Source organism: Microbacterium sp. ABRD28 (assembly GCF_003850245.1).
GTDB lineage: Bacteria > Actinomycetota > Actinomycetes > Actinomycetales > Microbacteriaceae > Microbacterium.
The window spans coordinates 1869541-2100226 of the sequence record NZ_CP031015.1; the positions used below are offsets into that span (position 1 = coordinate 1869541).

Annotated in this window: 214 protein-coding genes and 6 tRNA genes (2 of these 220 running past the window's edge); 157 read left to right on the forward strand and 63 right to left on the reverse strand. The window is 69.3% G+C overall.

Features of this window, described 5'->3' with window-relative positions; translation table 11 throughout:
• The 4 genes from DT073_RS09040 to DT073_RS09055 all read right to left on the reverse strand — a co-directional run.
• Positions 1-697: the 5' portion of a FecCD family ABC transporter permease gene (locus DT073_RS09040; protein ID WP_502697151.1), read on the reverse strand. It extends 368 nt beyond the left edge of the window; only the first 697 of its 1065 coding nucleotides appear in the window; the start codon lies at positions 695-697; the stop codon falls past the left edge of the window.
• Positions 694-1743 carry a FecCD family ABC transporter permease gene (locus tag DT073_RS09045; protein ID WP_240638484.1) on the reverse strand — a complete coding sequence of 350 codons (1050 nt, stop codon included), beginning with the start codon at positions 1741-1743 and terminating at the stop codon, positions 694-696. Before DT073_RS09045 ends, DT073_RS09040 begins: the two co-directional genes overlap by 4 nt.
• A gap of 16 nt (positions 1744-1759) precedes the next feature.
• Positions 1760-2776 carry an iron-siderophore ABC transporter substrate-binding protein gene (locus DT073_RS09050; protein ID WP_124293093.1) on the reverse strand — a complete coding sequence of 339 codons (1017 nt, stop codon included), beginning with the start codon at positions 2774-2776 and terminating at the stop codon, positions 1760-1762.
• 137 nt (positions 2777-2913) lie between these two features.
• Positions 2914-3543, reverse strand: a complete 630-nt coding sequence (locus DT073_RS09055) for a biotin transporter BioY (protein ID WP_124293094.1) — start codon at positions 3541-3543, stop codon at positions 2914-2916.
• Positions 3544-3651: 108 nt separating this feature from the next.
• Here DT073_RS09055 and DT073_RS09060 point away from each other — a divergent pair, with 108 nt between their 5' ends.
• Positions 3652-5250, forward strand: coding sequence for an ABC-F family ATP-binding cassette domain-containing protein (locus tag DT073_RS09060; RefSeq protein ID WP_124294441.1), 1599 nt, complete (start codon positions 3652-3654; stop codon positions 5248-5250).
• Between the two features lie 24 nt (positions 5251-5274).
• Here the strand turns inward: DT073_RS09060 and DT073_RS09065 are convergent, their stop codons facing one another.
• From DT073_RS09065 to DT073_RS09080, 4 genes are all read right to left on the reverse strand, one after another.
• On the reverse strand, positions 5275-6195 hold the full coding sequence (locus tag DT073_RS09065; RefSeq protein WP_124293095.1) for an SURF1 family cytochrome oxidase biogenesis protein: 921 nt from the start codon (positions 6193-6195) through the stop codon (positions 5275-5277).
• Positions 6192-6410, reverse strand: coding sequence for a hypothetical protein (locus tag DT073_RS09070; RefSeq protein WP_124293096.1), 219 nt, complete (start codon positions 6408-6410; stop codon positions 6192-6194). The genes DT073_RS09065 and DT073_RS09070 overlap by 4 nt, the downstream gene beginning before the upstream one ends.
• Positions 6407-6769 carry a DUF3099 domain-containing protein gene (locus DT073_RS09075; RefSeq protein WP_124293097.1) on the reverse strand — a complete coding sequence of 121 codons (363 nt, stop codon included), beginning with the start codon at positions 6767-6769 and terminating at the stop codon, positions 6407-6409. The genes DT073_RS09070 and DT073_RS09075 overlap by 4 nt, the downstream gene beginning before the upstream one ends.
• 103 nt (positions 6770-6872) lie before the next feature.
• Complete coding sequence (locus DT073_RS09080; RefSeq protein WP_124293098.1) at positions 6873-7361, reverse strand: DUF4190 domain-containing protein; 489 nt, start codon at positions 7359-7361, stop codon at positions 6873-6875.
• A 78-nt stretch (positions 7362-7439) separates the two neighbouring features.
• Between DT073_RS09080 and DT073_RS09085 the strand changes: the two genes are divergently transcribed.
• The gene (locus DT073_RS09085; RefSeq protein WP_124293099.1) at positions 7440-8150 is read left to right on the forward strand and encodes a beta-ketoacyl-ACP reductase; all 711 of its coding nucleotides are present in this window, start codon (positions 7440-7442) and stop codon (positions 8148-8150) included.
• 25 nt (positions 8151-8175) lie between these two features.
• On the opposite strand, the gene DT073_RS09090 is transcribed toward DT073_RS09085, so the two are convergent.
• From DT073_RS09090 to DT073_RS09100, 3 genes are read right to left on the reverse strand one after another with little or no spacing between them, the layout of a single operon-like run.
• Positions 8176-8898, reverse strand: coding sequence for an alpha/beta fold hydrolase (locus tag DT073_RS09090; RefSeq protein WP_124293100.1), 723 nt, complete (start codon positions 8896-8898; stop codon positions 8176-8178).
• A 34-nt stretch (positions 8899-8932) separates the two neighbouring features.
• Complete coding sequence (serB, locus tag DT073_RS09095; RefSeq protein WP_124293101.1) at positions 8933-9571, reverse strand: phosphoserine phosphatase SerB; 639 nt, start codon at positions 9569-9571, stop codon at positions 8933-8935.
• A 27-nt stretch (positions 9572-9598) separates the two neighbouring features.
• Positions 9599-10843: a glucose-1-phosphate adenylyltransferase gene (locus DT073_RS09100; protein ID WP_124293102.1), complete on the reverse strand. Its 1245-nt coding sequence runs from the start codon at positions 10841-10843 to the stop codon at positions 9599-9601.
• Between the two features lie 77 nt (positions 10844-10920).
• On the opposite strand from DT073_RS09100, the gene glgA reads away from it, so the two are divergent.
• The 3 genes from glgA to DT073_RS09115 all read left to right on the forward strand — a co-directional run bounded on the left by glgA (position 10921) and on the right by DT073_RS09115 (position 13310).
• Positions 10921-12126 (forward strand): glycogen synthase, encoded by a 1206-nt coding sequence (glgA, locus tag DT073_RS09105; protein ID WP_124293103.1) that lies wholly within the window; start codon positions 10921-10923, stop codon positions 12124-12126.
• A 30-nt stretch (positions 12127-12156) separates the two neighbouring features.
• Complete coding sequence (locus DT073_RS09110) at positions 12157-12942, forward strand: ABC transporter ATP-binding protein (protein ID WP_124293104.1); 786 nt, start codon at positions 12157-12159, stop codon at positions 12940-12942.
• A gap of 116 nt (positions 12943-13058) precedes the next feature.
• Positions 13059-13310: a type B 50S ribosomal protein L31 gene (locus DT073_RS09115; RefSeq protein WP_124293105.1), complete on the forward strand. Its 252-nt coding sequence runs from the start codon at positions 13059-13061 to the stop codon at positions 13308-13310.
• Between the two features lie 45 nt (positions 13311-13355).
• On the opposite strand, the gene DT073_RS09120 is transcribed toward DT073_RS09115, so the two are convergent.
• A complete protein-coding gene (locus DT073_RS09120; protein WP_124293106.1) occupies positions 13356-14111 on the reverse strand; it encodes an exonuclease domain-containing protein in 756 nt (251 codons plus the stop codon).
• A 53-nt stretch (positions 14112-14164) separates the two neighbouring features.
• Between DT073_RS09120 and DT073_RS09125 the strand changes: the two genes are divergently transcribed.
• Complete coding sequence (locus tag DT073_RS09125) at positions 14165-15064, forward strand: alpha/beta fold hydrolase (protein WP_442927899.1); 900 nt, start codon at positions 14165-14167, stop codon at positions 15062-15064.
• Here the strand turns inward: DT073_RS09125 and DT073_RS09130 are convergent.
• Positions 15024-15587, reverse strand: coding sequence for a CGNR zinc finger domain-containing protein (locus DT073_RS09130; RefSeq protein WP_124293107.1), 564 nt, complete (start codon positions 15585-15587; stop codon positions 15024-15026). The two genes, DT073_RS09125 and DT073_RS09130, sit on opposite strands and share 41 nt — an antisense overlap.
• Positions 15588-15661: 74 nt before the next feature.
• Here DT073_RS09130 and DT073_RS09135 point away from each other — a divergent pair, with 74 nt between their 5' ends.
• Complete coding sequence (locus DT073_RS09135; RefSeq protein ID WP_124293108.1) at positions 15662-16666, forward strand: EamA family transporter; 1005 nt, start codon at positions 15662-15664, stop codon at positions 16664-16666.
• Here DT073_RS09135 and DT073_RS09140 read toward each other — a convergent pair.
• On the reverse strand, positions 16638-17111 hold the full coding sequence (locus DT073_RS09140; protein WP_124293109.1) for an Lrp/AsnC family transcriptional regulator: 474 nt from the start codon (positions 17109-17111) through the stop codon (positions 16638-16640). The two genes, DT073_RS09135 and DT073_RS09140, sit on opposite strands and share 29 nt — an antisense overlap.
• Positions 17112-17273: 162 nt before the next feature.
• Here DT073_RS09140 and pdhA point away from each other — a divergent pair, with 162 nt between their 5' ends.
• Genes pdhA through DT073_RS09155 form a run of 3 tightly spaced genes read left to right on the forward strand, consistent with a single transcriptional unit; the run spans position 17274 to position 20808 of the window.
• Positions 17274-18401, forward strand: coding sequence for a pyruvate dehydrogenase (acetyl-transferring) E1 component subunit alpha (gene pdhA / locus DT073_RS09145; RefSeq protein WP_124293110.1), 1128 nt, complete (start codon positions 17274-17276; stop codon positions 18399-18401).
• 2 nt (positions 18402-18403) lie between these two features.
• Positions 18404-19414: an alpha-ketoacid dehydrogenase subunit beta gene (locus tag DT073_RS09150; RefSeq protein ID WP_124293111.1), complete on the forward strand. Its 1011-nt coding sequence runs from the start codon at positions 18404-18406 to the stop codon at positions 19412-19414.
• Positions 19411-20808 (forward strand): dihydrolipoamide acetyltransferase family protein, encoded by a 1398-nt coding sequence (locus DT073_RS09155; RefSeq protein ID WP_124293112.1) that lies wholly within the window; start codon positions 19411-19413, stop codon positions 20806-20808. Before DT073_RS09150 ends, DT073_RS09155 begins: the two co-directional genes overlap by 4 nt.
• A 15-nt stretch (positions 20809-20823) precedes the next feature.
• Here DT073_RS09155 and DT073_RS09160 read toward each other — a convergent pair whose 3' ends face one another.
• Together DT073_RS09160 and DT073_RS09165 are read right to left on the reverse strand one after the other, a co-directional pair.
• Complete coding sequence (locus DT073_RS09160; RefSeq protein ID WP_124293113.1) at positions 20824-22569, reverse strand: alkaline phosphatase family protein; 1746 nt, start codon at positions 22567-22569, stop codon at positions 20824-20826.
• 19 nt (positions 22570-22588) lie between these two features.
• A complete protein-coding gene (locus tag DT073_RS09165) occupies positions 22589-23182 on the reverse strand; it encodes an SACE_7040 family transcriptional regulator (RefSeq protein ID WP_124293114.1) in 594 nt (197 codons plus the stop codon).
• A 105-nt stretch (positions 23183-23287) separates the two neighbouring features.
• Between DT073_RS09165 and DT073_RS09170 the strand changes: the two genes are divergently transcribed.
• The 5 genes from DT073_RS09170 to DT073_RS09190 are packed head-to-tail and all read left to right on the forward strand — an operon-like array spanning position 23288 to position 29365.
• The gene (locus DT073_RS09170) at positions 23288-24889 is read left to right on the forward strand and encodes a carboxyl transferase domain-containing protein (RefSeq protein WP_124293115.1); all 1602 of its coding nucleotides are present in this window, start codon (positions 23288-23290) and stop codon (positions 24887-24889) included.
• Positions 24886-26859 (forward strand): acetyl/propionyl/methylcrotonyl-CoA carboxylase subunit alpha, encoded by a 1974-nt coding sequence (locus tag DT073_RS09175; protein ID WP_502697152.1) that lies wholly within the window; start codon positions 24886-24888, stop codon positions 26857-26859. Before DT073_RS09170 ends, DT073_RS09175 begins: the two co-directional genes overlap by 4 nt.
• Positions 26840-28006, forward strand: coding sequence for an acyl-CoA dehydrogenase family protein (locus tag DT073_RS09180; protein WP_124293116.1), 1167 nt, complete (start codon positions 26840-26842; stop codon positions 28004-28006). Before DT073_RS09175 ends, DT073_RS09180 begins: the two co-directional genes overlap by 20 nt.
• Positions 28007-28019: 13 nt before the next feature.
• Positions 28020-28550: a MaoC family dehydratase gene (locus DT073_RS09185; protein ID WP_124293117.1), complete on the forward strand. Its 531-nt coding sequence runs from the start codon at positions 28020-28022 to the stop codon at positions 28548-28550.
• A 5-nt stretch (positions 28551-28555) separates the two neighbouring features.
• Complete coding sequence (locus DT073_RS09190) at positions 28556-29365, forward strand: HpcH/HpaI aldolase/citrate lyase family protein (protein ID WP_124293118.1); 810 nt, start codon at positions 28556-28558, stop codon at positions 29363-29365.
• Here DT073_RS09190 and DT073_RS09195 read toward each other — a convergent pair.
• Positions 29355-29969 carry a histidine phosphatase family protein gene (locus DT073_RS09195; protein ID WP_124293119.1) on the reverse strand — a complete coding sequence of 205 codons (615 nt, stop codon included), beginning with the start codon at positions 29967-29969 and terminating at the stop codon, positions 29355-29357. The genes DT073_RS09190 and DT073_RS09195 overlap by 11 nt on opposite strands.
• A 37-nt stretch (positions 29970-30006) precedes the next feature.
• Positions 30007-30861: a Sir2 family NAD-dependent protein deacetylase gene (locus tag DT073_RS09200; RefSeq protein ID WP_442927901.1), complete on the reverse strand. Its 855-nt coding sequence runs from the start codon at positions 30859-30861 to the stop codon at positions 30007-30009.
• A 107-nt stretch (positions 30862-30968) separates the two neighbouring features.
• Between DT073_RS09200 and DT073_RS09205 the strand changes: the two genes are divergently transcribed.
• Entirely contained in the window at positions 30969-31781 is an 813-nt protein-coding gene (locus DT073_RS09205) for a TrmH family RNA methyltransferase (protein ID WP_124293121.1), read from the forward strand.
• 6 nt (positions 31782-31787) lie between these two features.
• Here DT073_RS09205 and DT073_RS09210 read toward each other — a convergent pair whose 3' ends face one another.
• Positions 31788-32618 (reverse strand): SGNH/GDSL hydrolase family protein, encoded by an 831-nt coding sequence (locus tag DT073_RS09210; RefSeq protein ID WP_124293122.1) that lies wholly within the window; start codon positions 32616-32618, stop codon positions 31788-31790.
• 89 nt (positions 32619-32707) lie between these two features.
• Here DT073_RS09210 and DT073_RS09215 point away from each other — a divergent pair, with 89 nt between their 5' ends.
• Together DT073_RS09215 and DT073_RS09220 are read left to right on the forward strand one after the other, a co-directional pair.
• Positions 32708-34558 (forward strand): DEAD/DEAH box helicase, encoded by a 1851-nt coding sequence (locus tag DT073_RS09215; RefSeq protein ID WP_240638509.1) that lies wholly within the window; start codon positions 32708-32710, stop codon positions 34556-34558.
• An 83-nt stretch (positions 34559-34641) separates the two neighbouring features.
• Positions 34642-35778 carry a VIT1/CCC1 transporter family protein gene (locus DT073_RS09220; RefSeq protein ID WP_124293123.1) on the forward strand — a complete coding sequence of 379 codons (1137 nt, stop codon included), beginning with the start codon at positions 34642-34644 and terminating at the stop codon, positions 35776-35778.
• 48 nt (positions 35779-35826) lie between these two features.
• Here DT073_RS09220 and DT073_RS09225 read toward each other — a convergent pair.
• Positions 35827-35911, reverse strand: a tRNA-Leu gene (locus DT073_RS09225).
• A gap of 141 nt (positions 35912-36052) precedes the next feature.
• Here DT073_RS09225 and DT073_RS09230 point away from each other — a divergent pair.
• Positions 36053-37354: a M20/M25/M40 family metallo-hydrolase gene (locus DT073_RS09230; protein ID WP_124293124.1), complete on the forward strand. Its 1302-nt coding sequence runs from the start codon at positions 36053-36055 to the stop codon at positions 37352-37354.
• Positions 37355-37394: 40 nt separating this feature from the next.
• Positions 37395-38225: an undecaprenyl-diphosphate phosphatase gene (locus DT073_RS09235; RefSeq protein ID WP_124293125.1), complete on the forward strand. Its 831-nt coding sequence runs from the start codon at positions 37395-37397 to the stop codon at positions 38223-38225.
• Positions 38226-38243: 18 nt separating this feature from the next.
• Here DT073_RS09235 and DT073_RS09240 read toward each other — a convergent pair whose 3' ends face one another.
• The gene (locus DT073_RS09240) at positions 38244-39110 is read right to left on the reverse strand and encodes a PAC2 family protein (protein WP_124293126.1); all 867 of its coding nucleotides are present in this window, start codon (positions 39108-39110) and stop codon (positions 38244-38246) included.
• Between the two features lie 86 nt (positions 39111-39196).
• On the opposite strand from DT073_RS09240, the gene DT073_RS09245 reads away from it, so the two are divergent.
• The 9 genes from DT073_RS09245 to lnt all read left to right on the forward strand — a co-directional run bounded on the left by DT073_RS09245 (position 39197) and on the right by lnt (position 49097).
• Complete coding sequence (locus DT073_RS09245) at positions 39197-39883, forward strand: HAD family hydrolase (RefSeq protein ID WP_240638527.1); 687 nt, start codon at positions 39197-39199, stop codon at positions 39881-39883.
• Positions 39880-40869 (forward strand): tRNA (adenine-N1)-methyltransferase, encoded by a 990-nt coding sequence (locus tag DT073_RS09250; RefSeq protein WP_124293127.1) that lies wholly within the window; start codon positions 39880-39882, stop codon positions 40867-40869. The genes DT073_RS09245 and DT073_RS09250 overlap by 4 nt, the downstream gene beginning before the upstream one ends.
• Before the next feature lie 9 nt (positions 40870-40878).
• The gene (locus DT073_RS09255; protein ID WP_124293128.1) at positions 40879-41835 is read left to right on the forward strand and encodes an FKBP-type peptidyl-prolyl cis-trans isomerase; all 957 of its coding nucleotides are present in this window, start codon (positions 40879-40881) and stop codon (positions 41833-41835) included.
• A gap of 47 nt (positions 41836-41882) precedes the next feature.
• Complete coding sequence (locus tag DT073_RS09260; protein WP_124293129.1) at positions 41883-42890, forward strand: helix-turn-helix transcriptional regulator; 1008 nt, start codon at positions 41883-41885, stop codon at positions 42888-42890.
• Entirely contained in the window at positions 42887-43885 is a 999-nt protein-coding gene (locus DT073_RS09265; RefSeq protein ID WP_124293130.1) for a helix-turn-helix transcriptional regulator, read from the forward strand. The genes DT073_RS09260 and DT073_RS09265 overlap by 4 nt, the downstream gene beginning before the upstream one ends.
• Positions 43886-43934: 49 nt before the next feature.
• Positions 43935-44183 (forward strand): twin-arginine translocase TatA/TatE family subunit, encoded by a 249-nt coding sequence (gene tatA, locus DT073_RS09270; RefSeq protein ID WP_124293131.1) that lies wholly within the window; start codon positions 43935-43937, stop codon positions 44181-44183.
• A gap of 63 nt (positions 44184-44246) precedes the next feature.
• Positions 44247-45005, forward strand: a complete 759-nt coding sequence (gene tatC, locus DT073_RS09275; RefSeq protein ID WP_124294446.1) for a twin-arginine translocase subunit TatC — start codon at positions 44247-44249, stop codon at positions 45003-45005.
• 22 nt (positions 45006-45027) lie between these two features.
• Positions 45028-47502, forward strand: a complete 2475-nt coding sequence (locus tag DT073_RS09280) for a DEAD/DEAH box helicase (RefSeq protein WP_124293132.1) — start codon at positions 45028-45030, stop codon at positions 47500-47502.
• A complete protein-coding gene (gene lnt, locus DT073_RS09285) occupies positions 47499-49097 on the forward strand; it encodes an apolipoprotein N-acyltransferase (protein WP_205782915.1) in 1599 nt (532 codons plus the stop codon). The genes DT073_RS09280 and lnt overlap by 4 nt, the downstream gene beginning before the upstream one ends.
• On the opposite strand, the gene DT073_RS09290 is transcribed toward lnt, so the two are convergent.
• From DT073_RS09290 to DT073_RS09305, 4 genes are all read right to left on the reverse strand, one after another.
• Positions 49098-49481 (reverse strand): RNA polymerase-binding protein RbpA, encoded by a 384-nt coding sequence (locus tag DT073_RS09290; RefSeq protein ID WP_124293134.1) that lies wholly within the window; start codon positions 49479-49481, stop codon positions 49098-49100.
• 114 nt (positions 49482-49595) lie between these two features.
• Positions 49596-50399: a glycerophosphodiester phosphodiesterase family protein gene (locus DT073_RS09295; protein ID WP_240638533.1), complete on the reverse strand. Its 804-nt coding sequence runs from the start codon at positions 50397-50399 to the stop codon at positions 49596-49598.
• Complete coding sequence (locus tag DT073_RS09300; RefSeq protein WP_124293136.1) at positions 50380-51498, reverse strand: SPFH domain-containing protein; 1119 nt, start codon at positions 51496-51498, stop codon at positions 50380-50382. The genes DT073_RS09295 and DT073_RS09300 overlap by 20 nt, the downstream gene beginning before the upstream one ends.
• Positions 51495-51989: an NfeD family protein gene (locus tag DT073_RS09305; RefSeq protein ID WP_124293137.1), complete on the reverse strand. Its 495-nt coding sequence runs from the start codon at positions 51987-51989 to the stop codon at positions 51495-51497. Before DT073_RS09305 ends, DT073_RS09300 begins: the two co-directional genes overlap by 4 nt.
• 128 nt (positions 51990-52117) lie before the next feature.
• On the opposite strand from DT073_RS09305, the gene DT073_RS09310 reads away from it, so the two are divergent.
• Positions 52118-52882 carry an SDR family oxidoreductase gene (locus DT073_RS09310; protein WP_124293138.1) on the forward strand — a complete coding sequence of 255 codons (765 nt, stop codon included), beginning with the start codon at positions 52118-52120 and terminating at the stop codon, positions 52880-52882.
• Positions 52883-52885: 3 nt separating this feature from the next.
• Positions 52886-54865, forward strand: coding sequence for a S9 family peptidase (locus DT073_RS09315; RefSeq protein WP_124293139.1), 1980 nt, complete (start codon positions 52886-52888; stop codon positions 54863-54865).
• Positions 54866-54895: 30 nt separating this feature from the next.
• On the opposite strand, the gene DT073_RS09320 is transcribed toward DT073_RS09315, so the two are convergent.
• Together DT073_RS09320 and DT073_RS09325 are read right to left on the reverse strand one after the other, a co-directional pair.
• Positions 54896-55447, reverse strand: a complete 552-nt coding sequence (locus tag DT073_RS09320) for an HdeD family acid-resistance protein (RefSeq protein WP_124293140.1) — start codon at positions 55445-55447, stop codon at positions 54896-54898.
• Positions 55448-55556: 109 nt separating this feature from the next.
• The gene (locus DT073_RS09325) at positions 55557-56582 is read right to left on the reverse strand and encodes a sugar-transfer associated ATP-grasp domain-containing protein (protein ID WP_124293141.1); all 1026 of its coding nucleotides are present in this window, start codon (positions 56580-56582) and stop codon (positions 55557-55559) included.
• A gap of 48 nt (positions 56583-56630) precedes the next feature.
• Here DT073_RS09325 and DT073_RS09330 point away from each other — a divergent pair, with 48 nt between their 5' ends.
• Together DT073_RS09330 and DT073_RS09335 are read left to right on the forward strand one after the other, a co-directional pair.
• Complete coding sequence (locus tag DT073_RS09330; protein WP_124293142.1) at positions 56631-57332, forward strand: alanine racemase; 702 nt, start codon at positions 56631-56633, stop codon at positions 57330-57332.
• Positions 57329-58381 carry an alanine racemase gene (locus DT073_RS09335; RefSeq protein ID WP_124293143.1) on the forward strand — a complete coding sequence of 351 codons (1053 nt, stop codon included), beginning with the start codon at positions 57329-57331 and terminating at the stop codon, positions 58379-58381. Before DT073_RS09330 ends, DT073_RS09335 begins: the two co-directional genes overlap by 4 nt.
• 3 nt (positions 58382-58384) lie before the next feature.
• Here DT073_RS09335 and DT073_RS09340 read toward each other — a convergent pair whose 3' ends face one another.
• Entirely contained in the window at positions 58385-58603 is a 219-nt protein-coding gene (locus DT073_RS09340; protein ID WP_124293144.1) for a DUF7455 domain-containing protein, read from the reverse strand.
• Positions 58604-58771: 168 nt separating this feature from the next.
• On the opposite strand from DT073_RS09340, the gene DT073_RS09345 reads away from it, so the two are divergent.
• Positions 58772-60844, forward strand: a complete 2073-nt coding sequence (locus DT073_RS09345) for a DNA gyrase/topoisomerase IV subunit B (RefSeq protein ID WP_124293145.1) — start codon at positions 58772-58774, stop codon at positions 60842-60844.
• Positions 60845-60854: 10 nt separating this feature from the next.
• Here DT073_RS09345 and DT073_RS09350 read toward each other — a convergent pair whose 3' ends face one another.
• Positions 60855-63308 (reverse strand): DNA gyrase/topoisomerase IV subunit A, encoded by a 2454-nt coding sequence (locus DT073_RS09350; RefSeq protein WP_124293146.1) that lies wholly within the window; start codon positions 63306-63308, stop codon positions 60855-60857.
• A 61-nt stretch (positions 63309-63369) separates the two neighbouring features.
• On the opposite strand from DT073_RS09350, the gene DT073_RS09355 reads away from it, so the two are divergent.
• Positions 63370-64494 (forward strand): alkaline phosphatase family protein, encoded by a 1125-nt coding sequence (locus DT073_RS09355; protein ID WP_240638535.1) that lies wholly within the window; start codon positions 63370-63372, stop codon positions 64492-64494.
• A 15-nt stretch (positions 64495-64509) separates the two neighbouring features.
• On the opposite strand, the gene sepH is transcribed toward DT073_RS09355, so the two are convergent.
• Entirely contained in the window at positions 64510-65553 is a 1044-nt protein-coding gene (gene sepH / locus DT073_RS09360) for a septation protein SepH (protein ID WP_124293147.1), read from the reverse strand.
• 275 nt (positions 65554-65828) lie between these two features.
• Here sepH and DT073_RS09365 point away from each other — a divergent pair, with 275 nt between their 5' ends.
• Positions 65829-66122, forward strand: coding sequence for a DUF4193 domain-containing protein (locus DT073_RS09365; protein ID WP_124293148.1), 294 nt, complete (start codon positions 65829-65831; stop codon positions 66120-66122).
• Here DT073_RS09365 and DT073_RS09370 read toward each other — a convergent pair.
• Entirely contained in the window at positions 66055-66606 is a 552-nt protein-coding gene (locus DT073_RS09370; protein ID WP_353681936.1) for a DUF3093 domain-containing protein, read from the reverse strand. The genes DT073_RS09365 and DT073_RS09370 overlap by 68 nt on opposite strands.
• An 18-nt stretch (positions 66607-66624) precedes the next feature.
• Between DT073_RS09370 and dut the strand changes: the two genes are divergently transcribed.
• The 5 genes from dut (at position 66625) to dxs (ending at position 73504) form a co-directional block, all read left to right on the forward strand.
• Positions 66625-67077: a dUTP diphosphatase gene (gene dut / locus DT073_RS09375; RefSeq protein WP_200829968.1), complete on the forward strand. Its 453-nt coding sequence runs from the start codon at positions 66625-66627 to the stop codon at positions 67075-67077.
• Positions 67074-67670, forward strand: a complete 597-nt coding sequence (locus DT073_RS09380) for a DUF3710 domain-containing protein (RefSeq protein WP_124293150.1) — start codon at positions 67074-67076, stop codon at positions 67668-67670. The genes dut and DT073_RS09380 overlap by 4 nt, the downstream gene beginning before the upstream one ends.
• Complete coding sequence (locus tag DT073_RS09385; protein ID WP_124293151.1) at positions 67667-68446, forward strand: DUF3159 domain-containing protein; 780 nt, start codon at positions 67667-67669, stop codon at positions 68444-68446. The genes DT073_RS09380 and DT073_RS09385 overlap by 4 nt, the downstream gene beginning before the upstream one ends.
• Positions 68447-68580: 134 nt before the next feature.
• Positions 68581-71403, forward strand: coding sequence for an aconitate hydratase AcnA (acnA, locus tag DT073_RS09390; protein ID WP_124293152.1), 2823 nt, complete (start codon positions 68581-68583; stop codon positions 71401-71403).
• Positions 71404-71545: 142 nt separating this feature from the next.
• Complete coding sequence (gene dxs, locus DT073_RS09395; RefSeq protein ID WP_124293153.1) at positions 71546-73504, forward strand: 1-deoxy-D-xylulose-5-phosphate synthase; 1959 nt, start codon at positions 71546-71548, stop codon at positions 73502-73504.
• A gap of 89 nt (positions 73505-73593) precedes the next feature.
• Here the strand turns inward: dxs and DT073_RS09400 are convergent, their stop codons facing one another.
• The 4 genes from DT073_RS09400 to DT073_RS09415 all read right to left on the reverse strand — a co-directional run bounded on the left by DT073_RS09400 (position 73594) and on the right by DT073_RS09415 (position 78834).
• On the reverse strand, positions 73594-75759 hold the full coding sequence (locus DT073_RS09400) for a 3-hydroxyacyl-CoA dehydrogenase NAD-binding domain-containing protein (RefSeq protein WP_124293154.1): 2166 nt from the start codon (positions 75757-75759) through the stop codon (positions 73594-73596).
• 13 nt (positions 75760-75772) lie between these two features.
• Positions 75773-76978, reverse strand: a complete 1206-nt coding sequence (locus tag DT073_RS09405) for a thiolase family protein (RefSeq protein ID WP_124293155.1) — start codon at positions 76976-76978, stop codon at positions 75773-75775.
• Between the two features lie 76 nt (positions 76979-77054).
• Positions 77055-78254, reverse strand: a complete 1200-nt coding sequence (locus tag DT073_RS09410) for a ribonuclease D (protein ID WP_124293156.1) — start codon at positions 78252-78254, stop codon at positions 77055-77057.
• Positions 78247-78834 carry a DUF3000 domain-containing protein gene (locus tag DT073_RS09415; RefSeq protein WP_124293157.1) on the reverse strand — a complete coding sequence of 196 codons (588 nt, stop codon included), beginning with the start codon at positions 78832-78834 and terminating at the stop codon, positions 78247-78249. The genes DT073_RS09410 and DT073_RS09415 overlap by 8 nt, the downstream gene beginning before the upstream one ends.
• Positions 78835-78859: 25 nt before the next feature.
• Between DT073_RS09415 and DT073_RS09420 the strand changes: the two genes are divergently transcribed.
• Positions 78860-80149, forward strand: coding sequence for an alpha/beta hydrolase family protein (locus DT073_RS09420; RefSeq protein WP_124293158.1), 1290 nt, complete (start codon positions 78860-78862; stop codon positions 80147-80149).
• Here the strand turns inward: DT073_RS09420 and DT073_RS09425 are convergent.
• Genes DT073_RS09425 through DT073_RS09435 form a run of 3 tightly spaced genes read right to left on the reverse strand, consistent with a single transcriptional unit; the run spans position 80118 to position 82304 of the window.
• A complete protein-coding gene (locus DT073_RS09425) occupies positions 80118-80849 on the reverse strand; it encodes a RibD family protein (protein WP_164478174.1) in 732 nt (243 codons plus the stop codon). The genes DT073_RS09420 and DT073_RS09425 overlap by 32 nt on opposite strands.
• A gap of 44 nt (positions 80850-80893) precedes the next feature.
• The gene (locus tag DT073_RS09430; RefSeq protein WP_124293160.1) at positions 80894-81355 is read right to left on the reverse strand and encodes a SufE family protein; all 462 of its coding nucleotides are present in this window, start codon (positions 81353-81355) and stop codon (positions 80894-80896) included.
• Positions 81356-81398: 43 nt separating this feature from the next.
• Positions 81399-82304 (reverse strand): sulfurtransferase, encoded by a 906-nt coding sequence (locus DT073_RS09435; protein WP_124293161.1) that lies wholly within the window; start codon positions 82302-82304, stop codon positions 81399-81401.
• A gap of 135 nt (positions 82305-82439) precedes the next feature.
• Between DT073_RS09435 and zapE the strand changes: the two genes are divergently transcribed.
• The 3 genes from zapE to DT073_RS09450 all read left to right on the forward strand — a co-directional run bounded on the left by zapE (position 82440) and on the right by DT073_RS09450 (position 85544).
• Positions 82440-83474 (forward strand): cell division protein ZapE, encoded by a 1035-nt coding sequence (gene zapE / locus DT073_RS09440; RefSeq protein ID WP_124293162.1) that lies wholly within the window; start codon positions 82440-82442, stop codon positions 83472-83474.
• 213 nt (positions 83475-83687) lie between these two features.
• Positions 83688-84956 carry an ammonium transporter gene (locus DT073_RS09445; protein WP_124293163.1) on the forward strand — a complete coding sequence of 423 codons (1269 nt, stop codon included), beginning with the start codon at positions 83688-83690 and terminating at the stop codon, positions 84954-84956.
• A gap of 66 nt (positions 84957-85022) precedes the next feature.
• On the forward strand, positions 85023-85544 hold the full coding sequence (locus DT073_RS09450) for a type II toxin-antitoxin system PemK/MazF family toxin (RefSeq protein WP_205782917.1): 522 nt from the start codon (positions 85023-85025) through the stop codon (positions 85542-85544).
• A 10-nt stretch (positions 85545-85554) separates the two neighbouring features.
• Here DT073_RS09450 and DT073_RS09455 read toward each other — a convergent pair.
• Positions 85555-85630: transfer RNA gene (locus DT073_RS09455), tRNA-Val, on the reverse strand.
• A 147-nt stretch (positions 85631-85777) separates the two neighbouring features.
• On the opposite strand from DT073_RS09455, the gene DT073_RS09460 reads away from it, so the two are divergent.
• From DT073_RS09460 to DT073_RS09475, 4 genes are all read left to right on the forward strand, one after another.
• Positions 85778-85850, forward strand: a tRNA-Gly gene (locus DT073_RS09460).
• Positions 85851-85905: 55 nt separating this feature from the next.
• Positions 85906-85979 (forward strand) — tRNA-Cys (locus tag DT073_RS09465).
• Positions 85980-86004: 25 nt separating this feature from the next.
• Positions 86005-86076, forward strand: a tRNA-Val gene (locus DT073_RS09470).
• Between the two features lie 131 nt (positions 86077-86207).
• The gene (locus DT073_RS09475; RefSeq protein WP_124293164.1) at positions 86208-86441 is read left to right on the forward strand and encodes a hypothetical protein; all 234 of its coding nucleotides are present in this window, start codon (positions 86208-86210) and stop codon (positions 86439-86441) included.
• Positions 86442-86559: 118 nt separating this feature from the next.
• Here DT073_RS09475 and DT073_RS09480 read toward each other — a convergent pair whose 3' ends face one another.
• On the reverse strand, positions 86560-86838 hold the full coding sequence (locus DT073_RS09480; protein WP_240638537.1) for a hypothetical protein: 279 nt from the start codon (positions 86836-86838) through the stop codon (positions 86560-86562).
• Positions 86839-87173: 335 nt separating this feature from the next.
• The gene (locus tag DT073_RS09485) at positions 87174-89639 is read right to left on the reverse strand and encodes a glycoside hydrolase family 10-like protein (RefSeq protein ID WP_124293166.1); all 2466 of its coding nucleotides are present in this window, start codon (positions 89637-89639) and stop codon (positions 87174-87176) included.
• Between the two features lie 221 nt (positions 89640-89860).
• Here DT073_RS09485 and DT073_RS09490 point away from each other — a divergent pair, with 221 nt between their 5' ends.
• The 12 genes from DT073_RS09490 to DT073_RS09545 all read left to right on the forward strand — a co-directional run bounded on the left by DT073_RS09490 (position 89861) and on the right by DT073_RS09545 (position 103850).
• Positions 89861-91189, forward strand: a complete 1329-nt coding sequence (locus DT073_RS09490) for an ABC transporter substrate-binding protein (RefSeq protein ID WP_124293167.1) — start codon at positions 89861-89863, stop codon at positions 91187-91189.
• A 5-nt stretch (positions 91190-91194) separates the two neighbouring features.
• Positions 91195-92073, forward strand: coding sequence for a carbohydrate ABC transporter permease (locus tag DT073_RS09495; protein WP_124293168.1), 879 nt, complete (start codon positions 91195-91197; stop codon positions 92071-92073).
• Positions 92070-92990, forward strand: a complete 921-nt coding sequence (locus tag DT073_RS09500; protein WP_124293169.1) for a carbohydrate ABC transporter permease — start codon at positions 92070-92072, stop codon at positions 92988-92990. Before DT073_RS09495 ends, DT073_RS09500 begins: the two co-directional genes overlap by 4 nt.
• Complete coding sequence (locus tag DT073_RS09505; RefSeq protein ID WP_124293170.1) at positions 92987-93751, forward strand: GntR family transcriptional regulator; 765 nt, start codon at positions 92987-92989, stop codon at positions 93749-93751. The genes DT073_RS09500 and DT073_RS09505 overlap by 4 nt, the downstream gene beginning before the upstream one ends.
• A gap of 29 nt (positions 93752-93780) precedes the next feature.
• Positions 93781-95283: a DUF4127 family protein gene (locus DT073_RS09510; protein ID WP_164478175.1), complete on the forward strand. Its 1503-nt coding sequence runs from the start codon at positions 93781-93783 to the stop codon at positions 95281-95283.
• Positions 95280-97091 carry an FAD-dependent oxidoreductase gene (locus DT073_RS09515; protein WP_124293172.1) on the forward strand — a complete coding sequence of 604 codons (1812 nt, stop codon included), beginning with the start codon at positions 95280-95282 and terminating at the stop codon, positions 97089-97091. The genes DT073_RS09510 and DT073_RS09515 overlap by 4 nt, the downstream gene beginning before the upstream one ends.
• 5 nt (positions 97092-97096) lie before the next feature.
• Positions 97097-97828 carry an N-acetylmannosamine-6-phosphate 2-epimerase gene (locus tag DT073_RS09520; RefSeq protein WP_336400214.1) on the forward strand — a complete coding sequence of 244 codons (732 nt, stop codon included), beginning with the start codon at positions 97097-97099 and terminating at the stop codon, positions 97826-97828.
• On the forward strand, positions 97821-100583 hold the full coding sequence (locus DT073_RS09525) for a glycoside hydrolase family 38 N-terminal domain-containing protein (protein ID WP_164478176.1): 2763 nt from the start codon (positions 97821-97823) through the stop codon (positions 100581-100583). Before DT073_RS09520 ends, DT073_RS09525 begins: the two co-directional genes overlap by 8 nt.
• Positions 100580-101521 carry a BadF/BadG/BcrA/BcrD ATPase family protein gene (locus tag DT073_RS09530; protein ID WP_124293174.1) on the forward strand — a complete coding sequence of 314 codons (942 nt, stop codon included), beginning with the start codon at positions 100580-100582 and terminating at the stop codon, positions 101519-101521. The genes DT073_RS09525 and DT073_RS09530 overlap by 4 nt, the downstream gene beginning before the upstream one ends.
• A 79-nt stretch (positions 101522-101600) precedes the next feature.
• Positions 101601-102629 (forward strand): cupin domain-containing protein, encoded by a 1029-nt coding sequence (locus DT073_RS09535; protein WP_124293175.1) that lies wholly within the window; start codon positions 101601-101603, stop codon positions 102627-102629.
• A complete protein-coding gene (locus DT073_RS09540) occupies positions 102626-103303 on the forward strand; it encodes a DNA alkylation repair protein (RefSeq protein WP_124293176.1) in 678 nt (225 codons plus the stop codon). Before DT073_RS09535 ends, DT073_RS09540 begins: the two co-directional genes overlap by 4 nt.
• Before the next feature lie 22 nt (positions 103304-103325).
• Positions 103326-103850, forward strand: a complete 525-nt coding sequence (locus tag DT073_RS09545; RefSeq protein ID WP_124293177.1) for a DUF6790 family protein — start codon at positions 103326-103328, stop codon at positions 103848-103850.
• 19 nt (positions 103851-103869) lie between these two features.
• On the opposite strand, the gene DT073_RS09550 is transcribed toward DT073_RS09545, so the two are convergent.
• Positions 103870-105027, reverse strand: coding sequence for an SLC13 family permease (locus DT073_RS09550; RefSeq protein WP_240638545.1), 1158 nt, complete (start codon positions 105025-105027; stop codon positions 103870-103872).
• A 271-nt stretch (positions 105028-105298) separates the two neighbouring features.
• Between DT073_RS09550 and thrS the strand changes: the two genes are divergently transcribed.
• The 3 genes from thrS (at position 105299) to DT073_RS09565 (ending at position 108424) form a co-directional block, all read left to right on the forward strand.
• Complete coding sequence (thrS, locus tag DT073_RS09555) at positions 105299-107227, forward strand: threonine--tRNA ligase (protein WP_240638844.1); 1929 nt, start codon at positions 105299-105301, stop codon at positions 107225-107227.
• Positions 107220-107774, forward strand: coding sequence for an HIT family protein (locus tag DT073_RS09560; RefSeq protein ID WP_240638562.1), 555 nt, complete (start codon positions 107220-107222; stop codon positions 107772-107774). The genes thrS and DT073_RS09560 overlap by 8 nt, the downstream gene beginning before the upstream one ends.
• 65 nt (positions 107775-107839) lie before the next feature.
• Positions 107840-108424 carry a hypothetical protein gene (locus DT073_RS09565; protein WP_124293179.1) on the forward strand — a complete coding sequence of 195 codons (585 nt, stop codon included), beginning with the start codon at positions 107840-107842 and terminating at the stop codon, positions 108422-108424.
• Between the two features lie 19 nt (positions 108425-108443).
• Here DT073_RS09565 and pdxY read toward each other — a convergent pair whose 3' ends face one another.
• Positions 108444-109295: a pyridoxal kinase PdxY gene (pdxY, locus tag DT073_RS09570; protein ID WP_124293180.1), complete on the reverse strand. Its 852-nt coding sequence runs from the start codon at positions 109293-109295 to the stop codon at positions 108444-108446.
• A 7-nt stretch (positions 109296-109302) separates the two neighbouring features.
• The gene (locus DT073_RS09575; protein WP_124294453.1) at positions 109303-110628 is read right to left on the reverse strand and encodes an aminotransferase class I/II-fold pyridoxal phosphate-dependent enzyme; all 1326 of its coding nucleotides are present in this window, start codon (positions 110626-110628) and stop codon (positions 109303-109305) included.
• Between the two features lie 93 nt (positions 110629-110721).
• On the opposite strand from DT073_RS09575, the gene pdxS reads away from it, so the two are divergent.
• Positions 110722-111612 (forward strand): pyridoxal 5'-phosphate synthase lyase subunit PdxS, encoded by an 891-nt coding sequence (gene pdxS, locus DT073_RS09580; protein WP_124293181.1) that lies wholly within the window; start codon positions 110722-110724, stop codon positions 111610-111612.
• On the forward strand, positions 111602-112198 hold the full coding sequence (gene pdxT / locus DT073_RS09585) for a pyridoxal 5'-phosphate synthase glutaminase subunit PdxT (protein ID WP_124293182.1): 597 nt from the start codon (positions 111602-111604) through the stop codon (positions 112196-112198). The genes pdxS and pdxT overlap by 11 nt, the downstream gene beginning before the upstream one ends.
• A 104-nt stretch (positions 112199-112302) precedes the next feature.
• Here the strand turns inward: pdxT and DT073_RS09590 are convergent, their stop codons facing one another.
• Positions 112303-113682 carry a pyridoxal phosphate-dependent decarboxylase family protein gene (locus tag DT073_RS09590; protein WP_124293183.1) on the reverse strand — a complete coding sequence of 460 codons (1380 nt, stop codon included), beginning with the start codon at positions 113680-113682 and terminating at the stop codon, positions 112303-112305.
• A 148-nt stretch (positions 113683-113830) separates the two neighbouring features.
• Here DT073_RS09590 and DT073_RS09595 point away from each other — a divergent pair, with 148 nt between their 5' ends.
• The 8 genes from DT073_RS09595 (at position 113831) to DT073_RS09630 (ending at position 122589) form a co-directional block, all read left to right on the forward strand.
• The gene (locus DT073_RS09595) at positions 113831-114589 is read left to right on the forward strand and encodes a YebC/PmpR family DNA-binding transcriptional regulator (protein WP_124293184.1); all 759 of its coding nucleotides are present in this window, start codon (positions 113831-113833) and stop codon (positions 114587-114589) included.
• 52 nt (positions 114590-114641) lie between these two features.
• Positions 114642-115220 carry a crossover junction endodeoxyribonuclease RuvC gene (gene ruvC / locus DT073_RS09600; protein ID WP_124293185.1) on the forward strand — a complete coding sequence of 193 codons (579 nt, stop codon included), beginning with the start codon at positions 114642-114644 and terminating at the stop codon, positions 115218-115220.
• A 55-nt stretch (positions 115221-115275) separates the two neighbouring features.
• A complete protein-coding gene (gene ruvA, locus DT073_RS09605; RefSeq protein ID WP_124293186.1) occupies positions 115276-115896 on the forward strand; it encodes a Holliday junction branch migration protein RuvA in 621 nt (206 codons plus the stop codon).
• Complete coding sequence (ruvB, locus tag DT073_RS09610) at positions 115889-116917, forward strand: Holliday junction branch migration DNA helicase RuvB (protein WP_124293187.1); 1029 nt, start codon at positions 115889-115891, stop codon at positions 116915-116917. The genes ruvA and ruvB overlap by 8 nt, the downstream gene beginning before the upstream one ends.
• Before the next feature lie 83 nt (positions 116918-117000).
• Positions 117001-117462, forward strand: a complete 462-nt coding sequence (locus DT073_RS09615; protein WP_124293188.1) for a preprotein translocase subunit YajC — start codon at positions 117001-117003, stop codon at positions 117460-117462.
• Between the two features lie 36 nt (positions 117463-117498).
• Entirely contained in the window at positions 117499-119229 is a 1731-nt protein-coding gene (gene secD / locus DT073_RS09620) for a protein translocase subunit SecD (RefSeq protein ID WP_124293189.1), read from the forward strand.
• Entirely contained in the window at positions 119229-120218 is a 990-nt protein-coding gene (gene secF / locus DT073_RS09625; RefSeq protein WP_124293190.1) for a protein translocase subunit SecF, read from the forward strand. Before secD ends, secF begins: the two co-directional genes overlap by 1 nt.
• Before the next feature lie 97 nt (positions 120219-120315).
• On the forward strand, positions 120316-122589 hold the full coding sequence (locus DT073_RS09630; RefSeq protein WP_124293191.1) for a RelA/SpoT family protein: 2274 nt from the start codon (positions 120316-120318) through the stop codon (positions 122587-122589).
• Here the strand turns inward: DT073_RS09630 and DT073_RS09635 are convergent.
• From DT073_RS09635 to DT073_RS09645, 3 genes are all read right to left on the reverse strand, one after another.
• Positions 122568-123137, reverse strand: a complete 570-nt coding sequence (locus DT073_RS09635) for a type IV toxin-antitoxin system AbiEi family antitoxin (protein WP_124293192.1) — start codon at positions 123135-123137, stop codon at positions 122568-122570. The two genes, DT073_RS09630 and DT073_RS09635, sit on opposite strands and share 22 nt — an antisense overlap.
• A 61-nt stretch (positions 123138-123198) precedes the next feature.
• Positions 123199-124467 carry a DUF349 domain-containing protein gene (locus tag DT073_RS09640; protein WP_124293193.1) on the reverse strand — a complete coding sequence of 423 codons (1269 nt, stop codon included), beginning with the start codon at positions 124465-124467 and terminating at the stop codon, positions 123199-123201.
• Positions 124468-124566: 99 nt separating this feature from the next.
• The gene (locus DT073_RS09645) at positions 124567-124917 is read right to left on the reverse strand and encodes a superantigen-like protein SSL4 (RefSeq protein ID WP_124293194.1); all 351 of its coding nucleotides are present in this window, start codon (positions 124915-124917) and stop codon (positions 124567-124569) included.
• A gap of 161 nt (positions 124918-125078) precedes the next feature.
• Between DT073_RS09645 and DT073_RS09650 the strand changes: the two genes are divergently transcribed.
• From DT073_RS09650 to pyk, 52 genes are all read left to right on the forward strand, one after another.
• A complete protein-coding gene (locus DT073_RS09650) occupies positions 125079-126392 on the forward strand; it encodes a replication-associated recombination protein A (RefSeq protein ID WP_124294454.1) in 1314 nt (437 codons plus the stop codon).
• A complete protein-coding gene (locus DT073_RS09655) occupies positions 126389-126928 on the forward strand; it encodes a tetratricopeptide repeat protein (protein WP_240638566.1) in 540 nt (179 codons plus the stop codon). Before DT073_RS09650 ends, DT073_RS09655 begins: the two co-directional genes overlap by 4 nt.
• 285 nt (positions 126929-127213) lie before the next feature.
• Complete coding sequence (rpsD, locus tag DT073_RS09660; RefSeq protein ID WP_124293195.1) at positions 127214-127843, forward strand: 30S ribosomal protein S4; 630 nt, start codon at positions 127214-127216, stop codon at positions 127841-127843.
• Positions 127844-127951: 108 nt separating this feature from the next.
• Positions 127952-128233, forward strand: a complete 282-nt coding sequence (locus DT073_RS09665) for an ATPase (RefSeq protein ID WP_124293196.1) — start codon at positions 127952-127954, stop codon at positions 128231-128233.
• 67 nt (positions 128234-128300) lie between these two features.
• Positions 128301-130961, forward strand: coding sequence for an alanine--tRNA ligase (alaS, locus tag DT073_RS09670; RefSeq protein ID WP_124293197.1), 2661 nt, complete (start codon positions 128301-128303; stop codon positions 130959-130961).
• Positions 130958-131425: a Holliday junction resolvase RuvX gene (ruvX, locus tag DT073_RS09675; RefSeq protein WP_124293198.1), complete on the forward strand. Its 468-nt coding sequence runs from the start codon at positions 130958-130960 to the stop codon at positions 131423-131425. Before alaS ends, ruvX begins: the two co-directional genes overlap by 4 nt.
• Entirely contained in the window at positions 131425-132975 is a 1551-nt protein-coding gene (mltG, locus tag DT073_RS09680; RefSeq protein ID WP_124293199.1) for an endolytic transglycosylase MltG, read from the forward strand. Before ruvX ends, mltG begins: the two co-directional genes overlap by 1 nt.
• Positions 132969-133826: a shikimate dehydrogenase family protein gene (locus tag DT073_RS09685; protein WP_124293200.1), complete on the forward strand. Its 858-nt coding sequence runs from the start codon at positions 132969-132971 to the stop codon at positions 133824-133826. The genes mltG and DT073_RS09685 overlap by 7 nt, the downstream gene beginning before the upstream one ends.
• 5 nt (positions 133827-133831) lie before the next feature.
• Entirely contained in the window at positions 133832-135064 is a 1233-nt protein-coding gene (aroC, locus tag DT073_RS09690) for a chorismate synthase (RefSeq protein WP_124293201.1), read from the forward strand.
• Complete coding sequence (locus tag DT073_RS09695; protein WP_124293202.1) at positions 135048-135572, forward strand: shikimate kinase; 525 nt, start codon at positions 135048-135050, stop codon at positions 135570-135572. Before aroC ends, DT073_RS09695 begins: the two co-directional genes overlap by 17 nt.
• Positions 135569-136645, forward strand: a complete 1077-nt coding sequence (aroB, locus tag DT073_RS09700; protein WP_124293203.1) for a 3-dehydroquinate synthase — start codon at positions 135569-135571, stop codon at positions 136643-136645. Before DT073_RS09695 ends, aroB begins: the two co-directional genes overlap by 4 nt.
• Positions 136642-137187, forward strand: a complete 546-nt coding sequence (locus DT073_RS09705) for a GNAT family N-acetyltransferase (protein ID WP_124293204.1) — start codon at positions 136642-136644, stop codon at positions 137185-137187. The genes aroB and DT073_RS09705 overlap by 4 nt, the downstream gene beginning before the upstream one ends.
• Positions 137184-137642, forward strand: coding sequence for a type II 3-dehydroquinate dehydratase (aroQ, locus tag DT073_RS09710; RefSeq protein WP_124293205.1), 459 nt, complete (start codon positions 137184-137186; stop codon positions 137640-137642). The genes DT073_RS09705 and aroQ overlap by 4 nt, the downstream gene beginning before the upstream one ends.
• 92 nt (positions 137643-137734) lie before the next feature.
• Positions 137735-138295, forward strand: a complete 561-nt coding sequence (gene efp / locus DT073_RS09715; protein ID WP_124293206.1) for an elongation factor P — start codon at positions 137735-137737, stop codon at positions 138293-138295.
• 16 nt (positions 138296-138311) lie between these two features.
• Positions 138312-138722, forward strand: coding sequence for a transcription antitermination factor NusB (gene nusB, locus DT073_RS09720; protein WP_124293207.1), 411 nt, complete (start codon positions 138312-138314; stop codon positions 138720-138722).
• A gap of 22 nt (positions 138723-138744) precedes the next feature.
• Positions 138745-140154 (forward strand): guanine deaminase, encoded by a 1410-nt coding sequence (gene guaD, locus DT073_RS09725; protein ID WP_205782923.1) that lies wholly within the window; start codon positions 138745-138747, stop codon positions 140152-140154.
• Between the two features lie 98 nt (positions 140155-140252).
• Positions 140253-141824, forward strand: coding sequence for a Rieske 2Fe-2S domain-containing protein (locus DT073_RS09730; protein WP_124293209.1), 1572 nt, complete (start codon positions 140253-140255; stop codon positions 141822-141824).
• Positions 141825-142144: 320 nt separating this feature from the next.
• A complete protein-coding gene (locus tag DT073_RS09735) occupies positions 142145-143089 on the forward strand; it encodes a DUF559 domain-containing protein (RefSeq protein ID WP_124293210.1) in 945 nt (314 codons plus the stop codon).
• Between the two features lie 251 nt (positions 143090-143340).
• Positions 143341-143880 carry a bifunctional pyr operon transcriptional regulator/uracil phosphoribosyltransferase PyrR gene (gene pyrR, locus DT073_RS09740; protein WP_124293211.1) on the forward strand — a complete coding sequence of 180 codons (540 nt, stop codon included), beginning with the start codon at positions 143341-143343 and terminating at the stop codon, positions 143878-143880.
• Positions 143877-144842: an aspartate carbamoyltransferase catalytic subunit gene (locus tag DT073_RS09745; protein ID WP_124293212.1), complete on the forward strand. Its 966-nt coding sequence runs from the start codon at positions 143877-143879 to the stop codon at positions 144840-144842. Before pyrR ends, DT073_RS09745 begins: the two co-directional genes overlap by 4 nt.
• Positions 144839-146170 (forward strand): dihydroorotase, encoded by a 1332-nt coding sequence (locus DT073_RS09750; protein ID WP_124293213.1) that lies wholly within the window; start codon positions 144839-144841, stop codon positions 146168-146170. Before DT073_RS09745 ends, DT073_RS09750 begins: the two co-directional genes overlap by 4 nt.
• Complete coding sequence (locus DT073_RS09755) at positions 146167-146670, forward strand: PH-like domain-containing protein (RefSeq protein WP_124293214.1); 504 nt, start codon at positions 146167-146169, stop codon at positions 146668-146670. The genes DT073_RS09750 and DT073_RS09755 overlap by 4 nt, the downstream gene beginning before the upstream one ends.
• Positions 146667-147863, forward strand: coding sequence for a glutamine-hydrolyzing carbamoyl-phosphate synthase small subunit (carA, locus tag DT073_RS09760; protein ID WP_124293215.1), 1197 nt, complete (start codon positions 146667-146669; stop codon positions 147861-147863). The genes DT073_RS09755 and carA overlap by 4 nt, the downstream gene beginning before the upstream one ends.
• Positions 147863-151150 carry a carbamoyl-phosphate synthase large subunit gene (gene carB, locus DT073_RS09765; protein WP_124293216.1) on the forward strand — a complete coding sequence of 1096 codons (3288 nt, stop codon included), beginning with the start codon at positions 147863-147865 and terminating at the stop codon, positions 151148-151150. Before carA ends, carB begins: the two co-directional genes overlap by 1 nt.
• The gene (gene pyrF / locus DT073_RS09770) at positions 151147-152004 is read left to right on the forward strand and encodes an orotidine-5'-phosphate decarboxylase (protein WP_124293217.1); all 858 of its coding nucleotides are present in this window, start codon (positions 151147-151149) and stop codon (positions 152002-152004) included. Before carB ends, pyrF begins: the two co-directional genes overlap by 4 nt.
• Positions 152001-152900, forward strand: coding sequence for a guanylate kinase (gmk, locus tag DT073_RS09775; protein WP_124293218.1), 900 nt, complete (start codon positions 152001-152003; stop codon positions 152898-152900). The genes pyrF and gmk overlap by 4 nt, the downstream gene beginning before the upstream one ends.
• A 73-nt stretch (positions 152901-152973) precedes the next feature.
• On the forward strand, positions 152974-153828 hold the full coding sequence (locus DT073_RS09780; protein WP_124293219.1) for an ABC transporter ATP-binding protein: 855 nt from the start codon (positions 152974-152976) through the stop codon (positions 153826-153828).
• Positions 153825-154877 (forward strand): aliphatic sulfonate ABC transporter substrate-binding protein, encoded by a 1053-nt coding sequence (locus DT073_RS09785; RefSeq protein WP_124293220.1) that lies wholly within the window; start codon positions 153825-153827, stop codon positions 154875-154877. Before DT073_RS09780 ends, DT073_RS09785 begins: the two co-directional genes overlap by 4 nt.
• A 56-nt stretch (positions 154878-154933) precedes the next feature.
• On the forward strand, positions 154934-155764 hold the full coding sequence (locus DT073_RS09790; RefSeq protein WP_124294456.1) for an ABC transporter permease: 831 nt from the start codon (positions 154934-154936) through the stop codon (positions 155762-155764).
• Complete coding sequence (acs, locus tag DT073_RS09795; protein ID WP_124293221.1) at positions 155761-157761, forward strand: acetate--CoA ligase; 2001 nt, start codon at positions 155761-155763, stop codon at positions 157759-157761. Before DT073_RS09790 ends, acs begins: the two co-directional genes overlap by 4 nt.
• A gap of 28 nt (positions 157762-157789) precedes the next feature.
• Positions 157790-159121, forward strand: coding sequence for an O-acetylhomoserine aminocarboxypropyltransferase/cysteine synthase family protein (locus tag DT073_RS09800; RefSeq protein ID WP_124293222.1), 1332 nt, complete (start codon positions 157790-157792; stop codon positions 159119-159121).
• Complete coding sequence (locus DT073_RS09805) at positions 159118-159726, forward strand: CoA-binding protein (RefSeq protein ID WP_124293223.1); 609 nt, start codon at positions 159118-159120, stop codon at positions 159724-159726. Before DT073_RS09800 ends, DT073_RS09805 begins: the two co-directional genes overlap by 4 nt.
• 84 nt (positions 159727-159810) lie before the next feature.
• The gene (gene rpoZ / locus DT073_RS09810; RefSeq protein ID WP_124293224.1) at positions 159811-160065 is read left to right on the forward strand and encodes a DNA-directed RNA polymerase subunit omega; all 255 of its coding nucleotides are present in this window, start codon (positions 159811-159813) and stop codon (positions 160063-160065) included.
• An 82-nt stretch (positions 160066-160147) separates the two neighbouring features.
• Positions 160148-161341, forward strand: a complete 1194-nt coding sequence (gene metK, locus DT073_RS09815; protein WP_124293225.1) for a methionine adenosyltransferase — start codon at positions 160148-160150, stop codon at positions 161339-161341.
• A gap of 31 nt (positions 161342-161372) precedes the next feature.
• Complete coding sequence (locus tag DT073_RS09820) at positions 161373-163358, forward strand: primosomal protein N' family DNA-binding protein (protein WP_124293226.1); 1986 nt, start codon at positions 161373-161375, stop codon at positions 163356-163358.
• An 8-nt stretch (positions 163359-163366) separates the two neighbouring features.
• The gene (gene fmt, locus DT073_RS09825; protein WP_124293227.1) at positions 163367-164290 is read left to right on the forward strand and encodes a methionyl-tRNA formyltransferase; all 924 of its coding nucleotides are present in this window, start codon (positions 163367-163369) and stop codon (positions 164288-164290) included.
• Positions 164287-165651, forward strand: a complete 1365-nt coding sequence (locus DT073_RS09830; protein WP_124293228.1) for an RsmB/NOP family class I SAM-dependent RNA methyltransferase — start codon at positions 164287-164289, stop codon at positions 165649-165651. The genes fmt and DT073_RS09830 overlap by 4 nt, the downstream gene beginning before the upstream one ends.
• Positions 165652-165697: 46 nt before the next feature.
• Complete coding sequence (rpe, locus tag DT073_RS09835) at positions 165698-166396, forward strand: ribulose-phosphate 3-epimerase (RefSeq protein WP_276310430.1); 699 nt, start codon at positions 165698-165700, stop codon at positions 166394-166396.
• 13 nt (positions 166397-166409) lie between these two features.
• Positions 166410-167003 (forward strand): hypothetical protein, encoded by a 594-nt coding sequence (locus DT073_RS09840; RefSeq protein ID WP_124293229.1) that lies wholly within the window; start codon positions 166410-166412, stop codon positions 167001-167003.
• Positions 167004-167049: 46 nt separating this feature from the next.
• Entirely contained in the window at positions 167050-167313 is a 264-nt protein-coding gene (locus tag DT073_RS09845) for a phosphoribosyl-ATP diphosphatase (protein ID WP_141938510.1), read from the forward strand.
• Positions 167314-167354: 41 nt separating this feature from the next.
• Positions 167355-168197 carry an ATP phosphoribosyltransferase gene (gene hisG, locus DT073_RS09850; RefSeq protein WP_124293231.1) on the forward strand — a complete coding sequence of 281 codons (843 nt, stop codon included), beginning with the start codon at positions 167355-167357 and terminating at the stop codon, positions 168195-168197.
• Position 168198: 1 nt separating this feature from the next.
• Positions 168199-168993 carry an imidazole glycerol phosphate synthase subunit HisF gene (hisF, locus tag DT073_RS09855; RefSeq protein ID WP_124293232.1) on the forward strand — a complete coding sequence of 265 codons (795 nt, stop codon included), beginning with the start codon at positions 168199-168201 and terminating at the stop codon, positions 168991-168993.
• Positions 168990-169379, forward strand: coding sequence for a phosphoribosyl-AMP cyclohydrolase (gene hisI, locus DT073_RS09860; protein WP_124293233.1), 390 nt, complete (start codon positions 168990-168992; stop codon positions 169377-169379). Before hisF ends, hisI begins: the two co-directional genes overlap by 4 nt.
• The gene (locus DT073_RS09865) at positions 169376-169999 is read left to right on the forward strand and encodes a Trp biosynthesis-associated membrane protein (RefSeq protein WP_240638568.1); all 624 of its coding nucleotides are present in this window, start codon (positions 169376-169378) and stop codon (positions 169997-169999) included. Before hisI ends, DT073_RS09865 begins: the two co-directional genes overlap by 4 nt.
• Before the next feature lie 45 nt (positions 170000-170044).
• On the forward strand, positions 170045-170275 hold the full coding sequence (locus DT073_RS09870; protein WP_124293234.1) for a DUF6704 family protein: 231 nt from the start codon (positions 170045-170047) through the stop codon (positions 170273-170275).
• A 35-nt stretch (positions 170276-170310) separates the two neighbouring features.
• On the forward strand, positions 170311-171120 hold the full coding sequence (trpC, locus tag DT073_RS09875) for an indole-3-glycerol phosphate synthase TrpC (protein WP_124294459.1): 810 nt from the start codon (positions 170311-170313) through the stop codon (positions 171118-171120).
• The gene (gene trpB, locus DT073_RS09880) at positions 171117-172382 is read left to right on the forward strand and encodes a tryptophan synthase subunit beta (RefSeq protein ID WP_124293235.1); all 1266 of its coding nucleotides are present in this window, start codon (positions 171117-171119) and stop codon (positions 172380-172382) included. The genes trpC and trpB overlap by 4 nt, the downstream gene beginning before the upstream one ends.
• Positions 172379-173185, forward strand: a complete 807-nt coding sequence (gene trpA, locus DT073_RS09885) for a tryptophan synthase subunit alpha (RefSeq protein ID WP_124293236.1) — start codon at positions 172379-172381, stop codon at positions 173183-173185. The genes trpB and trpA overlap by 4 nt, the downstream gene beginning before the upstream one ends.
• Before the next feature lie 10 nt (positions 173186-173195).
• Entirely contained in the window at positions 173196-174197 is a 1002-nt protein-coding gene (gene lgt / locus DT073_RS09890) for a prolipoprotein diacylglyceryl transferase (protein ID WP_124293237.1), read from the forward strand.
• A 66-nt stretch (positions 174198-174263) separates the two neighbouring features.
• On the forward strand, positions 174264-178853 hold the full coding sequence (gene gltB, locus DT073_RS09895) for a glutamate synthase large subunit (RefSeq protein WP_124293238.1): 4590 nt from the start codon (positions 174264-174266) through the stop codon (positions 178851-178853).
• Positions 178846-180312, forward strand: coding sequence for a glutamate synthase subunit beta (locus tag DT073_RS09900; RefSeq protein WP_124293239.1), 1467 nt, complete (start codon positions 178846-178848; stop codon positions 180310-180312). Before gltB ends, DT073_RS09900 begins: the two co-directional genes overlap by 8 nt.
• A 51-nt stretch (positions 180313-180363) precedes the next feature.
• The gene (gene pyk / locus DT073_RS09905; protein WP_124293240.1) at positions 180364-181812 is read left to right on the forward strand and encodes a pyruvate kinase; all 1449 of its coding nucleotides are present in this window, start codon (positions 180364-180366) and stop codon (positions 181810-181812) included.
• Between the two features lie 25 nt (positions 181813-181837).
• Here the strand turns inward: pyk and DT073_RS09910 are convergent, their stop codons facing one another.
• A complete protein-coding gene (locus tag DT073_RS09910; protein WP_240638569.1) occupies positions 181838-183454 on the reverse strand; it encodes a RecQ family ATP-dependent DNA helicase in 1617 nt (538 codons plus the stop codon).
• A 161-nt stretch (positions 183455-183615) separates the two neighbouring features.
• Between DT073_RS09910 and DT073_RS09915 the strand changes: the two genes are divergently transcribed.
• A complete protein-coding gene (locus DT073_RS09915) occupies positions 183616-184008 on the forward strand; it encodes an SHOCT domain-containing protein (protein WP_124293242.1) in 393 nt (130 codons plus the stop codon).
• Positions 184009-184027: 19 nt separating this feature from the next.
• Here DT073_RS09915 and DT073_RS09920 read toward each other — a convergent pair.
• A tRNA-Leu gene (locus DT073_RS09920) sits at positions 184028-184113 on the reverse strand.
• A gap of 90 nt (positions 184114-184203) precedes the next feature.
• On the opposite strand from DT073_RS09920, the gene DT073_RS09925 reads away from it, so the two are divergent.
• Both DT073_RS09925 and DT073_RS09930 read left to right on the forward strand, forming a co-directional pair.
• Positions 184204-184842, forward strand: coding sequence for an ANTAR domain-containing response regulator (locus DT073_RS09925; RefSeq protein WP_124293243.1), 639 nt, complete (start codon positions 184204-184206; stop codon positions 184840-184842).
• Positions 184839-185714: a class I SAM-dependent methyltransferase gene (locus tag DT073_RS09930; protein WP_124293244.1), complete on the forward strand. Its 876-nt coding sequence runs from the start codon at positions 184839-184841 to the stop codon at positions 185712-185714. The genes DT073_RS09925 and DT073_RS09930 overlap by 4 nt, the downstream gene beginning before the upstream one ends.
• Positions 185715-185721: 7 nt before the next feature.
• Here the strand turns inward: DT073_RS09930 and DT073_RS09935 are convergent, their stop codons facing one another.
• The gene (locus DT073_RS09935) at positions 185722-186156 is read right to left on the reverse strand and encodes a hotdog fold thioesterase (RefSeq protein ID WP_124293245.1); all 435 of its coding nucleotides are present in this window, start codon (positions 186154-186156) and stop codon (positions 185722-185724) included.
• A gap of 50 nt (positions 186157-186206) precedes the next feature.
• Between DT073_RS09935 and polA the strand changes: the two genes are divergently transcribed.
• The 5 genes from polA (at position 186207) to DT073_RS09960 (ending at position 193912) form a co-directional block, all read left to right on the forward strand.
• Positions 186207-188846, forward strand: a complete 2640-nt coding sequence (gene polA, locus DT073_RS09940) for a DNA polymerase I (protein ID WP_124293246.1) — start codon at positions 186207-186209, stop codon at positions 188844-188846.
• A 75-nt stretch (positions 188847-188921) separates the two neighbouring features.
• Entirely contained in the window at positions 188922-190595 is a 1674-nt protein-coding gene (locus DT073_RS09945; protein WP_124293247.1) for a DUF885 domain-containing protein, read from the forward strand.
• Between the two features lie 94 nt (positions 190596-190689).
• On the forward strand, positions 190690-191760 hold the full coding sequence (locus tag DT073_RS09950; RefSeq protein ID WP_124293248.1) for an LLM class flavin-dependent oxidoreductase: 1071 nt from the start codon (positions 190690-190692) through the stop codon (positions 191758-191760).
• A 15-nt stretch (positions 191761-191775) separates the two neighbouring features.
• Positions 191776-193131 carry an MFS transporter gene (locus tag DT073_RS09955; RefSeq protein WP_502697163.1) on the forward strand — a complete coding sequence of 452 codons (1356 nt, stop codon included), beginning with the start codon at positions 191776-191778 and terminating at the stop codon, positions 193129-193131.
• Positions 193132-193150: 19 nt separating this feature from the next.
• Positions 193151-193912 carry an SGNH/GDSL hydrolase family protein gene (locus tag DT073_RS09960; protein ID WP_205782925.1) on the forward strand — a complete coding sequence of 254 codons (762 nt, stop codon included), beginning with the start codon at positions 193151-193153 and terminating at the stop codon, positions 193910-193912.
• Positions 193913-193924: 12 nt separating this feature from the next.
• Here the strand turns inward: DT073_RS09960 and DT073_RS09965 are convergent, their stop codons facing one another.
• Positions 193925-194488: a dihydrofolate reductase family protein gene (locus DT073_RS09965; protein WP_124293249.1), complete on the reverse strand. Its 564-nt coding sequence runs from the start codon at positions 194486-194488 to the stop codon at positions 193925-193927.
• 130 nt (positions 194489-194618) lie between these two features.
• Here DT073_RS09965 and DT073_RS09970 point away from each other — a divergent pair, with 130 nt between their 5' ends.
• The 3 genes from DT073_RS09970 to DT073_RS09980 all read left to right on the forward strand — a co-directional run bounded on the left by DT073_RS09970 (position 194619) and on the right by DT073_RS09980 (position 196414).
• The gene (locus tag DT073_RS09970; protein WP_124293250.1) at positions 194619-194882 is read left to right on the forward strand and encodes a DUF6458 family protein; all 264 of its coding nucleotides are present in this window, start codon (positions 194619-194621) and stop codon (positions 194880-194882) included.
• 30 nt (positions 194883-194912) lie between these two features.
• Positions 194913-195692 (forward strand): SDR family oxidoreductase, encoded by a 780-nt coding sequence (locus DT073_RS09975; RefSeq protein ID WP_124293251.1) that lies wholly within the window; start codon positions 194913-194915, stop codon positions 195690-195692.
• A gap of 128 nt (positions 195693-195820) precedes the next feature.
• A complete protein-coding gene (locus DT073_RS09980) occupies positions 195821-196414 on the forward strand; it encodes an HAD-IA family hydrolase (protein ID WP_124293252.1) in 594 nt (197 codons plus the stop codon).
• Between the two features lie 24 nt (positions 196415-196438).
• Here the strand turns inward: DT073_RS09980 and DT073_RS09985 are convergent, their stop codons facing one another.
• Positions 196439-197281, reverse strand: a complete 843-nt coding sequence (locus DT073_RS09985) for a carbohydrate kinase family protein (RefSeq protein WP_124293253.1) — start codon at positions 197279-197281, stop codon at positions 196439-196441.
• A complete protein-coding gene (locus DT073_RS09990) occupies positions 197281-198213 on the reverse strand; it encodes a pseudouridine-5'-phosphate glycosidase (RefSeq protein ID WP_124293254.1) in 933 nt (310 codons plus the stop codon). The genes DT073_RS09985 and DT073_RS09990 overlap by 1 nt, the downstream gene beginning before the upstream one ends.
• Before the next feature lie 107 nt (positions 198214-198320).
• Here DT073_RS09990 and DT073_RS09995 point away from each other — a divergent pair, with 107 nt between their 5' ends.
• From DT073_RS09995 to DT073_RS10015, 5 genes are all read left to right on the forward strand, one after another.
• Positions 198321-199268, forward strand: coding sequence for an SMP-30/gluconolactonase/LRE family protein (locus DT073_RS09995; RefSeq protein ID WP_124293255.1), 948 nt, complete (start codon positions 198321-198323; stop codon positions 199266-199268).
• Between the two features lie 209 nt (positions 199269-199477).
• Positions 199478-199924, forward strand: coding sequence for a CHRD domain-containing protein (locus tag DT073_RS10000; RefSeq protein WP_124293256.1), 447 nt, complete (start codon positions 199478-199480; stop codon positions 199922-199924).
• Positions 199925-200032: 108 nt separating this feature from the next.
• Positions 200033-200827 (forward strand): DNA-formamidopyrimidine glycosylase family protein, encoded by a 795-nt coding sequence (locus DT073_RS10005; RefSeq protein ID WP_124293257.1) that lies wholly within the window; start codon positions 200033-200035, stop codon positions 200825-200827.
• A gap of 43 nt (positions 200828-200870) precedes the next feature.
• Entirely contained in the window at positions 200871-202769 is a 1899-nt protein-coding gene (locus DT073_RS10010; protein ID WP_124293258.1) for an alpha-amylase family protein, read from the forward strand.
• 26 nt (positions 202770-202795) lie between these two features.
• Positions 202796-203716: an AEC family transporter gene (locus DT073_RS10015; protein ID WP_124293259.1), complete on the forward strand. Its 921-nt coding sequence runs from the start codon at positions 202796-202798 to the stop codon at positions 203714-203716.
• A 21-nt stretch (positions 203717-203737) separates the two neighbouring features.
• On the opposite strand, the gene DT073_RS10020 is transcribed toward DT073_RS10015, so the two are convergent.
• The 3 genes from DT073_RS10020 to DT073_RS10030 all read right to left on the reverse strand — a co-directional run bounded on the left by DT073_RS10020 (position 203738) and on the right by DT073_RS10030 (position 206960).
• Positions 203738-204436 (reverse strand): coenzyme F420-0:L-glutamate ligase, encoded by a 699-nt coding sequence (locus DT073_RS10020; RefSeq protein WP_124293260.1) that lies wholly within the window; start codon positions 204434-204436, stop codon positions 203738-203740.
• Positions 204437-204448: 12 nt separating this feature from the next.
• The gene (locus tag DT073_RS10025) at positions 204449-205804 is read right to left on the reverse strand and encodes an RNA polymerase sigma factor (protein WP_124293261.1); all 1356 of its coding nucleotides are present in this window, start codon (positions 205802-205804) and stop codon (positions 204449-204451) included.
• A gap of 235 nt (positions 205805-206039) precedes the next feature.
• Positions 206040-206960: a proteasome assembly chaperone family protein gene (locus DT073_RS10030; protein ID WP_124293262.1), complete on the reverse strand. Its 921-nt coding sequence runs from the start codon at positions 206958-206960 to the stop codon at positions 206040-206042.
• A gap of 82 nt (positions 206961-207042) precedes the next feature.
• Here DT073_RS10030 and DT073_RS10035 point away from each other — a divergent pair, with 82 nt between their 5' ends.
• The 3 genes from DT073_RS10035 to sucB all read left to right on the forward strand — a co-directional run bounded on the left by DT073_RS10035 (position 207043) and on the right by sucB (position 211788).
• Entirely contained in the window at positions 207043-208515 is a 1473-nt protein-coding gene (locus tag DT073_RS10035; RefSeq protein WP_124293263.1) for a leucyl aminopeptidase, read from the forward strand.
• On the forward strand, positions 208512-209900 hold the full coding sequence (gene lpdA / locus DT073_RS10040; protein ID WP_124293264.1) for a dihydrolipoyl dehydrogenase: 1389 nt from the start codon (positions 208512-208514) through the stop codon (positions 209898-209900). The genes DT073_RS10035 and lpdA overlap by 4 nt, the downstream gene beginning before the upstream one ends.
• A 94-nt stretch (positions 209901-209994) precedes the next feature.
• On the forward strand, positions 209995-211788 hold the full coding sequence (gene sucB, locus DT073_RS10045; protein WP_124293265.1) for a 2-oxoglutarate dehydrogenase, E2 component, dihydrolipoamide succinyltransferase: 1794 nt from the start codon (positions 209995-209997) through the stop codon (positions 211786-211788).
• 39 nt (positions 211789-211827) lie between these two features.
• Here sucB and DT073_RS10050 read toward each other — a convergent pair whose 3' ends face one another.
• Positions 211828-213177: a twin-arginine translocation signal domain-containing protein gene (locus DT073_RS10050; RefSeq protein ID WP_124293266.1), complete on the reverse strand. Its 1350-nt coding sequence runs from the start codon at positions 213175-213177 to the stop codon at positions 211828-211830.
• Between the two features lie 120 nt (positions 213178-213297).
• Here DT073_RS10050 and DT073_RS10055 point away from each other — a divergent pair, with 120 nt between their 5' ends.
• The gene (locus DT073_RS10055) at positions 213298-214008 is read left to right on the forward strand and encodes a DUF4191 domain-containing protein (protein ID WP_124293267.1); all 711 of its coding nucleotides are present in this window, start codon (positions 213298-213300) and stop codon (positions 214006-214008) included.
• A gap of 19 nt (positions 214009-214027) precedes the next feature.
• On the opposite strand, the gene DT073_RS10060 is transcribed toward DT073_RS10055, so the two are convergent.
• Both DT073_RS10060 and DT073_RS10065 read right to left on the reverse strand, forming a co-directional pair.
• Positions 214028-214420 carry an RDD family protein gene (locus tag DT073_RS10060; protein ID WP_124293268.1) on the reverse strand — a complete coding sequence of 131 codons (393 nt, stop codon included), beginning with the start codon at positions 214418-214420 and terminating at the stop codon, positions 214028-214030.
• Between the two features lie 70 nt (positions 214421-214490).
• Positions 214491-215651 (reverse strand): ROK family transcriptional regulator, encoded by a 1161-nt coding sequence (locus DT073_RS10065; protein ID WP_124293269.1) that lies wholly within the window; start codon positions 215649-215651, stop codon positions 214491-214493.
• Between the two features lie 184 nt (positions 215652-215835).
• Here DT073_RS10065 and DT073_RS10070 point away from each other — a divergent pair, with 184 nt between their 5' ends.
• The 9 genes from DT073_RS10070 to glnA all read left to right on the forward strand — a co-directional run bounded on the left by DT073_RS10070 (position 215836) and on the right by glnA (position 227004).
• Entirely contained in the window at positions 215836-217074 is a 1239-nt protein-coding gene (locus DT073_RS10070) for an ABC transporter substrate-binding protein (RefSeq protein ID WP_124293270.1), read from the forward strand.
• Between the two features lie 179 nt (positions 217075-217253).
• Entirely contained in the window at positions 217254-218081 is an 828-nt protein-coding gene (locus tag DT073_RS10075; protein ID WP_240638571.1) for a carbohydrate ABC transporter permease, read from the forward strand.
• Positions 218078-218950 carry a carbohydrate ABC transporter permease gene (locus tag DT073_RS10080; protein WP_124293272.1) on the forward strand — a complete coding sequence of 291 codons (873 nt, stop codon included), beginning with the start codon at positions 218078-218080 and terminating at the stop codon, positions 218948-218950. The genes DT073_RS10075 and DT073_RS10080 overlap by 4 nt, the downstream gene beginning before the upstream one ends.
• Positions 218951-218955: 5 nt before the next feature.
• Entirely contained in the window at positions 218956-220011 is a 1056-nt protein-coding gene (locus DT073_RS10085; protein WP_124293273.1) for an NAD-dependent epimerase/dehydratase family protein, read from the forward strand.
• Complete coding sequence (locus DT073_RS10090) at positions 220011-221075, forward strand: dihydrodipicolinate synthase family protein (RefSeq protein ID WP_124293274.1); 1065 nt, start codon at positions 220011-220013, stop codon at positions 221073-221075. Before DT073_RS10085 ends, DT073_RS10090 begins: the two co-directional genes overlap by 1 nt.
• Entirely contained in the window at positions 221072-222067 is a 996-nt protein-coding gene (locus tag DT073_RS10095) for a hydroxyacid dehydrogenase (RefSeq protein ID WP_124294462.1), read from the forward strand. Before DT073_RS10090 ends, DT073_RS10095 begins: the two co-directional genes overlap by 4 nt.
• A complete protein-coding gene (locus DT073_RS10100) occupies positions 222067-222984 on the forward strand; it encodes a Gfo/Idh/MocA family oxidoreductase (protein ID WP_124293275.1) in 918 nt (305 codons plus the stop codon). Before DT073_RS10095 ends, DT073_RS10100 begins: the two co-directional genes overlap by 1 nt.
• Positions 222985-223003: 19 nt before the next feature.
• Positions 223004-225448: a YncE family protein gene (locus tag DT073_RS10105; RefSeq protein ID WP_124293276.1), complete on the forward strand. Its 2445-nt coding sequence runs from the start codon at positions 223004-223006 to the stop codon at positions 225446-225448.
• A 131-nt stretch (positions 225449-225579) separates the two neighbouring features.
• Positions 225580-227004, forward strand: coding sequence for a type I glutamate--ammonia ligase (gene glnA, locus DT073_RS10110; RefSeq protein WP_124293277.1), 1425 nt, complete (start codon positions 225580-225582; stop codon positions 227002-227004).
• A 377-nt stretch (positions 227005-227381) separates the two neighbouring features.
• Here glnA and DT073_RS10115 read toward each other — a convergent pair whose 3' ends face one another.
• The gene (locus DT073_RS10115) at positions 227382-227639 is read right to left on the reverse strand and encodes a hypothetical protein (protein WP_124293278.1); all 258 of its coding nucleotides are present in this window, start codon (positions 227637-227639) and stop codon (positions 227382-227384) included.
• A gap of 310 nt (positions 227640-227949) precedes the next feature.
• Between DT073_RS10115 and DT073_RS10120 the strand changes: the two genes are divergently transcribed.
• Both DT073_RS10120 and DT073_RS10125 read left to right on the forward strand, forming a co-directional pair.
• Positions 227950-228183 (forward strand): hypothetical protein, encoded by a 234-nt coding sequence (locus tag DT073_RS10120; RefSeq protein WP_124293279.1) that lies wholly within the window; start codon positions 227950-227952, stop codon positions 228181-228183.
• 32 nt (positions 228184-228215) lie between these two features.
• Entirely contained in the window at positions 228216-229562 is a 1347-nt protein-coding gene (locus DT073_RS10125; protein WP_240638572.1) for a hypothetical protein, read from the forward strand.
• A 392-nt stretch (positions 229563-229954) separates the two neighbouring features.
• On the opposite strand, the gene DT073_RS10130 is transcribed toward DT073_RS10125, so the two are convergent.
• Together DT073_RS10130 and DT073_RS10135 are read right to left on the reverse strand one after the other, a co-directional pair.
• Positions 229955-230500: a DUF4352 domain-containing protein gene (locus DT073_RS10130; RefSeq protein ID WP_124293280.1), complete on the reverse strand. Its 546-nt coding sequence runs from the start codon at positions 230498-230500 to the stop codon at positions 229955-229957.
• A protein-coding gene (locus DT073_RS10135; RefSeq protein WP_240638573.1) for a hypothetical protein crosses the window boundary here: on the reverse strand, positions 230497-230686 show its 3' end. It continues 485 nt past the right edge of the window; 190 of the gene's 675 nt are visible here — the last part of the coding sequence; its start codon lies beyond the right edge, outside the window — the gene reads right to left on this strand; the stop codon is at positions 230497-230499. The genes DT073_RS10130 and DT073_RS10135 overlap by 4 nt, the downstream gene beginning before the upstream one ends.

Sequence of the window (230686 nt, forward strand, 5' to 3'; positions counted from 1 at the left end):
TCTGGCCGATCATCACCGGGACGAGGATCGCCGCGGCGATCACGACGGGGGTCAGGGTCTGCCAGTCGGCGCCGTTGAGGCTGCCGGTGAGCCATCGCATCGCGACCTGCAGATCCCAGACCGCTGCCCGGGAGAGGACGGAGGTGATGACACTGTCGAGCATCGCGGCGACACCGATGCCAATGAGGATCAGGCGCGTTCCGGCGAACCCGTCCTTGTGGGCCAGGAGCCAGATCACGAGCGCGGTCGCGAGCGCGCCGGCGAGGGCCAGGAGCGATACCGCCGTCTCCGACAGGGAGAGCACCACGATGCCGGTCACCGCTGCGGCACTGGCCCCTGCGCTGATCCCGATGATGTCGGGGGATGCCAGCGGATTGCGCAGGAGGGATTGGAAGGTGACCCCGGCCGTCCCGAATGCGAACCCGGCGAACAGGCCCAGGAGAGCGCGGGGGAGTCGCAGCTCGCCCACGGTGAACGAGGCCCCGGTGACCTGTTCGCCGAGAAGGACCCGGAACACGTCGCCCGGTCCGTAGAAGGTGTTGCCGATCATCAGCGACACGGCGAAGACCGTCGCGATCGCCATGGAGAGCGCCCCGATGACAGCGGCCCGACGGGTCGCCCGCCGTCGACGCCCACGCGCAATCGTCCCCGCGGTCGTCGAGGCCGCGAGGACGCCGTGGGTGCGCACGGCGGTCACAGTTCACGCACCCGTTGCCGGCGGACGATCCAGATGAAGAAGGGGGCGCCGATGAGGGCGGTGAGGATGCCGACCTCGATCTCCTCCGGTCGCGCGACGATCCGACCGATCACGTCGGCGACGAGGAGGAGATCGGCGCCGACGACGGCCGAGAGGGGCAGCAGCCAGCGATGGTCGGTCCCGATGAGCAGCCGGCAGAAGTGCGGGATGACGAGGCCGACGAACCCGATGGGGCCGGCCACGGCGGTCGCCGCGCCGCAGAGGATGACAGCGCCGGCGGAGGACAGCAGACGGGTCCGGCCCACGTTCTCGCCCAGCCCGGCGGCGAGGTCGTCGCCGAGCGCCAGGGAGTTCATGCCGCGGGCCGTGATCAGGCAGATGAGCGCGCCGAGGGCGAGGACGGGCAGGACGGCGAGGAGTCGGTCCCAGGTGGCGCCGCCCACGCCTCCGATCTGCCAGAACCGGAAGGTCTCCATCACGTCCACCCGGGGGAGGAGAATGGCGCTGACCAGCGATGCGAAGGCCGCGGAGACCGCGGCGCCCGCCAGCGCGAGCTTGAGCGGAGTCGCGCCGCCGCGTCCGAGCGACCCGACCGCGTACACGAAGACGGCGGCTCCCCCCGCACCGGCGATCGCGAGACCCATGGTGCTCCAGGGGTCGCTCATGCCGAAGAACGCGAGTCCGATGACCACCGCCAGTGCCGCCCCGCCGGAGACGCCGAGGATCCCCGGATCGGCCAGCGGATTGCGGGTGACGGCCTGCATCGTCGCCCCGGCCAGGGCGAGAGCGGCCCCCACGACCGCGGCGAGCACCGTCCGGGGGACGCGTGCGACCACGGCGGCCTCTCCGACGGTGTCGGTGCGGCCCGAGAGGGCGGCGAAGAGCTCTGACACGGTGATGTCGCGCGCTCCGAAGGCGATCGATGCGGCGCACAGCACCACCAGCAGGACGATCGACGCCCCCAGCCACGCCCACCGCACCCCTGCCGGACGCCGCAGAGGAGCAGCGGCGTCCGGCAGGAGCGCAGGGGTGGCCGAGGTCGTCACGATCGAGCGAGGGCGATCAGTTCAGGGCGCCGTCGAGAAGCGCGAAGTACTCCTCGATGCCCCAGCCGATCGACAGCGGCGAGGGGTTCGCCGACGCGGCGAGGGGCGTGCTGTTCTCGAGGACCGCGATGTCGCCGTTCGCGATCGCAGGAATCTGCGAGAGCAGCGGGTCGGCCTGCAGCTGCGAGACGAGGGCGCCGTCGGCGTCACCGTAGGTGACGAAGACGTCGACGTCGTCGAAGCGGTCGGCTTCCTCGGCGCTGACGCTGAGGTAGAACTCCTCGGTGTCCGCCGACATCTCCTCGACCGCGGTCGGCAGCGGCATCCCGAGGGAGGCGAGGAAGCCGGGGCGGGTGTCCAGGGCCGTGTAGAACCCGATCTGACTGAGGTCGGCGGGGTCGAGATACGAGAACAGCACCTTCGCCTCGGCGAGGTCGGGGTGAGCGGCGAGAGCCTCGTCCACCTGCGCGTGCAGGTCGTCGATGAGGGCGATGCCGTCCTCCGCACGTCCGAGCGCGGCGGAGTTCAGCTCGATCATCTCCTCATAGGAGGTGCCCCACGCCACCTCGGGGTAGGCCACCACGGGAGCGATCTTCGACAGCGTGTCGTAGTCCTCCTGCGTCAGGCCCGAGTAGGCGGCGAGGATCACGTCGGGCTGGGTGTCGGCGACGGCTTCGAAGTCGATGCCGTCGGTCTCGTCGAACAGCACCGGTGTCTCGGCGCCGAGCGCGTCGAGCTGGTCCTCCACCCACGGCAGCACGCCGTCGCCGTCGTCGTCGCCCCAGGTGGCCTTGCTCATCCCGACCGGAACGATTCCCAGTGCGAGCGGCACCTCATGATTGCCCCACGCGACGGTCGCGATGCGCTCGGGCTCGTCGCTGATCGTCGTCTCGCCGAAGGCATGGGTGATGGTCACCGGGAAGGGGCCCTCCGCCGAGGTGGCCGCATCGGCAGTCGTGCCGGTGGCGGCCGAGCCGGCGCAGCCGGCCAGCGCGAGAGTGACGACGAGGCCGGCGCTCAGCGCTGCAGCCATGCGGAAGTGAGTCAAGGAAGCCTCCAGGAGATTAGGACAGCCTTACTTTACCTGAGGCGGTGTGTGCGCCCGTTCCGAATGACGAAACCCCGGCCGCGGGGCCGGGGTTTCGCTCGGGGTCGAGAGATCGAGAGGTGTCAGCGACGATCCAGTCTGCGCACGAGCGCCCAGGCGCCGGGGATGAGAGCGGCCGCGATCGCGGCCTTGATGATGCCTCCGACGATGAAGGGGAACAGACCCGCTTCGAGAACCTGCCAGAACGACAGATCCATTCCGAGGACGGCGTTGAGGATGAGGGCCATGTAGGGGATGCCGAAGAGGAACGGGATCGCGCTCGCCGCGACGAAGCCGAGGAACGCCAGGGCGGGCCGCCGGTCCCAGGCGCGCTCGGCGAACCATCCTGCGACGGCCGCAGCCGCGATGAAGCCGATGATGAATCCGAAGCTCGGCTTGGCCACCGCCGCGATCGTCCCGGTGAAGTCGGCGAAGACGGGCAGGCCCGCGAGCCCGGCGAGCAGGTAGACCGTGAGGCTGGCGGCGCCGCGGCGGGCTCCGAGGGCGGCGCCGACCACGATCACGCCGAGCGTCTGTCCGGTAATGGGCACGGGCCACAGCGGGATCGACACCTGCGCCAGAACGGCGACGAACAGCGCGCCGGCGGACACCAGGGCGGCGTCGACGGCGAAGGCGCGGGTACGGGACGAGGGGCGCGCCACGACGTCTGCGAGGACGCGACGAGGGCGGGGAGCGACGGCGATCGATGACATGGGCTCAGCCTAGAAGACACCACCGGCTGAGGCGAAGCCGGTGCAGTCGTATACTGGGGAGCTGGCCACTCGGCCTCTCGCCCCCTGTTGACCGATCGGACGTTCGCCGTGCTCGCCGTACACGACCTCGAGATCCGCGTGGGCGCCCGCGTGCTGATGTCCGAGGTGTCGTTCCGGGTGTCCGGTGGCGACAAGGTCGGTCTGGTGGGCCGCAACGGTGCCGGAAAGACGACGCTCACCAAGGTCCTCGCCGGTGACCTGCTCCCGTCAAACGGCCGCGTCGACCGTTCAGGAGAGATCGGCTACCTTCCGCAGGATCCCCGTTCCGGTGACCCGGAGATGCTCGCGCGCACGCGCATCCTCGATGCACGAGGCCTCGGGACGATCGCGATCGGCATGCAGGAGTCGTCCGTGTCGATGGCCTCCGACGATCCCGACGTGGCGGCGCGCGCCATGCGTCGCTACGCCCAGCTCACTGAGCGGTTCGAAGCTCTGGGCGGGTACGCGGCAGAGGCCGAGGCCGCATCGATCGCCCACAACCTGTCGCTTCCCGACCGCATCCTCGATCAGCCGCTGAAGACCCTGTCCGGCGGTCAGCGCCGACGCATCGAGCTCGCCCGGATCCTCTTCTCGGACGCCGGCACGATGATCCTCGACGAGCCGACCAACCACCTCGACGCCGACAGCGTGGTGTGGCTGCGCGAGTTTCTCAAGGGCTACAAGGGCGGACTCATCGTGATCTCCCACGACGTGGAGCTGGTCGGTGAGACGGTGAATCGGGTGTTCTACCTCGACGCCAACCGTCAGGTCATCGACGTCTACAACATGAACTGGAAGAACTACCTCCGCCAGCGGGTGGCCGACGAGGAACGCCGGAAGAAGGAACGCGCGAACGTCGAGAAGAAGGCCACCGTGCTGCAGCAGCAGGCGGCCCGGTTCGGAGCGAAGGCCTCGAAGGCAGCCGCCGCCCACCAGATGGTCGCGCGGGCGGAGAAGATGCTGGCAGGCCTCGAGGAGGTCCGCCAGGAGGATCGGGTCGCCAAGCTCCGATTCCCCAAGCCCGCCCCGTGCGGGAAGACGCCGCTGACCGCCGCCGGCCTGTCGAAGTCCTACGGGTCGCTGGAGATCTTCACCGACGTGGACCTCGCCATCGACCGCGGCTGGAAGGTCGTCGTCCTCGGCCTCAACGGTGCCGGCAAGACGACACTGCTGCGCATCCTGGCGGGGGTGGACGCTCCCGACACCGGTCAGGTCGACCCGGGCCACGGACTGAAGATCGGCTATTACGCACAGGAGCACGAGAACCTCGATGTCTCGCGATCGGTGCTGGACAACATGATGTCGGCGGCGCCGAACATCACCGCCACCGAGGCGCGGAAAGTCCTCGGATCGTTCCTCTTCACCGGTGACGACGTGCTCAAGCCCGCCGGGGTGCTCTCGGGCGGAGAGAAGACCCGGCTGTCGCTGGCGACGCTCGTGGTCTCGAGCGCCAACGTGCTCCTCCTCGACGAGCCGACCAACAACCTCGACCCCGCTTCGCGCGAGGAGATCCTCGATGCCCTCGCGCACTACGAGGGCGCCGTCGTCCTCGTCTCGCACGACGAGGGGGCCGTTCACGCCCTGAACCCGGAGCGGGTGCTCATCCTGCCCGACGGTGTCGAGGACATCTGGGGACGCGATTACGCCGAACTGATCTCCCTGGCGTGATCCTCACCTCGCCCGCGTCGGGTCTCAGCTCCGACGATCGGAGCCGGCAGCGTCGAGCAGAGCATCCTCTTCGCTCGCGTCGGGATCGGGGCGACGCCTCCCTCGGCGCACTCGCGGGGCGACGCCGCCGCCGGCGATGACCGGCGGAAGCGTGTCGCCGGCGGAGGGGGCCTCGGTTCCGTCATCCTCCTGGTCTTCTCGCCGGTACCGGAGCTCGGTGCGGATGATGTACCCGATGAAGATGAAGCCCATGAGCGCGAAGAGGATCCATTGGATCGCGTAGGACAGGTGCGGACCGGGGTCTTCGGACGGGACCTCGAGAGCTGCCGGCGCGGGGGTGGCAGCCGGGTCCTCGCTCGACATCAACGCGTAGAGTGACGGCTGAAGGGCGTTCGCCGTGGCGGCGGGAAGACGCTCTGCGACCAGACCGATGTTGATCGTCGGCACCTGGCCCGCCGGCGCCGACCGACCCGACCGCGGCGCCGCCTCCTCCGGCCGAAGGCGAGCCTCGACCGTCACCGTTCCCTCCGGTGGTGCCGGGACGGCGTCGGGCTCGGCCTGATCGGCGCCCGGGGGCACCCATCCGCGATTGATCAGAACGACCCTGCCGTCATCCAGGCGGAACGGCACGAGGACTTCGAAAGCCGCGGTGCCACCGTGAGGTCGGTTGCGCACAAGCAGTTGTTCGTCACGGAGGTACTGCCCGACGAGCTCGACCGGACGCCATTCGTCCTCGGGGTCCAGTGCCGACCCGGCCGGGACCAGCTCTTCCAGGGGCACCGCGGTGGCGTCGTAGTTCTGCTCCACGATCCGCAGCTCGGTGGCGCGCTCGGCGTTGCGCGAGAACTGCCAGTTCGACAGGAAGGCGCACGCGATCGCGAACACCACGGCCACGAGTGCGTACCCGGTCCAGCGGACGAAGGTGGAAGATCGGGTCGCCGTCACGGTCCGCTGACCGCCCGGTCGAGAGGAGACACGTCGAGAGGGAACGAGCGTGCGGCGAGGAACTCGCGCAGATACTCGCGATGCTCGTCGCAGGCCACCCACGACTTCCAACGATCAGCGCTGTGGATGCGGGGATTGCGCCAGCGGATCAGCCACGACGCCGCGGCGCGGCATCCCGCGCGTGAGCACTGCGCCGGTGACCCGTCGGCGCTCACTCGCCCTCTCCGCGCCGCGGGGGCGGAGAGGACTCCTGAATGCGCAGAACGCGGTCGGCCGGGGCGGGCGGCGGCTCCGAAGCGACCGGCGCCGTGATCTGGCGCTCCGGGTTCTCGGAGCGAGCCACCCGATCCGTTGCGCCGACGTTGGCGAACACGACAGCCACATAGGGGAGGAAGACCGCTCCGAGCGCGAACACCCAGGTGTACCAGCCGTACGGCGTGATGAGCACCATCAGCACGAAGCACAGGACGCGCACGCCCATCATCGCGAGGTAGCGCGCCGACCGCGCGCCGGAATCGTCACGAGGTGCGCGGGGCAGCGACGTGGCGGATGGAGGCCTCGACGAGCGGTTCACGATGGGACAAGGGTACGCCGCGTGGAGGGAGGCGGCTCCGGCCGGGATCAACACTTTCTCGATCGCAAGAGATCTCGAAGGCGGCGAGATGCGACCGGCCGGCTCAGGAGAGCGTGCCGGTGGAGGCGCTGCCGATGATCAGAGGCAGGAAGGACAGGAAGAACAGCACGAACAGGAGGATGAACCCGAGGCCGACATACCCGACGATCGTGCCGGCGAGTGCGAGACCGCGGCCCTGCTCGCCGGTGCGCTTGATCTGCGAAAGCGCCATGTGGCCGGTGATCACGCCGACGAGCGATCCGATGAAGGGGAGGATGACGAACGATGCGATGGACGAGATGAGGGAGACGATCGCCAGGACATTCGTCTTCGGGCCCGCATACGCGCCGTACGGCGCGCCCGCGTACGGCGGCTGGGTTCCGTACGGGGCGGTCGCGCCGTAGGGGGACGGGCCGGGGTAGGGAGCCTGCGCGGGCGGCTGACCGTAGGCGGGCGGCTGAGCGGGCGCCGATGATCCCTGCGGAGAGCCGGGGTAGGGCGGAACCCCGGGGGTGGTCGGCTCGGTGCCCTGCGGGTTCTCGGGTGTGCTCACGGTGCGCCCTTTCTCGTGTCACTCCAGCGTTTCAGGCTGTCGTCCCGGGTGTCAAACCTGCCTGGCTAGGCTGTGAGGATGAGCAACGAACGTGTCGTCCTGGTCACCGGCGGAAACCGCGGCATCGGACGGTCCATCGCCGAGCGCTTCGTGGCCGACGGCTACCGGGTGGCCGTCACCGCCCGTTCGGGCGAGGGCCCCGACGGCGCGCTCACCGTTCGAGCAGACGTCACCGACGCCTCCTCGCTCGACGCGGCGATGACGGAGGTGGAACAGGCGCTCGGCCCCGTGACGATCGTCGTGGCGAACGCCGGGATCACCCGCGACACCCTTCTGATGCGCATGAGCGAAGACGATTTCGACAGCGTCGTCGCCACGAACCTCGGCGGGGCGTTCCGAGTGGTCAAGCGAGCGTCGAAGGGCATGATCCGCGCACGGTTCGGGCGCATCATCCTCATCTCCAGCGTGGTCGGCCTCTATGGTTCCGCGGGGCAGGTGAACTACGCGGCCTCCAAGAGCGGGCTCGTGGGGTTCGCCCGGTCGCTCACCCGTGAGCTCGGGGCGCGGGGGATCACGGCCAATGTCGTCGCACCCGGCTTCATCGAGACCGACATGACCGCCGAGCTGCCCGCCGACACCCAGGCCGAGTACAAGAAGAACATCCCCGCCGGACGCTTCGGCGACGCGACCGAGGTCGCGGGCGTCGTCGCGTGGCTGGCCTCCGATGACGCGGCCTACATCTCCGGCGCGGTGATCCCGGTCGACGGTGGACTCGGCATGGGGCACTGACCCGGTCGGTCATCCCCGCGACGGATCACCGTCCGAGCGTCTCCGCGATCGCGCGGGCGACGGCATCGGGCTTGGAGAACTGCGGCCAGTGGCCGCTCGCCTCATCGGGCGCGCGGAGTGAGACGGCGCGCAGGGGGCCGTGCGCAGCGAGGCCAGCGGCCCAGGCGGGCGGATCCTGACGGATCGCCTCGATCTGCTCGGGCGAGACGGTGTTGGTGAGGATCGTGGCCGGGATTTCGCGGCGCCGGTCGTCGGTGAGCGAGACGGGGTCGGTGGGAACCCTGCGGGGCACGACGCCGACGTGCGCCATGGCCCGGTCCCGCACGTCCGGATCGAGGTCGTCGACGTCGTCGTCGTCGAAGAAGTCCCACCCGGGGAACGGCACGGTGTCGCCGTCGATCGGGAACTCCGAGATGATGCCTCCGTCTGACGGCGGGAAGGTGTCGAGGAACACCAGGTGCGCCACCCTCGTCGGCCGGAGGTCGGCGGCGCCGTAGATCACGTTGCCGCCTCCGCTGTGACCGACCAGGACGACGGGGGCCTCCCGCCTGTCGATCTCGGCCACGACGGCATCGATCCACTCGTCGATGCCGATGTCGGCCGTTGCCGGGTCGGGAGGGGCGTCGCCACGCCGGACGCCCGGCATGGTGAGGGGGACGGGGGAGAGCCCGGCGGATCGCAGACCCGGCACCACCTCATTCCACGACGACGCGGTGAGCCAGAGTCCGGGAACCAGGAGGACGTCCATGGCCGCCACCGTACTCCCCGTGCCCGACACCTCCCTACGGCAGGAGGGGGATCACCTCGCGCAGATCCACCGGCCCGATCACGAGGTCGGCCCGTTCCCGGACGAGCGGCTTGGCGTTGAAGGCGAGGCCGAGTCCGGCGACCGACATCATCACGAGGTCGTTCGCACCGTCGCCGATCGCCAGGGTGCGCGCCCGGGGAACCCCGTGGTCACCGGCCCACGCCACGAGGGTGGCCGCCTTCCCCTCGGCGTCGACGATCGGACCGGAGACCTGCCCGGTCAGCGCGTCGTGCGCGACGGCGAGTCGGTTGGCCCGCCACAGATCCACACCGAGCGACGGCGCGATGTGGTCGAGGATCTCGTGGAAGCCGCCGGAGACGACGCCCACGATTCCGCCGCGGTCATGCACCGCGGCGATGAGCTCCACGGCCCCCGGGGTCGGCTCGACACGTGCGCGCACGCGGTCGAGTGCGCCCAGCGGGACTCCGGCCAGCGTCTCCACCCGGATGCGCAGGCTCGTGGCGAAGTCGACCTCGCCGCGCATCGCCGCCTCCGTGGCGGCGGCGACCTCCGCTCCGCGGCCGGCCTCATCAGCGATGAGTTCGATCACCTCGTTGCGGATGAGGGTCGAATCGGCGTCGAGGACGACGAGGAATCGCGCGGGCTCGCTCACCTGTCCACCGTAGCGGCGTGCCGAGGGTCACCGATCGACGAAGACTCCCTTGCCGACCACGGTGATCCCGCTGTCGGTGACGGTGAATCCCCGGGCGATGTCGCGTTCGCGGTCGACCCCCACGGTGGCGCCGTCGGCCAGGACGACGTTCTTGTCGAGGATGGCGCGATGGATCCGCGCGCCGGCACCCACCTGCACGTGGTCGAACAGGACGGCATCGGTGATCGTCGAGCCCCCCGCGGCGAGCGTCCACGGACCGACGACGCTGCGCTCGAGATGCGTCCCGGAGAGGACGGAACCGAGCGAGACGATCGAATCGATGGAGTTGCCGATCCGGCCCACCGAGTCGCGGACGAACTTCGCGGGCGGTGAGTTGACGGCCTGCGAGTGGATCGGCCACTGCATGTTGTAGAGGTTGTAGACGGGCAGCGTCGAGATCAGATCCTGGTGGGCCTCGAAGAACGAGTCGATCGTCCCGACGTCTCGCCAGTACGACCGGTCGCGATCGGTCGACCCCGGCACGTCGTTGCGGACCATGTCGTAGACCCCCGCCTCACCGCGACCGACGAAGTACGGGACGATGTCCCCGCCCATGTCGTGGTTGGAGGTCGGGATCTCGCCGTCGGCCTCGACCGCCTCGATCAGAGCGTCGGCGTCGAAGATGTAGTTGCCCATGGATGCGAGCACCTGATCGGGCGCATCGGCCAAGCCCTCGGGGTGCTGCGGCTTCTCGAGGAAGTCGCGGATGCGGCTCGGGTCGTCGGGATCGACGTCGATGACGCCGAACTGGTCGGCCAGGGAGATCGGCTGGCGGATGCCGGCCACCGTGGCCCGGGCGCCCGACTCGATGTGCGCGGCGAGCATCTGCCGGAAGTCCATGCGGTACACGTGGTCGGCGCCGATCACGATGACGATGTCGGGCTGCTCGTCGTTGATGAGGTTCAGGCTCTGCAGGATCGCATCCGCCGACCCCGAGAACCATCGCTTGCCGAGCCGCTGCTGCGCGGGCACCGAAGCGACGTAGGAGTCCAGAAGCGCCGACATCCGCCAGGTCTGTGACACGTGACGGTCGAGGCTGTGGGACTTGTACTGGGTGAGGACGACGATCTGCCGGAGCCCCGAGTTGATCAGGTTGGATATCGCGAAGTCGATGAGCCGGTACTGGCCCCCGAACGGTACGGCGGGCTTGGCGCGGTCGGCGGTCAGGGGCATGAGTCGCTTCCCCTCGCCGCCGGCGAGGATGATTCCGAAGACCTTCGGCGCTGCAGGCATGGCACCACCCTAGGCCCGGTTTCGCGCTGGTACCCAGCGACTGTCCACAGATGCCGACGTGTACTAGGTTTCGACCCATGCGCGTGGACATGATCACCAAGGAATACCCGCCGGAGATCTACGGAGGCGCCGGGGTGCACGTGACCGAACTGGTGCGGGCGCTGCGAGACGGGGGCGCCGGCTCACCGGTGGATGTGCGCGTGCGGGCTTTCGGGGCCGATCGTGACGAGGCGGACACGACTTCGTACCGCGTGCCCGCGGAGCTCGCCGGCGCCAACGCCGCCGTGCAGACACTCGGCACCGACCTCGAGATCGTGACGGATGTCGCCGGCGCCGACGTCGTGCACAGTCACACCTGGTACGCCAACTTCGCCGGCCACCTCTCCTCGCTTCTGCACGGCGTTCCGCACGTGCTCACCGCTCACAGCCTCGAGCCGCTTCGGCCGTGGAAGGCCGAGCAGCTCGGCGGGGGATATGCGGTGTCGAGCTGGGTGGAGAAGGTCGCCTACGAGCACGCTGCGGCGATCGTGGCGGTGAGCGAAGGCATGCGCGCCGATATCCTCCGCAGCTATCCCGCGGTCGACCCGGGCAAGGTGCGAGTGATCTACAACGGGATCGACACCGACTCGTGGCACCCCGTGACCGACGACCCGCTCCTGACCCGGCTGGGAGTCGACCCGGCGCGGCCGTCGGTCGTCTTCGTCGGTCGGATCACCCGGCAGAAGGGTCTGCCGTATCTTCTGCGCGCTGCGGCCCAGCTGCCGCCGGAGGTACAGCTCGTGCTGTGCGCCGGTGCTCCGGACACCCCGCAGATCATGGCGGAGGTGGAGGAGCTCGTCCGAGGCCTTCAGGAAACGCGCGACGGAGTGGTGTGGCTGGACCGGCTGCTCTCGCGCCACGAACTGTGCACGGTGCTCACCGCCGCGACCGCCTTCGTGTGCCCCTCGGTGTACGAGCCCCTCGGGATCGTGAACCTCGAGGCGATGGCGTGCGGCGCCGCTGTCGTCGGCACCGCCACGGGCGGTATCCCCGAGGTCGTCGTCGACGGGGTCACCGGTCGGCTGGTGCCGATCGAGCAGATGGACGACGGCACGGGGACGCCCCTGGACCCCGACAGGTTCGTCGACGACCTCGCCGCCGCCCTCACCGCGGTGGTCGGCGACCCCACCCGGGCCCGGGTGTGGGGGGAAGCGGGGCGACAGCGGGCGATCTCCGACTTCAGCTGGCACAGCATCGCCGCCCAGACGGCGGCTCTGTACCGGGAGGTCGCCGCGGCGCCGTGACAGTCGGTGCCCGGCCGATAGGCTGGGGTCATGCCGCAGGTGCTGGAGTTCTCCGACGTCGTCGTCCGCAGAAACGCCCGTGACATCGTCGATCACCTCGACTGGGAGGTCAGCGACGATCAGCGGTGGGTGGTGCTCGGCCCGAACGGCGCGGGGAAGACCACGGTTCTGCAGCTCGCGGACACCCTGATCCATCCGACCTCCGGTGCGGTCACGATCCTCGGCGAGCGCCTCGGTCGAACGGATGTCTTCGAGCTGCGTCCGCGCATCGGCTTCGCCTCCAGCGCCATGGCCCGTCGGATCCCCGAGGACGAGACCGTTCTCAACGTCGTCCTGACCGCGGCGTTCTCGGTGGTCGGACGTTGGCGCGAGGACTACGAGGACATCGACGAGCGCCGAGCGCTGCGCGTCCTTGCGGAGTGGCGTCTGGACGAGCTGGCCGATCGCACGTTCGGCACGCTGTCGGATGGCGAGCAGAAGCGCGTGCAGATCGCGCGCTCCATCATGACCGACCCCGAGCTGCTGCTGCTGGACGAACCGACCGCCAGCCTGGATCTGGGTGCGCGAGAGGAGCTGCTTCTGCTGCTGGGCGGGTACGCGCAGGCGCCGACCACGCCGGCGATGGTGATGGTCACGCACCACGTGGAGGAGATCCCCGTGGGCTTCACCCATGTTCTGCTGCTCCGCGAGGGGCGCGTCGTGGCAGCGGGGCCGCTCGCCGAGGCGCTGACGGGGGAGTCGCTGACCGAGACCTTCGGTACGCCGATCACGCTCCGCGAGGAGGACGGGCGCTTCACCGCCCGCGCTGCACGGTGACGACCTCGCCGTCGTGCTCGGCGGAACCCGGTTCGGTGGTCCGGGCCGACGCCTGGTAGACTCATCCGCTGGTGCTCTCGCACAACAGACTTTCCGTCGCTCCCGCAAGGATTCCCATGAAGACTGACATCCACCCCGACTACCGCGCGGTCGTGTTCCGCGACCTCGGCTCGGGCGAGACCTTCCTCACCCGTTCCACCGTCACCAGCGACAAGACGATCGAGCTCGACGGTGTCGAGTACCCCGTCATCGACGTCGAGATCTCGTCGGCCTCGCACCCGTTCTACACGGGCAAGCAGCGCATCCTCGACTCGGCCGGTCGCGTCGAGAAGTTCAACCAGCGCTTCAAGAACTTCGGCGGCCGCTGAGCCACCGCGAAGAAGCCCCCGACCGCGGTCGGGGGCTTCTTCGCGTCATCGCACCGGCCACGTGCCGTCGATCGGATCGCCGGCATCGATGCGACCGATCCTCACGAAGTACTCGGTGAGGCTGGCGGCCTGGTCGCGCGCCCACGCGATCTGCTCGACGTGGATCTGCCGAGCAGTCGGTGGGAGCAGGCCCCGATAGCGCCGGGCGAGCGCCTGCGCCACGCGTCCTGCCGCGCGCGCGTCGGCAGCCGCTTCATGCGCCTCGTCGAGGGGGACGGCATAATGCTCCGCCACCCGCATGAGGGTGCGCTTCCCCCGCCGATAGCGGTCGTAGTGGCGGTCGATGACGAGCGGATCGAAGACCGGATTCGGGTGCTCCAGCGGTACGACCCCGTGACGCAGGGCTTCGTGGTGCAGCAGCGAGAAGTCGTAGGCTGCGTTGTAGGCCACCACCGGAATGCCCGCGTCGAGGATGCCGCGAAGGCACCCGACGACCTCGGCCACGACCTCCGCCGCGGGTCGGCCCGTGGCGCGGGCCTGGGCGGTGGTGATCCCGTGCACGGCGGTCGCCGCCGGGGGGATCTCCACACCCGGATCGGCCCGCCACGATCGCCCGCAGACCGCCATCCCCGCAGCATCCAGCAACCCGACGTGCGCCGTGACGACCCTGTCGGTGCGGACATCCACACCCGTGGTCTCCAGATCGAACACACCCACGACGCGGAGCCAGGGCGGCGGATCGCCGCGGAGGGGAAGGGGAGCCGACGCAGCGGGATCGGGGGCGGAGCGAGGGATCGTCATGGCTCCGCACCGTACGCGCCGGTCCCGACATCGGCTGCCGGTTAGACTCGAGCGTGTCGATTCCGCACCCCGAGGTCCCCGCCCCGCGCGCCGTGGTACCCGAGGGGGACCGGGTCGAGATCCTGGGCGGTCGGACCGCCTACTGGACGTACGGGCCTGCCGACGCCGCGGTCACCGTGCTCGCCGTGCACGGGTTCCGCGGCGACCACCATGGGCTGGCCGCCATCATCGGTCTTCTGCCCGACATGCGCGTGATCGTCCCCGACCTCCCCGGTTTCGGAGACTCGACCCCGCTTCCCGGGCGCCGACACGACATCGACGCCTACCGTGCCTGGCTCACCGAGCTCCACGCGACCCTCGCCCCGGAGGCGGTGATCCTGGGACACTCGTTCGGCTCGATCGTGGCGTCGGCGGCGGTGGCCGGAGGGCTCCCGACATCACGGCTCATCCTCATCAACCCCATCGGCGCGCCGGCGCTGGAGGGTCCCCGGGGCCTCCTCACCCGTCTCGCGGTGCTGTACTACCGGATGGGCGCCCGCTTGCCGCGGCCGGCAGGGGAGTGGGTGCTTCGGCAGCGAGCGATCGTCCGCGGGATGAGTGTGGCGATGGCCAAGACGCGCCGTCGAGATCTGCGCCGTTACATCCACGACCAGCATGATCGCTACTTCTCGCGCTTCGCCGACCGCGACGTCCTCCGTGAGGCGTTCGAAACCTCGGTCGGCAACGACGTGCGGGGTTTCGCGCCCGAGATCGCGCAGCCGACGCTCCTCATCGTCGCCGAGCGCGACGACATCACGCCCCTCGCCGCGCAGCGCCGGCTGCAGACGCTGTTCCCCCGGGCGGAGCTCGTGGAGATCCCCGAGGTGGGGCATCTGATCCACTACGAGACGCCCGGGCCCGCAGCTGCGGCCATCACTCGCTTTCTTGCGCCTTCCGCTGCCGATACGCGTTGACGTTCATCCGGTTCCCGCAGTTGCCGGTGTCGCAGTAGCGCTTGGACTTGTTCTTGGAGAAATCGACGTAGACGCCGTCGCAGTCATCGGCGGCGCACCGTCGCACGCGGTCGTACTCGTCGGCGCGGATGACATCCACGAAGGCCATGGCGGCTTCGACCAGCACCCGCGTCGCCAGGGGGGCATCGTCAGACGTGGCGTGGATGTGCCAGTCCATTCCGTCATGCTTCATCAGGCGGGGGAGGGCGTGTCCGCGTCGCAGCATCTCGTTGACCAGGGGCACCGCTCCGTCGCGGTCGACGTCCCACAGCCCCTGCAGCGGTCGGCGCACTCCGCGCAGCGCCGAGAGTTCGGCGTCATCGCGACGGATGGCGCCGGTGTACGGGTTGATCCGCAGGTATTCGTCGAACTGCTCGAGGGTCGCGAGGGTGTCCACGGCGTCCTCACCGCCCACCCCCGGGAGGGTGTTGACCAGATACGCCGCCGCACGGAGATTGCTCTCGGTGTCATGAATGAACACCATGTTGACTCCTGACATTCGCCGACGCTAGTGTCACCAGTGTACGCATGCTTGACTCCTGACAGACGGATGACCCGATGACCGCGACCGCGCCGCTTCCCGTGCTCTCCCTCGCCGTTCCCGCGGCAGCGTCGCGCGCAGCCACCACGGGCTTGGTGATGGCCCTGGCCTCGGCATTGGCGTTCTCCTCGAGCGGGCCGTTCATGAAGCCGCTGCTGGAGGCCGGATGGTCGCTCGGAGCCGCGCTCCTGGTGCGGATGGGCGTCGCCGCCCTCGTGCTCTCTCCGGCGCTCGTAGTGGCGATTCGTCGCCAGCGCGGATTCATCCGACGTCACTGGCACCTCATCGTCGCCTTCGGGCTCATGCCGGTGCTCGGATGTCAGCTGCTCTTCTTCTCCGCGATGCAGCGGATGCCGGTGGCGGTGGCACTGCTCATCCAGTACCTCGCACCGGTGATCCTCGTCGTCGCGGTCTGGATCCGCACCCGCCGGCGCCCGTCGGTCCTCGTCCTCGCGGGGTCGGTGGTGGCGGTCCTGGGCCTGGTGCTCGTCGTCGACGTCTCCGGCGCGGCATTCGACCCGATCGGCGTGCTGTTCGCGCTCGGCGCGGCGGTGTGCGTCTGCGCGTACTTCGTCATCGCCGAGCGCGCCGGAGACGATCTGCCGCCCCTCGCACTCGCCGCCGCCGGACTGCTCTTCGGCAGCCTGGTGATGGCGGCGCTGTGCGCGACCGGCATCCTGCCGTTCCGCGCCGTCGCCGTGACGGTGACGCTGGCAGGCGCGGAGGTGGCGTGGTGGCTGCCGCTGCTGTGGGTGGCCGCGGTGGCGACCACGGTCGGATACGGTCTCGGGGTGATGGCCGTGCCGCGGATCGGCTCCCGCGTAGGGTCCTTCGTCGGACTCTCCGAGGTGCTCTTCGCGCTGGCCTTCGCCTGGATCTTCCTCTCGGAGATCCCCGCTGCCGTCCAGTTCGTCGGCGGAGCGCTCATCCTCGTCGGTGTGATCCTCGTCCGCCTCGACGCGGCGTCCTCGGTCGATGCGCGCGGCGCAGGGGCTACGAGTCCCGTCGTGCCTGCTCCATGAGCGGCCGCACGCGGTAGCCGATGACCTCCCCCATGACCAGGGAGGTCTCGGTGCGCTCGACGCCTTCGATGGCGAGGATCCGGGCGTCGGTGTCGAAGAGGTGCTGAGTGTCCCGACAGGCGACGCGCACCAGCAGATCGACCTGGCCGCTCAGACCGTGGACCTGCACGATCTCGGGCACGCGTCCGAGCTCGGCGGTGATGCGGGGGAGGTCGGCCTGTCGCACCGTGACGCTGAGGAACGCCTCGATCGGGAACCCCAGGGCCTCCGGCGAGATCGCGCGTTCGTACGACAGGAACACGCCGGCCCGCTCGAGCCGCGACATCCGTGCCTGGACCGTGTTGCGCGACAGGCCCAGTCGCTCCGCCAGGGCGACGACCGTGGCGCGCGGATCGTCCGAGAGGGCGGCGAGAAGCTCGAGATCGACATGATCGAGAGTGCTCATACTGCGAAAGATTAGCAGGCTCAATCATCCCGATCTGCGCATGTTGCTCAATCATCGTGAAGATGCTTGAGCTAGGTGACAGAACGGGTAGCCTCGGGCTTGTCGGCGACGCTGCCGGCGACTCACGCGCGGCGCTTCACGAGAGCTTCGCCTCGAGGAGGGATGACAACGGTGCACACCCTGAACCCGATGGCCGATCTGGCCACCGATGTGGACGACGTCGCTCGTCTGCTGACCCCCGCCGGCGAACGCGTCGTCGATCCCGATCTGCAGCAGTGGATCGAGGATGTCGACATCGCCGCCATCCAGCGGCTCTACCGCGACATGGTGCTGCTGCGCCGCATCGACGCGGAGGGCGTGGCTCTCCAGCGGCAGGGGCAGGTGGGGCTGTGGCCGCCGTGCCAGGGTCAGGAGGCGACGCAGATCGGCACCGCCCGCGCGCTGCGTGCGGACGACTTCGCCTTCCCGAGCTATCGCGAGACCGGCGTCGTGTACGCGCGGGGCGGCAAGCCATCCGACTACGTCCTCGCCTGGCGCGGCGAGGGCCACTCCACCTACAACCCCTACGAGCTGCACACGGCGACCCAGCAGATCATCATCGGCGCCCAGTCGCTCCATGCGGTCGGCTACGCGATGGGCGTCCAGCGCGACGGCGGCGACCAGGTGGCCGCGGCCTACTTCGGGGACGGCGCGACCAGCCAGGGCGACGTCAACGAGGCGATGGTGTTCGCCTCCTCGTTCGGTGCGCCGGTGGTCTTCGTCTGCACGAACAACCAGTGGGCCATCTCCGAGCCGGTCAGCGTCCAGGCGCGGTTCCCGATCGCGGGGCGCGCGCCCGGGTTCGGCATCCCCAGTATGCGCGTGGACGGCAATGACGTGCTGGCCTGCCTCGCCGCGATGCGGTGGGCGATCGACCACGCCCGGAAGGGCCGGGGCCCGGCGTTCCTCGAGGCCGTCACCTATCGCATGGGTCCGCACACCACCTCGGACGACCCCACACGCTACCGCGACAAGGAGGAGGTCGAGATCTGGCGTCGCCGCGATCCGATCGACCGGGTGGAGGCATTGCTGCGTGCCGAGGACGCATTCGACGACGGCTTCGTCGCCGAGGTCGCCGCTGACGCCGACGCGCTCGCCGCCGAGGTGCGCCAGGCCGCGATGGGGGCGGTGACCCGACCGCCGCTGTCGATCTTCGACGACGTCTACGCCGAGCCGCACTCCGGCATCGACGAGCAGCGTGCCGCATATGCCGCGTACCTCGACGGCTTCGCCGCGACGCAGGAGGGCTGATCATGGTCCAGTTGACGATGGCCAAGGCGATCAACGAGGGTCTGCGGCGTGCGATGGCGGATGACCCCAAGGTGCTGGTGATGGGGGAGGACATCGGCAAGCTGGGCGGTGTCTTCCGAGTCACCGACCGCCTCCAGGAGGAGTTCGGCGCCACGCGCGTCATCGACACGCCGCTGGCGGAGTCGGGCATCGTCGGCACCGCGGTGGGCCTCGCCCTCCGGGGCTTCCGGCCGGTGGTCGAGATCCAGTTCGACGGCTTCGTGTATCCCGCCTTCGACCAGATCGTCTGCCAGGTCGCCAAGCTCCACTACCGCACCCGCGGCAATGTCCGGATGCCGCTGACGATCCGCATCCCGTGGGCGGGGGGTGTCGGGGCGGCCGAGCATCACTCCGAGTCGCCGGAGGCGTACTTCGTCCACACGTCGGGCCTGCGCGTCGTGGCGGTGTCCAATCCGCAGGATGCGTACGTCATGCTGCGCCAGGCGATCGCCTCGGATGACCCGGTGGTCTACTTCGAGCCCAAGCGGCTGTACCACACCAAGGCAGAGGTCCACCTCGACGTCGATCCCGCCGATGCTCCGCCGATGGGTCTTGCCCGCGTCGCCCGGGAGGGCACCGACGTCACCGTACTGACCTATGGCGCTCAGGTGATCACTGCCTTGGACGCCGCACTGGCCGCCGAGGAGGACGGCATCTCCCTCGAGGTCATCGACCTGCGCTCGCTGTCGCCGGTGGACTACCGGACGATCGGCGCGTCGGTGCGCAAGACCGGTCGCGTCGTGGTCACCCATGAGGCCGCTCGCGAGGCGGGAGTGGGTGCCGAGCTGGTCGCCAGTGTCACCGAGCGGTGCTTCCACTACCTGGAGACGCCTCCCGTCCGGGTGACGGGACATGACATCCCCTACCCGCCCGCGAAGCTCGAGAAGCACCACGTTCCCGATCTCGACCGCGTCCTCGATGCCGTCGACCGGGTCCTCGACCGTCCGAACAGTCTGACGGGGGTGGAACTGTGATCCAGGAGTTCCGCCTCCCCGATCTCGGCGAGGGGCTGCCCGAGGCCGAGCTCGTACAGTGGCTCGTCGCCGAGGGTGACCGCGTCGCGCTGAATCAGACCATCGCCGAGGTCGAGACGGCCAAGGCCGTCGTGGAACTGCCGTCGCCGCACGCCGGGGTCGTGCAGGCCCTGCATGCCGCCGCGGGAGACGTCGTGGAGGTCGGCTCGCCGCTGATCTCCTTCGAGGTCGGTGCCGAGGCCTCCGCGCGCCCAGCGACCCCGGACGCGTCATCGCCGGCGACCGCCGAGCCCACTCCCCGTCCGGCCACCGCCGTCGACGCACCGGCCGACGACGCAGCCGGACCGAACCTCGTCGGCTACGGCGCCGCGCCGCGGAGCGGGAACCGCCCGCGGCGTCGAGCGCGGACCACCGCGTCTACGCCTCGCACGACGGCGAGCGACACCGCAGTCCTCGCTGTCGCGCCGCACGATGACATCCGCCTCGTGGAGGCGATCGAGTCGGTGCAGGAACGGCCGAGGTCGACCCCGCCGGTCCGCAAGCTCGCCAAAGACCTGGGCGTCGACATCGCACTCGTGAGGGGGACGGGTCAGGACGGTCTGATCACCCGTGACGACGTCCGCGGCTACGCCGACACGACGGCCCGCGCCGATCAGCCGGTGGGATCCGTGCGGACGCACGACACCGCGGAGATCGGTGAGACCCGGATCCCGATCCGAGGCGTGCGCAAGCACACCGCCGAGGCGATGGTGCGCAGCGCCTTCACGGCGCCGCACGTCACCGTGTTCCTCACCGTCGATGTCACCGAGACGACCGAGCTCGTCGCCTCCCTGCGCGCGGACCGGTCGCTCGCCGACCACCGCATCGGCGTCCTCGCCGTAGCGGCCAAAGCCGTCTGCCTCGCCCTGCGTCACCATCCGACGCTGAACTCGCGGTGGGACGGCGAGAGCGGTGAGATCGTGCAGTATCACGGTGTGCACCTCGGGATCGCGGCCGCGACCGAGCGCGGTCTCGTCGTGCCGAACATCCGCGATGCCGACCGGATGACCCTCCCCGCTCTCGCCGACGCGATCCGCGACCTCGCGACCACGGCCCGTGCCGGGAAGACCTCGCCCGAGGCGATGCGCGGGGGGACCTTCTCCATCACCAACGTCGGTGTGTTCGGCGTGGATGCGGGGACACCGATCATCAATCCCGGCGAAGCCGCCATCCTCGCCATCGGGGCGGCGCGATCTCAGCCCTGGGAGTATCGCGGCCAGATCGCACTGCGCGACGTGGTCACCCTCGCACTGTCCTTCGATCATCGTCTCGTCGACGGCGAGCAGGGGTCGAGGTTCCTCGCCGACGTGGGGGCGGTGCTGCGGGAACCCGGGCGCGCAATGCTGCTCGGATGATGAACGCGGGGACCGTCACGCCTGCGTGAACAGGCCCTTGCCACGGCGACGCAGATAGTCGTAAGCCTCGGCGTACGTCTGCGGTTCTCCCCGGGATCCCTCGCCGTATCGCGCCTGCAGGAGGCCGAGCAGCCCGCGGCCGGGCGGGCTCAGGGGCTTGTCCCGGTGCGGCGACGACGTCACGTCGATCGGCTCGTCGGCCTGCGGGTTGGGCGGGTGGTACATGGGGTGGACCGTCGGCCAGGTGGCGGGATGGCGGGGCCTGCTGAGGTTCAGCACCGAGAACAGCGTGTTCGCCCCGGCATCCCGACGATTGAGGGGCTGGAGCCCGTGACGGCGGGCGACGGTCGCGATCACCGAACCGTGGTGCATCTCGTCGTTGATGACGGTTCCGGCGCGGGTGTATGCCGAGACCGCGATCGCGGGAACGCGCCCGCCCAGCCTGTCGAAGGCGAAGCCCATCTCTCCCGGCGCGGCGCCCTCCACCGGTGGCACCGCCCGCGGCGGCGGCACATGGTCGTAGGTGCCGCCATGCTCATCGAAGGTGATGAGGAGGAGGGTGTTCATGGCGTTCGACCCCGTGGCGCTGGAGCTCGCGCGGATGGCGTCGTAGATGCTCGCCACCAGCTTCTCGCCGGCGCGGACGTCGGAGACCGCCGAATCGATGACCAAGCGGCCATCGACCTCGCTCGAGCGGTAGACCCCGAAGGGGGGATGGAAGTCGTTGTGGTTGTAGGCCAGGCGCGGTTCGATGAAGGCGTAGGCGGGGAGGGTGCCGTTCTCGACGTCGCGGTAGAACTCCGGCATGAAGGCGAAGTGGTCGGTGCGCCAGTACTTCTCCAGGACCGGGGCGTGAAGCACGCCGGTCAGTGAGACCAGCTGCATCTCATCGAAGTAGATCTTCCACGACAGCCCCGCGTCCTCGAGCCGATTGAAGATGGTCGGGGTCTCTGGGGCGTTCAGCCACTTCTCGTACCCGCCGCCGTGCTTGTTCGTCACGAAGCCGTGGGAGGTCGAGGCGTGGAAGAACGAGCGATTGCAGTAGGTCTGAGACGGCACGCCCGCGAACCAGGCGTCGAAGACGGCGAACTCCCGAGCGAGGGTCGACAGGACCGGGAGCTGCTCGGGTGAGAAGCCCCCCATGATCTGCGATGCCTCCGCGAGCGTCGGCTCGGTGCCTCGGCGCAGCCGGGTGAAGTTGTTCCAATAGTCCTGGAGGAAGCCGTCCATCGTCGGTGCGGTCCCGGGCGGGGGAGCGTTGAACGGCGGACTCATCTGCCCCACCTGCGCCGTGGCGTTGCCTGCCGGGTCGACGCGGCCGAACAGCTGGGTGTTGACGTGCGGGAACTCCTCGCCCGGGTCGGGGTTGGGAAGACCCATCACGACGTCGGTCGCTCCGGAGTACACGTGCGCGCCGACGCGGTCGCCGTGCGGCGAGAGGTTCGCGTAGTCGCCGAAGGCGAGTCCGTCGAACCTCGTGCGCTCGGGGAGGGTCTCGGGGGTGTACAGCCATCCGAGCATGTTGTCGAACGACCGGTTCTCGCCCATGAACACCACGATGTGATCGAAGCCGGGCTCGGAGCGCGCCGCCAGGGCCGGGAGCTCCTGCGCCCCCTCTCGCACGCCGGCGGCGTGACCGACCACGGCGCCGCCGGCGGCGCCGGTGGCTCCGCCCACGGCGAAGCCCGCCGCCGCCAGGCCGCCGACCTTCAGAAAGTCACGGCGGGACGTTGAGGCCTCTTGCTCGGGGTTCTCTCGCATCGTGGAGCGAGGATACCGCTCAGACGCCCAATGCGGCTCCTGCCATGTCGGTCAGGATTCCGCGGACGTGCGCCTGGTCGGGCGCGCCCTGACCCGTGCGGATGCTGTGGGGAGTGGAGTTGATCAGACCGAAGCACGCGTAGGCCCGCACCCGGAGGTCCTGGTCGCTGCGATCCGGGTGCACGGCCGCGAGGACGCCGACCCACATCTCCACGTATTCGCGCTGCAGACGGCGCACCGTCCGACGATCCTCGTCGCCGAGGTTCGCCAGGTCGCGGTCCTGGACGCGGATGACATCAGCATCGGTCAGGGCGAAGTCGACGTGGAAGGCCACAAGCTGCGTGAGGCGCGCGTCGGCGTCATCCGTCCGCTCGAGCACAGCTCGTCCGCCGTCGCGCAGTCGTTCGCTCACGCCGATGAGGATCGCTCCGAGCAGCGCCTGCTTGTTGGCGAAATGGCGGTAGATCGCCGGTCCACTCACGCCGACCGCCGCACCGAGGTCCTCGAGGCTGACGCCGGTGAACCCCCGCTCGGCGAACAGGCGTGCCGCCTCGGCGAGGAGAGCGGAGTGCCGGTCCGCCTTGGCCCGATCGCGACCCGTGATGCTTGCCATTTCAGTTAATCCCCGCTAACGTGAAAGCTCGGTTAACGCACACTAACCGTCCTCGGCGCGCCGCGACAACGGGCGTGACCGGATCGTGACGTCGACGGAGATGACATGGCCAGGCTCACCACCGTGCGTCGGGATGACGACTTCCGACGTTCCGACGCGGCCCAGCGCGGCCTCGCCGACGACCTTCGCCGCCGGCTGGCCGCAGCCGCGCTCGGTGGACCTGCCGCGTCGCGGGAGCGCCACGTCGCCCGGGGAAAGCTCCTGCCCCGAGACCGCGTCGACCGCCTGCTCGATCCGGGCAGCCCCTTCCTCGAGATCGCCCCGCTGGCCGCCGACGGCCTGTACGGCGGGGAGGCTCCCGCGGCCGGAGTCGTCGCCGGTATCGGGCTCGTGCACGGACGGCACGTCATGGTCGTCTGCAACGACGCCACGGTGAAGGGCGGGACCTACTTCCCGCTCACCGTGAAGAAGCACCTTCGCGCCCAGGAGATCGCCCTGGAGAACCGCCTCCCGTGCGTCTACCTGGTCGATTCGGGCGGTGCCTTCCTGCCGATGCAGGACGAGGTCTTCCCCGACCGCGACCACTTCGGACGCATCTTCTTCAACCAGGCCCGGCTCTCGGCCGCAGGGATCCCGCAGATCGCAGCCGTGATGGGGTCGTGCACGGCGGGCGGGGCCTACGTGCCGGCGATGAGCGACGAGACCGTCATCGTGCGGGGCCAGGGGACGATCTTCCTCGGCGGACCGCCGCTGGTGAAGGCCGCGATCGGTGAGATCGTCACTCCGGAAGAGCTCGGGGGCGGGGAGTTGCACGCCCGTCGGTCGGGCGTCGTCGATCACCTCGCCGATGACGACGAGCATGCGCTGGAGATCGTCCGCGACATCGTCGCCACCCTCCCCGCCGAGCCGGATCCGATCTGGCAGGTCGAATCCGCGGTTCCGCCGCGCGCCGATCCGGCCGAGCTCTACGGGGTCGTGCCCGTGGACGTCAATCAGCCTTACGACGTGCGCGAGGTGATCGCGCGACTGGTCGACGACAGCGATTTCCATGAGTTCAAGCGCGAGTACGGCGACACCCTCGTCACCGGATTCGCGCGGATCCACGGGCATCAGGTGGGCATCGTCGCCAACAACGGAGTGCTCTTCTCGGAGTCGGCTCAGAAGGGCGCGCATTTCATCGAGCTCTGCGATCAGCGCGAGACCCCGCTGCTGTTCCTGCAGAACATCACCGGGTTCATGGTGGGGCGCGATGCCGAGGCCGGCGGAATCGCCAAGGACGGGGCGAAGATGGTCACCGCCGTGGCCACCACACGCGTTCCCAAGCTCACCGTCATCATCGGCGGATCCTTCGGGGCGGGGAACTACTCCATGTGCGGTCGCGCCTACTCGCCCCGCTTCCTCTGGAGCTGGCCGGCGAGCCGGATCTCGGTCATGGGCGGGCCCCAGGCCGCCGCGGTGCTCGGCACGGTGAAACGGGATCAGCTCGAATCTCGAGGCCAGGACTGGAAGCCCGCCGACCAGGAGGCGTTCGAAGCGCCGATCCGCGCCCGCTACGACGAGCAAGGAAGCCCCTACTACGCCACGGCCCGACTCTGGGACGACGGCGTCATCGACCCCGCCGACACCCGCGACATCCTGGGTCTTGCCCTCGACGTCGTCAGTCGCACGCCGCTGCCCACGCCGCAGTTCGGCGTCTTCCGGATGTGATCCCCGTGACCCCCGACCACCCCGCTCCGATCTTCGAGACCGTCCTCGTCGCCAACCGCGGCGAGATCGCCCGTCGCGTCATCCGCACCCTCCGCGCGCTCGGAATCCGCGCCGTCGCCGTCTACAGCGACGCCGACGCCGACGCCCCGCACGTCCGCGAGGCCGACGACGCGGTGCGGATCGGTCCGGCGGCCGCTTCGGCGTCGTATCTCGACATCGCCGCCGTCATCGACGCCGCCCATCGGTCGGGCGCGGAGGCGATCCACCCGGGCTACGGCTTCCTCTCGGAGAATGTCGCCTTCGCGCGGGCGTGCGCCGAAGCCGGCATCGTCTTCATCGGCCCGGGCGAGAGGGCGCTGGAGGTCATGGGCGACAAGATCCGGGCGAAGGAGCACGTCGCCGGCTTCGGTGTTCCGACCGTTCCCGGCTTCTCGGCCGCGGGGATGGATGACGCCGGGATCGCCCGGTCGGCGAACGAGATCGGATTCCCCCTGCTGGTGAAGCCGTCCGCGGGCGGGGGCGGCAAAGGCATGCAGATCGTGCGTGACGCGGGCGACCTCTCCGCGGCCGTGGAGAGCGCCCGGCGCGTGGCGCGCGCGGCGTTCGGCGACGACACGCTGCTCCTCGAGCGGCTCCTCGAGAGCCCACGCCACATCGAGGTGCAGGTGCTCGCCGACGATCACGGCCACGTGATTCATCTGGGTGAGCGCGAATGCACCCTGCAGCGTCGTCATCAGAAGGTCATCGAGGAGGCGCCTTCCCCGGCGATCGACGCCATGACGCGGGAGCGTCTCGGGCGGGCGGCCTGTGCCGCCGCGGCGAGCGTCGACTATCGGGGCGCGGGAACGGTGGAGTTCCTCGTCGCCGCGGCCCGCCCTGAGGAGTTCTTCTTCATCGAGATGAACACCCGGCTTCAGGTCGAGCACCCCGTCACCGAAGAGGTCACCGGTATCGACCTCGTCGCCGAGCAGGTGCGCATCGCCGCCGGGCTTCCTCTGTCCGTCGCGCAGGAAGATGTGCGCATGCGGGGTCACGCCATCGAGGCGCGCGTCTACGCCGAGAGTCCGGAGCGGGGGTTCGTGCCGTCGGTGGGGAAGATCCTCGCGTGGCGGCCCGCTCCGGGGATCCGCACCGACGCGGCGATCGGCACCGGATCGATCGTGACCGCCGACTACGATCCGATGATCGCGAAGGTGATCGCCCACGCCGCCGACCGGGCGGCGGCCCTGCGCGCTCTGGATGAGGCACTGGCAGCGACCGTGATCGCCGGCGTCGAGACGAATGTGGCGTTCCTGCGGACCCTGCTCGCCCGCGAGGACGTGCAGTCGGGCGAGCTCGACACCGGCATCATCGACCGGATGCCGGCGCCCGAGCCCTCCGCCCCGGACGACGTCGAGCTCGTGGCCGCAGCCGCGCTAGGGGAGGCGGCACGAGGTGATGGCCCGGCAATGGATTCCCGATCCGGCGCCGGGCCGGTGTGGCGAAGCCTTCGCGGATGGCGCGGCGGGCGGGCGCCGGTGGCCGAGACCGTGTCCTTCGTCGTGGACGGCATCGGTGTCATGTCGGCGCCGCGGACGGACGCGCCACAGTCGGCGGAGGTGGTCGTCGCGCGCGACGAGGACGGCGCGGTGTGGACCTGGCGGAACGGGGCCACGCATCGGCTGATTCCCATCGATCGGCGGGAGGCGATGATGCGTCGCCTGGCCGCGCACTCGCGTCGAACCGCTTCCTCGGCCCCGCAGGTGCGGGCGCCGATGCCGGGGACGGTGGTCGCCGTGCACGTCGCGGACGGCGCGAGGGTGACCGCGGGTGACCGCCTCGTGAGCATCGAAGCAATGAAGATGGAGCACATCGTGATCGCGCCCCACGACGGCGCGGTCCGGATCCACGTCGCCATCGGCGACCAGGTGAACCGCGACCAGATCGTCGCGGAGGTCGAGGAGGACCAGGATGACCATTCCGCTCAGTGAGTACGCGCTGGAGGAGACCGAGCTCGAACTGGCGCAGCTCGTGCGCCAGTTCGCCGACGAGGTCGTCGCGCCGGTCTCGTACGAAGCCGACCGCACCCACACGCTGCCGCTGGACGTGGTGGCGCAGATGGGGGAGATGGGGCTGTTCGGACTCCCCTTCCCCGAAGAGGTCGGCGGACAGGGCGGGGACTACGTCGCGCTGTGCCTGGCGATCGAGGCGCTCGCCCGCGTCGATCAGTCGATCGCCATCACGCTGGAGGCCGGGGTGAGTCTCGGAGCGATGCCGATCCACCGCTTCGGCACCGACGCGCAGCGCGAGGAGTACCTCCCCGACCTCCTGGCCGGTCGCGCACTCGCCGGGTTCGGTCTGACCGAACCCGAGGCGGGCTCGGATGCCGGAGCCACCCGCACGACCGCCCGCCGTGACGGCGAGGAGTGGGTGATCAACGGGTCGAAGCAGTTCATCACCAACTCCGGCACAGACATCACCCGCTTCGTCACGGTCACCGCCGTCACCGGCGAGGCCGGCGGGCGCAAGCAGATCTCCACGATCATCGTCCCCAACGGCACCCCGGGATTCACCGTCGAGCCGGGGTACGACAAGGTGGGGTGGCGCGCGTCGGACACCCACCCGCTCACGTTCACCGACGCACGGGTCCCCGCCTCGCACCTCCTCGGCGAGGAGGGGCGAGGCTTCGCCAATTTCCTCCACATCCTCGACGAGGGCCGCATCGCCATCGCCGCGCTTTCGACCGGCGCGGCCGAGGGGTGTCTGGAGGCCGCAGTGGAATACGCCCGGTCGCGCACCGTCTTCGCCGCACCGCTGGCGAGCCGGCAGGGAATCCAGTTCATGCTCGCCCGGATGCAGGCGCGCGTGCACAACGCTCGTCTGGCCTGGTTGCACGCAGCCCGGCTGCGGGACGCCGGGAAGCCGTTCAAGACCGCGGCCGCCATTGCGAAGGTCACCGCGAGCGACGCGGCGATGGACAACGCCCGCGACGCGACGCAGATCTTCGGCGGCAACGGGTTCATGAACGAGTACCCCGTGGCGCGCCATTACCGCGACTCCAAGATCCTCGAGGTCGGCGAGGGCACCACCGAGGTGCAGCTGCTGGTCATCTCGCGGGCGCTGGGACTCGGCGGGTAGCGTGGGCGGCACCGTGAACGACGACTCCGAGCGCCCCGGCGCCATCCAGCGCGGACTCTACTTCGACGAGTTCGACGTCGGAGCCCGCTACCTGCACCGACCCGGGCGGACGGTGACCGAGACCGACAACGTGCTGTTCTCGGCACTGACGATGAACTCACAGCCGCTCCATCTGGATGCAGCGTGGGCAGCCGACAGCCCCTTCGGTGAGCGGCTGGTCAATTCGATGTGGACCCTGGCCACGATGGTCGGGGCTTCGGTGTCGCAGCTGACGCTGGGGACCCTCGTCGCGCAGCTCGCCATGACCGACATCACCTTCCCCGCGCCGCTCCGCCACGGTGACACGCTCTACACCGAAACCGAGATCCTCGACACGCGTCGTTCGGCATCCCGCCCGGGTCAGGGGATCGTCACGATGCGCCATACCGGGCGGAATCAGGACGGCGTCGTGGTCGCTTCCGCCACCCGGGTCGCCCTGATGTGGTGCCGGGATGCCGTCGGCGGGACGGCGAGCGCCGCCTCCGAGACCCCAGAGGAGGTGTGAGAAGGATGCTGCCCACTCCGGCTCTCCTCTTCTGCCCGGCCGACCGCCCCGAACGGTTCGGCAAAGCGCTCGAGCGCGCCGATGCCGTCATCCTCGACCTGGAGGATGCCGTCGGGCACGACCGCAAGACCGCCGCGCGCGGCGCCGTGATCGATGCCGACCTCGACCCGTTCCGCGTCATCGTGCGGGTGAATCCGGTGGGCACCGAGGCATTCGCCGCCGACATGGCGACCCTGTCGCAGACAGACTTCCGGACCGTGATGATCGCCAAGGCCGAGAGCGCCAAGGCGCTGCGCGCCGTCGACCGGCGCTTCTCGATCGTCGCCCTGTGCGAGACGGCCCGCGGCGTGGCCGCCGCGGAGAAGCTCGCCGCACACGACCAGGTGGTGGGCCTCATGTGGGGCGCGGAAGACCTCGTGGCAAGCCTTGGCGGCACGTCCAGCCGCAAAGGCAACGGGCGCTACCGAGACATCGCCCGGTACGCGCGGGCGCGCGTGCTGCTGGCGGCGGGTGCCCAAGCCAAGGCGGCCATCGACGCGGTGCATCTCGACATCGCAGATGTGAAGGGGCTCGCGCGGGAGGCCGCCGACGCTGCGGCGTCGGGGTTCACCGCCACCGCCTGCATCCACCCCTCGCAGGTGCCCGTGATCCGCCGGGCGTACCGGCCCGATGAAGCGACGATCGCGTGGGCCCGGAGCCTCCTCGCCGTCGCCGAGGATCGGCCCGGGGTGTTCACCCACGAGGGACGCATGGTCGACGAGCCGGTCCTCCGGCACGCCCGCTCGGTGATGGACCGCGCCGCCCTCACGGCGTGACGTCGACCGGCAGCACGAGCCGGAGTGCGCCGCCCTCGATCTCGAAGCGGTGCAGCGAGCCGTTCGGCAGTCGGATGCCGGGCTCGGGCAGGCGGTCGTCGGTGGCGTGCCCGATCACCTCCCGGATGAGCGCTCCGTGCGCGACCGCGATGAGCGGGGGAACGGTCCCGTCGACGCTCGCGTCCTGCCGCGCACGCACCAGCGTCGCGGTCGCGCGGGCGCGGAGGTCGGCTCGCGTCTCGGCGCCGGGGACGTCCGCGATGTGCCAGTGGCCCCAGCGACGCTGGAACTCCGCGGTGACGAGGCCCTCCGCCTCCCCGTACGCACGCTCGCGAAGACCCGGGTATCGGCGCGGCGTGGCGAGTCCCAGCGCAGCGGCGATGATGTCTGCCGTCTCCGAGGCCCGCTGCAGGTCGCTGGAGACGATCACGGCGCTCTCTGCGGCATCCGGAATCGTGCTCGTGAGCTCTGTGCGCAGCTGCTCCGCGGCCTCACGGGCCTGCGCGCGGCCGGTGTCGTTGAGGGGGATGTCGGTGAGCCCCTGGATCCGTCCGGCGCGATTCCAGTCGGTCTCGCCGTGGCGGACCAGGATCAGTGAGCTCACCGCATGAGCGTACCGGGGCGCGGCTGAGGGTCCGCCCTCAGCGGGCGTCGGGCGCCGGGAGGTTGTCGGCGAGGAAACGCAGGACCGGTGACGTGCCGGCGTCGATCTTGACCGTGGCACGCGCATCGCCGCGCGTCTGCCCCCGATTGATGATCACCACGGGGAGTCTCCGCCGTCGCGCGCGCTCGAGCAGACGGATGCCGGAATTGACCACCAGCGATGACCCGGCGATCACCAGCGCATCGGCCGTGCGAAGGATCTGCTCGGCCTCGCGGAACTTCTCGGCCGGGACGAACTCGCCGAAGAACACGACATCGGGCTTGAGCATGCCGCCGCACACCGTGCAGTCGGGGAGGATGAATCCGTCGGTCGCCGAGGGCACGACATCCCCATCGGGTCCGAGCGGAACCGCGTCCGGGACGGTCAGCCACGGGTTGTCGCGCTCGACTCGGACCGCGAGATCACGGCGGTCGAACACCTGGCCGCAGTGCGTGCAGAACACGCGACGCATCGTGCCGTGCAGCTCCACGACACGGCGGCTCCCCGCGCGCACGTGCAGACCGTCGACGTTCTGAGTGACCACTCCGGCTGCGATGCCGCGACGCTCGAGGTCGGCGATCGCCCCGTGACCGGCGTTCGGGCTCGCGGCGGCGAACGCTCGCCATCCGAGATGGGAGCCCACCCAGTAGCGGCGACGGGCGGCGGCATCGCCGAGGAACTCCTGTGCCGTCATCGGAGTGCGCACGGGGGCGCCCTCGCCGCGATAGTCGGGGATCCCCGAGTCTGTCGACACGCCGGCGCCGGTGAGGATCGCCAGCCGACGGCCTCGCAGCACGTCCAGCGCCTCGGAGACGGCCGGCGTCTGAGAACTCAGATCGGTCGTGACGGTCACAGACACCCCCCTTCGCCGAGTGTAGGTCGCCGGGTTCAGGTGACCGAGTCTAGGCCCGGTGCTTTGCGGCGATGTTACGAGAGACGCCCGGGTGCGAGAGTGGTCGGATGCAGCTGCACGAGATCGACGATCCTGGCGACGATCGCCTTTCGGACTACCGCGACCTCACCGACGTGGCTCTGCGGCGGGTGCGCGAGCCCGAGGAGGGGCTGTACATCGCGGAGTCGGCGAAGGTGATCGGCCGGGCGCTGGCGGCGGGGCATCGTCCGCGTTCGGTCCTGGTGCAGCGCAAGTGGGTCGACGACGTCATGCCGCTTCTCGCCGAGACCCCCGAGGTCGATGTGTTCGTCGTCCCGGCGGCCGTCGCCGAGGCCCTCACCGGCTACGCCGTGCACCGTGGGGCCCTCGCCGCCATGCACCGCCCGGCCCTTCGGAGCGTCGCCGACACCGTCGCGGGGGCGCGGACGGTGGTGGTCCTCGAGGACATCGTCGATCACACCAATGTCGGTGCCGTCTTCCGCAATGCCGCCGGGCTCGGCGCCGACGCCGTCCTGGTCTCGCCGCGATGCGCCGACCCGCTCTACCGCCGGAGCGTCCGAGTGTCGATGGGGACCGTCTTCCAGGTGCCCTGGACGCGATTGGCCGATCCCCGTTCGAGCGCCGCCGAGCTGGCATCGATCGGCTTCCACGTCGCCGCGCTCGCCCTCACCGACGAGGCGGTGACCCTCGACGCCTTCGCGCGCGACCGGCCGGATCGGGCGGCCCTGCTCCTCGGCGGCGAAGGACACGGTCTGTCGCGCCGGAGTCTCGCCGACGCCCATTCGGTGGTCACCATCCCGATGACCGGCGGCGTCGATTCGCTCAACGTCGCCGCGGCGAGCGCGGTGGCCCTGTGGGCACTCACGCGCGAGGCGCAGTGACGCCGCTCAGGAGTCGTCCGTGGACCGGATGATCGGCAGGGGCTCGGGACGCTTGGGCACGACGGTGTCGCCCGAAGACTGCTGCCGGAGTCGTCGCAGTACCCACGGCACGAGGTACTCCCGTGCCCACACCAGGTCGTTCGACCGGGCCTGACGCCAGGTGCGCACCGGCAGGGGATCAGGCGTCATCGGCTGGAGGTCGTTGGGTACGGCGAGGGTGCGCAGCACCATCCGGGCGACTTCATGATGACCGAGCGAGTTGTAATGGAGCCTGTCGTCGTCGAAGAAGCGCATGTCCTGCACCTCTTTGAGGGCCCACTGGTCGGCGACGATGCAGTCGTACTGCTCCGCGATCGCGCGGATGTTCTCGTTGTAGATGGCGACTTTGCCGCGGATGCCGCGGAACACCGGGGTGAAATTCGTGTCGATGCCGGTGAAGACCACGAGCGTCGCACCGGAGGTGGACAGTCGCACCACGGCATCGTGGAAGATGTCGGCCACCACGTCCGGATCCGAGCCCGGGCGGATCACGTCGTTGCCGCCGGCGGAGAAGGTGACCAGATCGGGTTTGAGCTCGAGGGCGGGTTCGACCTGTTCGTCGACGATCTGACGGATCAGTCGACCCCGGATCGCGAGGTTGGCGTAGGAGAAATCGGGCACCTGACGGGAGAGCACTTCTGCCACGCGGTCGGCCCAGCCTCGGTGCCCACCGGGTGAACCGGGCTCGGGGTCGCCGATGCCCTCGGTGAACGAGTCGCCCAGGGCGACGAACCGCCGCCAGGGGTGCAGTTCGTGGTTCGCGGCATAGGGGCTCGGGTGGTCGGGGGTGGTCGACATGGGGCTTCCTCGGCTCGTGGCTTGTGTCGAGGGTAGCGTCCGAGGCGTCGTCTATCGTGGTGACTCGTCGTGTTCGGGAAGGGGGAGCTGTGGACGAGGCCGCGCTGACCGACACCGCCGGCGAGACCGACGTCCACCTCGGCAGCTTCGCCGCCGAGCACCTGTCGCCGACCTGGCCGCAGCGGGCGCCGTGGGGCACCGCGCAGCGGCTGCGCGCCTGGCAGGCCGAGGCGCTGGATCTCTATTTCTCGCTCGACGGCCCCGACGGTCCGGGCGCGGGACCGCGCGATTTCCTCGCGGCGGCCACCCCCGGCGCCGGCAAGACGACCTTCGCGCTGCGACTGGCCACCGAGCTCCTTCGGCGCCAGGTGGTCGACCGTGTGGTCGTCGTGGCCCCCACCGAGCACCTGAAGTCGCAGTGGGCCGACGCGGCGGCACGCGTGTCGCTGCGCCTGGATCCGGCGTTCAGCAACCGGTTCGTCGCGCCCTCCCGCCAGTACCACGGGGTCGCGGTGACCTACGCGCAGGTCGCGGTGAAGCCCTCGGTCCATCAGCACCTGACCGACTCGGCGCGCACCCTTGTCATCCTCGACGAGGTCCACCACGGCGGCGACGCCCTCAGCTGGGGCGATGCGCTTCGGGAGGCCTACAGCCGGGCGACCCGGCGGCTGCTGCTGTCGGGGACCCCCTTCCGCAGCGACACCGCGCCCATCCCCTTCGTGGAGTACCACCCCAACGACAAGGGAATCAGGATCTCCCGGACCGATTACGCCTACGGCTATCGCCGGGCCCTCGAGGACGGGGTCGTGCGCCCCGTGATCTTCCTCGTCTACGCCGGGCAGATGCGGTGGCGGACCAAGACGGGCGATGAGATGGAGGCCCAGCTCGGACAGGACAACACCAAGGACATCACCTCCCAGGCGTGGCGCACCGCACTCGACCCCGAGGGAGACTGGATTCCCGCGGTTATCCGCTCGGCCGATCGTCGACTCAGCGAGGTGCGCGAGCAGGTGCCCGATGCCGGTGGTCTCGTGATCGCGACCGACCAGACCGCGGCGCGGGCGTACGCCGCGATCCTGGAGGGCATCAGCGGTGAACGACCCACGGTCGTGCTCTCCGACGAGGCGGAGGCGTCGTCGCGGATCGAGTCGTTCTCGGCGGGGACGTCGCGGTGGATGGTCGCGGTGCGGATGGTGTCCGAGGGTGTCGACGTTCCGCGCCTGGCCGTGGGGGTCTACGCCACATCGGCGTCCACCCCGCTGTTCTTCGCCCAGGCCATCGGGCGTTTCGTCCGCGCTCGGCGTCGCGGCGAGACCGCGAGTGTGTTCCTGCCGAACGTGCCGCAGCTGTTGGCGCTCGCTCACGAGTTGGAGCGCCAACGCGATCACGCCCTCGACCGAGACAGCGACGGCGACGACGAGTGGAACGCCGAAGAAGATCTGATGGACGCCGCGGAGCGCGAGGAGAAGGCCTCCGACGCACTGACGCAGGAGTTCACCTTCCAGGCGCTCGGGTCGGCCGCTCATTTCGACCGCGTCATGTTCGACGGCCGGGAGTTCGGTCAGCTGGCCGTGCCCGGAACGCCGGAGGAAGAAGAGTTCCTCGGACTTCCGGGCCTTCTCGAACCCGAGCATGTCCACGAGCTGCTGCTGCAGCGTCAGGCGCGCCAGAGCCGTCATCGCAAGGTTCGGGAATCAGCGGCGGCCACGGGGTCCGAACCGGCGGCGCCTGCACCTCCCGCGGCCCTGCACCGCACCCTCAAGGAGCAGCGTCAGCTGCTCAACAGCCTGGTGGGCCTGTACGCCCGGCAGAGCGGTGAGCCGCACGGTGCCGTCCACGCCGAGCTGCGGCGCATCTGCGGAGGGCCTGCGGTCTCGCACGCCACCGTGGCGCAGCTGCAGGCGCGGATCGACGTGCTGCGCGCGCGCGTCCGGTCCTGAACGGGGCGCCGCTTCGGTCGTCCGAAATGCTGGCAATCCGCGGCCTGGTGAGAGCCCGCGGGGCGGCGGTGGTTAGCGTGGAGATGTTCCCACCCCTGAAACGAGGTCGATTCCGCGTGCCCGCCGACGCCCCCGCCGCCCCTCCTCACATCACCGCCCGCGACCGCCGCCGATGGGCGCAGTACCTCGTCGACGAACGCGCCGAGGCGCGCGTCTACCGTGAGCTCGCCGCCCGACGGGAAGGGGAGGAGCGCGACATCCTCCTCGCCCTCGCGGAGGCGGAGGGTCGGCATGAGGCGCACTGGCTCGAGATGCTGGGCGGGGAGCCCGACCGGCTCCCGCGACCGGATCTGCGCACCCGCGTGCTCGCACTGCTGGCACGGCGCTTCGGCTCGATCTTCGTCCTCGCACTCGCTCAGCGGGCCGAGGCGCGGTCGCCCTACGAGGCCGAGCCCTTCGCCTCGGCCTCGATGGCCGCCGACGAACGCATCCATCAGGAAGTGGTCCGCGGGCTGGCCGCCCGGGGCCGTCGACGGCTGTCGGGATCGTTCCGCGCCGCCGTGTTCGGCGCGAACGACGGACTCGTCTCGAACATGGCCCTGGTCATGGGTATCGGCGCCACCGGTGTCGCCCCCTCGTTCGTGCTCTTCAGCGGCGTCGCGGGACTGCTGGCCGGTGCGCTGTCGATGGGGGCGGGGGAGTTCGTCTCCGTGCGCTCGCAGCGTGAGCTTCTGGCGGCCACCGAGCCGAACAACGACGCCGACCACGTCCTTCCCGACCTCGACCTGGACGCCAATGAGCTGGCACTGGTCTACCGCACCCGGGGGATGTCGGAGGCTGACGCCGACGCGCGGGCGCGGGCGGTCGTCGGCGCGGCCCGCGACGCGGACCGGAGCGTCCCCTTCCGACTGGCCGCCGAGGACTCCGACGCGCACGATGTCATCGGTCGCGACTGGGGTGCGGCGCTATCGAGCTTTCTGTTCTTCTCCTCGGGTGCGGTGATCCCGCTCCTGCCGTGGCTGTTCGGACTGTCGGGGACGACCGCCATGGTCTGTGCGTTGGTGCTCGTCGGCATCGCGCTCCTGGCCACCGGGGCGATGGTCGGACTGCTCTCGGGCGGCCCGCCGCTGCGGAGGGCACTGCGGCAGCTCGCCATCGGCTACGCGGCCGCGGCGGTCACCTACGTTCTCGGGCTCGTCTTCGGCGTCGCGGTGGGGTGACCGACGAGAACAGAAAAACCCCCGGCGAACCGGGGGTTTTTCTTGTTGTGCGCGAGGGGGGACTTGAACCCCCACGCCCTATACGGGCACTAGCACCTCAAGCTAGCGCGTCTACCTATTCCGCCACCCGCGCATGGGTGTTTCGGTCGTGCAACCGAGGATCGACATTACCACGTCCGCGAGGTCGCTCGTGCGCACGGGTGGGGACGCGATCCCGAAGGGCGTCGGATCCGGTCGCAGATCGCGGGCACCGCGGACGGGTAGGTTAGTCCGCATGCCGACGCCCGGATCCGACCTCCCCGAAGTCGCCCGCATCGCCCAGGACCTCATCCGATTCGACACCACCAACTTCGGCGGCGGTCGATCCCGCGGCGAGCGTGAGGCCGCCGAGTACGTCGGTGCCTTCCTGCAGTCGCTGGGACTGCAGCCGGAGTACTACGAACCCATCGATCGGCGCACCAACGTGATGGCCCGCGTGCCCGGCCGGAATCCCGACCGGCCGGCCCTCGTCCTGCACGGGCACCTCGACGTCGTCCCCGCCGTGGCCGAGGATTGGAGCGTCGATCCCTTCGGCGGCGAGGTGCGCGACGGCATGCTCTGGGGTCGCGGAGCGGTCGACATGAAAGACATGAATGCGATGATCCTCGCCTCCGTCGCCGACATGCTCCGCTCCGGCGAGAGGCCGGACCGCGATCTCGTGCTGGTGTTCTTCGCCGACGAGGAGAACGGTGGCATCGAAGGATCCCAGCTCGTCGTGCGCGACCGCCCCGAGTGGTTCGCCGGGGCGACGGAGGCCATCAGCGAGGTGGGCGGCTACTCGATCAGCGTCGCAGACCGTCGCGCGTACCTGTTGCAGGTGGGGGAGAAGGCGCTCGTCTGGATCCGGCTCATCGCGCGGGGACGCGCCGCCCACGGCAGCAGCTTCCACCCCGACAACGCCGTCACCCGCCTCGCCGAAGCGGTGGCAGCGCTCGGCCGTACGGCGTGGCCGGTGACGCTGACCGACACGACGTCGCAGCTCGTGGCCGCTCTCGGTGCCCTGTCCGGCCGCGCCGGCGACGACCCCGACGAGCTGGCCGCCGAAGCCGGCCCTGCGGCGGGATTCCTCCGCGCGACGCTGCGGACGACCACCAATCCCACCGGGCTGACCGCGGGGTACAAGCACAACGTCATCCCCGATCGCGCGGAGGCGCTCATCGACGTCCGCGTCCTCCCCGGCACCGAAGACGCCGCCCTGGCCGACATCCGTCGCATCATCGGCGACGACGTCGAGGTGGAGGTGGTTCACCGTGACATCGGGCTCGAGGTTCCCTTCTCGGGTGACCTCGTGGATGCGATGGTGCGGGCGCTCGGCGTGCACGATCCGGGCACCCCCGTCATCCCCTACCTGATGGGCGGCGGAACCGACAACAAGGCCCTGGCCGAGCTCGGGATCGCGGGGTACGGATTCGCACCGCTGCGCCTCCCTGCCGATCTCGACTTCACCGGCATGTTCCACGGCGTCGACGAGCGGGTGCCGATCGCAGCGCTCGAGTTCGGTCAGCGGGTGCTCACCGACCTGCTGCGCACCTGCTGACCCGGCGCCGCTCCACGTCACCGTCCACCGAAAGGCGCACATGCAGCTCATCGAGGCGATCTTCCTCGGCATCGTCCAGGGCCTCACCGAATTCCTCCCGGTCTCCTCCAGCGCTCACCTGCGCATCGTGGGGGAGTTCCTGCCGTCCGCGCAGGATCCCGGGGCGACCTTCACCGCGATCACCCAGATCGGCACCGAAGCGGCCGTCCTGCTGTACTTTTGGAAGACCATCGTCCGCATCATCTCGAGATGGGCGCAGTCGTTGGCCGGGCGGGTGCCCAGGAACGATCCCGACGCGCGCATGGGCTGGCTGATCATCATCGGCACCATCCCGATCGGCGTCCTCGGCTTCCTGCTGCAGGACGTCATCCGCGACACCTTCCGCAACCTCTGGCTCGTGGCGATCGTGCTCATCTTCTTCGGTCTCCTGCTCGGGGCTGCCGACCGCTGGGGCGCGCGGCGGAGGGAGCTGAGCGACCTGACCTACCCGCACGGTCTCGCCCTCGGCTTCGCCCAGGCGCTCGCCCTGGTGCCCGGTGTCTCGCGCTCAGGTGCGACCACCACCCTCGGGCTCGCCCTCGGCTACACCCGCCCCGCCGCCGCCGAGTACGCGTTCCTGCTCGCCGTGCCCGCGGTGTTCGGCAGCGGCTTCTACGAGCTGCTGCAGAGCTTCGAAGAGCCCGGCGGCCCCTACAGTCAGCTCGACACGGCGGTGGCCACGCTCGTGGCCTTCGGCGTGGGCCTCGCCGTCATCGCCTTCCTGATGCGCTACCTCAAGCGCGGCAGTTTCCTGCCGTTCGTGATCTACCGGGTCGCGCTGGGCGTGCTGCTCATCGTGCTGCTGTCAGTGGGAGTGCTGCAGCCGTACTGATCAGGGCCCGCGGGCCGATCACGAACGGCGGGGGTCGTCCCGGCCCGGTTTGGTCGGCCCGTCGCCGCGGCGACGCAGGTAGCGTTCGAACTCCTGCGCGATGGCGTCGCCCGAGGCTTCCGGCGAATCCCACGTGTCGCGCGTCCGCTCGAGCTGACGGATGTACTCCGTCATCTCCTCGTCGTCGGCCGCTGCGGCGTCGATGGAGGCCTCCCAGGCGGCCGCCTCCGTGGACAGATCGCCACGAGGAACCTGCGCGCCGGTGAGATCCTCCAGGCGATCCAGGAGTGCCAGCGTGGCCTTCGGCGACGGGGTGTGCCCCGCGACGTAGTGGGGCACGCTCGCCCACAGGCTCGCGGTGGGGATGCCTGCGGCCTCGGCCGCGTGTGCGAGCACGCTCAAGATGCCCACCGGCCCCTCGTAGGTGCTCTTCTCGAGGTCGAGGGTCTGGCGCAGCTGCTCGTTGTCGCTGCCGGCGAACACCGAGATCGGGCGGGTGTGGGGGACATCGGACATCATCGAGCCGAGGGCGACGAAGCCGGTGACGTCCTCCCGGAGGGCCGCGTCGATGATCTCGGAGGCGAACGCCTGCCAGGCGCGTGCCGGCTCGACGCCGGTGAGGAGCCAGAGCTGGGTACCGCGGGTCTGCCGCACCGGCCGCAGGAGACTCGTCTCGGGCCAGGAGAGCTTCCGCCGTCCCTCGCCGTCGATGGAGACCTGGGGTCGGGTGTACTGGTAGTCGAAGTACAGCTCCGGGTCGACGGAGAAGACGGATTCGTAGCCGTCCGTCCCGCGGATCTGCGCCAGGGCCGACGACGCGGCCTCTCCCGCGTCGTTCCATCCGTCGAACGCCGCGACGATCACCCTGCGTCCCAGACCCTCCACAGGACCTCCCTCGGCCCGCCGGCGCGGGCTGCTACCCAGGATAGGCGTCGCGCGGGCCGGACGGGGGCGCCCGGTAGCCTTGAGCGGTGCATTCCCCCTCCCTCGCCGCCGTCCTCTGGGACATGGACGGCACACTGGTCGACACCGAGCCCTACTGGATGGCGGCGGAGACTCCGCTGGTCGAACGCTTCGGCGGGACCTGGTCTCACGAGCAGGCACTGAGCCTGGTGGGCCTGGGACTGGAGGATTCGGCGCGCATCTTCCAGAACGCCGGTGTGCGGATGGGGATCCACGAGATCATCGACCACCTCACCGACGAGGTGATGCGACAGCTCGCCGTCACCGGCGTGCCGTTCCGCCCCGGCGCCAAGGAGCTGCTGCGAGATCTCAAGGACAGGGGCGTGAAGACGGCGCTGGTGACCATGTCCATGCGCCGGATGGCGACCACCGTGGTGGACCTCATCGACTTCGAGGCGTTCGACGTGGTCATCGCCGGTGACGACGCGACCCGCCCCAAGCCCTTCCCCGATCCGTACCTCCAGGCCTGCGACCTCCTCGGCGTCGCCCCGGCGGACACGGTCGCGATCGAGGATTCGCCCAACGGACTGCGCTCGGCCGTCGCGTCGGGCGCCTCCGTGATCGGGGTGCCGCTGATGGTCTCCCTCGCCGGGGCGGGGGCGCACACGATCTGGGAGAGCTTGGAGGGGCGCACCACAGCGGACCTGCAGGCGTTCCATACCGCCCGCATCGCCCGCGCGGGGGCCCACGCGTGAGCGGCCGGTGGAGCGGACCCTTCCGCGTCGGCGAGCGGGTGCAGCTGACCGGACCCAAGGGGCGACTGCACACGGTCACCCTCCGCGAGGACGGGGAGCTGCACACTCATCACGGCGTCCTCGCCCATCGCGACATCATCGGCATCCCCGACGGTTCCGTGGTCGTCGGCAGCGGGGGGCACGAATACCTCGCCCTCCGGCCGCTGTTGCGCGATTTCGTCATGTCGATGCCCCGGGGCGCGGCGATCGTCTACCCCAAGGATGCCGCGCAGATCGTCGCCGACGCCGACATCTTCCCCGGTGCCACCGTGGTCGAGGCCGGCGTCGGTTCCGGCGCGCTGGCGCTCTGGCTCCTGCGAGCGATCGGACCGGAAGGGCGGCTGGTGTCCTTCGAACGGCGGGAGGACTTCGCCGAGGTCGCGCGTGCGAACGTCGCGACGTTCCTGGGTGAGGAGCCGCCCGCGTGGCGCGTGGTCGTCGGCGACCTCGTCGACGAGCTTCCCCGGAACATGGAGAACGGCACCGTCGACCGCGTCGTCCTCGACATGCTCGCGCCCTGGGACTGCATCGACGCGGTTGCCGATGCGCTCGTCCCCGGTGGCGTCGTCATCTGCTACGTCGCCACCGCCACACAGCTGAGCCGGGTCGCCGAGTACATCCGCGGCACCGGCCTGTTCACCGACCCCGAGGCCAACGAGACCATGGTGCGCGGCTGGCACGTCGAAGGGCTCGCTGTGCGCCCCGATCACCGGATGGTCGCCCACACCGGCTTCCTGCTCACCGCCCGCCGGCTCGCGCCTGGCGCCGTGCTCCCCGAGCGCAAGCGTCGCGCGTCGAAGTCGAGCTACGGCGACGAAGACGTCGAGCTGTGGACGCCGGGCGCCGTCGGCGACCGGGAGATCACCGACAAGAATCTGCGCAAACGCGTCCGCGAGGCGCAGCGCGCCGCAGACGCCCGCACAGGGGGCGCCCAGGGGTCCGCCTAAACTAGCCGGGTGCGAAAACTCCCCGCTCTGCTCGCCGTCGTCGGCCTGTCCGCACTGACCCTGGTCGGATGCACCAGCGTCCCGGCTGCGGGATGCGACCGGCCCGCCTCATCCGGTTCCTCTCTCGACTCCCTCGTCACTGTCGACGGTGACCCGGGAAGCGCCCCCGAGGTCGAGCTGTACACGCCTTTCCAGGTCCGCTCGACCTCTCACACCGACCTCGAGGCCGGGGACGGAGCAGCGCTGACCGCGACCGAGCAGGCGGCTCTGCTGGATGTCACCATCGTCAGCGGCGAGACCGGCGAGGTGCTCATCCAGACCCCCTATGACGACGACATCGCCCGCGTGGCGCCGATGTCGCAGTGGTACACCCCGATCCCCGCTCTCGAAGACGCGCTGGAGTGCGCGACCGAGGGGTCGCGCGTGGTCGTCGGCCTCGCGCCCGGCGACATCCTGCCGGAGGCGGCGGCCAGCATCGGTCTCGCCGAGGACGAGTCGGCGGTCGCCGTCATCGACGTCCGCAAGGCCTATCTGCCCCGGGCGGCGGGCGCACTGCAGTTCAACGCCGGCTTCAACCTCCCCTCCGTCGTCCGCGCCGCCGACGGCACGCCCGGTGTGATCGTCCCGGATGCCGCTGCGCCGAGCGACCTCGTCGTGGAGACCCTCATCCGCGGTGACGGGCCCGAGGTGACCGGCGACGTGCCGGTGCGCGTGGCCTACACCGGCGTGCTGTGGGACGACAAGACGGTGTTCGATTCGTCGTGGGGCCAGGCGCCGGTGTCGTTCGCGCTCGAGGACGTCGTTCCCGGCTTCGCCGCGGGGCTCGAGGGCCAGACGGTCGGATCGCAGGTGATGATCGTCGTGCCGCCCGACCAGGGGTACGGCGATGCGGGCCAGGGGAGCGTCCCCGGTGGCGCGACCCTGGTGTTCGTCGTGGACATCCTGGGACTCGACGAGATCTCCTGACCTCCGCGCCTTCCGGATCTTCGCCGAGCCCCGCCTAGGATGAGGGGGTGCCGGCGAACACCCCTACGAAGAATCCGCCGGAGGAGCGCCTGGTCAACCTCGTGGTCGCCCTCATGGCGACGGAGCAGGGACTGACCAAGGACACGATCCTCCGCTCGGTCTCGGGCTATCGCGAGCACACCGAATCCGGTGCGTCCAAGGACGCACTGGAGAAGATGTTCGAACGCGACAAGGAGAATCTCCGCGGCCTCGGCGTTCCCATCGAGACGATCGGCGACTTCGCCGATCCCGACGATCTGCGCGACGCGCGGTATCGCGTACCGAAGTCCGAGTACTCCCTCCCCGAGGACATCGACTTCACGCCCGCCGAACTCGCATTGCTGAACCTCGCCGGGGAGGTGTGGAGCGAGGGGTCGCTGTCGGCCGAGGCCCGCAGCGGTCTGCGCAAGATCCGTGCCCTCGGCATCGACGTCGATGAGCCGATCATCGGATACTCGCCGCGCATCAGCGCCCGCGAGCCCTCGTTCCCGGTGCTGCAGCGCGCCATCGAGCAGAGTCGCGTGGTGACCTTCCCCTATGTGCGCCCCGGTGACGAGAATGAGCGGCTGCGGCGGGTCAGACCCCTCGCCCTCGTCGAGTACGAGGCCCGATGGCATGTCTTCGGACGCGACCTGAATCTCGACGCTGATCGCACCTTCCTCCTCAGTCGCATCGTCGGGGACGTCGCCGTCACCCGCGAGACCTTCGACCCGGCGCTGCGCGACGGCGCGGGGGAGAGGGCGCTGGCCGAACTGCAAGACCTCGCCGAACGCCAGCTCGCTCACCTCGAAGTCGACCCCGGAACAGAGGCGGCGCTGCGCCTCGCCCGTCGGGCACGCCCGGCCGGTCAGGGAATCCACGTGCCCTTCGTCGACGTCCATGTTCTCGCCGACGAGCTGGCCTCGTACGGCCCCGAGGTGCGGGTGGTCGCACCCGAGAGACTGCGCGCGCTCGTCGTCTCCCGCTTGCGGGGGGCCCTCGCGCGCCACGACGGAGCGCCAGGAGGCTCCTCATGAGCGCGCGACGTCCGCTGGTGGCCACGGATCGGGCCGCGCTCATCCTGCAGCTGGTGCCGTACCTCATCAGCAAGGGCGAGGTGTCGATCGCCGAGGCCGCCGAAGAGTTCGATGTGACCGGCGATGAGATGCGCGACATGGTGCAGAAGCTCACCGTCATCGGACTTCCGGGCGAACGAGGCTACTGGCAGATGGCGAACGATCTGTTCGACATCGACTGGGATCTTCTCGACACCCGGGACATCATCTCCATCACCCACTCCGTCGGTCTTGAGCGGTCTCCGCGACTGACCGCTCGTGAGGCTGCGGCACTCGTCGCGGGACTTCAGCTCGCACGCACCATCCCGGGGGTCGGCGACACCGAGGTCTACAGCGGTCTCCTCGCCAAGCTCTCGCAGGGTGCGTCGGCTAAACCCGCCGACGTCATCGTCGCGCCGAGCCCCGTCGACGACGTGCGCGAGGCGGTGGCGATCGCCCTGCGCGAGCGTGTCGCCGTCACCTTCACCTACAAGGCGCCCGAGTCGGAGCCGACCGCCCGCACGGTCGATCCTGTCAAGGTGCACATCGCCGATGGCCAGTGGTACCTGCAGGGATGGTGCCACCTGCGTCAGGCGATGCGCACGTTCCATCTCGACCGAGTCAGCGATCTGCGGGTCACCGACATCCCGAGCACGCACAGCGAAGACGCCGCACCCGGCTGGTTCGAACCGACCGACGGCGCAGGAGAGGTCATCGCCCGCATCCGCTTCCGTGCGTCGCTGGCGCCGCTGCTGGGCGACTACCTCGAGCGAGCGACCGTCGTGCGGGACGGCGACGAAGCGATCGCCACCCTGCGCGTCGCTGATGAGACGACGCTGCGCCGCCTCGCGGCACGTCGGGGCGGCGTGGTCGAGATCGTCTCGCCCGAGGGGGCACGTCGCGCGGCAGCCGAATGGGCTCGCGCGGGCCTCGCGCAGTACGCCGAACGCGCCGATCCGTCACCGGCCGGTTCATAGACGTCGCGGGTTAGACTGAAACTCCTGACCCCTAGCGACGGAGCCCATCGTGTTCCAAAACCTCACCGGCTGGCACTTCCTCGTCGTGCTCCTGGTCATCCTGCTGCTGTTCGGGGCGGCCAAGCTTCCGGCGCTCGCGAAGAGCGTCGGCCAGTCCGCCCGCGTTTTCAAGGGCGAGATGAAGGCGATGAAGGACGAGGATGCTCCTTCCGGCGACACCACGTCGTCGACGGCCTCTCCCACCCCGCCCGCCGCGTCACGCGACGCGTCTCCGGGCAGGTCTTCCGAAACCACCTGATCGGCCGTGGCCACGGCCGAACGCGCGCGCACCGACGACAGCGAGCCCCGGCGCGACCGGCGCATGTCGCTGGGCGCGCACATTCTGGAGTTGCGCAAGCGACTGATGATCGCTGTCCTCGCGCTCATCGTCGGGATGGTGGTGGCGTTCTTCATCACGGACCCGGTGATCCGTCTCATCACCCTTCCGATCCAGCAGGTCGCGGAGGTCAAGGGGGAGCAGGCAGCCGTCGAGCTGATGTTCACCACGGTCACCTCGGCCTTCGACCTGCGCCTGCGGATGTCCTTCGCGATCGGCCTCCTTCTTTCGGCGCCGATCTGGCTGTGGCAGATTTGGGCGTTCATCATGCCCGGGCTGACGCGAAAAGAGGTCCGCTACACCATCGGCTTCGTCGCCTCAGCGGTCCCGCTGTTCTTCGCCGGGGCCTACGTGGGCCTCCTGATCATGCCGCACATCGTCGAGCTGATGGCGACCTTCGTCCCCGAGGGGGCAGCCTCGTTCTTCGACGCGACCTACTATTACGATTTCGTCTTCAAGCTGCTGATCGTCGTCGGGATCTCCTTCGTCCTCCCGGTCTTCCTCGTCGCCCTCAACATCGCCGGCGTCATGAGCGGACGCGCGATCCTCAAAGGCTGGCGGGTGGCGGTCCTCGTCGCGACGATCTTCGCTGCTCTCGCCACCCCCGCTGCCGATGTCGTGAGCATGCTGATGCTGGCCGGCATCCTGGTCGTCCTCTTCTTCGCTGCCGCTGGGTTGTCCCTGCTGTTCGACAGCCGCCGGTCCCGCCGCGACGCCGCACTCCTGCCGCCCGGGGCGAGCTGATGACACCGCCCGGGTCGGCCTGATGAGCGAGCCGTCGCCGGCCGAGCGGTACGCCCGCGCGGCCGCGGCCTCTCGTGAGCAGCGCGGGCATCCGATCGCCACGGCCTTCGCCGCATCGCGACCGTTCGAACTCGATCCGTTCCAGATCGAGAGCTGCCGGGCGCTGGAGGAGGGTCGGAGCGTCCTGGTGGCCGCCCCGACCGGCGCCGGGAAGACGATCGTCGGCGAGTTCGCGATCCACCTCGCGATGCGCGAACCCCATGACAAGGCGTTCTACACCACCCCGATGAAGGCCCTGTCGAATCAGAAGTACCGCGAGCTCGTCGACGAGTACGGTCCCGATGAGGTCGGCCTGCTCACCGGCGACACGAACATCAACGGCAACGCCCGGGTGGTCGTGATGACCACCGAGGTGCTCCGCAACATGCTCTACGCCGACTCGCCGGCGCTGAGGAGCCTCCGCTACGTCGTCATGGACGAGGTCCACTACCTCGCCGATCGCTTCCGCGGCGCCGTCTGGGAAGAGGTCATCATCCACCTGCCCCGGAGTGTCCGACTGGTCTCCCTGTCAGCCACGGTGTCCAACGCCGAGGAGTTCGGCGACTGGCTCGACACCGTGCGCGGCGACACCGAGGTCATCGTCTCCGAGACCCGTCCGGTGCCGCTGGAGCAGCACGTCCTGGTCCGGGGAGACCTGTTGCCGCTCTTCGACGACAGGGCCGGGGTGGCCACCGCGCAGGTCAACCAGGAGCTGATGCGACTGCGGTCGTTCAAGGGCACGAGCTTCGAGAACAACCGCCGCGCCCAGCAGGTCCGAAACGATCCGAGCCGTCGTCGGCCGCCGCGGGGCGGGGTGCGGCCGGTCCGGCCCTCGAACATCCGCAGCATCGAGCGGATCGATCGCCCCGACGTCGTGCGACTCCTCGAGCGCAGCAACCTGCTGCCGGCGATCTTCTTCATCTTCAGTCGAGCCGGCTGCGACGCGGCCGTGCAGCAGGTGCGCCGCGCCGGACTCCGACTGACCACCCGCGAGGAGCGTGACCTCATCCGCGAGGTGGTGGAGCAACGCACCCGCACCCTCGGCGACGAGGACCTGGCCGTGCTCGGGTTCTGGGAATGGCGGGAGAACCTGGAGCGGGGTGTCGCAGCCCACCATGCCGGTCTCCTCCCCGCCTTCAAGGAGGTCGTCGAGGAACTGTTCCAGCGAAAGCTCGTCAAGGCGGTCTTCGCCACCGAGACGCTGGCGCTGGGAATCAACATGCCGGCGCGCACCGTCGTGCTCGAGAAGCTCGAGAAGTTCAACGGCGAGGCGCGCGTCGCGATCACCGCAGGCGAGTACACGCAGCTGACCGGGCGCGCGGGGCGGCGGGGGATCGACGTCGAGGGGCATGCGGTCATCCAGTGGACCGAGCAGATGGACCCGCAGCAGGTCGCCGCGCTGGCGTCTCGGCGCACCTACCCCCTGAACTCCAGTTTCCGTCCGACCTACAACATGGCGGTCAACCTCATCGACCAGTTCGGTCGGCCCCGGGCGCGTGAGGTTCTGGAATCCTCGTTCGCCCAGTTCCAGGCGGACCGTTCGGTGGTCGGGATCGCCCGGCAGGTCAAGGAGGCCGAGGAGTCGCTGGCGGGCTATGCGACGGCGATGGCCTGCGACCGGGGGGACTTCGTGGAGTACGCCGGGATCCGACGTGAGCTCAGCGACCTCGAGAAGATCAATCGACGGGATGCCACGGCACCGCGAGGCCTCCGGGAGAGCCGGCAGCGACAACTCGCATCCCTGCGCAAACGCATGCAGCGTCATCCCTGTCACTCGTGCCCCGACCGGGAGAGTCATGCCCGGTGGGGCGAGCGGTATCACCGTCTCGACCGCGACGTCCAGCGGATGCGTCGGCAGATCGACAGCCGCACCGGCACCGTCGCGCGGGTGTTCGACCGGGTCGTCGACGTGCTCACCGCTGTCCACTACGTCGATGTCGACGATGCCGGCGACACCCACCTGACCGCCGAGGGGCGCCGCATGAGGCGCATCTACGGCGAGCGCGATCTGCTGGTGGCGGAGTCGCTCCGGCTGCACCTCTGGGATCGACTGGATGCGTCATCTCTGGCGGCTCTGGCCTGCTGCCTCGTCTTCGAGCCACGGCGGGAGGACGGTCGTGAGAACGCGCTCCCGCGGGGTGCCTTCCGTCCGGTCTTCGCCGAGACGCTGACGCTCTGGCAGCGTCTGGACGACCTGGAGCGCGAGCATCACCTGCCGGGGTCGGAACCGCCCTCGGGCGGTCTGGCGTTGGCCATGCACACCTGGGCACGCGGAGGCATGCTCGACCGCGTGCTGGAAGAGGCCGACATGGCCGCGGGCGACTTCGTGCGCTGGGCGAAGCAGACCATCGACCTGCTGGACCAGCTCTCGATCGTCGCCGACACCGAGGTGGGACGGACCGCGCGCTCGGCGCTGGATGCGGTCCGGCGCGGTATCGTCGCGCATTCGTCGGTATGAGCGTCCCGTCGGCGGTGCGTGCAGTGCCGCGTCCGATCCTCCCCCTGTGGGCGGCGGTCCTCACCGCCGCCGTCGCCGGCCCGACCCTCGATCTGGCCTTCCCCGACGTGGGGTGGTGGCCGTTCGCCTTCGTCGGCGTGGCCTTCGCCCTGGTGTCCCTCATCGGCCGAAGCATCGGCGGTGCCGTCCTCGTCGGCTTCGTCTTCGGCGCCTCCTTCTATCTCATCCACATCATCTGGATCACCCGCTATCTCGGCCCGATCCCGTGGCTGGCGCTGTCGGGTCTGCAGGCCATCCTCATGGGGGTGGGGGCGATCCCGGTCGCCCTCGCCTACCGCTGGTTGCCGCGGGCGATGCCCGCGCGAGCAGCACAGCTGACCGTTCTTCCGCTTCTGGTCGGCGGGCTGTGGACCGCCCGCGAACTGTTCATGGGTTCCTGGCCCTACACCGGGTTTCCGTGGGCGCGGATCGGGATGAGCCAGTCCGAGAGCCCGCTGGCGGACATCGCGTCGTGGACGGGTGTCGCGGGCCTCACCTTCCTCATGGTGACCGCCACCGCCGCGATCATCGAGTGGCTGCGGGCCGGTCGTCTTCGCGACGTTCGCACCGCGCTCCCCGCGATGGCGGCCGTGGTGCTGCTCGTGGCCATCCCGGCTTTCCCGACCACCCCGTCCGGTGATCTCCGCGTCGGCGCGGTGCAGGGCAATGGGCCCTCGGCCTACTTCGATGAACGCACGCCGTACGCGATCCTGAACGCCCAGCTCGCGGCGACCGCACCGCTGGCCGAAGAGGATCTCGATCTGCTCGTGTGGCCGGAGGGAGGGATCGACTACGACCCGCTGCAGGACGGCACCACAGCGGCGACCCTCGACGCCCTGGCAGAGGAGTTCGGCGTACCGCTGCTCGTCAACGCGGCCACGGACCGCGGCGACCTGACGTTCAACACGTCGATGCTGTGGGAGGCCGGGGCGGAGAATCCCGTCGCGTTCCACGACAAGCGCAACCCGGTCCCGATGGGGGAGTACGTCCCGGACCGGTGGTTCTTCGAACGGATCGTTCCCGATCTCGTCGGTCTGATCCAGCGCGAGTACACCCCCGGCGACAACCCCCCTCTCATCGACGTCGGTGACGTGGGAGTCGGGCTGGCGATCTGCTTCGATGTCATCTACGACGCCGTCATCTGGGAGGGTGCGCGCGATGGCGCGGAGCTGTACGTGTTCCAGACGAACAACGCCGACTTCCGCGATACCGATGAGAACCTGCAGCAGCTCGCCTTCGCGCGGATGCGCGCGATCGAGACCGGCCGTTCCGTGGTGAACCTCTCCACGGTCGGCACCAGCCAGGTGATCGCCCCGGACGGGACGACCCTCGACAGCCTGCCGGCGGGTACCGCCGGTCAGATGCTCGCCGACGTTCCGCTGCGCACCGGTCTCACACCCGCCGTCGTGATCGGCCCCGCCGTGCAGGTGCTGCTGGGTTGGGGGAGTCTCCTGGCCCTCGCCGTGGTCGGCATCGCGCTGCGGGTGCGCGAGCGCAGGCAGACGAAGACGCCGGCCTCCGAGGAGACCGGCGTCGACAGGGACGTCAAGGCCTGATCAGGCGCTGAGCTTGCCCTTCGAGGTGTCGTCGGCCGCGCCGCGGCGGGCACGGACGAAAGCGAGACGCTCCTCGAGCAGCTCTTCGAGCTCAGGGATCGTGCGCCGTTCCAGGAGCATGTCCCAGTGGGTACGGGGTGCCTTCTCGTCGCTGTGATCGACCGTCGCGGTGCCCTCGCCGATGCGCAGGAGAGCCTCGGAGCCGCACGTGCGGCATTCCCAGGCCTGGGGCACCTCGGCGTCGGCCGCGAAGGTCAGGGTGGTGTCACGTCCGCAGGACGTGCAGGAGTAGATGTGCTGTACGCGTTCATGGAACACGACACCCTCTTCGCTCTGTAGGCTCTGGGCGCCGAGTCGGATGCCGCGAAGACTGCGGTCTGCCATTGTGTGGTCCTTCCGTCGCTGATCAGGTATAACGCCCTCGCCTGGGCGGATCATCCGAAGGGCGGGGCCCGGGGCGGCTTTCACAGCCGATGCTCAGGCCTTCGCGCCGGTCGTTCAGGCCGCGCGACGGGCGGCGAGGGGGAGCGCGATGTCGGCGCGGTCCGTGACGAGTCCGTCCACCCCGGCGTCGAGGAGCCTTTCCATATCCGCCGGATCGTTCACGGTCCACACGTGGATCTCGACTCCGTGGCGATGGGCGGTCTCGATGAGACGCGGAGTGACGATGGGCACACGTCCGTGACGCTCGGGAACCTGCAGCGCGTCGACGTCGGAGAGAAGCCGGGAGACGGCGCGGCGGGCCCTGATCCCGGATGCGAGGAGGAGACGGGTGATGGTGCGGGTGCCGGCCGAGGTCGCCGGTCGAACGGGTGCCCCGGCATCAACGGCCGCCCGGAGCGCGGCGTGTCGTCGTTCGTCGGAGAAGCTCGTCAGGAGCACCCGCTCACTGTGCGCGGCGACGCTGCGCCCGACCGGTTCCGCGGCGGCGGGTGCCTTGACGTCGAGATTGAACCGCACGGTGGGGAAGGACTCCAGCGCCTGGGTGAGCGTCAGAACACCGCCGAGCCCGGCCATGAGTACGGACAGCTCGCCGAAGGTCACGTCGGCGACCGCGCGCGGATCGCCGGCGACGCGCTGCAGATCGTCGTCATGGAAGAGCACCACTTCCCCGTCGACGGTCACATGGCAATCGGACTCGACGTAGGTCGCTCCGGCGGCGTGGGCGGCTGCCACCGCGGCGAAGGAATTCTCCACGAGATCCGTGGATCCCTCGGGGACCAGGCCGCGGTGGGCGAGCACGCGTGGCGCGTCCGAGGCCTGGAACCACGGATGCTTCGGGTCAGGCAGGGTCGCTCCCACCCTCGGTCGGAGTCGGGGTCGGGGCGTCGGCACGGACCGCCCCCGGTGTGGTGGAACGGGCCTCGTTGGCGATCGCATCAGCGTCCGACGCCGCTTCGCGCGCGGCAGCGACGGCCGCATCCGAGGCGGCGGAATACTCGGCACGGCGTGCAGCAGTCGTGGGGCGTCGCGCGCTTCCGGGCGTCGCCGTCGATCCGCCCTCGTCGCGCCCGCCGAGCGCATTGCCGATGCCCTTGAGTGCTTCGGTCAGTTCGCTGGGGATGATCCACAGCTTGTTCGACGGGCTCTCGCTGATCTTCGGCAGGGTCTGCAGGTACTGGTAGGCCAGCAGCTTGTCATCCGGCTCGCCCGCATGAATGGCTCCGAAGACCATCTCGATGGCCTCGGCCTCGCCCTGTGCGCGCAGCACCGCCGCCTGCTTGTCTCCCTCGGCCCGCAAGATCTCGGCCTGGCGTCGACCCTCGGCCTCGAGGATCTGGGACTGCTTCGTGCCCTCGGCGGTCAGGATCGCCGCACGGCGGTCGCGCTCGGCGCGCATCTGCTTCTCCATCGAGTCCTGGATCGAGGTCGGCGGATCGATGGCCTTCAGCTCGACGCGCGAGACCCGCAGGCCCCACTTGCCCGTGGCCTCATCCAGCACCACGCGAAGCTGGCCGTTGATGTTGTCACGGCTCGTGAGCGCCTCTTCGAGGTTGAGCCCCCCGACCACGTTGCGAAGCGTCGTGGTGGTCAGCTGCTCCACCGCGCTGAGGTAGTTGGCGATCTCGTAGGTCGCCGCGCGGGCGTCGTTCACCTGGAAGTAGACGACCGTGTCGATCGAGACCACCAGGTTGTCCTCGGTGATGACCGGCTGCGGGGGGAAGGACACGACCTGTTCGCGCATGTCCACCAGAGGGCGAAGGCGATCGACGAACGGGACCAGGATGTTCAGCCCGGGCGACAGTGTCCGCTGGTAGCGCCCGAGCCGCTCGACGATCCCGGCGTAGGCCTGCGGGATGATCCGGATCGACCGGAAGAGCACCACCACGACGAAGATCGCCAGGACGACGAGGAGGACGATGACGAAGATCTGGCCGATGAAGGCGCCGGGATCGATCACGGGGTGTTTCCTTCCGGTGGGTCGGGAGCGACGGGCGTGGCGGGGCTCACCTCGACGGTCGCGCCGAGGACCCGGTCGACCGTGACGCGCACGCCGACGCCGGCGCCGACGGCGCCGGCGGCCAAACGCGCCGTCCAGGTCTCGCCGTTGTCGAGGCGCACCGAGCCGCCTTCGCCGTCGACGAATGAGGCGACGACGCGACCGCCCATGCCGTAGAGGGCATCGACGTTGGTCCTCGCCGGTTCCCCGCGATGGAGGATCTTCAGCAGCAGCGGTCGGATGGTGAACAGCAGCAGTGCCGAAATCGCCGCCGCCGCGGCGATCTGCAGCCACCACGGGCCGCCGAGGAGATTGACCCCCAGGCCGCCGATGAGGCTCCCGGCGCCGATCATGAGGAAGGTGAACTCGAGCGTGAGCAGCTCGATGATGATGAAGACCCCCGCGAGCACCAGCCACACGATCCAGAGATATTGCGTGAGATCCGGCAGCATCGCGGCTCCTCCTCGGCCTTGACGGCCACCATAACACCGCAGTCCGGCACGTCGGCGTTGATAGGGTTCAGGGGGCCGGACGGCCTTGCCGCGGCATCCGCGGCGCGTCATCACAGGAGTCGCCACACATGTCTCAGACCCTTGCTCCCGGATCGCTGGCAGGCAAGACCGCCCTCGTGACCGGATCCTCCCGCGGCATCGGAGCCGACACCGTCCGCTACCTCGCCGAGGCGGGCGCCGATGTCGTGATCAACTACCGCAACAAGGCGCCGCGCGCCGAGAAGCTCGCCACCCAGCTGCGCGACCTCGGAGTCCGCGCGCTCGTGGTCGGAGCCGATCTCACCGACCCCGACTCGGTGCAGGCGATGTTCGCCGAAGTCGAACGCGAGTTCGGTCGGCTGGACATCCTGGTCCTCAATGCCTCGGGCGGCATGGAGGCCGGCATGGCGGAGGACTATGCGCTCCGTCTCAACCGCGACGCCCAGGTGTCGGTCCTCGAGACCGCGCTGCCCCTCCTCGGAGATGGCGCTCGTGTCGTCTTCGTCACCAGTCACCAGGCGCACTTCATCCGAACGACGCCGACGATGCCCGAGTACGAGCCGGTCGCGCTGTCCAAGCGTGCGGGCGAAGACGCGCTGCGGGAGCGCATCCCGATGCTCTCCGAGCGTGGCGTGGAGTTCGTGGTCGTATCGGGCGACATGATCGAAGGCACCATCACCGCCACGCTCCTCGAGCGTGCGAACCCCGGCGCGATCGCCTCGCGACGCGAGTCGGCGGGACGGCTCTACAACGTCTCGGAGTTCGCCGGCGAAGTGGCCCGGGCCGCGGTGGATCCCATCCCCGACGACAACACGCGGCTCGTCGGCGACACCGCATCCTTCGCGGGGGAGTGAACCGTGGGCCCCACCGACATCCAGAAGCTCCTCGGGGTCGGGCGGCCCGCACTCTCGTCGCAGGGCGGGTTCGCGGTCTTCTCCGTCAGCCGTCCCGACCTCCCGGCCAACCGGACGGTCGGTCAGCTGTGGCGGATCGACCTGCCCGACGGTGCTCCGCGCCGGCTCACGCGTGGCGTTCTCGACACGGCCCCAGTGCTCTCGCCCGATGACACGCGCTTGGCGTTCCTCCGGCCGGATGCCCGGGGTCGCTCACAGGTCTTCGTGGTCGCCCCGGCCGGGGGCGAGCCGGTGCAGGCCACCGATGCCCCGCTCGGGGTCGGCGAGGTCGTCTGGACGACGGACGGCCGCTCCCTGGTCTACACCGCACGGATGCCCGAGGACGGACGGTACGGCACCGTCGAAGGATTGGATGCCGCGGCCGAGGCGCCTCGGCGGATCACCGGCGTGCGCTGGAACGCGAACGGTCTCGGCTACCTCGCCGACCGTCCGGCGCAGATCTTCGTGATCGCCGCGCCGGAGGTCGACAGCGAGCCGTTCTACGACCCCGCGCCCGCCGTGCGCGACGAGGATGTAGCAGCGCGCCCGACCGTGATCGGCGCGACCCCGCGTGCGCTCACCGACGGCGACCTCAGCTGGTCGACCCTGGCGGTGGCGGGCGAGGAGGTGCTGGCCGTTCCCGATCGGATCGAAGTCGACCGTCGAGACCTGCGCACCCCCGTCATCGCGCATCACCTCGACGGCTCCGGGCGCCGCGAGGTGCTCGGAACCGATGCGAACCTGTCGGTGACGGGTCTTGCCGTCGCGGACGACGGCACGGTGGCCGCCCTCGCCTCCGACGTGGGCTCCGCGGGAACGGACTTCGTCGCGCCCGGCACCGCGCTGTTCGTGATCGCCGCGGGGGAGGCCCGAGTCCTCACCGATCCCGAGACGATCGACCTGGGCGAGGTCGGAAGTCACCTCACCCCGATCGGCGACGACGTCCTCGTTCAGGATCGGCGCCGCGGGCGCGTCCGGCTCCTCCGCGTTGCCCGCGACGGATCGGCCGCCACGGTCATCGACGGCGACCGCGAGGTGCTCGGTCATGCGGCATCCGGCTCCGTCATCGTCGCCGCCGTCGCCACCCCCGACTCGTTCGGCGAGATGGTCCTCGCCGGGCCCGGTGAGCCCCGCGTGCTGACCGCGTTCGGAGCCTCCGCGGCCGCAGCGGGAATCGTCGAGCCGCGCGAGCTGACCGTTCGCGGTCGCGACGGCTACCCGGTGCACGGCTGGGTCGCCCGGCCCGACGGGGACGGGCCCTTCCCCGTCGTCCTCCAGATCCACGGGGGACCCTACGCCAGCTATGGCGTCCATCTCTTCGACGAGACCCAGGTCCTCGTCGACGCGGGCTACGCCGTGGTCTACTGCAACCCGCGCGGGTCTGCCGGCTACGGCCGCGCGCACGGTCGCGCCATCCGCCAGGCGATGGGGACGCTCGACCATCACGACGTCATCGATTTCCTCGACGGCGCGCTGGAGTCCGATCCGACTCTCGATGCCGGGCGACTCGGCATCATGGGCGGCTCGTACGGCGGTTACCTCACCGCGTGGATCATCGCGCACGACCACAGATTCCGCGGAGCGATCGTCGAGCGCGGCTTCCTCGAGCCGACGTCGTTCCAAGGGACGAGCGACATCGGCTCGTTCTTCGGCGACGAATACGTCGGCGTCGACCCCGAGCTCATCGCCGCGCAGAGTCCCATGGCGGTCGTCGGGCAGGTGCGCACGCCCACCCTCGTGATGCACGCCGAGGAAGACCATCGGTGCCCGCTGGAGCAGGCGACGCGCTACTACTCGGCGCTCACGCGTGCGGGGGTTCCGAGCGAGATGCTGCTCTTCCCCGGCGAGAACCACGAGCTCACCCGGAGCGGCCGGCCCCGCCACCGCGTCGAACGCTTCGACGCGGTGCTGGAGTGGTGGGCGCGTCACCTGCCCGTCGCCTGAACGCGCCGGGCAGGTGACGCGCCGTTCCGGTCAGACGCGACCGAAGCGCAGGGCGCGGATGATCTGGATGATGCCCAGGATCACCAGCGAGACGCCGAAGAACAGCCAGACGATGAGGGCGCCCCAGATGGGGGCGAACATCACCACGACGCCGGCGACGATGCTGATGATCGCGAAGAAGATCGTCCAGCCCTTCGACGACGCGTCCGACAGGGTGGAGAGCGAGACGATCCCCTCGACCACCCACGTGATGCCGATCATGAGCCCGACGAGAAGGAGCAGCCAGTCGGTGGCCGCACCGAAGTTGAGGAAGGCCACGACGCCGGCGATGACGAACAGCACGCCGAGGACGATGTAGCCGATTCTCGACCAGCCGCCTCGCTCCCGCGAGAACGCACCGAGGCCGATGTAGACCAGTCCGGCGATGATGGCGTAGATGGCGAGCAGGAAGGTGACGACACCGAACGCCTTCTGTGGCCAGATGAGGATGAGCAGACCGAAGATCAGCGCGATCGCGCCGACGATGCCGAGGGCGACCCGGACGGTGCTGGTGAGGGACTTCTCCCCGGTGCCGGTGGACATGACCGAACCCTTTCTGAGCATTTGCTGAGAGACTGCGCTCTCACTGTAGACCCGGGACGGGCTCAGGGGAACGGCGACAGGCCGTCGGGTTCGCGGCTTCCCGTCTTCGTCAGCCCAGCCCGGTCGCGGCCAGATAGCGGGCCTTGTGTCCGGTGCGGATGCCGGTGACGCTCGGCTTGTTCTCGTACACGCCGGCTCCCCAGTTCCCCTCGACCAGCACCGGACCGGTGGGGGTCACCACGATGTCCCATCCGACGTACTGCACCTGAGGGACGACGCGGGCGACGCGGTCGACGAACGCGACGACCTCGGCCATCATCGGCAGCTGGAAATCGGCGATCCGGAATCCGGAGTCCGGATGGGTGATGTGCACGTGGCCGTGCGAGTCGTAGCCGGGACCCACGGCGCGACCGTCGTCGTCGAGCATCGTGTAGAAGCCGCCGAACGACATCTGGTCGCTGACCGCGCCGCGACCGAACTTCTGCGCGATCGCGAGGATGTGGGTGCGCTCCCCGTCGAAGAACGCCGTCACACGCGTGGTGTTCACCGTCCCCGGGCAGACCGCGGCGAGGTCGGGATGCTGCACGATGACCTCTTCGATGAGGAGCTCGCCCCGGTCGTGAAGCCCGTGGTGGAATGCTGTCCAGTCGTCGATGTCGGCGGCGTGGTACCTGTGGACGCCGGTTCCGGCCTGACCGATCGGTTCCTTGGTGACGATGGTCCCGTGGCGCTCGGTGAAGGCGCGGACCTCGTCGGCGTTGTCGGGTTCGACCACCATCCACTCCCGGTGCAGGTGCTCGGAGAAAGCGCGGTCGAACTCGATCTTGTCCTGGAACAGGTGGCGGAAGTCGGGGTGGTCGAAGCGCTGCGACAGCTGATTGGAGAAGGGGTGCGTCATGAACGTCGCCCGCTCACGACGGTTCAGGATCGCGAAGTCGTAGTCGATGTAGTCCTGGAAGCCCACCTGACGGAACCCCGCGGAGAAGAGCATGTCCACCACGATGGCGGGCGTCCACTTGCCGTGCAGCGCGGAGGTTTCCCTGGCCCGCTCCCACACCGAGCCCACGTTGATCCTCCGCGCGCGGTAGGCGAGGTAGCGAAGGCGGGAGGAGAGGCCGAGACCGGTCGAGGGCATGGGGACTTTCGAGTCGGGGACGACGGACCCGGATAGTCTAGAGGGGTGATGTCGGTGGATCCTCTGCGTCCGACTGCCGAGTCCTCACGGGGCGCTGCCGCCCCCGTCGCGGCGCAGCTGGACCCCCGGCCCGTGGCCCTCATCCGAGGATCTGCCCTTGCGCACAACCTTCGGATCGCCCGCGACGCCGGGCTCCTCGTGGTCGATCGCGACGTCCTCGATGCCGACGCCTGGGGTCACGGTGCCGACATCGTCGAGCGCGCGGTGTCATCGGCGGGCATGGCGTGGGCGGAGAGCGGGGGAGACGCCGCGCTCGCGGGCGCGTGGCTGTTCGGCCTCCCCGGATCACCCGGTCGGCCCGTCATGGCGCTCACGGGCCGGGTGATCGCGACCAAGCTCCTGCGGGAAGGGGAGGGTGTCTCCTACGGGTACACCTTCCGGGCCCCGTCGGACACCACCATCGCCCTCGTCAGCGGCGGCTACGGGCAGGGTGTGGTGCGCCATCTCGGCAACAGGGTGGCCGTCCGCGTCGAGGGGCGCGATGCGCCCGTCGTCGGTCGGGTGGCGATGGACGTCTGCGTGGTCGACCTCGGGCCGCGGGCCGTCGTCCCTCCGGGAGCGCCGGCGGTGTTCTTCGGCGATCCCGATCGGGGGGAGCCGTCGCTGGGGCGGTGGACCACGGCGACGGGACTGGACGCCGGTGAGATCCTCGCGATCGTCGGTGTTCGCGCTCGTCGGGAGGCGGCATGACCGGATCGGTCCTCGAAGTCGACCTCGACCTGTTCGCGATGAACCTCGCTCGGGTCCGCGCGGCGATCGCGCCCGCCGAGCTCATGCTCGTGGTCAAGAACGATGCGTACGGGCACGGCGTGGACGCCGTGGTCGCACGTGCGCGACGGGAGGGTGTCCGCTGGTTCGGAGCCTTCGACCTCGTGACGGGCGCGCGGGTGCGAACAGGAGCGGGCGGGGACGCGCGCATCTTCGTGTGGATCGCCGATACGCCCGAGCAGGTCGCTGCCGCGATCGAACTGGACCTCGACATCGGGGTGGGCGATCGCCGACTCCTCGACGACATCGCCGCTCGGCGCGGGGGCCCGCGCCCCGCACGGGTTCATCTCAAGATCGATACGGGGCTGCGCCGCAACGGCGTCCGGCCGGAGGAGTGGTCGGAGTTCGTCTCGATCGCCGCGGCCGCCGAACGCGCGGGGAGCCTCATCGTCGAGGGGATCTGGAGCCACATCGCCGAAGCATCCGACGAGGACGACGACATCGCGCGGGACCGGTTCGAACAGGCTCTGCGGACCGCGGAGACCGCGGGGCTCCGGCCCCGCTGGCGCCACCTCGCAGCCAGCGCCGCGGCGTTCGCCCGACCGGAGTTCCGTTACGACATCGCCCGGGTCGGGGCGTTCTGCTACGGCATCCGTCCCGCGGGCGGGCCCGACGAGGCCGAGCTCGGAGTGAAGCCCATCGCCCGCTGGGTGGCGCCCGTCGTCGAGGTGGCCGGCGACGTGGTGCGCATCGGCGTGGGTGCGCGCGACGGGCTGTTCAGCACCCTGGCGTCGCGGGCCGATGTCGCGACGCCCGCCGGGCCGCGCCGGCTCCTCACCGTCGCCGGGGCGATGTCGGAGGTCGCCGCATGGCCGGGGGCCGACATCGGTGACCGGGTGGTCGTGTACGGCGACGCCGGCCGCAACGAGGAGACCGCGACCTCGCTCGCCGAGACGATCGATTCGATCGGCGAAGAGGTCGCGGTCCGGGTCTCGCCGCTGGTACCCCGGCAGTACCGGGGCGTGCGGTGATCGTCAGTCGTCGCCGCTGAGGCGTGCGGTCTCGTCGTGCCAGGAGGTGGCCACGGCACGGAGCTTCTCTTCGTACTTGCGGCCGTGGTGAGCGCAGAACAGCAGCTCGCTGCCGTTCACCTCGGCGGCGATGTAGGCCTGAGCTCCGCAGGAATCGCAGCGGTCCACCGCGGTCAGGCGGTATTCGAGGACGGCCGTCTCAGAGGGTGTCGAAAGTGTCATCGCGGTGCCTCCTCGGGATTGTGACTCTCGGCGTGGTCCCCACATACAACCACGGCACGCTGACGGTCATGCCGCGATCCGATGGCCGTTCGCTGAGCGCGTACGGCGGCGCCCGACGGTCGTGTCTGTGCAAGGCCGGGGCGGAACCCCCGGTTAGCCTTGGAGATTGTGACCGCCGCTGAGTATTCCGCCCATCACCTGCAGGTGCTCGAAGGGCTCGAGGCCGTCCGCAAACGTCCGGGCATGTACATCGGCTCGACCGATGCCCGCGGCCTCATGCACTGCCTCTGGGAGATCATCGACAACGCCGTCGATGAGGCGCTCGGTGGTCACGGAGATCACATCGACGTCGTCCTCCACGCCGACGGCAGCGTCGAGGTCCGCGACCGCGCCCGCGGCATTCCGGTTGACGTCGAGCCCCGCACCGGGCTCACAGGCGTGGAGGTCGTCTTCACCAAGCTGCACGCCGGCGGCAAGTTCGGCGGGGGGTCGTACGCCGCGTCGGGAGGTCTGCACGGCGTGGGTGCTTCCGTCGTCAACGCCCTCTCCGAGCGCCTCGACGTCGAGGTCGACCGCGGGGGCAAGACCTATGCGATGTCGTTCCACCGCGGCGAGCCGGGGGTGTTCGCGGGCCCGGGTCCGGACTCGCCGTTCACCCCCTTCGAGGACAGCAGCGAGCTGCGCGTGGTCGGCAAGGCGCCGCGCGGGGCGACGGGAACGCGCATCCGCTACTGGGCCGATCGGCAGATCTTCACCCGCGATGCCGCGTTCTCCTTCGAGGAGCTCGAGCAGCGGGTCCGGCAGACGGCGTTCCTCGTCCCCGGTCTGCAGATCGTCGTGCGTGACGAGCGCGCAGGCGAGCCGGTCGAGACGTCCTACCGCTTCGAGGGCGGCATCTCGGAGTTCGTGGAGTTCCTCGCCCCCGACGCCGGTGTCACCGACGTGTGGCGGTTGACCGGTACCGGGGTCTTCACCGAGACCGTCCCCGTGCTGCAGCCCACCGGCGCGATGATCCCCACCGAGGTCGAGCGCACCTGCGAGGTCGACATCGCGCTGCGGTGGGGCATCGGCTACGACACCGTCGCCCGCTCCTTCGTCAACATCATCGCCACTCCGAAGGGCGGCACCCATCAGCAGGGGTTCGAGCAGGGACTGATGAAGGTGCTGCGCGCACAGGTGGAACAGAACGCTCGCCGGCTGAAGGTGGGCAACGACAAGATCGAGAAGGATGACATCCTCGCCGGCCTCACCACGGTGATGACCGTCCGGCTGCCCGAGCCCCAGTTCGAGGGCCAGACAAAAGAGGTGCTGGGCACCCCGGCCGTCCGTCAGATCGTGGCTCAGGTCGTCACGAAGGAGCTCGCCGCGCGCTTCTCTTCCACCAAACGCGACGACAAGGCGCAGACGTCGCTGCTCTTGGACAAGGTCGTCTCGGAGATGAAGGCGCGCATCTCGGCGCGCACGCACAAAGAGACGCAGCGTCGGAAGAATGCCTTGGAGTCGTCGTCTCTGCCGGCCAAGCTGGCCGACTGCCGCACGAACGACGTCGCCGAATCAGAGCTCTTCATCGTCGAGGGCGATTCGGCGCTCGGCACGGCCAAGCTCGCGCGCAACAGCGAATACCAGGCCTTGCTGCCGATCCGCGGGAAGATCCTGAACGTTCAGAAGGCATCGATCAGCGACATGCTGTCCAACGCCGAGTGCGCATCGATCATCCAGGTGATCGGTGCGGGTTCGGGCCGGTCGTTCGACCTCGACGCCGCGCGCTACGGCAAGGTCATCCTGATGAGCGATGCCGACGTGGACGGTGCGCACATCCGCACCCTCCTGCTGACCCTGTTCTTCCGCTACATGCGTCCGCTCGTCGAGGCCGGACGGGTGTTCGCCGCCGTCCCGCCCCTTCACCGGGTCATCGTGATGCATCCCGGGACCAAGCCCAATGAGACGATCTACACCTTCAGCGAACAGGAGCTGCACACCCTGCTCACCAAGCTCACCAAGGCGGGGAGGCGTTGGCAGGAGCCGGTGCAGCGGTACAAGGGTCTCGGTGAGATGGACGCCGACCAGCTCGCGACCACGACGATGGATCGGGGCGGACGGACGCTTCGAAGGGTGCGCGTGGAGGACGCCGAGGCGGCCTCTCGTGTCTTCGAACTGCTGATGGGTACGGACGTCGCCCCCCGTCGCGAGTTCATCGTCGACTCCAGCGACCGGCTGTCGCGGGAGCGCATCGACGCCTGACCGGCGTCCCTCAGCGCACGACGGTGCCGACCGCTCCGACGACACCGTCGAGCGGCGTTCCCGACGCGTCGCGTCGTGCACCCGGCGCCGGCAGCTGTCGAACCGCACCGTCGGGACCGACCGCCCGGGGGTCGGAACCGACCCAGGCCAGGCTCAAGGCGTCCTCGCCCCGGAGGAAGCGGTGCGCCCGCACCCCGCCGGTGCCGCGTCCCTTGGCGGGGTACTCCGTGAAGGCCGAGACCTTGGCCGATCCGGAGTCGGTGCCTGCCAGTGCTGTGGAGGCGCCCGCGACGGTGACCACCACGGCGTCGAAGGCCGAGCCGCCGACGACGAAGAACCCGATCGCCTCCACTCCTGTGGCCAGCCTGATCCCGGCCATCCCACCGGCGGCACGGCCCTGGGGTCGGACGGACGACGCGTCGAAGCGCAGCAGCTGCGCGTCCGCGGCGACGAACACCAGCTCCGCTCCGTCGGGCGCGAGGGCGGCCCCGACGACGCGGTCACCGTCCTTGAGGGAGATGATCGCGACGTCGTGCTTTCCCGCGAGCTCGGAGGCGGCGACCCGCTTGACCACGCCCTGGGCGGTGCCGAGTGCGATGGGCGGATCGGACGCGAGGGGGACGAGGGCGACCACATGCTCGCCGCCGGTGAGCCCGAGGTACTGGTCGGCGCGGGTCCCCGCCGACAACTGCACCGAGTTCCCCGGAACGGAGGGCAGGTCGACCGGCGAGAAGCGGACGAGGCGTCCTGCGGTGGTGACCGCTCCCACGTCCCCGCGCGTCGTGGTGTCGACCGCGGAACGCACAGCGTCGTGCTTCGATCGGCGGGCCGGTGCGACGATACCGCCGCCCGGTGCCTCCGGCGTCCGCTCGGCGCGCACCATGCGTCCCGTCGCGGAGAGGAAGACCCGGCAAGGCGCGTCGGCGATCTGGAGGTCGACCGGACCCGCCGACTTCGACGACCGTGCCGCGACCGGACCGCCGTTCAGCAGCAGGGTCCGCCGTGGGGTGCCGAGCGCTTCGGCGGTGGCGTCCAGCTCGGCGGCGACCTGGGCCCGGAGCAAGGCCGGGTCGCCCAACAGCTCGACGAGGGCGTCGATCTCGGCCTTCAGGGCGTCGCGTTCGGCTTCCAACTCGATGCGCGAGAACTTCGTCAAGCGCCGCAGGCGCAGCTCCAGGATGTACTCGGCCTGCACCTGGGTGAGGTCGAAGACGTCCATGAGCCGGCCACGCGCCTGCTCCCCGTCGTCGGAGGTGCGGATCACCTGGATGACCTCGTCGATGTCGAGGATCGCGATGAGGAGACCTTCGACGAGGTGGAGGCGTTCGCGGCGGCGCGCAAGGCGATACTCGCTCCGTCGCGTGATCACGCGGATGCGGTGGTCCAGGTACACCCGGAGCATCTCGCGCAGCCCGAGCGTCTTCGGCTGGCCGTCGACGAGGGCGACGTTGTTGATGCCGAAGGAGTCCTCCAGCGGCGTCAGACGGTACAGCTGCTCGAGGACGGCGTTCGGGTCGAACCCGGTCTTCACGCCGATGACCAGACGCAGACCCTTCGTACGGTCGCTGAGATCGGTGACGTCGGAGATGCCCGTGAGCTTCTTGCTCGTGACGGCGTCCTTGATCTTCTCGATCACGCGCTCCGGACCCACGAGATACGGCAGCTCGGTGACGACGAGTCCCGTCCGGCGCGGACCGAGGCTTTCGATCGACACCTTCGCCCGGGTGCGGAACGACCCGCGTCCCGCGGCATAAGCGTCGCGGATGCCGTCGAGCCCGACGATGATCCCGCCGGAGGGCAGGTCGGGGCCGGGGACGAACTCCATCAGCTCTTCGAGGGTCGCCTCGGGGTTCTCGAGCAGGTGCACGGCGGCGGCGACGACCTCGATGAGGTTGTGCGGGGCCATGTTGGTGGCCATCCCCACCGCGATGCCCGATGCGCCGTTGACGAGCAGGTTGGGAAACGCAGCCGGAAGCACCTCCGGCTGCTGGAACTGGCCGTCGTAGTTGGGGATGAAGTCCACGACGTCTTCATCGAGGTCTGCGGTCATCGCCAGGGCCGGGGGAGCCAGGCGGGCCTCGGTGTACCGCGGAGCCGCGGGTCCGTCGTCGAGCGAGCCGAAGTTGCCGTGCCCGTCGACCAGAGGCACCCGCAGCGAGAAGGGCTGGGCCAGGCGCACGAGGGCGTCGTAGATCGGAGCGTCGCCGTGCGGGTGGAGTTTCCCCATCACCTCGCCGACGACCCGCGCGCTCTTGACGTGCCCGCGATCGGGCCGAAGCCCCATGTCGGCCATCTGGAAGAGGATGCGGCGCTGCACGGGCTTCAATCCGTCGCGGGCGTCGGGCAGGGCGCGGGAGTAGATGACGGAGTAGGCGTACTCGAGGAACGACCCCTGCATCTCGACGGAGACGTCGACGTCCTCGATGCGTTCGGTGGGCGTGGTGTCAGCGGGTGATGCGGGCATGGCGATGGGGTTCCAAGACGGAGCGGGGGAGCCGCCGGCGGGGTGTGCCAGACTGGCCCGGGTGACCGTCAGCCTACCGTCGGACCCGCCCGGTGCCCGGCGCCTCACCGGGGTCGTGCCGGAGTTGATCGCGGCGCTCAGGGGCGCATCCGACCAGTGGGCCCCCGCGCGAAGCGCGATCGTCTGCGTGGTCGACGGTCTCGGAGCCCACAATCTGCGAGCCCGCAGCGGTCACGCGCGGTATCTCGCGGCGGCGATGTCGAAGAAGGATGTCGCGCGGACCGTGTTCCCCACCACCACCGCCGCTGCGCTCACGAGTCTGCTGACGGGGACCGAGCCGGGTACCCACGGCATCGTCGGCTACCGCGCCTTCGTCCCCGACACCGGCGAGGTTCTCAATCAGCTCCGTGGGTGGGACACGCACGGACTGCCGGTGAGCTGGCAGCGCGCTGCGCCTCTCTTCGGCCGGGAAGCCGAAGCCGGCCGGCCGACGTTCTTCGTCTCCAAGCCCGAGTACACCGGCACGGGGTTCACCGAGGCGACGCTGCGCGGTGCGGTGGCGGTCCCGGCCGAGGACTTCTCCGACCGGGTCGACCTCGCCGTCGACCTTGCGGCCCGGCATCCGGGCGCCCTCATCTATCTCTACACACCGGAGCTCGACGGGATCGGACATCGTCGCGGATGGGAATCCGACGAGTGGACGATCGGGCTGGAGGACGTCGACGCCGCGCTCGCGCGGCTCGGCGGAGCGCTGCCGGGCGACGTGGGGGCGATCGTCACCGCCGACCACGGGATGGTCGACGTTCCCCGGCACCGGCATCGCCTTCTGGTCGAGGGGAGCCCCCTGCTGGAGGGTGTGGCACAGATCGGCGGCGAACCCCGGATGCTTCATCTGTACGCCGACCCGGGGACCGCCGATGACGTCGCCGACGCGTGGCGGGCAGCGGAGTCCCCCCACGCGTGGGTCCTCACGAGGGACGAGGCTGTCGCGAGCGGCCTGTTCGGTGACGTCGATCCCGTCGTGCGGCCGCGCATCGGCGACGTCCTCGTCGCCGCGCGCGGGGCCACGGCGTACTACGACGACCGGGACGCCGAACGCACCGGTCAGCAGATGGTGGGCCAGCACGGCTCGCTCACCGACGCCGAGCGGATCGTTCCGCTCATCCGCCTCGGCGCGTTCGCCTGAGCGGTGCCGCGCGTATCAGTCGTCGCCGCGTGCGCCGAAGACGATCTCGTCCCAGGAGGGCATCGACGTGCGTCCCTTGCGGCGTCCCGCGGCCTCGGCGACCTGCGTCGCCGACGGACCCCTGTCGGACGGAACGCTCTCGTCGGAGGGCTCGGGCCCATCGCCGTACCCCGGCTCGAGGGCGTCGAAGAGTGCGACGGGCTGCGATGACGTCGTGCGCTCTCGCGCCTCCTCCGCGCCGGGAAGGGGTTCCCGCTGGCCACGACGACGACGCAGGGCTTCGAGCAGGTCGGCGGTCTCCGCGGAGGTGACCGCCGGTTCGGTCGCCCGCTTGATCGCGGCCTGCTGGACGGCCGGCGCGACCGGTGCGGGGATCTCGGGGTGCTCGAGGTCGGCCTCCGGCGGGCGACGGGGCCCGAAGGCGCCGCTGTCGAAGCGCGAGTCGTCCTTGGCGGGGGCGGTGTCGAGGGCCCGCAGGCGTGGGATCAGTCCTTCGGGGAGCGAACCCTGACGCGACAGCTGGATCGCGTCGGCATTCAAGGGCGAGAGGGTGCTGCGGCGGGGATCGAAGCTCCACCGCGCATCATGGTCGACGCTGTTGGCGGTGAACTCGAGCTTGACGATCCATCCCGAGGGCTCCTTCCAGCTCGTCCACCGTTCGCCGACCGCGCCGGCTTCGTGGAGCTTGCCGCGCACGGCTGCTCCGAACGTGGGGTGCGCGTCGTGCTCGAGCTGACCGCCCAGCAGCACCGGCACAGCGAGAGCCTGACCGACGACGTGCTCGCGCTCGGCGAGCACCGGTCCTTCGAAGCGGGCCACGTCTTCCACGCGGCAGCCCAGCAGCGTCGCCACCTCGGTCGTCGATAGCCCGGCACGGATGTGCGACTGGATCTCGCGAGGGCTGGGGCGAGCGGCCTGGCCGTCGTGGTCGCGGTCGCGTCGCGTGCGGCGCAGCTCGTTGCGCAGCACCTCATCGACGGGCAGCGAGAACCGGTCGCCCGATTCGGTCGCGAGGACGAGTCTGTCGTCCTCGGTTCCGATCACCTTGAGCTGTTCCATGCGAACGCCTCTCCGACTCAGCAGTGCCGCCATGGTGTCACAGGGACGCCCCGGGGCCGGGAATATCGTGCGCGTGGCGCATGTTCCGGTGGGTGATCGTCGCCCCCTCGCGCCTGGGGCGGCATCCGATCACCCGCAGGCGTGCCCAGAGCGTCCGAACCGGGCGCCGCGGCGCCGGATGCGGCATTTGCGAAATGCCCACCGGTCATGCAAACTATGGCCGCCTGTTCAGGCCAGGTGCACCCGAGAATCACCGGAAGTAGAGATCCCCCCGCATGGCAACCGACTACGACGCCCCCCGCAAGACCGAAGACGACAGCGAGTCGATCGAGGCGCTCAAGGAGCGTGTCCCCGACAAGATGTCCGGTTCGGTGGACGTCGAGGACGCCGACAACCCCTCGGGCTTCGAACTGCCCGGCGCCGACCTGTCCGATCTCGAGCTGGACGTGGTCGTGCTTCCCCCCCAGGAGGACGAGTTCACCTGCATGAACTGCTTCCTGGTCAAGCACCGCTCTCAGCTGGACCACGAGGGCGGCGACGGACCGATCTGCCGGGAGTGCGCGGCGTAACCGGCTCGGCGTCCCCGCGTCGCGCCCGCTCGATCGCAGCGATCAGGCGGTCGGGCGTGCGGGTCGAGACCACCCACACCGGCACCGGGTCGTCGGGGTCTTCGAGCGGGATGACCACAACCGGATCGATCCCCCCGCGGATGAGATGCCACGCCCGGGGGTGCAGCTCCACGCCGCGCTTGCGACGGGCTTCCTCGCCGGTGAACCCCTCGGCCTCGCCGAGGTGACGCACCTCGATGCGGGCCCGCCCGGCCCGCAGCATCCCGTCGCCGACCTCCACCACCGGCGAGGCGGCGACCAGCGCGACGACGATGAGCGCCGCGACCGCCGCGCCGACGATCAGGGCGAGTGTCGGATCGACGGGAGTGAACACCAGGGCCGCCATCGGTCCGCACAGGGCGGCGGCCACCAGCAGCCACAGGCTCGGACCCAGTCTTTCGCGGTAGAGCACCGCCTGCTCGCCGCTGCGGCGTGGCTCTGACATGTGCATTACCCTCGTTGCGTGACTGAAACCGTGGACGTCCTCATTATCGCCCCCGACGTTCCGGCCTACTCCCACCCCGGCGATGCGGGTGCGGATCTGGTGTCCGCGGAGGCCGTGCGCCTGGAGCCCGGGCAGCGCGCCCTCGTCGGCACCGGCGTGCGGATCGCCCTCCCGGAGGGCTTCGCCGCCTTCGTGGTGCCTCGCAGCGGACTGGCCGCGAAGCACGGCATCACCATCGTCAACTCGCCGGGCACCGTCGACGCGGGATACCGCGGCGAGATCAAGGTCGCCCTGCTGAACACCGACCGCGACACCGCGTTCGAGATCGCACCCGGCGACCGGATCGCCCAGCTCATCGTGATGCCCGTCACCCGGGCCGCGTTCGTGCCGGTCGACGACCTCCCCGACAGCGTCCGCGGCGCCGGGGGGTTCGGTTCGACCGGCTACCAGAAGGACGGAGCGACGGCATGACCGACGCCACACCGCAGAACTCGCCCAAGAGCGCACCTGCCGATCGGGCGACCGAGGGGCCGTTCGACGAGGCGGAGGCCAATCCAGTCCGCCCCTACATCGATCTCGGAGGCATCAAGGTCCTCCCGCGGGAGGGTCTGAACCTGCGCCTGGAGGTGGAGGAGCAGACCAAGCGCATCGTCGCCGTAGGTCTGGACTACGCCGACTCGACGCTGCAGATCCAGCCGTTCGCCGCACCCCGGTCGGCGGGGCTGTGGGAGGAGACGCGCGAGCAGATCCGTCAGCAGATCCGACAGCAGGGCGGGCGCGTCGAAGAGCGGGAGGGCCCGCTCGGACCCGAGCTGCTCGCCGAGGTGCCCGTGGTGGCAGGACCGGACGGGGGAGCGGGCAAGCGCATCGCCCGCTTCGTCGGCGTCGACGGGCCGCGTTGGTTCCTGCGCGGGGTGATCGGCGGGGCGGCTGCGGCCGACGTCGATGCCGCGGCGAAGATCGAGGACCTCTTCCGCTCCATCGTCGTGGTCCGCGGAACGTCGCCGATGCCGCCGCGCGATCTCATCCCCCTCCGCATGCCTGCCACACCGGGTACGGCGTGAGCGACAGCTCGACGGGCGTCCACGCCCCCGACCCCGAACCCGCGCCCGGAGCCGGGGATCAGCGTGCCTCCGACCTCCTGGGCGCCGCCCTCGGGGGAGCGGCCAAGCGCGCGGGTCTCGATCCCACCCAGCAGGCCAGCACCGGACGTGTCGTCTGGTCGGCGATGGGCGGCTGGCGCGGAGTGCTCGAATCTGTCCTGCCGAGCCTGACGTTCATCCTCACCTACACCCTCGTGCCCGGCGATACGCGGGAGAAGCTGATTCCGGCGCTCGTGGTCTCGGTGGGGATCGCGGCGGTGTTCACGATCGTGCGTCTGGTGCAGAAGTCGCCTCCCTCGGCGGCGATCGGCGGACTGGTCGCAGCGGGCGTCGCGGCGGGACTGGCACTGATCACCGGGAACCCCTCCGACAACTTCATCCCCGGCTTCATCACCAACGCGATCTACGGTTCGGCGCTGCTGATCTCCGCACTCGTCGGATGGCCGATCATCGGGCTCGCCGTGGGCTTCCTCGTCGGCGAGGGGACGCGGTGGCGTATGGACCGTCGCAAGCGGCGGGCGTTCTTCTGGCTCACCATCGCGTGGGCCTCCCTGTTCGCGGCGCGTCTGGCCGTGCAGTTCCCCATCTACCTGTCCTCCCTGGACGAGAGCCAGCGCGACAGCGCGGTGGCGCTGCTGGGAACGCTCAAGCTCGCGATGGGCATTCCCCTCTTCGCTCCGCTGCTCGCGGTGACCTGGCTGGTGGTGCGCGCCCTCTATCCCCCCGCTCCCAAGTGATACATTTATCTTGACATCGAGATAAATTGAGCGTTGCGGGCTAAGGCTCGCCTTGCTAGCCGCCACACCGACGGCCAGCGAAGATGGGGATGCGGGGACTGCTCGCGTCCTCGCGGCCGACGAAGGAGACAGACGTGTCCACAGTTGACAGCTTCGGTGCCAAGAGCACCCTGACGGTCGGCAGCACCGACTACGAGATCTTCCGCATCGACGCGGTCCCGGGATACGAGAAGCTGCCGTTCAGCCTCAAGGTCCTGCTGGAGAACCTGCTGCGCACCGAAGACGGTGCGAACGTCACCAAGCAGCAGATCGAGGCCCTCGGTTCGTGGGAGCCCACCGCCGAACCCGACACCGAGATCCAGTTCACCCCGGCCCGAGTGGTCATGCAGGACTTCACCGGCGTGCCCTGCATCGTCGATCTCGCCACGATGCGCGAAGCCGTGGCCGACCTCGGAGGCGACCCCACCCGCATCAACCCGCTCGCTCCCGCCGAGCTCGTGATCGACCACTCGGTCATCGCCGACCTCTTCGGCCGTCCGGACGCGTTCGAGCGCAACGTCGAGATCGAGTACGAGCGCAACGGCGAGCGCTACCAGTTCCTCCGCTGGGGCCAGACGGCGTTCGACGACTTCAAGGTCGTGCCGCCCGGGACCGGCATCGTGCATCAGGTCAACATCGAGCACCTCGCCAAGGTCACTTACACCCGCACCGTCGGAGGAAGCCTGCGTGCGTACCCCGACACCTGCGTCGGGACCGACTCGCACACCACCATGGTCAACGGCCTCGGCGTGCTCGGCTGGGGCGTGGGTGGCATCGAGGCCGAGGCGGCCATGCTCGGCCAGCCTGTCTCGATGCTCATCCCCAAGGTGGTCGGATTCAAACTCACCGGCAGCATTCCCGCCGGGGTCACCGCGACCGACGTCGTCCTGACCATCACCGACATGCTCCGCAAGCACGGCGTGGTGGGGAAGTTCGTGGAGTTCTACGGCGACGGCGTGGCCTCCGTGCCGCTGGCGAACCGTGCCACGATCGGCAACATGAGCCCCGAGTTCGGCTCCACCGCCGCCATCTTCCCGATCGACGAGGTGACGGTCGACTACCTGCGCCTCACCGGACGCTCCGACGAACAGCTCGCGCTGGTGGAGGAGTACTCCAAGGCCCAGACGCTCTGGCACGATCCGTCGCGCGAACCCGTCTTCAGCGAGTACCTCGAGCTGGATCTCGGCACGGTCGTCCCTTCGATCGCCGGACCCAAGCGCCCGCAAGACCGGATCGAGCTGACGGCCGCGAAGACGCAGTTCGAGAAGGATGTCCTCGACTACGCCGAGGCCGGACCGGAAACCCGGGTCGACGAAGCCGTCGAGGGTACTTTCCCGGCATCCGACCCGGTGGGCTTCACCCCCGACGACGAGAACATCTCCGACCGCGTCGTGACCGCCGCTCACCGCAGTCACGCGCCGGCAGCGGTGTCCAAGCCGACGCCGGTCACGACTTCCGACGGCATCTCCTACACGCTGGACCACGGTGCGGTCACGATCGCCGCCATCACCTCGTGCACGAACACCTCCAACCCGTCGGTGATGCTCGCCGCCGGACTCCTGGCTCGCAATGCCGCCCGGAAGGGCCTCAAGGCCAAGCCGTGGGTGAAGACGACGCTCGCCCCGGGATCGAAGGTCGTCACCGACTACTACGAGAAGGCGGGGCTGACCGACGACCTCGAGGCCTTGGGCTTCTACACGGTCGGCTACGGCTGCACCACCTGCATCGGCAACTCCGGGCCTCTCATCGAAGAGGTCTCGGCCGCGGTCAACGACAACGACCTCGCCGTGACGGCCGTGCTGTCAGGCAACCGCAACTTCGAGGGCCGCATCAACCCCGACGTGAAGATGAACTACCTCGCGAGCCCGCCGCTGGTGATCGCCTACGCGCTGGCGGGGTCGATGAACTTCGACTTCGAGACCGACCCGCTGGGCACCGACAGCCAGGGCAACGACGTCTTCCTCAAGGACATCTGGCCGAGTCCCGCCGAGGTGCAGCAGACGATCGACTCGTCGATCTCGACCGACATGTTCGAGAAGCAGTACGGCGCGGTCTTCGAGGGTGACGAGCGGTGGCGCTCGCTTCCCACACCGACCGGTGCGACCTTCGAGTGGGACGACGCATCGACCTACGTGCGCAAGCCCCCGTACTTCGAGGGCATGACGCTGCAGCCCGACCCGGTCAGCGACATCGCCGGGGCCCGCGTGCTGGCCAAGCTCGGCGACTCGGTCACCACCGACCACATCTCGCCGGCAGGATCGATCAAGGCCGACAGCCCGGCGGGCCAGTACCTCCAGTCGCACGGCGTCGACAAGAAGGACTTCAACTCCTACGGCTCGCGCCGCGGGAACCACGAAGTCATGATCCGCGGCACGTTCGCGAACATCCGACTGAAGAACCAGCTCCTGGACGGCGTCGAGGGCGGCTTCACCCGCGACTTCACCCAGGACGGGGGGCCGCAGTCCTTCATCTACGACGCGTCGGAGAACTACCAGCAGGCCGGAGTGCCGCTGGTGATCCTGGCCGGCAAGGAGTACGGCTCGGGGTCGTCGCGCGACTGGGCGGCCAAGGGCACGCGACTGCTGGGTGTGCGCGCCGTCATCGCCGAGAGCTACGAGCGGATCCACCGCTCGAACCTCATCGGCATGGGCGTCATCCCGCTCCAGTTCCCTGCGGGGGAGTCGGCATCCTCGCTGGGCCTCGACGGCACCGAGGTCTTCACGATCACCGGCATCGAGCAGCTCAACGGCGGGTCCACCCCGAGGACCGTGCGCGTCATCGCCGAGCCCACCGACGCCTCGGATGCCGGAAAGGCGCCGGTGGAGTTCGACGCCGTCGTGCGCATCGACACCCCCGGCGAGGCGGACTACTACCGCAACGGCGGGATCCTGCAGTACGTGCTCCGTTCCCTGGTCTGAGCACCGCGGACCATGCGCCCGGCCGGCGTCGAAACCGGCCGGGCGCTTCCGCGTCGCCCCGCCCCGGGCGGCGTTAGACTCGCACCACGCGCATCCGTCTCCTCGACCCGGGGACGACGGATCGCCCGGCGAAAGGAGACCTGTGGCGATCCTCGACACGATCTCGAACCCTCGTGATCTCGACGGGCTCAGCATCGAGCAGCTCAACGAACTGGCCGCGGAGATCCGCGCCTTCCTGGTCGAGAATGTCTCCCGCACGGGCGGGCATCTGGGACCCAATCTCGGGGCGGTGGAGCTCACGATCGCGCTGCACCGGGTCTTCGACTCCCCGCAGGATCCGGTGATCTTCGACACCGGGCATCAGTCCTACGTGCACAAGCTCCTCACCGGTCGGCAGGACTTCTCGGGGCTGCGTTCGCGCGGCGGCCTGGCAGGCTACCCACAGCGTTCCGAGAGCGTCCACGACGTCGTGGAGTCCTCCCACGCGTCCAGCTCGCTCAGCTGGGCTGACGGCGTCTCGCGGGCGCTCAGTCGCACCGGCCGCCGGGATCGTCACGTGGTGGCCGTCGTCGGGGACGGGTCGCTCACGGGCGGCATGACGTGGGAGGCCCTGAACAACATCACGGACGACAACGACCGGAACCTGGTCATCATCGTCAATGACAACGGACGATCGTACGCTCCGACGATCGGCGGGATGGCGCGATTCCTCAACCGTGTCCGCACGACGGAGGGGTACGAGACGCTTGCGCGCGGCTCGGCCGACCTGTTCCGCCGTCTCGGGCCCGCCGCCCGCGCTCTGTACCGCGGCGTCCGCGGCGGCACCCACGGCTTCCTCGCGCGCTTCATCAACAACGAGGCGTTGTATTCCAATCTCGACATCAAGTACCTCGGACCCGTCGACGGGCACGATCTCGAGGCGATGATCGAAACGCTCGAGCTGGCGAAGGCGCACGGCGCACCGGTGATCGTCCACGCCATCACCGAGAAGGGCCGGGGCTACGAGCCGGCCCGCAACGACGTCGCCGACCAGTTCCACGCCGTGGGCCGCATCGACCCGGTGACCGGTGAGCCGCTGGGCGGCGGTTCGGGAACGGCCTGGACCGACGTCTTCGCCGAGGAGCTCGTGGCCGTGGGCGAGGAGCGTCCCGAGATCATCGGGATGACCGCGGCCATGCTGCGTCCGACCGGCATGCTGCCGTTCGCGCAGCGATTCCCCGACCGCGTCTACGACGTCGGCATCGCCGAGCAGCACGCCGCAGCATCCGCCGCGGGTCTCGCATTCGGCGGTCTGCATCCGGTCGTGGCCATCTACGCGACGTTCATGAACCGCGCGTTCGATCAGGTGATGATGGATGTCGCGCTGCACCGCGCGGGCGTCACATTCGTCCTCGACCGGGCGGGCGTCACCGGTCCCGATGGACCGAGCCACCACGGGATGTGGGATCTGGCGATGCTCCAGATCGTGCCGCACATCCGCATCGCCGCGCCACGCGACGCCGAGCGGCTCCGGGAGGAGTTCCGAGAGGCCGTGGCGGTGGAGGATGCTCCGACGGTGATCCGTTTCCCCAAGGGGAGCGTCAGCCCCGACCTGCCCGCTGTCGAACGACTGGCGGACGGCGTCGACGTCCTGTCGCGCTCGGAGGCGCAGGACGTCCTCATCATCGGCATCGGGCCGATGGCACACCTCGCGATGGATGTCGCGGATCGCCTCGGCGCACAGGGCATCGGGGCCACGGTCATCGATCCGCGCTGGGTCGTTCCCGTGCAGCCTTCGATCGTGGACCTCGCCGCGTCTCACCGCCTCGTCATCACCATCGAAGACGGAATCCGCGTCGGCGGAATCGGAACGCGTGTTCGCCAGGTGCTTCGGGAGTCGGGCATCGACACGGCGGTGGATGAGCTGGGCCTGCCTGATGAGTTCATCGACCACGCCAGCCGGGAGCAGATTCTGGAGGATGCGGGGCTGACCGCGGCGAAGATCGCGCAGGACGTCGTCTCACAGGTACTCGGCACCCGCATCCCGGTCGCGCGTCCGAGCGGGGACGACGGGTCGCTCTGGCTTGCCGAGCCTGCCCGGCTCAGCGACGCGGAGAAGTGATGATCGCCGGGATCTGACGAACCCGGCGTCCGGACGCACGACGAAGGCCCCCAGCGTGAGCCGGGGGCCTTCGTCGTGACATCGGGCGGTCAGCCGCGCGACGCGACACCGCGGATCGGCGGGTGGTGGAAGGTGTCGCCGAACACGCGCTGCGACGCTCCCTCGCGATCGAGGTACGGCGATGCGCCACCGTCGATGAACGGCCAGCCCGCACCGAGGATGAGGCAGAGGTCGATGTCCTCGACCGCCGGCACGACGTTCTCGTCGAGCATGATGCGGATCTCCTGGGCGAGTCCGTCCTGCACGCGGGTGAGGATGGTCTCGGCCGAGGCCGGGCTGTCGCCCACGTGCCCCTTCAGGACCTTCTCCGCCGCCTTGGTGAAGCCGGTGACCCGGCCCGACTTGTCCTTCTCGACGACCTCGGACAGCTCCGCCAGCGCGTGGAAGTTCTCGTTGGCGTAGAACCGGTCGGGGAACGCGCGGACCATGGTGTCCTGCACGTGCGCGGCGACCTTCCACCCCACGAGATCGATCAGCTGGAACGGACCCATGGGAAGCCCCAGTGGTGCGAAGGCCTTCTCGACGTCGACGACGGGGGTTCCCTCGTAGACCGCGCGTGCGGCCTCGCCCATGACCTTGGCCAGCAGACGGTTGACGACGAAGCCGGGTGCGTCGGCGGTGAGGACCGCATTCTTGCCGAGACCCTTCGCGACGACGAAGGCGGTGGACAGCGCCGCGTCCGAGGTCTTCGGGGTGGTGACGATCTCGATGAGAGGCATGACCGCGACCGGGTTGAAGAAGTGGAACCCGACCAGTCGATCAGGGTGCGCGAGCTCGGCCCCGATCTCTTCGACCGACAGCGACGAGGTGTTGGTCGCGAGGATGGCGTCCTCGGCGACGACCGCCTCGATCTCGGCGAAAACGGCCTGCTTGACCCCGACCTCCTCGAAGACCGCCTCGATGACGAAGTCGCAGTCGGCGTAAAGACTCTTGTCGGTCGTCCCCGTCACGAGTGCGCGCAGCCGGTTGGCGGTGTCGGCGTCCAGACGCCCCTTGGCCTCCAGCTTGCCGATCTCGTCGTGGATGTGGGCGACGCCCTTGTCGACGCGCGCCTGATCGAGGTCGGTGATGAGGACGGGCACCTGCAGCTTCCGCACGAAAAGGAGCGCGAACTGGCTGGCCATGAGCCCGGCGCCGATGATCCCGACCTTGGTGACCTTCTTCGCCAAGGCCTTGTCGGGAGCCCCGACCGGGCGCTTCGCGCGCTTCTGCACGAGGTCGAAGGCGTACATCGACGCCGCGAACTGGTCGCCCACGACGAGGTCTGCGAGGGCTTCGTCCTCTCGGGCGAATCCTTCGGCCTTGGTTCCGGACTTGGCCTTGTCCAACAGATCGAGCGCGACATAGGGCGAGCGCGGAACGGTCCCGATCTTGGATTCGAGCATGCCGCGGGCCATCTTCATCGCGATCGGCCACTTCGTGAGACGCTCGATCTTGCCCGGCTCGTTCTTGCGTTCGACCTTGCGACCGCCCAGGACCCCGTCGGCCCAGCGCAGCGAATCCTCGAGGAAGTTCGCGGCCGGGAAGATGGCGTCGACGATGCCGTAGTCGAAAGCCTGCTGGGGCTTGAGCATCCGATTCTGCTTCAGCGGGTTCGAGATCACCACCTCGAGGGCGTTCTCGATCCCGATGAGGTTCGGCAGCAGGTACGCACCGCCCCACCCCGGGATGATGCCGAGGAAGACCTCGGGGAGCGCGATCGCCGCAGCGGAGGCATCGACCGTGCGGTAGGTCGAGTTCAGGGCGATCTCGAGTCCGCCGCCCAGCGCGAGCCCGTTGACGAAGGCGAACGAGGGGACGCCGAGCTCGGAGAGCTGCCCCAGCACGCGGTGACCGAGTTGCGCGACCAGGCGAGCGGTGTCGCGCGAGTCCACCTTGGTGATGTCGCTCAGATCGGCGCCGGCGGCCAGGATGTACTGCTTGCCGGTGATGCCGACTGCGTCGATCTCACCGGCATCCGCTCGCTTCTTCAGCGAGTCGAGTGTCGCACCGAGCTCGGTGAGCGTCGCGGGCCCGAGCGTGTTCGGGCGCGTGTGGTCCCGACCGTTGTCGAGGGTGATGAGGGCGAGGACCTTGCCCGAGGGCAGGCGGACGTCGCTGACGGGGGAGTGGGTGACCACCTCGTCGTCGGTGAGGGCGGACAGGGGGGAGAAATCGATCGCGGCGTACTGTTCGGAAGATGTGTTGTCGGTCATCGCTGCCGTGCCCTTACTTGCGCTTCTTGCCGTTGTAGTGGGGGTTCTCCCAGACGACCGATCCGCCCTGCCCGAGTCCGACGCACATCGCGGTGAGGCCGTAGCGGACGTCGGGTCGCTCGGCGAACTGGGCCGCGAGCTGGATCATCAGGCGCACGCCGGATGCGGCCAGAGGATGTCCGAAGGCGATCGCACCGCCCCAGGGGTTCACGCGAGGGTCGTCATCGGCGATGCCGAAGTGGTCGAGGAAGGAGATGACCTGGATGGCGAAGGCCTCGTTCAACTCGAACAGGCCGATGTCGTCGATCTTCAGCCCGGCCCGCTTCAGCGCCTTCTCGGTGGACGGGATCGGGCCGATACCCATGATCTCGGGCTGGACGCCGGCGAAGCCGAAGGAGACCATCCGCATCTTGGGGCGAAGACCCAGTTCCTTGACCGCGGCGCCGCCGGCCAGGAGCGACATCGTCGCGCCGTCGGTGAGCGGCGAGGAGGTTCCGGCCGTCACGCGCCCGTGAGCGCGGAACGGGGTCTTCAACCCCGCGAGGTCGTCCATCGTGGTCTGGGGGCGGCGACCCTCGTCTTCGGTGGCGAGTCCCCAGGCGCCGTCGGCGCCCTTGATGGCCACCGGGACCAGGTCGGACTGGATCTTTCCGGCGTCGTAGGCGGCCTGCACCTTGTGCTGGCTGAGCATGCCGTACCGGTCGGAGCGCTCCTTGGTGAGGTGCGGGAAGCGGTCGAAGATCCGCTCCGCCGTGACCCCCATGTTCAGGGCGCCCGGGTCGACCATCTTCTCCGCGACGAAGCGCGGGTTCGGGTCGGCGTTGCCGCCGATGGGGTGGTGCCCCATGTGCTCGACACCGCCCGCGAGGGCGAGGTCGTACATCCCGACACCGATGGAGGCGCCCATCGTGGTGACGCTCGTCATCGCGCCGGCGCACATCCGGTCGATCGCGAGGCCCGGGACGGTCTGCGGCAGCCCCGCCAGGAGGGCGACGCTGCGACCGAGGGTGAGCCCCTGGTCGCCGGTCTGGGATGTCGCGGCGATGGCGACATCGTCGATGCGGTCCTTCGGCACCGAAGGGTTGCGTTCCATGAGCCCGATGGTCGCCTTCACGGCGAGATCATCAGCCCGGGTGTTCCAGTACATGCCCTTCTCGCCGGCGCGCCCGAAGGGGGTACGCATACCGTCGACGAAGAAGACGTCGGAAAGCTCGGCCACTTAAGCCTCCAAAAATCGGGGATCTCTGCGAGCGTAGGTGGGCCGCCGAAATCGCACGGAATCGGTTGGGCGCAACCTACGAAGCGCTCTCCGGGGCCGTCGAACTGCTTTGCACGGATTCCACAAAGGCATCGGCGATGATCTGTGCAGTCTGGTCAATCTGCCAGGGTCGTGCGCCGAGGGCGCGCAAGGATTCTCCGACCCCAGACGCGGTGATCTCGTCGGGCGGCGACCACGCGACACGGCGCAGGAGTTCGGGGGTCAGCAGATTCTCCGTCGGCATGGAGAGCTCGGCGGCGCGCTCCTCGACCAGGGGGCGCGCGGCCTTCAGCCGCGCGTCGGCGGCAGGGTTGCGGTCGGGCCATACGCGCGGCGGCGGAATGGAGTCGGTGCCGGGAAGACGGTCGGGCGGGAGGTCGGTCGCGGCGCGGCCCTCCTGAATCGCGTTCCACCACCGGTCGAGCTGGCTGCGGCTGGCGCGGCCCGTGAACTCCTTCACGCCGGCGAGTTCGTGCTTGGACGCGGGATCGGCGCGGATCGCCGCGACGAGCGCCCGATCCGGAACGAGGCGCCCGGGTGCGACATCCTGCTCCCGTGCGTACTCCTCGCGCGCGGTCCAGAGGGCGCGGGCGACGGCGAGCGCCCGGCGCCCGCGCACGGTGTGCAGGCCGCTGAGGCGCCGCCACGGGTCCTCGCGCATCGGCTTGGGCTCCCGGGCCAGTACGGCGGCGAACTCCTGCCGTGCGAACTCGGTCTTGCCCTGCTCGGCCAACTCCGCGACGAGCGCGTCGCGGACGTCGATCAGGTGGGCGACATCCAGCGCGGCGTACTCCAGCCACGAATCAGGCAGGGGCCGGGTCGACCAGTCCGCAGCGGAGTGCGCCTTGGCCAGGCTGATGCCGAGCGTGTCCTCGACGACGGCGCCGAGCCCCACCCGCTCGTGACCGAGAAGACGCGCCGCCAGTTCGGTGTCGAACATCTCGATGGGCTCGAGGCCCAGTTCGCGAAGCGAAGGAAGGTCCTGGCTGGCGGCATGCAGCACCCACTCGGCGTCGCCGATCGCCTCCTGGAGGGCGGAGAAGTCTTCCAGGACGGGCGGGTCGAACAGATGCACTCCTGCGCCACGGCGGAAGACCTGGATCAGGTAGGCCCGCTGGGAGTACCGGAATCCGGAGGCGCGTTCGACGTCGACGGCGACCGGTCCCTCGGCGTCGCGCAGAGACGAGACGGCGCGCGCGAACGACCCCGCGTCCGCGATCACGGTGTAGTCAGCCACGCATCGTCCTCCGAGGACCGAAGACCGCGATGCCCTCCGACCCCGGCGGGAGCCCGGCGAGCATGCAGACCAATTCGCTCCAGGCTTCCACATGTCCGGTCATGTCGCCGTCCGGAGACCAGGACGCGCGCAGCTCGATCTGCGCGCCGTCCCCCTCCTCGGCGAGCGAACCGAAGCCCTTCGAAAGGGTCTTGGTCGCGGTGCCCGACGCCGAGTGATAGGCGGCATGGCGGGAGTCGAGGGCATCGATGAGCCATGACCAGGCGACGTCCGCCAGCAGCGGGTCGACACCGATATCGGCCTCGAGAGGCGCCTGGGCGAAGCAGACGATCCGCCATGGACCTCCCCACGCCGCCGGTTCGGACTCGTCGTGGAGCAGAATGAAGCGGCCCGTTCCATACGGCGAGTCCACGCCGTCGTCTTCGGGTCGTACGTCGCCGGCGAGCGCGATCGCCTCGGGTGCGAGGCCCGCGGGCGCGGGGATCTCGCGCACCGCGAAGTCCTCTCGGAACGTCGTCGCCCGCACGGCCTCCGCGGCGAGGGCGAACGCCGTCGTCGCCGGGGATCCTTGGTCAGCCACGCGGACAGACTAGAGTGATCGCTCGATGGTCGACTCCAGGCGCGCCGCACCCTCCGGCCCCCCACCCGGCTTGCTGGGGGGAGTCCGGGCCGCGGTCGCGATCCTCAGTGCCGCCGTCGCCGCCGCCGTCGGAGTGCTGGGCGTGGTGTCGGTCCGTGTCGCGCGACGGGTGGTGACGCCTGCCGTGCGCGTCGCCGACACCCGTATCCTCGCCGTCGATCCCGTCGCGCAGACCATCACGCTCTCCCGTACGGACGACACCGTCCTTCCGGGACGCTACGGATTGTTCACCGCCGGCGACACGGGCTACCTCAAGCTCGGGTCGGTGCTGGACGAAGACGCCCTCGGCGTCAAGCGCAAGCTGCTCACCCACGTTCCCCCCGGCGCGGGGGTGGCGCCCGATGCCGCCTTCAGCGGGTGGTATTACGAACGCCCCGAGGAACTGCACCTGCCCTTCTCCTCAGAACTCATCGGATCCGGTGTCGGGCCGTGTCCCGCGTGGCTCTTCCCGGCTGAGACCTCCGACGAGGCGCCCGAGACCTGGGTGATCCAGATCCACGGGCGCGGCACCACGCGCTCGGAGTGCCTCCGCGCGGTGCCGGTGTTCCACGCCCTGGGGATCACATCCCTCGTCGTCTCCTACCGCAACGACGGTGAGGCGCCCCGCAGTCGGACCGGCACCTACGCCCTCGGTGCCACCGAGTGGCGCGATGTCGATGCCGCCGTCGGATTCGCCCGCCGCCGCGGCGCCCAGCGCATCATCCTCATGGGGTGGTCGATGGGCGGTGCGATCGCGCTGCAGGTCTCACTGAACTCTCCCCACCGTCAGGTGATCTCCGGCCTCATCCTCGAATCGCCCGTCATCGACTGGCGGATCGTCTTGAACTACCAGGCGAAGATGATGGGGCTTCCGGCGCCGGTCACGGGTCTCGCCCTCGGTGCACTCGCCAGCGAGTGGACGACGCCGCTGACCCGCACCGGCGGGCCGATCCCCTTCGACCAGCTGGACGTGGTGGCGCGCGCCGGGGAGCTGCGGCATCCCATCCTCATCCTGCACAGCGACGACGACGGATTTGTGCCCTCCGACGCCTCCCACGATCTCGTCGTCGCCCGCCCCGATCTGGTCGAGCTCATCGTCTTCGACGTGGCCCGGCACACCAAGCTGTGGAACTACGACCAGGAACGGTGGAGTACCGCGATCCGGACGTGGCTCGGTCGTCACGGGCTGAGCCTCGACGTCGACGCAAGCCGACCCGACGACGGTGAGGGCGGAACGTCCGAGCTCAGCGGCGGATCGTCAGACGCCGGTAGCTGAATCCGGCGTCGTCCACCAGCATCCCCGCCACCTCCGACGGCACCGAGGCGGCGAGGGAGAGGAAGGGGTGGTGCACGGGTTCGAGGAACGGCGAGACGGTGACGCAGACCTCGTCGACCATCCCCGACGCCACGAACTGCGTCGCAAGACCCGCGCCGCCTTCGCACACGATCCGGCGGAGACCCCGCGCCTGGAGTGCGCGGACGACGTCGACGGGATGCAGCCGCGTGGCGTCTTCGCCCGGAGCACCCGACGACGGCACCGCGACGACCTCGGCCGGTGCGTCCCCGACCGCGGCGGTGACGCGGTCGGCATGCTCGGGGCGGCAGAGGAGGAGAGCCGGCGGGGCTTCCCGCCCGTCACGGCGCCGGAGCGAGCCGTCGCCGAGGTCGCCGGTGGCGGTCACGATCGCCAGGCGCGCGGTCTTGGGCAGCACGGACCCTTCGGCTCGGACGGTCTCGGCCCCGACGACGACCACGTCGGCCTCGCGACGGATCGCACCGAGGATCATCCGGTCCACCCGCGAACTGATCGACGTGCTCGATCCGTCCGCACCCGTGGATGACCCGGTGAGCGTGGTGACCATGTTCAGCCTGACGAAGGCCCTCTCCGCGCGCCGGTAGCGCCGCGACATCCACTCTGCTGCGGAGTCGTCCGTCGTGTCGACGCGCTCGAACGAGGACGGTATGACCTCCGTCACCCAGCGCCCTGCAGGCGCAGAGGCGTGCACCGAGCCCGACATGGTCAGCCCGGCGCGCCGACCCGTTTGGCGCGCACCTGCCGCTTCGCGCGCCCGAGCATGCCCGTCATCCCCGCGATGCGCAGGGGCGACACCGCACGGGTCAGGCCGATGCTCTGGGGATAGTCGTCGGGGACGGCCAGGACCTCGTCGGCCGTCAGGCCGGTCAGCCCCTGAACCAGGATGCTGGCGAACCCCCGCGTGGTGGGCGCTTCGGCCGGCGCGGTCGCGTGCATCGCCACGACGCCCTCCGGGTCGACCTCGACGATGATGAAGACCGGAGACTGGCATTCGGCCACACGCTCGAGCAGCTCCGGGTGATCGGCCAGCGCATCCGGGATCGGCGGCAGTTCGTGCGAGAACTCCAGCAGAAGCTGCAGTCGCTCCTGCTCGGGGAGTTCGAGGAAGTCGTCGCGGATCGCCGCCAGTGCGGCGGGCACGTCCGAGGAAACGTCGGGGGATGTCATCCCCGCCATCCTCCCACGCCCTCAGCGAGTCCGATCGGGCCGCTCAGGCGCGGCCCGGGATCTCTCCCGGCTCGTCGCCGGCCACGATCGGCACCCGTACCGCCGAGCCCCACTCGGTCCACGACCCGTCGTAGTTGCGCACGTCGGAGAAGCCGAGGAGGTGGCGCAGGACGAACCAGGTGTGACTGGAGCGTTCGCCGATCCGGCAGTAGGCCACGATCGGCGCGGTGCCGGTGAGTCCCACCTCGTCGCGGTAGATCTGCTCCAGCTCAGCGCGGGGCTTGAACCCCCCGTCTTCGGCGACGGCCCTCGCCCACGGCACGTTCTTCGCGCTCGGGATGTGACCGGCGCGGAGCGCTCCCTCTTCAGGGTAGGCGGGAGCGGTCGTGCGGGTGCCGTTGTACTCCTCGGGGGAGCGGACGTCGATCAGCGGGTTCCCGAGGTGGGCGAGCACGTCCTCCTTGTAGGCGCGGAGGGCGGTGTCGTCTCGCTGGACGACCGGGTAGACGGTCGGGGCAGGGGTGCTGGCCTCGGTGGTCAGGGGCCGTCCCTCGGCGATCCACAGATCGCGTCCACCATCGAGCAGTCGGACGTCCTCGTGTCCGAAGAGCGAGAACACCCACAGGGCGTAGGCGGCCCACCAGTTGTTCTTGTCGCCATAGATCACGACCGTGTCATCGCGCGAGATGCCCTTGCGGCTGAGGAGCTCGGCGAATCCCTCGCCGTCGACGTAGTCGCGCACCACGGGATCGTTCAGCTCGGTGTGCCAATCGACCTTCACCGCGCCCGGGATGTGACCCGTCTCGTAGAGCAGCACGTCCTCGTCGGACTCGACCACCACCAGTCCCGGCGTGCCCAATCGCTCCTCCAACCAGGCGCCGGTGACCAGGCGCCCGGGGTCGGCGTACTCGGCGAACTTGGGCGATGACGTGTCGAACTCCACGGGCACGGGGCACACTCCTCGGGATGTCGGGGGAGACGGGTGGACGGCGTAGGGTGTAACCGTCCCCCTCGAGCCTAGGATCCGCTGCGCCGTGGCGCACCCTCAGCCTCGACATCCGTAAGACGGCGACACAGGACGTTCATGACCGCAACCCGCACCGGAACCGGTGTCATCCACCTCACCTCTCGCGACTCGCAGATCTCCGGTGCCGACATGGTGGCCGCTCTGACTCCGCCGCCGCAGTTCGCCTCCGCGACCTTCGACTCCTACCGCGCCGACCCGCAGTACCCGTCGCAGCAGGAGGCCAAGGACTACCTGGTGACCTTCGCCGGTGGAGGACCCGCTCCCGAGCGCGGCGGGTTCTTCCGGCGGGCGAAGAAGCAGCCCGAGACCAAGCCGGGGGTGTACCTCGACGGCGGATTCGGTGTCGGCAAGACCCACCTGCTCGCCGCCGTCTACCACGCGATGCCGGCCCGTCGGAAGTACTTCGGCTCGTTCATCGAGTACACCGCGCTGGTCGGCGCGCTCGGCTACCAGAAGACGGTCGAGCTGTTCCGGGGAACCGACCTCATGTGCATCGACGAGTTCGAACTCGACGACCCGGGCGACACGATGGTGATGACCCGGCTCCTGGGTGAATTGGTGGCCGGCGGAACGAAGCTCGCCGCGACCTCCAACACCCCGCCGAATGCGCTCGGCGAGGGCCGCTTCGCCGCGCAGGACTTCCTCCGTGAGATCCACGCGATGGCGGCGAACTTCGAGACCATCCGCATCGACGGCACCGACTATCGCCACCGTTCGCTCGACGGCCACGCCGTGACGCTCGACGACGCCGAATACGCCGGCGCGATCGCCGACGCCGCGACCCGGACGGTGGTCTCCGACGACGCGTTCGACGACCTCATCGCCCACCTCGCCCGCGTGCACCCGTCGCGCTACATCCGTCTCATCGACGGCGTCGGGATGATCGGGATGCGGGATGTCCGGGCCTTCGACGACCAGTCGGCCGCTCTGCGCTTCGTCGCCTTCATCGACCGCGTCTACGACGCCCAGCTTCCGATCCGCGCGACCGGGCTCTCGCTGGACCAGGTCTTCCCTGCCGAGATGCTCAGCGGCGGATATCGCAAGAAGTACCTGCGCGCGACGTCGCGTCTCATCGCCTCGACGCTCGCCTGAGCGCCGGGTCGCACCGCTCCGCCACGGGCGCTGAGCCGTTTCGTAGCGTGGTCGTGGCCGCTACGCGGCATCCGGAAACCTGATGTTTACCCAGGGGCCGGGGGTGTAACCGACCGGAAACACGGGACGCATGCCTCTTGAAACCGCGGGTCACCACACTGGAGGCCACCCGACGCTACATCCTGCGTCCCTGCAGAGAGGTTCTCCTGAGAGATGGATCAAGGCAATACCGCATTCATGCTCATCGCGGCCGCACTCGTCCTGCTGATGACGCCAGGGTTGGCGTTCTTCTACGGCGGACTGGTGAAGGCCAAGAGCGTCATCAGCATGATGATGCTCAGCTTCGGCTCGCTCGGACTCATCGGCGTCCTCTGGGTGCTCTACGGTTACGCGATCGCGTTCCCGGGAGCTGAGGGACTGGTCGCCCCGTGGTCCATCGACTGGTCGGCCCTCGGTCTGACGAGCCTCCTCGAGGTGCCCGAGGGCGCCGCCTATCCGCCGCTCGCCTTCGTCGCCTTCCAGGCCACGTTCGCGATCCTGACCGTCGCCCTCGTGTCCGGTGCGATCGCCGACCGCGCCAAGTTCGGCGCCTGGCTGATCTTCGCCGGCCTCTGGGCGACGATCGTGTACTTCCCGGTCGCCAGCTGGGTGTTCAACTTCGGTCTGGCCGAAGACGGCAGCTTCGCCTACGGCGGCTGGATCACCTACGGCCTCCAGGAGACCTTCGGGGTGGGCGCCATCGACTTCGCCGGTGGAACGGCGGTTCACATCAACGCCGGTGCCGCCGCTCTGGCCCTGGCTCTCGTGCTCGGCAAGCGGGTCGGCTTCCAGAAGGGCGTGCACGTTCCCCACAACCCGCCGTTCGTCCTCCTCGGCGCCGGCCTGCTGTGGTTCGGCTGGTTCGGCTTCAACGCCGGCTCGGAGCTGGCTGCCGACGGTGTGGCCGCTCTCGCGTTCGTCAACACCATCGCTGCTCCGGCCGCCGCTCTTCTCGCGTGGCTCGTCGTGGAGAAGATCAAGGACGGCAAGCCCACCTCGGTCGGCGCCGCATCGGGTGCCGTGGCGGGTCTTGTCGCCATCACGCCGGCCTGTGCCTCGCTCGACCCGATCTGGGCGATCCTCCTCGGCATCATCGCCGGTGTCGTCTGCGCCCTGGCCATCGAGCTGAAGTACGCCTGGGGCTTCGACGACTCGCTTGACGTCGTGGGCATCCACCTCGTGGGTGGCCTGGTCGGCACGCTCTACATCGGCTTCTTCGCCAACGGCACCGGCCTGTTCATGGGCGGTGACGGCACGCAGCTGCTGGTGCAGGCGATCGCCGCTGTGGCCGTGCTGGCGTACTCCTTCGTGCTCGCCTGGATCATCGGTTTCGCCATCCAGAAGACGATCGGCTTCCGCGTGAAGAACGAGGACGAGGTCGCCGGTATCGACACCGTGGTGCACGGCGAAGAGGGTTACGTCCTCACCGACACTCGCGGCTGAATCACCGAACGCCGTATCCGGAGGGCGTCGCGCGAGAGCGCGGCGCCCTCCGCGTATGTTGGCGTGATGGTGCGAATGCGCGGTCTCCTCGGTTCCCTCTCTGCGCTCCTCGGTGCGGGTCGCACGAGCCGAGGAGCGCGCCCGGACGCGGGGGATTCCGCGACGAGCCCGGCGGTGGGCACCCAGACCGTCGCCCGCCCGCCCCGGAACCTCGTCATCGAGTACAGGCCAGACCCCGACGGCACTGCCGATGCGGGCGAGATCGTCTGGACGTGGGTTCCCTACGCCGAGAACGACGGGCGCGGCAAGGATCGTCCGGTCCTCGTCATCGGTCGGGCATCAGCCGATCGGGTCTACGCGGTGCGACTGACCAGCCAGGCGCACGACGGCGACCATGACTACCTGCCGCTGGGCACGGGGGAGTGGGACAGCCGTGGTCGCGCCTCGTGGGTGGACATCGATCAGCTGTACACCGTTCATGATCGCGGGATGCGACGCGAGGCGGCCGCCCTCGACCTGCAGCGTTTCACCACGGTGGCCGAGGCGCTTCGAAGGAGATACGGCTGGCGGTTCTCCGCGCCGAGATGAGACTCGGATGTGGTGGGCGATACCAGACTCGAACTGATGACCTCTTCCGTGTGAAGGAAGCGCGCTACCAACTGCGCCAATCGCCCGTCGGCCCGGGGGCCGGGTACCGATGTTACCGGATGCCGGAGCCCGGTCCGAACCGGAAGTCGCGGCGACACGCGGCGGAGGCGCTGGTTTGGAACAGGGCGCCGGATCGGCTAAAGTCGGTGAAGCGCCCGGGAAGCCGGGAGCACGCGGATGTAGCGCAGTTGGTAGCGCATCACCTTGCCAAGGTGAGGGTCGCGAGTTCGAGTCTCGTCATCCGCTCGAGTGCGGGGTCCACCCTCCGGGGTGGACACGACGCGTGGGTCGAACCACACACGGTGGCGTGGCCGAGCGGCTAGGCACCGGCCTGCAAAGCCGTTTACACGGGTTCGAATCCCGTCGCCACCTCCACTCCACATAATCAAACAGCCCTTGGGCGCGATTGGCGCAGCGGTAGCGCGCTTCCCTGACACGGAAGAGGTCACTGGTTCGATCCCAGTATCGCGCACAGATGAAAACCCCCGGTCAGCCGGGGGTTTTCTGTTTCTGAGGTGCGGGGCGGGCGACGTTGGTGTTCGTGCGCTGTGAAGTCGGTGCGCGTCTCGTGGGGCCGTCTTCTCGTGCCTTAGAGTCACGCGTATGGCTTCCGAGGGTGACTTTGTTCCTGGATGGCTGCGGGCAACCGTGTGGGGGATCGCCATCTCTCTTGCGGCCCTCGGTGTGGTCTTGGCGCTGGTGTCGGGCAGTTTCCTGCCGCTCGTGGCGTTCCTCGGGCTCGCTGTTCCGATGGTCCCGCTCGGAAGACGTCGCGGTGCCGGCGCCAGCTCCACCGGCCAGCGACGTCATGGAGGCGCCGCCGCCGCCGGGCGCTGACCGCAGCTCAGGCGGGCAAGAGGGTTCCGCTCTGCCATCGGCGAAACCGACGTTCACGCTCGAGACGCACCGTGTCACGGTAGGTCTCGGTGCAGGGCGTGGGTCTCGGTGAAAGGGCTCACGGCGAAGGGTCGACCGCGTTCGCCCACACCCAGCATCGGTACTCACGCGTGCCCACGTGGAACCTGATCGCCACCGCGCGCGGGGTCCACATGCACGCCTCGGCGTCGACCTGCACCGGCGTCGCGCCGAAGCGAACCCACGCGCGCACAGCCTTCGGGTGGGGATCGGTCGTGCACGGCAGGAGGTCCAACTGCAGCTCCGCCCGGGTCAACGTCTGCAAAGACCCCTGTGCCGCGGTGCGTTCGAGGACACGATCGCTGATCCGGCGGTCCACCGCGTCGGCGTAGCGCCTGTTCGTGCCAATGGCGATCGTCCCTCCTCCGCCCGAGCAGCGGCGAGTCTATCCGCGGCCGACGACATGGTCCGTGTCCACCGTCCCCGGGGGAGGAGAGGGAGTTCCGCGGGTGACGATTTCAAATCCGAAGCCAGTGCTCTCGGCTCGAGAGGACGCGTCGGGGCGCGGGGCGCTCAGCAGGACCGACCGGTCCGGGCTCGAGGCACGCGGGACGCTGACCTGGTTCGCGACCGCATGCGAAGGGGTGGAGTCCCCGGACTGCGAGAACTCCACCCCCACCGCGTTCGCGGTGTCATCGCCGTTGCGGCGAAGCGTCACCGACGGACGGCGGCCTCGACCCAGCGTCCGTACATCGCCAGATCGCGCTGAGCCCGCTCCACCCATGCTGCTGACGCGGTGTCGTCAGCAGGGAGGAGGCTCGAGGCTTTGTCGAGCTCCCTGGCGGCCTTGTCGAGCTTGCCGTCAGACAGCGCGTCGAGGGCTTTGTCGAGACGGTGTCCGATGCGATCAGCGTCTTTCGCAGCCAGGCATCGGCCCTCGACGGTGGCGGGCAGGCCGTCACGCAGGTGACGGATCCCCGTCGAGGCCGCGCTGATCGGATCCGCGTGCGGAGCGACGGCCTCGACCCGGTGCGCGCCTTCCGACAGCGCCCGCGCCTGCGCATCGCTCAACTGGTTGTAGGCGAACAGGCCCGTGCCATCGGACCCTGCCGCGTTCACCGCGCGAATCTGCTCCAGCACCGTGCCGGACGTCGAGCCGCGGAACGGTCCATACGTCGCGGTGTACAGGTATTCCTCATCGCCGACCCGTTCGCGCATGGCTTCCGTGTCGCGTGCGACAGAGGTCCCGGAGGTGCCGAAGGACATGCCCGTCAGAACGTCCACGAAGCCGCGATCGACCCAGTCGCCCCAGTTCTGGAACTTCTTGTCGAGCCCGTCGACCGGGTCGGCGAACACGGCCGCCGACAGCGCGATCTCGGGAGCGGACTTCTGCTGCAGATCCCGAACCTCTCCGACGAACGAGGTCACGTTCGCGATCCGCCAGTCCGTCCAGGTCTGCCAGAGCGGCGAGTCCGGGGTGAGGGAGTAGGGGTCGACGCCGTGTTCGCCGGCGAATGCCTGTCGCGAGTAGTCGCTGTAGGAATACCCTGCCGTCTCCCAGGGCTGCGAGACCGGGTACCGGATGTAGTCGAGGTGGATTCCGTCGATGTCGTACGTCGACATGAGCTCTGCCAGCAGCGACTGCACGTAGGCCCGCGCGTCGGGGTGCGCGGCGTCGAGGAAGTAGTAGCCGGGCTCCGCGATCGAGGGGTGGAGGCCGGGCTTCCCGACATCCTGTCGCTGGATCGCCGCCCACTCCGGGTGCTGCGACAGGATCGGACCGGTACCCACTGTCTGATCGGCACCGACGAAGAAGGTGTGGATCCAGGGATGCAGCTCGATGCCGCGCTCGTGCGCACCCTCGATCCATACCTGCAGGGGGTCGAACCCGACCATCTCGGGGCGCTGGGGGGCGATACCGGCGGCGGCGGCGGCCTCGGAGGGGTAGATCGTGTATCCCTGATAGATGGTCTCGAGGAAGACCATGTTGAAGCCCGCCTCGTCGATCCGGTCGAGCGATTCCTCGATGGCTTCCGGTGTGGTCTCTTCAGGACGCACCCACGTCGCGCGCCCCTCCGCGACCCGTGACTCCGCAGTGCGGTGGGCGGCGAGCTCGGCCGCGCCCCGCGCCGCCACCGCGAGATCCACCGCCTCAGCTGCGTCGCCCGACCCCGAGGCGGCGCGTGCGTCGTCGAGGAGTGTCGCGGACTCCGTCGCCGCCGCGCGAGCGGCGTCGGACGCGAAGACCAGACACGACGCCGTGGCCGCCCCGATGCGTGCCGTGGCGTCATCGAGGGCGCGCTCGGCGCCGAAGATCGCGGTTCGTTCGTCGACCGTCGCGATCAGGACATCGCCCTCGATCGAGATCGCGGCTCCCACGACGGCGTTGGTCTGGAGCCACGTGCCGCGTCCGCCGTGACCGGAGAGGACGTAGCCGTCGGCAGGGATCTCGCGGTCGTTGCCACCGGCGCCTGTGACGACGCCGTCCTGCACCGTGACCTCGTAACCGAAGTCGTTCGTTCCCGTGGTCTCCCGGCCCGATGCCGGCGTGTACTGGACCATCTGCTCGGCGCCGCGGCAGCCCGGGAAGCACACGCCCGTGCCGTCGACACCGGGTGGGTTGGACTGGGCTGTCGGATCGACCGCATCGAGCGTCGTACGCTCCTCCCGCGAGATGACCGGACCGATCCGCACGGTGTCGCCCGGGCGGATGTTGTCACGAAGCCACGCGCGGACGTCGGGCGTGCCCCCCGGCGACACCGAGAGGACGATGCCGTCGGCAGGGATCGCGTTGTCACCCGGGCGCAAGGCGGGATCACCGCACGGGGCGAGGATCGTGCACACGCTCTGCACCATCCATGCGCCGCCGGCGGCGGGGCGCAGCACGGCCTCACCGCCGAACCCGTTGGTCTTCGTGGTCGCCCCGAATGCCGGGGTGTAGACGGCGACCATCCCGGCGAGCCTGCTCGGCGGGTTGACCGCGGCGATCGCGATCCGCTCGCCGCCGGCCGTCGTCACTTCGTCTCCCGCCACGGGCGCGACGAGGGCGGCGGCCTGCGCCTTCACGACGGGCACCGGGCTCAGACCCAGCGCGGGCGAGGCGCTCAGTGCACTCAGTGCGAGGGCGACGCCGGCCGCGGCGAGCGCGGTACGGCGGCGTGCACGTGTCAGGGCATTCATCATCGAATCCTTGTCATTCCGTAGTGATCCGCGTTGTGGCATCACAGGTCAGCAATTGGTTCGTACCAATTGCGCGCCAACGCTAGTCTGCGACGCGACTGATCGCAAGGGTCGGATCTCGAATCCATGACAATGGTCAGAAGCACGTTGCAGTGGTTCGAACCATTTGCTAACGTCCGTCCGTGGATCGCATCGATCCCGCAATCCGAAAGGTCCCACCAATGACGTTGAACCGAACCCGTCGCACGCTTCTCGCGGGTGCGACTGCGACCGGTCTGGCCCTTGCGCTCGCCGGCTGCGGCCTCGAAGGTGTCGACACCGGCTCCGAGGCCTCCGCCGACGAGCTGTCGACCGTCGAAGGCGAGATCAGCTTCGCCACGCTCGAGCTCAGCTCCAACCCCGACCTCGCGGCGTACATCGAGGACACCATCGCGGCCTTCGAGGAGGAGTACCCGGGCACCGAGGTCGAGTGGATCGATGTGCCGTTCGCCGGGGCGCAGGAGAAGTTCGCCGCCGATGCCGCCGCCGGGAACCTCCCTGACGTGGTCAACATGAACCCCAACTTCGCTCAGCCGCTCGAACGCGAGGGAGTCTTCCTCGACATCGACCAGGCCGACCCCGAGCTCGCCGCAGAGTATGTCGAGGGGGCGTGGAAGGGATTCCAGGTTCCCGGCATGGAGGGGACCTTCGGTGTGCCGTGGTACCTGACCAGCGAGGTGACGATGTACAACGCCGCGCTCTACGAAGCCGCGGGGCTGGACCCCGACGACGCACCCGAGACGTTCGCGGAGCTCTACGAGGACGCTCGCGCCATCTCGGAGGCCGGTGCGGGCGAGTTCTACGGCCTGCACCCCGCGCTGGAGAACCGGTTCATGACCGATCTGGCCAAGATCGGTGTCCCGCTCATCGATGAAGACCTCGTCTGGACCTTCAACACCCCGGACGCCGTCGAATACGTCGAGGGGCTCGCCGAGATGTACCAGTCGGGAGTGTTCCCGGCCGATTCGCTCACGCAGACCCTCAACGACGCCAAGGAGGGCTACCAGGCCGGGAACGTCGCGATGTTCCCCTCGGGACCGAACTTCCTCAACGGCATCGAGCAGAACGCTCCCGAGGTGTTCGCGAACACCCGGGTGGCACCCCAGATCGCCGCCGAGGGTGAGCCGGTCAACATGTCGGTGATGGGGCTCCTGATTCCCAAGACCAGCGAGAACCCCGGTACCGCCTTGGCCTTCACGAAGTTCATCACCAACGCCGAGAACCAGCTCGCCTTCTCCCGGGTGGCGCCGGTGCTGCCGTCGGTCACCGCTGCGCTGGATGATCCGTTCTTCCAGGACGACTCCGACGGCACCGAACTGTCCAAGGCCGTCAAGCTCTCCGCAGAGGGGCTCGCGCGCGCCGAGAACCTCACGCCCGTCCAGTACGACGACCAGGTCAAGAACGCGGTGCTGGCGAAGATCCAGCTCGCCCTCACCGGTGACCTGACCGCACAGGAGGCGCTCGACCAGGCGGTCGAAGAGGCCAACGCCATCACCGGCGGCGGGGAGTAGACGCGATGCGGCCCCGAAGGCTCGTCACGCCCTGGTTGCTCATGGCACCGGCGCTCGCCGTCGCCCTGATCTTCCACATCGTCCCGTTCTTCCGCACCGTCCAGTTGTCGTTCACCGACTTCCGGCTGGCCTCGGGGGGACAGTACGTGGGGCTTGAGAACTTCGGGGCCCTCGCGACCTCCGACGTCTTCTGGCTCTCGGCGGGAAACACGCTGATCTACGTCGTCGTGGCGGTTCCCCTGCTGGTGACTCTTCCCCTGCTGCTGGCGATGCTCGTCCAGCCGAAGATCCCCGGCATGGCGTTCTTCCGAGCGTCGTTCTACACCCCGGTGATCGCCTCCATGGTGGTCGTCGGCCTCATCTGGGTGTTCCTGCTGAAGGAACGCGGCCCGGTCAACTGGCTCTTCCAGACCCTTCGCATCGTGCAGCAGCCGCTGCCGTTCCTCACCGACGCCACCCTTCTGCTGTTCAGCTGCATCCTGGTCACGGTGTGGAAAGGCCTGGGCTTCTACATGGTCATCTACCTGACCGCGCTCGCGAACGTACCCGGCGAGCTCCATGAAGCAGCGCAGATGGACGGTGCCGGCGGCATCCGGCGATTCTTCTCCGTCACCATCCCCTCGGTTCGGCCGACGATGCTGCTGGTCGGTGTGCTGTCGGCGATCGCCGCCATGAAGGTCTACGCCGAGATCTTCGTCATCGCCGGTCCTACCGCCGGACCCGGAGGGCAGGTGCGTTCGATGGTGTTCACCATCCGCGAGGTGGGGTCCGGTTTCGACGGACAGGTCGGCTACGCCGCCGCGATGAGCCTGGTGCTGTTCGTCTTCACCATCGGCCTGACCGTCGCGCTGCAGAAGCTCAGTAGGGAGAACGCGGAAGCATGACCGTCATCGAATCCGCAGACGCCGTCCGCAGCGTCGCCGCCCCGCTGACGGCCGCCGAGCGCGCAGAGCTCCGACGCCGACGCCCCCTCGGCGTCGGGGGAGTCATCCGCCGGGTGGCGCACTACGTCGTCCTCGTCCTCGTGCTGGTGCTGCTCGTCGGGCCTTTCCTCTACACGCTCGGAACGGCCCTGAAAGGCGAGGGGGACAGTGTGTTCTCCTACCCGCCCTACTTCCTGCCGCGCGACCCGACATTGGAGAACTTCGCCAAGGTCGCCGACGTGATCCCGGTCTGGACCTTCATCGGCAACTCGTTGATCGTCGCCTCGGCCTCCACCGTGACCAACATCGCCTTCGGGTCGCTGGCCGGCTTCGCCCTGGCCCGCCTGCGCTTCCGCGGTAACACCGCGGCATACCTGACCTTCCTGGCCACGCTCGTCATCCCGTTCGAGGTCATCTTCATCTCGGTCTTCCTCACCGCCCGCCAGCTCGGACTCGTCGACACGCTGCTGGGGGTCATCCTGCCCTCCGCCGTCACGGGATTCTCGATCCTGCTCTTCCGGTCGGCCTTCCTGTCCCTTCCGCGCGCCATCGATGAGGCCGCGGTCCTGGATGGCGCGTCGGAGTTCCAGCGCTACTGGCGCGTCGCACTGCCTTCGGTGAAGGGGACGATGGCAGTGGTCGGTATCTTCAGCTTCATGTTCGCGTGGGACGACTTCCTCTGGCCGCAGATCGTCCTGACCAGCCAGGACAACTACACCCTCACCGTGGGACTGCAGTTTCTGGCGGGTGCGTTCGCGGATGACCAGAAGGTGGTGGCTGCCGGCACGATGATCGCCGTCATCCCGCTGATCATCGCGTTCTTCTTCGCTCAGAAGTGGTTCTTCCGCGGTGCAGGAGAAGGGGCGGTGAAGGGATGACACTCGAGACCGGCACGGATGCCCCCATGATGCCGCCCTCGCGCGCGGCCGGCGACACCGGATCGAAGGTGGAAGCCATCCGTTCGCGGCTGCGGGATGAGGTCATCGCCCACCTCGCCCCGCACGACCCTCTGCCGCCCGAGCGGGAGCTGGTCAACCTCTTCGGCGTCAGCCGTGCCACGGTGCGCCAGGCGCTCGCGCGCCTGGCCGACCACGGCTGGGTCTACCGGGTCCAGGGATCGGGCACCTTCGTGGCCGATAAGGACCTGGTGTCGAAGTCGCTGTACCTGACCTCCTTCTCGGAGGACATCGCCGAGCGCGGGATGACGCCCGGATCGCGGGTGCTCCGGCTCGAGCACGGCCGCGCCGACGAACGGATCGCGCGGGAGCTGCTCATCACTCCGGGTGCCCGTGCGGTGCACATCGAGCGCCTCCGAACTGCTGACGGCGCGCCGCTGTGCATCGAGAGCCTGTGGCTGCCCGAGTGGCTCACGGGCGACAACCTGGGACCGGAGCTGCTCGGATCGCTCTACGAGTACTTCGGACACGCCGGCGCCACGCCTGCGCGCGCGCATCAGACGATCCGGGCGGTCACTCTGGATGAACGGCAGGCGGAGCTGCTCGAATCGGCGCCGGGCTCACCGGCCCTCCTCGTCGCGCGCATCGTCTTCGACACGCACGGGCGGCGCATCGAATCCTCGACGGGTGTCTACCGGGGCGATGCGTACGAGTTCCAGATCAATGTGAAGCGCCGCGTCTGATGCCCGCGCCGTCTCGAACTCCGAGGCTGGTGCTCGTACCGCTGGACGAGCGGCCGGTCTGCCTGGATCTGCCGCGCCGGATCGCGGCGATCGCCGGCTTCCGCATGGAGGTACCGCCCCCGGTCGCACGCCCGGACCTCCGCCGCGGGGGAGACATCGGCGCGCTCACGACGTGGCTGGACGCCGCGCTCCACGGCGACGGTGACGACGCCGCCCACGCTGCCGTGGTCTCGCTCGACGGTCTCGGGTTCGGCGGACTCATCCCCTCCCGGATCGGCGCCGAGAGCGCCGCCGCGGTGCTCGCACGCTTCGATGTGCTGCGCGACAGCGCAGCGCCTGTCTACGCCTCGATCGTCGTCCCTCGCGCCCCCGATGCGGCAGATGACTTCGAGGAACCGCGGTACTGGGCCCAGTGGGGGCCCGCCCTTCACGCGCTGTCGCTCGAACTGGGAGGCTCGCCTGGCGGTGGCGGTGGCGGTGGCGGTGGCGGACGCACCGCCGACATCCCCGACGACGTGCGCGCCGACTGGCTGCGGCGTCGACTGCGGCAGCACGTGCTCGCCCTCGGCGCCGTCGGCATGGTCGCCGACGGCACGCTCCGTCGACTGTTCGTCGGAGTCGACGACGCCGTCCCGGGCTCGCTGTCGGAGCGAGACCAGATGGCGATAGGCGAGTGGATCGGGCGGCTGGGCGTGACCAGTCGGGCCCGCGTCGCGCCCGGCGCCGACGAGACCGGAGCGGTCCTGACCGCTCGCGCCGTGGGGGAACAGCTGCAGACCCGGCCTTCGCGGATCGCCGTCCTCGCCGCCGACCCGCGAGGGCTGGACCGGGTGGCTCCCTACGAGACGGGACCCGTCGGTGACACCGCCCGCGCACAGCTGGACAGTGCCGGGGCCGAGCTCGTCGAGGATCCCGCGGAGGCCGACGGGATCCTCCTCGTCCACACCCCCGACGGTACGAGAGGCGACTGGGCGGTCTCACCGCCGGAGCGAACGGATACGGCAGCCGCCGACGCCACCGCTGCGCTGGCGGCATCGCTCGTGGCGGACGGCCGCACCGCGGTCGCCGTCGCCGACGTCGCCCAGCCCAACGGCGCCGATCCCGCGCTGGTCCGCGCGCTCGCGCGGCGGGGCGTGCTGGCGGATCTGGACGGATTCGCCGCCTGGAACACGGCGGGCAACACGATCGGAACGGCCGCAGCGCACCTGGTCACGGCGCTGGCTGCACGTCGCGCGGGCGTGTTCGACGGCGGCGCGAGTGCGCGCCTGGTGCGGACGCGTGTGATCGAGGACTACGGCTACATGAGCGAGGTCCGGCGGCAGCTGCGCGCACGCATCGGGTCACCCGTCGAGCGGCACGATCGGATCGAGGACGTCGGTGGTGCCGCCGCCTTCGTCGCCGCCGCTCTGACGGACGCGCTCGCCCCGCTCGCCTCCGCCGGGATCGGGAAGGTGACCGCCTCTGACATCTCGTTCCCGTGGCGACGGTCCTTCGAGATCGCGCTGTCGGACACCGCGGGGGAGAACGCATGAACGGCGATGGGCAGATCCAGACCGACGTCGTCGTGATCGGGCTCGGTCTCGGAGCCGTCGCCGCCGCGCTCGCCGCGACCGGCGCCGGCTGCGCTGTCGTGATGGCCGGTGGCGAGCGCCGAGTGGGTGGCCAGATCACGACACAGCTGACCGCGCCGCTGGATGAGCACCCTCACATCGAGCGCGAGGCAGCGTGCTCCCTCCGCTATCGGGCTGTGCGCGACAGCATCCGCGCGGCCTACGACGGTCGTCGCAATCCCGGCGGCGGGTGGGTGAGTCGGCTGTGCTTCGAGCCCGCCGTCGGGGAGCGGATCCTCGAGACGATGCTGGACGCGCCGCGCCGGCGCGGCATGCTGACGATCCTGCGCGGCGCACGCCTGGTCGAGGTGATCGGCGATGCCGAACGTCTGGCGGGTGTCGTCCTCGAGCGCGGCGGGCAGCTCATCTCCGTGACCGGCGCGGTCGTCGTCGACGCCACCGAGACCGGCGAGGTCCTGCCTCTGGCCGGAGCGGACTGGGTGATCGGATCGGAGGGCCGCGCAGCCTTCGGTGAACCCCACGCGCTCCCCGGCGGTGCCGATCACCGGGCGGAGCAATCCTGCACCGTCGTCGCCGCGCTGGTCCGCGACGACGATCAGCCCGGACCGGTCGCCGACGCACCGCTCCACTATGAGCGCTGGCGCGACGCGCAGCCTTTCAGCCTCACCCTCTCCAATGACGTCGGACACACCCACACCTTCTCGTTCTTCGACGACGAACATCCGCCGGGGTCGTTCTGGTCGTATCGACGAGTCCGCGACAGCGCACAGCTCGGCGGCATCGACGCCGCGATCATCAACTGGCACGGCAACGACTGGTACGGCTCCGGGCTGGTCGCCGACCCCCGGGGGACGGAGGCCGCCGCCCGGGATCTCACCAGGGCGTTCGTGCACTGGCTGCGCACGGAAGCGCCTCGCGACGGCGGTGGGAAGGGATACCCGGAACTCCGACTCGCGCCCGAGATCTCGGGTACGTCGGATGGTCTGGCCGAGTCGCCGTATGTCCGCGAGTCGCGGCGACTGCGCTCCGCGCATCCCGTCACCGAACTCGACCTGACCCCGCGCGCCGATGAGGAACGGGCCGAGCAGTTCACGGATGCTGCGGGGATCGCCTGGTATCACGCCGACCTCCACCCGCGGGTCGGCGGTCACCCGAGCGTCTACGCGCCGACGGCTCCTTTCCAGGTGCCGCTCCGGTCGCTGGTCCCGGAGTGCGGACGGGGTCCGGCGAACCTGCTCGCCGGAGCCAAGAACCTGGCGGCGACGCAGATCGCCGCCGCGGCCTACCGCGTCCATCACGGCGAATGGGCAGTGGGGGAGGCCGCCGGCGTTCTGGCGGCGCACTCGGTCCGTCGGGGCCTCACCGCCCAGGAGATCCTGGCCGATGCACGCGAGCTGATCGCGGTTCAGGTCGCCGTTCTGCGCGCCGGAGTCCCGATCGTCTGGGCATTGGACCTCCCTCAGCATCACCCGGCGTTCGTCGCGGGGTCGCTGCTGATCGCCCACGGCGGGCTGGATCGCGTCGGACGACGACGGCTGACCGTCGAACCCGATCTTCCGGTGTCGACGGAGGCGGCGGCGGCGCTACGGCGGGCCGCCGTGCGCATCGCCGCGCTCCTGGACATCACCCCGACTCGCCCCGACCTTGCGCCCGGATGCACCTGGGGTGCTCTCGCCCGCGCGCTCGCCGAACCCGCGCTCGCTGCGATCGACCGATCGAGCGCGACCGACCACCCGCGCGCCGTCCCCGGCGCGCGTCGTACCGAATGAGGATCATGCCCGACATCCCTTCCCTCCTCGATCGCCTCCGGGGGCGCCTCGTCGTCTCATGCCAGGCGCTACCCGGTGAACCGTTGCACGGTCCCGAGCACATGAGTGCCATGGCGCTGTCGGCGATCGCCGGAGGCGCCGGGGGAATCCGGTGCGAGGGCCCCGACGATGTCCGTGCCATCCGCTCGGTGACCGATCTCCCCGTGATCGGGCTCTGGAAAGCCGGCGCCGACGGCGTCTACATCACCCCGACGCTGGAACACGCCCTCGCCGTGGCTGACGCGGGCGCCGACATCGTGGCCCTGGACGCGACCGCACGACCGCGTCCGGACGGACGCACTCTGAGCGAGACCCTTCGCGAATTGAGCCTGCGGGGAATCGCCGTCATGGCCGACGTCGCCACCCTGGCCGAAGGTGTCGCCGCAGCAGCCGCCGGTGCGACGCTGGTCGGGACGACGCTCTCGGGCTACACGCCGGAGACCGCCGGGCACGCCCACCACCCCGGTCCGGATCTGGACCTCGTGGCGGCGCTGGTGGACACCCTGGCGATCCCGGTGGTGGCGGAAGGGCGGATCACCACGCCCGCACAGCTCTCCTCCGCCTTCGCTGCCGGCGCGTGGAGCGTCGTCGTGGGGGGCGCGATCACGCGCCCCGCGATGATCACCGCCGGATTCGTCGGCGCAATCCCCGCCGATGCCGGAAGCCCTCGCTCGCCGAAGGGAGCGGTCCGTGTCTGAGCAGCGCGTCGCACCATCCATCCGTGACCGCAGCGGGAACGGCTCCGAGCCGACCTGTCACGTCGTCACCCATGTGCACTGGGACCGGGAATGGTACCGCCCGTTCGAGTCCTATCGCGCGCGGCTGGTCGAGCTCGTCGAGCAGGTGTGCACCCAGCTCGACGCGGGCTCGATCGAGAGGTTCCATCTGGACGGACAGACGATCACGCTCCGCGACGTCGGAGACCTGCGTCCCGATCTCGTCGAGCGTGTGCGCCGGCACGTGCGGGCGGGTGTCCTCACGGTGGGACCGTGGCACGTTCTCGCCGACAACCAGCTGGTCTCAGGCGAGAATCTCATCCGCAACCTCCTCGCCGCTCGCCGTCTGGGCGCTGGGATCGGGGCGCTGACAGCCATCGGATACTCTCCGGACGCGTTCGGTCACCCCGCCGACCTGCCCCGGATCCTCACCGGGTTCGGCATCGACACGGCGCTGGTCTGGCGTGGTGCGCCACCGGAGGCATCGGAGTTCCGGTGGCGCTCACCGGATGGCGCCGAGGTGTACGCGGTCAACCAGGCGTACCACGAGGCGGAGATCCTGTGGACCCCCGAGGGACGCGCCGAGCGCCTCACGGCCTTCCTCGACCGGGAGCGTGAGCGTCGCCCCGAGGGCCCCTGGCTGCTGATGAACGGGGGCGACCACCTCGCCCCCCGCGCGGTGGGCCCGGTGCTCGCAGCGGTGGCTGCGTCGGAGACATCCGGTGGGTCCCTGGTGCAGTCGAGTCTGGAGGACTTCTTCGACGATCTGCGCGCCACACGTCCGGATCCCGTGGTCATCGACGGCGAGCTCCGATTCCTCGGCGGCCCAGGGTCGTTCCTGCTTCCCGGCACGCTGTCCTCGCGCATCCATCTGAAACAGGAGAACTCACGGGCGGAGCGGATGCTGGAGCGCATCGTCGAACCCCTCCTCGCCGCCGAGGTGCTCGATCCTCCGGCTGTTCCCGGGCTCTCGGCCGTCGATGCCACGCCGATCGCAGGCCCGACCGATGCACAGCTGCGTCACGCCTGGGAGCTCGTGCTCGAGAACGCTCCACATGACTCCATCTGCGGGTGCAGCGTGGACGAGGTGCACCGGGAGAACTCGGTGCGCACCGACCGCGTTCTCGAGCTGGGCGATCAGATGCTGCGGCGCGCACTGCTCCGACGCCGCGTCGACACCCGGGTGCACGGGACGCCCGCCGACGACGCCGTCCGCATCGCGGTCCATGTCCCCTTCGCCGCAGGAGACCGGCGTGTTCCCGTCGAGGTCGATGTCGTCGTCGCACCCGGAAGCGACATCGCACAGCTGACGGATCCGAGCGGACGAGTGGTTCCGATCGAAGTGGAAGACATCGGTGTGCGGCATTCCTTCGAGGCTGATCTCGATTTCCTCCCCGACTCCGTCGAAGCCCGGGTACTGCGGCTTCGGTTCATCGCCTCCGTCGTCGAGCCCGGTGCCGTCGTCATCTTCACGGCGGAGCTGGCTCCTCATGACGGTCGCCCCCGCGCACGCGCCGACAGCGAACCGGGGCACGTCGGCGAGGCGGTGTCGCTTCCGGATGGTCGATCGGTCATCGTGCTCGCCGACGCCGCGTTCGACGTCGTCGACCCGGCCACCGGCACCCGCCATCGGCGCCTCGGTCGGCTGGTGGACGAGGGTGACCGCGGCGACACGTACACGTACGACCCTCCGGCGGGCGATCGTCGTGTCGACGCGCGGGCCGGCAGCGTCGCGGTGATCCGGTCGGCGGTGCGTACGGTGATCTCCTGGCGCGCCGAACTCGACATCCCGCACTCGCTCGATGAGACACGCGAGGCCCGGTCCACCGCGACGATCCCCACCGCCGTGGACATCCGACTGACGGCGTGGCACGGTTCGGACACGCTGGAGTGGACGGCGGAGTGGGTGAACGCCTCACGTGATCATCGCCTCCGGTTGCTCGCTCCGGTCGCTGGTCAGCCGACGGCGTGGACCAGCGGTCAGCACTTCTCGTCGCTGACGCGCCCTTTCGGGCCGGTCATCGGGCCGGCCCCGCAGGAGCGGAATCGCGAGAGCGCGATCGGGACCCACCCCGCGCACGGGTACGTTGCGGCCGGGGGAGGCGACGAGGCCATCGGGATCCTGCTGGACCACGTCTCTGAAGTGCAGGGCATCGCAGGCGGCGACCGTGCTCCGGCAGAGGTGGCCGTGACCGTGCTGCGGAGCGTGGGGTGGCTCTCGCGGTTCGATCTGCGAACCCGCACGACCGGGGCAGGCCCGGAACTGGCCACCCCGGAAGCGCAGCTGCTGCGACCGATCACCGCCCGCGTCGCATTCGTTCTGGGTGCGGCGGCCACCGACGCCTACGCCCTCGCCGAGCGGGCCGACGCGCGTCGCGTCGGCGTCGTCGCGCTGCAGGTGCGCGTGGGACCCGAGGCGCCGTCCGTCCTTGCGTCACCGCTTTCGGTGTCGGGCGCGCTCGTCACCGCCTTCAAGCCGGCGGAGGACGGCCGTGGAGCGATCCTGCGGCTGAGCAATCCGACTGACACGCATCGCCACGCCACGCTCCACGCGGCGGTCGATGTCGACGTCTCGGCTGTTCGCATGGATGAGACGGCGCTGGCGGGCGCATCGGTGCGGGTCGCGCGTGCGCAGCGGAGCGAATACCCCCTCGCGCCCCAGCAGACCCTGACCCTGCGGCTGGTGCCCGCGGCCCCGCTCCCGGGGCGGCCCACGACGGGAGGCGACCTGAAGTGAGGGGTGGCCCGCGCGCTGATGGGACGACCCGGCTGTCGGTCGACGCCGGGCAGTCCTCGATCCGCGTGCGTCGAAGCGACCCGCACGGAACGCATATCTCGGTGCTCCCGGGCATCCGCGCCGACCGGCCGGCGACGCCCCAGCTGGTCGGTGTCATCCGCGATGCGCTCGCGAGTGCCCCGCCGACGACGCGGACGATCTCGGTGGCGGTGGGAGCGTCCGGTTTCGATGAAGACCCCGCCGCCGCAGCGGATCTGCTCTCCGTCGAGCCGACGCTGACCTCCGCCCGCATCGCGCACGACTCGGTCACCGGATACCTCGGGGCCAATGCCGAGGAGCACGGAGTGGTCGCTGCGGTGGGCACGGGTGTGGTGATCCTCGGGTGCGGGACGGCCGGCCTCGCCCGCGTGGACGGGTGGGGCTACCTCTTGGGCGACGCCGGGGGTGCCTATTGGATCGGCCGAGCGGGTTTGGATGCTGCGCTGCGTGCGGTCGACGGCCGCGGTCTCGCGACCTCCCTCACCGCCTCCGCGACCGCGGCATTCGGCGCGCTGCCGCTGGTTCCTCTCGCTCTGCAGGCCGACCCCCGCCGCGTCGAGCGCGTCGCGGCATTCGCGCGTTCGGTGACCGCAGCGGCAGAGGACGACGCGGTCGCCGCCGGCATCGTCATGACGGCCGCCCGGGAACTGGCAGGCTCGATCGCGGCCGCTCTGCGGATGTCGGGGATGCCGAAGACGCAGGCGCGGGTCAGTGCCAATGGAAAGGTGGTGGAGGCGGAAGCCCTGAGGAGGGCTCTCACCACGGAACTGAGTGAGGTCGGGGTGGTCCTCCAGCCGCCTCTGGGTGAACCGATCGACGGTGTCGATCGGTTGCACGACCTGCCGTCGTCGCACCCGTTGCAGCGCGTCGTCTCGACCGCGGATCGCGTCGCGGTCTGACGGCGTTCGCAGGCTCCCGAGCACGACTCCCGATCGACGCCGACCGCCAGAAGGCGGCCGGAGGGTCTACATTTTCGACATGGCCTCGCCGCATGTCGCATCGCTGCACGCCGCTCCGACCGCCTTCGAGGGCGAGGCGGGGGAGATCCGCCGGCTCACCCGCGCGGACTTCCCGATGCTCAGGCGGATGTCCATCCAGCGGATCGTCCTCGCCCCCGGGGGTGTCCGCGAGCCGCAGTGGAACGTCAACGCCCACCAGCTCGCCTACGTCACACGGGGCAGAGTGCTGGTCTCGGTGCTCGGCAACGCCGACGCCTTCGCCACCTTCGTCGTCGAAGCGGGACAGATGTTCCACATCGAGTCGGGTGCCGTCGCGCACATCGAGAACGTCGGCGACGGTGCGGCGGAGATCATCGCCGCGCTCCGGTCGGCCCACCCGCAGCACTTCTCCTTCTCCGGCAGTGTGAATGCGATGACCGACGCCGTCCTGGGGAACACCTACGACCTCCCGGCGGCGGCCTTCGAGATCCTGCCTCGACGGGACCCGACCCCGATCTTCCGACGCCGGGGCCCCGTGCGCATTCCCGACACCGCCGGGCTTCCGAACGCCCGGCTGTTCGACGTCGAAGGGCAGCAGGCGCCCCTGTCGTACGGCTACGGGTTCGCGAAGCTCGCACGCAAGCAGTACTGGGCCGCGCTCGAGGACATCTCGATGTACCACCTCCATATCGCCGGGAACGGGATGCGCGAGCCGCACTGGCATCCCGTCACCGCGGAGCTCGGCTACGTCTGGAAGGGCAGAGGACGGATGCGGGTGCTCGGCCCCGACGGAACCCTCGACCGGTACGAGCTCGAGCCCGGGCAGGTCTACTTCATCCCGCGCGCGTACCCGCATCACATCGAGACGCTCGGCGAGGACGGACTGGACTTCCTCATCTTCTTCGACCAGCCCACCCCCGGAGACATCGGATACCGGGCCACCGCCTCGGCGTTCTCGCGCGAGGTGCTCGCCGGTGCCTTCGATATCTCCGAGCGGGATCTGCCGCGCCTGCCCCTCACACCCGTCGATCCGCTGATCGTGGAGCGGCGGAACCCCCGCGACGCATGACGGGCGTCGGCCCGGGGGCCACCGCGATGGTCGACGACCTCCGCCGAGCCCTTCGGCACGCAGCACAACCCGAGCGCGCCGCCGGTCAGCAGGCCTACATGAAGTCGACGATGCCGTTCCTCGGCGTCCGGGTGCCCGAGGTGCGGGCGATCGTCTCCGGGATCGCGGCGGGGTACGACGCCGACACCGCGCTGGAGGCCTCGCGACGCCTGTGGGACGACGCGACTCACCGGGAGGAGCGCTACGCCGCGATGGCCCTCCTTCGACATCGGGCCCTCCGCGGGGACCTGCGACTGGTACCGCTCGTGGAACACATGGTGCGCACGGGCGCGTGGTGGGACATCACCGACGAGCTCGCCCACCGACTCGGCGACCTCCTCGACACCCGTCCCGACGACTCAGCGTCCCTCGTGCGCGCGTGGGCCCTGGACGGCCACCTGTGGATCCGGCGCATCGCGATCCTGTCCCAGCTGGGCAGACGCGCCCGCGTCGACCGAGACCTTCTGGCGGAGGTCATCGAGCGCAACGCCTCGGATCCCGACTTCTTCATCCGGAAGGCGATCGGGTGGGCCCTGCGCGATCACGCCCGCACCGACCCGGACTGGGTGCGACGTTTCGTCGCTGCACACGAGCTCAGCGCGCTGTCGGTCCGCGAGGCGACCAAACACCTGTGAGTCGGGCGGTACGATCACGCGCATGACCGGTATATCGCCCGACGCTGCACGATCCATCACACCGCAGAAGACGCCGCTTCTCGTCGGCCTGCTTCCCTTCGCGGGGGTGATCCTCTTCGTCATCGCCGAGATCGTCGGCTTCGTCGTCACCGGCGGTGCCGACGCTCTGCGGTGGACGACGATGAACGCCGTCCTGTTCCTCATCGGGTCCTCCAGCGTCGGCAATGGCATCGCCCACCTCTTCTTCGGGCCCGTCATCGCCCGATCGATCGGCTGGCAGCCGGGTCCCTTCCAGTTCGAAGTCGGTGCGGCCAACCTCGGAATCGGCGTGGCCGCGATCGTCGCCGCCGCAGCGTTCGATGCAGACGCCTGGCTCGCCCCGATCCTGGCCGCGCTGGTCTTCCTCGTCCTCGCGGGCATCGGTCACATCCGCGCGATCGTGGTCGAACGCAATCTCTCGATCAACAACGCCGGCCCCATCCTCGTGCTCGACTTCCTCATCCCGCTCGTCACGCTCGCCCTGTGGATCTGGTTGACGCTTTCTTGACGCTGGGGAGGCGGGGCGGCTAGGCGGTCGTCACGGCGAGCGCCAGCACCGCGCCGGCGACGATGAGCGGCGCTCCCACCAGGCCGAGGACGGCGTAGCGCGCCCAGGACAGGGTGACGCCGGCCGCGACGACCCGGGAGTGCCACAGCAGCGTCGCCAGCGACGCCCACGGGGTGACGAGGGGCCCGGCGTTGACCCCGATGAGCAGCGCCGCGAGGCGCACCGGGTCGTCGGCGGCGGACTCGAGCAGGAGGTAGGCGGGGAGGTTGTTCGCGATGTTGGCCGCTACCGCCCCGGCCCCCGCGATGCTCGCAAGAGAGGCCGCCGAGTCACCCGGACCGATGAGCGCCTCCAACGGTTCGAGGGCTCCCAGGGCCTCGAGCGCGGCGACGGCGACGAAGAGACCGCAGACGAAGATCAGCAGTGACCACGGCACGAGCGAGAGCCGCAGGCGGCGGGGCGAGCGCCACGCGAAAAGCGCCGTCAGGGCGAGAGCGGCGAGGCTCGCCGGGATCCAGGGCGGGATGCCGCTGACGAGGAACGGCAGCAGAACGATCACGATGGTCGCCGCGACCCTCAGCTGAACGCGGTCCGACACGACCGGAGGTGCCGAGGAATCGTGCCGACCCCGAAGCCGGCGGCGGAAGACCACGAACAGCAACAGCACCGACAGAACGATCGACACCACGGCGGCTGGCCACAGCAGTGCCACGAATCCGGCGATATCGCCGCCGGAGATGCGGTCCACGGCGAGCAGGTTCGTGAGGTTCGAGATCGGCAGCACCAGGGAGGCGGTGTTGGCGATCCACACCGTCGCGAGCGCGAAGGGGATCGGGTCCAGTCGGTGGGCACGCGCGACGGCGAGCACGACCGGAGTCAGAAGCACAGCGGTGGTGTCGAGAGAGAGGAACACGGTGACCCCGACGGCGAGGGCGACGACCAGCGCCCACAGCAGCAGAGTCCTGCCGCGGGCGATCCGCGCCAGGGCCGCAGCGGCGACATCGAAGACGCCGGCGGATGCAGCGAGTTCGGCGACGACCGTGATCGCCACGACGAACAGCAGGATGCTCCAGACCCGGTCGCCGACGGCGAGGAGCTCGGATGCCGGGAGGACACCGGTCGCCAGGGCCACCGCGCCGGCAGCGAGCAGCCCGAGCCCCAGCATCCAGGTCTTCACTGCACCATCATGGTGCCCCGGTCCGCGCGCCCCGACCTGACTAGACTGTCGGCATGGATTCCCGGCCCAGCATCGCGGCTCTCGCCGCCCTGGTCGGCACGCGAACGCTCGACGCCTGAGCGGGCGGGGCGCCGGTGCGCCCGAAGCTGAGAACGTGACCGACCACCCGTGACCGAGACCCAGGAGTACCCCTGTGACTGACGCTTCCTCGTCGGACGAATCCGCCCGCGCCGACGGCTTCGCGCTCTTCCCCGACAAGTCCGTCATCGCCATGCGTGTGAACGGAGAACCGCGAGACCTCGCGACGACCGTCGGCGACGGCGACGACATCGAACCCATCACCATCGACAGCCCCGAGGGTCTGTCGATCCTCCGCCACTCGACCGCACATGTGCTCGCCCAGGCCGTGCAGCGCATCTCGCCGCAGGCGAACCTCGGGATCGGGCCGCCGATCACCGACGGGTTCTACTACGACTTCGGCGTGGATCAGCCGTTCACCCCGGAGGATCTGAAGGCCATCGACAAGGAGATGCAGCGCATCATCCGCGAGGGTCAGCGGTTCGTCCGGCGCGTCGTCACCGACGAAGAGGCGCGCGCCGAACTCGCCTCCGAGCCGTTCAAGCTCGAGCTCATCGGGCTCAAAGGCGGGGCAGACAAGACCGAAGGGGCCTCGGTCGAGGTGGGAGCAGGCGAGCTGACCATCTACGACAACGTCGACCGCGACGGTGAGACGGTGTGGAAGGACCTCTGCCGCGGTCCGCACGTGCCGAACACCCGGACGATCGGGAACGGCTGGGCGCTGCAGCGTGTCGCCGGGGCGTACTGGCGGGGGAGCGAGAAGAACCCGCAGCTGCAGCGCATCTACGGCACCGCATGGGCATCCAAGGACGACCTCCGCGCCTATCAGCACCGCCTCGAGGAGGCGGCCAAGCGCGATCATCGCAAGCTCGGCCGCGACCTGGACCTGTTCTCGTTCCCCGAGGAGATCGGGTCGGGACTGTCGGTGTGGCATCCTCGCGGCGGCATCGTGCGCGGCGAGATGGAGCAGCACGCCCGCCGGCGACACATCGAAGGCGGCTACACCTACGTCTACACCCCGCACATCTCCAAGCAGGACCTGTTCCTGCAGTCCAACCACCTGGTGACCTACCGGGAGGGGATGTTCCCCCCGATCACCCTGGACGAGGAGCGCGACGCCGAGGGGGCCGTCACCAAGGCGGGGCAGGACTACTACCTCAAGCCCATGAACTGCCCCATGCACATCCTGATCTTCAAGGAGCGTGCGCGCAGCTACCGCGACCTGCCGATGCGCCTGGCGGAGAACGGGACCGTGTACCGCAACGAGCTCTCCGGGGCGCTCCACGGCCTGACCCGGGTGCGCGGGTTCACCCAGGACGATTCCCACCTCTTCGTCACCCCCGAGCAGCTGGAGGGGGAGGCGACGCGCGTGCTGGAGTTCGTGATCTCGATGCTGCGCGATTTCGGTCTCGACGATTTCGAGCTCGAGCTGTCGATGCGCGACGACGAGAAGGAGAAGTGGATCGGTTCCGACGAGTTCTGGGAGTACTCGACCGATGCGCTCCGCAACGTCGCCGTCGCCAGCGGCCTGAAGCTCACCGAGGTTCCCGGTGAAGCGGCGTTCTACGGTCCGAAGATCGACCTGAAGACCCGCGACGCGATCGGCCGCACCTGGCAGCTGTCGACGGTCCAGGTCGATCCGAACCTGCCCGAGCGCTTCGAACTGGAGTACACCGACCGTGACGGTCAGAAAAAGCGCCCGATCATGATCCACCGGGCGTTGTTCGGGTCGATCGAGCGGTTCTTCGCGATCCTGCTCGAGCACTACGCCGGAGCGTTCCCGGTCTGGCTGTCGCCCGTGCAGGTGGTGGGCGTGCCGGTCGCGGAGGAGTACGCCGACTATCTCGATCAGATCGTGGCGCGCCTGCGGTCCGAGGGTGTTCGCGCCGAGGTCGACCACAGCGACGACCGGATGCAGAAGAAGATCCGCACCCACACCACGCAGAAGGTGCCGCTCATCCTCATCGCCGGCGAGCAGGACCGGTCGGCGGGGACGGTGTCGTTCCGATTCCGAGACGGCAGCCAGGAGAACGGCATCGCCGTGGATGACGCGGTCCGTCGCATCCGCGCGGCGATCGACGGCCACCTGCTCGTGAACACCGCCGAGGATTTCCGTGTCTGACTCCGTCCGCGGCGGCGACGACCTCGTCGCCGCCGCGGACCTCGCCGGCGTGCCCGATGAGTTCCAGCGGCTGTGGACGCCGCATCGGATGGCGTACATCCAGGCCGGTCCCGAGCCGCTGCGGGAGGAGTGCCCCTTCGACGAGGCGCCGCGGAAGTCCGACGAAGACGGCCTCATCGTCACCCGCGGGAAGACGGCGTACGTCCTGCTGAACCTCTTCCCCTACAACTCCGGGCATCTTCTCGTCTGCCCCTACCGTCACATCGCCACGTACGACGAGGCGACGGCCGAGGAGGTGGCCGAGATCGGCGCTCTGACGCAGACGGCGATGCGCGTCCTCCGGCGGGTCTCGCGGTGCGACGGCTTCAACATCGGGATGAACCAGGGAGCGGTGGCCGGTGCGGGTGTCGCCGCGCACCTTCACCAGCACATCGTGCCGCGCTGGGCGACCGACGCGAACTTCTTTCCGATCATCGCCAAGACCAAGGCTCTTCCGCAGCTGCTCGGCGAGGTGCGTGTCGCCATCGCCGACGCCTGGCCCGCCTGATACCGCGTGCCGAGGGTGTGGACAACCCCGGGCGTCGCAGCGTGGCGCCCGTTACGGTGGCGGGCATGCCTTCACGCTCGACCGTCGCAGCCGCCTCCCTCGTGATCGTCGCCCTGGGTCTGGCCGGCTGCTCCTTCTCGCTTCCCGTCGAGGTGGAGAGCTCGTCGAGCCCCACGGCCTCCTCGTCGGCTCCCACCCCGTCGGCGAGCGACGATGCGGACGGCGACGATCCGATGGCCGACGCCCTCGCCGAGCGCGACCAGTTCCTCGCCGACCAGCAGCTTCCCCTCGATGGCACGCCGCTCGTGGCGGTCACGCCGGCGCAGCAGGAGTTCATCGCCCAGCAGCGGGCGTTCATCGAGTCGCAGGGCGGAACGTGGGACGCCCAGACCGAGAGCATCTCGCTCGCGCTCGCCGCCGACGCGTGCGAGACGGCGATCCTCAATGATCACGAGGTCGACGCACCGCTGCTGCAGGCCCACGTCGCCTCGTCGCCGGTCTTCGCGCAGCTGATCCCTGACGACTTCACCGCCGATCAGCGCCTCGCCGCCGAGCGCAACGTCGCGAGCGTCATGGTCTTCGGCTCTGGTTTCCTCTGCCCCGAGGACGGACCCCAGTGGGAGGCGGCCTTCACCGAGGTCTACGGCTGAACGCGCGGTCGCTCCGGCCTCAGCGCACCTGCGCGACGGGGAACTGCATCCGCGGGTGCGCGTAGTATTCCTGCGCCCCGACGAGCTGGAGTTCCCGTTCGCCGGATTCGAGGGTCAGCGCGAGAAGGTCGAAGACGCTCGAGACGGTGCGCGCCAGCGCCTCGGCCGCGCTGCGGGTGCGCAGATAGTGCGCGGTGAAGAGCGCGGCGGTGACGTCACCCGAGCCGTTCGCCTTCATCGGCAGCTGGGGAGTCTGCACGATCCACGCTCCGGCGTCGTCGACCGCCAGCATCTCGAGGGTGCCCTCCTCGCGCTCGGGGCGCTCCACGCTCGTCACGAGCACGGTCCGCGGGCCCATTGCGCGCGCGGCGTCGACGGAGTCCAGCGTCGACTGCAGCGACAGCGGCTCGGTGTCGGTGAGGAAGCCGAGCTCGAACTGGTTCGGGGTGATGATGTCGGCCACCGGGACGACCCGTTCGCGCAGCAGCGTGGGAATCGCGGGGGCTACGAAGCATCCGGATCTGGCGTTCCCCATGACCGGGTCGCACGCGTAGAGCGCGTCGGGATTCGCGGCCTTCACGCGGCGCACGGCGTCGACGATGACGTCGCCGATCCCCTCGCTGCCCTGGTAGCCCGAGAGGACGGCGTCGATCTGCCCGAACACCCCCCGTTCCTCGACGCCGGTGAGCACCTCGGCGACGTCGGTCGGAGCGATGAGGGGCCCGCGCCACGCGCCGTACCCCGTGTGGTTGGAGAAGTTCACGGTGTAGACCGGCAGCACCTCGACGCCGATCCGCTGCAGCGGGAAGACCGCCGCGGAGTTGCCGACGTGGCCGTGCGCGACGGCGGACTGGATCGAGAGGATCTTCACGGGAGCATCATCCTTCGGTGAGGGCCGCGGCACGCGCGGCGGCGGAGAGGTCGCGGGCCAGTGCCCGGGCGTCGACGTCGTCGAGGTCGTGGACGGTGAGACGGAGATGGGTGCTGGGCTCATCGGTGCGCAGCGAGAATTCGTCTCCGGTGCGCGCGAGCCAGCCGCGGCGCATCAGCTGCTCCGACATCGCCCGTGCGGGCGCGCCGGTGTCGACCCAGAGGTTCAGCCCGTCGCGTGGGGTGGCGTCGAGACCGGCGTCGCGCAAGAGCTCGGCGACACGCGCGTTGCGGGCGGCGTAGTGGGCGGCCGCACGATCGATCGTCCCGCGGGCACCCGGGTCGGTCAGCTGCGCAAGCGCCAGGCGCTGCAGCAGATGGCTCACCCAGGTCGTTCCCGGGCTGAGCCGCGTGGCAAGGCGCTCCGCGGTGTCGGGGTCGGTCGCGGCCAGGGCGAGACACATGTCGGGTCCCAGGAACTTCGACACCGATCGCACCAGTGCCCACCGGCGGTGTCCGGAGGGGATCAGCGACAGGTAGGGGCGGCGAGAGAGCAGGGAGTAGTGGTCGTCCTCGACGATGAGGACGTAGGGATGCTGCGCCAGCACGTCTCGCAGAGCCTCGGCGCGTTCGGCGGTCATCCCCGCCCCGGTCGGGTTCTGCGCGCGGGGCGTGCAGACGATCGCGCGGGCGCCGGCGTCGAGCGCGGCGGAAAGGCCGGCCACCGTCATCCCCTCGTCGTCGACGGGGACGGCGATCGGCCGATATCCGCCGACCCGCACCGTGTGAAGGGCGGAGAGGAAGCAGGGGTCTTCCAGGGCGACCGCGTCGTCTCGGGTCAGGGCCTGGGCGAGGAGTCGTTCGAGCGCGTCCACCGCGCCGTTGGTGACGGTGATACGCATCTCGTCGGCGAGCACATCGGGCTCGAACCACGCTGCGGCCCACGCGGCCAGCTCGGCGTCGACGACCGGTTCGCCGTACAGCACGGGCCGGGAGGCGATCCGGCCCAGGGCGGGAGCGAGATCGGGGATGAGGGTCGGATCGGGGTTTCCGGTACCGACGTCGCGGAGGACCGTGTCGGGGGCGAAGCCCTCCTGCGGGACCGGCGCGCGGTCGGCCACGCGTGTGCCGCCCCGGCCGCGGGAGACGACGAGCGCCGCCTGCGAGAGCTGCCGATAGGCGGCCACGACGGTATTGCGATTCACCCCGAGGGCCGCAGCGAGATCGCGGACCGGGGGAAGCGTGTCGCCGGGGGAGAGGATGCCCTCCTCGATCGACGAACGGATGCTGCGGGCGATCTCCGCCGCGGTGGTGCCACGGATCGCCTGCTGCATGTCGATCGCCGTCATCGTGACCAGCCTACGCCGTAGGTCATGGTATTTTCTGGCCTAGGTCAAAAATCGAACCTCGTCTTGAAAGGACCGATGATGAGCACACCGACGACCGGATCCGACCGGGTCAAGCGCGGCCTCGCCGAGATGCTGAAGGGTGGCGTCATCATGGACGTCGTCACCGCCGAGCAGGCGCGCATCGCCGAGGACGCCGGCGCCGTGGCCGTCATGGCCCTCGAGCGCGTGCCCGCCGACATCCGTGCGCAGGGTGGCGTGTCGCGCATGAGCGACCCCGACATGATCGACGGCATCATCGAGGCTGTGTCGATCCCGGTCATGGCCAAGGCGCGCATCGGGCACTTCGTGGAGGCCCAGGTGCTCCAGGAGCTCGGCGTCGACTACATCGACGAATCCGAAGTGCTCTCGCCCGCCGACTACGTCAACCACATCGACAAGTGGAAGTTCACCGTGCCGTTCGTGTGCGGCGCGACGAACCTGGGTGAGGCGCTGCGGCGCATCACCGAGGGCGCCGCGATGATCCGCTCCAAGGGTGAGGCGGGCACGGGCGACGTGTCGGAGGCGATGAAGCACATCCGCAGGATCCGCGGCGAGATCGCCGCGCTGACCTCGCTGCCGAAGGACGAGCTCTACGTCAAGGCCAAGGAGCTGCAGGCTCCGTACGAGCTGGTGGCCGAGATCGCCGAGACCGGGAGCCTTCCGGTCGTTCTCTTCGTCGCGGGCGGCGTCGCGACACCGGCCGACGCCGCGATGATGATGCAGCTCGGTGCCGACGGCGTCTTCGTCGGCTCGGGCATCTTCAAGTCGGGCAACCCCGCCGAGCGCGCCGCGGCCATCGTCAAGGCGACCACGTTCTTCGACGACCCGAAGGTCATCGCCGAGGTCTCGCGCGGACTCGGGGAGGCCATGGTCGGCATCAACGTCTCCGACCTGCCTGCTCCTCACCGCCTCGCCGAGCGTGGCTGGTAGGCCGCGCGTCGGCATCCTCTCCCTCCAGGGGGACGTGCGCGAACACGCTCGTGTGCTGTCGGAACTCGGCGCTGAGGTCGACCTCGTCCGTCGACCCGAGGAACTGGCGGCCGTCGACGGGCTGGTGCTGCCCGGCGGCGAGTCGACCACGATCGACAAGCTGTCGCGGGCGTTCGGGATGCAGGAGCCGATCCGCCGCGCGATCGCGGGCGGGATGCCGGTCTTCGGCACGTGCGCGGGGCTCATCCTGCTCGCCGACCGTCTGGAGGACGGGATCGCCGGGCAGCAGACCTTCGGGGGACTCGACGTGACGGTCAAGCGGAACGCCTTCGGCGGCCAGGTGGAGTCGTTCGAGACGGAGCTGGTGGTCGACGGCTTCTCCGGGCCATCCGTTCACGCCGCCTTCATCCGGGCCCCGCTCGTCACCGACGTCGGACCTGCCGCGCGGGCGCTTGCGTCGCTCGCGGGCGGGGGCGTGGTCGCCGTCGAGCAGGGCGCTCTGTTGGGGATCGCGTTCCACCCCGAGGTCTCGGGGGAGACCCGGTTCCACCGACGCTTCCTCGACCACGTGGCGTCGCACGCCTGAGCCCCGCCCACCCGGCCTCCCCACCCTCCCCATCCTCCGCGAGAATCCATCGCGCCGTTGCACTCTCGCGGCGCGAGGCGGGCGGTGGGAGCGGGGCGGTGCGGTCAGACGACCGCGGGCGAGGTCAGGCGGGCGATCGCGGCGAGGGTCAGGTCGATGTCCTGGTCGGTGGTCACCCACGACGACATCGAACAGCGCAGTACCGCCCGCCCGCGCCAGTGCGCTCCCGTGAGGGCGGCCGTTCCCTCCTGGAGGACGGCGCGCCCGAGCGCCTGGGTGGCGTCGTCGTCATCCAGTCGGAACATCACCTGGGTGAAGTCCGGCGCGCAGACGACCGTCACGCCCGGGATGGCACGCAGGCCCCGTTCCAGCCTGCGCGCGTTCGCGTGCAGTCGATCGACGAGGGCTTCGACGCCGTCTCGGCCGAGAGACGCCAGGGCCGCCCACACCGGGACGCCGCGGGCCCGGCGTGACAGCTCCGGCGTGACGTCCCAGGGATCGAAGCCGGTGTACATCAGGTAGTCGCCGCCGGCCCGGAACGTCGCGATCGAGTCGGCCGGATTCCGGACGATCGCCATACCGCAGTCGTACGGGACGTTCAGCGTCTTGTGCGCATCGGTCGTCCAGGAGTCGGCGGCGTCCACTCCCCAGGTGAGGGCGTGAAGCCGCGGTGACGCCGCGGCCCACAGGCCGAACGCGCCGTCGACGTGGACCCACGCCCCGTGCGCCTTCGCGATCGGGATGAGCTCGGCGAACGGGTCGAACGCCCCGGTGTGGACTTCGCCCGCCTGCAGACAGACGATCGTCGCCGCGTCCGCGGGAGCCTCGTCGAGCGCGCGGGCGAGGGCGACCGGTCGCATCCTGCCGTCGTCGTCGGAGTCGACGACGACCGTGTCGGCGTCGCCGAGCCCGAGGAATCGCGCCGCGCGATCGATCGAACCGTGGCGATCGCGACCGACCACCAGCCGTATCGGCGGCGATCCGTTGAGTCCCTGACGGGTGAAGTCCCAGCCGCGGCGCCGCAGGAGCGCGTGCCGAGCGACCGAGAGGCAGACGAAGTTCGACACCTGCGCGCCGGTGACGAATCCCACCGACGCGCCGCGAGGAAGATCGAGGATCTCCAGCAACCAGTCACCTGCGACGCGTTCCAGCGCGACGGTGGCCGTGGTCATGGCGCTCGAGCCGGAGTTCTGATCCCAGGTCGAGACCAGCCAGTCGGCGGCGAGGGCGGCCGGCAGGGTGCCCCCGATGACGAACCCGAAGAAGCGGCCGCCCGGGATCGCGACGAGGCCCGGATCGGCACGGACGGCGAGATCCCGGATGATCTCGGGGGCGGGCCGGCCGGTGCGGGGGAGGGGGCCGCCGAAGGCTGCGGTCATCTCCTCGACGCTCGCCCGGGGCCAGACGGGGCGGTCGGGCAGAGACGCCAGGAACTCCCGCGCCGCCTCGTGGGCGGCGTCCAGCGCCGCGTCGCGCTCATCCATGGCGACAGTGTCCCGCCGCTCTCGCGAGAGTGCAACGGGGTGCCGAGGATGCGGGTGCGCCCCGTGCTCTCGGCGCGCAGATCCACTCTCGCGGGGACGGGGAGGGGTCGCGAGGGGAGCGGGGAGAGGCGCGGCTAGAATCGATGGCATGTCCGGCCACTCCAAGTGGGCGACCACCAAGCACAAGAAGGCCGTCATCGACGCCCGCCGTGCGAAGTCGTTCGCCAAGCTCATCAAGAACATCGAGGTCGCCGCCAAGATCGGCGGGGCCGACCTCTCCGGCAACCCCACGCTGTACGACGCGGTGCAGAAGGCCAAGAAGACCTCCGTCCCGAACGACAACATCGACCGCGCCATCAAGCGCGGCGCGGGGATCGGCGGCGAAGCGGTCGAGTACACCTCGATCATGTACGAGGGCTACGGTCCGAACGGCGTCGCGCTCATGATCGAGTGTCTGACCGACAACCGCAACCGTGCCGCCGCCGAGGTGCGCACCGCCCTCTCGCGCAACGGCGGCAACCTGGCCGACCCCGGCAGCGTCGCCTACAACTTCACCCGCAAGGGAGTGATCGTCGTTCCCGGCGAGGGGACGAGCGAAGACGACGTCATGCTGGCCGTCCTCGATGCCGGCGCCGAAGAGGTCGAGCCGCACGGCCAGGGCTTCGCCGTCATCACCGAGGCCAACGAATTGGTGTCGGTGCGCACGGCCCTCCAGGACGCGGGGATCGACTACGACTCCGCCGACGTCGAGTTCGTCCCCAACCTCAAGGTGGAGGTCGACGCCGACACGGCGAGGAAGGTCTTCCGGCTGATCGATGCGCTCGAAGACAGCGACGACGTGCAGAACGTCTTCAGCAACCTCGACCTGACCCCCGAGGTCCAGGCCGAGCTCGAAGCGGACGACTGAGCCCGGGGCGCGCCTCACCCCGGAGTGCGATCCTCGCGCCTAGCGTGGCGGGGTGGCCTCTTCACGCGTTCCCTCCCTGCGGGTCCTGGGCGTCGACCCGGGTCTGACCCGCTGCGGGATCGGCGTGGTCGATGTCGCGGCCGATCGCAGCGCGCGTCTCGTCCACGTGGGCGTGATCCGCACCGAGGCGGGTGCGCCGATCGAGCACCGTCTTGCCGCGCTCGCGGCCGGATTGCGCGACATCGTAAGAGCGCACGATCCTGCGGTCGTCGCCGTCGAGCGCGTGTTCGCCCAGCACAATCGACATACCGTGATGGGAACCGCGCAGGCCAGCGGCATCGCCCTGCTCGTGGCGGGAGAGGCGGGCCTGCCGGCGGCCACTCACACCCCGACCGAGGTCAAAGCCGCCATCACCGGCTACGGTGCGGCCGACAAGCGCCAGGTGCAGACCATGGTGGCGCGCGTGCTGCGCCTCGACAGCCTGCCCGAACCCGCCGACGCCGCGGACGCCCTTGCGATCGCGCTGTGCCACGCCTGGCGGCGCGGCGCTGCCGCGGCCGCATCCGGTTCCGGCGCGCTCACTCCCGCGCAGCAGCGGTGGGCCGACGCCGAGCGACTCGCGCGTCGCTGAACGCCGCGGGTGTGTCGCTAGAACATATGTCCGAACCGTCCTCTAAGCTGAGCTCATGATCTCCTCCCTCCACGGCACGGTGCTGCACGTCGAGGCCGACAGCGTCATCATCGAGGTGGGGGGCGTCGGGTTCTCCGTCGCGGTGACTCCGCAGGTCTCACGCAGCGCCCCGGTGGGGGAGCGCCTCCTGCTTCACACCGCCCTCATCGTCCGGGAAGACGCGCTGTCGCTGTTCGGGTTCCCCACACGCGAAGAGCTGGCGGTCTTCTCGGTCCTCCTCGGAGTGACCGGCGTGGGTCCCAAGTCGGCGCTGGGAGTGCTGGCCACCCTCACGGTGCCGCAGATCGCTGACGCGGTGGCCGCCGACGACGACGCCCCCTTCCGGCGTGTGTCTGGGATCGGGCCGAAGACGGCGAAGCTCATCGTCGTCCAGCTGGCCGGCAAGCTCGCGCCCGCCCGTCCGGTCGGCGGAGTGGCTGCATCCACGCCGGCCCCCGATCTCAGCGCGCAGGTCGTCCAGGCGCTCGTGGGGCTCGGCTGGTCCGAGCGCACGGCGGCCGAGGCGGTGGACACCGTCTCGGAGACCGCGACCGACGCCGACCGCTCCTCGGTCGGCGCGCTGCTGCGCCGCACCCTCGCCGAGCTCGGGCCGGCGCGGGAGTCGCTCCGTGGGTGAGGCTCTGGACCCCAACGAACCCGCCGACGAGTCCGAACTCGCGATCGAGGGAGCTCTTCGCCCGACCTCGCTCGCCGATTTCGTCGGGCAGCAGAAGGTGCGCGGTCAGCTTCAGCTGCTTCTGCAGGCCGCGCGCATCCAGCAGCGCCCGGCCGACCACATCCTGCTCTCGGGCCCTCCCGGGCTCGGCAAGACGACGCTAGCGATGATCGTCGCGCACGAGAGCGAGCGGATGCTGCGGATGTCCAGTGGCCCCGCGATCCAGCACGCCGGTGACCTGGCCGCCCTGCTGTCGAGCCTCGTCCCGGGCGAGGTGCTGTTCATCGACGAGATCCACCGCATGGCCCGCTCCGCCGAGGAGATGCTCTATCTCGCGATGGAGGATTTCCGCATCGACATCATGGTCGGGAAGGGCGCCGGAGCCACCAGCATCCCGCTCGATCTCGCACCCTTCACGCTCGTCGGCGCGACCACGCGGTCGGGGATGCTTCCCAATCCCCTCCGCGACCGATTCGGCTTCACCGCGCACCTGGAGTACTACGAGCCGGAGGAGCTGGAGCAGGTCATCCGGCGTTCGGCGGACAAGCTCGGTGTGGAGATCCCGGCGTCATCGCGATCCGAGATCGCCCGACGCTCGCGCGGAACCCCGCGGATCGCGAACCGGCTGCTGCGTCGGGTACGCGACTACCTCATCGTCCACCGGGGCGGCGGCCCAGCCGATGCCGAGGTGGTGAATGCGGCCCTGGAGCTCTACGACGTCGATCGGATCGGGCTGGACCGTCTCGATCGCGCCGTGCTCGATGCGCTCATCCGCCGATTCCACGGCGGTCCGGTGGGCCTTGGAACGCTCGCGGTCGCCGTCGGCGAGGAACCCGACACCATCGAATCCGTCGTCGAGCCCTACCTCGTCCGCATCGGATTCATGGGCAGAACACCCCGCGGCCGGGTCGCGACCCCCGACGCCTATGCGCACCTGGGAGCCCCTCATCGCGATGGGGCCCTCAGATTCGATGACCTATAATCGCTCAAGGCTTCTCGCCGCCTTCCCTCCCTGCACGGCAGCGCCGCCCAGGCGTGCCGAAACCGAAAGGTGCTTCTCACCTCATGGACTTCGCGACCTTCTTCGCCAACTACGGCCTGATCCTTCTGCTGGCCGCTCTGTTGGTCTTCATGTTCTGGAGCTCGCGCCGTCGCCTGCAGAAGCAGAAGGCCGAGCAGGAGGAGCGCGCCCGCCAGACCGTCCCCGGCGCCGAGGTTCTCCTCCAGGGGGGCCTCTACGGCACGATCGTCTCCTACGACCCCGACAACCTCGACCAGCCCGCGGTCGTGGAGATCGCTCCCGGTGTGAGCATCAAGGTGCACAGCCAGGCGATCCTCCGCGTGGTGAATCCCACCGACGTGCTGTCGGAGGAGGAGTTCATCGAGGCCGAGGTGAGCAAGGAGGAGTACCTCGAGGGCGTGGCCACGGGTGACATCACCTCGATCAGCGACGACCGACGCGCCGCTGCACCCGCCGAGCCCATCGACGACTCCGACACGGACAAGCGCACCAAGCCCGACGCCTGACCCGTCCTTCGACGGCTCGAAGAAAGCTGACCCCTCGTGGCCACATCCACCCCCGTCCGCCGCGCCTGGCGGGCCCTGATCGGCCTGCTGGCGATCACGGCAGCCCTGTTCGGCATCAACGCGCTCGGCGTCTACGCGTTCGGCCAGAGCTCCTGGGTTCCTGAGCTCGCGCTCGATCTGCAGGGCGGTACCCAGATCGTCCTCCAGGCCCAGACGGAGAACGCAGAACCGCCGTCGACGGAGCAGTTGGAGCAGGCGGTCACGATCATCCGGCAGCGTGTCGACGCGTCCGGCGTCGGCGAGGCGGATGTCGCCACCCAGGCAGGCGACCAGATCGTCGTGCAGATCCCCGGCGAGGCCGACGAGGAGACCCGTCAGCGCATCGAGCAGTCGGCGCAGCTGCAGCTGCGTGCGGTGCTCGCCACGAGCAACGAGACCACCGGCGCCTTCATCGGGCAGGACGGCAACCAGACGCCCTACCCCACGCCCGACCCGTCCCTGCCGTCGACGCCGTCCCCCTCGCCGTCCGACGGCAGCGACCCGGCGTGGATCACCCCGGCGCTGCAGGCGCAGTACGACGCCTACAACTGCTCCGACCCCGCGAACGACCCTGCCAACGCGCCCGCCGACCAGCCGCTCATCACCTGCGACCCCACCGGGACGGTCAAGTACCTCCTCGGACCGGTCGAGCTCGACGGGTCGGCGATCGACGACGCCACCTTCGGTCTTCAGCAGACCGACGGTCGCTGGGCGGTCAACCTCGTCTTCGACGGCGAGGGCACGCAGATCTTCGGTGAGATCAGCCAGCGCCTCTTCGGTGCCGCGCCGCCGCTGGATCAGTTCGCTTTCGTCCTCGACGGGTCGGTGCTCTCGGCGCCGCAGATGAACGCGCCCATCCTCGACGGCCGCCCGAGCATCACCGGCAGCTTCACGCAGGAGACCGCGCAGGCCCTGGCCGACCAGCTGCGCTATGGCGCGCTGCCGCTGAGCTTCGAGGTGGTCAGCTCCGACACCATCTCGGCCACCCTGGGATCCCAGCAGCTGCAGATCGGCCTCATCGCCGGTCTCATCGGTCTGATCCTCGTCGCCCTCTACTCCCTCGCCGTGTATCGCGCACTGGGCTTCGTCATCATCGCCTCGCTGATCGTGATGGGCGTGCTGACCTACATCACCCTGTGCATCCTGGCGTGGCGCATCGGGTACCGCCTGTCTCTGGCCGGCGTGGCGGGTGTGATCGTCTCCATCGGATTCACGGCCGACAGCTTCATCGTCTACTTCGAACGAATACGAGACGAGCTCCGCGACGGCAAGTCCATCACGGGTGCGGTCGAAGACGGCTGGGCCCGGGCCCGCCGGACGATCTACATCTCCAAGTCGATCAACGTCCTCGCCGCCGTCGTGCTCTACATCCTCGCCGACGCCACCGTGAAGGGCTTCGCCTTCACGCTGGGGCTCACGACGGTGATCGATGTCCTGATCTTCATCCTCTTCACCCACCCCGTGCTGCAGCTGCTGGCCCGCACCCGCTTCTTCGGCTCGGGGCATCCTCTCTCCGGCCTCGACCCGAAGGCCCTGGGTGCCGTCTACCGGGGTCGCGCGCAGTTCCGCGCGCCCGTGACTGTCGGCAAGACGCCGGCGGCACGGCGAGCGGGCAAGGCGCGAAGCGAAGCGGAGCGACGGCAGACGATCGCCGAGCGCAAGCAGGCGGAGCTCGCCGCCACGGAGTCCGGCAAGTCCGCAACGAAGGTCAAGGACGGAGACCACTGATGCGGTCCATGAGCCAGCTCGGCAACGATCTCTACACCGGCAAGACCAGCTTCCCGTTCGTCGGGCGCCGACGTCTGTGGTTCATCATCGCGGCGGTCCTCGTGATCGGCTCGGCCCTGGTGCCGCTGTTCCGTCCCATCCAGCTCTCCATCGAGTTCACCGGCGGCTCGCAGTTCACCGTCTCCGGCGTCGCCACCACCGATCAGGATCTCGCCAGCCGCGCCGTCCAGTCCGTCGTCCCGGGAGCTGCCACCCGTGTGGTGACCGTCGGCACCGACGCCATTCGCGTGCAGACCGATCAGGTGACCGATGACGAGAGCCTGGCGATCTCCGCCGCGCTGGCGGAGCGATACCAGGTGCCGGCCGCCGATGTCAGCTACTCCTTCATCGGTCCCAGCTGGGGTGCGGATGTCACGCGGCAGTCGTTGTGGGGTCTGGCGATCTTCCTCGCCTTGACGTTCCTGATCCTCGCGATCTACTTCCGTACGTGGAAGATGTCGACGGCCGCGATCATCGGACTGGTCGACGTGCTGATCATCACCGTCGGGGTGTATGCGCTGTTCGGATTCGAGATCTCGCCGGCGGCCGTCATCGGCTTCCTCACGATCCTGTCCTATGCGCTGTACGACACCACGGTGGTCTTCGACAAGATCAGAGAGAACACCAGCGAGGACGGCGAAGTCTCTGGACGCACGTTCGGTGAGTCGGTCAACCTGGCCGTGAACCAGACGCTGGTCCGCTCGATCAACACCACCGTCGTCGCGGCCCTCCCCACCGGGGCGATCCTCTTCATCGGCGCGCTGTGGCTCGGCGCGCGGACGCTGACCGACATCTCGCTGTCGATCTTCGTGGGCACGATCGTGGCGGCGTATTCGACGATCTTCGTCGCCGCCCCGCTCTACGCGCTGTTCCGTGAGAAGGAGCCCGCGGTGCGTGCACGCGACGAGCGCGTCCTCGCCGCGCGTGAGCTCGCCGGCACTCCCGTCTGAGCAGCGACTCGAGGTGAAGGCGCGGTCGCAGCTGGGCCGCGCGCGAAGGGCCGGCACACGCGGCGTAGGATGAGGTGTCCAGCGGAGGGAGGGGTCAGTGACCGAGACCGTCCCGTCCGCCCCGGCACACCCCTCCGCCCAGGCGACGTCGTCGCTGCGACGGCTCGTGCCGAGGATCTTCTCCCGCTCCGCGCGTCGCGACGACGTCGAACGCCTGCTGCGCACGGTCCGCACCCACCATCCCAAGGGTGATCTCACCATCATCGAGCGGGCGTACACCGTCGCCGACGGAGCCCACGCCGGGCAGACGCGCCAGAGCGGCGAGCCGTACATCACTCATCCCCTCGCAGTGGCGCAGATTCTCGCCGACCTCGGCCTGGGCCCGAGGGCGATCGCCGCCGCCCTTCTCCACGACACGGTCGAGGACACCGGCTACCCCCTCGACACCCTTGCTGCCGAGTTCGGCGACGAGGTCGCCATGCTGGTGGACGGCGTCACCAAGCTCGACAAGGTCAAGTACGGCGAGAGCGCTCAGGCAGAAACCGTCCGGAAGATGATCGTGGCGATGTCGCGCGACATCCGGGTCCTCATCATCAAGCTCGCCGACCGCCTTCACAACGCCCGCACCTGGGGCTTCGTCCCGCCCGAGAAGGCCAAGAAGAAGGCCACCGAGACCCTGGAGATCTACGCGCCGCTCGCGCACCGGCTGGGTATCCAGACGATCAAGTCGGAGCTCGAGGACCTGTCCTTCGCCGTTCTGCACCCGAAGCTCTACGCCGAGATCGACAGTCTCGTGAAGCAGCGAACCCCGCAGCGGGAGCAGTACGTCCAGAGTGTTATCGAAGCGGTCGAAGGAGACCTCCGCGACCTGCGCGTACGCGGTCGGGTCATGGGTCGGCCCAAGCAGCTGTACTCGGTGTACCAGAAGATGATCGTCCGCGGCCGTGAGTTCGACGACATCTACGACCTCATCGGCATCCGCATCCTGGTGGGAAGCGTCCGAGACTGCTACGCGGTGCTCGGCGCGATCCACGCGCGCTGGACACCGCTGTCCGGCCGGTTCAAGGACTACATCGCAACCCCGAAGTTCAACCTCTACCAGTCGCTGCACACCACCGTGATCGGGCCGGCCGGCCGCACGGTCGAGATCCAGATCCGCACCAACGAGATGCACCAGCAGGCCGAGTACGGTGTGGCGGCGCACTGGAAGTACAAGGAGCGGATGAACGGCGGCAAGGCCGACGCCAAAGCCGTCGACGCCGACATGGCGTGGCTCGCCCACATCTCCGACTGGCAGGCCGAGACGGCCGACCCGGGCGAGTTCCTCGACTCGCTGCGCTTCGAGATCGGCGCGAAAGAGGTGTACGTCTTCACGCCCAAGGGCCGCGTCATCGGGCTGCCCTCGGGGGCGACGCCGGTGGACTTCGCCTACGCCGTCCACACCGAGATCGGCCACCGGACGATGGGGGCGAAGGTCAATGGGCGGCTCGTGCCGCTGGAGTCCGAACTCAACAGCGGCGACGTGGTCGAGGTGTTCACCTCGAAGAATCCCGATGCGGGTCCGAGCCAGGACTGGCTCGGGTTCGTCAAGAGCACCCGCGCCCGCAACAAGATCCGCGGCTGGTTCACCAAGGAGCGGCGCGAGGAGGCGGTCGAGCAGGGGAAGGATGCGATCGCCCGGGCGATGCGACGACAGAACCTCCCGCTCCAGCGCCTGATGAACCAGGATTCCTTCACCGAGGTCGCTCGGCAGCTGCGCTACGAGGACGTCTCGGCCCTGTACGCCGCGGTCGGCGAGGGACACGTGTCGACGCAATCGGTGATCGAGAAGGTCACGGCGCTCGTGAGTGCCGCCGAGGACACCTCTACGGGTCCGATCGACCTCCCGGCTGTCGGCCGGTCGCGGGCGCCCCGCGGCGGCGAGTCCGGGGTGCTGGTCCGTGGCGCGCCCGACATCCTCGTCAAGCTCGCCAAGTGCTGCACCCCCGTTCCCGGCGATGAGATCGTGGGTTTCGTCACGCGGGGGAGCGGCGTGTCGGTCCACCGTGCGGACTGCACCAACGTGAGATCGCTGAAGGAAGACCCCGAGCGTCTCATCGAGGTGGAGTGGGCCCCGACCACCAAGAGCGTGTTCCTCGTCCAGATCCAGGTCGAGGCGCTCGACCGCTCCGGGCTGCTCAGCGATGTCACGCGCGTGCTCAGCGAGCATCACGTCAACATCCTGTCCGCGACGGTGTCGACCTCCAACGACCGGTTGGCCATCAGCCGATTCGTGTTCGAGATGGGCGACACCGTGCACTTGGATCGCGTGCTCAACGCCGTGCGGCGCATCGATGCGGTCTACGACGTCTACCGCGTGACATCTTCCTGATCGGTCGGACGAGCCGCCAGTTCGGCGAGGAGATCGAGGGCACGCCGCTTGTGCGGCACCCGTCCTCGGCTGGTGAGGTGTCGGTGTGCGGCCTCCGCCAGACCCGGTCTGAGCCCGCGGAGGTCGGCGGCGGCGCGGGTGTGGAGCTCGTCGCCGACCAGGCAGAGGTCGGAGAGGGTCCGCGCGGGTGTGGTCACCCAGACCCCGCCGATGCGCTCGACGTCGCCGCGATCGAGCGCCATGTCGCGCACGAGGACGCGCCGGTCGTGCACGGTGGTCACCCGACGGGCGACGGCCCGCTGCACCGTGTGGCGGGCAGGCGGTTCGGCGATCGCGCCGTGGATCCAGGCGGCGCTGAGATGGGTGGCCGCGAACAGATCGGTGAGGATGCCGCCGAGCGACCCTGCCCGCAGCGCCGCCGTCTCCACCGCGTCGGCCGGCATGTATCCGTCGCCGACCTCGATGACGTCGCCGTCCAGGCGCGCTGCTGACAGCTCGGTGGCCGACAACCGGTCGCCCGGGAGATAGAGGAAGCGCGACGTGGGCATGGCCGCGAGTCTGCCGCGGATGGGCCCGCGGTGGGTCGCCCTGTGGAGAGCCCGCCGGTGGTCAGCCGCCGAGTGCCCGCAACCAGGCCTGCCGGGCTTCGAGGGCTTCCTTGGCCTTCGCCACCGCCCGGGCATCTCCCGATGCCTCGGCCGACGCCACCTCGGCTTCGAGCTTGGCGATGGCGTCGGTGAGCTGACGGGTCATGTCGTCGGCGCGAGCCTGCGTCTCAGGGTCGTTGCGCTTCCACTCGACCTCTTCGCGCGACCGCACGGCCTGCTCGATCTTGCGGAGCTCGTCGTCGAGCGAACGCTCGGCGTCGCGAGGGAAGATGCGACCGATCTCATCCCACTTCCGCTGGATGCCGGTCAGCAGCGAACGGGCCTTGGCGACGTCCTTCTCGTCCGGGATCGGGCGGGCTTCGGCCAGCAGGGCCTTCTTCGCCTCAATCTTCTCCTTCGATGCTTCGGCGTCGGCTGCTTCCCGTTCGCCGCGTGCGGCATAGAGCGCGTCGCCGGCGGCCTTGAACCGCGCCCAGAGCGCGTCATCCGCCTTCTTTCCGGCGCGCCCTGCGGATTTCCACTCGTCCAGCAGGTCGCGATAGGCGCCGATGCCGTCCTCACCGCGCGGGGCGAGGGCTTCGGCGCGTTCGATCAGCCGCGTCTTGCGGTCGCGGACGGACTTGTGGGCCTCGTCGAGCTCGGCGTAGAACGACCGGCGGTGCTTGTCGATCGTGGCACGGGCGTCGCGGAAGCGCTTCCACAGCTGCTGCGCGGTCGAGCGGGGCAGTCGCGGACCGCTCTGCTGCTGCGACTGCCACTGGTCGAACAGCGCGGACAGCTCGGTCGAGACCTGCTTCCACTGCACCGATCGCGGATCGCGGGAGGCGAGCTCCTCTGCCCGTTCGACCAGGGCGGTACGCTCCTTCACGGCCGCGTCCACAGCCTCGCGGGCTGCCGCGGCCTCGGACGCCGAGGCTTCGGCGAGCGAGGCGGTGAGGGTGGCGACCCGCGCCTCGAGGGCGGCGAGGTTTCCCACCGCGGCGGCGCCGCTGATCTTCGCCTGCAGAGAGGTCGCGGTCGAGCGGAGGTCGCTGGCCGACGCGCCACCGCGGCGGTGGCGGACCTCGAGCAGCGTCACCTCGGAGGCGAGGTCGCTGAATTTGCGCTCGAAGTACGCCAGGGCCTCGTCGGGCGAGCCGTCGGGGAACTGGCCGACGACGCGCCATCCGTCCGACTCTCGCACCGATACGGTGCCGTCTTCGTCGACGCGGCCCCAGGGCTGGTCGTCGGTGGGGGTTTCCGGGCTGGTGGGGTCTGCTGCGGCAGTCACGGGATGCACCTCATCGCGGCCGAGGCCGGGTGTGGGGGATGGACGCGCCCCAGCCTAGTACGGCGTCGCGTCGGGACGAGGGGTTGTGCCTCGGTGCGCCTATTGATCCGCGGGAGCGGAGGGATCACCGCTCGGCTCGCCCGTCGGCTCGCTGCTCGGCACCGGAGTCGTCTCGAGCGGGGTGGGCTCGGGCGTGGACCCGTCGGACGGGCTGGGCACCGAGGTCTGGGTCGGCGAGGGGGCGGGTTCGGGTGCCCCGGGTCCGACGGTGAAGTAGGCGGTCTGCGCGGCGACGATCCCCGCGATCAGCAAGCCGCCGGCGACACCGGCGATGAGGTTGTCGCGGCGGCGTCGGCGTTGCTGTCCCTCGTGGAAGCTTTGGCGGGCCTGGTAGAGCCGGGCTCGCTCGCGTTCCGCGCGGGACGCGCGATCCTTGCTTCCGGTGGCCACCGATCCTCCTTCGGTCCCGGCGGTCCCGGGCGCAATGATCCTATGCACAGCGCCGGGGGGCCGCCAAACGCGGGGGAGGCGGTGTCGGCGGTCGCCGTTAGCCTTGGGGAGTGAGTGATACGGCGGGTCTCGTGCGCAGCCACACGCCCCTCGCCGTGCGGATGCGCCCCACTTCCCTCAGTGAGGTCGCGGGGCAGGGGCACCTGCTGCGCAAGGGCTCGCCCCTGGTCACCCTCGCCGACCCCGAGGCGACGGGGACGACGGCGACGTCGGTGATCCTCTGGGGCCCGCCCGGCACCGGCAAGACGACCCTCGCCCAGGCGATCGCCCGCTCGTCGGGCCGGCGCTTCGTCGAACTCTCCGCAGTGACGGCCGGCGTCAAGGATGTCCGGGAGGTGATGCAGGACTCCCTCACACAGCGAGACCTCTACGGTCAGTCGACGATCCTCTTCCTCGACGAGATCCACCGGTTCACCAAGGCGCAGCAGGACGCGCTTCTCCCCGGTGTCGAGAACGGATGGGTGGTGCTCATCGCCGCGACCACCGAGAATCCTTCGTTCTCGATCATCTCGCCGCTGCTGTCGCGCTCTCTGCTGCTGACGCTGCGTCCCCTCACCGACGCCGATCTCGGCATGCTGATCGACCGCGCCGTGGATGATCCGCGGGGGCTGGCCGGCAGGCTCGTCCTCGACACCGAGGCGCGGGACGCCCTGGTCAGACTGGCGTCCGGCGATGGCCGGCGCGCCCTGACCGCTCTGGAAGCGGCGGCGTCGCTGGCTGAGCGGGACGCGACCGGGATCGACGATGCAGACGACGACGCTGCGGAATCGGATGCCACGGATCCGACGATCACCGTCGACCACGTCTCGCAGGCCGTCGACCGCGCGCTGCTGCGCTACGACCGTCAGGGGGACGAGCACTACGACGTCATCAGCGCGTTCATCAAGTCGATCCGCGGCTCCGACGTCGACGCGGCGATCCATTACCTCGCCCGCATGATCGAGGCCGGCGAGGATCCGCGCTTCATCGCCCGGCGGCTGATCATCTCGGCATCCGAAGACATCGGCCTGGCCGATCCGCAGGCCCTTGTCATCGCGGTCGCCGCCGCCGATGCCGTGCAGTTCATCGGCATGCCCGAGGGCCGTATTCCGCTCGCCGAGGCGACGGCGTACCTCGCTACGACGGCGAAATCGAACGCGGCCTACGTGGCGGTGGACGCCGCCATCGCCGACGTCCGCGCAGGCGGGTTCGGCCGCGTGCCCGTGCATCTGCGTGACGCGCACTATCCGGGGGCGAAGCGTCTCGGCCACGGCAAGGGGTACGTCTATCCCCACGACAGCGAGGTGGGGGTGGTGGCTCAGCAGTACCTCCCTGACGAGCTCCGCGGGAAGCGGTACTTCCAGCCGACGAACCACGGCCAGGAGCGAGACGTCCAAGCGAGGCTGGAGAAGATCAGAAAGCTGCTGGGAAAGTGAACACGAGTGAGGCGCTCGAGGATCGCCTCGAGCGGTTCTGGGAGACGGCGGGCGACCGGCCCGGCGCCGAGCTGTCCGGGATGCTGGAGACGATCCTCTCCGAGGAGTCGGCGGCGACGGGACGCGCTCTCTTCGAGCGCGCGTCCCTCCACGACTACCTCGGCGACGAGGCTGCCGCCGTGCCGCTGTACCGCGCGGCTCTGGACGCCGGGCTCCCCGCTGCGCACCGGACGCCCGCGATCATCCAACTGGGCAGCTCGCTGCGCAATGTCGGGGATGTGTCGGCGGCGATCGCACTGCTGCAGACCGTTGATGCCGAAGACCCGCTCTTCCCGGCCGCCCAGGCGTTCCTCGCGCTGGCACTCCACGATGACGACAAGCCCACGCCGGCCCTGCGCACCGCCCTGGCAGCACTGGCGCCCACCCTGCCCGCGTACCAGCGGGCGGTGTCGTTCTACGCCGATGACCTCGCTTCCCGGCAAGGGGCGCAGGCGCTCGACCGACGCGCAGCCGAGCGCGAGATCCTCGAGCGGTAGTGGGCGCTCCACTTCACGAGGCGCCCATGCGCACCTCCGCCGTTGAAATCGATCGCGGCGCCGTCGGTTTCGACGGAGAAGGTGGATCCCCGCCGCGGGAAGCGCCGGGAGGGTGCTGAGGGTCGATCTGGTAGGCTTGACCGGCTTGAAACACCGTTTTCGGGCATCCCCTCTCTTCTTCACCGACCTTCCGGCATGCCCCGGCGTGCAGTCCGGAAGGGCGAAGAGGGGCGATACGTCCGCGAGCCGTGAAAGACACGGCAGCGTCATCGAAAGGAACACTTCGTGGCTACGAAGTCCCAGGACCGCCGCAAGGTCCGCCTGTCCCGCGCCCTCGGCGTCGCCCTCACTCCGAAGGCCGCCCGCTATCTCGAGAAGCGTCCCTACGCTCCGGGCGAGCACGGTCGCACCAAGCGCAAGGCCGACAGCGACTACGCCGTCCGTCTCCGTGAGAAGCAGCGTCTGCGCGAGCAGTACGGCATCCGCGAGAAGCAGATGCGCAACACGTTCAACGAGGCTCGTCGTACGCAGGGCCTGACGGGTGAGAACCTCGTCGAGCTGCTCGAGATGCGCCTCGACGCCCTGGTGCTGCGCTCGGGCTTCGCCCGCACCACCGCGCAGGCCCGTCAGATGGTCGTGCACCGCCACATCCTCGTCGACGGCCAGACCGTCGACCGCCCGTCGTTCCGCGTGAAGCCGGGCCAGACCATCCACGTCAAGGCCAAGAGCGAGGGCACCGAGCCCTTCCAGGTCGCTGCCGCCGGCGGACACGCCGACGTGCTGCCCCCCGTTCCGGGCTACCTGCAGGTCGAGCTCGACAAGCTGCAGGCGCAGCTCGTGCGTCGCCCCAAGCGCGCCGAGGTCCCCGTCGTCTGCGACGTCCAGCTGGTCGTCGAGTACTACGCCGCGCGCTGACGCTCGTCGGCTGCGTGCCTCTCGGAAGGCGTCGGGTCACCCCGGCGCCTTCCGTCGTTTCCGCCTACGATGAGACAGTGCCGCGCCCGCGGCGGAGGAAGTGGTGTGATGAGAAGTCTCCTGTGGTTCTTGATCGGGATCATCGGCGGGTTCGTCGCCGCCCATGTGGTGAACAAGAACCCCCGTGGAGCCGAACTCCTCGCCGAGGTCGACGCCCGCATCTCGGAGTTCACCGACCGCATGGGCGACGCCTACCGCGACCAGCAGGGACGCTTCGCCGATACCCTCGACGACCTCGGTGACGCTGCCGAAGACGCCGTCGAGGCGGCTGCAGACGCAGCCGGTGAGGCACTGGCCAAAGCCAAGGCTGCCGCAGCGTCATCCGACTGACCCGTCGCCCGATCCGCCATCCGCCCGCTCCGCGGGCGGATCACCCACGTCTTCCTGAGGACTTCGCATGAGAACCGCTGAGATCGCCCAGCGCTACCTCGACTACTTCGAGCGCAATGGCCACACCATCGTCCCCTCGGCTTCGCTCGTCAGCGACGACCCGTCACTGCTGTTCACCGTCGCCGGCATGGTGCCCTTCATCCCCTACCTGACCGGAGTGGTGCCTGCGCCCTATTCCCGTGCGGCGGATGTGCAGAAGTGCATCCGAACCAACGACATCGAAGAGGTCGGCAAGACCCCGCGACACGGCACGTTCTTCCAGATGCTCGGCAACTGGTCCTTCGGCGACTACTTCAAAGAGGGCGCGATCCGCTACGCGTGGGATCTGCTGCTCTCCTCCGAGGCCGACGGCGGTCTCGGGTTCGACGAGAAGGACCTGTGGGTCACCGTCTACGAGGACGACGACGAGGCCGAGTCGCTCTGGCGCACCGTGGCCGGCATCTCGCCCGACCGCATCCAGCGCCTCGGTCGCGACTCCAACTACTGGAGCACCGGGCAGCCCGGCCCCGCCGGCCCCTGCTCGGAGATCTTCTTCGACCGTGGTCCGGCATACGGCATCGACGGGGGTCCCGCGACCGACGACGACCGGTACGTGGAGATCTGGAACCTCGTGTTCATGCAGTACGCGATCACGAACGTCCGCTCCAAGGTCGACTTCGACATCATCGGCGAGCTCCCGCAGAAGAACATCGACACCGGCATGGGTCTCGAGCGCGTCGCGTTCCTCAAGCAGGGCGTGGAGAACATGTACGAGACCGACCAGGTGAGGCCGGTGCTCGATCGTGCGGTGGAGCTGTCGGGCCGTCGCTACGGTGCCGTGCATGACGACGACGTGCGGTTCCGCGTCGTGGCCGACCACGTGCGGTCCTCGCTCATGCTCCTCGCCGACGGTGTGACCCCGTCCAATGAGGGCCGTGGATACATCCTCCGGCGACTCATGCGCCGGGCGGTCCGGGCCATGCGCCTGCTCGGAGTGGATGCTCCGACCTTCCCCGAGCTGTTCGCGGCGTCCCGCGACGCGATGAAGGCCGCCTACCCGAACCTCGAGGCCGAGTACTCCCGGCTGTCCGCCTACGCCGTCGCCGAGGAGGAGACGTTCCTTCGCACACTGGCCTCGGGATCGACGATCCTCGACCTCGCGGTCACGGCTACCAAGGACGCCGGAGGAACGAGCATCCCGGCCGCTGACGCCTTCCTGCTCCACGACACCTACGGGTTCCCGATCGACCTCACGCTCGAGATCGCCGAGGAGGCGGGGCTGAGCGTCGACCGCGCGGCTTTCGACACCCTCATGCAGGAGCAGCGCTCTCGGGCGAAGGCCGACGCCAAGGCGCGCAAGCGCGCCATCGCCGACCACAGTGTCTATCGGGAGTTCCGTGCCCGGGGAGAGACCGCGTTCACCGGTTACACCGACCTCGAGACCGAATCCACCGTTCTGGGCGTCCTCGTGGACGGGGTGTCGGTCGACCGTGCACGCCAGGGCGAGATCGCCGAGGTCATCCTCGCCGAGACGGCGCTCTACGCCGAATCGGGCGGTCAGGTCGCAGACAAGGGTGTGATCGTCGGGCCCGGCTACGAACTCGACGTGATCGATGTGCAGCGTCCGGTTCCGGGCCTCATCAGCCACACCGTCGAGGTGCGCACCGGCGAAGTCGGGGTGGGTCAGCCGGCGACCTCGGTCGTCGATGCGGCGAACCGTCGCGCAGCGATGCAAGCGCATTCGGCGACGCACCTCGTCCATGCGGCTCTCCGCGACACCCTGGGACGATCCGCGACGCAGGCCGGGTCGCTGAACCGTGCCGGGTATCTCCGTTTCGACTTCACCTGGGGTCAGGCGCTGTCGCCGGAGACGAAGTCCGAGATCGAGGAGATCGCCAACAACGCGGTGCGTGACAATCTCGAGGTCACCACGCGCGTGCTCTCCCTGGATGAGGCCAAGGAACTCGGCGCGCTGGCGCTGTTCGGCGAGAAGTACGGCGACACCGTACGGATGGTCGACATCGGTGGCCCCTGGTCGCGCGAGCTCTGCGGCGGTACCCACGTCGATCGCAGCGCCGAGGTCGGGATCATCAATCTCGTCGGGGAGTCGTCGGTGGGTGCCTCCAACCGCCGTGTCGAGGCCCTCGTCGGTGCCGACGCGTTCCGCGAGCTGGCGGCGGAACGCGCCATCGTGTCGCAGTTGACCTCCACTTTGAAGACCCCGCGCGACCAGCTGCCCGCTCGCATCGCCGATCTTGCCGCGAGCCTGAAGGCCGCCGAGAAGAAGATCGCTCAGCTGGAATCGAGGGCGCTCGGCGAGCGCCTCCCGAACCTCGTGGCCGCCGCTTCCCGTCAGGGGGCGTATGCGGTCGTCGCTGAGAACCTCGGCACCGCCTCGAGCGCCGACGACGTGCGGGCTCTGGCTCTCCAGGTGCGCGAGCGGCTCGGCGCTGATGCCGCCGTCGTGGCCCTCAGCGCCGTCGTGGGGGAGCGTCCGGTCGTGATCGTGGCGACGAACGACGCCGCGCGCAGCGCGGGAGCCCGTGCGGGCGTCCTCGCCAAGACCGCCGCAGGCGTCCTCGGCGGCGGCGGCGGTGGTCGTGACGACCTCGCCCAGGGCGGGGGGACGGATGCTGCGGCGCTGGCCGCGGCGATGGACGCCGTCACCCGGGTGCTCGCCGAGGGATGACCGGTTTCCGGCGAGGCGCCCGCCTCGGGATCGATGTCGGGAAGGCACGTGTGGGGGTCGCGCGCTCCGATCCGGACGGGCTGCTCGCGACTCCGGTGGAGACCGTCACCCGTGATGAGCGGGCGATCGCCCGCGTGCGGGACCTCGCGGACGAGTACTCCGCAGTGGAGCTCATCGTCGGTCTCCCCCTGAATCTCCGCGGCGAGTCGACGCCCTCGACCGAGGATGCGCGGGCGTTCGCGGAGGAGCTCGCGAAGGTGTCGGCGGTGCCCGTGCGCCTCGTGGACGAGCGTCTGACCACCGTCTCCGCGCATGCGGTTCTGCGAGATTCGGGCAGATCGCAGCGTTCTTCTCGTAGCATTGTGGACCAGGCCGCGGCCGTCGTTCTGCTTCAGCACGCCCTCGATGTGGAGAAGCGGCAGGGACGACCGCCCGGAACCCCCGTCCCCCAGGAGCCCGCCTGATGCCCGATCACCCGTCGTCCGAGGATCCGTTCGCGGATCTTTTCGGGAAGCTGCCCGACCCCCGCACGCGAGACTCCCGCCGGACGGAGGGCGCCCCCGAGACCTCCGGGGCGGCGGATGCGACCGCCGGAGGTCATGCGTCTGCACCGCCGGCGAGCGAGGACGCACCCCGACCGGCGGACCCACCGCCGTCCCGCCGAGCCGCTCGCGAGGCGGCCACGCGATCCACCGATGCGCCGTCCGCGCCGGTCCCCGCACCCCGAAGCGATCCGGCTCCGATTCCCGCGGCACGTGTCGCGCAGACGCCGGCGTCCGTCGGCGTCGCCTCCACCGACCCGTCGAGCAGGGAGAGGGGTTCCACCCGCACCGCGACCCGGCCGGCCGGTACCGCGACCCTCGAGGACCTGTTCACGGGCGAAGCCACCACCGAGGCCCTCGGTTCTCCGCCGCCGAAGCCGGATCGGCGCCGCCGTCGCATCGGCGCGGCGATCGCCATCGGGCTGGTGCTCGCCATCATCGGCGGCATCGTCGTCGGCGGCCTGTACGTCTGGAGCACCTACGAGTCCCAGATCCGCGAAGTGATGGGCTGGGAGGAACCGGCCGACTTCGAAGACGGCCTCGCGAACGGTGAAGCACTCGTCACGATCGTCTCGGGTGACACCGGCCAATCGATCTCTCAGACGCTCTTCGAAGCGGGCGTCACCAAGACCTCCGACGCCTTCTACGACTACCTGATCGACAACGGTCGGAGCCCCACGTTCATGCCCGGCGTGTATCGCCTGCAGTTGCAGATGACCTCCGAGGCGGCGCTCGCAGCGATCGAGAACCCGGAGAACAAGCTGGAGAACTCCGCGCTCATCCCCGAGGGTCAGACGGCGGAGGCGACCCTGGAGGTCGTCTCCGAAAGTCTTGGCATGCCGCTGGAGGAGCTGCAGGCCGCGGCGGCCGACCCCGCCGCGTACGGCGTCCCGGCCGACAGCCTGGAGGGGTGGCTCTTCCCGGCGATGTACACCTTCGATCCCGGCGTCACGGCGACCGACGTCATCCAGACGATGGTGAACCGCACCGTGCAGTCGCTGGATGCCGCGGGGGTCCCCGTCGACGACCGGCAGCGGATCCTCATCATCGCTTCGATCATCCAGAGGGAAGCCCGCTACGAGGCTGACATGCAGAAGGTTTCGCGGGTCATCCAGAACCGACTGGATCCCGGCAACCAGGAGACCTTCGGCAAGCTGCAGATGGACTCCACCGCCCAGTACGGGGTCGGCGAGAGCCGCGAGGGCGTCGTGAGTTCGAGCGAGGAAGCCCTGACCGATCCGAACCCGTGGAACACGTACGTGCAGGTGGGGCTGCCCATCGGCCCGATCGCCAACCCCGGTGACGTCGCGATCAACGCCGCGATGAACCCCGCGGACGGCCCGTGGCTGTACTTCGTGACCGTCAACCTCAACACGGGCGAGACGATCTTCACCGAGACCTACAACGAGCATCTCCGGTATGTCGAGCAGTGGCGGGAGTGGTGCAGCCAGAACCCCGACGCGGGATGCTAAGCGCCGACGCCACGCGCCTGGCGGTGTGGGGCGATCCGATCGCACACAGCCGATCCCCGCAGCTGCACACCGCCGCCTATGCTCTGCTCGGCCTGCCGTGGACCTACGAGCGTCGACGGGTCTCGGAGACGCAGTTCGGCGCCGCACTCGCCGATACGACGGAGACGTGGCGCGGTCTGTCGTTGACCATGCCCCTGAAGCACGTCGCCGCGAAGGCCGCGACCGTCCTCGACCGTGCCGCGCAGCTGAGCGGCGCGGTGAACACCCTGGTTCCCGGCGATGCCGGAATCCGCGGATTCAACACCGACGTCGCCGGGCTCGTCGCGGCGATCCGCGAACAGGGGATCGAACGGGCCGTGCACGGGACGGTCCTGGGTGCGGGAGCGACCGCGACCTCGGCACTTCTCGCGCTGGAAGCACTGGGAGCGAGAGAGGTCGAGATCCGTGCGCGCCGCCCCGATGCGGCCGGCCATCTCGTCGCCCTCGGCGCGAGCCTCGACCTGCACGTCACGGCAGTACCCCTCGACGCGCCCCGCACGCATCCGGATGCCCGAACCGACCCCGCGCTGACCATCGCCACCCTTCCCGGAGACGCCGAGCTGCCGGCATCCGTCCTCGACGCGGTGGTCGTACCCGGGGGCCTGCTGGTCGACGTCGTCTACGGCTCGTGGCCGACACCGCTCGCGGCGGCGTGGGAGGGCGCGGGCGGCCAGGCTGTCTCCGGGTTGCCGATGCTCCTGCATCAGGCGGTGCGTCAGGTGCGGATCTTCACCACCGGCGACGTCGACGAGCCGCTTCCGTCAGAGTCCGTCATCGTCGCGTCGATGCGCCGAGCCCTCATGGAAGACTAGGACCCATGCTTCGCGTGCTCACCGCCGGGGAATCCCACGGCCCCGAACTCGTCGCCATCATGGAGGGTCTTCCCGCCGGCGTCCCGGTCTCCCGCTCCGCCATCCAGGCCGACCTCGCCCGTCGGCGCCTCGGGTACGGGCGCGGTTCGCGGATGAAGTTCGAAGCCGACGCGCTCGAGATCTCCGCCGGAGTCCGTCACGGCTACAGCCTGGGCAGCCCCATCGCGCTGCGCATCGGCAACACCGAGTGGCCGAAGTGGACCGAGGTCATGAGCCCCGAGCCGGTGGAACTCACCGAGATGTCGCGCGGCCGCGGCGCCGCCCTCACCCGTCCGCGACCGGGTCACGCCGACCTCGTCGGTATGCAGAAGTACGGATTCGACGAGGCGCGTCCGATCCTCGAACGGGCCAGCGCCCGTGAGACCGCGGCGCGGGTGGCCCTGGGAGCCCTCGCTCGAGGGTTCCTCGCCGAGCTCGGCATCCAGCTCGTCAGCCACACGCTGTCGATCGGACCCGTGCGCACGCCCGACGACGCACCGCTGCCCACGCCCGAAGACCTCGAGATCCTCGACGCCGATCCGCTGCGGTGCTTCCACCCCGCAACGTCCGAGCGGATGGTCGCCGAGGTCGACGCCGCACGCAAAGACGGCGACACCCTCGGCGGCATCGTCGAAGTGCTCGCGTACGGACTGCCGCCGGGGCTCGGCTCGCACGTCCACTGGGACCGGCGCCTGGACGGCAAGCTCGCTCAAGCGCTGATGAGCATCCAGGCGATCAAGGGCGTCGAGGTCGGCGACGGCTTCGAGACCACCCGTCGCCGTGGATCCCACGCGCACGACGAACTCTTCGCCGGCGAGGCCGGGATCACCCGCAGCACCGACCGTGCGGGAGGCACCGAGGGGGGAATGTCCACCGGCACCGTTCTGCGCGTGCGGGCCGGAATGAAGCCCATCGCCACCGTGCCCCATGCTCTGCGCACGATCGACGTGGCCACGGGGGAGGCCGCCGCGGCGCACCATCAGCGCTCGGATGTCTGCGCGGTGCCGGCCGCCGGGGTCGTCGCCGAGGCCATGGTCGCGATCGTCCTCGCCGAGGTCGTGCTGGAGAAGTTCGGCGGCGACAGCGTCGCCGAGACGCTCCGCAATCTCGAGAGCTACGTCGCCGGCATCCCCGACACCCTCCGCACGGTCGGCGAGAGCGATCCGACGATCGCCGCCCACGATGACCTCGCCGTCTGAGGCGATCGTCCTCATCGGCCCGATGGGGGCGGGCAAGACGAGCCTGGGCAAGCGGGTCGCCCGTCGCCTCGGCGTGCCCTTCACCGACACCGACGCCGGGGTCGTCCGCGAGCACGGCCCCATCGAGCGCATCTTCGCCGACCACGGAGAGGCGGAGTTCCGCCGGCTCGAGCGTGAGACCGTCGCCCGCGCTCTGCGAACAGGCGGCGTCGTCTCGCTCGGCGGGGGAGCGGTGCTCGACCCCGACACCCAGCGCGATCTCGAGAGGCACCGGGTGGTTCTCCTGACCGTCGCGCCGCGCGTCGTCGCCCATCGCCTGCGAGACACCGCACGGCCGCTGCTGCAGGACGAAGACCCCATGACCCGGTGGAATGCGATCCTCGCCGAACGCCTGCCCCTGTACCGACGACTCGCGGACGCGACGTTCGACACCTCGACCGGCCCGCTGCAGAAGGTGGTCGACGCCATCGTCGCTTGGGCCGAGACCCCGCAGAAGGAGAGAGCATGACCGACGCCACGGTGATCACCGTCGCAGGTGCGGCACCCTACGACGTCACGGTCGGACGCGGGATCCTCCCGGGGCTGACCGACGCCCTCCCGGCCGACGCGCAGAAAGTGCTGATCGTGCATCCTCCGACCCTGTCTGCCCAGGCGGAGCAGCTGCGCGGGTCGATCGGAGGCGGACGGCAGGTGCTCCTGGCCGAGATCCCCGACGCCGAACAGGGCAAGCGCATTGAAGTCGCCGCCTTCTGCTGGCAGATCATGGGTCAGGCCGACTTCACCCGCACCGACGCGGTCATCGGATTCGGTGGAGGAGCCGTGACCGATCTGGCCGGTTTCGTCGCCGCGACGTGGCTCCGCGGCGTGCCGATCGTGCAGGTGCCGACCACGGTTCTCGGCATGGTCGACGCCGCTGTCGGCGGCAAGACCGGGGTGAACACCGCGGAGGGCAAGAATCTCGTCGGCGCGTTCTGGCCGCCGCGCGCGGTGCTGTGCGACCTCGACCTGCTCGCCACTCTCCCGCGCAACGAGGCCGTCGCGGGTTTCGCGGAGGTCGTCAAGGCCGGGTTCATCTGGTACCCCGAGATCCTCGACCTCGTCGAGGCGGACCCCGAGGGGGTGGTCGATCCGACGACATCCGGATTCCGACGCTCGATCGAACTGGCCATCGAGATGAAGGCGCGGGTCGTGGGGGAGGATCTCCGCGAGGCGGGCCTGCGAGAAGTCCTCAACTACGGGCACACCCTCGGTCATGCGATCGAGCACGCCGAACGCTATCGCTGGCGTCACGGCGCGGCGATCTCGGTGGGCATGGTGTTCGCCGCGGAGCTGTCGCGCCTGGCAGGGCGCCTGTCGGATGACGCGGCGCAGCGTCACCGCGACATCCTCGGTGTACTGGGCCTTCCCGTCACCTACCGCGCGGGCGCCTGGCAGCAGCTGCTGGCGACGATGCAGCGCGACAAGAAGAGCCGCGGGGGGATGCTCCGCTTCATCGTCCTGGATGACATCGCCCGTCCCACGGTGCTGCAGGCTCCGGACGAGTCGCTCCTCTTCGCTGCGTATCAGGAGGTCGCGGGGTGAGGTCACCGGCGGAGGTGCGTCGGGTCCGTCTGCACGAGTGGGCAGAGATCCGCGACCTCCGCATGGCCGCCGTCAGCGATCCCGATGCGTCGCTGGCCTTCCTCACCACCGTCGAGCAGGAGCGGGAGCGTGACGATGCCGCGTGGCGCGATCGCGCCGCCGGCGCAGCCCTCGGTGACGACGCGGCTCAGTTCGTCGCCGTCGACGGTGGCTCCTGGGTCGGATCGGTCACTGTGCTGCTGCGCGAAGCGGGTGACCGCGATCACCTCGGACGCGGCGTCGAAGCGCCACGGGCCGATGTCGTCGGGGTCTTCATCGCCCCGGCGGCGCGCGGTGCGGGCCTTCTGGAACGACTGATCGAGGCCGCCGCCGTGTGGGCCGCCGAGCACGGCGCAGATGCCCTCACCCTCGACGTGCATCGCGACAATGCGCGCGCCCGAGCGGCCTACCGGCGGATCGGCTTCGTCCCGACGGGTGTCGAATTCACGAGCGTCATCGGGCCCGAGATCGAGATGCGCAAATCACTGGGGAGAACGACATGACCACGAGTCGACGCATCCTGCTGGTGAATGGACCGAACCTCAACCTTCTCGGTTTCCGGGAGCCCGCGGTGTACGGCACGCAGACCCTCGCCGACGTCGAAGACCTCGTCGTGCGGACGGCGGCGGAGCGGGGATTCGAGGTGCGGGCCGTCCAGAGCAACCACGAGGGTGTGCTCATCGACGCGATCCACGCGGCGCGAGAGGACTGCGCCGGCATCGTCATCAATCCCGGGGGGCTCACCCACACTTCTGTCGTGCTGCGCGATGCCCTCTCGGGCGTCGCGCTGCCGGTCGCCGAGATCCACATCTCCGACATCCGCACCCGCGAGCCGTTCCGCCACCATTCCTATGTCGCCGACGTCGCATCCGTCCACATCATGGGGGAGGGGATCGAGGGCTACCGCACCGCGACGCGCCTGCTGATCGACCTCCTCACCGGTCAGGCCGAGGGCTGAGGGCCGATCGTCACGTAGAATCGGTGGTCGGCCGCTCGGCCGCAACGCCTCCGGGGCACATCGCCCGCACTTCGAAGGATCCGATCAGCGCAATGGCATCGACCGCAGACATCAAGAACGGCGTCGTCCTCAACATCGACGGACAGCTCTGGAGCGTTGTGGAGTTCCAGCACGTCAAGCCCGGAAAGGGCGGAGCGTTCGTCCGCACCAAGCTCAAGAACGTCGTCACCGGGAAGGTCGTCGATCGCACCTACAACGCCGGCGCCAAGGTCGAGATCGAGAACGTCGACCGCCGTGACTTCACGTACCTGTACAACGACGGCGACAGCTTCGTCTTCATGGACATGAGCGACTACGACCAGGTCAACGTCCCGGCCGCCACCGTCGGCGACGCGAAGAACTTCCTGCTCGAGAACCAGCAGGTCACGATCGCGCTGAACAACGGCAACCCGCTTTACATCGATCTGCCGGCATCCGTCGTCTTGGAGATCACCTACACCGAGCCGGGGCTGCAGGGCGACCGCTCGTCGGCCGGCACCAAGTCCGCTACGGTCGAGACCGGCTACGAGATCCAGGTTCCGCTGTTCCTGGAGACCGGAACCAAGGTGAAGGTCGACACGCGCACCGGTGACTACCTCGGTCGTGTGAACTGAGCGAGGACGCCGCCCGATGAGTGCCCGCACGAAAGCACGCAAGCGCGCGCTCGACATCCTCTTCCAGGCTGACGTCCGCGGCGAAGACCTCGGAGTGATTCTGGCCGTCGAGGCCAAACGCGCCGCCAGTGAGCCCGCGCGTGAGGCATCGTGGCTGTACGCCCGCGAGATCGTCGACGGCATCATCGATCAGCGCGACGACATCGACGAGCAGATCACGACTTTCGCCAAAGACTGGTCGCTCGCGCGCATGCCCGCCGTGGATCGGGCCCTGCTGCGCATCGGTGCCTGGGAGATCCTCTACAACGACGCCGTCCCCGCTGCGGTCGCCATCGACGAGGCTGTCGAGCTCGCCAAGGAGTTCTCCACCGATGATTCGGGAGCGTTCGTCCATGGGGTCCTCGGCCGTATCTCCCGCGCGTCCTGACCGACCGGGAATCGGTACCGGCGTGCGCGCGATCAGGGGAGCATTCCTCGACTTCGTCGACGATCCCTGGCGACATGTCGGCGATGAGCAGGCAGCGACGCGCTTCTTCGCCGACGGGCTGCTCGTCGTCGATGACCGCGGGATCATCGTCGACTTCGGCCCGCACGACGAGGTTTCGGCCCGTCACCCCTCGATGGACGTCGTCGAGATCTCCGATCGCCTCATCCTTCCGGGCTTCATCGACGGGCATATCCACATTCCGCAGACCCGGATTCTGGGTTCCTACGGCGAGCAGCTTCTGCCCTGGCTGGAGAAGTGGGTGTTCCCGGAGGAGCGCCGGTATTTCGATCGGGAGTATGCAGAAGAAGGCGTGCGCCGATTCTTCGACACCCTCCTCGCCTCCGGCACCACGACCTGTCAGGCCTTCACCACGGCGCAGCCCGTCACCGCGGAGGTCGTCTTCGAAGAGGCCGCTCGCCGGAACATGCGCATCATCACCGGCATCACCGCCATCGATGTGAATGCCCCCGAGTGGTTCACCACCACCGCCGACGAGTTCTACGCCGCGGCGACGGAGCTGATCGACAGGCACCACGGCGTCGGTCGGAGCTCGTACGCCGTCACGCCGCGGTTCGCCTATGGCGCCTCGAAGGATCTGCTCGCCGCGTGCGGGCGGTTGAAGGCGGAGAACCCCGACGTGTGGGTGCACACGCACATCTCTGAGAACCCCTCCGAGATCCGAGGGGTCCTCCAGCTGCACGATGACTGCACGGACTACCTCGAGGTGTACGAGAAGTACGGGCTGGTGGGCCCCAAGTTCACCGGAGGACACGGTGTCTGGCTCACCGACGGCGAATTCCGCCGTCTGTCCGCGGCCGGGGCCGCCGTCACCTTCTGTCCGTGCTCCAACCTCTACCTCGGCAGCGGCCTGTTCCGCCTGGGACGGGCGACCGACCCCGAACATCGCGTCCTGCTGACCTTCGGCAGTGATGTGGGTGGCGGAAACCGTTTCAGCATGCTGAACGTCCTCGAGGAGGCGTACAAGGTCGGGATGCTCAACAACACCCAGCTCGACGGCAGCATCGACCCCTCGCGTCAGGATGCGGCCGAAGCCGAACGCAACAGACTCTCTCCGTACCGTGCGTTCTACTCCGTGACCCTGGGTGGCGCGGAGGCGCTGCGGCTCGACGACAAGGTGGGCAACTTCGACATCGGCAAAGAGGCCGACTTCGTCGTCCTCGACGGGAGGGGCGGCCCGCCGGCCGTTCGCTGGCGAACCGGCCTCAGCGTCGGCGATGCCGCGCCGACCACCCTCGAGCACGCCGCCGACCTTCTCTTCGCGATCATGATGGTGGGTGACGACCGGGCCGTCGCCGAAACCTGGGTGATGGGCGAACGCGCGTACTCCCGGGACGCCGGCGACGTTGCCTGACCTGAGCAGGCGCCGCGCCGCCGCGCCGCGGTCACCCGCGCTCGGCGGATGCGGAGGCGGCCCGCGTAGAATCGCTCCGGTTCGAACGGAGGAGATGCATGCGGATCACAGGCCTCGGGCACGCCGGAATGTTCATCGAGACGCGCGGTGGCAGCATCCTCTGCGACCCCGTCATGGGACCGACCTTCTTCGGTTCCTGGTTCCCCTTCCCCGACAACAGGGGCCTGGACTGGGACCGCTTCGGCAAGGCCGACTTCCTCTACATCTCCCACCGGCACCGCGACCACTTCGACCCGGCGCTGCTCGAGCGCTACGTACCGAAGGACATCCGCGTCCTGCTGCCGGAGTACCCCACCGATGACCTCGAGCAGGACCTCCGGCGCCTCGGTTACGACAACATCGTCTTCACCCAGGCCGGCGTGCCGCTGGAATTCGGGCCGCTGAAGCTCATGGTCACCCCGCTGCGCGCACCGAGCGACGGCCCCATCGGAGATTCGTCCCTGTCCGTGGACGACGGCACCGCCAGCATCCTGAATCAGAACGATTCCCATCCGCTCGACCTGGAGAAGCTGTTGGCGTTCTCCAAGCCCGAGGCCTACTTCACCCAGGTCTCCGGTGCGATCTGGTGGCCGATGGTCTACGACCTCCCGCAGGATGCCAAGCAGAATTTCGCCCGGCTGAAGCGCGACGCCCAGAACAAGCGCGCGATGTACTACATCGAAAAGGTCGACGCTGAGCACGTGTTCCCCATGGCGGGTCCGCCGATGTTCCTGCGCGAAGCACTGTTCAAGTACAACGGCCAGGGTCTGGACGGCGACGCGATCTTCACCGATCAGCGGGAGTTCCTCCGGCACATGGCCGAGGTGCGCCCCGACCAGAAGGGCTACGAGTTCGTGCCCGGGACGGTCGTGGAGATGAACGACGGTGCGTTGACGGTCACCCAGACGCTCTACTCCGAGGCCGAGATCGATCGCATCTTCGACGACAAGTGGGCCTACCTCGCCGAGCAGCGCGACGCGCGGCAGGACGAGATCGCCGCGGAGGAGGCGACCCGCGCGCCCGTGCTCGCGCCGGACGAGATGCTCGCCGCCATCAAGGAGTGGTGGGAGCCGCTCCTGCGCCGCGCGCGCACGATCCGCAACGGCGTGGGCGGAAACGTACGCTTCCGCATCGGTGACCTCGACATGGTCGTCGACTTCCCGCGCGCGAAGGTGCGGGCGTACGACGGCGAGGAGTGCATCTACTGGTACACCATCCCTGCCGATCTCGTGTCGACCAACATCCGCGACCACGAGATCGACTGGTCGAACTCGATCTTCCTGTCGATGCAGTTCGAGGTCGGTCGCTCGGGCAAGTTCAACGAATTCCTCACGACGTTCTTGAAGTGCCTGTCACGGGATCGAATCGAGTACGTGGAGAACTGGTACGCCGAGCAGTCGGATGTCTCCGAAGACATCCGCCTGGCCGACTGGGTCGTGCAGCGGAGGTGCCCGCACCTGCGCGCCGATCTGTCGAAGACGGGCAAGGTCGAGGACGGTGTGCTCACCTGCAGTCTTCACGACTGGAAGTGGGACCTCACATCGGGCAAGTGCCTGACCTCCCAGGGCCATCCGATCCGCGCCAGCCAAGCGGACGAGTCCGCTGACCGCGCCGAGGCACCCGCGGCCTGACCCCGCGCGCGGCGGCCCCGCCGCCGTCGGCTCGGCGCCCTACGCCCGCGCGCCGGCACCGTTCACCATCCGTTCGTTCGTCGAAGATGTACGCCGCAGAGGCGAAAACGTGTACATCTGCGACGAATGAACCGCTCGGGGAGCACGGCCTGGCCACCGCTCCGTGGTGCGTCGCTCCCGCCGCTCCCGCCGCCCCTGCCGCGCCGTTCATCCGTCGAAGATGTACGACCCGAAGGGGCTTTTCCGGTCACTTTCGACGGATGAACCGGGGTTGTGGACAACGGGCGAGGTACGGATGGCGCGCCGGGCACCCTGGTCGGATGGATGCAGGTGCGCAGCGAGGGGTCTTCACCGTGGCCGACGCGCGGCGGCGGGGGAAGTCGCGCCGGTGGGTGGACCGAGCAGAGCTCGGAAGGCCGTTCCACGGAGTCCGGGCCGAACCCCGTGCGCACGATGACGCGGCGCATCCGTTCGCGCGCCAGCGCGCCGCGATCGTCGAGGCAGCGTTGCAGTTCAGTGTCCGATTGAACGACGGCGGCTGCTTCAGCCACACCACAGCGGCTCTTCTCTGGGATTTGCCCCTGCCGCATCTGACGGACCCGCGTGTTCACGTCAGCACGCCCGGGCGTGCGCCACGGGCTGCCGGCACGATCGGGCACCAGGTTCGCCCCGACCTCGTCACGGTCGTGCGTCATCCGCGTTTCGGGGTGCCCGTCTCCGATCCGGCGACCACCTGGGCGATGCTCGCGCCGATGATCGACGCATACGGCCTGGTCGCCGTCGGGGATGCGATCGTGCGATCCCCGCGGGTGGCCGGGCCTTTCGGATACGTCATCCGTCCTGCCTTAGCCGACATGGCAGAACTCCGCCATGCCGCCACGATGGGCCGACGGCTCGGCGCGCAAGCCCTGCGCGCGGCGCTCGAGCGCATCCGTTCAGGAGTCGCGTCGCGCACCGAGACCTGGGCGCGGCTGCTGCTCGTCGACGCGGGACTTCCCGAGCCGGTAACCGATCACGACGTCTACGGCGCGGCGGGGGAGTTTCTCGGATGCGTCGACCTGGCGTACCCGGAGCTGCGGATCGCCATCGAGTACGAAGGCGACCAGCACCGGACCGACGCCGCGCAGTGGCAGCGTGACCTCGAGAAGCACGAACGGCTCACGGATGCGGGGTGGCGGGTCATCCGGGTCGCCCGCGATCAGCTCTTCCGATACCCGCTGCAGTACGTCGACCGCGTCCGCGTCGCGTTGAGCACGCGTCGCTGACGATCGGCGGGGCGCAGCACGTCGCATCCGCTCTTCATTCGTCGCAGATGTACGCCAGAAGTGCCCTGGCGTGTACATCTCCGACGGATGAACAGGCTTGGCCGGGGGAGCGGCGGTCGGAGGCGGGCGGGCGGCGGGAGTGGGGGAGCGGCGGTTGGGCGCGCTGGGGAACGGGGGCGGGTCCGGTAGGGTGAGGGATGGTAACCGGCAACCTTTAAATCCGTCCCGTGAGGCGGAGAAGGGAGCGGCGGATGACCGTGCGCACTGTTCTGCACGACGCCGACATCACTCGGGCGTTGACTCGGATCTCCCACGAGATCCTCGAGTCCAACAAGGGACCCGAGGGTCTGGTCATTCTCGGGATCCCCACGCGGGGCGTGCCCCTTGCAGAACGCATCGCCGCGTTCGTGACCGAGTTCGGAGGCGCTCGCGTTCCCGTCGGGGCGCTGGATGTCACGATGTACCGCGACGACCTCCACCGTCATCCGACGAGGGCGCCCCGCCCCACGCAGATTCCTGCGGGCGGCATCGACGGAGCGGTCGTCGTTCTGGTCGATGACGTGCTCTTCTCCGGCCGGAGCATCCGGGCGGCCCTCGACGCGCTCCAGGACATCGGTCGACCCGCCGCCGTGCGGTTGGCGACCCTCGTCGACCGCGGGCATCGCGAGTTGCCGATCCGCCCCGACTTCGTCGGCAAGAACCTTCCGAGCGCTCGTGAAGAGCGGGTGAACGTGCGTCTCCGCGAGATCGACGGCGAGGATTCGGTCTCGATCGAGGGGAGTGGAGCATGAGGCACCTGCTCGACACCAAGACCCTCGACCGGCAGACAGCGATCGGCATCCTCGACGTCGCCGAAGACATGGCCGACACCCAGCGCCGCGAGGTCAAGAAGCTCCCGACGCTGCGCGGCAAGACGGTGGTGAACCTCTTCTTCGAAGACTCCACCCGCACCCGCATCTCCTTCGAAGCGGCGGCCAAGCGCCTGTCGGCCGACGTCATCAACTTCTCGGCCAAGGGCTCGAGCGTGTCGAAGGGCGAGTCGCTCCAGGACACCGCGCAGACGCTGCAGGCGATGGGCGCCGACGCGGTCGTCATCCGCCACGGCGCCTCGGGCGCCCCGCGCACGCTTGCGACGAGCGGGTGGATCACCGCCGGAGTGGTCAACGCCGGTGACGGCACCCACGAACACCCCACTCAGGCCCTGCTCGACGCGTTCACGATCCGCAAGCGCCGCTTCGGCGACGGCAGTCGCGGCCGCGGCCTCGACGGCATCCGTGTGACGATCGTCGGCGACATCCTCCACTCTCGGGTCGCCCGCTCCAATGTCTGGCTGCTCACCGCGCTCGGTGCCGACATCACCCTCGTCGCCCCGCCGACGCTCATCCCCCAGGATGTCTCGGATTGGCCGGTCACGGTCCAGTACGACCTCGACCGGGCGATCGCCGACGGTCCGGACGCGGTGATGATGCTGCGGATCCAGCTCGAGCGGATGCGCGCGGCCTACTTCCCCACCGAGCGGGAGTATGCGCGGGTCTGGGGCCTGTCACGGCAACGGGTCGCGGCCCTTCCGCCCGATACGATGGTCTTGCACCCCGGTCCGATGAACAGAGGGCTGGAGATCGCCGCCGAAGCCGCGGATTCCGAGCGATCGACGGTGCTCGAGCAGGTGACCAACGGTGTGTCCGTGCGGATGGCCGTGCTGTACCTCCTGCTGGCCGGCGAGCGCGACGACGAGAGAGAGGACGGACGATGAGCGCCCCTCACCCCGTCACCCCGGCCCCCGTTCTGATCCGCGGCGCGGCGCCCCTCGCCGGAGCGCATGCGGACATCCTCATCGAGCACGGTGCGATCTCCGAGATCGGCTCGGGCCTCAGCCGCGCGGGTGCCACGGTGATCGACGCCGACGGGCTGATCGCCCTCCCGGGCCTGGTCGACCTCCACGCCCACCTGCGTGAGCCCGGGTTCGAGCACGCCGAGACGGTTCTGACCGGCTCGCGTGCGGCGGCTGCCGGCGGCTACACGACGGTCTTCGCGATGCCGAACACCTCGCCCGTGGCCGACACCGCGGGCGTCGTCGAGCAGGAGCTCGCGCTCGGTGAGGCCGCCGGCTACGTCACGGTGCAGCCGATCGGCGCCGTCACGGTTGGGCAGCGCGGCGAGAGCCTCGCCGAGCTGGGAGCGATGGCGCACTCCCGCGCGCGTGTCCGGGTGTTCAGCGACGACGGGTTCTGCGTCTGGGACCCCCTGATCATGCGCCGTGCGCTCGAATACGTGAAGGCGTTCGACGGCGTCATCGCCCAGCACGCGCAAGACCCGCGGCTCACCGAGGGCGCGCAGATGAACGAGGGCGCGGTCTCGGCGGAGCTCGGCCTCGCCGGCTGGCCCGCGGTCGCGGAGGAGTCGATCATCGCTCGCGACGTCCTCCTCGCCGAGCACGTCGGCTCTCGCCTGCACGTCTGCCACCTCTCCACCGCCGGATCGGTCGACATCATCCGGTGGGCCAAGCGCCGCGGAGTGGCGGTGACCGCCGAGGTCACCCCGCACCACCTGCTGCTCACCGACGAGCTCGTCCGCGGCTACGACGCCCGGTTCAAAGTCAACCCGCCGCTTCGCCGTGACGAAGACGTGCGCGCGGTGCGGGAGGGCCTCGCGGACGGCACGATCGACATCGTGGCCACCGATCACGCCCCGCATCCCGCCGAGGCGAAGGCGTGCGAGTGGCAGGCTGCGGCCAACGGAATGGTCGGACTCGAGAGCGCGCTGCGGGTCGTGCATGAGGCGATGGTCGACACCGGGATGCTGGGGTGGCCCGACGTCGCCCGTGTGATGTCCGAGGCGCCCGCCCGTATCGGCCGCCTCGCCGGCGCCGGCACGCCGCTCGCCGCCGGACAGCCGGCGTCGCTGACCCTGTACGACCCTGCCGCGTCGCGGCCGTTCACCACGGCCGACCTGCGCGGTCGGAGCGAGAACTCACCGTACCTCGGCCGTGCCCTTCCGGGGGAGGTCCGCTGGACCTTCCATCGCGGGGTGGTCACCGTCGCCGACGGCGACGTGCTCGACGCCCCGGGGGTGTACGCATGACCCGCGAGGGTGCACTCATCGTCACCCTCGCCGGGGTCGTCGTCGTTCTCCTCCTCCTCGTCTGGGCGTGGCGCCGACGATCTCGTCGCGACGCGGGCCTGACGGCGCCCGTGGGGATGCCCCCCGAGGGCGCCGCCGAGCTCGCCCGTTTCGGCGTGCTGTACGTCGCCACCACCCGCCACGACGAACCGCTGGAGCGTCTCGCGATCCGCCACCTGGGCTTCCGCGCCCGCGGCGAGGTCACCGTGACCGACGGCGGCGTCGCGGTCGATCTCGACGGCGCCCCCGGGCTCTTCCTCGCCGGCGCCCGCCTCGCCGCCGTCGACCAGGCGACCGTCGCCATCGATCGTGTCGTCGAGTCGGGCGGCCTCACCCGCCTCGTCTGGCGGCTCGACGACGGAACTCCCGTCGACTCCTACTTCCGGCCGCAGGAAGCCTCCGCACAGGCCCTTGCGACCGCCATCCGACCGCTCGTTCCCCCGACTGGAGACGACACATGACCCGGCTCCCCACCACAGGCCTGACCACCACCGACCCCGCCGTCCTCGTCCTCGAGGACGGCACCCGTCACACCGGGCGCGCCTACGGGGCGCGGGGCACGACCCTCGGCGAGGTCGTCTTCTCCACCGGCATGACCGGCTACCAGGAGACCCTGACCGACCCGTCGTACGCCGGCCAGATCGTGCTGCAGACCGCCCCGCATATCGGCAACACCGGCATGAACTCGGAGGACGTCGAGTCGCGCCGCATCTGGGTGGCCGGCTACATCGTCCGCGACCCCGCGCGTGTGGTGTCGAACTGGCGCTCCGAGCAGTCGCTCGACGACGCCCTGGCCGCTGACGGGATCGTCGGCATCAGCGGGATCGACACGCGCGCCGTCACTCGGCACATCCGCTCCGCCGGCAGCATGCGCGGGGGGATCTTCTCGGGCGAAGCCGCCGGCTGGGACGCCGACGAACAGCTCCGCGTGGTGAAGGAGGCTCCGGAGATGACGGGGCAGAACCTCTCATCGACGGTCTCGGTGACCGCCGCGGAGGTCACACCCGCGCGTGGCGAGCGCCTCGGCAACCTGGCGGTGCTCGACCTCGGCGTCAAGCAGGCCACGATCGAGAACCTCGCCGATCGGGGCTTCGACGTGCACGTCCTGCCGCAGGACGCCACGATCGCCGACATCCGCGCGATCGACCCCGTCGCGGTGTTCTACTCCAACGGACCCGGCGACCCGGCCGCGTCGGCCGCGCATGTCGAGCTGCTGCGCGCTGTGCTCGATGACCGCCTGCCCTTCTTCGGCATCTGCTTCGGAAATCAGCTGCTCGGCCGCGCCCTCGGTCTCGGCACCTACAAGCTGCCCTTCGGCCATCGCGGCATCAATCAGCCGGTGCTCGACAAGGTCACCGGGCGGGTCGAGATCACCGCCCACAACCACGGCTTCGCCGTCGACGCGCCGCTGGAGGGCTCTTTCGAGAGCCCGCAGGGGTACGGGCGGGTCGAGGTGAGCCACATCGGTTTGAACGACAACGTCGTCGAGGGGCTTCGAGCCCTCGACATCCCCGCCTTCTCGGTTCAGTACCACCCCGAGGCGGCGGCTGGTCCGCACGACGCCAACTATCTGTTCGACCGGTTCCGCGACATGGTGCGTGCGCATCGTGACGCCCGTTCCGGTGCCGGTGACACCCAGGAGAGCAACGACTGATGCCCAAGCGCGACGACATCCACAGCGTCCTCGTCATCGGGTCCGGCCCGATCGTCATCGGCCAGGCCGCCGAGTTCGACTACTCCGGAACCCAGGCGTGCCGGGTCCTGCGCGCCGAGGGGGTGCGGGTCATCCTCGTCAACCCCAATCCGGCGACGATCATGACCGACCCCGACTTCGCCGATGCGACCTACATCGAACCGATCACCGCAGACGTGCTCGAGACGATCATCGCCAAGGAGAAGCCCGACGCGATCCTGCCGACCCTCGGCGGCCAGACCGCGTTGAACGCCGCCATCTCGCTGCACGAGAAGGGCATCCTCGACAAGTACGGCGTCGAGCTGATCGGCGCCAAGGTCGATGCCATCCGCAAGGGCGAGGACCGTCAGGTCTTCAAGGAGCTCGTCATCGAAGCGGGCGCGGATGTCGCGGCCAGCCGCATCTGCCACACAATGGACGAGGTGCTCGCCGGGGCCGCCGAGCTCGGCTACCCCCTCGTCGTGCGTCCGTCGTTCACGATGGGCGGCCTCGGGTCCGGCTTCGCCTTCGACGAGGCCGACCTCCGCCGCATCGCGGGTGCGGGCCTCCACGACTCGCCCACCCACGAGGTGCTCCTCGAGGAGTCGATCCTCGGGTGGAAGGAGTATGAGCTCGAGCTCATGCGCGACACCGCCGACAACACCGTCGTGGTCTGCACCATCGAGAACGTCGACCCGGTCGGGGTGCACACGGGGGATTCGATCACCGTCGCGCCGTCGCTCACGCTCACCGACCGCGAGTACCAGAAGCTCCGCGACATCGGCATCGACATCATCCGCGCCGTGGGGGTGGACACCGGCGGCTGCAACATCCAGTTCGCCGTCAATCCCGACGACGGCAGGATCATCGTCATTGAGATGAACCCGCGGGTGTCGCGCTCCTCGGCGTTGGCCTCTAAGGCCACGGGGTTCCCGATCGCGAAGATCGCCGCCAAGCTCGCCATCGGCTACCGCCTGGACGAGATTCCCAACGACATCACCCGGGTGACGCCGGCGAGCTTCGAGCCGACGCTCGACTACGTCGTGGTGAAGGTCCCCCGCTTCAACTTCGAGAAGTTCCCCGCCGCCGACACCACGCTCACCACGACCATGAAGTCGGTGGGCGAGGCGATGGCCATCGGCCGCAACTTCACCACCGCCCTGCAGAAGGCGCTGCGGTCGCTGGAGAAGCGCGGGTCGAGCTTCCACTGGGGCGAGGAGTCCCGTTCGGTGGAGGAGCTGCTCGAGGTCGCGAAGACCCCGACCGACGGACGCATCGTGGTCCTCCAGCAGGCGCTGCGCCTGGGTGCCACCCCTGAGCAGGCCTTCGACGCCACGGCGATCGATCCGTGGTTCCTCGATCAGATCGTGCTCATCAACGAGGTGGCCGATGCCATTCGCGATGCCGAGCAGCTGGATGACGCGACCCTGCGTCTGGCGAAGGATCACGGCTTCAGCGACGTGCAGATCGCGCAGCTGCGCGGCATCTCCGAGGCCGAGGCGCGGGCGGTGCGCCACGGACTCGGGATCCGCCCGGTGTACAAGACCGTCGACACCTGCGCGGGGGAGTTCCCGGCGCTGACCCCGTACCACTACTCCAGCTACGACAGCGAGACCGAGATCGCCGCATCGGAGCGCACCAAGGTGGTCATCATCGGCTCGGGCCCCAACCGCATCGGCCAGGGTGTGGAGTTCGACTACTCGTGCGTCCACGCCTCGTTCGCCCTCGCCGACGCCGGCTTCGAGACCATCATGGTCAACTGCAACCCCGAGACCGTGTCGACCGACTACGACACCTCCGACCGGCTGTACTTCGAGCCGCTGACGCTGGAGGACGTGCTGGAGGTCCTGCACGCCGAGTCGCAGTCGGGTGAGATCCTCGGCGTCATCTGCCAACTGGGCGGCCAGACGCCGCTCGGTCTCGCGCAGGGGATCGAGGATGCCGGCTACCGGATCCTCGGCACGAGTCCCGCCGCGATCGAGCTCGCCGAGGAGCGGGAGCTGTTCTCGCGCCTCCTCGACGACGCCGATCTGATCGCGCCGCGCAACGGCACCGCGACCGACGTCAATCAGGCCGTGACGATCGCCGAGGAGATCGGGTACCCGGTGCTCGTCCGCCCGAGCTTCGTGCTCGGCGGCCGCGGCATGGAGATCGTGTACGACACCCCGAGCCTGCGCGACTACTTCGTGCGCATCGCCGATCAGGCGATCATCGGTCCGGGGATGCCGCTTCTGGTCGACCGGTTCCTCGACGACGCGATCGAGATCGACGTCGACGCCCTCTACGACGGCGATCGGCTCTATATCGGCGGAATCATGGAGCACCTCGAGGAGGCCGGCATCCATTCCGGCGACTCCAGCTGCGCCCTGCCGCCGATGTCGCTCGGTCGCAGCGACATCGACAGGGTGCGCGAGGCGACGCTCGCGATCGCACACCGCGTGGGGGTGCGGGGGCTCCTGAACGTGCAGTTCGCGATCAGCGCCGGTGTGCTCTACGTCATCGAGGCCAATCCCCGCGCGAGCCGCACGGTGCCGTTCGTCTCCAAGGCCCTCGGGATTCCGCTCGCCAAGGCCGCGAGCCGCATCATGGCGGGTTCGACGGTGGCCGAGCTCGTGACCGAGGGAATGCTCCCCGAGGCCGACGGCTCGCGCGTGCCGCTGGGAGCGCCCGTCGCCGTGAAGGAGGCGGTGCTGCCGTTCAAGCGGTTCCGCACCCGCGACGGTCAGATCGTCGACTCGGTGCTCGGGCCCGAGATGCGCTCCACCGGTGAGGTGATGGGCATCGATCGCGACTTCCCGACCGCGTTCGCCAAGAGCCAAGAGGCCGCATACGGCGGGATGCCGCTGACGGGCACCGTCTTCATCTCGGTCGCCGACGGCGACAAGCGTGCCGTGATCCTTCCCGCCCATCGTCTCCAGGAGCTCGGGTTCGACCTCGTGGCCACCGAGGGGACCGCGGAGATCCTCGGGCGCAACGGCATCCGGGTGCGCGTGGTGAACAAGTACTCCGCGACGCAGGCGACGGGAGAGACGAACATCGTCGACCTCATCAACGCCGGCGACATCGACATCGTCGTGAACACCCCGAGCGGCGGGCTTGCCCGTGCCGACGGATACGAGATCCGCGCGGCGGCGGTCGCGGCCGACAAAGCCCTGTTCACCACGATGGCCGTGCTCGGTGCCGCCGTGAGCGCCCTCCCGGTGCTGCGTGAGGGATTCGCGGTGCGGAGCCTGCAGGAGTACGCCGCCGATCGGGCGGAGGCCCGGTGACCGGTTTCGCCGAACGGCTGCGCGCAGCCCTCGACACCCACGGGCCCCTCTGCGTCGGGATCGACCCCCACGCGCACCTCCTCGCCGAGTGGGGCCTCGATGACACCGCCGCCGGGGTTCGGGACTTCGGGCTGCGGACAGTCGACGCGGCGGCTGGACGCGTCGGCGTGGTGAAGCCCCAAGTGGCCTTCTTCGAGAGGTTCGGGGCTGCCGGCTTCGCCGCGCTGGAGGAGACGCTCGCCGCCGCACGTGCGGCGGGGCTCATCGTCATCGCCGACGCCAAGCGGGGCGACATCGGCAGCACGATGGCCGCGTACGCGGCCGCGTGGCTGCACCCCGGCTCACCATTGGAAGCCGACGCGCTCACCGTCAGTCCCTACCTCGGACCCGATTCGCTCCGCGAGACCCTCACCGGCGCTGTCCGCGCGGGCAAGGGCGTTTTCGTCCTGGCGGGCACCAGCAACCCCGAAGCGACGTCGTTGCAGACCGCGCACCCCGTGGATGTGGCGACGGATGACGGCCAGACCGTCGCCGCCCGGGTCGCGCGCGACGTCACGTGGGTGAACGGCTCGGCCGCCTTCACCGGCGACCTCGGTCCGATCGGACTCGTCGTGGGCGCGACGGTGGACCGCTGGGAACTCGGGCTCACCGACGACCTGCTCCGCGGTGCGCCGATCCTCGCGCCCGGTTTCGGAGCCCAGGGCGCCGCGCCCGCCGACCTGCCGCGCCTGTTCGGGGCGCTCTCGCACAACGTGATCGCCAGCGAGAGCCGCAGCATCCTCTCCGCTGGACCGACGGATCTCGCCGCCCGGATCGACGATCGGCAGGCTCTGTACCGGGAGGAACAGTCGTGACATCGTCCCGTCGCCCGCCCGAGGTCGATCGCCGCGCCGCGTCTGAGCGGGCCGTCGCTGCGCGACGCGCCCGCGCCGCTCTCAAGCGCGACCTGGCCACCCGCGTCATCTCACCCCAGGAGCTCACGCGTCGTGCCTTCGCCGCGCCGGACTCGCCTGCCGGAACGTTGCGCGTCACCGAGTTCCTCACCGCACTGCCGGCGATCGGGGAAGGCAAGCGCGACCGGATCCTCGAGTCCCTCGCCATCTCGCCGGTCAAGCGGCTCGGCGGGCTCGGCGCGCGCCAGCGCCGCGATCTGACGGCCTTCCTCGACGAGCGGTGGCCCGAGCCCGAGCCGCGGACGGGACGGAGTCGTCTGATCGTGCTGGCCGGACCGACGGCGGTGGGGAAGGGGACGGTCGCGACGCACATCAAGACACATCACCCCGAGATCCTGCTCTCCGTCTCCGCGACGACGCGTGCACCGCGACCGGGGGAGCGGGACGGCGAGCACTACTACTTCGTCGACGACGTCGAGTTCGACAGACTCATCGCCGAAGGCCAGCTCCTCGAGTGGGCGACGGTGCACAACTCCCACCGGTACGGCACCCCCCGCCGGCCGATCGAGGAGGCGCTTGCGACGGGGCGCACGGTGCTGCTCGAGATCGATCTGCAGGGCGCCCGGCAGGTGAGGGCGGCCGAGCCGTCGGCGACGCTGGTCTTCCTCCTCCCGCCCAGCTGGGACGAGCTGGTGAACCGGCTGGTGGGGCGCGGCACCGAGGGTGCGGAGGAGCGGGCGCGCCGGCTGCGGACGGCGCGGGTGGAGCTGGCGGCGCAGTCGGAGTTCGATTACCACGTGGTCAACGACGACGTCGCACGGGCGGCGGCGGAGGTCGTCTCGCTCGCCGCGCGCTGACCTCGCGGACGCGGACGTTTCAGAACGTTACGCCCGATGTGTCATCGGGCGCCGGGGTGGGCAGGCTGGGTGCATGCCCACCCCGGACTCCCGCGTCATCGACGTGCCCGCCGCCGGCGGACGCCGTGGCGCGGTGCGGGTGGCCGGCGTGTCGCGGACCTTCCCGACGCCGGCTCCGCTGCCCGTCCTTCGCGGAGTGGACCTCGCGCTCGCGCCCGGTGAGATCGTGGCCGTCGTCGGCCCCTCCGGGTGCGGCAAGTCCACGCTGCTGCGTCTTCTCGCGGGGCTGGACACCCCGACCGCCGGGATGATCGAGCTCGACGACGCCCCCGTCCGCGACACCGACGAGCGCACCGCGGTGGCGTTCCAGGAGCCGCGTCTCCTGCCGTGGCGCACCATCGCGGACAACGTCTCGCTGGGTCTTCCCCGCGGGGTGCGGGGGGCGGAGCGCCGTGAGCGCGTCGCCGAGCTCCTCGACCTCGTCGGTCTCGGCCACGCCGCCGATCGCCGTCCGCGGGAGGTCTCCGGCGGGATGGCCCAGCGCGCCTCCCTCGCCCGGGCGCTGGCTCGAGGTCCGGAGGTCCTGCTGCTCGACGAGCCCTTCGGGGCCCTGGATGCGCTCACCCGCCTGCGCATGCAGGACCTCCTGCTGCAGATCCACGCTGCGCGGCCCACCACCGTCCTCCTCGTCACGCACGACGTCGAGGAGGCCCTGTACCTGGCCGACCGCGTGCTGCTCCTTCGCTCGCTCGGTGGCGACCCCGCGGCATCCTCGATCGCCCGGATCGTCGACGTGCCCGGCATCCGTCCGCGCGATCGCGCCGCCCATGACTTCACCGCTCTGCGCGCCGAGCTCCTCGAGGGACTCGGCGTCGACACCCACCACAGCACGCCCGACACCCGCCGCACCGCCGAGGAGACCCGATGAGCACCATCGTCCGCCGAACCGTTCCCGCCCTCGCGATCGCCGGAACGATCATGCTCGCCACGACAGGATGCCTCGCCGGCGAGAGCGCAGACGCGTCGAACGCGGATGCCGCGGGCTCGGCCGGCGCCGAGGGTGCCGAGTGGTCCACCGACACCTTGTCGATCGACTTCGCCACCTACAACCCCCTGAGCCTCATCGTTCGCGACCAGGGGCTCATCGAAGAGGCCCTCGGCGACGACGTCACCGTCGAGTGGGTGCAGTCGGCGGGATCGAACAAGGCCAACGAGTTCCTGCGCGCCGGCTCGATCGACGTCGGCTCGACGGCGGGCTCGGCGGCGCTCCTCGCCCGCGCGAACGGCTCGCCGATCAAGGTGATCGACATCTACTCCCAGCCCGAGTGGTCGGCCCTGGTCGTCCCCGAGGGGAGCGACATCACCTCCGTCGCCGATCTGGCCGGGAAGTCGGTGGCCGCCACCCCCGGCACCGATCCCTACTTCTTCCTCCTCCAGGCTCTGGAGACGGAAGGGCTGACGATCGCCGACATCCAGCTGCAGAACCTGCAGCACGCCGACGGCCGCGCCGCCCTCGACGCCGGCTCGGTCGATGCGTGGGCGGGCCTGGACCCGATCATGGCCGCTGCCGAGGCGGAGTCGGGCGCCGAGCTGCTCTACCGCAACGTGGACTTCAACTCCTATGGCTTCCTCAATGCCACCGAGGAGTTCCTGACCGACCACCCCGACGTCGCGCAGGTCGTCGTCGACGCCTACGAGGAGGCCCGCGCGTGGGCCCTGGAGAACCCCGACGAGACCGCGGCACTCCTCGCCGAGGTCGCCGGCATCGATCTCGCCGTGGCCGAGACGGTGATCACCGAGCGCTCCAACCTCGATGTCGGCGGCATCCCCGGCGACGACCAGCTGGCGGTGCTGGAGAAGATCGGTCCGGTGCTCGTGGAGTCCGGGTCGATCCAGGGCGGTCAGGCCGCGGTCGACGACGCGCTCGCCACCCTCATCGACGACAGCTTCGCCCGCACGGCCACGGAGGACCAGTGAGCACCGACGTCCGACAGGGCCGCGCCTCGACCCTCGATCACGACCCCGACCGGAGCGTGACGACCGTCACGGCTCCTCCGGTCACCGCCCCCGTCGCTCCGGCGACGGGGGCTCCCGCGCGCCGGGAGTTCTGGGCGCGGCCCGGGATCCGCGTCATCGGCGGCCTCGTCGTCCCGGCTCTGCTTCTCCTCGCTTGGCAGGTCGCCTCCAGCACCGGGGCCATCCCGGCCTACCGGCTGCCGCCGCCCGCGACGGTGGTCACCGCCGCGATCGAGATGGCGCAGACCGGTGAGCTGTGGCTGAACATCGCGATCTCGGTGCAGCGCGTGCTGCTCGGATTCGCCCTGGGGTCGGTCATCGGCATCGCCGCGGCCGCTCTGGTGGGCCTCACCCGCATCGGCGACGTGCTGCTGAGCCCGTCGCTCGCGGCGCTTCGGGCCATTCCGTCCCTCGCGCTCGTCCCGCTCCTGCTGCTGTGGATGGGAATCGGCGAGGAGTCGAAGGTCACCCTCATCGCCATCGGCGCCTTCTTCCCGGTCTTCACCACCGTCGCCGGCGCCCTCCGTCACGTCGACGCGCACCTGGTCGAGATGGGGCGGTCGTTCAGCCTGCGCGGCTGGGATCTCTTCCGCACCATCCAGCTTCCCGCCGTCCTGCCGGCGCTCGTGTCGGGTCTGCGCCTCGGCATGGCACAGGCGTGGCTGTTCCTGGTCGCTTCCGAGCTTCTGGGCGCGGCAATGGGGCTCGGCTTCCTGCTCACGATCTCGCAGCAGACCGGACGGGTCGACCGGATCCTCCTCACGATCGTTCTGCTGGCCCTCCTCGGTGCACTCTCGAACGCCATTCTCAGCGTGGTGCAGAAGCGGCTCCTGCGGCGGTGGGTGTGACCACCCCTCAGGCCCTCGATCGCTCCGCGCTGCGCTTCGCCCCGCCGAGGGGTCTCGCCGCCGATGCCAACGTCACCGCCGAGGCCTACGAACGCGGCGCCGCTGATCCCCTCGGATTCTGGGACGATGCCGCCCGACGCCTGGACTGGACGACGCCGTGGCAGCGGACGCTGGCGTGGACGCCCCCCGATCCCGACGACCCCGCCGTGATCCCCTCGGCGACCTGGTTCGGCGGCGGACGCCTGAACGTCGCGGTCAACTGCGTCGACCGTCACGTGGCAGCCGGCCGCGGCGACACGGTGGCGCTCTACTTCGAAGGGGAGCCGGGAGATCGGCGCCGGGTCACCTACGCCGACCTGCAGCGGGAGGTCGCGCGTGCTGCGCACGCGCTGACCGCTCTGGGTGTCACGGCGGGCGACCGGGTGGTGGTGTACCTGCCGGTGCTCGTCGAGACCGTCGTCGTCGCGCTCGCGTGCGCACGGATCGGCGCCGTGCACTCCCTCGTCTTCGGCGGATTCTCGGCCGAGGCCCTCCGCTTCCGACTGCAGGACACCGGGGCCAAGCTGCTCGTCACCTCCGACGGGCAGTTCCGCCGGGGGGCGGCCGTGGAGGTGAAGTCGACGGCGGATGCCGCGGCTGAGGGCCTCGCCGACCTCGAGCACGTCCTGGTGGTGCGGCGCACCGGGCACGAGGTGCCCTGGACGACGGGGCGCGACCTCTGGTGGCACGAGATCACGGCGGCGCAACCCGACGTGCACGCCGCGAGCGACGTCGATGCGGAGCATCCGCTCTTCATCATCTACACCTCGGGTACGACCGGCCGGCCCAAGGGGCTCGTCCACACCTCGGGGGGATATCTCACCCACGCATCGTGGGCGCACTGGGCCCACTTCGACGCCAAGGCCGACGACGTCCACTGGTGCACCGCCGACCTCGCGTGGGTCACCGCGCACACGTACGAGCTGTACGGGCCGCTCTCCAACGGGCTCACCCAGGTGATCTACGAGGGAACGCCGGACACCCCCGAGCGGACGCGCCATCTGGAGATCATCGAGCGCTACGGGGTGACGGTCTACTACACCGCCCCGACGCTCATCCGCACCTTCATGGCGTGGTTCGGCGAGAGCCTGCCCGCCGGGTTCGACCTGTCGAGCCTGCGCCTCCTCGGCACCGTCGGCGAGGCGATCAACCCTGCCGCGTGGCTGTGGTTCCGCGAGACCTTCGGGCGGGGGGAGCTCCCCGTGATCGACACCTGGTGGCAGTCCGAGACCGGTGCGGCGATGGTCGCCCCGCTCCCGGGGGCGACGACCCTCGCGCCCGGCTCACCCACGCGCCCGCTCCCCGGTATCGACGTCGCCGTGGTCGATGACGACGGCGCCGAGATCGACCCGGGCGGGGCCGGCACCCTCGTGGTGAGACGCCCGTGGCCGGGGATGGCCCGCACCGTGTGGGGCGACCCCGCACGGTATCGGAGCGCCTACTGGTCGACCTTCGCCGGTCGCGGCGAGTGGGGCGGATACTACGTCGCCGGCGACGGCGCGACCCGCGACGAGGACGGCAACATCCGCATCCTCGGCCGCCTCGACGACGTCGTGAACGTCTCGGGGCACCGGTTGTCGACCATCGAGATCGAGTCGGCACTGGTCGCCCGCGACGACGTCGCCGAGGCGGGTGCCACCGGGGTGAGCGACCCGGTGACCGGCCAGCGCGTGGTCGTCTTCGCCGTCGCCGCCGGCCACGCGCGACCCGACGAGGCGACCCTCCGCGACGAGGTGGCCCGCGCGATCGGTCCGGTCGCCCGCCCCCACCGCGTGGTGTGCGTGCCGGAGCTCCCCAAGACCCGGTCGGGGAAGATCCTCCGGCGCCTGCTCGCCCAGCTCTGGGAGGCCGACCTCGATCGGCGTGCCGGGCGCGCGCCGGCGCCGCTCGGCGACACCACCTCCCTGCAGAATCCCGAGGCCGTCGCGGCGATCGCCGCGGCCCTGGCCGCCCACTGACCCCCCACTCCTCTCCGGAAAAGGACCCATGACCGACGACCATCGCTTCGGCTTCCGCACCCGCGCCCTGCATGCCGGCGGCACACCCGACGCCGCCACCGGCGCCCGGGCCGTTCCGATCTACCAGAGCACCTCGTTCGTCTTTGACGGCGCCAAGGACGCCGCCAATCTCTTCGCCCTGCAGAAGTACGGCAACATCTACTCGCGCATCGGCAACCCCACCGTCGCGGCCCTCGAGGAGCGCCTCGCCTCACTCGAGGGGGGCATCGGCGCGGTGGCGACGGCGTCGGGCATGAGTGCGGAGTTCATCACCTTCGCCGCCCTCGTCGGCGCGGGAGACCACGTGGTCGCGTCGGCGCAGCTGTACGGCGGCACGGTCACCCAGCTGGATGTCACGCTCCGGCGTTTCGGCGTGGAGACGACCTTCGTCGCCTCCACCGAACCGGCCGACTACGCCGCCGCCATCCGGCCGGAGACCAAGGTGCTCTACGTCGAGACGATCGGCAACCCGTCCGGGTCGATCGCCGACATCGAGGGACTCGCCGAGGTCGCCCACGCCTCCGGCATCCCGCTCGTCGTCGACTCGACCCTCGCCACGCCCTACCTCGCGCGCCCCCTCGAGCACGGCGCCGACATCGTCATCCACTCGGTGACGAAGTTCCTCGGCGGACACGGGACGACCCTCGGCGGGGTGGTGATCGAGAAGGGCACGTTCGACTGGGGCAACGGCAAGTTCCCGCAGATGACCGAGCCGGTGGCCTCGTACGGCGGGATCCGGTGGTGGGACAACTTCGGCGAGTACGGCTTCCTCACCAAGCTCCGCAGCGAGCAGCTGCGGGATATCGGACCGGCACTGAGCCCTCAGTCGGCGTTCCAGCTCCTGCAGGGAGTCGAGACGCTCCCGCAGCGGATCGACGCCCACCTCGCCGGGGCGCGCATCGTCGCCGAATGGCTGAACGAGGACCCCAGGGTCTCCTACGTGACCTGGGCGGGGCTCCCCGAGCACCCCCATCACGAGCGTGCGGAACGGTACCTTCCGCTCGGCCCGGGCTCGGTCTTCGCCTTCGGCATCCGCCCCGCGAGCACCGGCGGCGGGATCGACCCCGATGCCGCCCGCGCGGCGGGGGAGCGGTTCATCGACTCCCTGCAGCTCGCCTCGCACCTGGCCAACATCGGCGATGCGCGCACCCTCGTCATCCATCCCGCCTCCACGACCCATCAGCAGCTGAGCGCCGAACAGCTGAGCGCCGCGGGTGTCCCCGCCGACCTCGTGCGCATCTCGGTGGGGCTGGAAGACCCCGAAGACATCCTGTGGGACCTCGACCAGGCCCTCACCGCCGCGACGGGAGCGACCCGATGACCGACCCGTCCTGCGCCCTGCCCACCGTCCGTTCGTCGGCCGTGCCCGACGAACAGCCCGGCACGCCGGACGGCGCGGCGTGCGCGCTGCCCTCCGCCGCCGTGCCGGGTCGCACGTGGCAGGGCCCCGGCCCGCAGGAACGCTTCGAGATCCTCCGCCGCACACGATCGGTCGCGATCGTCGGCGCCTCCGACAACCCCGCGCGCGCCAGCTTCTTCGTCGCGACCTATCTGCTGGGGAGCGCGCCGTACGACGTGTACTTCGTCAACCCCCGCGCCCACACCATCCTCGGGCGGCCCGCTTACGCGTCGCTGGCGGATCTGCCGGTCACCCCCGACCTGGTCGACGTCTTCCGTCGCCACGACGACCTGCCGGGCGTCGCGGCCGAGGCGGTCGCTGCCGGTGCGAAGACCCTGTGGTTGCAGCTCGGCTCGTGGCACGAGGATGCCGCCGCCCTCGCGGAGGAGGCCGGGTTGTCGGTCGTCATGGATCGGTGCGTCAAGATCGAACACGCGCGGTTCCACGGAGGACTTCACCTCGCGGGATTCGACACCGGCGTGATCAGCTCACGGCGGCAACTGCTCAGCCGACGCGCGGACCTGTAGAATGGTCGGATGGCGCGGCTCGGCCGACCACCCCGCGCCCGAGGACTTCTCCGCCGACATCCTTTCGAACCAGGAGGTTCAGCCATGGCCGGAACCAACCAGGGCATCATCGAGCCCCCCATCGACAGCCTTCTCGAGAAGGTCGACTCGAAGTACCAGCTCGTCATCTACGCCGCCCGTCGTGCGCGTCAGATCAACGACTACTACTCCGACCTGCACGAGGGGAACCTCTTCGACAACGTCGGTCCGCTCGTGGACTCCACGGTCGAGGACAAGCCGTTGACGATCGCCCTTCACGAGATCAACGAAGACAAGCTGCGCCTGCGGGCCGCCGAGTAAGTCGTTCTCGAGTCCCTGCCCGGGGTGGCTGTCGGCCACCCCGGGCATACTTGTGCCCGTCCCCGCGAGATCTGGAGCATCGATGACCTCACTGCGTCTGTTCACGTCCGAATCCGTCACCGAGGGGCATCCCGACAAGATCTGCGACCAGATCTCGGACAGCATCCTCGACGCGATCCTCGCCGAAGACCCGCACGGTCGGGTCGCCGTGGAGACCCTCGTGACGACGGGTCTCGTCCACGTCGCCGGCGAGGTCTCCACGGCCGCGTACGTCGAGATCCCCGCGATCGTGCGTTCCGTCGTCAACCGCATCGGCTACACCTCCAGCGACACCGGCTTCGACGGCGACTCGTGCGGTGTGAGCGTCTCGATCGGAGCGCAGTCGTCCGACATCGCCGCGGGTGTCGACAAGGCGTTCGAGCGGCGCGAGGGCGGATCGATCGACCCGAACGACGAACAGGGCGCGGGTGACCAGGGCATCATGTTCGGCTACGCCACCACCGAGACTCCGCAGCTCATGCCCATGGCAGCGTGGACGGCGCACCGCATGGCCGAGCGCCTGGCCGCGGCGCGACGCGACGGCAGCCTCCCCTTCCTCCGTCCCGACGGCAAGACACAGGTCACCCTGGGCTACGACGGGGTGGTGCCGCGCACCGTGGAGTCGGTGGTGCTCTCCACGCAGCACCACCCCGACATCTCGCAGAAAGCGCTCCGCGGTGCGGTGCGCGACGAGGTCATCGAGCCCGTGCTCGAGGCGACGGGGCTCGACATCTCGGGCGTGAAGTTCTACATCAACCCGGCGGGTCCCTTCGTCGTCGGCGGACCCAAGGGCGACGCGGGACTCACGGGTCGGAAGATCATCATCGACACCTACGGCGGCGCCGCCCGCCACGGGGGCGGGGCCTTCAGCGGCAAGGATCCCTCGAAGGTCGACCGGTCGGCGGCGTACGCGATGCGCTGGGTGGCCAAGAACGCCGTCGCCGCCGGCCTCGCCGACCGCCTCGAAGTCCAGGTCGCCTACGCGATCGGCAAGGCCAAGCCCGTCGGTCTGTACGTCGAGACCTTCGGCACGGGACACGTGCCCGACGAGGTCATCACCGCCGCCATCCGCGAGGTGTTCGACCTGCGTCCGCGTGCGATCATCCAGCAGCTCGGGCTCCTTCGTCCGATCTACGCGCAGACGGCGGCGTACGGCCACTTTGGCCGTGAGCTCCCCGATTTCACCTGGGAGCGCACCGACCGGGTCGACGACCTGCGCGCCGCCGCAGGACTGTGAGTCCGTCTGGTCCGAGAGGGCCTCGGCGCCCATGAGCGGGGCGCGGGTGGCGCGGGTCCTCATCGACTCTCCGCTGCCGCAGTTGGACCGGCTGTTCGACTACGCCGTGCCCGAGGCGTTCGCGGGGGAGGTGGCACCGGGCGTCCGTGTGAAGGTGCCGCTGCGCAGCGCCGGACGGGTCGTGGACGCCTATGTCGTGGAGGTCGATGACGAACCGGATGTCGCCGAGCGGCCGCTCTCCGACATCGACGCCGTCGTCTCGCCGGTACCGGTCCTTCCGGCGGCGCTCTACCGGCTGGCCCGTCGAGCGGCCGACCGGGCCGCCGGGTCGGCCCCCGACATCCTGCGCCTGGTGATCCCCAAGCGCATGGTGCGCGCCGAGAAGGTGTGGCTTGCGAGCGAGAGGGCGGTCGCTCCGGAGGTCTCGCCGGACGCCGAGAGCAGGGCTCGAGCGACGCTCGACCGATTCCCCGGGCTCGCGGCGGCGCTCCGCGACGGCGAGCGTCTCGCCGTCGACGCCCCGCCGCACCAGGTCCCCACCCCGTCGGGAGACGTGGGCGGGTGGGCGGACCTCCTGGCGGCCGCGGCGGTCGACACCCTCGCGGCGGGCAGGAGCGCCGTCGTGGTCGTCCCCGACCATCGCGACCAGGCGCAGATCGAGCGCGCCCTGGCCTCGCGAGTGGACGCTGCGGCCGTCGTCCGCGACGACGCGCGCCAGCCGGGCCCTGCCCGGTACGCCGGCTTCCTTCGGATGCTCTCCGACGCCCCGTGCATCGTCGTCGGCAACCGGTCCGCCGTCTACGCCCCGGTGCACCGGATCGGCCTCGTGGCAGTCTGGGATGACGGAGACCCGCTCCTGGCAGAACCGCTGTCGCCCGGCGTGCACGCGCGCGATGCCGCCCTCATCCGTCAGGAGATCGACGGCTGCGCCCTCCTCTTCGCCGGCCACAGCCGCACCACCGACGTGGAGCGGCTCGTGCAACTCGGCTTCGTCCGCGACATCCCCGCATCGCGTCGCCGTTCGCCCCGGATCGTGCTGAGCGCCACGCAGGAGGGAGAGCGCCGCGGGGTGCGCATCCCGTCGAGTGCGTTCCGGGCCGCTTCGGACGCCCTCGCCCACGGGCCGGTCCTCGTCCAGGTCGCGCGGCCCGGATACGCCCCCGTGCTGGTGTGCGCCGAGTGCCGCCGGCCCGCCCGGTGTCGGCACTGCGAGGGGCCGCTTCACGCGCGGAGTGTGGGTGCCGTGCCCGAGTGCTCCTGGTGTGCGCGCCAGGCGCGAGCCTGGACCTGCGTGCACTGCGGCTCCGAGAAGGTGCGTCTGGCCTCATCGGGAAGTGAGCGCACCGCTGAGGAGCTCGGCCGCGCCTTCCCCGGGATACGCGTCGTCATCTCCGACGGCCGCCACGTGGTGGAGGAGGTCGCTGCGGCTCCCGCACTCGTGATCGCCACCCGGGGCGCCGAACCCCCCGCGGAGGGCGGCTATCGTGCCGTGGTGCTTCTGGACGGGGAGCGGATGCTGCTCTCCGACGACCTGCGGATCGGCGAGGCGGCGCTCCGGTGGTGGTCGAACGCCGCCGCCCTCGCCGCTCCGGATGCCCCGGTGCATCTGGTCGGCGTGACCGGCGCCGTCGCCCGAGCCCTGGCGACCTGGTCGCAGGCGGCCTACGCCCGCTCCGAGCTCGCCGCGCGGGCGCCGCTTCGGATGCCGCCGGCGGTTCGGGTGGCCGCGGTCGACGGCGATGCGCAGAGCGTCGAGGCGGCGGTGACGGCGCTCCGCCAGGCCGTCCCCGCACTGGACGATGAGAGCGTCCTGGGCCCCGCCCCCCGCGGCGAGGGCGGGATGCGGGCCCTGGTGCGGTTCGACTACCGCGTCGGTGCCGACGTCTCCGAGTCCCTCCGCTCCTCCGTCGTCGCGGCCGCCCTCCGCACCCGTCGCGCCCGTGGTCGCGCCCCGGCATCCGGCGGTGCGCCGCCTACACTCAGAGTGCGGGTGGACCTGCCCGACCTCGATCTGTGAGAGCCCCTATGCGTCTCGTCTTCGCCGGAACCCCCGCACCGGCCGTGCCGTCGTTGCGCGCCCTTCACGCGTCATCCCACGACATCGTGACCGTCGTGACGCGCGATGATGCGCCCGTGGGGCGCAAGCGCGTACTGACCCCGTCGCCGGTCGCCTCCGTCGCCGACGAACTCGGTCTGCCGCTTCTGAAGACCCGTCGATTGGATGACGCGGCGACGACCGCGATCGAACGCGCCCACCCCGACCTCGGGGTCATCGTGGCCTACGGCGGCCTCGTGCGCGAGCCGCTGCTGTCGACGCCTCGTCACGGCTGGATCAACCTCCATTTCTCGCAGCTGCCGCGGTGGCGGGGTGCCGCGCCGGTGCAGCACGGGCTGATCGCCGGCGACGCCGAGATCGCCGCCAGCGTCTTCCGGCTCGTGGCCGAGCTCGATGCCGGCGATGTCTTCGACGAGGTGGTGCTCCCCACACCCGACGGTGCCACGGCAGGGGAGGTGCTGGAACTCCTCGCCGACCGGGGCGCGACTGTTCTGCGTGCGGTCGTCGATGCGATCGCCGACGGCTCGGCGACGGCGCGGCCCCAGCAGGGCGCACCGACGTTCGCGCCCAAGCTCGGCGACGCCGACGGTCGCCTCGACTGGAACGGCACGCGCGACGAGGTGCTCCACCGGTTCCGCGGGGTGACGCCCGAGCCGGGCGCCCATACAACCCTCGACGGCGCTCGGGTGAAGGTGCTGCGTGCCCGGGCGGCCGCTCCCGACGCGCCCCGGCTGTCACCGGGGCGTCTGACGGCACACGGTCGCGCAGTCATCGTGGGGACCGCCACCGAGCCCGTCGTGCTCGAGACCGTCCAGCCTGCCGGGCGCGGGCCGATGGTCGCCGGTGACTGGTTCCGCGGACTCAGGCAGAGCGAGCCGGTGCTGGGATCATGAGCGCCCTGAATCCCGCACGACTCGTGGCCTTCGAGACGATCCGCTCCGTGCACGACTCCGATGCCTACGCCAATCTGCTCCTTCCCACCGCGATCCGCCGCGCCGGGCTCGACGCCGCCGACGCAGGGCTCGCGACCGAGCTCACCTACGGAACGCTCCGACGGGAGAACACCTACGACGCGGTCATCGCCGTCGCCGCCGCCCGCGCGGTCGACCTCATCGATCCGCCCGTGCTCGATGCCATCCGTCTCGGCGTCCACCAGTTGCTCTCGACCCGTGTCGCGTCGCACGCGGCCGTCAACGAGTCGGTCGAGCTCGCCCGCCGCGCTGCGGGACGAAGCGCCGGGGGCTTCGCCAACGCGGTGCTCCGGCGGGTCTCACGCGACACACCGGGCGATTGGATGACCCGGATCGGCGAGACGGCGCGCTCCGACGACGAGCGACGGGGCCTGCTCACCTCCCACCCCGTCTGGGTCGTGCGCGCCTTCCGCCGGGCGCTGGCAGCCGAAGGACGCGCCGATGAGCTCGATGAGCTCCTTCACGCCGACAACGTCTCACCGCGGGTGACCTTCGCCGCCCTCCCGGGGCTCGCCGAGGTGCCGCAGGGCGCGCGGCGCACCGACTTCTCGCCCGTCGGGTTCCGCTCGCCCGGCGGCGACCCCGAAGCCCAGGTGACCGCGTCGGGCGGTCGCATCCGCGTGCAGGACGAGGGATCGCAGATCGCCGCCCTCGCTCTCACCCGGGCCCGTCCCGCGCGGGCGGGGGAGCGGTGGCTCGACCTGTGCGCGGGTCCGGGTGGGAAGACGGCGATCCTCGCGGCCGAGGCTCTCGCGGCAGGCGCACAGCTCGAGGCCAACGAGGTCAATCCCGCCCGTGCGGGACTGGTGCGGCAATCCGTCGCCGGGGTGCCGCTGGATGTCCCGGTCAGCGAGGAGGACGGTCGCACCCGGGCACGCGCCGGCGGGTACGACCGCATCCTCGTCGATGCTCCCTGCACGGGGCTCGGTGCGCTGCGCCGGCGGCCGGAGGCCCGCTGGCGCAAATCACCGTCTGACGTCGCCGACCTCGTCGATCTGCAGCGCGGGCTCCTCGATGCGGCCATCGACGGGCTGACGCCCGGGGGCCTGGTGGCCTATGTCACCTGCTCGCCGCACCTCGCCGAGACCGCGGGCGTCGTTGCGGACATCGTCCGAGCCCGCGGCGACGACGTCGAGGAGCTCGATGCCCGCGCCGTCATCACCGCGTTCAGCGCGAGCGACCCCGACCTCCTGCCCCAGGCCGACGGATCGGGCCGCGCGCAGCTGTGGCCGCACCGGCACAACACCGACGCGATGTCGATCTCGCTGCTTCGGCGGCGCTGACGATCGCACAGCGGGCACCGCCGCGGTGTGCCGACATAATGGTCCGGTGCACGCCGACCACGACTCCGCCGCAGCGGTCAGGATCAATCCCAGCATCCTGGCCGCGGACTTCGTCCACATGGCCGACGATCTCGCCCGCATCGCCGCCGCGGATTTCGTGCATGTGGACGTCATGGACAATCACTTCGTCCCGAATCTGACCTTCGGTCCGCAGATGGTCCAGCGCATCCAGGACACCAGCCCCGTCCCGCTCGATGTCCACCTCATGATCGACGACCCCGAGCGGTGGGCGCCGGGGTACGCCGAGATCGGCGCCGCCTCGGTGACCTTCCACCTCGAGGCGGCGAGCGAACCTGTGGCCGTCGCACGGCGTCTGCGCGCGATCGGCGCCCGGGCCGGGGTCGCCGTCAAGCCCGCGACCCCGGTCGAGTCGCTCTACGACGTGCTCGACGAGTTCGACCAGATTCTCGTGATGACCGTCGAACCGGGATTCGGCGGGCAGTCCTTCCTGCCCGAGACGATGCCCAAGCTCAGCGCCCTCGCGGCCGAGGCCAGACGACGCGGGTCGGAGGTGTGGCTGCAGGTCGACGGCGGCATCGGCGAATCCACCATCGCGCAGGCCGCCGAGGCCGGTGCCGACACCTTCGTCGCGGGGTCGGCGGTCTTCGGCTCCGACAACCCCGAGCGGGCGATCATCGCGCTGCGTGATCAGGCACGCCATCACCACCGTCATTCCCGCCGCTGATCGGAGAACGCCCATGACCGACCGCTCCGAGGACCGGCCCGCAGCTCCCGGGCCGGATCCCGCCGACGGTGGCACCGAGGCGGCGACACCCTCGAGCACCGAGGCGCTCCGCGTGGCAGGGGTCCGCGGAGCGAGGTGGCTGCTGTCGGCCTACAGCGGTGAGCACGGCATCTACGGCGTGGTGCTCGTCACCGCCCTCATCGGCGCCGAGATCGAGGCGCCCACCGACCTCGACGTCATCTGGTTCGTCGCCGGAACCGTCGGGGTCTTCTGGCTGGCGCACATCTACGCCGCCGTCGTCGCCAGCCGGGCCCGCAGGCCCGTGCCCCCGCTCCGCGAGGGCATCCGCGACGGTGTGCGCCACTCCGGCGGGATGGCACTGGCGATGCTCATCCCGGTCTTCCTCCTCGCCACCGGGACCTGGGGTGTGCTGGACGAGTGGACGGCCTACTTCCTCGCGCTCGGCAGCGGTGTGGTCATCCTGGGGCTGATCGGCTACCTCAACGCCCGGCGCAACGGTGCGACGTGGCCGTGGCGGATGCTCGGCGTCCTCGCGACGACGCTGCTGGGGCTGCTCGTCATCGGCCTCAGCATCCTCGTCCACTGACACCCCGCCGCGCCGGTCGGGTCCGCCCGTTCGCTACCCTGGCATGGTGAAGACTTTCGACGCGCTGTTCGCCGAGCTCACGGCGAAGGCCGTCGAGCGTCCCGCCGGATCGGGGACCGTCGCCGAGCTGGATGCCGGCGTCCACGCCATCGGCAAGAAGATCGTCGAAGAGGCCGCCGAGGTGTGGATGGCCGCCGAGTACGAATCCGATGAGCGCACCGCCGAGGAGATCTCACAGCTGCTGTACCACCTGCAGGTGATGCTCGTCGCGAAGGGACTCACGCTCGAGGACGTGTACCGACATCTCTGAGCGGTCCTCCCGTCCGTCCTCTCTCCCGAAAGCCATCCCACATGCTCAGAATCGCCGTGCCCAACAAGGGCTCCCTCGCCGACACCGCCTCGGCGATGCTCCAGGAGGCCGGGTACACCGGCCGACGTGATCCGAAGGATCTGCACGTCATCGACCCTGAGAACGAGGTCGAATTCTTCTACCTGCGTCCGAAGGACATCGCCACCTACGTCGGTTCCGGCGCGCTGGATGTCGGCATCACCGGTCGCGACCTGCTGCTGGATGCCCGCATGCCGGGCGCCCGCGAGATCGAAGCGCTCGGCTTCGGCGACTCGACCTTCCGCTTCGCCGGGCCCCCCGGCCGCTTCACCGATGTCGACGACCTCGAGGGTGTGCGGGTGGCGACCGCCTACCCCGGGCTCGTCGACGGCTTCCTCGACGAGCGCGGGGTCGCCGTCGATCTCGTTCCGCTGGACGGCGCGGTCGAGTCGGCCGTGCGCCTCGGGGTGGCCGACGCGGTGGCCGATGTGGTCTCGACGGGGACGACGCTGCGTCAGGCCGGGCTGGAGATCTTCGGACCGGCGATCCTGCAGTCCGAGGCGGTGCTCATCGGGGCGCCGGTCGAGGCGGAGGGGACCGAGACCCTGCTGAGGCGCTTGCGCGGAGTCATGGTCGCTCGCCGATACGTGCTCATCGACTACGACCTGCCCGCCCGGCTCATCGACGAAGCCGTCGCGGTGGCACCCGGCATCGAGTCGCCGACCATCTCGCCGCTGCGCGATCCGGAGTGGGTCGCGGTGCGCGTGATGAGCCCGCGCAAGGGTGTGAACCAGGTGATGGACGCCCTGTACGCCATCGGTGCGCGGGCGATCCTCGTGACCGAGATCCACGCGGCGAGGCTCTGAGATGACCCTGGCCACCCGCGTCATCCCCTGTCTCGACGTCGCCGGCGGCCGCGTCGTGAAGGGCGTGAACTTCGTCGATCTGCGTGACATGGGCGACCCGGTCGAGCTCGCCAAGGCCTACTTCGACCAGGGCGCCGACGAAGTCACCTTCCTCGACGTGACCGCGACCGTCGACGAGCGTGCCACGACCTACGATGTCGTCCAGCGCACGGCGGAGCAGGTCTTCATCCCCCTGACGGTCGGCGGCGGAGTGCGATCGACCGACGACGTCGCACGACTGCTGTCGGTGGGAGCCGACAAGATCGGCGTGAACTCCGCCGCGATCGCGCGTCCCGATCTGCTCGACGAGATCGCCGACCGCTTCGGCGCGCAGGTGCTGGTGCTCTCGCTCGATGTCAAGCGGGTCTCACCCGATCGGCGTGCCGGCTCGGCGTCGGGCTTCGTGGTGACCACGCACGGCGGGCGCACCGAGACCGACCTGGATGCACTCGTCTGGGCCCGAGAGGCTGTGGAGCGGGGAGCGGGCGAGCTGCTGGTCAACTCGATCGACGCCGACGGAACCAAACAGGGTTTCGACCTGGAGCTGATCGCGGCGATGCGCGAGGTGGCTCGCGTTCCCGTCATCGCCTCCGGTGGCGCGGGCGCCCTCGAGCACTTCGCTCCGGCCATCACGGCCGGAGCCGACGCGGTGCTGGCCGCCTCGGTGTTCCACACCGGTCAGCTGCGGGTCGGCGAGGTCAAAGAGGCGATGGCGCGCCACGGCATTCCGGTCCGGCGAACGGAGAGGGATCGATGACCGAGGCCGAGCTTTCCGGAGACGTCGAGGACCGCATCGCTCGCGTCCGCTTCACCGATGACGGCCTCGTCGCGGCGATCGTCCAGCAGTGGGACACCCGCGAGGTGCTCATGCTCGGATGGATGGATGCCGAGGCGCTGCGTCGCACGCTGACCGAAGGTCGGGTCACGTTCTGGTCGCGATCGCGACAGGAGTACTGGCGCAAAGGCGACACCTCCGGCCACGCGCAGTTCGTCCGCGGCGCGCGACTGGACTGCGACGGCGACGCGATCCTCGTCGAGGTCGATCAGATCGGCGTCGCCTGTCACACCGGCACCCGAACGTGTTTCGACGCCGACGATCTGGACCCGGCGGTCGGCACCGCGCCCGTCGGCGATCCGTCGTGAGTGCCTCCGGAGGGGTGCGCGGCGGTCCGTCCGTCCGTCCTCGTTCGCTGGCGGTGCTGCTGATCCTGGTGGCCGGTGCGACCGGGGTGATCGCTTCGACCCAGACCTGGCTGACGGTGACCATCGAGGACGGGGCGCGCGACCTGCTCCCCGTCAGCGGCGCGGCAGCGCTTCCCGTGCTCGCGCCCCTCAGCCTGACCGCCCTGGCACTGGGCGCGGCCCTCGCCATCGCGGGCACCGTGCTGCGTTACATCTTCGGGGTCCTCACCGTCGTGATCGCCGCGACCCTCGGTGTCGTCACGGGTGTCGTCGCCCTCACGGCACCCGTTGCCTCCGTCGTCTCGGCGGTGACCGAGGCGACGGGGATCGCGGGCGTCGAGGCCGTGGGCGATCTCGTCACGGCCATCGCCACCACGCCGTGGCCGCTCATCACGCTCGCGGCATGCGCCGTTCTTCTCGGCGCCGGCGTGCTGATCCTCGCCACGGCGCACCGTTGGCCGGGCGCGGGGCGGAAGTACCGCACGACCGCGGAGGTCGTACCCGACGGCGCGGCCACGCGGCGCACCGAGGCGATCGACTCGTGGGATGAGCTGTCGCGCGGACAGGATCCGACGGTCTGACCGATAGACTGGCGGTGGTGTGTCCCGGCGTCCTGGAGGATATTCATGAGCAACCACATCGGTGATCCCGGCCACGGCAATTCGCCGGCGGCATGGACGGCTGTCGTCATCATGCTCGTCGGCTTCACCGTCGGAACCGTCGCGTTCTTCTTCGACGTGCCGGTGGTGGTGTGGGCCTCGGCCGGTCTGGTCGTCGTGGGTCTGCTCGTGGGCTGGGGCATGTCGAGAGCCGGCTACGGCGTCGGCGGGGCCAAGACAACGGCGAAAGAGCATTGAACGCGGGCGCTGGGCGAACATCGGCGGGCATCGATCTGCTCGCCGAACTGACGGCCGGCGCCGTCGCGGACGCCGAGCGTCGCTCCGCGGACACCCCGCTGGCTCAGGTGGAGCGCACCGCGCTGGCCCGCCCCGCGGCCAAGGATGCGCGCGCTGCGCTCGCCCCGAGCGCCGGGGTGAAGATCATCGCGGAGGTCAAGCGCGCGAGTCCTTCGCGCGGGCCGCTCGCCGACATCCCCGACCCCGCCGCGCAGGCGCGGCGGTATCAGCAGGGCGGCGCCTCGGCCATCTCGGTCCTCACCGAGGAACGTCGCTTCTCGGGTAGCCTCGCCGACCTCGACGCCGTCGTGGCGGCGGTCGATCTGCCCGTTCTGCGCAAGGACTTCATCGCCACCGAGTACCAGGTCGTCGAGGCCCGAGCCGCCGGGGCCGACCTGGTGCTCCTCATCGTCGCCGCCCTCGCGCAGGATGACCTCGTCCGGCTGCACCGCCTCATCGGCGAGCTCGGCATGACCGCTCTCGTCGAGACGCACAGCGCCGACGAGGTGTCCCGGGCGATCGACCTCGGCGCGTCGGTGATCGGCGTCAATGCCCGCGACCTGTCGACGTTCGAGCTGGACCGTGACCTGTTCGGGCGCCTGGAACCCCTCATCCCCGAAGGAACCATCCGCATCGCGGAATCTGCGGTGTCGTCTCCGGACGACGTCGCGCACTACCGCGATCACGGTGCCGACGTGGTCCTCATCGGCGAAGCCCTCGTGACGGGCGACCCGGTGGCGACCCTCGGTCGGTTCCTCGCGGCGGGAGACCATCCCGCCGGCCGAAACCGGAAGGAGCGGACATGAGTCTGCGTGAAGCCGCAGGGCCATTCTTCGGCGAGTTCGGCGGGCGGTTCATGCCCGAATCGCTCATCGCCGCCATCGACGAGCTGAGCGCGGAGTACGACCGCGCGAAGAACGACCCGGTTTTCCAGGAGGAGTTCCTCGAACTGCTGCGCAGCTACGCGGGTCGACCGTCCATCATCACGGAGGTGCCGCGGTTCGCCGCGCACGCCGGTGGTGGCCGGGTGTTCCTCAAGCGCGAGGATCTCAACCACACCGGTTCGCACAAGATCAACAATGTCCTCGGGCAAGCCCTGCTCACCCGCCGCCTCGGCAAGAAGCGCGTCATCGCCGAAACCGGCGCCGGCCAGCACGGCGTGGCCACGGCGACGGCGGCGGCGCTGTTCGGCCTCGAGTGCACCATCTACATGGGCGAGGTCGACACCGAGCGCCAGGCGCTGAACGTCGCACGGATGCGCCTGCTCGGGGCCGAGGTCGTTCCGGTGACCACGGGCTCGCGCACCCTCAAGGACGCGATCAACGAGGCCTACCGCGACTGGGTGTCCAGCGTCGAGACGACCAACTACATCTTCGGCACGGCCGCGGGTCCCCACCCGTTCCCTGCCATGGTGCGCGATTTCCAGAAGGTCATCGGCGAAGAGGCGCGCCGGCAGCTCCTCGACGAGGTCGGTCGACTGCCCGACGCGGTCTTCGCGTGCGTGGGCGGGGGATCGAACGCGATCGGCATGTTCGACGCCTTCCTGGATGACGCCGATGTGCGCCTCTACGGGGTCGAAGCCGCCGGCGACGGCGTGGACACCGTACGCCATGCGGCGTCCATCGAGCGGGGCCGCCCGGGCGTCCTCCACGGCGCGAAGACCTTCGTCCTGCAGGACGAGGACGGGCAGACCGTGGAGTCCCATTCGATCTCCGCGGGCCTGGACTATCCGGGCGTCGGACCCGAGCACGCATGGCTCGCCTCGATCGGTCGGGCAGACTACATCCCCGCCACCGACGCCGAAGCGATGGCGGCGCTGCGGCTGCTCTCCGAGACGGAGGGCATCATCCCCGCCATCGAGTCGGCGCACGCTCTGGCCGGCGCGATGCGCATCGGCGAGCAGCTGGGCCCCGATGCCGTCATCGCGATCTGCCTCTCCGGCCGCGGGGACAAGGACATGGACACCGCGGCACGCTACTTCGAGCTCTACGACGCAGGGATCGATCTCGCGGCAGCGGCGGCCGAACCCGTCGTCGACGCCGCCAAGGGCGAGGGCGTGAAGCTGTGACCTCATCCGTCTCGGCGGCGATCGACGCCGCCAAGGCCGATGGTCGCGGTGCCCTCGTCGGATACCTTCCGCTCGGCTTCCCCGACCTGGCCACGAGCATCGATGCCGCTGTCGCCCTGGCGGAGGCGGGAGCCGACGTCCTGGAGCTCGGCCCGCCGTATTCCGATCCGGTCATGGACGGCACCGTGATCCAGGAGGCGACGCAGACGGCACTGGCCGCCGGGTTCCGCCTCCGCGACACGTTCACCGCCGTCGCCGAGATCACGCGGCAGACCGACACCCCGGTGCTGGTGATGACGTACTGGAACCCCGTGATGCAGTACGGGGTCGACCGGTTCGCCGACGACCTGCACTCGGCCGGGGGAGCGGGACTGATCACGCCCGACGTCACTCCTGACGCTGCCGGGGACTGGATCGCGGCGTCCCGCCGCACCGACCTCGACCGGGTCTTCCTCGCCGCTCCCACGTCCACCGACGAGCGTCTCGACCTCATCGCGTCGAACTCGACGGGATTCGTCTACACGGTCTCCACGATGGGGATCACCGGCGTCCGCGAGGACCTCGACGCCGCCGCCCGAGGCCTCGTCGCGCGCCTGCGCGCGCACGGCGCCGAGCGCGCATGCGTCGGCATCGGCATCTCCAACGCCTCCCACGTTTCCGGCGTCCTGGAGTACGCGGACGGCGCCATCGTCGGAACGGCCCTCGTCCGCGCCCTGCGCGACGGCGGCATCCCCGCCCTGCGAGACCTCGCCGCCGAGTTGCACGAGGGCACGATGTCCGCGGGCGCCGGACGCCCCGCTTAGACTCGAATCCATGTCGTTCGCCCTCTCGAGCGCGGGAACCTCCGTGCTCGCCAGCATCCCGAGCCCCGAGATCAGCTTCATCCAGCTGGGACCGCTCCGCGTCTACTTCTACGCGCTGTGCATCATCGCCGGCATCGTGGTGGCGGTCCTGCTCACGAACCATCGACTGACCAAGCGCGGCGCAGAGCCGTGGGTCGTCATCGACGTCGCCCTTCTCGCGGTGCCGCTGGCCATCGTCGGCGCCCGGATCTTCCATGTGCTCACCCACCTGGGCTTCTACTTCTACGAGGGCTCGAACCCGTGGAACCCCCTCCAGCCCGGCTCGGTCTGGGCCATCTGGGAGGGCGGGATCGCCATCTACGGTGCGCTGATCGGCGGCGCGGTCGGCGCGTGGCTCGGCTGCCGTTGGACGGGGATCCGCTTCTGGTCCTTCGCGGATGCGCTGGCCCCCGGCATCCTGCTCGCGCAGGCCATCGGGCGCTTCGGGAACTGGTTCAACCAGGAACTGTTCGGCCTTCCCACCGACCTGCCGTGGGGTCTGGAGATCGACTCCGACAACGCCGCGTTCCCCCCGGGGCTGCCCGCCGATACGCTGTTCCACCCGACCTTCCTCTACGAGGTGATCTGGAACACGGCGGGCGTCTTCGTGCTGCTGTGGGCGGGGAAGCGTCTGCGGATGCAGTGGGGACGGCTGTTCGGCCTCTACCTGATCTGGTACAGCGCCGGCCGCATCGTGTGGGAGTCGATCCGCATCGATCCGAGCGACATCTACCTGGGGCTGCGCACCAACGTCTGGGCCGCGATCTTCGGCGTCATCGTGGGTCTGGCCATCATCATCGTGCAGCGTCGGCGCCACCCCGGCACCGAGCCGTCGCCCTATGTGGCCGGTCGGGAGTGGAAGGGCCGGGGCACGGTACAATCGCAGGACACCAACGACTTCGTCGACCTCAGCGAACCACCGGCGAACGAGGTCGCCGAGAGCGATGCCACAAGCACAGCCGCCAAGAAGTAGGGGTGTTCATCAGCTGATTCGGGCCGACGTCGTCCCATCTTGAGCATCAATGTGAGGACGGTACGCATGGCCGCGAGTTCCGGCAGCAGCACCTCCACGTCGGTCGTGGGCGGTGGCTTCCCCGCCCGCCAGGGCATGTACGACCCGGCATTCGAGAAGGACGCCTGCGGGTTGGCGATGGTCGCGACGCTCCGAGGCGAACCGGGCCACGACATCATCGACCTGGCCCTGACGGCGCTGCGCAACCTCGAGCACCGCGGTGCGATCGGTTCGGATGCGGGCACCGGAGACGGAGCCGGCATCCTCACCCAGATGCCCGACGCCTTCTTCCGCGAGGTCGTCGACTTCGACCTGCCCCCGATGGGGGAGTACGCGGCGGGCATGGTCTTCCTGCCGCGCGACGAGGAGGCACGAGCCGAGCAGAAAGCCGGCATCGAACGGATCGCCGCCGGCGAGAACCTCGTCGTGCTCGGCTGGCGCGACGTGCCGGTCGCCGAGGAGCACCTGGGGAAGCTGGCCTTCGAGGCGCGCCCCGCCTTCGAGCAGATCTTCGTATCCCGTCCCGGTGAAGGCGATGCGCCGGCGCTGTCGGGCATCGATCTGGACCGGCGCACCTATCGGATGCGCAAGCGCGCCCGACACGAGCTCGACGCCTACTTCGTCTCGCTGTCGGCACGCACCATCGGCTACAAGGGCATGGTCACCACGCTCCAGCTCGAGCCGTTCTATCCCGACCTCCAGGATGAGCGCTTCGCCTCCGAGCTCGCCGTCGTGCACTCACGGTACTCCACCAACACCTTCCCCTCCTGGCCGCTTGCGCAGCCGCTGCGGATGCTCGCGCACAACGGCGAGATCAACACCGTCAAGGGCAACCGCAACTGGATGCGGGCGCGGCAGTCGCAGCTGGAGTCGGAGCTCCTCGGCGACATCCGTCCACTGCTGCCGATCTGCACCGTCGGCTCCAGTGACTCCGCGTCGTTCGACGAGGTTCTCGAGCTGCTGACGCTGACCGGCCGGAGCCTTCCGCACGCGGTGATGATGATGGTGCCCGAGGCCTACGAGAAGCAGGCCGACATCGCCCCCGATCTCCGGGCGTTCTACGACTACCACGCGAATCAGATGGAGCCGTGGGACGGCCCCGCGGCGCTGATCTTCACCGACGGCACGCTCGTGGGTGCGACGCTCGACCGCAACGGCCTGCGTCCGGGACGCTGGACGGAGACGACCGACGGCTTCGTCGTGATCGGCAGTGAGACCGGGGTCCTCGACATCGCCCCCGAGCGCATCAAGCGTCGGGGCCGGTTGCGCCCGGGCCGGATGTTCCTCGTCGACACCGAGGCCGGACGCATCGTCGAGGACGACGAGATCAAGCGCGACCTCGCGACCATGCATCCCTGGCAGGAGTGGCTGGATGCGGGGCGCGTGCGCCTGGCCGATCTGCCCGAGCGCGAGCACATCGTCCACCCGATCGCCTCGATCACCCGTCGTCAGCGCACCTTCGGCTACACCGAGGAGGAGGTGCGGATCCTCCTGACCCCGATGGGGCAGAACGGCGCCGAGCCGCTCGGCGCGATGGGCAGCGACACCCCGGTCGCCGTCCTCAGCGACCGGCCGCGCCTGCTGTTCGACTACTTCGTCCAGCAGTTCGCGCAGGTCACCAACCCGCCGCTGGACTCGATCCGCGAAGAGGTCGTCACCTCCCTGTCGCTGGGGCTCGGGCCCGAGCGCAACCTGCTGTCGTGGGGACCGGACCACGCCCGCACGGTGATGCTCGACTTCCCCGTGATCGACAACGACGAGCTCGCGAAGATCCAGCACATCGACACGGCACTGCCCGATCGGTCGTCGGTGACGATCCGAGGTCTCTATCGCGTCGAGGCCGGGCACAAGGGCATGCGCAAGCGGCTCGAACAGATGTGCACCGAGGTCGACCAGGCGATCGAGGACGGCGCGGAGCTCATCGTGCTCAGCGACCGCGACTCCAACAAAGACCTCGCACCGATCCCGTCGCTGCTCATGCTGGCTGCCGTCCACCACCACCTCATCCGACGTGAGACCCGCATGAAGGTCGGTCTCGTCGTCGAAGCCGGTGACGTGCGCGAGGTGCACCACATCGCCACCCTCATCGGCTACGGTGCGTCGGCGGTGAACCCCTACCTGGCGATGGAGACGGTCGAATACCTCGTCCGCGCGGGTTACATCACCGGCGTCACCCCCGAGAAGGCGGTGAAGAACCTCATCTACGCCCTCGGCAAGGGCGTGCTGAAGATCATGTCGAAGATGGGCATCTCCACCGTGTCGTCCTACGCCGGTGCCCAGGTCTTCGAGGCTGTCGGGCTGTCGCAGGAGCTCGTGGAGACCTACTTCACGGGAACCGAGACCAAGCTCGGGGGCGTCGGGCTCGACGTCATCGCCGCCGAGAACGCCGCACGCCACGCCTACGCGTATCCCGAAGACGCCGCGGTGCGTGCGCACGAGCGGCTGTGGACCGGGGGCGAGTACCAGTGGCGCCGTGACGGATCGCCGCACCTCTTCAACCCCGACACCGTGTTCCGTCTGCAGCATGCGACGCGCACGCGGCGGTACGACATCTTCCGCGAATACACGAAGCTGGTCGACGATCAGGCGGCCGAGCTCAAGACCCTTCGTGGGCTGTTCCAGCTGCGGTCGGGGGTGCGCCCCCCGGTGCCCATCGACGAGGTCGAGCCCGTATCGGCGATCGTGAAGCGTTTCCAGACCGGAGCGATGAGCTACGGCTCGATCTCCCAGGAGGCGCACGAGACCCTCGCGATCGCGATGAACCGCATCGGCGGTCGATCGAACACCGGTGAGGGCGGCGAAGACGTCGAGCGCCTGCTCGACCCGGTGCGGCGCAGCTCGATCAAGCAGGTCGCATCGGGACGGTTCGGGGTCACGAGTCTCTACCTGACCGAGGCCGACGACATCCAGATCAAGCTGGCCCAGGGCGCCAAGCCCGGCGAGGGCGGACAGCTCCCTCCGGCGAAGGTGTACCCGTGGGTCGCGCGCACGCGCCACGCCACCGCAGGCGTCGGGCTCATCTCGCCACCGCCCCACCACGACATCTACTCGATCGAAGACCTCAAGCAGCTCATCTTCGACCTGAAGCGCTCCAACCCCGGCGCCCGGATCCACGTCAAGCTGGTGAGCCAGTCGGGGATCGGCGCGGTCGCGGCGGGCACGGCCAAGGCGCTGGCCGACGTCATCCTCGTCTCGGGGCACGATGGAGGTACGGGCGCGAGCCCGCTCAACTCGCTCAAGCACGCGGGCACCCCGTGGGAGCTGGGGCTGGCCGAGACGCAGCAGACGCTCATGCTCAACGGGATGCGCGATCGCGTGGTCGTGCAGGTCGACGGTCAGCTCAAGACCGGGCGCGATGTCATCATCGGCGCCCTCCTGGGCGCGGAGGAGTTCGGCTTCGCCACCGCACCGCTCGTGGTCTCGGGCTGCATCATGATGCGCGTGTGCCACCTCGACACCTGTCCGGTCGGCGTCGCGACGCAGAACCCGACGCTGCGGGCACGCTTCAACGGCAAGCCGGAGTTCGTGGTGAACTTCATGGAGTTCGTCGCCCAGGAGGTGCGCGAGTACCTCGCGGAGCTGGGGTTCCGCTCTCTCGACGAGGCCATCGGCCGCACCGAGATGCTCGACCTGAACGGCGCGATCGAGCACTGGAAGGCCAGTGGCCTCGACCTCACGCCCGTCCTCCACGGACCGAACTTCGCCGAAGACGAGCCGCGGCGCCACGGTCGCGCCCAGCTGCACGAGCTCGAGGAGCACTTCGACACGGTGCTCATCGAGCGAGCCCGCGACGTGATCGAGCGCGGCGGGTCTGTGACGATCGATCTGCCCATCCGCAACACCGAGCGCGCCGTCGGCACGCTCCTCGGGCATCACGTCACCCGTGCACGAGGGGAGAACGGTCTGCCCTCGGGATCGATCACCGTCAACCTCACCGGCTCGGCCGGTCAATCTCTCGGTGCATTCATGCCGGCGGGGATCACGCTGCGTCTCGAGGGCGACTCCAACGACTACGTCGGCAAGGGCCTGTCCGGGGGCCAGATCGTGATCCGCCCGCCGCGCGGAGCGTCGTTCGACGCGTCGAAGAACGTCATCGCCGGCAACGTCATCGGCTACGGGGCCACCCAGGGCACGATGTTCCTCCGGGGCGTCGTGGGGGAGCGGTTCCTCGTCCGCAACTCCGGCGCGACCGCGGTCGTCGAGGGCGTGGGCGATCATGCCCTCGAGTACATGACCGGAGGCCTCGCCGTCATCCTGGGCGAGACCGGACGCAACCTCGGTGCCGGGATGTCGGGGGGAACCGCGTACATCTACCGGCTCGACCGGAAGCTCGTCAACCGGGAGGCGATCGCGTCGGGCGAGCTCGTTCTCGGCGAGCTCGGCGCCGGTGACGTCGAGATGCTCCGCGACCTGCTCGAACAGCATGTCAAGGAGACCGGATCCGAACTGGCGCAGCGCCTGCTCGACGACTTCGAGCGCGAGGCGCAGAACTTCGTCCGTGTCGTCCCGCGCGATTACGCCGCTGTCCTGCAGACCCGGCAGGAGGCGCTCGACGAAGGACTCGATCCCGACGGCGACGTCGTATGGAGCCGCATCCTGGAGGTGACGGGTGGCTGACCCCAAAGGCTTTCTGAAGGTGACCGAGCGGGAGCTGCCGCCTCGGCGCCCCATCCCGGTGCGGATCATGGACTGGAAAGAGGTCTACGAGCCGGGGGACTCGGCCGTTCTCCGTCGCCAGGCCGGTCGATGCATGGACTGCGGCGTGCCGTTCTGCCACAAGGGATGTCCGCTGGGAAACCTCATCCCGGAATGGAACGACCTGGTGTGGCGGGGCGAGGGGCGCGCGGCGATCGAGCGCCTCCACGCGACGAACAACTTCCCGGAGTTCACGGGCCGGCTCTGCCCCGCGCCGTGCGAGAGCTCGTGCGTTCTGGGCATCAACCAGCCTCCGGTGACGATCAAGCAGGTCGAGGTCTCGATCATCGACGAGGCGTTCTCGCAGGGCTGGGTCGAGCCCGAGCCCCCCGCGCGTCTGACCGGCAAGACGGTCGCCGTCGTCGGATCGGGTCCGGCCGGCCTCGCCGCCGCGCAGCAGCTCACCCGGGCCGGTCACACCGTGGCGGTCTACGAGCGTGACGACCGCATCGGTGGGCTGCTCCGCTACGGCATCCCCGACTTCAAGATGGAGAAGCGCCATCTCGAGGCGCGTCTTCGTCAGATGCGCGACGAGGGCACCCGGTTCCGCGCCGGTGTCGAGATCGGCATGGACATCTCGTGGAGCGATCTGCGCGCGCGGTACGACGCCGTCGTCATCGCCACGGGGGCGACGGTGCCGCGCGACCTCGCGATCCCCGGTCGCGATCACGCGGGCGTGCACTTCGCGATGGAGTACCTCGTCGAATCGAACAAGGCGGTGGCGGGCGACGCGGTGTCCAACCAGATCACCGCGGAGGGCAAGCACGTCGTCGTGATCGGCGGCGGCGACACGGGAGCCGACTGCATCGGCACCGCCCACCGGCAGGGCGCCCTGAGCGTGACCAACCTCGCGATCGGCAAGCAGCCGCCCGAGGAGCGCCCCGAGGACCAGCCCTGGCCGATGATGCCGAACCTGTTCGAGATCGCCTCCGCGCACGAGGAGGGCGGTGAGCGTCAGTACCTCGCGTCCACCGTCGAGTTCCTCGCGAACGCCGTCGGCGAGGTCCGCGCGCTGCGCGTCGCCGAGACCGAGTACCGCGATGGCCGACGCGTGCCGAAGTCGGGCACGGAGCGCGAGATCCCCGCCGACCTCGTGCTGATCGCCATGGGCTTCACCGGCCCCGAGCACGCGCACCTGGCCGATCAGCTCGGCACGCAGTTCGGTCCGCGGGGCAGCATCGAGCGCGACGCGGTCTACCAGACATCCGCTCCTGGGGTGTTCGTCGCCGGCGACGCCGGGCGCGGTCAATCGCTCATCGTCTGGGCCATCGCCGAGGGTCGCGCGGCGGCCGCGGCGGTCGACGAGTACCTTATGGGCAGCACCGACCTGCCGGCGCCCGTTCACCCGAACGATGTCGCCATCGGGCTGCAGCCCGCGTAGGCTTGCCCCGGCCCTTCGCCATTTCCCCCATCACTCGGAGTTCATACACGGATGAGACGCGCCAAGATCGTCGCCACTTTGGGTCCTGCCACTTCCTCTTATGACATGGTCCGCGCGATCATCGATGCCGGAGTGGACATCGCCCGGCTGAACCTCAGCCACGGCGACTACTCCGTACACGAGGCCAACTTCGCCAATGTCCGCAAGGCCGCTGACGACGCGGGTCGCCCGGTGGCGGTGCTGGTCGACCTGCAGGGGCCGAAGATCCGTCTCGGCCGCTTCGCGGACGGCCCGCACGAGCTCGCCGAGGGCGACATCTTCAAGATCACCACGGAGGATGTCCCGGGAACGAAGGAGCTCGTCTCGACGACCTTCAAGGGGCTTCCCGGTGACGTCAAGCCCGGCGACTTCCTCCTGATCGACGACGGCAAGGTGCGCGTCGAGGTCGTCGAGGTCGAGGGCTCGGTCGTGACGACGCGTGTCATCGTCGCCGGCACGGTGTCGAACAACAAGGGGATCAACCTGCCGGGTGTGGCGGTGAACGTCCCCGCGCTGTCGGAGAAGGACGAGGCCGACCTCCGCTGGGGTCTGCGGATCGGCGCGGACTTCATCGCCCTTTCGTTCGTGCGAAACGCCAAGGACATCCAGCGCGTGCACGTGATCATGGCCGAGGAGGGACGCCGCGTTCCCGTGATCGCCAAGATCGAGAAGCCGCAGGCGGTGGACAATCTCGAGGAGATCATCGACGCCTTCGACGGCATCATGGTCGCCCGTGGCGACCTCGGCGTGGAGCTGCCGCTGGAGGCGGTGCCGATCGTCCAGAAGCGGGCCGTCGAGCTGTGCCGTCGGATGGCCAAGCCCGTCATCGTCGCCACCCAGATGCTGGAATCGATGATCAACAACCCGGTGCCCACACGCGCCGAGACCAGCGACGTCGCCAACGCCGTTCTCGACGGTGCCGACGCCGTCATGCTCTCGGGCGAGACCAGTGTGGGGGACTACCCCGTGAAGGTCGTCGAGACCATGGCGCGCATCGTCGAGTCGACCGAGGATCACGGACTCGAGCGCATCGCGCCGCTGACCACGAAGCCGCGGACCCAGGGGGGTGCCATCACCCTCGCCGCGATGGAGGTGGCCGACTTCGTCGAGGCGAAGTTCCTCTGCATCTTCACCGAGTCCGGGGATACCGCGCGCCGCATGTCGCGTCTGCGTCCGAAGATCCCCATGATCGGATTCACGCCCGAGCCGGCGATCCGTCGTCGCATGGCGATCACGTGGGGGATCCGCTCGACGCTCGTCGAGCATGTCCCGCACACCGACCGCATGTTCATCCAGGTCGACGACTACCTCCTCGCGAACGACCTGGCCAAGGTCGGCGACAAGGTCGTCGTGATCTCCGGGTCGCCTCCCGGGATCGTGGGTTCGACCAACGACATCCGCATCCACAAGGTCGGCGATGCCGTGCACGGTGCGGCCCCGATCTATCAGACGCGGGACTGACGCACCACGTGACGAAGAGACCTCCTCACGCGACGCGCGTGAGGAGGTTTCTCTCTTCGACGGCGGCCGACTGAAGGACCTTGTAGCCCTGCTCCCCGAAGAAGACAGTGAGCCGGTCGTCCTCGACGTCCACGACGCTCCCGCGTCCCCATTCGGCGTGTTCGACCTCGCACCCGGTGGGGAAGGGCGCGTCTGCGATGACGAACACCTCCTCATCGGCCGTGCCGCTTCGACAGGTGTCGCAGCTGCGACAGGACTCCGAGCCGTCGTCCCCGAAGTAGCTCAAGAGCACCCGCCGGCGGCACCCCCTGGTCTCGGCATACCGGCGCATGACGTCCAGGCGTGACTGCTCGATCCGCTGCCGACGGTCGGCGGCCTCCCGCGCCAGTGCTGCTGCCTCCTTCGGTCGTCGCACGGCGATGACCGTCGCGCCGTTGCGGTCGACACCGACCACTCCCGCTTCCACGAGGAGGTTCACGAGCCCGGTGACGCGCCGCGTCGAGAGAGTCAGGGTCTCGGCGAGCGCCCGGATCCCGACCGGCGCATCCGCCTTCACGAGGGTCCGGTAGACCCGGCTGACGGCCCCGGTATCGACGGATCGCGCGGCGAAGTACTTGCGGATTCCCAGGTCCTCGGATCGGTAGAACAGCACCGCCTGCGCGGGTTCCCCGTCTCTTCCCGCGCGTCCGGTCTCCTGCGTGTAAGCATCCAGCGACTCGGGAACGGCGGCATGCGCGACGAAGCGCACGTCGGGTTTGTCGATGCCCATTCCGAACGCGTTGGTCGCGACGACGACGTCGATCTCCCCGTGCAGGAACTGCTCGTGCGTTCGTCGGCGCTCGCGCGAGGGGAGCCCGGCGTGATAGGTCTCTGCGCGAACACCCTGTTCGCGCAGACGGGACGTCAGCTCCTCCGCAGCGCGTCGGGTCGAGGTGTAGACCAGCCCCGGCGGAGGAAGCGTCGGGATCACCTCGATGATCTCCCGGTCCTTCTCGGCCTCCAGCGCGAACCTCCGGACATCCAGATCGATGTTCGGTCGATCGACACCTCGAACCACGAGAAGCGGATCTGTCAGCCGGAGGCGCTCGACGATCTCCTCGCGAACGGGTGCCGCAGCCGTCGCGGTCAGCGCGACGGTGGGAGGGTGCCCCAGTCGCTCGCGCACCCCGCCGAGACCGAGATAATCGGGACGGAAGTCGTGCCCCCAGCTCGCGACGCAGTGAGCTTCGTCCACGACGAACAGGCCGATCGTCAGGTTCGACAGCCGGTCGAGGACATCGTCCTTGGCGAGTTGTTCCGGGGCCAGGAAGAGGAATTCCACCTTCTCGGCCCGGACGGACTGCCAGAGTTCCTCGGTGGCGCGCTCTCCAATCGACGAATTCAGCATGGCGCCGCGGGGCGCGCGCGGAGTCTCGGAGAGACCGGCGAGCTGATCGGCCTGGAGGGCGATGAGAGGGGAGACGACGATCGTCATGCCGTCCCGCAAGGCTCCCGCGAGCTGGTAGACCGCGGACTTTCCTGCACCCGTGGGAAGGACGGTGACGACGTCCCGGCCCGCCAGCAGTGCGCTGACGGCTTCCTCCTGCCCTTCCCGAAGGTCTTCCCACCCATAGAGCTCGCGCGCGGCGCGAGCGATCGACATTCTCTGCATCGTGTCCTTCCCGGGGGCCGGATCATCCTGCCACTCGCCGTCCGCCACCCCTCGGGGGATTGACAACCGGTGATCGAGCACTCCGCCCACGCCTCTCCCGCTCGGACCACGTGGTCGCTACGCTGAGGCCATCCCTCGAGGCGAGGAGCGACATGCCCTACATCACCGATCTGATCTGGCTCATGCTGTGGGCGTTCTATCTCGTCGCCTACCTCTACGTCGTGATCGTCATCATCACCGACCTGTTCCGCGACCATCAGCTCAACGGCTGGTTCAAGGCACTGTGGATCATCGCTCTGGTCTTCGTGCCGCTTCTGACCGCGTTGGTCTACATCATCGCCCGGGGTCGGGGAATGGCGGAGCGCGCTCAGGCGGCGTCACCTCGAGCAGTGGCCGAGAACGACGACTACCGGCCCGCGCCGTCAGCCAGCCCTGCGGACGACATCGCCAAGGCCAAGCAGCTGCTCGATTCGGGGGTCATCACCGCGGGCGAGTTCGAGGCGTTGAAGAGCAAGGCCCTCGGCCACCAGTTCTACGGCGCGTGAGCCGGCGTCGCGCCGGGCATGGTGCCGGTGGTGGGAGTCGAACCCACACGCCCTTTCGGGCAACCGAGTTTGAGTCGGTCGCGTCTGCCATTCCGCCACACCGGCTCGCGGCCAGCGGCCGCGTCCGCCCTCGACCCTATCGCAGCGAGCGGACCCGATTGCGGGCCCGCATGCGGGAAGCCGTAGGATTGCGGGGTGACTGAGTCAGAGCGCGCCGGGCAAGAGCAGTCCGGGCAAGAGCAGGCCGCCGCATCCGCCCCTCGCCGGGTCGTCGTCGCCGAGGATGAGTCGCTCATCCGCCTCGACATCGTCGAGATCCTTCGCGACAACGGCTTCGATGTCGTCGGAGAGGCCGGCGACGGCGAGACCGCCGTGCAACTGGCCACCGAGCTGCGCCCCGACCTCGTGATCATGGATGTCAAGATGCCGCAGCTCGACGGCATCAGCGCCGCCGAGAAGCTCAGCAAGAACCACATCGCCCCCGTGGTGCTGCTCACCGCCTTCAGCCAGAAGGAGCTCGTCGAGCGCGCGAGCGAGGCCGGCGCGCTGGCCTATGTCGTCAAGCCCTTCACCCCGAACGATCTGCTTCCTGCCATCGAGATCGCTCTGGCCCGTCACGAGCAGATCATCACGCTCGAGGCCGAGGTCGCCGACATGGTCGAGCGCTTCGAGACCCGCAAGCTCGTCGACCGGGCGAAGGGTCTCCTGAACGAGAAGATGGGCCTCACCGAGCCCGAGGCGTTCCGCTGGATCCAGAAGGCGTCGATGGACCGTCGCCTGACGATGCAGGATGTCGCCAAGGCGATCATCGAGCAGCTCGCGCCCAAGAAGTGACCACCGAGCCTCCCACGGACGCTGCCGTCGCACACGCGGACGGAGTCGAGATCGCCTGGGAGGACGCGCGCGCGTTCAATCTCGCCAATTGGCAGGACCGGGCCGCGCTCCACGAGGAGGCCTACGGACTGGAGGCCTTCGACGACCCGGAGCATCTATCAGAGGTCGCCAGCGACGATCTGGCGGCGCTCCTGCCGTTCGTCGGCACGCTGCGCGGCAAGGATCTCTGTCACCTCCAGTGCCACATCGGTACGGACACCGTGTCACTCGCCCGAGCCGGTGCGCGGGTGACGGCGCTGGACTTCAGCGACCGTGCCCTCGAGGTCGCGGCGCGTCTGGCGGAACGCGCGGGTGTCGATGTGACCTGGGTCCTCGGCGACGTGCTCGAAGCCCGAACGCACGTGAGCGGCGATTTCGACATCGTCTACACCAGCGTGGGAACGATCGGCTGGCTCCGCGACCTCGATCGCTGGGCGATGCAGATCGCGGCCCTGCTGCGTCCGGGCGGGCTGTTCTACATCCGCGACGGGCATCCGATGCTCTACACGATCGACGAGGATGCCGACGACGATCTGGTGCGGCACCGCTACTTCGCAGACGGCACGGCGCAGATGTGGGATGACGACTCCACCTACGCCGGTGACGGCAAGGTCGCCCATTCGCGAACCTACGAGTGGCCTCATCCCCTCTCCGAGACGATCAACTCCCTCATCTCCGCCGGGTTGCAGATCGAGAAGCTCGACGAGGGGCGAGTGCTCCCCTGGCGGTTCAGCGGGCGAATGGTGCCCGTGGACCACGGATGGATGTGGCCCGAGGGCGTCCGCGATCGCATTCCGGCGACCTTCACGATCATCGCGCGCAAACCCGCCTGAGAGGGTGTCAGCTGCGGGCGGCCACGTCCTTGATGTGATTGGTGATCCGCACCGTCGAGCAGCGGCGTCCCTCATCGTCGGTCACGACGATCTCGTGCACGGTGACGCTCCGACCGAGGTGCAGGGGCGTGCAGACTCCGGTCACGAAACCGGAGGTCGCGGATCGGGTGTGCGTCGCGTTGATGTCCACGCCGACCGCGAGGCGCCCGGGCCCGGCGTGGAAGTTGGCGTGCATCGAGCCGAGCGACTCGCCGAGCACCACGTACGCGCCGCCGTGGAAGAGTCCCACCGGCTGGGTGTTGCCCGCCACCGGCATCCGTGCCGCGCACCGCGCAGCGGTGAACTCCAGCCACTCGAAGCCCATCTTCTCGGCGAGCGCCCCGATGCCCCGGGCCTCGGCCCAGGAGAGCTCATCGGCATCGGTGTCGACGGTGTCGGTCATCGGGGGTTCCTGGCTCGGGGGGTGTCTCACCCCGCGTCTAGGCTGTCAGGGTGACGGACTCCGCAAAGCCTACCCTCCTCGTCGTGGACGGCCACTCGCTGGCCTACCGGGCGTTCTACGCCCTCCCCGTCGACAATTTCTCCACCAAGGACGGGCAGCACACCAACGGGATCTACGGGTTCCTGGCGATGCTCATCAACCTCATCAAGGCTGAGAAGCCCACGCACCTCGCTGTCGCCTTCGACACCTCGCGTCAGTCGTTCCGTACGCGGCAGTACGCCGAGTACAAGGCCAACCGCTCCGAGACCCCCAAGGAATTCCAGGGACAGATCCCGCTGCTCAAGGAATGCCTCGCGGCGATGAGCATCCCGGTGCTGGAGCAGGAGGACATCGAAGCCGACGACATCCTCGCGACGCTCGCCACGCGTGGAGCGGCAGAGGGCTTCCACGTCCTCGTCTGCTCCGGAGACCGCGACACGATCCAGCTGGTCACCGACGACATCACGCTCCTGTACCCGAATGTGCAGGGCGTCTCGCAGCTCAAGCGCTACGACTCCGAGGCTGTCCGCGAGCGCTACGGCGTCGAGCCGGCGATGTACCCCGATGTCGCGGCTCTCGTCGGCGAGACCAGCGACAACCTTCCCGGCGTGCCGAAGGTGGGTGAGAAGACGGCGGTGAAGTGGCTGAAGCAGTTCGGATCGCTCGATGACCTTCTCACCCAGGCCGACAAGGTGACCGGGGTGGTGGGGAACAACCTCCGTGAGCATCTCGACGACGTACGCCGCAACCGACAGCTGAACGCACTCCTTACCGACGTCGATCTCCCGGTCGGCCCCGCTGACCTCGCGGTGCGGCCGATCGATGCGCAGGCCGTCCGCGAGATCTTCGCGCAGCTGGAGTTCCGTACGCTCCTGCCCCGGGTCTTCGAGGCGGCGGGCGTCGATCAGGCCATGTCGGCACAGGCCGCCGTCCCCACCGCCACGGCGCCGACCCCCTCCGAGCCCGACTCGGCGAGTCTGGCAGCCTGGGTCGACGAGGCGTCGGGTGATGTGGCACTGACGCTCATCGCCGAGAACGGGCGACCGCGTCGCATCGGGCTCGCCACGATCGACGCCGCCGTCGAGGCGACCTGGTCCGAAGAGATCGCCGCCGCTCTCACCCCGTGGCTGCTCTCGGAGTCTCCGAAGGTGCTCACCGACGCCAAGCCGCAGGTCAAGGCGCTCCGCCGCGAGGGGATCCGCCTCGGCGGACTCGCCTTCGACACGATCCTGGCGGGCTGGCTCCTGCGCCCGAGCTTCCCCGACAAGTCCCTCGCCGACCTCACCGATCGTTTCCTGGGCGAGAAGCTCCCCGAGTCCGACCCCGCTCAGCTCGTCCCCGAGACCGAGGGCGCGACCCCGGGGCAGCTGTCGTGGTTCACGCTGCGCGTCGCCGAGGCGCAGCGCTCGCAGCTCGCGGCATCCGTCCTCTCGGTCCTGACCGACATCGAGCTGCCGACGCTGCAGACCCTCGCCGACATGGAGCTCGCCGGAGTGGCGGTCTCGCACGCGAAGCTGTCGGAGTTCACGGGCGAGCTGGGCGACCGGGCAGACCGGATCGCCCAGGAGGCCTACGCCGCGATCGGACGCGAGGTCAACCTCGGGTCGCCGAAGCAGCTGCAGGAGGTGCTCTTCGAAGAGCTCCAGCTGCCGAAGACCCGCAAGACCAAGACCGGATATTCCACGGATGCCGCGGTGCTCGCCGATCTGCAGGAATCCCACCCGCATCCGTTCCTGAACCTCCTGCTCCAGCATCGCGAGGCGACCAAACTCCGCCAGATCATCGAATCGCTCGACACCGCGATCGGTGCCGATGGGCGCATCCGCACCACCTACCTTCAGACGGGGTCGCAGACGGGGCGGCTTTCGAGCACCGACCCCAACCTCCAGAACATCCCGATCCGCACGGAGGAGAGCCGCCGCATCCGGTCGGCGTTCGAGGTCGGTGACGGCTACGAGGCGCTGCTGACCGCCGACTACTCGCAGATCGAGATGCGCATCATGGCGCACCTGTCCGAAGATCCCGGCCTGATCGAGGCGTTCAACTCAGGGGAGGACACCCACCGGTTCGTGGGTGCGCGGGTCTTCGGTGTCGCACCCGAAGACGTCACCCCCGCAATGCGGACGAAGGTCAAGGCGATGTCCTATGGCCTGGTGTACGGTCTGTCGGCGTTCGGGCTGTCCAAGCAGCTGCGGATCGAGCAGGCCGAAGCGCGGGAGCTCATGCTCGAGTACTTCGCGCGGTTCGGCGCCGTGCGCGACTACCTGCGCACGTCTGTCGAGAAGGCCCGCATCGACGGCTACACCGAGACGATCTTCGGCCGCCGGCGGCCGTTCCCCGACCTCAACAGCCCCAATCGGGTGCTGCGTGAGAACGCCGAGCGGGCGGCTTTGAATGCGCCGATCCAGGGCAGCGCCGCCGACATCATGAAGGTCGCCCTGTTCCGCATCCACGATGACCTCACGTCACAAGGGCTCGCCTCGCGTGTTCTCCTGCAGATCCACGACGAACTCGTCGTCGAGGTGGCGCCGGGGGAGTGGGACGCCGCCGAGCGCATCGTCCGGGAGCGGATGGCGGATGCGGCGGAGCTGACCGTTCCGCTTGACGTGCAGATCGGCCGCGGCGCCGACTGGAACGCCGCGGGCCACTGACCGGGCGCACCATCGGTCGCGGCGCACCGCCGCATTGTTAGCGCTCGGGCGAGCGGGGTGCCTAGGCTCGGAGGTATGACAGACTCATCCCGCACCCCCACGCCGATCGACACGATCGCCGAGGCGTGGGTCGACACCCTGGCCGAACTCGATCCGTCGCTGGCGACGTACATCGGTCGATCCGAGCACAACCACCGCTACGGCGACTACTCGCCCGAGGGTCAGGCCCGCGTGATCGAAGAGGCGAAGAAGGTGCGCGCAGCTCTAGCGAGCGCGACCCCCGCCGACGAGATCGACGCCGTGACGAAGGAGGATCTCACCCGCGAGCTCGACCTGCAGATCGAGCTCGACGAGGCGAAGTGGCACCTGCGCGACCTCAACGTGATCGCCTCTCCCGCTCAGGACATCCGAGCGGTGTTCGACCTCATGCCGACAGACAGCGCCGAGGACTGGTCGGTCGTCAGCGAGCGGATGTCTGCCCTCCCCGAGGCCGTGCGCGGATACATCTCCACTCTCCGCGAGGGGATCGCGCAGGGGATGGTTCCCGCTCGCCGCCAGGTGGTCGAGGTCGCGACCCAGATCGCCCGCTACACCGCCGATGGGGGGTTCTTCACGACCTTCGTCGGCAACGCCGCTCCTGCCGAGGGTCAGCTTCCGGCATCCCTCGCCCGTGAACTGTCCGACCGCGCCGGTGCCGCACGCGTCGCGTACGACGAACTGGCATCGTTCCTCTCCGGTGAACTCGCCCCGGTGGCGACCGAGAAGGACGCCGTCGGTCGGGAAGTGTACGCGCTGATGTCGCGCCGATTCCTCGGCGCCACGATCGACCTCGACGAGACCTATGAATGGGGCGTCGAGGAACTCGCGCGCATGGTCGCCGAGCAGGAGCAGATCGCCGGTGAGATCAAGCCGGGCGCGTCGGTGGAGGAAGCCGTGGCGTTCCTGGAGGAGGATCCGTCGCGGAAGCTCCACGGCACAGAGGCGCTGCAGAAGTGGATGCAGGAGACCAGCGACCGCGCCGTCGCCGAGCTCGGCAAGACGCATTTCGACATCGCCGAGCCGATCCGTCGCCTGGAATGCATGATCGCGCCTACGAACGAGGGCGGCATCTATTACACCGGCCCCACCGACGACTTCTCCCGTCCCGGACGCATGTGGTGGTCGGTGCCGGAGGGTGTCACGGAGTTCGACACGTGGCGCGAGCTCACGACGGTGTACCACGAAGGCGTGCCAGGCCACCATCTTCAGATCGCGCAGGCGGTGTACAACCGCGCGCAGCTGAACTCGTGGCGTCGGCTGCTGGCCGGCCCTTCGGGCCACGCCGAAGGATGGGCGCTGTACGCCGAACGCCTCATGGAGCAGTTGGGATACCTCGATGACCCGGCCGATCGACTCGGCATGCTCGACGGTCAGCGGATGCGTGCCGCGCGCGTCGTGCTCGACATCGGCGTGCACCTCGAGAAGCAGCGCCCCGATGGCGAAGGGACGTGGGACGCCCCGTTCGCGTTGGAGTTCATGCGTCGCAATGTCAACATGCCCGACGAGTTCGTCACCTTCGAGGTGAACCGCTACCTCGGCTGGCCCGGGCAGGCACCGTCGTACAAGGTGGGACAGCGCATCTGGGAGCAGTTGCGCGACGACTATCGCGAGGCGAACGGCGCAGACGCCGACCTCAAGGCATTCCACAAGAAGGCGCTCGACATCGGCGGCGTGGGCCTGGACACCCTCCGCACCGCGCTCGCGCGCTGACAGGTGCGGCGACGTCCCCGAAGGAATAGTCTGAGAGCCACGATGTTCTATTCGTCTGAATAGGTCCCTCCGGGGCCGCAGAGAAAGGGCGATCATGATCGAGTTCGGACTCCACACCTTCGGGGACGTCACCGTCGACGCGGACGGCCACGAGCTGTCGCAGGCGCAGACCCTGCGCAACCTCGTCGACCAGGCGGTGCTCGCCGACGAGGTGGGCATCTCGTTCTTCGGCGTGGGGGAGCACCACCGCCGCGAGTACGCCGTGTCGAGCCCCGAGGTGGTTCTCGCCGCGATCGCGTCGCGGACACGCGACATCCGTCTGGGAACGGCGGTGACGGTGCTGTCGTCCGACGAGCCGGTGCGGGTCTACCAGCGCTTCGCCACCCTGGACGCCCTCTCGAACGGTCGCGCCGAGCCCATCCTCGGGCGCGGCTCTTTCACCGAGTCGTTCCCGCTCTTCGGCTATGAGCTGAAGGACTACGAGGTGCTCTTCGAAGAGAAGCTCGAGCTGTTCGCCCAGCTGCTCACCGAGCGGCCGGTCACCTGGGAGGGCACGACGCGTCGCGGTCTGTCGAACGTGGACGTGTTCCCCAAGACCGAAGGCGGAATGCCGGCGTGGGTCGGTGTGGGCGGCTCTCCCGAGTCGGTCGTGCGCACCGCGCGGTACGGCTTCGGTCTCATGCTCGCCATCATCGGCGGACCCGCCGCGCGCTTCGCCCCGTACGCCGAGCTGTTCCGCCGGTCGCTGGCATCCTTCGGACACGAGTCGCGGCCGATCGGGGTGCACTCGCCCGGTCATATCGCCGACACCGACGAGCAGGCGTGGGAGGAGGCGTACCCCGCTTTCGACGTCATGTTCTCGACGATCGGGCGCGAGCGCGGATGGCCGCCGTACAACCGGCTCCGCTTCCAGCAGGATGTCGGCGAGGGTGCCATCTACGCCGGCTCACCCGAGCGTGTCGCTCGCAAGATCGCCGAGACGGTGCTCACTCTCGGGCTCGACCGGTTCGACCTGAAGTACTCCAACGGCACGCTCGGTCACGAAAAGCTCATGCGCTCGATCGAGCTGTTCGGAACGCAGGTGATCCCGCGCGTGCGCGAGCTGGTTGCAGAGGCGCAGGCGCTGGATGCCGCGCCGGAACCGGCGACGACGGCAGCGCCCTAACATGACTGCGTGAGCATCCGCACCGCACCCGAGTCGGTCAGCGACCGTCTCGACGGTCTTCCCTTCACCCGCAGGCACCTCCGGGTCCTCACCGGATCCGGGGTGGGGTGGGCGCTGGACGCGATGGATGTGGGGCTCATCTCCTTCGTCATCGCGGTTCTCGCCCAGCAGTGGAGCCTGACCGGGACGGAGGCTTCGCTCATCGCCTCCGCCGGATTCCTCGGCATGGCCGTCGGCGCAAGCCTCGGGGGGCTCCTCGCCGATCGCATCGGGCGTCGCTCGGTCTTCGCCGTCACCCTGCTCGTCTACGGTCTCGCCACCGGTGCCAGCGCATTGGTCGGAGGCGTGGCGGCGCTGCTGGTGCTCCGTTTCATCGTCGGTCTGGGCCTCGGAGCCGAACTCCCCGTCGCTTCGACGTATGTGAGCGAACTCGCCCCCGCGCGGATCCGGGGCCGGGTCATCGTCATCCTCGAGGCCTTCTGGGCGGTCGGATGGACCGCGGCGGCGCTGATCGGATTCTTCGTGATCCCGGCATCCGAGGACGGGTGGCGCTGGGCCTTCGCGCTCGGCGCGGTCCCCGCGGCGTACGCCCTGGTGGTTCGGTGGGGGCTCCCGGAGTCGGCGCGCTGGCTGGAGCGCCGGGGTCGAGCCGGTGACGCGGAGGCGGTGGTCCGCTCTTTCGAGACGTCGCCGGCCCTCTTCCCGCGCGGGGGGACTCCGACGGCCGCGACTCCGCCGGCGCCGGCGCCGACGGTCGAGGGGAGCAGGGTGCGCGCCGGCGTCGCGGCTCTGTGGAGCCCCGAGTTCCGTCTTCGCACCGTGTGCCTTTGGCTGGTGTGGTTCTGCGTGAACTTCAGCTACTACGGTGCCTTCATCTGGATCCCGTCGATCCTGGTCGCGCAGGGGTACGACCTCGTCCGCTCTTTCGGGTTCACCCTCATCATCACCCTCGCCCAGCTGCCGGGGTACGCCGCGGCGGCCTGGTTGATCGAGGTCTGGGGCCGTCGTGCGACGCTGTCGGTCTTCCTCGTCGGCTCCGCCGTCGCGGCGGTGCTGTTCGGCACGGCGACGAGCGAGGCGACGGTGATCGCGACGGGAATGGCCCTGTCCTTCTTCAACCTGGGCGCGTGGGGCGCGCTGTACGCGATCACTCCGGAGACGTATCCCACCTCGGTGCGCGCGACGGGCGCTGGGTGGGCGGCGGGAGTCGGCCGGATCGCGTCGATCATCGCCCCGCTCGCTGTACCACCGCTCCTGGCACTCGGGGGAGCTCCGGTGCTCTTCGTCGTGTTCGCAGCGTTCTTCGCGATCGCGGCGGCCGGTGCGTGGGGTCTCTCCGACCGGCGAGGCCGTGCCTTGGATGACCGCTGAGCGTTTGTAGGGTGGTCTGATGGCTGCAGTGCGCTATGTCGCGATCGGGGATTCGTTCACGGAGGGCGTCGGCGACGAGCTTCCCGACGGACGCACCCGGGGGTGGGCCGACCTCGCAGCCCAGGGTTGGGCGGATGCGACCGAGCAGCCGATCCAGTACGCCAACCTCGCGATCCGCGGGAAGCTCGTCTGGCCGATCGTCGAGGAGCAGCTCGAACCCGCGCTGGCCTTGAAACCCACACACCTGTCGTTCAACGGCGGCGGCAACGACATGCTCCGACCGCGGACGTCGATCCGTGACATCGCGGACGCCTTCAGCCAGGTTCTCCGGCGGTGCGACGAGGAGGGCGTGCGGCTCATCCTCCTGTCCGGAGCGAATCCCTCGCCACAGCTTCCGCTCAGTCGCGTCATCCAAAGGCGCGGTGACCTCCTGTCGATCGCCGTCGTCGGGCGAGTTCAGGATCGTCCCGATGTCATCCGCGCACTGAATTGGCCCGACCGCGACTTGTCGGCGCCGCCGTTCTGGTCGCCCGACCGGTTGCACATGAACAGCCGGGGTCATCATCGCGTCGCAGCTCGGGTGCTGACGGCGCTGGGTCTGACGCCACCGGAACAGTGGTGGTCGCTACCCGAGCTGGAGTTCGGTCAGCTGGGGCGCCGCGACTACTACCGCGAGCATCTCGGTCCGTGGGTGCGTCGGCGTCTGACCGGTACATCGTCCGGGGACGGTCGAGCGCCGAAGTACGCGGACTGGGTGACCCTCACGCCGGCATCGGGGTGACGCGAGCGCCGCTCAGGTCGGCCTGACCGTATAGCGCAGCTCGGCGAACTGGCCCGCGCGTGCCACCGATTCGAGGTGGAGCCTGTCGGGCCCGATCCGTCTCGGGAGGAGGGGGCGCCCGGACGGAAGGGTGGCAGGGGCGATCGACACCCGGATCTCGGACAGCAGTCCCGCGTCGGCGAACTGGCCCGCGAGGTCGCCGCCGCCGACGATCCAGACCGCGCGTTCCGCTGCTGCCGCCTTGATCTGGGGCCACTCGGAGGAGACCGCGCCGGTGGCGAACCTCACGTCCGCGCCGGCGACGCGGGGGAGCGCTCGCGACGTGAAGACCCATGTCACCCGGTCGCCGTAGATCTCCGTCCATTTCTCCGGGTGGGCGAGCAGGTCCTCGTGCTCCACGACCCACTCATAGGTCGTCGATCCCATGACGAGCACGCCGACGGTCTCGAGGAATGCCGAGAAGTCCTGTTCGGCCTCGTCCGCCCCTGGTGTGGCGAAGAGCCATTCCAGCGAGTCGCTGTCGTCGGCCAGGAATCCATTGAGTGTCGTCGCTGTGTGGAAGATCACCGGAGTCATCTCCGAAGCCTATGTCGTGCCTCCGACATGCCGCATGCGTCTCGTCCTGTCAAGAGGGTGCGCCCCCGGTCTCAGACAGTCCACAGTGTTGGGTGGGCAACGCCCTCGCATACCCGGAAAGGGGAGACCCATGAGTATCGGTGCTGGTATCGCACTCTTCGCCATCGGAGCCATCCTGGCCTTCGCCGTCAACGTGCAGGTCGAGTGGATCAACCTCGACATGATCGGTTACATCCTGATGGGTGCCGGTGCCCTCGTGTTCCTCATCGGCATCGTGCTCCTCGCACGTCGCCGCAACACCGAATCGGTGAGCCGCACCACGGTCGACCCGGCGACCAACGAGCGCGTCACCCGGCAGTCGACCAGCCGTCCCGACGACGCCGCGGGACTCTGACGCTCACCCGGCGGACCGTAGGCTCGAACGATGAGCCCCACGTCTCCGCCGGGTACCGCCCTCATCACCGGCGTCGGCCGGCGCCGCTCGATCGGCGCAGGGCTCGCTCTCGGTCTCGCTCGTGATGGTTGGAACCTCGTTCTGAACCACTGGGACGAGTACGACCAGCGCGTGGAGCTCGACCGCGGGGTATCCGATCCGCTCGACATCGCGGACGCGTGCCGCGCGTACGGCGTCTCCGTCACCGTCGTCCGCGGCGATCTCTCCGATCCTGCAATCCCGGAGCGACTCGTCCACGAGGCCGCTGCCGGGGGACCGCTTCGTGCGCTCGTGATGTCGCACTGCGAGTCCGTCGACAGCTCGATCTTGACGACGAATGTCGAGAGCTTCGACCGCCACTTCGCCGTCAATGCCCGGGCGACCTGGCTTCTCATCAAGGCCTTCGCCGAACGGTTGCCGCAGAGCGCTTCGCCCGGAGAGGTCGCGGCGTCGATCATCGCCCTGACGAGTGATCACACCGCTCACAACCTTCCCTACGGCGCGAGCAAGGGCGCACTCGATCGGATCGTCATCGCAGCGGCCGTCGAGCTGGGCGATCGAGGCGTGCGGGCCAATGTCATCAACCCCGGCCCGATCGATACGGGCTGGATGGATGACGACATCCGGCGGTGGACGTTCGACGCGACCCCGGCGGGGCGTCTCGGTACACCCGACGACATCGCCAACACCGTCCGCTTCCTCCTCTCGCCGGAGGGGTCGTGGATCAATGGGCAGCTGCTGAAGGTCGACGGCGGGTTCGCGACCGGCTAGATCGCTGCGGCGAGCCACCCCATTCGCGTCGAGCCACCTCGCACATCGCAGTGGCTCGACACGAATCCGGTGGTTCCTCGGCGCGCGGGGGGGGGGGGTGAACTTCTCTCCCAGACTAGACTTCCCGAGTGTCGGGACCGCTCGTGATCGACTTCGACGGCGTTCTGCGCGTATGGGACCCGGCGATCATTGCGGATGCCGAAGCGGCGCACGGTCTCCCGGCGGGCCGGCTTCGTGAGGCTGTGTTCGACGACGTTTCCCGCCTGCACCGCGCAGTCACCGGTGAGATCACCGATGAGGAGTGGCGGGAGCAGATTGCCCGCGAGCTCGAAGCATCGTTCGGACCGGGTGGGCGGCGCGCCGTTGCGCAGTGGTCGTTGCCGGCCGGTCGTGTGGATGACGAGGTGCTTCACCTGCTTCGGCGGGAACGAGGCCGCCGCACCATCGCTCTCTTCAGCAATGCCACGACCCGGCTGGACGCGGACCTCGACCGTCTGCGCCTGTCCGGCGAGTTCGACGTCGTCTTCAACTCCAGCACGCTCGGTCTGGCCAAGCCGGCCGATGAGGCCTTCGTCGCCGTCGCGGAAACCCTGGATGCCGACCCCGCCGACTGCTTCTTCGTCGACGATTCGAAAGCCAACGTCCGTGCTGCTGCGGGCGTCGGGTTTAGGACGCATCTGTACGTCGATGCCACCCATCTGGACCGTGCCCTGACCCGGTGAGGCCGGCGCGACCGCCGGCGAGGGTTACAGCGCTCCCGGGCGCAGCAGTGCTTCGCGCGCGAAGGCGCACCCGGAGGCCGCGCATGCGGCGGGATCCTCGCTGCGCAGCGCGGCGACGATGTACCCGGCGGCGAAGGCGTCTCCGGCGCCGGTGCTGTCGAGCACCCCTTCGACACGGTCGACCGGAACCTCCGTCATGCCGTGGTCCTGGCGGAGCTGCACGGGCTCCGCACCGCGCTTGACGACGAACACCGTCGCGCCGGGCACGACGACCTCCGACTCATCGAGAAGAACCGCTTCCTCGACATTGGCGAAGACCACGGCGGGAGAGAGGCGCAGGAGCAGATCGCTGAGCACCTCGCCCCCCAGCGCCCGCATCGTCGCCACGCTCGACACGTCCAGGCTGAGCGGCACGTGCCGCTCTCGCGCCCACATCGCGGCGCTCAGCAGCGCCGCTCGAGAGGGCGCATCGGTGAAGCCGTAGAGCGGGAGGTGCAGCCAGTCGGTGCCTTCCAGCCATCCGGGATCGATCGGACCGAGTTCCGCCGCCGCCCCGCGATCGGTGAGCATCGTCCGCTCGGCGGATTCGTCGACGAGGATGACGATCGACCCGGTGCGCCCGGCTCGCTGCACGCGCACCTCGGCCCCCGAACGTTCGAGATCGTGGACGAGCGCCTCGCCCTCGGCATCCGATCCGACCCTGCCGATGAAACGGACGGATGTCGCGGGCGCGGCCGCCGCCGCGACGTTGGCCGCGCTGCCGCCCCGGGTGTGGGTGATCGTCACCGGGTTGTCGGTGCCGCGCTCGAGTGCCGAGGTGCCGAGCACGACGATGTCGGCGAGGAGATCTCCGATGACCGTCAGCATCAGTCGGCGCCGGCCAACGCGGCGGCGATCTCCGCGCCGAGCGCGACATTGCCGCGGTACACCTCGACGTTGACGTCGAGGCTCCGGCCCCCGGTTACGCGCTGCATGTAGTCCAGCAGGAACGGCGTGGTGTTGTGGCCCGTGACTCCGGCTGCTGCGGCGGCATCGAGCGCGCGGGCCAGGACGGCGTCGTGCAGATCGGGCGGCAGCTGATGGTCGGCGTCGACGGGACGTGCGACGAGGAGGGTCGAGACGATCCCGAGCGCGTCGCGGGCTCGGGCGATGTCGGCGATCTCGCCGGCGGAGTCGGCGGAGTACTCGATGTCGAGCCCCGAGTCGGCGATGTAGAACCCCGGGTAGTCGGTGGTGCGGTACCCCACGACGGTGAGGTTGAGGGTCTCCATACGCTCAAGGGTCAACGGGATGTCGAGGATTGATTTGACCCCGGCGCTCACCACGACGAGGGGGAGGCCCGCGAGAGTCGGCAGGTCGGCCGATTCGTCGAAGGTCTGCTGCGCGTCACGGTGGACACCGCCGAGACCACCGGTGGAGAACACGCGGATGCCTGCGCGGCTCGCGAGGAATGCGGTTGCCGCGACGGTGGTCCCTCCGCTCAAGCCTTTGGCGGCGGCGACGGGGAGGTCGCGAAGGCTCACCTTGACGACCCCGTCCTCGCTCGAGAGGCGTTCGATCTCGGTGGGGGAGAGGCCGACGGTCGGGCGCCCGTCGACGACACCGATGGTCGCGGGTACGACGCCGCGGCGGCGGAGGTGGTCCTCGGCTTCCCGCGCGACCTCGAGGTTGCGGGGTCGGGGGAGCCCGTGGGTGAAGATCGTGGACTCGAGCGCGAGAACGGGAATTCCACGGGTGACGGCGTCGCTCACCTCCGGCGCGACGACGACTCGACCGAGGGTGTGGTGGGGTGAGGGCATCAGGTCTCCCGTTTGACGGCTCTGCCCAGTCAACCAGGCGGCGCGGCATCTCTGAGACCTTTCTCATCTCGGCCCGCAGCGCCCTGAACCGACCCTAGCCTTGGCCCATGACGCGCCGACGCTTCACCCTCGTCCTTCCCGCCCTCGCTGTCGCGGGGCTTCTCACCGCACTTCCCGTGACCGGTGCCGTCGCGGCCCCACCGGCCTCTCGCGGTGGGGTGGTCGACCAGATCCCGCTTCCGGACGGGTTCCAGCCCGAGGGCATCGCGATCGACAATCGTGGAACCGCCTATTTCGGCTCGCTCGTCGACGGAGACATCTACGCCGCCGACGTGCGCACCGGCGAGGGCGCGGTCATCAGTGAGGGTCCGGGCATCCCCGCCGCGGGACTCAAGGTCGACCTGCGCGGAAGGCTGTTCATCTCGGGCGGACCCACGGGCGTCGCCCGCGTCGTCGATGCGGCGACCGGCGCGGAGCTCGCGCGGTACCAGCTCACGGCGCCCGGTGGATTCATCAACGACGTCGTCCTGACACGAGATGGCGCGTGGTTCACCAACTCGTCGGCGGCGCAGCTGTACTTCCTCCCGATCCCGCGATCGGGCGATCTGCCCGACCCGTCTGAGATCGTCACGCTGCCGCTCACGGGGGAGTGGGTGCAGCAGGAGGGCTTCAACGCCAACGGCATCGCTCTGACGCCGAATCGCCAGGCGCTGCTGGTCGTCCAGTCGGCCACGGGTACCCTCTTTCGCGTCGACCCCGAGTCGGGCGTCGCCACTGCGGTCGATCTGGGCGGATACTCGCTGGTGAACGGCGACGGCCTGCTGGTCGTCAATCGCACGCTCTACGTCGTGCAGAACAGGCTGAATCAGGTCGCCGAATTCCGCCTCGATGTCCAGGGCAGGTCGGGCACGCTCGAGAACATCATCACGAGCGACGCATTCCGCGTGCCGACGACGGTGGCCGCGTACCGGCAGGATCTCTATCTGCCGAACGCCCGGTTCGGTACCCCGCCGACACCCACGACCGATTACGACGCGGCGCGGGTGGATCGCTGAATCTTCCCGGGGGAGCGTACTTCGAGCGCCACATCGACTCAGTCACGCTCGAACTGACATAATGTGCATTATCGGTGCTGGGGTTTCGGGCGAAGGCGCACCATGGCATCGAGCACTGTCCGGCATCGTCCCTGCAATCGCTCAGTTCCCATCCGATTCGGCGCACGCTACGAAGAAACGAAAAGTCTGAACAACCGAAAGGAACAGACATGCGCAAACGAACTCTGGCATCAGTTGCCGCACTGGGACTGGCGGGAGCACTGGCGCTCCCCACGGCCGCTGCCGCATCCGAGCCGACCGACCTCACACCGTTCTCCTTCACCCGCCTCACGGGCGCTGCGGAGGTGCCGGGGCCGGGTGACCCGGACGGGCGCGGCTTCGCCTTCGTCCGTTGGGACACCGAGGACGGAGAGGTCTGCTACAACCTCTTCGTCCAGCGGATCCAGCCTGCGGCCGCAGCGCACATCCATGTCGGAGGCGCCGGTGCCTCCGGTCCGGTGGTGCAGGATCTCGCGGCCCCGACGAAGGGCTACTCATCAGGCTGTGTCTACAATCCGGATCTCGCCGCCGCTCTTGCCGCTGACCCGGAGAACTATTACGTCAACGTGCACAACGCGGAGTACCCCGGAGGGGCGGTTCGAGGCCAGCTGGACTGATCCGCTCCAGCACACAACCTCGCTGGCGAAGCGCTCCGAACAATTCGGGGCGCTTCGTCGTTGCGTCTCCGCGGTGGCCGTGTCGGAGGCCCGCCATAAGCTGGCGGGATGCCCGAGGGTGACAGCGTCTACCGACTGGCACGTCGCCTGCATTCCGCGTCGACCGGTCGGACGATCGTGACGGGTGAACTGCGATCCGGCAGCCATGCCGGGACGAAACTCGACGACCGACGCATCCTGTCGCACGACACGCACGGCAAGCACCTCTTCACTCGCTTCGACGACGGCTGGTCCCTGCACACCCATCTGAAGATGCAGGGCTCGTGGTCGGTGACCCGGCGTCCGATCCCGCGCGCCGAGATGCATCGTGTGCGCTGCCGGTTCGCTCTGGATGACGGAGCGACGCTCTGGGGCATCGACGTGCCGGTCATGGAGTATGCGCCCACCGCCGAGGAACGCCTTGTTCGCGAGCGACTCGGTCCCGACCCGCTCCGCGCGGACTGGGATGCCGCGGAGGCGACGCGACGCCTGTCACGGCGGCCCGACAGACCGACCGTCGCCGCCCTTCTCGATCAGGCGAACCTCGCCGGGCTGGGCAACCTGTGGGTGAACGAGCTCGCCTTCCTCCGCGGCATCCATCCCTTCGCGCCCATCGGCAGGACCGACATCGCCGCGCTCGTCGACCTCGCCGCCCGCTGTCTGCGCATCTCAGCCACCGTCCCCGGTATGTACCAGGTGACCACCGGCAATCGCGCACGGGGGTCCATGCACTGGGTCGTGGGTCGGGCGGGTCGCCCGTGTCTGCGATGCGGCACGAGGATCGAGGTCGTCGCCGAGGTCCCGGATGATCCCGGCCGCCGCCGCACCTGGTGGTGTCCGAGGTGTCAGTCCCACGCCACGTGAGCGATACGATGCGATCCACGTGATCCCGTCGATGTGGAGCGCCATGACACGCCTCAGTCCTGATCCTTCGGTCGATCTCGAGGCCGCCCGGGCGGCTGCACGAGCCGTCCTCGGAGATGCCGGTCCCGCTTTCGACGAACGTCTGACGGCGACGCTGCCCGAGCTGCACGGCCTGTTCGCGCAGCTTTACGGCGATCGCGACGACGGACGAGAGGCCCTCGCCGAGGTGATCGCGGCGGCCGCCGCGGGGTGGCGCGATCGACCGACGGATCTGAAGCAGCTCGACGCCCAGCGCATGGCGGACCCCGACTGGTTCCTGTCGGAGCGGATGCTCGGCGGGGTCTGCTACGTCGACCGCTACGCAGGCACCCTCGCCGGGATCCGCGCGCAGATCCCCTACTTCCAGGAACTGGGGCTGACGTACCTGCACCTCATGCCACTTTTCGACTCCCCCGAGGGCAACAACGACGGCGGCTACGCGGTCTCGAGCTATCGCAAGGTCGACCCGCCGCTCGGGACGATGGCCGATCTCGCCGCTCTGTCGGCCGATCTCCGGGCGGCAGGCATCTCGTTGGTGCTCGACTTCATCTTCAACCACACCAGCAACGAGCACGAGTGGGCCCGAAAGGCCGTTGCGGGCGACCTCGACTACGAGGACTTCTACCTCATCTTCCCCGACCGGACGATGCCGGACCGGTACGAGGAGACGGTGCGCGAGATCTTCCCCGACGACCACCCCGGTGCGTTCGTGCAGCTGCCCGACGGGCGATGGATCTGGGCGACCTTCTACCACTTCCAGTGGGACTTGAACTATGCCAACCCCCGGGTGTTCCGGGCGATGGCGCAGGAGATGATGTTCCTCGCCAATCAGGGCGTCGAGGTCCTTCGCATGGACGCCGTCGCGTTCATCTGGAAGCGCCTCGGCACTCCGTGCGAGTCGCTTCCCGAAGCGCACCTGCTCCTGCGCGCCTTCAACCTGGTCCTCCGACTCGCGGCTCCCTCGGTGCTGTTCAAATCCGAGGCGATCGTGCACCCAGACGAGGTGATCACGTACATCTCCCCCGGCGAGTGTCAGCTGTCGTACAACCCGTTGCAGATGGCGCTGGGCTGGGAGGCCCTCGCCACCCGCGACGCCCGGCTGCTGCAGAAGGCGCTCGACGAGCGCCACGCGCTGCCGCCCGGGACCTCGTGGGTCAACTACGTCCGCAGTCACGACGACATCGGCTGGACCTTCGCCGACGAGGACGCGGCCGAGCTCGGCATCGACGGCTACCCGCATCGGCGGTTCCTCAACGACTTCTACGTCGGGAGGTTCGAGGGCACCTTCTCGCGCGGCGAGCCCTTCCAGGAGAACCCGAAGACCGGTGATGCCCGTGTCGCCGGCACGACGGCATCGCTGGCGGGCATCGAGGCGGGTGACCCCGGTGGTGAGGACCGCGTCATCCTCGCCCACGCTCTGGCCCTCTCTACCGGCGGGATCCCGCTCATCTACCTCGGCGACGAGGTCGGTCAGCTCAACGACTACGGCTACCGGGACGACCCGGCCCACGCCGACGACAGTCGCTGGGTGCACAGGCCCCACCGCGACGCGAGGGCGTACGCGGCACGGCACGACGAGTCCACCGTCGCCGGGCGCCTCAGCGCCCGGCTCCACGCTCTGATCCGAGCCCGGCAGAACTCCCCCGAGTTCGCCGCCGGCAATCCCCTCCTCCCCTTCCACACGCCGTTCCCGCAGGTGGTGGGTTTCCAGCGTGTCGCCGCGGACTCCACGATTCTCGTGCTCGGCAACGTCGGCGACTCCACCGTGCTGATCGAGCCGATCACCCTCTCGGGGTTCCGACCGGATGCCACCGACATCGTCTCGCACTCCCCCGTCGTCCTGACGGGCGGGCTCATGCTCCCCGCGCACGGCGTCGTCTGGCTCCGGGTACGACCGGCGTGAGAGATCGGCCGCACTAGCATCGAGGGATGCTCACGGCTCTCACCGGCTTCGTCGTGGTGGGTGTCGCGATCCTCATCGGCTACATCCTCGGGCGCATCAACCTGCTCGGCGAGCACGCGCGCCCGGTGCTGGCACGGCTGACCTTCTTCGTCCTGTCGCCGTTCCTGCTCTTCGTCGTCCTGGCCGAGGCCGACGTGCGAACGCTCTTCTCGTCGCTCCTGCCGGTGTCCGCGATCGCCGCCGTGGCGGTCATCGTGGTCTACGCGGTCATCGCGCGCGTGGTGTGGCGCCGGTCCGTCGCCGAGACGACGATCGGGAGCCTGAGCGCAGGCCAGGTGAACTCCAACAACATCGGCATCCCCCTCTCGCTCTACCTCCTCGGCGATGCGGCGTTCCCGGCGCCGGTCATCCTCCTGCAGCTCCTCGTCTTCACGCCGATCACGATGGCGATCCTCGATGCTGTGACATCCGGGCGTTCGTCCCTCGGGAAGACGGTCGGTCGCGTCGTCTCCAATCCGATCGTCATCGGCTCCGCGCTCGGCGCGGCGGTCTCGATCAGCGGAGTCGAGCTGCCGGAGGTCGTCATGGCTCCGGCCGCGCTCGTGGCGAACGCCTGCGTGCCGGTGCTGCTCATCAGCTACGGCCTGTCGCTGTACGGGCAGCGCGTCCTCGGCGCCCACGGGCGACGCCGCGATGTGGTCCTCGCGTCGACGCTGAAGCTGCTGGTCATGCCCGCGATCGCCTGGGCGGTCGCGACCCTGGTGTTCGCGCTCCCCCGCGCCGACGTACTGGTCATCGTCGTTCTGGCCGCTCTTCCGACCGCGCAGAATGTGTTCAACTACGCCCAGCGCTTCGACGTCGGTGAGGCGATCGCGCGGGATACGGTATTCCTGACCACGATCGGATGCATCCCGGTCCTGCTGGCTGCGACTGCGATCCTCGGCTGAAGACCGTAGCCGTCCGTCGGGTCAGACCGCGCGAATGATTCCGAGCGGGGTCGACTGGTGACCCTGGCCGAGCGGATTGTCCTTCAGGATCGCCACGAGCTGCTTCTCGCGTGCCTTGTCGACGGTCGAGCCGAGGATGTTCCCGCCCAGGTCGTTGATGTCGACAACCGCGACCTCGGGAACGCCTCCGAGAAGATCCTTCAACCGCCTGGCCACCTCGCGGGGGCGATCCGGCCCGAGCACCACGGCCTTGTTGTACGGCGGGATGGTGCCGCTCGTGGGCCCGTCGATCGCACGCGCTTTGTCGCCGGCGATCCGGTAGAAATCGCCCTTCCGGCCGAACACCTTCGTCACCGCCGAGACGGCGGCGGCGAGCAGGATGCGAGGGGTGCCGCACTCCCGAAGAGCCATCTCCATGGTCTCGGGCATGCCCAGACCGATCCCGTGCGGGGTCCGGGTCACGTAGCGCGACAGGAACCGCGCAAGCCCGCGCGGCTGGATCTCGTCCAGCGGGTACGACCGACCCTGGGTGATAGCGACGATCTTCTCGGTCACGAACAGCAGATCATCGGGTCGGACCAGGCTCGCCGCGTACTCGCGGACGAACGCATCGAGGTCATCCCCCGGCATTACGACGCGCGTGCGGATCGGGATACGGGCGAACGAAGCCCCATCGACGGTGACCGTGAGGGCCTTGCCGTCGTTCGCTTCACCGGTCATGCGTTCGACCGCTCACTCAAGGTAGTCCCGCAGCGACTGCGAACGGCTCGGGTGGCGGAGCTTGGCCATCGTCTTCGACTCGATCTGACGGATGCGCTCGCGGGTCACCCCGAAGGTGTCGCCGATCTGGTCGAGGGTCTTCGGCTGGCCGTCGCCGAGACCGAAGCGCATGCGGATGACGCCCGCCTCGCGCTCGCTCAGCGAGTCCAGCAGCGACTCGAGCTGGCGCTGCAGCATGGTGAAGCCCACGGCGTCGGCCGGCACGACCGCCTCGGTGTCCTCGATCAGGTCACCGAACTCGCTGTCGCCGTCCTCACCGAGCGGAGTGTGCAGCGAGATCGGTTCGCGGCCGTACTTCTGCACCTCGATGACCTTCTCGGGGGTCATGTCCAGCTCGCGGCTGAGCTCCTCGGGCGTGGGTTCGCGACCCAGGTCCTGGAGCATCTGCCGCTGCACGCGGGCGAGCTTGTTGATGACCTCGACCATGTGCACGGGGATGCGGATCGTCCGCGCCTGGTCAGCCATGGCGCGGGTGATGGCCTGACGGATCCACCACGTCGCGTAGGTCGAGAACTTGAACCCCTTGGTGTAGTCGAACTTCTCAACCGCGCGGATGAGACCGAGGTTGCCCTCCTGGATCAGGTCGAGGAACTGCATCCCGCGGCCGGTGTAGCGCTTGGCCAGGGAGACCACGAGGCGCAGGTTGGCGCCGAGCAGGTGGCTCTTGGCGCGCTGACCGTCGCGGGCGACCCACTGCAGGTCGAGGCCCAGCTGCGACGCCTTCTCGGCCGCCGACATGTGCGACAGCTTCTCCTCGGCGAACAGACCCGCCTCGATCCGCATCGCCAGCTCGACCTCTTCGGCAGCGTTCAGCAGCGGCACTTTGCCGATCTGCTTCAGGTAGTCCTTGACCGGGTCGGCGGTCGCGCCGGTGATCTGGGTCGAGTAGACGGGGATGTCGTCCTCGTCGTTGGAGATGACGATGGCGCCGGTCGGGAGCGGCTCGGCGAACACCGGCTTGGTGTTCTCCTCTTCGTCCTCCTCGGACTCCCCCTCGGGCGTCGCGGCGGCAGCGGCCTTCGGCGCCGCGGTGTCGGCGTCACCCTCGGTGTCATCGACATCGTCGCCGGAGATCTCGTCGTCGGCGTCGAGCTCGACGTCGTCCATCTCCTCATCGACCTCGTCGGTGTCAGCCTTCTTCTTGCCGGCCTTGGCCGTCGTCTTGGCGGCGGGCTTCTTGGCAGGGGCCTTCTTCGCCGCGGGCCGCTTCTTCGCGGGCGCTGCGGTGGCGGTCTCGACCTCCTCGACCGTGTCGGCGGTGTCGGTGTCCTTCGTGGTGCGGTTCGTCGTCTTCGTGCCTGCGGTCACGGTTCGCCTTTCACCGTCACGAACGCGGAGCGCCGCGGCGGTATCTTTCGGACACTAGTAAGACCCTTGTCAAGTCCCGTTCCCGTACGCAGGGCAGCGGACGGGGGACGACAATGGGTCAGAAGGTCCATTGTCTCACATCTGTCTGGGCGGTTCGCATTCACGCTCCCCACGAATTCCCGAACGCGCCATCAGGACACAACGTCGGAGAGTCGGAGGGAATTCCTCTCGACGGTCAGGGGCGCTTGTCTTCGTCGCTGTTCGGCCGCGAGGCGAGGAAGCGCTCGAGCTCCGCTGCGAGCTCCTCGGCGCTCGGGAGATCGCCGGTGTGAAGAATGGGGGTGGCGTTGGTCGCACCTGCCATGTAGGCGTCGTAACGCTCTTCGAGCCCCTGCAGCATCCGAGACAGTTCGTCACTGCCGGCGACCTGCTCCTCGACCTTCGTCAGATATTCGCGGTTCTCCTCGCGCAGGCCGTCTCCGTCGAAGACGAGCCCGGTGGCGACCGTGATGCTGTCGAGGCCCGCGAGTGCGGCGGCGGGGTATTCGGTGTCGGCGAGATAGTGGGGCACGAGCAGCACGAAACCGGCGACGGCGGCGCCTACCTCGGTGAAGCGGTACTCGAGAAGGTGGGCCACCGTCGCGGGCACCTGGGTGTGAGGCTGCCACACCGAGTGCGCCTCGGTCAGCTCGGTGCGGGTTCCGCTTACGGTCGTGCCGATCGGACGGGTATGCGGGACAGGCATGGGGATCGCGTGCACCCAGGTGATGGAGGCGACACCGAAGCTCGAGGCGAGGTCGAGGACGGCCTCCGACACCCCGTCCCAGGCGAAATCGGGCTCGTAGCCGGCCAGCACCAGGAACGGCGTGCCCAGGGCGTCGTGCGCGAGCGAGAGCTCCAGCCGCGGCGGACGGTAGTCGGTGAGGTGGTCGGCCTCGAAGGTCACGATCGGCCGGCGCGCGCGGTAGTCGAGCAACACATCGTTGGAGAAGACGGCCAGCGGGATGGGATCCAGATCGTCGCGGATGTATTCGATCAGGCGAGCCACCGCTCCCCCGGCGTCGGTGAAGCCGGTGAGGGCGATCACGAGCGGCAGGCCCGCCGGCACAGTCGGGGCGGAGACCGAGCGCTCGTAGAGAGGACCGGCGTAAGGCATGGCTCCATGCTACGAGTCGCAGCGACACCGCGAGCCGGGCCACTGCCGCTGACAGCGAACACCGCTCCATAGGATGGAACCCATGTCGTTCCCCGACCTCGAATACCGTTCCGCCCCCCTCTCCGAGATCGACGCCGACGCCGTCGTCATCGCCCTACCGCCGGTGGAGGGCGATGCCGCCCCACCGATGGAGGACTTCCCGGGCCTGAAAGAAGCGCTCGTGGCGACCGGGTTCGGTGGTTCGCCGGGCTCGTTCCACCGTGTCTACGCGCTCGACGTGACCCCGCGGCCTCTCGCCGTCGTCGGGACGGGAGCCGCCCCGGATGCAGCAGCCGTACGTGACGCGGTCGGTACGGCCCTGCGCAGCCTGACCGGATTCGAGACGGTCGCGGTCGCCGTTCCCTTCGCAATTGAGCACCTCCTGGCCGCGGCGGAGGGGGCGGCTCTCGGCGGCTACCGTTTCGACGGGTACAAGGCGGACGGACCCAAGCGTCGCGCGAGCCGCGTGATCATGCACGGGACGGATGACCTCGACCCGGCCGCGCTCGATGCCGTCACCGCCACGGCATCGGCCGTCGCCCTCGTCAAGGATCTCGTCTCGATTCCCGCGGAGTGGCTGGGTCCCGCCGATCTCGCCGACCGCGCCGGCCAGGAGGTCGCGGACCTCCCGGTCGAGGTGACGGTGTGGGACGAGACCGCGCTGCGCGAGGGCGGCTTCGGCGGCATCCTGGGTGTGGGTCAGGGATCGGACCGCCCGCCCCGACTCGTGCGCCTGGACTACTCCCCCGCCGGCGCGACGCGCCACGTCGCCCTTGTCGGCAAGGGCATCACATTCGACACCGGAGGGCTGTCGCTCAAGCCCGCGGCATCGATGGTGGGGATGAAGTACGACATGTGCGGCGCGGCGACTGTTCTGGCGGTGGTCCGCGCGGCCGCGGCCCAGCAGCTGCCGGTGAGGGTGACCGGCTGGCTCGCGGTGGCCGACAACATGCCCTCCGGCCGCGCCACCCGCCCCGGCGACGTCGTGCGCATCGCCGACGGCACCACCGTGGAGGTGCTCAACACCGATGCCGAAGGGCGGCTCGTCCTCGCGGACGGCCTGGTGGCGGCCAGCCGCGAGAACCCCGATCTGCTGATCGACGTGGCGACCCTCACCGGAGCCATCACCATCGCCCTGGGCACGCGCCACACCGGCGTCATGGGCGACGACGATGCCGTCGCGCGGTACCTCGCCGCTGCAGGAGACGTCGCAGAGCTCGCCTGGCAGCTCCCCCTCCCCGCGCACATGGTCGACGAGCTCGACTCGCCGATCGCCGACCTGCAGAACGCCAAGATCGGCGACCCGGCCGGCGGATCGCTGTTCGCCGGTCTGTTCCTCCGCCATTTCGTGGGCCGCACCGCGCCCGACAGCGAGCAGCGCATCCCGTGGATCCATCTCGACATCGCCGGAGTCGGGATGAACAAGGGCGGCGGGTTCGGATTCACCGACAAGGGGCCGACCGGGGCGACCGTGCGCAGTCTTCTCCGTCTGCTGCAGACCGAGGCCACCCGATGAGCGCCGAGGCGACGCCGGAGACCACGGCGGACATGGTCATTCTCGGCGGCGGGAGCGGCGGCTATGCCGCCGCGCTCCGCGCCGCCGAGCTCGGCAAGTCCGTGATCGTGGTCGAGAAGGACAAGGTGGGCGGCACCTGCCTGCACCGCGGGTGCATTCCGACGAAGGCCCTTCTCCACGCCGGCGAAGTCGCCGACGCCGTTCGAGCTGCGACGGAGATCGGGGTCGACGCGGAGCTGCGCGGCATCGACCCGGCCCGGGTGCGCGCCTATCGCGAGGGCATCGTCGACAAGAAGTACCGGGGTCTGCAGAGCCTGCTGAAGGCCCGCGGCATCCGCGTGGTCCACGGCGAGGGGCGTCTCGAGGCCGGTCCGGCCGTGCGGGTCGGCGACACCGTCTACCGCGGCAGCGATGTCGTCCTGGCCACCGGGTCGTACAGCCGCACGCTGCCGGGTTTGGAGATCGGGGGCCGCATCCTCACCAGCGACCAGGCGCTGCAGCTGGAGGAGATCCCCGAGCGGGTGATCATTCTCGGCGGCGGTGTCATCGGCGTCGAGTTCGCCAGCGTCTGGCGCTCCTTCGGCGTCGAGGTGACCATCGTCGAGGGGCTCGACCACCTCGTGCCGGCCGAGGATGTCGCGATGAGCAAGGCGCTCGAGCGCGCGTTCCGCCGCCGCGGCGTCGGCTTCTCTCTCGGTGTCCGGTTCGCCGCTGCGACGCAGTCTGCCGACGGGGTGACCCTTTCGCTCGAGGACGGGACGCAGTTCTCGGCCGACTACCTGCTCGTCGCCGTCGGCCGGGGCCCCGTCACCGCGGATCTGGGCCTGGAAGAGGCCGGGGTCGCGCTGGATCGCGGTTTCGTCGTCACCGACGAGAGGCTCCAGACCACCACCCCGCACGTCTTCGCCGTCGGTGACATCGTGCCGGGCCTTCAGCTGGCCCACCGCAGTTTCCAGCAGGGCATCTTCGTCGCCGAGACGATCGCAGGGCAGAAGCCCGTGGTCGTCCCCGAGCAGCTCATCCCACGGGTCGCGTACTCGCACCCCGAGGTGGCTTCGGTCGGTGTGACCGAGGCGCGGGCGGTCGAGGTGCACGGTGTGGACGCGGTGCAGTCCTTCGAGTACAACCTCGCCGGCAATGCCAAGAGCGAGATCATCGGCACCGGGGGCCTGGTGAAGGTCGTCCGTCTCAAGGACGGACCGGTCATCGGTGTCCATCTCATCGGCGACCGGGTCGGAGAGCTCATCACCGAGGGTCAGCTGGCCGTCGCGTGGGAGGCCCACCCCGAAGACATCGCCCCCTTCATACACGCCCACCCCACGCAGAGCGAAGCGCTCGGTGAGGCCTTCCTGGCCCTGGCCGGCAAGCCGCTGCACGCGCTGTGACCGGCGTTCGTCGCGCGGACGCGGACCTGACACGGGCCCGCGGGCGCATCACTAAGCTAGACAAGACATCGGCAACCCCGAAGGAGACAAGCCCATGAGCACATCCGTGGTCCTCCCCGCGCTCGGCGAGAGCGTCACAGAGGGAACGGTCACCCGCTGGCTCAAGAAGGTCGGTGACACCGTGCAGGCCGACGAGGGGCTCCTCGAGATCTCCACGGACAAGGTCGACACCGAGATCCCCTCCCCGATCAGCGGTGTGATCGAGGAGATTCTGGTCGACGAGGACGAGACGGTCGAGGTCGGCGCTGTCCTGGCCAAGATCGGCGACGGCTCCGGCGGCGGAGAGGCACCGGCCCCAGCCGATGCGCAGGAAGAGCCTGCGGCCGCAGAGCCTACTCAGGCCGAAGAGCCCGCCGCCGAGGCGGCCGAGCCTGCTGACGGACCCACGGACGCTGGTCCGGCTGCTCCGGCGCAGGCTGCGCCCTCGGATTCCACCACCAGCGGCGGAACCGAAGTCGTCTTGCCCGAGCTCGGCGAGAGCGTCACCGAAGGAACGGTCACGCGCTGGCTCAAGCAGGTCGGTGACGCCGTGGAGGTCGACGAGCCGCTGCTGGAGATCTCGACCGACAAGGTCGACACCGAGATCCCCTCCCCTGTCAAGGGCGTCCTGCAGGAGATCCTCGTCCAGGAGGACGAGACGATCGCCGTCGGATCGGCTCTCGCCCGTATCGGCGACGGTGCCGCCCCCGCCGCACCCGCCCCGGAGTCCCCGGCAGCGCAGGAGAAGCCGGCCGAGTCCGCGCCCGCCGCGCAGCAGAAGCCGGCCGAAGAGAAGCCGGCCGAGGTCGCGCCCGTTCCGGAGAAGGTCGTCGCGCACGCGCCGGTCGCGACCGGTGTCGCCACCGAGCAGGAGCCGTCGCCCTCCAGCGCTCCCTCGTCGGCCGCGTCGGCAGCGTCTTCCGGCGATGACGAGGTGGCTTACGTCACCCCGTTGGTGCGCCGGCTCGCTCAGCAGCAGGGCGTCGATCTGGCCTCCGTCAAGGGCACCGGTGTCGGCGGTCGCATCCGCAAGGAGGACGTGCTCAAGGCCGCGGAAGACGCCAAGGCGCCGGCTCCGGCCGCCGCCCCGTCGGCCCCCGCCGCCCCGGCCCGCACTCCGCTGGAGGTCTCACCGCTGCGGGGGACGACCCAGCCGATGTCGCGGCTGCGCAAGGTGCTCGCCGAGCGCGCGGTGGCGTCTATGCAGGCGACCGCTCAGCTCACCACCGTCGTCGAGGTGGATGTCACCAAGCTCGCCGGTTTCCGAGACCGCGTGAAGGGCGACTTCCAGTCCAAGACCGGCGACAAGCTGTCGTTCCTGCCGTTCTTCGCCCTCGCGGCGGCGGAGGCTCTCCAGGCCTTCCCCGTCATCAACAGCACGGTCGACGGAACGAACATCGTCTACCCGGCGACCGAGAACCTCTCGATCGCCGTCGACACCGAGCGTGGCCTTCTCACCCCTGTCCTGCGGGATGCGGCGTCGAAGAACCTCGCGCAGATCGCCCACGAGATCGCCGACCTCGCCGCGCGCACGCGCGACAACAAGCTGAAGCCCGACGAGCTGGCCGGTGGCACCTTCACGCTGACGAATACCGGATCCCGCGGGGCGTTGTTCGACACACCGGTCGTCTTCCTCCCGCAGTCGGCGATCCTCGGGACGGGCATCGTCGTCAAGCGCCCGGGCGTGGTCTCGGTCGACGGCCGCGACGCGATCTCGGTCCGGTCGTACGTCTACCTCGCGCTGTCCTACGACCACCGGGTCATCGACGGGGCTGACGCCGCGCGGTTCCTCGGCGCGGTCAAGGCCCGTCTGGAGGAGGCGGACTTCGAGGGCGACCTCGGCATCTGATCCACTGCGGAAAAGCACCACGCGGGGGCCACATCGTGATCACGATGTGGCCCCCGCGTCGTGGATGTCGCGGATGACCCACTCCTCGCCGATCCGGACGATGACGATGAGCTGAGACACCGCGGACCCGTTCGATGTCTCGTGTGCGGACACGCGCAGCACGGCCGCGCCGCCGAGATCATCGAGGAACGTGACGGTCCGAACGTCGGTCGGCAGGTCTGCTGCCCCCGCGGCCGGTGCACGCTGCGGATCGACCAGGATCTCGGCGAGACACTCCCTGTCCTCACCGCATCCGGCACGCGCGGTCAACAGCCGGTCGGTCACGGCGACGAGATCGTCGGGGGTGGGCTCTGTCGACCCGGTCGGGGTGGGAGCAGCGCCGTCCGCCGGGTCTGTCTCCGACGCGGGCGCGTGGCTCGCATCCGATTCCGGGGTCGTGACCATGGGCTCGGCCGCGGCCGGCGCCTCCGGATCGCTCGGCCATGTGAGTCCCACGGCGAGCACCACGGCCGCCGCACCGGCTGCGATCATGAAGCCACGGCGGCGAGACCGCGGCCCCTTGGTGCTCACGACCCGCCAGAGGCCTGTGGTGGCCCGTGAGACGGCGTCAGCGAGATCGCGATCCATCAGCGCGGAGATGCGGGCGAGCAGTCCGCCGTCAACGGATCCGGCGGACGCCGCAGCCCGAGCCGCCGCGCGCGACGCCGCTCGGGTGACCACTGGACGAGCCGAGATACCCGGCAGTGCACCCGGCGTCGTCGAGGCGGTCCTCCTCGCTCCCAAGCGCAGTGGCTGCGGCGACGCCAGGGCGAACAGTCGCGCCTCGAGACCCAGGACGTCGCGTTCGTGCGGATGCGCCTGTTCGACTGCCGACAGCCCGTCGCGAAGCACCTCCGTCCACGCGGGGAACAGGGCCAGAAGAAGGCGGAAGATCGCCGCTGACTCCGTGGGTCCCGTCGGCTGCAGCGCGAGCACAGGGCGCGCATGGTCGGTGAGCCACCAGGTACCGGCTGTCGCTCCCGCCGACGCTCCCGCCTCGAGGTGGCCGCGCAGCACACTGACGGCGAGGGTGAGGGCTTCGCCTGCTGACAACGGGTCGTCGTCGTCGGAACGTCGCCGCACGACGTCGATGAGCCGATCGCCGCAGATCGGGAACAGCGCGGCGTGACCCGACGGTGTGCGGACGAGGTCGTGCGGTGCGAGAAGGTGCTCCGCGTCCGCGACGTGCCATCCTGCCCAGCCCTCGTCGAGCTCGGCGACGTCCACCAGAAGCCAGGCGGCACCGTCAGGGTCGCGGACCACCTCTCCGGGCCAGGGCGCGGAGGTGTCATCCACCCGCCGCACCGGTCGGAGGGACCGCAGCAGGGCATGCGCCGAATCGATCGCCATCGCCCCAGACTCCCCCGCACCGCGGTCCCACTCTCTTACCTGCCGTCGAACTGTGGAGAACAGGCTCTCTCCCTCCTTGTGCAGGAGAGGTCGCAGGGGCCGGAAAGGTAGGCTGGAACCATGGCCGCACGCAGTACCGCACCCGAGAAGCGTCCCGGGTTCTTCTCGCAGATCCGCACCCTCTACACCTTCACGGTCCAGGCCTATCGCTGGCTCCCCTGGGCCCTCGTCGGCATCCTCATCGGCGGCACGCTTCTGGGTGTCGCCCTCGGTGCGCTGATCCCGCCGGGAGCGATCTGGAGCATCATCCTGTGGGGTGTCACCGGCTTCATGTTCGGCATCCTCGCGGCCCTGATGACCATGACGCGGCTGTCGACGAAGGCGATGTATCGCAAGATCGACGGCATGCCCGGTGCCACCGGATACGTGCTGTCGAGCGCCCTGGGGCGCCGCTGGCGTGCGTCGGAGATGCCGGTGGGCATCAACCCCAAGACCCAGGAAGCCGTCTACCGGGCGATCGGCCGTGGCGGCATTGTGATCGTCGGCGAAGGGGCTCGCGGACGACTCACCCGGCTCGTCAACGAAGAGCGCGGAAAGGCGCAGCGCGTGGCATCCGGTGTTCCCGTCACCGTGCTCTACGTCGGCCACGGCGACGACGAGGTGCCGATCGGCAAGCTGGCTCCTGCCATCAAGTCGCTGCCGAAGAAGATCGACCGCGCCACGATGGCGGCCGTCGTCAAGCGGATGGACTCGGTGTCGCAGTCCGTCGCGTCGCTCCCGATCCCGAAGGGCATCGACCCGCAGCGCGTGCGCGCCCCGCGTCCCCGCTGAGCCGGGACACCCGCCGACGTCAGTCGCGGATGAGGACGGTGCCCGCCGCCTTGTCGTGAAGGCCCCGCTGGTCTGCGTCCCAGATCACCGCGGGAATGACCAGGATGAGAAGGATGGTGCGCAGGACCGGCCGCCACAGGCCGACCCACCCGCCGTCGAGGCGCACCAGTCGCATGCCGAAGATACGGTGCCCGGGGCTCCCCTGAAGAGTCGGGAGGAAGACGATCTGGATCGCGCCGAAGATCAGCAGGATGGCCAGGGCGTCCCAGCCGAAGAAGCCCGAGATCAGGTAGGCCGCGCCGTAGTCGATGAACAGGGCCCCCACGCGACGGCCGAGACGGCCGATCGATCCGGCGCCCTCGCGGGGGCGCCCCAGTCGCTCTCCGGGATAGTCCTGTGCGCTGGCGACCACGATTCCACCCTACCCGCCAATCATCTCGGGTCACGATCCCGGAATCTGCAGGCATCCGTTTGCCCGGAGATCACGCGGTTCTGGTCTCGCGCTCCGGCCGTACGTCCCCGAGTGGAGTGATCGGTGGCGGTGGCATCCCGGGAACACGATAGATCTCGACCGCCGCGCGGTGGAAAGCGAACACCAATGCGCCATGAGCTGCCGCATTGGCTCCGAGACGCGCGGCGACGATGGGAATGTCAAGAGGAAGCGCGATGCGGTCGGAGACCATCCGACGCAAGGGGTAAAGCAGGCGCTCCTTGGCGAGGGAGATTCCGCCGCCGATGACGACGATGGCCGGATCCACCGCCATGACAAGCGTCGCGATACCCCGACCGAGTTCGTCGATGAACTGGTCGATCTCGGCCTGTGCCGCTGTACTCCCTTTCTCCGCGAGCGCGAAGACCTCTTCAGCTGTCGGGGCAGCCCGCCACTGGATCTGGCCGGTGGTCGCATCCCACCCGCGGAAAGCGAGCCGCCCGACGTCGCCGGCGACGTTGTGTACGCCCCGCCGAGGAGTGCCGCCCAGGATCAGTCCGGCGGCAACCCTGTTGCCGACGGACAGGTACAGCACTTCATCGATCAGTCTCGCTGCGCCGAGATGGTGCTCAGCGACAGCCGCGAGACGGACTCCGTTGTCGATGGCGACGGGACATCCAAGCGCCTCCTGGAGGTGGCCGACGACATCGATGCCCGACCATAGAGGCAAGACGACGGATGCCAGTACTCGGCCAGCTGAGTCGACTATCGCTGGGAGCGCGACGCCGACCGCTTCCAGCCCGTTCGGGTCGATGCGCGCGTCAGAAAGAGCGCGGCGGATGCTGGTTTCCACGTGATCCAGTTGTATCGCTGCGTCATCGTCGGGGAGGAGGCCTGGGAAGGTCCGTTGCGCGACAACGAAACCGGCGAGGTCCGCCACCACGACCCGGACACTGTGAGCGCCGATATCGACACCCGCTACTGCACGTCCGGGCGTGTCGAAGGTGTAGCGCCGTGCCGGGCGACCCGCACCGCGGGTCGCCCGATTAGGAACCTCCGCGACCAGACCTGCGTCCATCAGGGTCAGGAGGCTCGTCTCGGTCGCCGTGCGGGAGATGCTGAGCGCGCGGGCTAGCTCCGACACCGTGTGATCGCCGTCGTCGCGCAGATGCACTCCGACACGCACGGGAACCGGTGGCGCGATCTCGATCATCCGGGCCTCCTGTCGACGTGGCGCAAAATTAGCACACTTCGGTACCGCATAGGACGGCCGGCAACGCGAAGAGGTCTGTTTTTAGGGCATAAACGAGCCAAGATGGCTTGACTAATTACAACATCGCAGTGTCATAATGGCTGCGGACGTTCGGTCCTGCACGACACAACTGCAAGGGAGCATCATGCGTGTGAGGAAAGCTACGACAGTTGCAGCGGGACTCGCTGCCATAGGAGTAATCGCGGGCTGCAGCGGCGGGCCGGCGGGCACAGGCGAGCCGGCCGCACAGGATCTGACACTCTGGCTATACCCGGTCATCGCTGATGAAGCCGCGCACAAAGCGTACTGGGACTCCGCGATCGCCGATTTCGAAGCCGAGAACGACGACATCACCGTGTCGTACGAGATCTTCCCCTGGGCAAATCGGGACGAAGCCCTGCAGACCGCGATCGCCGCGAACAAGGGTCCCGACCTGGTCTACCTCGTCCCCGATCAGCTCGCTGCGTACGAGGAGTCACTCGAGCCCCTCGACGAATATCTGAGCGGTGACCGCGTCGCGTCGATGCTTCCGAACGTCCGGGAATCAGTGACGCTCGATGCAGGCATCATGGGAGCGCCGGTGCTTACGAGCGCTATGGCCCTCATCTGCAACGCAGCCACATTCGAAGCGGCTGGTGTCGATGAGTTCCCGGCGACATGGGATGACGTTCGGGATATGGCGCCGGCTTTCGTTGAGGCGGGAATGCATGCGATCTCCTACCCGGCGTCTGCGGAGAACTCTTTGAACCTCACCTTCTACCCTCTCTTGTGGCAAGCCGGTGGAGACGTCTACTCCGACGAGGGCGAGGTGGGGTTCAACAGCGCCGCCGGACTCGAGGCGCTCCAGTTTCTGACGGATCTCGCCGAGATGGGCGCACTCGAACCAAGCGTGCTCACCGCTCAAGTCCCCCTGGAGCAGACGCCGCTCGCGCAAGGCAAGGTGGGATGCACGTGGACTGACAACGTCGTGGACCTGTCGCCTTTCTGGGGTGATGACGTCACGGTGCTGCCGCCCCTGGAGAATGAGGAATCGGTCGCCTACGGCACCGTGGGCTCCTTGTCGATCCTCAAGGGATCCGCACACAAGGAGGCGGCCGCGCGCTTTGCTGAGTTCGCCACGAGCATCGAGGCGCTTGAGCCCTACTTGCTGGAAGCTGGGTTCTTCCCCGCGCTGGAGACAGAGGAGCAGCTGCACGCCACTGACACTCTTCTCGGGCAGGTCGAGCAGTATGTTCCCCGAACGACCGTGGGTGAGCTGGCAACGAGCTCCCGTGCGCTGATGGGGGTTCTCTCGCCCGAGATACAGGCGGCCCTGATCGGTCAGAAGTCCGCGCAGGAGGCTCTCGACGCCGCTGAGGCAGCCGCTGCACCGCTCCTGGGCTGACCACCGCCTCCACTAGAGGGGGCGGTGTGCGCCCCCTCTCGACGCAAGGACCGACTATGACGACGGCGCCCCCGCTCGCTGACCCAGCCCCGCACGTGACCGAACCCTCACCACCCTCGCCCTCGCCAACCAGACGCACGCCGTCCGCCTTGCTCGCTCGCCGTGAAGCGCGCGTCGCCGTGTTGTTCGTTCTCCCGGCCCTGGTGCTCTTCATCGCGTTTCGTTTCGGCCCAACGCTCGCGGGCATCGCCCTGAGCTTCGTCGACTACCAGATCACGGGTGCCATCGAGTGGCGTGGTTTGGAGAACTTCAGGCGACTGGTGAGCGACCCCCTCTTTTGGCGAGCGCTCATCACGACGACCTTGTACACCGTTGTCGCCGTTCCCATGGGCATCGTGCTTTCGACCGCTCTCGCACTGGCCGTCAGAAGGTCCTTCCGTGGCTCCCGGTTCTTCCGATCGCTGTTCTTCCTACCGGTGATCACCTCGCTCGTGCTCGCGGGAGCTGTCTTCGTCTGGATCTTCTCCGCCAACGGACCCTGGTCGACCTTGATGACACCCTTGGGGCTCGGCGGATCCTGGCTCGCAAGCACGGTGCTGGTCATTCCGGCCATCGTCGTCGTGGGAGTGTGGTCGAGATTCGGGTACGGGATGATGATCCTCATCGCGGCGATGCAGGACATCCCCCGAGAGCTCGAAGAGGCCGCGTTGATGGACGGCGCAAACGCATGGCATCGCTTCCGGTGGATCTGTCTCCCCCATCTGCGCCCGACGCTCTTCTTTCTCGCTGTGATCGAGACGACCTATGCGTTCCAGGTGTTCGACGTCATCTATGTCATGACCCAGGGGGGCCCAGCGAACGCCAGCTACTCCCTCGTCTATCTCATCTACGACCAGGGCTTCAAGTACTTCGACTACGGATACGCAGCCGCGGTGGGCGTCGCGCTGTTCGTCATGACGCTGTTCGTCGCGCTGGTCCAGCGTCTCGTCATCGGAAGGCAGAAATGATCGCCCTCGCGCCGCCGTCTCGTATCCGGCATCGGTCCTATCGGGCACTCGAACCGCGCGGTGCGGGTATCGCGCTGCGATGGTTCGGCCTGAGTGTCGCGGCGTTGTTCAGCTTCTTCCCGTTCTACGCCATGGTCGTGCTGAGCTTGAAGCCGGGCGCCGTGGTCGAATTCCCAGGGTCATTGCTCCCCTGGGGCGAGTTGTCGATGGCGTCCTACGAGCAGGTGCTATCCGGGCAGAACATCGTGCTGTGGCTGTTCAACACGATGGTGTACTCGGTCGTGTCCGTCGTCGCGGTACTCCTGCTCTCGGCGTTCGCTGGCTATGCGTTCGCCAAGAAGCGCTTCGTCGGCCGTGAGGTGCTGTTCTGGTCATTCCTTGCAATGGTGATGGTTCCCTTCCAGGTCACGCTGATTCCGACCTTCATCCTGATTGCAGGCTTGGGTGGCGTCGACGAATACTGGGGGCTCATCCTTCCGACGCTCGCCAACGCCCAGGCGGTGTTCCTCATGCGGCAGTTCATCGCCGGTTTGCCCGACGAGCTGTTCGAGGCGGCGAAGATCGACGGCGCGGGAGAGTTTCGGATCATGATGCGCATCGTGCTGCCCTTGTGCAAGCCGATCCTCGCCACCCTGGGGATCTTCGTTTTCCTATGGCATTGGAATGACTTCTTATGGCCGCTCATCGTGGCCAAGTCCAATGACATGTTCACTCTCACCGTCGGGATTTCTTCTCTTCAGCAGCAGACAGTGCCGCTCAGCGTCATGTTGGCCGGATCCGTGGTCGCGCTGATACCGATCTTCCTTGCCTACCTCCTGGCTCAGCGATACGTCCAAGAGGGTGTAACGGCGACGGGCATCAAAGGGTGAAAGACATGATCGATAAGGAGCACATCGTGCAGACATCGGGTTTCACCTCCGAAAACGACCTGGAGGATGTGCTCACGCAGCCGAGCGCCGACCTCATCTCCGCGTCTCGTCAGGGGTCGGGAGACATCGCAATCCTCGGAGCCGGCGGAAAGATGGGACCGACGCTCGCTGTCCTGGCCCGCCGTGCGCTCGATATGGCGGGCAGATCACGAGACCGCGTATACGCGGTCTCACGATTCGCCGACACCACGGTGAGCAGTCGGCTGCGCGACGCCGGAGTGGATGTCCTCCCTTTCGATCTGATGGCGGAAGATGATTTCGCGGCTCTGCCGGACGCCTCCCAGGTGATCTTCATGGTCGGCGCGAAGTTCGGCGCCTCCCAGAACGCCTCTTGGGCATGGGCCATCAACGCGGCCCTACCGGATCGAGTGGCGCGACGTTACAGGACGACCCCGATCGTTGCGCTGTCCACCGGCAACGTTTATCCCTTCGTGACGGCGGGATCCGGCGGCGCTCGCGAGATCACGCCTCCCGATCCCATCGGAGAGTATGCGCAGTCCTGTCTGGGTCGAGAGCGAATCTTCCAATTCGCCGCAAACGAGCGAGGCACTCCCATCGCGATCATCAGATTGAATTACGCCGTCGATCTGCGCTACGGCGTCCTCGCCGATCTTGGGCGGGCCGTATTCGACCGTGAGCCGGTGTCTGTTGCGACGGGGAACGTGAACGTCGTCTGGCAGGGCTATGCCAACGATGTGATCCTCCGCGCCGCGCATCTCGCATCCCCCGACGTGTTCACTCTCAATCTGGCGGGACCCGAGACGCTCGGGGTCGAAGCGGTCGCACGACGATTCGGAGAGCTCTTCGACGTCGATATCGAGATCGTTGGTGAGCCCGAGCCGACCGCATTGCTCAGCGACTCTCGGAAGTGCATGGCGCTGTTCGGCTACCCGCCCGTCCCTGCCGACACCCTTATCTCCTGGCAGGCTGAGTGGATTGCCGCAGGCCTGCCATTGAGCGGAAAGCCCACGAAATGGGCTGTCAGGGATGGCCGATTCTGATGACAACCTCGACAACACTGCGTGCCAGAGCGGCGGCGACCCTTCAGCGCGGTGCCGTCATCCCCGCACACCCTCTCGCCTTGACCGCGGAGCGGCGGCTCGACGAACGCAGGCAGCGAGCTCTCACCCGCTATTACCTGGATGCCGGCGCCGGCGGCATCGCCATCGGCGTCCACACGACGCAGTTCGAGATCCGTGCTCCCGAGCATGCTCTTTTCGAGCCCGTTCTTGCGCTGGCCGCAGAGGAACTGGACAGAGGAGCCGCTGAGGATGTGATCCGAATCGCGGGCGTCGCGGGGAGCACCGTGCACGCTGTGGCTGAGGCAACGGTCGCTCGCGAGCTCGGATACGATGCGGTGCTCCTGAGCCCACGGGTTCCCGGTGCCGACGAGGACGGCCTCCTCGATCGCGCGCGGGCCGTCGGCGAGGTGCTCCCTGTGATCGGGTTCTACCTGCAGGCAGCGATCGGAGGTCCCGTCCTCCGACGGGAATTCTGGCGTCGCTTCGCGCAGATTCCCGCTGTTGTCGCCGTGAAGTCCGCGCCCTTCGATCGCTATCGGACACTTGACCTCGTCCGGGGTGTCGCCGAGTCGGGCCGAGCCGACGACATCGCGCTCTACACCGGGAATGACGACGCCATCGTGGCGGACCTGCTCGCCGAGTTCAACGTCGAGACACCCGCGGGGGCTCGGACGCTCCGTTTCGTCGGTGGTCTGCTCGGGCAGTGGGCGGTCGGGACGCGGAGTGCGGTGGGACTTCTGGAAGCCGCCCACAGCGCCGCCTCCGGGGACTGCGCGGCATATCGGAGGCTCGGCGCGATCGCAACAGATCTTGTCGACGTCAACCAAGCCATCTTCGACCCATCCCACCACTTCCGGGGCGTCATCGCCGGCGTCCACGAGGTGCTCCGACAACAGGGTCTTCTCGTCGGTACGTGGTGCCTCGACCCCGCGGAGGGTCTCTCGCCAGGACAGGCGGAAGAAATCGCACGGGTTCGCCGTCGGTACCCCGACCTGCACGACGACCACTTCGTCGCCGAGAACCTGGACAGGTGGATGAGATGAGCGCAACAACCATCGTCGCGGCGGTTCCCGCGGACCTGATGGACGAGCTCTTCGACGAGACCCATCTCGACTCGCTCGGGCGGATGGCCGGCCAGCTGGGGGGCGGGCCGATGATTCGCGTCGATGATCTCTGGTGCGATCTCGACATGCAGAACTGCGTCGTCCTGCTCACCAGCTGGGGAACGCCGCGCCTCACATCCGACATTCTCGATCGCTTCCCGAGTCTGCGGCTCGTTGCTCACACTGGCGCGAGCGTCCGACCTTTCGTCTCGGATGCTCTTTTCGAGCGCGGGATTCTGGTCACTCAGTCCGGTGCCGGGATGGCCCGTTCCGTGGCCGAAGTCTCATTGGCCTTCACCCTCGCTCTGCTTCATCGCATCCCTCAGATGCACGACGAGGTCCGGGGCGGCGGCTGGGGTAGTTCAGGACCCCAAAACGAGATCCTCGATGCGCCGATCGCCGTCATCGGCGCCTCTCGAACCGGCCGGGCTTATCTGAACCTGCTGCACGCGGTAGGCGCGCGGCCCGTCGTCGTCGACCCTACCCTCGGTACGGACGACGCCAAGGCGCTCGGCGCGGAGCTGGTGAGCCTTGACACAGCACTGACGGAATGCTCGATCGTCGCTCTTCATGCGCCGAGCCTTCCTCAGACACGCCACCTGATAGGCGCTCGTGAGCTAGCGCTCATGCCAGACGGCGCGGGCGTGGTGAACACCGCGAGGTCATGGCTCATCGATGAGCGTGCGCTTGTGGCCGAAGTGAGTTCGGGTCGGCTCTTCGCTGCTGTTGATGTCTTCGACGAGGAGCCGCTCTCATCGACGAGCCCATTCCGAACGCTGCCCGGCGTCCTGATCACTCCGCACCGTGCCGCGGGGACCGTACAGTGCCGACGTCGACAGGGACGCATCATCATCGACGAGATCGCGTCATTCCTCAACGGCGCACCGCTGCGCCATGCCGTGGATCTGACGTCTCTCGCGGTGATGGCCTGATGCGTGAACCCACGGTCGCTTTCGTCGGTCTGGCGCACACCCATCCATGGTTCGATGCGCCCTGTCTGCGTCGGGCGGGTGCACGTCTCAGCGGTGTCTGGGATCCCGATGCGGCAGATCGCTCAGCCTTCGCGCGCCGATTCGACATCCCGGAGTTCGAGGAGTTGTCGGCGCTGCTCGCAGACGAGCCCGACGTCGCCGTCGTGACGGTGCCCCCGATCGCCGCACCGCCGGTAGCTCGCACTCTCGCTCGTCGAGGGATCGCGTCGTTCTTTAACAAGACGGTCGGCGTGAATATGGCATCGTTCGATGCCTGGTCCTGCAGCGGCGACGCGCCCCGGACCACCTCGTCGGTCCTCCGGTTCGCTCCGGCCATCATCGATCTGGGGTGGCAATTGCGAACTCGCCGAGTCCACTCAATCGACATCTTCGTGCACCACGACATACGCCCTTACCTGAAGCCTTCGCGACGATGGCAAGACGATCCTGAGGGCGCCGGTGGCACGCTAATGAACGTAGGGATCCACGCCTGGGAGATCCTCGACGTCCTTCGCCCCGGCGTCCGCGTCCGCATCGACCACGCGTGGCGAACCGACGGCGGGGTGGCCACCCTGTCCGAACTCGCCGCCGGCGGAATCGGGTCCGACGTCGATTCGGAGACATCGGTTTCCGTGACAGTTTCCGGCACGCCGGGCCCCCAGCGCTTCCATGTACGGGCGATCACTGATCACGGGGTGGCAGAACTGACCGTCGCGGGCCACCCCGCTGATCTCGGGTTCGACGGCATATCTGCGGCGATTCTCCGCCTCGCCCGCACCCGCCGTGACCTCGCGGATCCGAGCCGGGTCAGATCCGTATACGCCAACGCATTCACCCTCGCCGTCAGTGCGCGTGCCGTCCCCCAACGTTTCGCGTGAACCAGATCGGAGAACATCGATGAACCAGAATCTGCTTCCTGAGCCGGCCCAGGCAGGCGAGTTGAGCCGCCGCGTCTTCCTCGGCGGACTCGTCGCGACGGGCATCGGCGCTGGACTGATCACTCCGAACAGAGCGGCGGCGACGCCCGCGGGGTCGGCGGCGAACCTGCTGACCAACGGCGGATTCGACGAGGTCGTCGAGGGCCTCCCGCGCGCATGGCGCGCTTTCGCCCCTGCGTCACTCCCACATGTCTCGTCGTCACAGTTGCGTGTTCGCTCCGAGGGATGGAGTCTGCGGTTGGCGGACCCCGACAGCTTCTCGGTGGTCGGGATGCGCAGTGAGCCTGTGCCCGTCACCGAGGGTGGGGTCTACGACGCCATGGCCCATGTCTATCTGGAGCGGGGCGAGGCCAGTCTGTATCTCGAATTCTGGGACGCCAGCGGCCAGCGCGTGTGGAACGAGTTCCGTACTGCCGCCATATCCGGAAGCTGGCAGCAACTCGACGTGAGAGGCGTCGCGCCGGCCGGAGCGATCGAAGCGACGGTCCTCGTCTACACCGCAAAGGGGAATGTCGGCGTCGGCTACTTCGACGACGCCTCGCTTGTGGCCGCGACTCCGCTGACCCCCGAGTTTTTCGGCCCGGCATCGCTCACGGCGGCTGTGCGTGGAGCGGTGCTTATCGGTGACGAGGTCGTCATCTCGTCACGTTACAAGACCACGGACGGGCGACTTCGTCTGGCGCGGGTCGACGCGCGTTCCGGCGCGGTCCTGGCCGTGCACGATCTCGACGTCGAGGGGAGCGGCGGCCACCGGCTGGCTTCGGACGGGCGCTACCTGTACATCGGTCCCTCCGGAAGCGCGTGGATCTGGCGCTTCGATCCGACCTCGGGATCGGTCTCCCGTTGGGTCCGCGTGGGGGCATCATCAACCTGGTATTACACCCTCCTCGTCGACGGTGATCACCTCTACCTCACCACCTACCCCGACTGCATGGTCAGGCGCGTACGTCTGAGCGACGGGTTGATCGAGACCTACGGACGGGTGTCGAGCTCGCTCTATGCGACCACTGTCGTCGTCGACGATGAGTTCGTGTACGGCGGCTCGGCTGCACCGGGAACACTCCTGCGCTGGCCCAAAGCGGGTGGTCCGGGGGTCGATCTCTCCTCTTTCCTCACCAGCTCGCCTGTGGGTATCCTCGCGATGATCGCGGCCAGTGGGATGATCCACGTGGCGTGCGGCCGAGAAGTGATATCCATGAACCCTGACGGATCGGGACGCGTGGCGCGATCGATTCCTGAGGCCGACAGGTACGTCGATCAACTAACCGCCGATGAACAGGGGCGGGTGTTTGGAGTTGCGCGCCTGACCTCCGCGGTTTACCGGATCGATGCGGACGTACTCGTGCCACTTGGCCGTCCTCTGGACAATGTCGAGAATCAGCTCCTAGCTGTGGCGCCTGACGGAGGACTCGTCGGCGTCAGCGGTCTCGGCCATGTCTGGCGCATCGTCGACGGCGACACCTCCGTGTGGGACACGGCCTTGACGGGATTCGGGTACCCGGAGGTTGCGCAGACCATGCTGCTGACCGCGCGGCAGCGCATCTGGGTGGGAGGGCACTTCGCCATGACCGTCCATCATCCGCCATCCGGAACGTCGCGGCGGTTTGCGGTCAACGGCGAACCTAAGGCGATGGTGGAGGGCCCCGACGGCACGGTCTACGCGGGCATGTACCCGACCGGGGAGATCATTGCCATCGATCCGGTTACCACCACGGTCACGCTGGTGGGCACGATCGGTAACGGCCAGATGCGGACTCGCGCCATGCACATGGACGCTGATCGCCGACAGCTCCTCGTGGCGTCGGGTCCGACCGGCGGAAATCACACGGGCGCCCTCAGTTTCATCAATCCTCGGACTGGGGAATTCGAGGTCCGAAAAGACTTACTGCCCGATCAGAGTGTGATGACGATTGCTGTGGCCGGTGCGACCGCGTACATCGCAGGAGACACCTACGGCGAGTCCACCGGTGGGCCGCGCCGAGCTGCCGCTCAGGTCGCTGCCGTCGACCTGAATACCCGCTCGCTCATTTGGAGTGAGGAACTGCGGCCCGACTGGCAGTCCTATGAGACCATCCATGTTGTCGAGGGTGTTCTCTTCCTCATGGCTCGACGTCCTCGAGGCCGTTGGTTCGCAATGGATCTGGCGTCGGGAAACACGCTCGCCGAAGGTGACTTGGGAGGGTATGGCGCTTTCGGATCATCGCGCGGCAGGATCTTCAGCTGGGTCCACTGGACAAACGACATCAGGCAACTTCCACTTGGTGATCAACGCGCCGGAAAGCTACTGCACACTGGCGTCCCGAACGGGTGGTACAACAGCCCGTTGTTCAATATCACGCCTGACGGTGCATCGACCTGGGGCATGCACGCGACGCACCTCGCCCGATTCCCGCTTCGAGCTTGACGCAAGCACCGCGCTCGGCGCGTAACATGCCGGAAACAAAGGTGTCACGGTCGGGCAATCCCCTGCCGATACGGTGCCTCAAGGCCCGCTCGACGGGCGGCAGTTCCCGATGCCCTACCTCTGGAGTCTCCATGTTCAGTGATTCATCCGAGGTGCTGCGGTTCATCAAGGACGAGGACGTCAAGTTCCTCGACATCCGTTTCACGGACCTCCCTGGTGTGCAGCAGCACTTCAACATTCCGGCCGCCACCGTCGACGAGGAGTTCTTCACCGTCGGGCAGCTGTTCGACGGCTCCTCGATCCGTGGGTTCGCGAACATCCACGAGTCCGACATGCAGCTCATCCCCGACGTGTCGACGGCCTACCTCGACCCGTTCCGCGAGGCGAAGACGCTCGTGATGGTCTTCGACATCTACAACCCGCGCAACGGCGAGATCTACGCCAAGGACCCGCGTCAGGTCGCCAAGAAGGCCGAGAAGTACCTCGCCTCCACCGGTATCGCCGACACCGCGTTCTTCGCTCCCGAGGCCGAGTTCTACATCTTCGACGACGTCCGCTACGAGGTGAAGCAGAACTCCAGCTTCTACTCCGTCGACTCCGAAGAGGGCGCCTGGAACACCGGCCGGGTCGAAGAGGGCGGCAACCTCGCCAACAAGACCCCCTACAAGGGGGGCTACTTCCCCGTCTCCCCCGTCGACAAGACCGCCGATCTGCGTGACGACATCAGCCTGAAGCTCATCGAGTCGGGCCTGCAGCTCGAGCGTGCGCACCACGAGGTGGGCACCGGCGGTCAGCAGGAGATCAACTACCGCTTCGACACGATGGTGCACGCGGCGGACGACATCCTGAAGTTCAAGTACATCGTGAAGAACACCGCCGAGCAGTGGGGCAAGGTCGCGACCTTCATGCCCAAGCCCCTCTTCGGCGACAACGGCTCGGGCATGCACACCCACCAGTCGCTGTGGAACGACGGCAAGCCGCTCTTCTACGACGAGAAGGGCTACGGCGGGCTGTCCGACATCGCCCGCTGGTACATCGGCGGCATCCTCGCGCACGCCCCGGCGGTTCTCGCGTTCACCAACCCCACGCTGAACAGCTACCACCGTCTGGTGAAGGGCTTCGAGGCCCCGGTGAACCTGGTCTACTCGGCGGGTAACCGCTCGGCGGCCATCCGCATCCCGATCACGGGCTCCAACCCCAAGGCCAAGCGCATCGAGTTCCGTGCGCCGGATGCCTCGGGCAATCCCTACCTGGCCTTCGCGGCCCAGCTCATGGCGGGGATCGACGGCATCAAGAACCGCATCGAGCCCCACGAGCCGGTCGACAAGGACCTCTACGAGCTCCCGCCCGAGGAAGCCAAGGGCATCCCCCAGGTGCCGAACTCGCTGCAGGACTCGCTCGACGCCCTCGCGGCCGACCACCAGTTCCTCCTCGAGGGCGGCGTGTTCACGCCGGAGCTCATCGAGACCTGGATCGAGTACAAGATCGAGAACGAGATCCGGCCGATGGCGCAGCGCCCGCACCCGTTCGAGTTCGAGCTGTACTTCGGGGTCTGACACCAAGCACGAGCTCCACTCCTCCGGGAGTCCGCGACATCACGCGGACTCCCGGAGGAGTTTCGTATCCCCGCCGTTGCCCCGGCCATGGGTCGTCGACAGTCAGGGGTGGGCGCGTTCACCCGCCTGGGCAGTCGCAGTCTCCACCGCTGGCGCACTGACAGGGCAGAACTGGATAGTCCTCCTCGGTGACTCTGAGGCGAACGTCGAGCTCATCGAGGGGAACGGCGCGCGTCGCATCGTCGAATCCGGGCAGAGCGGGCGGCTCGGTCGGCCCCCCGTCGCCGCAGTCGGCCGGTTCGGTGAGGATGGTCGCCTCGTTCTGCGGGAAGACGAGGGTGAAGCAGACGGCAGCGGTGCTCTTAAACGCGGTCACTTCAGGTGATGGGGGCTTGCTTGCCCGCGTCAGCTCCGTGCTCGTCCTCGAAACGTCGGAGCGCAGCCTGGCCGGCGAGAATGCGCGTGATGCCGAACACGATCAGACAGACCGCGACGACGCCGACTGCAATGGCGACCACCGCGGCCCATTGCCCCCGCGCGTCGCTTTGGAGTCCGAAGTTCACGGCAGCGACGATGTTGATTGCCCCGATGACGACGAAGAGCCAGCCCGAGTTCCTCGCCCGCTCGAGCTTCATCCGCTCCGTTGCCGGCAGCACGAATCAGTGGCCTCCGATGGCGGAGCTTCCGCCGTGGCGGCGTTGGTCCGTCGGCGGCATGTGCGGGACCGAGGGCGGCTCCGACCCGCCTGCGCGTGCCGAGCGGGTCTCGTAGGTGTCAGCGGGAGGCCGGATCCATCCGACGACCCGTTGCCACAATGAACGATTCGTCGAAGCCATGTCCTTGATCTTCCCACTACCCGCCCGAAGCCGGCGTATCACCCGGCCCGCTCCAGGGCTCTCCCTCGTGTGCGCACGAGTGCACGCTTACGCAGGGAAAGGCGACATCATGGCGATCAACGACGACGCGCAGAACACCGGCGAGAAGGCATCGGGTCCCTTCGTGATGCTGGTCAACGCCGACGGCACCCCCTTCACCGGCTACGCCGAGGACGGCGGCGGGATCGGCGGGCACCTGCTCGGTCAGGTCTGTCACAGTCACGTCCTCACCGAGGTCTACGCCGACTTCGACGGCGAGGGGCACCTCGCCGGCATGCACACCCACGACGTCGGCAGCTGCTGAGCCACCGCCCCGCACACCGCTACGGTGTAACGGTGTGGGAGATCGTCCGTATGGGGCTTCGACTCCTCGTCGCACATTGGCCTGCCCTTCTGGCGTGGTATCTCGCAGGCTCGTTCGGGCGATACCTGTCGATCCAGCTGGCGGGATTCGTGGGCGGGTACACCGCGCTCGGAGGCATCCTGCTCCTCCCGTTGGCGATCCTCGCCAAGCTCGTCAGCCTCGTGGCGATGTTCCTCGTCCTGAGGGACGGGATGCTGCGACTGAACGCGATCGCACCGACCCCGGTCGACCGTGCCGAGCGCCTCCGGTCGTTCCGCGACGCGCTGCTCTCGGCGGTTCTGCCGTTCATCGCTGTCTACGCCGTACTCGGCTTCCTCGTCGAGGATGTCACCGCCTACCTGCGGGTGGCACTGGCGGTGCAGACCGATCGCCAATGGGCGGCCATCGTGGAAGAGTCCGAGGTCGACACCTCCGGCGCGGTGGACAGCCTCGGTTGGGAGCCCTGGACGATCGTCGTCGTCATGCTCGCGTTCGCCGGTCGTTGGGCGTGGAAGCGCTGGGGATCCTCGCTCCCCCGGTGGACGGCGCTCGTCGCGACGTACCTCGAGGCGCTCTGGATCTTCCTCGTCGCCTATTTCATCGGTGAGGCCCTCGGGCAGGTGACGGCCTGGATCGCTACGCGCCAGGCGATGGTGTGGGTGGCCGACCTCCGGCAGGCCGTCGGAGACCTCTTCGCGCCGCTCGGATGGACCTGGGACGCCGTGGAGTGGCTCATCGGTGAGGCAGGCGGCGTGCTCTTCGTTCCGCTCGCATGGCTGACGATCGCGGGCGTCATCTACGGACGCACCGTGTCACCGCAGGGTGCGCAGCTGCGTGGCGCTCTCGTCGACCGCGCCCGGTCGCGCTACGGGACCCTTCCCCAGCGACTCCGCCGCCGCCTCGTGGATCTCGGATCGGAGGTCGGCGGTCGGTTCCGCCCGATCTGGCAGGCGATCCTGCTCATGTGGCGCGGCGGACCGATCCTGGTCGGCGGGTACGTGCTGCTCTACACCGTCATCCTCTTCGTCGGGGAAGGGCTGCGCGTGCTCCTCACCCGACTGGTCGGGCCCCACGACCTGTTCGATTTCTGGGTCATCGCCGCCACGCCGCTCTTCCTCGTCGTCCCGCTCATCGTCGAGCCGCTGCGCACCGTCCTCATCGCCGCGACGTACGACGCGACGGTGGGTGCGCTCATCGGGGCGCCGGTGGTGTCGTCAGGGGATGACCTCGAGTCGGAGGAAGCCCGGCAGCTCGTTCGGGACGGTGAGCTCGACGCCGAACGGACCGCGAGCGTCGTCGGGGACGAGGTAGGGCACCTCGAGGGTGAACGGGGCCTCTGAACCGGTCTCGCAGGAGCTCGGCTGCTCGTAGCGCCAGTCCACCTCGGTCGTCGCGGCACCCCACTCGCGGCCCGCGCCGCCGAGCTCGCGAAGGACCGGGGTGGTGCACCCGGGGGTCTCTGCGGCTGGGTCGACGGGGATCTCGATGACGAGCACGCGGGTTCCGGCCGGTGCGTCGGCGGCGAACGCTCCGGTCTCGTCGACCGCCGTCGCCGGACCCCAGGACGCTCCGGCCCAGTCGATGCTCTCGCCTGCGGTGGCCGTGGTGGGGAACACGGGGTCGGCCTGACTCCAGCGCCACCACTCGACCCCCATCGGGATGAGAACCGTAGCCGGGAGCAGAATCGCGACCGCACCCAGTGCGAGGGCGTTGCGTCGCCACCATCCGCGTCTCATCGCTTCGCCCATCCCGTCTCGAGCAGCTCGACCTCGTCCTGGAGCTCCAGCGAGGCCAGATCCAGGTCGAGGGTCACGGCGCTGTCGAGCCTCGGGTCGTCGTACAGCCCCAGCTCGAGCGTGGCGGCGCGGCGTACGACGTCGCTCGGGATCTCGAAGGCAAGACTCCCCTGCCGCGGGATCCCCGGCGTCAGCACGCTGCCGAACAGCGACGGCGGCCGTTCGCTCGCGCGGTAGGTGAGACCGTCGACCGTGAGCTCTGCGCGGGCGAGCCTCGTGCCGGTCTCCTCCCGCGTCGCCTCTGCCTCGAGGTCGACGATGAGCCAGGTGCCTTCGGCGGACCAGCCGCCCGCGACCGCGCTCGAGGCGAGCTGTACGTCGGTGACGGCTACGGCGAAGCCCCGCGCCGTCACGGTCCGGTCGATCTCCGCGGCGAGCGGGAACGGGGCCTCGGCGTCGTCCTGGGTGGGGGTGATCTGGATGACACCCCAGGCCCCCACCATGAGCGTCAGACCGATCGCCCAGGCCAGCCACCGCCTCATCCTTCTTCGCCTTCGGCGTCTGCGCCGGCACCGACATCGGTCACTTCCAGCGTCATCGTTGCGGCCGTGACGGGCGTCTCCCAGTACTCGCCGGCGATGACGAGCTCGCCCCTGCGGAGACTGAGATCCCGCAGGACGACCTCGATCTCGTCGCCGTCCGCCAGAGCATCGCGGTCGACCGCCCAG

What these genes read in the sequence shown, in the direction of transcription:
- DT073_RS09050 (WP_124293093.1), bottom strand. Translation starts at nt 2,776, where the DNA reads ATGGCTGCAGCGCTGAGCGCCGGCCTCGTCGTCACTCTCGCGCTGGCC.
- DT073_RS09055 (WP_124293094.1), bottom strand. Translation starts at nt 3,543, where the DNA reads ATGTCATCGATCGCCGTCGCTCCCCGCCCTCGTCGCGTCCTCGCAGAC.
- DT073_RS09085 (WP_124293099.1), top strand. Translation starts at nt 7,440, where the DNA reads ATGAGCAACGAACGTGTCGTCCTGGTCACCGGCGGAAACCGCGGCATC.
- DT073_RS09090 (WP_124293100.1), bottom strand. Translation starts at nt 8,898, where the DNA reads ATGGACGTCCTCCTGGTTCCCGGACTCTGGCTCACCGCGTCGTCGTGG.
- DT073_RS09100 (WP_124293102.1), bottom strand. Translation starts at nt 10,843, where the DNA reads ATGCCTGCAGCGCCGAAGGTCTTCGGAATCATCCTCGCCGGCGGCGAG.
- glgA (WP_124293103.1), top strand. Translation starts at nt 10,921, where the DNA reads ATGCGCGTGGACATGATCACCAAGGAATACCCGCCGGAGATCTACGGA.
- DT073_RS09110 (WP_124293104.1), top strand. Translation starts at nt 12,157, where the DNA reads ATGCCGCAGGTGCTGGAGTTCTCCGACGTCGTCGTCCGCAGAAACGCC.
- DT073_RS09115 (WP_124293105.1), top strand. Translation starts at nt 13,059, where the DNA reads ATGAAGACTGACATCCACCCCGACTACCGCGCGGTCGTGTTCCGCGAC.
- DT073_RS09120 (WP_124293106.1), bottom strand. Translation starts at nt 14,111, where the DNA reads ATGACGATCCCTCGCTCCGCCCCCGATCCCGCTGCGTCGGCTCCCCTT.
- DT073_RS09130 (WP_124293107.1), bottom strand. Translation starts at nt 15,587, where the DNA reads ATGGTGTTCATTCATGACACCGAGAGCAATCTCCGTGCGGCGGCGTAT.
- DT073_RS09135 (WP_124293108.1), top strand. Translation starts at nt 15,662, where the DNA reads ATGACCGCGACCGCGCCGCTTCCCGTGCTCTCCCTCGCCGTTCCCGCG.
- DT073_RS09140 (WP_124293109.1), bottom strand. Translation starts at nt 17,111, where the DNA reads ATGAGCACTCTCGATCATGTCGATCTCGAGCTTCTCGCCGCCCTCTCG.
- pdhA (WP_124293110.1), top strand. Translation starts at nt 17,274, where the DNA reads ATGACAACGGTGCACACCCTGAACCCGATGGCCGATCTGGCCACCGAT.
- DT073_RS09150 (WP_124293111.1), top strand. Translation starts at nt 18,404, where the DNA reads ATGGTCCAGTTGACGATGGCCAAGGCGATCAACGAGGGTCTGCGGCGT.
- DT073_RS09160 (WP_124293113.1), bottom strand. Translation starts at nt 22,569, where the DNA reads ATGCGAGAGAACCCCGAGCAAGAGGCCTCAACGTCCCGCCGTGACTTT.
- DT073_RS09165 (WP_124293114.1), bottom strand. Translation starts at nt 23,182, where the DNA reads ATGGCAAGCATCACGGGTCGCGATCGGGCCAAGGCGGACCGGCACTCC.
- DT073_RS09170 (WP_124293115.1), top strand. Translation starts at nt 23,288, where the DNA reads ATGGCCAGGCTCACCACCGTGCGTCGGGATGACGACTTCCGACGTTCC.
- DT073_RS09180 (WP_124293116.1), top strand. Translation starts at nt 26,840, where the DNA reads ATGACCATTCCGCTCAGTGAGTACGCGCTGGAGGAGACCGAGCTCGAA.
- DT073_RS09190 (WP_124293118.1), top strand. Translation starts at nt 28,556, where the DNA reads ATGCTGCCCACTCCGGCTCTCCTCTTCTGCCCGGCCGACCGCCCCGAA.
- DT073_RS09205 (WP_124293121.1), top strand. Translation starts at nt 30,969, where the DNA reads ATGCAGCTGCACGAGATCGACGATCCTGGCGACGATCGCCTTTCGGAC.
- DT073_RS09210 (WP_124293122.1), bottom strand. Translation starts at nt 32,618, where the DNA reads ATGTCGACCACCCCCGACCACCCGAGCCCCTATGCCGCGAACCACGAA.
- DT073_RS09220 (WP_124293123.1), top strand. Translation starts at nt 34,642, where the DNA reads ATGTTCCCACCCCTGAAACGAGGTCGATTCCGCGTGCCCGCCGACGCC.
- DT073_RS09230 (WP_124293124.1), top strand. Translation starts at nt 36,053, where the DNA reads ATGCCGACGCCCGGATCCGACCTCCCCGAAGTCGCCCGCATCGCCCAG.
- DT073_RS09235 (WP_124293125.1), top strand. Translation starts at nt 37,395, where the DNA reads ATGCAGCTCATCGAGGCGATCTTCCTCGGCATCGTCCAGGGCCTCACC.
- DT073_RS09265 (WP_124293130.1), top strand. Translation starts at nt 42,887, where the DNA reads ATGAGCGCGCGACGTCCGCTGGTGGCCACGGATCGGGCCGCGCTCATC.
- tatC (WP_124294446.1), top strand. Translation starts at nt 44,247, where the DNA reads ATGTCGCTGGGCGCGCACATTCTGGAGTTGCGCAAGCGACTGATGATC.
- DT073_RS09280 (WP_124293132.1), top strand. Translation starts at nt 45,028, where the DNA reads ATGAGCGAGCCGTCGCCGGCCGAGCGGTACGCCCGCGCGGCCGCGGCC.
- lnt (WP_205782915.1), top strand. Translation starts at nt 47,499, where the DNA reads ATGAGCGTCCCGTCGGCGGTGCGTGCAGTGCCGCGTCCGATCCTCCCC.
- DT073_RS09290 (WP_124293134.1), bottom strand. Translation starts at nt 49,481, where the DNA reads ATGGCAGACCGCAGTCTTCGCGGCATCCGACTCGGCGCCCAGAGCCTA.
- DT073_RS09305 (WP_124293137.1), bottom strand. Translation starts at nt 51,989, where the DNA reads ATGCTGCCGGATCTCACGCAATATCTCTGGATCGTGTGGCTGGTGCTC.
- DT073_RS09310 (WP_124293138.1), top strand. Translation starts at nt 52,118, where the DNA reads ATGTCTCAGACCCTTGCTCCCGGATCGCTGGCAGGCAAGACCGCCCTC.
- DT073_RS09320 (WP_124293140.1), bottom strand. Translation starts at nt 55,447, where the DNA reads ATGTCCACCGGCACCGGGGAGAAGTCCCTCACCAGCACCGTCCGGGTC.
- DT073_RS09325 (WP_124293141.1), bottom strand. Translation starts at nt 56,582, where the DNA reads ATGCCCTCGACCGGTCTCGGCCTCTCCTCCCGCCTTCGCTACCTCGCC.
- DT073_RS09330 (WP_124293142.1), top strand. Translation starts at nt 56,631, where the DNA reads ATGTCGGTGGATCCTCTGCGTCCGACTGCCGAGTCCTCACGGGGCGCT.
- DT073_RS09335 (WP_124293143.1), top strand. Translation starts at nt 57,329, where the DNA reads ATGACCGGATCGGTCCTCGAAGTCGACCTCGACCTGTTCGCGATGAAC.
- DT073_RS09340 (WP_124293144.1), bottom strand. Translation starts at nt 58,603, where the DNA reads ATGACACTTTCGACACCCTCTGAGACGGCCGTCCTCGAATACCGCCTG.
- DT073_RS09350 (WP_124293146.1), bottom strand. Translation starts at nt 63,308, where the DNA reads ATGCCCGCATCACCCGCTGACACCACGCCCACCGAACGCATCGAGGAC.
- sepH (WP_124293147.1), bottom strand. Translation starts at nt 65,553, where the DNA reads ATGGAACAGCTCAAGGTGATCGGAACCGAGGACGACAGACTCGTCCTC.
- DT073_RS09365 (WP_124293148.1), top strand. Translation starts at nt 65,829, where the DNA reads ATGGCAACCGACTACGACGCCCCCCGCAAGACCGAAGACGACAGCGAG.
- DT073_RS09370 (WP_353681936.1), bottom strand. Translation starts at nt 66,606, where the DNA reads ATGTCAGAGCCACGCCGCAGCGGCGAGCAGGCGGTGCTCTACCGCGAA.
- DT073_RS09380 (WP_124293150.1), top strand. Translation starts at nt 67,074, where the DNA reads ATGACCGACGCCACACCGCAGAACTCGCCCAAGAGCGCACCTGCCGAT.
- DT073_RS09400 (WP_124293154.1), bottom strand. Translation starts at nt 75,759, where the DNA reads ATGACCGACAACACATCTTCCGAACAGTACGCCGCGATCGATTTCTCC.
- DT073_RS09420 (WP_124293158.1), top strand. Translation starts at nt 78,860, where the DNA reads ATGGTCGACTCCAGGCGCGCCGCACCCTCCGGCCCCCCACCCGGCTTG.
- DT073_RS09430 (WP_124293160.1), bottom strand. Translation starts at nt 81,355, where the DNA reads ATGACATCCCCCGACGTTTCCTCGGACGTGCCCGCCGCACTGGCGGCG.
- zapE (WP_124293162.1), top strand. Translation starts at nt 82,440, where the DNA reads ATGACCGCAACCCGCACCGGAACCGGTGTCATCCACCTCACCTCTCGC.
- DT073_RS09445 (WP_124293163.1), top strand. Translation starts at nt 83,688, where the DNA reads ATGGATCAAGGCAATACCGCATTCATGCTCATCGCGGCCGCACTCGTC.
- DT073_RS09450 (WP_205782917.1), top strand. Translation starts at nt 85,023, where the DNA reads ATGGTGCGAATGCGCGGTCTCCTCGGTTCCCTCTCTGCGCTCCTCGGT.
- DT073_RS09475 (WP_124293164.1), top strand. Translation starts at nt 86,208, where the DNA reads ATGGCTTCCGAGGGTGACTTTGTTCCTGGATGGCTGCGGGCAACCGTG.
- DT073_RS09485 (WP_124293166.1), bottom strand. Translation starts at nt 89,639, where the DNA reads ATGAATGCCCTGACACGTGCACGCCGCCGTACCGCGCTCGCCGCGGCC.
- DT073_RS09490 (WP_124293167.1), top strand. Translation starts at nt 89,861, where the DNA reads ATGACGTTGAACCGAACCCGTCGCACGCTTCTCGCGGGTGCGACTGCG.
- DT073_RS09495 (WP_124293168.1), top strand. Translation starts at nt 91,195, where the DNA reads ATGCGGCCCCGAAGGCTCGTCACGCCCTGGTTGCTCATGGCACCGGCG.
- DT073_RS09500 (WP_124293169.1), top strand. Translation starts at nt 92,070, where the DNA reads ATGACCGTCATCGAATCCGCAGACGCCGTCCGCAGCGTCGCCGCCCCG.
- DT073_RS09505 (WP_124293170.1), top strand. Translation starts at nt 92,987, where the DNA reads ATGACACTCGAGACCGGCACGGATGCCCCCATGATGCCGCCCTCGCGC.
- DT073_RS09515 (WP_124293172.1), top strand. Translation starts at nt 95,280, where the DNA reads ATGAACGGCGATGGGCAGATCCAGACCGACGTCGTCGTGATCGGGCTC.
- DT073_RS09520 (WP_336400214.1), top strand. Translation starts at nt 97,097, where the DNA reads ATGCCCGACATCCCTTCCCTCCTCGATCGCCTCCGGGGGCGCCTCGTC.
- DT073_RS09535 (WP_124293175.1), top strand. Translation starts at nt 101,601, where the DNA reads ATGGCCTCGCCGCATGTCGCATCGCTGCACGCCGCTCCGACCGCCTTC.
- DT073_RS09540 (WP_124293176.1), top strand. Translation starts at nt 102,626, where the DNA reads ATGACGGGCGTCGGCCCGGGGGCCACCGCGATGGTCGACGACCTCCGC.
- DT073_RS09545 (WP_124293177.1), top strand. Translation starts at nt 103,326, where the DNA reads ATGACCGGTATATCGCCCGACGCTGCACGATCCATCACACCGCAGAAG.
- thrS (WP_240638844.1), top strand. Translation starts at nt 105,299, where the DNA reads ATGCGTGTGAACGGAGAACCGCGAGACCTCGCGACGACCGTCGGCGAC.
- DT073_RS09565 (WP_124293179.1), top strand. Translation starts at nt 107,840, where the DNA reads ATGCCTTCACGCTCGACCGTCGCAGCCGCCTCCCTCGTGATCGTCGCC.
- DT073_RS09575 (WP_124294453.1), bottom strand. Translation starts at nt 110,628, where the DNA reads ATGCAGCAGGCGATCCGTGGCACCACCGCGGCGGAGATCGCCCGCAGC.
- pdxS (WP_124293181.1), top strand. Translation starts at nt 110,722, where the DNA reads ATGAGCACACCGACGACCGGATCCGACCGGGTCAAGCGCGGCCTCGCC.
- DT073_RS09590 (WP_124293183.1), bottom strand. Translation starts at nt 113,682, where the DNA reads ATGGATGAGCGCGACGCGGCGCTGGACGCCGCCCACGAGGCGGCGCGG.
- DT073_RS09595 (WP_124293184.1), top strand. Translation starts at nt 113,831, where the DNA reads ATGTCCGGCCACTCCAAGTGGGCGACCACCAAGCACAAGAAGGCCGTC.
- ruvA (WP_124293186.1), top strand. Translation starts at nt 115,276, where the DNA reads ATGATCTCCTCCCTCCACGGCACGGTGCTGCACGTCGAGGCCGACAGC.
- DT073_RS09615 (WP_124293188.1), top strand. Translation starts at nt 117,001, where the DNA reads ATGGACTTCGCGACCTTCTTCGCCAACTACGGCCTGATCCTTCTGCTG.
- secF (WP_124293190.1), top strand. Translation starts at nt 119,229, where the DNA reads ATGCGGTCCATGAGCCAGCTCGGCAACGATCTCTACACCGGCAAGACC.
- DT073_RS09635 (WP_124293192.1), bottom strand. Translation starts at nt 123,137, where the DNA reads ATGCCCACGTCGCGCTTCCTCTATCTCCCGGGCGACCGGTTGTCGGCC.
- DT073_RS09650 (WP_124294454.1), top strand. Translation starts at nt 125,079, where the DNA reads ATGCGCCCCACTTCCCTCAGTGAGGTCGCGGGGCAGGGGCACCTGCTG.
- DT073_RS09665 (WP_124293196.1), top strand. Translation starts at nt 127,952, where the DNA reads ATGAGAAGTCTCCTGTGGTTCTTGATCGGGATCATCGGCGGGTTCGTC.
- alaS (WP_124293197.1), top strand. Translation starts at nt 128,301, where the DNA reads ATGAGAACCGCTGAGATCGCCCAGCGCTACCTCGACTACTTCGAGCGC.
- ruvX (WP_124293198.1), top strand. Translation starts at nt 130,958, where the DNA reads ATGACCGGTTTCCGGCGAGGCGCCCGCCTCGGGATCGATGTCGGGAAG.
- mltG (WP_124293199.1), top strand. Translation starts at nt 131,425, where the DNA reads ATGCCCGATCACCCGTCGTCCGAGGATCCGTTCGCGGATCTTTTCGGG.
- DT073_RS09685 (WP_124293200.1), top strand. Translation starts at nt 132,969, where the DNA reads ATGCTAAGCGCCGACGCCACGCGCCTGGCGGTGTGGGGCGATCCGATC.
- aroC (WP_124293201.1), top strand. Translation starts at nt 133,832, where the DNA reads ATGCTTCGCGTGCTCACCGCCGGGGAATCCCACGGCCCCGAACTCGTC.
- DT073_RS09695 (WP_124293202.1), top strand. Translation starts at nt 135,048, where the DNA reads ATGACCTCGCCGTCTGAGGCGATCGTCCTCATCGGCCCGATGGGGGCG.
- aroB (WP_124293203.1), top strand. Translation starts at nt 135,569, where the DNA reads ATGACCGACGCCACGGTGATCACCGTCGCAGGTGCGGCACCCTACGAC.
- aroQ (WP_124293205.1), top strand. Translation starts at nt 137,184, where the DNA reads ATGACCACGAGTCGACGCATCCTGCTGGTGAATGGACCGAACCTCAAC.
- efp (WP_124293206.1), top strand. Translation starts at nt 137,735, where the DNA reads ATGGCATCGACCGCAGACATCAAGAACGGCGTCGTCCTCAACATCGAC.
- nusB (WP_124293207.1), top strand. Translation starts at nt 138,312, where the DNA reads ATGAGTGCCCGCACGAAAGCACGCAAGCGCGCGCTCGACATCCTCTTC.
- DT073_RS09730 (WP_124293209.1), top strand. Translation starts at nt 140,253, where the DNA reads ATGCGGATCACAGGCCTCGGGCACGCCGGAATGTTCATCGAGACGCGC.
- DT073_RS09735 (WP_124293210.1), top strand. Translation starts at nt 142,145, where the DNA reads ATGGATGCAGGTGCGCAGCGAGGGGTCTTCACCGTGGCCGACGCGCGG.
- pyrR (WP_124293211.1), top strand. Translation starts at nt 143,341, where the DNA reads ATGACCGTGCGCACTGTTCTGCACGACGCCGACATCACTCGGGCGTTG.
- DT073_RS09745 (WP_124293212.1), top strand. Translation starts at nt 143,877, where the DNA reads ATGAGGCACCTGCTCGACACCAAGACCCTCGACCGGCAGACAGCGATC.
- DT073_RS09750 (WP_124293213.1), top strand. Translation starts at nt 144,839, where the DNA reads ATGAGCGCCCCTCACCCCGTCACCCCGGCCCCCGTTCTGATCCGCGGC.
- DT073_RS09755 (WP_124293214.1), top strand. Translation starts at nt 146,167, where the DNA reads ATGACCCGCGAGGGTGCACTCATCGTCACCCTCGCCGGGGTCGTCGTC.
- carA (WP_124293215.1), top strand. Translation starts at nt 146,667, where the DNA reads ATGACCCGGCTCCCCACCACAGGCCTGACCACCACCGACCCCGCCGTC.
- carB (WP_124293216.1), top strand. Translation starts at nt 147,863, where the DNA reads ATGCCCAAGCGCGACGACATCCACAGCGTCCTCGTCATCGGGTCCGGC.
- DT073_RS09780 (WP_124293219.1), top strand. Translation starts at nt 152,974, where the DNA reads ATGCCCACCCCGGACTCCCGCGTCATCGACGTGCCCGCCGCCGGCGGA.
- DT073_RS09785 (WP_124293220.1), top strand. Translation starts at nt 153,825, where the DNA reads ATGAGCACCATCGTCCGCCGAACCGTTCCCGCCCTCGCGATCGCCGGA.
- DT073_RS09800 (WP_124293222.1), top strand. Translation starts at nt 157,790, where the DNA reads ATGACCGACGACCATCGCTTCGGCTTCCGCACCCGCGCCCTGCATGCC.
- DT073_RS09805 (WP_124293223.1), top strand. Translation starts at nt 159,118, where the DNA reads ATGACCGACCCGTCCTGCGCCCTGCCCACCGTCCGTTCGTCGGCCGTG.
- rpoZ (WP_124293224.1), top strand. Translation starts at nt 159,811, where the DNA reads ATGGCCGGAACCAACCAGGGCATCATCGAGCCCCCCATCGACAGCCTT.
- metK (WP_124293225.1), top strand. Translation starts at nt 160,148, where the DNA reads ATGACCTCACTGCGTCTGTTCACGTCCGAATCCGTCACCGAGGGGCAT.
- DT073_RS09820 (WP_124293226.1), top strand. Translation starts at nt 161,373, where the DNA reads ATGAGCGGGGCGCGGGTGGCGCGGGTCCTCATCGACTCTCCGCTGCCG.
- fmt (WP_124293227.1), top strand. Translation starts at nt 163,367, where the DNA reads ATGCGTCTCGTCTTCGCCGGAACCCCCGCACCGGCCGTGCCGTCGTTG.
- DT073_RS09830 (WP_124293228.1), top strand. Translation starts at nt 164,287, where the DNA reads ATGAGCGCCCTGAATCCCGCACGACTCGTGGCCTTCGAGACGATCCGC.
- DT073_RS09840 (WP_124293229.1), top strand. Translation starts at nt 166,410, where the DNA reads ATGACCGACCGCTCCGAGGACCGGCCCGCAGCTCCCGGGCCGGATCCC.
- hisG (WP_124293231.1), top strand. Translation starts at nt 167,355, where the DNA reads ATGCTCAGAATCGCCGTGCCCAACAAGGGCTCCCTCGCCGACACCGCC.
- hisF (WP_124293232.1), top strand. Translation starts at nt 168,199, where the DNA reads ATGACCCTGGCCACCCGCGTCATCCCCTGTCTCGACGTCGCCGGCGGC.
- hisI (WP_124293233.1), top strand. Translation starts at nt 168,990, where the DNA reads ATGACCGAGGCCGAGCTTTCCGGAGACGTCGAGGACCGCATCGCTCGC.
- DT073_RS09870 (WP_124293234.1), top strand. Translation starts at nt 170,045, where the DNA reads ATGAGCAACCACATCGGTGATCCCGGCCACGGCAATTCGCCGGCGGCA.
- trpB (WP_124293235.1), top strand. Translation starts at nt 171,117, where the DNA reads ATGAGTCTGCGTGAAGCCGCAGGGCCATTCTTCGGCGAGTTCGGCGGG.
- lgt (WP_124293237.1), top strand. Translation starts at nt 173,196, where the DNA reads ATGTCGTTCGCCCTCTCGAGCGCGGGAACCTCCGTGCTCGCCAGCATC.
- gltB (WP_124293238.1), top strand. Translation starts at nt 174,264, where the DNA reads ATGGCCGCGAGTTCCGGCAGCAGCACCTCCACGTCGGTCGTGGGCGGT.
- pyk (WP_124293240.1), top strand. Translation starts at nt 180,364, where the DNA reads ATGAGACGCGCCAAGATCGTCGCCACTTTGGGTCCTGCCACTTCCTCT.
- DT073_RS09910 (WP_240638569.1), bottom strand. Translation starts at nt 183,454, where the DNA reads ATGTCGATCGCTCGCGCCGCGCGCGAGCTCTATGGGTGGGAAGACCTT.
- DT073_RS09915 (WP_124293242.1), top strand. Translation starts at nt 183,616, where the DNA reads ATGCCCTACATCACCGATCTGATCTGGCTCATGCTGTGGGCGTTCTAT.
- DT073_RS09935 (WP_124293245.1), bottom strand. Translation starts at nt 186,156, where the DNA reads ATGACCGACACCGTCGACACCGATGCCGATGAGCTCTCCTGGGCCGAG.
- DT073_RS09945 (WP_124293247.1), top strand. Translation starts at nt 188,922, where the DNA reads ATGACAGACTCATCCCGCACCCCCACGCCGATCGACACGATCGCCGAG.
- DT073_RS09950 (WP_124293248.1), top strand. Translation starts at nt 190,690, where the DNA reads ATGATCGAGTTCGGACTCCACACCTTCGGGGACGTCACCGTCGACGCG.
- DT073_RS09960 (WP_205782925.1), top strand. Translation starts at nt 193,151, where the DNA reads ATGGCTGCAGTGCGCTATGTCGCGATCGGGGATTCGTTCACGGAGGGC.
- DT073_RS09965 (WP_124293249.1), bottom strand. Translation starts at nt 194,488, where the DNA reads ATGACTCCGGTGATCTTCCACACAGCGACGACACTCAATGGATTCCTG.
- DT073_RS09970 (WP_124293250.1), top strand. Translation starts at nt 194,619, where the DNA reads ATGAGTATCGGTGCTGGTATCGCACTCTTCGCCATCGGAGCCATCCTG.
- DT073_RS09975 (WP_124293251.1), top strand. Translation starts at nt 194,913, where the DNA reads ATGAGCCCCACGTCTCCGCCGGGTACCGCCCTCATCACCGGCGTCGGC.
- DT073_RS09985 (WP_124293253.1), bottom strand. Translation starts at nt 197,281, where the DNA reads ATGCTGACGGTCATCGGAGATCTCCTCGCCGACATCGTCGTGCTCGGC.
- DT073_RS09990 (WP_124293254.1), bottom strand. Translation starts at nt 198,213, where the DNA reads ATGCCCTCACCCCACCACACCCTCGGTCGAGTCGTCGTCGCGCCGGAG.
- DT073_RS09995 (WP_124293255.1), top strand. Translation starts at nt 198,321, where the DNA reads ATGACGCGCCGACGCTTCACCCTCGTCCTTCCCGCCCTCGCTGTCGCG.
- DT073_RS10000 (WP_124293256.1), top strand. Translation starts at nt 199,478, where the DNA reads ATGCGCAAACGAACTCTGGCATCAGTTGCCGCACTGGGACTGGCGGGA.
- DT073_RS10005 (WP_124293257.1), top strand. Translation starts at nt 200,033, where the DNA reads ATGCCCGAGGGTGACAGCGTCTACCGACTGGCACGTCGCCTGCATTCC.
- DT073_RS10010 (WP_124293258.1), top strand. Translation starts at nt 200,871, where the DNA reads ATGACACGCCTCAGTCCTGATCCTTCGGTCGATCTCGAGGCCGCCCGG.
- DT073_RS10015 (WP_124293259.1), top strand. Translation starts at nt 202,796, where the DNA reads ATGCTCACGGCTCTCACCGGCTTCGTCGTGGTGGGTGTCGCGATCCTC.
- DT073_RS10020 (WP_124293260.1), bottom strand. Translation starts at nt 204,436, where the DNA reads ATGACCGGTGAAGCGAACGACGGCAAGGCCCTCACGGTCACCGTCGAT.
- DT073_RS10030 (WP_124293262.1), bottom strand. Translation starts at nt 206,960, where the DNA reads ATGCCTTACGCCGGTCCTCTCTACGAGCGCTCGGTCTCCGCCCCGACT.
- DT073_RS10035 (WP_124293263.1), top strand. Translation starts at nt 207,043, where the DNA reads ATGTCGTTCCCCGACCTCGAATACCGTTCCGCCCCCCTCTCCGAGATC.
- lpdA (WP_124293264.1), top strand. Translation starts at nt 208,512, where the DNA reads ATGAGCGCCGAGGCGACGCCGGAGACCACGGCGGACATGGTCATTCTC.
- sucB (WP_124293265.1), top strand. Translation starts at nt 209,995, where the DNA reads ATGAGCACATCCGTGGTCCTCCCCGCGCTCGGCGAGAGCGTCACAGAG.
- DT073_RS10050 (WP_124293266.1), bottom strand. Translation starts at nt 213,177, where the DNA reads ATGGCGATCGATTCGGCGCATGCCCTGCTGCGGTCCCTCCGACCGGTG.
- DT073_RS10055 (WP_124293267.1), top strand. Translation starts at nt 213,298, where the DNA reads ATGGCCGCACGCAGTACCGCACCCGAGAAGCGTCCCGGGTTCTTCTCG.
- DT073_RS10065 (WP_124293269.1), bottom strand. Translation starts at nt 215,651, where the DNA reads ATGATCGAGATCGCGCCACCGGTTCCCGTGCGTGTCGGAGTGCATCTG.
- DT073_RS10070 (WP_124293270.1), top strand. Translation starts at nt 215,836, where the DNA reads ATGCGTGTGAGGAAAGCTACGACAGTTGCAGCGGGACTCGCTGCCATA.
- DT073_RS10080 (WP_124293272.1), top strand. Translation starts at nt 218,078, where the DNA reads ATGATCGCCCTCGCGCCGCCGTCTCGTATCCGGCATCGGTCCTATCGG.
- DT073_RS10085 (WP_124293273.1), top strand. Translation starts at nt 218,956, where the DNA reads ATGATCGATAAGGAGCACATCGTGCAGACATCGGGTTTCACCTCCGAA.
- DT073_RS10090 (WP_124293274.1), top strand. Translation starts at nt 220,011, where the DNA reads ATGACAACCTCGACAACACTGCGTGCCAGAGCGGCGGCGACCCTTCAG.
- DT073_RS10095 (WP_124294462.1), top strand. Translation starts at nt 221,072, where the DNA reads ATGAGCGCAACAACCATCGTCGCGGCGGTTCCCGCGGACCTGATGGAC.
- DT073_RS10100 (WP_124293275.1), top strand. Translation starts at nt 222,067, where the DNA reads ATGCGTGAACCCACGGTCGCTTTCGTCGGTCTGGCGCACACCCATCCA.
- DT073_RS10105 (WP_124293276.1), top strand. Translation starts at nt 223,004, where the DNA reads ATGAACCAGAATCTGCTTCCTGAGCCGGCCCAGGCAGGCGAGTTGAGC.
- glnA (WP_124293277.1), top strand. Translation starts at nt 225,580, where the DNA reads ATGTTCAGTGATTCATCCGAGGTGCTGCGGTTCATCAAGGACGAGGAC.
- DT073_RS10115 (WP_124293278.1), bottom strand. Translation starts at nt 227,639, where the DNA reads ATGAAGCTCGAGCGGGCGAGGAACTCGGGCTGGCTCTTCGTCGTCATC.
- DT073_RS10120 (WP_124293279.1), top strand. Translation starts at nt 227,950, where the DNA reads ATGGCGATCAACGACGACGCGCAGAACACCGGCGAGAAGGCATCGGGT.
- DT073_RS10130 (WP_124293280.1), bottom strand. Translation starts at nt 230,500, where the DNA reads ATGAGGCGGTGGCTGGCCTGGGCGATCGGTCTGACGCTCATGGTGGGG.